At 70.4% G+C, this 183,511-nt stretch carries 137 protein-coding genes, 1 tRNA gene and 4 pseudogenes; 84 read left to right on the plus strand and 58 right to left on the minus strand.

The window, feature by feature from the left end; translation table 11 throughout:
- Positions 1 to 215: 215 nt before the first annotated feature.
- The 3 genes and pseudogenes from WBN91_RS05285 to WBN91_RS05295 form a co-directional block, all read right to left on the minus strand.
- Positions 216 to 1,067 (minus strand): fibronectin type III domain-containing protein, encoded by an 852-nt coding sequence (locus WBN91_RS05285; RefSeq protein WP_337725392.1) that lies wholly within the window; start codon positions 1,065 to 1,067, stop codon positions 216 to 218.
- 31 nt (positions 1,068 to 1,098) lie between these two features.
- The gene (locus WBN91_RS05290; protein ID WP_337725443.1) at positions 1,099 to 1,344 is read right to left on the minus strand and encodes a hypothetical protein; all 246 of its coding nucleotides are present in this window, start codon (positions 1,342 to 1,344) and stop codon (positions 1,099 to 1,101) included.
- A 28-nt stretch (positions 1,345 to 1,372) separates the two neighbouring features.
- Positions 1,373 to 1,555 (minus strand): annotated as a pseudogene (locus WBN91_RS05295) (transposase); the annotation flags it as partial.
- 107 nt (positions 1,556 to 1,662) lie between these two features.
- Between WBN91_RS05295 and WBN91_RS05300 the strand changes: the two are divergent.
- Positions 1,663 to 2,733 carry an exonuclease domain-containing protein gene (locus WBN91_RS05300; RefSeq protein ID WP_337725393.1) on the plus strand — a complete coding sequence of 357 codons (1,071 nt, stop codon included), beginning with the start codon at positions 1,663 to 1,665 and terminating at the stop codon, positions 2,731 to 2,733.
- A 51-nt stretch (positions 2,734 to 2,784) separates the two neighbouring features.
- A complete protein-coding gene (locus WBN91_RS05305; RefSeq protein ID WP_337725394.1) occupies positions 2,785 to 4,242 on the plus strand; it encodes a hypothetical protein in 1,458 nt (485 codons plus the stop codon).
- 191 nt (positions 4,243 to 4,433) lie between these two features.
- Here the strand turns inward: WBN91_RS05305 and WBN91_RS05310 are convergent, their stop codons facing one another.
- The gene (locus WBN91_RS05310; protein ID WP_337725395.1) at positions 4,434 to 4,928 is read right to left on the minus strand and encodes a hypothetical protein; all 495 of its coding nucleotides are present in this window, start codon (positions 4,926 to 4,928) and stop codon (positions 4,434 to 4,436) included.
- A gap of 366 nt (positions 4,929 to 5,294) precedes the next feature.
- On the opposite strand from WBN91_RS05310, the gene WBN91_RS05315 reads away from it, so the two are divergent.
- Together WBN91_RS05315 and WBN91_RS05320 are read left to right on the plus strand one after the other, a co-directional pair.
- Positions 5,295 to 7,256, plus strand: coding sequence for a polymorphic toxin-type HINT domain-containing protein (locus WBN91_RS05315; protein WP_337725396.1), 1,962 nt, complete (start codon positions 5,295 to 5,297; stop codon positions 7,254 to 7,256).
- Complete coding sequence (locus tag WBN91_RS05320; protein WP_337725397.1) at positions 7,253 to 7,744, plus strand: hypothetical protein; 492 nt, start codon at positions 7,253 to 7,255, stop codon at positions 7,742 to 7,744. The genes WBN91_RS05315 and WBN91_RS05320 overlap by 4 nt, the downstream gene beginning before the upstream one ends.
- Before the next feature lie 94 nt (positions 7,745 to 7,838).
- On the opposite strand, the gene WBN91_RS05325 is transcribed toward WBN91_RS05320, so the two are convergent.
- On the minus strand, positions 7,839 to 8,567 hold the full coding sequence (locus tag WBN91_RS05325; protein ID WP_337725398.1) for a TetR/AcrR family transcriptional regulator: 729 nt from the start codon (positions 8,565 to 8,567) through the stop codon (positions 7,839 to 7,841).
- A 153-nt stretch (positions 8,568 to 8,720) separates the two neighbouring features.
- Here WBN91_RS05325 and WBN91_RS05330 point away from each other — a divergent pair, with 153 nt between their 5' ends.
- From WBN91_RS05330 to WBN91_RS05365, 8 genes are all read left to right on the plus strand, one after another.
- Positions 8,721 to 9,302 carry a (2Fe-2S)-binding protein gene (locus WBN91_RS05330; protein WP_337725399.1) on the plus strand — a complete coding sequence of 194 codons (582 nt, stop codon included), beginning with the start codon at positions 8,721 to 8,723 and terminating at the stop codon, positions 9,300 to 9,302.
- On the plus strand, positions 9,299 to 10,282 hold the full coding sequence (locus WBN91_RS05335; protein ID WP_337725400.1) for an FAD binding domain-containing protein: 984 nt from the start codon (positions 9,299 to 9,301) through the stop codon (positions 10,280 to 10,282). The genes WBN91_RS05330 and WBN91_RS05335 overlap by 4 nt, the downstream gene beginning before the upstream one ends.
- Positions 10,279 to 12,465, plus strand: a complete 2,187-nt coding sequence (locus WBN91_RS05340) for a xanthine dehydrogenase family protein molybdopterin-binding subunit (RefSeq protein WP_337725402.1) — start codon at positions 10,279 to 10,281, stop codon at positions 12,463 to 12,465. The genes WBN91_RS05335 and WBN91_RS05340 overlap by 4 nt, the downstream gene beginning before the upstream one ends.
- A gap of 168 nt (positions 12,466 to 12,633) precedes the next feature.
- On the plus strand, positions 12,634 to 17,199 hold the full coding sequence (locus WBN91_RS05345) for a glycosyl hydrolase family 18 protein (protein WP_337725403.1): 4,566 nt from the start codon (positions 12,634 to 12,636) through the stop codon (positions 17,197 to 17,199).
- Positions 17,200 to 17,667: 468 nt separating this feature from the next.
- Positions 17,668 to 18,159, plus strand: a complete 492-nt coding sequence (locus tag WBN91_RS05350) for a hypothetical protein (RefSeq protein ID WP_337725405.1) — start codon at positions 17,668 to 17,670, stop codon at positions 18,157 to 18,159.
- Between the two features lie 613 nt (positions 18,160 to 18,772).
- Positions 18,773 to 19,747 carry an AAA family ATPase gene (locus WBN91_RS05355; RefSeq protein WP_337725406.1) on the plus strand — a complete coding sequence of 325 codons (975 nt, stop codon included), beginning with the start codon at positions 18,773 to 18,775 and terminating at the stop codon, positions 19,745 to 19,747.
- Between the two features lie 25 nt (positions 19,748 to 19,772).
- Positions 19,773 to 21,314, plus strand: coding sequence for a hypothetical protein (locus WBN91_RS05360; RefSeq protein WP_337725407.1), 1,542 nt, complete (start codon positions 19,773 to 19,775; stop codon positions 21,312 to 21,314).
- Between the two features lie 408 nt (positions 21,315 to 21,722).
- Positions 21,723 to 22,862: an ABC transporter substrate-binding protein gene (locus WBN91_RS05365; protein WP_337725408.1), complete on the plus strand. Its 1,140-nt coding sequence runs from the start codon at positions 21,723 to 21,725 to the stop codon at positions 22,860 to 22,862.
- Here the strand turns inward: WBN91_RS05365 and WBN91_RS05370 are convergent.
- Both WBN91_RS05370 and WBN91_RS05375 read right to left on the minus strand, forming a co-directional pair.
- On the minus strand, positions 22,852 to 23,367 hold the full coding sequence (locus WBN91_RS05370) for a dirigent protein (protein ID WP_337725409.1): 516 nt from the start codon (positions 23,365 to 23,367) through the stop codon (positions 22,852 to 22,854). The genes WBN91_RS05365 and WBN91_RS05370 overlap by 11 nt on opposite strands.
- 35 nt (positions 23,368 to 23,402) lie before the next feature.
- Positions 23,403 to 24,164: a bestrophin-like domain gene (locus WBN91_RS05375; RefSeq protein ID WP_337725410.1), complete on the minus strand. Its 762-nt coding sequence runs from the start codon at positions 24,162 to 24,164 to the stop codon at positions 23,403 to 23,405.
- Positions 24,165 to 24,714: 550 nt separating this feature from the next.
- Here WBN91_RS05375 and WBN91_RS05380 point away from each other — a divergent pair.
- The 5 genes from WBN91_RS05380 (at position 24,715) to WBN91_RS05400 (ending at position 32,102) form a co-directional block, all read left to right on the plus strand.
- On the plus strand, positions 24,715 to 26,331 hold the full coding sequence (locus WBN91_RS05380) for an amino acid adenylation domain-containing protein (RefSeq protein WP_337725441.1): 1,617 nt from the start codon (positions 24,715 to 24,717) through the stop codon (positions 26,329 to 26,331).
- Positions 26,328 to 27,704 (plus strand): tryptophan 7-halogenase, encoded by a 1,377-nt coding sequence (locus tag WBN91_RS05385; protein WP_337725411.1) that lies wholly within the window; start codon positions 26,328 to 26,330, stop codon positions 27,702 to 27,704. Before WBN91_RS05380 ends, WBN91_RS05385 begins: the two co-directional genes overlap by 4 nt.
- Entirely contained in the window at positions 27,701 to 28,945 is a 1,245-nt protein-coding gene (locus WBN91_RS05390; RefSeq protein WP_337725412.1) for a cation:proton antiporter, read from the plus strand. Before WBN91_RS05385 ends, WBN91_RS05390 begins: the two co-directional genes overlap by 4 nt.
- A complete protein-coding gene (locus tag WBN91_RS05395) occupies positions 28,942 to 30,342 on the plus strand; it encodes a tryptophanase (protein WP_337725413.1) in 1,401 nt (466 codons plus the stop codon). The genes WBN91_RS05390 and WBN91_RS05395 overlap by 4 nt, the downstream gene beginning before the upstream one ends.
- 188 nt (positions 30,343 to 30,530) lie before the next feature.
- The gene (locus WBN91_RS05400; protein WP_337725414.1) at positions 30,531 to 32,102 is read left to right on the plus strand and encodes a hypothetical protein; all 1,572 of its coding nucleotides are present in this window, start codon (positions 30,531 to 30,533) and stop codon (positions 32,100 to 32,102) included.
- Between the two features lie 224 nt (positions 32,103 to 32,326).
- On the opposite strand, the gene WBN91_RS05405 is transcribed toward WBN91_RS05400, so the two are convergent.
- Positions 32,327 to 33,247 (minus strand): helix-turn-helix transcriptional regulator, encoded by a 921-nt coding sequence (locus WBN91_RS05405; RefSeq protein ID WP_337725415.1) that lies wholly within the window; start codon positions 33,245 to 33,247, stop codon positions 32,327 to 32,329.
- 142 nt (positions 33,248 to 33,389) lie between these two features.
- Here WBN91_RS05405 and WBN91_RS05410 point away from each other — a divergent pair, with 142 nt between their 5' ends.
- Complete coding sequence (locus WBN91_RS05410; RefSeq protein ID WP_337725416.1) at positions 33,390 to 34,367, plus strand: aldo/keto reductase; 978 nt, start codon at positions 33,390 to 33,392, stop codon at positions 34,365 to 34,367.
- A 191-nt stretch (positions 34,368 to 34,558) separates the two neighbouring features.
- Here WBN91_RS05410 and WBN91_RS05415 read toward each other — a convergent pair whose 3' ends face one another.
- Positions 34,559 to 35,725, minus strand: coding sequence for a hypothetical protein (locus WBN91_RS05415; protein WP_337725417.1), 1,167 nt, complete (start codon positions 35,723 to 35,725; stop codon positions 34,559 to 34,561).
- A gap of 29 nt (positions 35,726 to 35,754) precedes the next feature.
- Here WBN91_RS05415 and WBN91_RS05420 point away from each other — a divergent pair, with 29 nt between their 5' ends.
- The 5 genes from WBN91_RS05420 (at position 35,755) to WBN91_RS05440 (ending at position 43,088) form a co-directional block, all read left to right on the plus strand.
- Positions 35,755 to 36,423, plus strand: coding sequence for a TetR/AcrR family transcriptional regulator (locus WBN91_RS05420; protein ID WP_337725418.1), 669 nt, complete (start codon positions 35,755 to 35,757; stop codon positions 36,421 to 36,423).
- Between the two features lie 130 nt (positions 36,424 to 36,553).
- Positions 36,554 to 37,123 carry an RICIN domain-containing protein gene (locus WBN91_RS05425; protein ID WP_337725419.1) on the plus strand — a complete coding sequence of 190 codons (570 nt, stop codon included), beginning with the start codon at positions 36,554 to 36,556 and terminating at the stop codon, positions 37,121 to 37,123.
- A gap of 320 nt (positions 37,124 to 37,443) precedes the next feature.
- A complete protein-coding gene (locus WBN91_RS05430; RefSeq protein WP_337725420.1) occupies positions 37,444 to 40,182 on the plus strand; it encodes a beta-L-arabinofuranosidase domain-containing protein in 2,739 nt (912 codons plus the stop codon).
- An 18-nt stretch (positions 40,183 to 40,200) separates the two neighbouring features.
- The gene (locus tag WBN91_RS05435; protein ID WP_337725421.1) at positions 40,201 to 41,631 is read left to right on the plus strand and encodes a glycoside hydrolase family 43 protein; all 1,431 of its coding nucleotides are present in this window, start codon (positions 40,201 to 40,203) and stop codon (positions 41,629 to 41,631) included.
- A gap of 29 nt (positions 41,632 to 41,660) precedes the next feature.
- Entirely contained in the window at positions 41,661 to 43,088 is a 1,428-nt protein-coding gene (locus WBN91_RS05440) for a glycoside hydrolase family 43 protein (RefSeq protein WP_337725423.1), read from the plus strand.
- Between the two features lie 246 nt (positions 43,089 to 43,334).
- On the opposite strand, the gene WBN91_RS05445 is transcribed toward WBN91_RS05440, so the two are convergent.
- From WBN91_RS05445 to WBN91_RS05460, 4 genes are all read right to left on the minus strand, one after another.
- Positions 43,335 to 43,475, minus strand: a complete 141-nt coding sequence (locus WBN91_RS05445; RefSeq protein WP_337725424.1) for a hypothetical protein — start codon at positions 43,473 to 43,475, stop codon at positions 43,335 to 43,337.
- Between the two features lie 365 nt (positions 43,476 to 43,840).
- The gene (locus WBN91_RS05450) at positions 43,841 to 43,972 is read right to left on the minus strand and encodes a DUF4436 family protein (RefSeq protein WP_337725425.1); all 132 of its coding nucleotides are present in this window, start codon (positions 43,970 to 43,972) and stop codon (positions 43,841 to 43,843) included.
- A 142-nt stretch (positions 43,973 to 44,114) separates the two neighbouring features.
- Positions 44,115 to 45,179, minus strand: a complete 1,065-nt coding sequence (locus tag WBN91_RS05455; protein WP_337725426.1) for a cobalamin-independent methionine synthase II family protein — start codon at positions 45,177 to 45,179, stop codon at positions 44,115 to 44,117.
- A gap of 572 nt (positions 45,180 to 45,751) precedes the next feature.
- Positions 45,752 to 48,547, minus strand: a complete 2,796-nt coding sequence (locus WBN91_RS05460; protein WP_337725427.1) for a glycosyl hydrolase family 28 protein — start codon at positions 48,545 to 48,547, stop codon at positions 45,752 to 45,754.
- 272 nt (positions 48,548 to 48,819) lie between these two features.
- On the opposite strand from WBN91_RS05460, the gene WBN91_RS05465 reads away from it, so the two are divergent.
- The 5 genes from WBN91_RS05465 (at position 48,820) to arfA (ending at position 54,665) form a co-directional block, all read left to right on the plus strand.
- Positions 48,820 to 49,812, plus strand: a complete 993-nt coding sequence (locus tag WBN91_RS05465) for a LacI family DNA-binding transcriptional regulator (protein WP_337725442.1) — start codon at positions 48,820 to 48,822, stop codon at positions 49,810 to 49,812.
- Between the two features lie 94 nt (positions 49,813 to 49,906).
- Positions 49,907 to 51,202 (plus strand): ABC transporter substrate-binding protein, encoded by a 1,296-nt coding sequence (locus tag WBN91_RS05470; protein ID WP_337725428.1) that lies wholly within the window; start codon positions 49,907 to 49,909, stop codon positions 51,200 to 51,202.
- 92 nt (positions 51,203 to 51,294) lie between these two features.
- Positions 51,295 to 52,266, plus strand: a complete 972-nt coding sequence (locus WBN91_RS05475; RefSeq protein ID WP_337725429.1) for a carbohydrate ABC transporter permease — start codon at positions 51,295 to 51,297, stop codon at positions 52,264 to 52,266.
- Entirely contained in the window at positions 52,263 to 53,120 is an 858-nt protein-coding gene (locus WBN91_RS05480) for a carbohydrate ABC transporter permease (protein WP_337725430.1), read from the plus strand. Before WBN91_RS05475 ends, WBN91_RS05480 begins: the two co-directional genes overlap by 4 nt.
- Before the next feature lie 45 nt (positions 53,121 to 53,165).
- Positions 53,166 to 54,665 carry an arabinosylfuranosidase ArfA gene (gene arfA / locus WBN91_RS05485; RefSeq protein WP_337725431.1) on the plus strand — a complete coding sequence of 500 codons (1,500 nt, stop codon included), beginning with the start codon at positions 53,166 to 53,168 and terminating at the stop codon, positions 54,663 to 54,665.
- Positions 54,666 to 54,833: 168 nt separating this feature from the next.
- Here the strand turns inward: arfA and WBN91_RS05490 are convergent, their stop codons facing one another.
- Together WBN91_RS05490 and WBN91_RS39115 are read right to left on the minus strand one after the other, a co-directional pair.
- Positions 54,834 to 55,529, minus strand: a complete 696-nt coding sequence (locus WBN91_RS05490; RefSeq protein ID WP_337725432.1) for a lytic polysaccharide monooxygenase — start codon at positions 55,527 to 55,529, stop codon at positions 54,834 to 54,836.
- Positions 55,530 to 55,723: 194 nt separating this feature from the next.
- Positions 55,724 to 55,891 (minus strand): annotated as a pseudogene (locus tag WBN91_RS39115) (cellulose binding domain-containing protein); the annotation flags it as partial.
- 729 nt (positions 55,892 to 56,620) lie between these two features.
- On the opposite strand from WBN91_RS39115, the gene WBN91_RS05495 reads away from it, so the two are divergent.
- On the plus strand, positions 56,621 to 56,824 hold the full coding sequence (locus tag WBN91_RS05495; RefSeq protein WP_337725433.1) for a hypothetical protein: 204 nt from the start codon (positions 56,621 to 56,623) through the stop codon (positions 56,822 to 56,824).
- Here the strand turns inward: WBN91_RS05495 and WBN91_RS05500 are convergent.
- Positions 56,785 to 57,570, minus strand: a complete 786-nt coding sequence (locus WBN91_RS05500) for a TetR/AcrR family transcriptional regulator (RefSeq protein WP_337725434.1) — start codon at positions 57,568 to 57,570, stop codon at positions 56,785 to 56,787. The genes WBN91_RS05495 and WBN91_RS05500 overlap by 40 nt on opposite strands.
- An 84-nt stretch (positions 57,571 to 57,654) precedes the next feature.
- Between WBN91_RS05500 and WBN91_RS05505 the strand changes: the two genes are divergently transcribed.
- Together WBN91_RS05505 and WBN91_RS05510 are read left to right on the plus strand one after the other, a co-directional pair.
- Complete coding sequence (locus tag WBN91_RS05505; protein ID WP_337725435.1) at positions 57,655 to 58,578, plus strand: ATP-binding cassette domain-containing protein; 924 nt, start codon at positions 57,655 to 57,657, stop codon at positions 58,576 to 58,578.
- Positions 58,575 to 59,333 (plus strand): ABC transporter permease, encoded by a 759-nt coding sequence (locus tag WBN91_RS05510; RefSeq protein WP_337725436.1) that lies wholly within the window; start codon positions 58,575 to 58,577, stop codon positions 59,331 to 59,333. The genes WBN91_RS05505 and WBN91_RS05510 overlap by 4 nt, the downstream gene beginning before the upstream one ends.
- A gap of 84 nt (positions 59,334 to 59,417) precedes the next feature.
- On the opposite strand, the gene WBN91_RS05515 is transcribed toward WBN91_RS05510, so the two are convergent.
- On the minus strand, positions 59,418 to 60,701 hold the full coding sequence (locus WBN91_RS05515; RefSeq protein WP_337725437.1) for a DUF2399 domain-containing protein: 1,284 nt from the start codon (positions 60,699 to 60,701) through the stop codon (positions 59,418 to 59,420).
- 299 nt (positions 60,702 to 61,000) lie between these two features.
- Between WBN91_RS05515 and WBN91_RS05520 the strand changes: the two genes are divergently transcribed.
- The 3 genes from WBN91_RS05520 to WBN91_RS05530 are packed head-to-tail and all read left to right on the plus strand — an operon-like array spanning position 61,001 to position 64,052.
- Entirely contained in the window at positions 61,001 to 61,609 is a 609-nt protein-coding gene (locus WBN91_RS05520) for a hypothetical protein (protein ID WP_337725438.1), read from the plus strand.
- A gap of 5 nt (positions 61,610 to 61,614) precedes the next feature.
- Positions 61,615 to 62,940: a Dyp-type peroxidase gene (locus WBN91_RS05525; protein ID WP_337725439.1), complete on the plus strand. Its 1,326-nt coding sequence runs from the start codon at positions 61,615 to 61,617 to the stop codon at positions 62,938 to 62,940.
- 17 nt (positions 62,941 to 62,957) lie between these two features.
- The gene (locus WBN91_RS05530; protein WP_337725440.1) at positions 62,958 to 64,052 is read left to right on the plus strand and encodes a catalase family protein; all 1,095 of its coding nucleotides are present in this window, start codon (positions 62,958 to 62,960) and stop codon (positions 64,050 to 64,052) included.
- A gap of 55 nt (positions 64,053 to 64,107) precedes the next feature.
- Here the strand turns inward: WBN91_RS05530 and WBN91_RS05535 are convergent, their stop codons facing one another.
- Genes WBN91_RS05535 through WBN91_RS05560 form a run of 6 tightly spaced genes read right to left on the minus strand, consistent with a single transcriptional unit; the run spans position 64,108 to position 70,678 of the window.
- The gene (locus tag WBN91_RS05535) at positions 64,108 to 64,761 is read right to left on the minus strand and encodes a TetR/AcrR family transcriptional regulator (protein WP_337722410.1); all 654 of its coding nucleotides are present in this window, start codon (positions 64,759 to 64,761) and stop codon (positions 64,108 to 64,110) included.
- A gap of 33 nt (positions 64,762 to 64,794) precedes the next feature.
- Positions 64,795 to 66,378 (minus strand): bifunctional 3-(3-hydroxy-phenyl)propionate/3-hydroxycinnamic acid hydroxylase MhpA, encoded by a 1,584-nt coding sequence (gene mhpA, locus WBN91_RS05540; RefSeq protein WP_337722409.1) that lies wholly within the window; start codon positions 66,376 to 66,378, stop codon positions 64,795 to 64,797.
- Positions 66,375 to 66,716, minus strand: coding sequence for a DoxX family protein (locus WBN91_RS05545; protein ID WP_337722408.1), 342 nt, complete (start codon positions 66,714 to 66,716; stop codon positions 66,375 to 66,377). Before WBN91_RS05545 ends, mhpA begins: the two co-directional genes overlap by 4 nt.
- Complete coding sequence (locus WBN91_RS05550) at positions 66,713 to 68,575, minus strand: acyl-CoA synthetase (protein WP_337722407.1); 1,863 nt, start codon at positions 68,573 to 68,575, stop codon at positions 66,713 to 66,715. The genes WBN91_RS05545 and WBN91_RS05550 overlap by 4 nt, the downstream gene beginning before the upstream one ends.
- A complete protein-coding gene (locus WBN91_RS05555; RefSeq protein ID WP_337722406.1) occupies positions 68,572 to 69,504 on the minus strand; it encodes a fumarylacetoacetate hydrolase family protein in 933 nt (310 codons plus the stop codon). Before WBN91_RS05555 ends, WBN91_RS05550 begins: the two co-directional genes overlap by 4 nt.
- Positions 69,505 to 69,544: 40 nt before the next feature.
- Complete coding sequence (locus tag WBN91_RS05560) at positions 69,545 to 70,678, minus strand: VOC family protein (protein ID WP_337722405.1); 1,134 nt, start codon at positions 70,676 to 70,678, stop codon at positions 69,545 to 69,547.
- Between the two features lie 332 nt (positions 70,679 to 71,010).
- Here WBN91_RS05560 and WBN91_RS05565 point away from each other — a divergent pair, with 332 nt between their 5' ends.
- The 7 genes and pseudogenes from WBN91_RS05565 (at position 71,011) to WBN91_RS05590 (ending at position 77,321) form a co-directional block, all read left to right on the plus strand.
- Positions 71,011 to 71,760, plus strand: coding sequence for a hypothetical protein (locus WBN91_RS05565; protein ID WP_337722404.1), 750 nt, complete (start codon positions 71,011 to 71,013; stop codon positions 71,758 to 71,760).
- A gap of 12 nt (positions 71,761 to 71,772) precedes the next feature.
- A pseudogene (locus WBN91_RS39120) lies at positions 71,773 to 71,931 on the plus strand (AbfB domain-containing protein); the annotation flags it as partial.
- A 253-nt stretch (positions 71,932 to 72,184) separates the two neighbouring features.
- Complete coding sequence (locus tag WBN91_RS05570; RefSeq protein ID WP_337722403.1) at positions 72,185 to 74,398, plus strand: carboxypeptidase-like regulatory domain-containing protein; 2,214 nt, start codon at positions 72,185 to 72,187, stop codon at positions 74,396 to 74,398.
- 135 nt (positions 74,399 to 74,533) lie between these two features.
- Positions 74,534 to 74,923 carry an RICIN domain-containing protein gene (locus WBN91_RS05575; protein WP_337722402.1) on the plus strand — a complete coding sequence of 130 codons (390 nt, stop codon included), beginning with the start codon at positions 74,534 to 74,536 and terminating at the stop codon, positions 74,921 to 74,923.
- A gap of 289 nt (positions 74,924 to 75,212) precedes the next feature.
- On the plus strand, positions 75,213 to 75,392 hold the full coding sequence (locus WBN91_RS05580; protein ID WP_337722401.1) for a hypothetical protein: 180 nt from the start codon (positions 75,213 to 75,215) through the stop codon (positions 75,390 to 75,392).
- A 407-nt stretch (positions 75,393 to 75,799) separates the two neighbouring features.
- Positions 75,800 to 76,675 (plus strand): family 43 glycosylhydrolase, encoded by an 876-nt coding sequence (locus WBN91_RS05585; RefSeq protein WP_337722400.1) that lies wholly within the window; start codon positions 75,800 to 75,802, stop codon positions 76,673 to 76,675.
- Entirely contained in the window at positions 76,557 to 77,321 is a 765-nt protein-coding gene (locus WBN91_RS05590) for an RICIN domain-containing protein (protein ID WP_337722399.1), read from the plus strand. Before WBN91_RS05585 ends, WBN91_RS05590 begins: the two co-directional genes overlap by 119 nt.
- Positions 77,322 to 77,416: 95 nt before the next feature.
- Here WBN91_RS05590 and WBN91_RS05595 read toward each other — a convergent pair whose 3' ends face one another.
- Positions 77,417 to 77,872, minus strand: coding sequence for a hypothetical protein (locus tag WBN91_RS05595; protein ID WP_337722398.1), 456 nt, complete (start codon positions 77,870 to 77,872; stop codon positions 77,417 to 77,419).
- A gap of 455 nt (positions 77,873 to 78,327) precedes the next feature.
- Here WBN91_RS05595 and WBN91_RS05600 point away from each other — a divergent pair, with 455 nt between their 5' ends.
- Positions 78,328 to 80,586: a Vgb family protein gene (locus WBN91_RS05600; protein ID WP_337722397.1), complete on the plus strand. Its 2,259-nt coding sequence runs from the start codon at positions 78,328 to 78,330 to the stop codon at positions 80,584 to 80,586.
- A 179-nt stretch (positions 80,587 to 80,765) separates the two neighbouring features.
- Here WBN91_RS05600 and WBN91_RS05605 read toward each other — a convergent pair whose 3' ends face one another.
- Positions 80,766 to 81,101: a hypothetical protein gene (locus WBN91_RS05605; RefSeq protein ID WP_337722396.1), complete on the minus strand. Its 336-nt coding sequence runs from the start codon at positions 81,099 to 81,101 to the stop codon at positions 80,766 to 80,768.
- Between the two features lie 23 nt (positions 81,102 to 81,124).
- On the opposite strand from WBN91_RS05605, the gene WBN91_RS05610 reads away from it, so the two are divergent.
- Positions 81,125 to 81,799, plus strand: coding sequence for a hypothetical protein (locus WBN91_RS05610; RefSeq protein WP_337722395.1), 675 nt, complete (start codon positions 81,125 to 81,127; stop codon positions 81,797 to 81,799).
- 71 nt (positions 81,800 to 81,870) lie between these two features.
- Here WBN91_RS05610 and WBN91_RS05615 read toward each other — a convergent pair whose 3' ends face one another.
- Positions 81,871 to 82,287, minus strand: coding sequence for a hypothetical protein (locus WBN91_RS05615; RefSeq protein ID WP_337722394.1), 417 nt, complete (start codon positions 82,285 to 82,287; stop codon positions 81,871 to 81,873).
- Between the two features lie 121 nt (positions 82,288 to 82,408).
- Positions 82,409 to 83,539 (minus strand): LacI family DNA-binding transcriptional regulator, encoded by a 1,131-nt coding sequence (locus tag WBN91_RS05620; protein ID WP_337722393.1) that lies wholly within the window; start codon positions 83,537 to 83,539, stop codon positions 82,409 to 82,411.
- Positions 83,540 to 83,908: 369 nt separating this feature from the next.
- On the opposite strand from WBN91_RS05620, the gene WBN91_RS05625 reads away from it, so the two are divergent.
- Positions 83,909 to 86,602 (plus strand): RICIN domain-containing protein, encoded by a 2,694-nt coding sequence (locus tag WBN91_RS05625; RefSeq protein ID WP_337722392.1) that lies wholly within the window; start codon positions 83,909 to 83,911, stop codon positions 86,600 to 86,602.
- 228 nt (positions 86,603 to 86,830) lie between these two features.
- Here the strand turns inward: WBN91_RS05625 and WBN91_RS05630 are convergent.
- Positions 86,831 to 87,658: pseudogene (locus WBN91_RS05630) on the minus strand (SDR family oxidoreductase).
- Between the two features lie 84 nt (positions 87,659 to 87,742).
- Here WBN91_RS05630 and WBN91_RS05635 point away from each other — a divergent pair.
- Positions 87,743 to 88,342: a TetR/AcrR family transcriptional regulator gene (locus tag WBN91_RS05635; protein ID WP_337722391.1), complete on the plus strand. Its 600-nt coding sequence runs from the start codon at positions 87,743 to 87,745 to the stop codon at positions 88,340 to 88,342.
- Between the two features lie 221 nt (positions 88,343 to 88,563).
- On the opposite strand, the gene WBN91_RS39125 is transcribed toward WBN91_RS05635, so the two are convergent.
- From WBN91_RS39125 to WBN91_RS39130, 3 genes are all read right to left on the minus strand, one after another.
- Positions 88,564 to 88,974 (minus strand): SDR family NAD(P)-dependent oxidoreductase, encoded by a 411-nt coding sequence (locus WBN91_RS39125; RefSeq protein ID WP_443217662.1) that lies wholly within the window; start codon positions 88,972 to 88,974, stop codon positions 88,564 to 88,566.
- A 264-nt stretch (positions 88,975 to 89,238) separates the two neighbouring features.
- On the minus strand, positions 89,239 to 90,138 hold the full coding sequence (locus WBN91_RS05640; RefSeq protein ID WP_337722390.1) for an alpha/beta hydrolase: 900 nt from the start codon (positions 90,136 to 90,138) through the stop codon (positions 89,239 to 89,241).
- Positions 90,135 to 90,395 (minus strand): hypothetical protein, encoded by a 261-nt coding sequence (locus WBN91_RS39130; protein ID WP_443217663.1) that lies wholly within the window; start codon positions 90,393 to 90,395, stop codon positions 90,135 to 90,137. Before WBN91_RS39130 ends, WBN91_RS05640 begins: the two co-directional genes overlap by 4 nt.
- Between WBN91_RS39130 and WBN91_RS05645 the strand changes: the two genes are divergently transcribed.
- On the plus strand, positions 90,285 to 90,662 hold the full coding sequence (locus WBN91_RS05645; RefSeq protein WP_337722389.1) for a hypothetical protein: 378 nt from the start codon (positions 90,285 to 90,287) through the stop codon (positions 90,660 to 90,662). The genes WBN91_RS39130 and WBN91_RS05645 overlap by 111 nt on opposite strands.
- A 175-nt stretch (positions 90,663 to 90,837) precedes the next feature.
- Positions 90,838 to 91,836 carry a LacI family DNA-binding transcriptional regulator gene (locus WBN91_RS05650; RefSeq protein ID WP_337722388.1) on the plus strand — a complete coding sequence of 333 codons (999 nt, stop codon included), beginning with the start codon at positions 90,838 to 90,840 and terminating at the stop codon, positions 91,834 to 91,836.
- Positions 91,837 to 91,840: 4 nt separating this feature from the next.
- Here the strand turns inward: WBN91_RS05650 and WBN91_RS05655 are convergent, their stop codons facing one another.
- The 6 genes from WBN91_RS05655 to rhaI are packed head-to-tail and all read right to left on the minus strand — an operon-like array spanning position 91,841 to position 99,223.
- Positions 91,841 to 92,419 carry a LutC/YkgG family protein gene (locus WBN91_RS05655; protein WP_337722387.1) on the minus strand — a complete coding sequence of 193 codons (579 nt, stop codon included), beginning with the start codon at positions 92,417 to 92,419 and terminating at the stop codon, positions 91,841 to 91,843.
- Positions 92,406 to 93,833 carry a LutB/LldF family L-lactate oxidation iron-sulfur protein gene (locus tag WBN91_RS05660; protein WP_337722411.1) on the minus strand — a complete coding sequence of 476 codons (1,428 nt, stop codon included), beginning with the start codon at positions 93,831 to 93,833 and terminating at the stop codon, positions 92,406 to 92,408. Before WBN91_RS05660 ends, WBN91_RS05655 begins: the two co-directional genes overlap by 14 nt.
- Before the next feature lie 11 nt (positions 93,834 to 93,844).
- Positions 93,845 to 94,570, minus strand: coding sequence for a (Fe-S)-binding protein (locus tag WBN91_RS05665; RefSeq protein WP_337722386.1), 726 nt, complete (start codon positions 94,568 to 94,570; stop codon positions 93,845 to 93,847).
- Positions 94,567 to 96,030 (minus strand): rhamnulokinase, encoded by a 1,464-nt coding sequence (locus WBN91_RS05670; protein WP_337722385.1) that lies wholly within the window; start codon positions 96,028 to 96,030, stop codon positions 94,567 to 94,569. Before WBN91_RS05670 ends, WBN91_RS05665 begins: the two co-directional genes overlap by 4 nt.
- Complete coding sequence (locus tag WBN91_RS05675) at positions 96,027 to 98,057, minus strand: bifunctional aldolase/short-chain dehydrogenase (RefSeq protein ID WP_337722384.1); 2,031 nt, start codon at positions 98,055 to 98,057, stop codon at positions 96,027 to 96,029. Before WBN91_RS05675 ends, WBN91_RS05670 begins: the two co-directional genes overlap by 4 nt.
- 5 nt (positions 98,058 to 98,062) lie before the next feature.
- A complete protein-coding gene (rhaI, locus tag WBN91_RS05680) occupies positions 98,063 to 99,223 on the minus strand; it encodes an L-rhamnose isomerase (RefSeq protein ID WP_337722383.1) in 1,161 nt (386 codons plus the stop codon).
- A gap of 147 nt (positions 99,224 to 99,370) precedes the next feature.
- Between rhaI and WBN91_RS05685 the strand changes: the two genes are divergently transcribed.
- From WBN91_RS05685 to WBN91_RS05720, 8 genes are all read left to right on the plus strand, one after another.
- On the plus strand, positions 99,371 to 100,672 hold the full coding sequence (locus tag WBN91_RS05685; protein WP_337722382.1) for an MFS transporter: 1,302 nt from the start codon (positions 99,371 to 99,373) through the stop codon (positions 100,670 to 100,672).
- 10 nt (positions 100,673 to 100,682) lie between these two features.
- Positions 100,683 to 103,172: a glycoside hydrolase family 78 protein gene (locus WBN91_RS05690; protein ID WP_337722381.1), complete on the plus strand. Its 2,490-nt coding sequence runs from the start codon at positions 100,683 to 100,685 to the stop codon at positions 103,170 to 103,172.
- The gene (locus WBN91_RS05695; RefSeq protein ID WP_337722380.1) at positions 103,172 to 105,388 is read left to right on the plus strand and encodes a glycoside hydrolase family 3 C-terminal domain-containing protein; all 2,217 of its coding nucleotides are present in this window, start codon (positions 103,172 to 103,174) and stop codon (positions 105,386 to 105,388) included. Before WBN91_RS05690 ends, WBN91_RS05695 begins: the two co-directional genes overlap by 1 nt.
- A gap of 11 nt (positions 105,389 to 105,399) precedes the next feature.
- Entirely contained in the window at positions 105,400 to 106,284 is an 885-nt protein-coding gene (locus WBN91_RS05700) for an alpha/beta hydrolase (RefSeq protein WP_337722379.1), read from the plus strand.
- Positions 106,281 to 108,944 carry a family 78 glycoside hydrolase catalytic domain gene (locus WBN91_RS05705; protein WP_337722378.1) on the plus strand — a complete coding sequence of 888 codons (2,664 nt, stop codon included), beginning with the start codon at positions 106,281 to 106,283 and terminating at the stop codon, positions 108,942 to 108,944. Before WBN91_RS05700 ends, WBN91_RS05705 begins: the two co-directional genes overlap by 4 nt.
- An 8-nt stretch (positions 108,945 to 108,952) precedes the next feature.
- On the plus strand, positions 108,953 to 110,386 hold the full coding sequence (locus WBN91_RS05710; protein WP_337722377.1) for an NAD-dependent epimerase/dehydratase family protein: 1,434 nt from the start codon (positions 108,953 to 108,955) through the stop codon (positions 110,384 to 110,386).
- Positions 110,383 to 112,068, plus strand: a complete 1,686-nt coding sequence (locus tag WBN91_RS05715) for a 3-ketosteroid-delta-1-dehydrogenase (RefSeq protein ID WP_337722376.1) — start codon at positions 110,383 to 110,385, stop codon at positions 112,066 to 112,068. Before WBN91_RS05710 ends, WBN91_RS05715 begins: the two co-directional genes overlap by 4 nt.
- A 450-nt stretch (positions 112,069 to 112,518) precedes the next feature.
- Complete coding sequence (locus WBN91_RS05720; protein ID WP_337722375.1) at positions 112,519 to 114,096, plus strand: recombinase family protein; 1,578 nt, start codon at positions 112,519 to 112,521, stop codon at positions 114,094 to 114,096.
- 210 nt (positions 114,097 to 114,306) lie between these two features.
- On the opposite strand, the gene WBN91_RS05725 is transcribed toward WBN91_RS05720, so the two are convergent.
- Positions 114,307 to 115,275 (minus strand): hypothetical protein, encoded by a 969-nt coding sequence (locus WBN91_RS05725; RefSeq protein ID WP_337722374.1) that lies wholly within the window; start codon positions 115,273 to 115,275, stop codon positions 114,307 to 114,309.
- A gap of 347 nt (positions 115,276 to 115,622) precedes the next feature.
- Here WBN91_RS05725 and WBN91_RS05730 point away from each other — a divergent pair, with 347 nt between their 5' ends.
- From WBN91_RS05730 to WBN91_RS05740, 3 genes are all read left to right on the plus strand, one after another.
- The gene (locus WBN91_RS05730) at positions 115,623 to 117,899 is read left to right on the plus strand and encodes a hypothetical protein (protein ID WP_337722373.1); all 2,277 of its coding nucleotides are present in this window, start codon (positions 115,623 to 115,625) and stop codon (positions 117,897 to 117,899) included.
- Between the two features lie 373 nt (positions 117,900 to 118,272).
- Entirely contained in the window at positions 118,273 to 118,653 is a 381-nt protein-coding gene (locus WBN91_RS05735; RefSeq protein WP_337722372.1) for a hypothetical protein, read from the plus strand.
- A gap of 323 nt (positions 118,654 to 118,976) precedes the next feature.
- Positions 118,977 to 120,593: a transcriptional regulator gene (locus tag WBN91_RS05740; protein WP_337722371.1), complete on the plus strand. Its 1,617-nt coding sequence runs from the start codon at positions 118,977 to 118,979 to the stop codon at positions 120,591 to 120,593.
- Here WBN91_RS05740 and WBN91_RS05745 read toward each other — a convergent pair.
- The 3 genes from WBN91_RS05745 to WBN91_RS05755 form a co-directional block, all read right to left on the minus strand.
- The gene (locus tag WBN91_RS05745) at positions 120,582 to 120,932 is read right to left on the minus strand and encodes a signal peptidase I (RefSeq protein ID WP_337722370.1); all 351 of its coding nucleotides are present in this window, start codon (positions 120,930 to 120,932) and stop codon (positions 120,582 to 120,584) included. The genes WBN91_RS05740 and WBN91_RS05745 overlap by 12 nt on opposite strands.
- Entirely contained in the window at positions 120,929 to 122,500 is a 1,572-nt protein-coding gene (locus WBN91_RS05750; RefSeq protein WP_337722369.1) for a transcriptional regulator, read from the minus strand. Before WBN91_RS05750 ends, WBN91_RS05745 begins: the two co-directional genes overlap by 4 nt.
- Positions 122,501 to 122,649: 149 nt before the next feature.
- The gene (locus WBN91_RS05755; RefSeq protein WP_337722368.1) at positions 122,650 to 123,033 is read right to left on the minus strand and encodes a helix-turn-helix domain-containing protein; all 384 of its coding nucleotides are present in this window, start codon (positions 123,031 to 123,033) and stop codon (positions 122,650 to 122,652) included.
- A 168-nt stretch (positions 123,034 to 123,201) separates the two neighbouring features.
- Here WBN91_RS05755 and WBN91_RS05760 point away from each other — a divergent pair, with 168 nt between their 5' ends.
- The 6 genes from WBN91_RS05760 to WBN91_RS05785 all read left to right on the plus strand — a co-directional run bounded on the left by WBN91_RS05760 (position 123,202) and on the right by WBN91_RS05785 (position 128,588).
- Positions 123,202 to 123,387 (plus strand): excisionase family DNA-binding protein, encoded by a 186-nt coding sequence (locus tag WBN91_RS05760; RefSeq protein WP_337722367.1) that lies wholly within the window; start codon positions 123,202 to 123,204, stop codon positions 123,385 to 123,387.
- Entirely contained in the window at positions 123,384 to 123,704 is a 321-nt protein-coding gene (locus WBN91_RS05765; protein WP_337722366.1) for a WhiB family transcriptional regulator, read from the plus strand. Before WBN91_RS05760 ends, WBN91_RS05765 begins: the two co-directional genes overlap by 4 nt.
- Positions 123,701 to 124,021 (plus strand): hypothetical protein, encoded by a 321-nt coding sequence (locus WBN91_RS05770; RefSeq protein WP_337722365.1) that lies wholly within the window; start codon positions 123,701 to 123,703, stop codon positions 124,019 to 124,021. Before WBN91_RS05765 ends, WBN91_RS05770 begins: the two co-directional genes overlap by 4 nt.
- A complete protein-coding gene (locus WBN91_RS05775; protein ID WP_337722364.1) occupies positions 124,018 to 124,620 on the plus strand; it encodes a hypothetical protein in 603 nt (200 codons plus the stop codon). The genes WBN91_RS05770 and WBN91_RS05775 overlap by 4 nt, the downstream gene beginning before the upstream one ends.
- Positions 124,617 to 126,692 (plus strand): cell division protein FtsK, encoded by a 2,076-nt coding sequence (locus WBN91_RS05780; protein WP_337722363.1) that lies wholly within the window; start codon positions 124,617 to 124,619, stop codon positions 126,690 to 126,692. Before WBN91_RS05775 ends, WBN91_RS05780 begins: the two co-directional genes overlap by 4 nt.
- Before the next feature lie 138 nt (positions 126,693 to 126,830).
- Complete coding sequence (locus WBN91_RS05785) at positions 126,831 to 128,588, plus strand: recombinase family protein (protein ID WP_337722362.1); 1,758 nt, start codon at positions 126,831 to 126,833, stop codon at positions 128,586 to 128,588.
- On the opposite strand, the gene WBN91_RS05790 is transcribed toward WBN91_RS05785, so the two are convergent.
- The 5 genes from WBN91_RS05790 to WBN91_RS05810 all read right to left on the minus strand — a co-directional run bounded on the left by WBN91_RS05790 (position 128,567) and on the right by WBN91_RS05810 (position 137,986).
- Positions 128,567 to 128,652: transfer RNA gene (locus WBN91_RS05790), tRNA-Leu, on the minus strand. The genes WBN91_RS05785 and WBN91_RS05790 overlap by 22 nt on opposite strands.
- 421 nt (positions 128,653 to 129,073) lie before the next feature.
- A complete protein-coding gene (locus tag WBN91_RS05795) occupies positions 129,074 to 130,288 on the minus strand; it encodes a TIGR02679 domain-containing protein (RefSeq protein ID WP_337722361.1) in 1,215 nt (404 codons plus the stop codon).
- Positions 130,288 to 135,234 carry an SbcC/MukB-like Walker B domain-containing protein gene (locus WBN91_RS05800; RefSeq protein WP_337722360.1) on the minus strand — a complete coding sequence of 1,649 codons (4,947 nt, stop codon included), beginning with the start codon at positions 135,232 to 135,234 and terminating at the stop codon, positions 130,288 to 130,290. Before WBN91_RS05800 ends, WBN91_RS05795 begins: the two co-directional genes overlap by 1 nt.
- Complete coding sequence (locus WBN91_RS05805) at positions 135,231 to 136,481, minus strand: DUF2398 family protein (RefSeq protein ID WP_337722359.1); 1,251 nt, start codon at positions 136,479 to 136,481, stop codon at positions 135,231 to 135,233. Before WBN91_RS05805 ends, WBN91_RS05800 begins: the two co-directional genes overlap by 4 nt.
- Positions 136,478 to 137,986 (minus strand): DUF2397 family protein, encoded by a 1,509-nt coding sequence (locus WBN91_RS05810; protein ID WP_337722358.1) that lies wholly within the window; start codon positions 137,984 to 137,986, stop codon positions 136,478 to 136,480. Before WBN91_RS05810 ends, WBN91_RS05805 begins: the two co-directional genes overlap by 4 nt.
- A 211-nt stretch (positions 137,987 to 138,197) precedes the next feature.
- Here WBN91_RS05810 and WBN91_RS05815 point away from each other — a divergent pair, with 211 nt between their 5' ends.
- Positions 138,198 to 141,671: a hypothetical protein gene (locus tag WBN91_RS05815; protein WP_337722357.1), complete on the plus strand. Its 3,474-nt coding sequence runs from the start codon at positions 138,198 to 138,200 to the stop codon at positions 141,669 to 141,671.
- 195 nt (positions 141,672 to 141,866) lie between these two features.
- On the opposite strand, the gene rph is transcribed toward WBN91_RS05815, so the two are convergent.
- On the minus strand, positions 141,867 to 144,437 hold the full coding sequence (rph, locus tag WBN91_RS05820; protein WP_337722356.1) for a rifamycin-inactivating phosphotransferase: 2,571 nt from the start codon (positions 144,435 to 144,437) through the stop codon (positions 141,867 to 141,869).
- Positions 144,438 to 144,582: 145 nt separating this feature from the next.
- A complete protein-coding gene (locus tag WBN91_RS05825; RefSeq protein ID WP_337722355.1) occupies positions 144,583 to 145,392 on the minus strand; it encodes a phosphotransferase family protein in 810 nt (269 codons plus the stop codon).
- A 212-nt stretch (positions 145,393 to 145,604) separates the two neighbouring features.
- On the opposite strand from WBN91_RS05825, the gene WBN91_RS05830 reads away from it, so the two are divergent.
- The 3 genes from WBN91_RS05830 (at position 145,605) to WBN91_RS05840 (ending at position 150,616) form a co-directional block, all read left to right on the plus strand.
- Positions 145,605 to 147,116 (plus strand): ankyrin repeat domain-containing protein, encoded by a 1,512-nt coding sequence (locus tag WBN91_RS05830; RefSeq protein WP_337722354.1) that lies wholly within the window; start codon positions 145,605 to 145,607, stop codon positions 147,114 to 147,116.
- A 355-nt stretch (positions 147,117 to 147,471) separates the two neighbouring features.
- The gene (locus WBN91_RS05835) at positions 147,472 to 149,577 is read left to right on the plus strand and encodes a PQQ-dependent sugar dehydrogenase (RefSeq protein ID WP_337722353.1); all 2,106 of its coding nucleotides are present in this window, start codon (positions 147,472 to 147,474) and stop codon (positions 149,575 to 149,577) included.
- 31 nt (positions 149,578 to 149,608) lie between these two features.
- On the plus strand, positions 149,609 to 150,616 hold the full coding sequence (locus tag WBN91_RS05840; RefSeq protein WP_337722352.1) for an SMP-30/gluconolactonase/LRE family protein: 1,008 nt from the start codon (positions 149,609 to 149,611) through the stop codon (positions 150,614 to 150,616).
- A 98-nt stretch (positions 150,617 to 150,714) separates the two neighbouring features.
- On the opposite strand, the gene WBN91_RS05845 is transcribed toward WBN91_RS05840, so the two are convergent.
- The 4 genes from WBN91_RS05845 to WBN91_RS05860 are packed head-to-tail and all read right to left on the minus strand — an operon-like array spanning position 150,715 to position 154,327.
- A complete protein-coding gene (locus tag WBN91_RS05845; RefSeq protein WP_337722351.1) occupies positions 150,715 to 151,608 on the minus strand; it encodes an MsnO8 family LLM class oxidoreductase in 894 nt (297 codons plus the stop codon).
- A gap of 6 nt (positions 151,609 to 151,614) precedes the next feature.
- On the minus strand, positions 151,615 to 152,106 hold the full coding sequence (locus WBN91_RS05850) for a hypothetical protein (protein ID WP_337722350.1): 492 nt from the start codon (positions 152,104 to 152,106) through the stop codon (positions 151,615 to 151,617).
- The gene (locus WBN91_RS05855; protein WP_337722349.1) at positions 152,103 to 152,879 is read right to left on the minus strand and encodes an alpha/beta hydrolase; all 777 of its coding nucleotides are present in this window, start codon (positions 152,877 to 152,879) and stop codon (positions 152,103 to 152,105) included. The genes WBN91_RS05850 and WBN91_RS05855 overlap by 4 nt, the downstream gene beginning before the upstream one ends.
- The gene (locus tag WBN91_RS05860) at positions 152,876 to 154,327 is read right to left on the minus strand and encodes an MFS transporter (protein ID WP_337722348.1); all 1,452 of its coding nucleotides are present in this window, start codon (positions 154,325 to 154,327) and stop codon (positions 152,876 to 152,878) included. The genes WBN91_RS05855 and WBN91_RS05860 overlap by 4 nt, the downstream gene beginning before the upstream one ends.
- A 179-nt stretch (positions 154,328 to 154,506) precedes the next feature.
- Here WBN91_RS05860 and WBN91_RS05865 point away from each other — a divergent pair, with 179 nt between their 5' ends.
- From WBN91_RS05865 to WBN91_RS05880, 4 genes are all read left to right on the plus strand, one after another.
- On the plus strand, positions 154,507 to 155,268 hold the full coding sequence (locus WBN91_RS05865; RefSeq protein WP_337722347.1) for an SDR family NAD(P)-dependent oxidoreductase: 762 nt from the start codon (positions 154,507 to 154,509) through the stop codon (positions 155,266 to 155,268).
- Between the two features lie 100 nt (positions 155,269 to 155,368).
- A complete protein-coding gene (locus tag WBN91_RS05870) occupies positions 155,369 to 156,553 on the plus strand; it encodes an MFS transporter (RefSeq protein ID WP_337722346.1) in 1,185 nt (394 codons plus the stop codon).
- 73 nt (positions 156,554 to 156,626) lie between these two features.
- Positions 156,627 to 158,297, plus strand: a complete 1,671-nt coding sequence (locus WBN91_RS05875; protein ID WP_337722345.1) for an FAD-dependent oxidoreductase — start codon at positions 156,627 to 156,629, stop codon at positions 158,295 to 158,297.
- Positions 158,294 to 159,127, plus strand: a complete 834-nt coding sequence (locus WBN91_RS05880; RefSeq protein ID WP_337722344.1) for a hypothetical protein — start codon at positions 158,294 to 158,296, stop codon at positions 159,125 to 159,127. Before WBN91_RS05875 ends, WBN91_RS05880 begins: the two co-directional genes overlap by 4 nt.
- Positions 159,128 to 159,249: 122 nt before the next feature.
- Here WBN91_RS05880 and WBN91_RS05885 read toward each other — a convergent pair whose 3' ends face one another.
- Positions 159,250 to 160,143 carry a helix-turn-helix transcriptional regulator gene (locus tag WBN91_RS05885; protein ID WP_337722343.1) on the minus strand — a complete coding sequence of 298 codons (894 nt, stop codon included), beginning with the start codon at positions 160,141 to 160,143 and terminating at the stop codon, positions 159,250 to 159,252.
- A gap of 242 nt (positions 160,144 to 160,385) precedes the next feature.
- Here WBN91_RS05885 and wecB point away from each other — a divergent pair, with 242 nt between their 5' ends.
- Genes wecB through WBN91_RS05905 form a run of 4 tightly spaced genes read left to right on the plus strand, consistent with a single transcriptional unit; the run spans position 160,386 to position 164,655 of the window.
- Positions 160,386 to 161,555: a non-hydrolyzing UDP-N-acetylglucosamine 2-epimerase gene (gene wecB, locus WBN91_RS05890; protein ID WP_337722342.1), complete on the plus strand. Its 1,170-nt coding sequence runs from the start codon at positions 160,386 to 160,388 to the stop codon at positions 161,553 to 161,555.
- Positions 161,555 to 162,274 carry a hypothetical protein gene (locus tag WBN91_RS05895; RefSeq protein ID WP_337722341.1) on the plus strand — a complete coding sequence of 240 codons (720 nt, stop codon included), beginning with the start codon at positions 161,555 to 161,557 and terminating at the stop codon, positions 162,272 to 162,274. Before wecB ends, WBN91_RS05895 begins: the two co-directional genes overlap by 1 nt.
- The gene (locus WBN91_RS05900) at positions 162,274 to 163,488 is read left to right on the plus strand and encodes an FG-GAP repeat domain-containing protein (protein WP_337722340.1); all 1,215 of its coding nucleotides are present in this window, start codon (positions 162,274 to 162,276) and stop codon (positions 163,486 to 163,488) included. Before WBN91_RS05895 ends, WBN91_RS05900 begins: the two co-directional genes overlap by 1 nt.
- A gap of 3 nt (positions 163,489 to 163,491) precedes the next feature.
- Positions 163,492 to 164,655, plus strand: coding sequence for an acyltransferase family protein (locus WBN91_RS05905; RefSeq protein WP_337722339.1), 1,164 nt, complete (start codon positions 163,492 to 163,494; stop codon positions 164,653 to 164,655).
- An 83-nt stretch (positions 164,656 to 164,738) separates the two neighbouring features.
- On the opposite strand, the gene WBN91_RS05910 is transcribed toward WBN91_RS05905, so the two are convergent.
- A complete protein-coding gene (locus tag WBN91_RS05910; RefSeq protein WP_337722338.1) occupies positions 164,739 to 165,671 on the minus strand; it encodes a helix-turn-helix domain-containing protein in 933 nt (310 codons plus the stop codon).
- Positions 165,672 to 165,774: 103 nt separating this feature from the next.
- On the opposite strand from WBN91_RS05910, the gene WBN91_RS05915 reads away from it, so the two are divergent.
- Positions 165,775 to 166,764 carry a saccharopine dehydrogenase family protein gene (locus WBN91_RS05915; RefSeq protein WP_337722337.1) on the plus strand — a complete coding sequence of 330 codons (990 nt, stop codon included), beginning with the start codon at positions 165,775 to 165,777 and terminating at the stop codon, positions 166,762 to 166,764.
- A 4-nt stretch (positions 166,765 to 166,768) separates the two neighbouring features.
- Here WBN91_RS05915 and WBN91_RS05920 read toward each other — a convergent pair whose 3' ends face one another.
- Together WBN91_RS05920 and WBN91_RS05925 are read right to left on the minus strand one after the other, a co-directional pair.
- Positions 166,769 to 167,248 carry a hypothetical protein gene (locus WBN91_RS05920; RefSeq protein ID WP_337722336.1) on the minus strand — a complete coding sequence of 160 codons (480 nt, stop codon included), beginning with the start codon at positions 167,246 to 167,248 and terminating at the stop codon, positions 166,769 to 166,771.
- Positions 167,249 to 167,341: 93 nt separating this feature from the next.
- Positions 167,342 to 168,124: a DUF4184 family protein gene (locus tag WBN91_RS05925; protein ID WP_337722335.1), complete on the minus strand. Its 783-nt coding sequence runs from the start codon at positions 168,122 to 168,124 to the stop codon at positions 167,342 to 167,344.
- 176 nt (positions 168,125 to 168,300) lie between these two features.
- Here WBN91_RS05925 and WBN91_RS05930 point away from each other — a divergent pair, with 176 nt between their 5' ends.
- From WBN91_RS05930 to WBN91_RS05945, 4 genes are all read left to right on the plus strand, one after another.
- Positions 168,301 to 170,301, plus strand: coding sequence for a cellulose binding domain-containing protein (locus WBN91_RS05930; RefSeq protein WP_337722334.1), 2,001 nt, complete (start codon positions 168,301 to 168,303; stop codon positions 170,299 to 170,301).
- Positions 170,302 to 170,416: 115 nt separating this feature from the next.
- A complete protein-coding gene (locus tag WBN91_RS05935) occupies positions 170,417 to 171,220 on the plus strand; it encodes a phospholipid scramblase-related protein (RefSeq protein WP_337722333.1) in 804 nt (267 codons plus the stop codon).
- A 112-nt stretch (positions 171,221 to 171,332) separates the two neighbouring features.
- A complete protein-coding gene (locus WBN91_RS05940) occupies positions 171,333 to 171,611 on the plus strand; it encodes a hypothetical protein (protein WP_337722332.1) in 279 nt (92 codons plus the stop codon).
- Between the two features lie 12 nt (positions 171,612 to 171,623).
- Positions 171,624 to 173,411, plus strand: a complete 1,788-nt coding sequence (locus WBN91_RS05945) for a S8 family serine peptidase (protein ID WP_337722331.1) — start codon at positions 171,624 to 171,626, stop codon at positions 173,409 to 173,411.
- A gap of 49 nt (positions 173,412 to 173,460) precedes the next feature.
- Here WBN91_RS05945 and WBN91_RS05950 read toward each other — a convergent pair whose 3' ends face one another.
- Complete coding sequence (locus WBN91_RS05950; protein ID WP_337722330.1) at positions 173,461 to 173,847, minus strand: hypothetical protein; 387 nt, start codon at positions 173,845 to 173,847, stop codon at positions 173,461 to 173,463.
- A 124-nt stretch (positions 173,848 to 173,971) separates the two neighbouring features.
- On the opposite strand from WBN91_RS05950, the gene WBN91_RS05955 reads away from it, so the two are divergent.
- A complete protein-coding gene (locus WBN91_RS05955) occupies positions 173,972 to 177,118 on the plus strand; it encodes an AfsR/SARP family transcriptional regulator (protein ID WP_337722329.1) in 3,147 nt (1,048 codons plus the stop codon).
- 54 nt (positions 177,119 to 177,172) lie between these two features.
- Here the strand turns inward: WBN91_RS05955 and WBN91_RS05960 are convergent, their stop codons facing one another.
- Positions 177,173 to 179,134: an ATP-dependent Clp protease ATP-binding subunit gene (locus WBN91_RS05960; protein ID WP_337722328.1), complete on the minus strand. Its 1,962-nt coding sequence runs from the start codon at positions 179,132 to 179,134 to the stop codon at positions 177,173 to 177,175.
- Positions 179,135 to 179,271: 137 nt separating this feature from the next.
- On the opposite strand from WBN91_RS05960, the gene WBN91_RS05965 reads away from it, so the two are divergent.
- Together WBN91_RS05965 and WBN91_RS05970 are read left to right on the plus strand one after the other, a co-directional pair.
- The gene (locus WBN91_RS05965; protein WP_337722327.1) at positions 179,272 to 180,597 is read left to right on the plus strand and encodes a M20/M25/M40 family metallo-hydrolase; all 1,326 of its coding nucleotides are present in this window, start codon (positions 179,272 to 179,274) and stop codon (positions 180,595 to 180,597) included.
- A 53-nt stretch (positions 180,598 to 180,650) separates the two neighbouring features.
- Positions 180,651 to 183,290 (plus strand): AfsR/SARP family transcriptional regulator, encoded by a 2,640-nt coding sequence (locus tag WBN91_RS05970; protein WP_337722326.1) that lies wholly within the window; start codon positions 180,651 to 180,653, stop codon positions 183,288 to 183,290.
- Positions 183,291 to 183,511: the final 221 nt, after the last annotated feature.

Here is a 183,511-nt window from a genome sequence, read left to right on the forward strand (position 1 = left end):
TTGAGAGCGAAGCGTTGCGTTCAAAGATCTTGAAGAGCGTGAAAAGAGCCTCGCCGGCGGGCAGGCCGCCAAGGATGACGGAAGAAGCCCAAGTCGGGAGGTCTGCTGCGCGAGCCCTTCGAAAAGCGCACGCCCTGCGGGCACTACTCGTCTAGGAGGACGTGCAAGCAGCGGATCCTATGTCGATCTCCGCTCCACCCGAGGCGTGTCCGCGATCACCGACCGCGCGGCGGCGTCGCGAAGACCAGCCCCTGGCTCTTCGGGGACGAGAAGCCGTACGAGTCCCTGGTGGTGACCTTGACGCGATGCTGGGTGTCGGGGCCCAGCCCGGTGAGCGTCGCCTGCTTGTCGGTCACGAAGGCGACTTTCACGCCGTCCAGGAACACGTCGTAGCCGATCGTGGGGAACCACCACGAAGTGGAGTACCAGCTCAACGAGACGCTGGTCGGCGTCACGGCCGTCACCCGCAACTGCGACGGCCGCACCGGGTGCTCGATGATGCTCGACTCGGACTTGACCACGGTGAGCAGGTCGCTGGGGCCGGAGTGCCGGCAGGTCACGGTGATGGCGGCGCCCGCGGGCGTCCCGTCCGGGCGTTCCGGCCGCAGGGACAGCGTGAGGTCGCCCAGGCGGATCGCGTAGTCCCCCGCCGGGTAGAGGCTCAGCTGCGGGAACCCGCCGGCGGCCTTCACCAGCCCGCCGGACGAGGTGAGCAGGGTCGGCGCGAAGCTCAACGCAGCCGCGGTCGCCGTGGTCCCGGCGGGGCCGACGACGGTCGCCGCCAGAGACGCGGTGCTGTCCCCGTCGATCCGGACGCCGGCCGGCGCGCGGTCGAGGGCGAACGTCACGTCCACGTCGATGTACGCGGGTTCGAGGTACGGGACGTTCCCGCCGGCCACCCCCTCGTCGGGCACGACGGCCGTGACGTCGGCGTGCACGACCACCCCGGGTCCGCAGGTGTAGTCGAGCCCCAACCCGACCGTCCCCGCGGACGCCGTCCCGACCGTGACGCCGCCGGATAACACCGCGATGACCGCGGCCCCGATGACAAGTCTTCTCCCCAGCACGATTACCCCTTCGCCTTGGTTGGTGGCACGGTCACCCGACCGGGTTCCATCGGCCGGAACCCGCCAGGCACTTCTGCGGCGCGTGGTTCGCCGCCGCGGTGGAGCTCAGCTGCGGCCGATTGGCGTTGACGCCAGGGCCGGTGTTGGCGCACTCGAAGAACCACGCGCTGCGCCACGACGTCGAGCCCGTGTCGGTCCACGGCTGCGAGGTGCGGATGTGCGCGCCCAGGCAGGACTCGCGGATGACGGGGCAGCGGTCGAACAGGTAGCCCAGCACGCGGACGTTGTCGTATGGCGAGTCTGGCGAGTCGTTCGAAGCAGGTCAACGCCGCGGAGAGGGTGAGTGGTCCGCAGTAGTCGTCGGCGTGGCGCTCGTAGCGGTTGGTCGGGCCGCGGTAGCCGGTCAGCCACGAGATCGTGCGTTCGACCACCCAGCGGTGTCGAACGAGCTGGGCGACAGCCGGCGGAATGCGTCGCGGCCTCACGCCACCCCACCCGCTTCCTGCTCACCAGCCCCGACAACCGCATCCTCCTACCCTGACGGTTGCCCGGGCTCCGGGATCCCGCACCGCCAGCCCATCGCTACGGTGTGCCCATGATCGGAGCGTTACGGTCGTGGGCTGACGGTCCCCTCGTCGCTTTGGACCTGGAGACGACGGACGTCAACCCACGGAAAGACCGCATGGTGACCGCCGCCGTCATCGTCATCACCCCCGGTCCGCCGCGGACGCGGCCACAGGTCCGGACGCACACCTGGTTGGCCGATCCAGGTGTCGAGATCCCCGCCGACGCCACGGCGATCCACGGCATCACCACCGAGGTGGCCCGTCTTCGGGGGCGTCCCGCCGCCGAGGTGATCGCCGAGGTGGCCACCATGCTCGCCGAGGTGTGGACGGCAACGACACCTCTGTGCGCGTTCAACGCCGTGTTCGACCTGACGATGCTCGACGCCGAACTCAAGCGGCACCACGGTCGCGGCTTGCCGCTCGGCGGTCCCGTGGTCGATCCGCTGTGCATCGACCGGCAGCTCGATCCGCAGCGCGCGGGCAAGCGCACGTTGGCCGCGATGTGCGACCACTACCAGGTCCGCCTGGAGGGCGCCCACACCAGTTCGGGTGACGCGATCGCGGCGGCGCGGCTGGCATGGCGACTGGCCAGGACGTACCCCGATGCCGTCGGACGAGTCGCACCGCAGGAGCTGCACGCCCAGCAGGCCCGGTGGTACCGCGACAACGAGTTCGCGTACGCCGACAAGCTGGAGCGGCGGGCACAAGGGTTGGCGGCCCGTGGCGATCGCGTCGGCGCCGACAAGCTCGGCGCTCGCGCGGACGAGGTCCGTGACCGTGCCCGCTCCTGGCCGTTGGCGCCCGACACGACGGCTCCGCGCCCCAGCCCACCTCGCCCCGGTGGGCCGGCGAACTCGCATGCCTCGTGGACGGCGGACCAGGACGCGGCACTGCGTGACGAGTGGCTCGCCGCCGACCCGTGGGAGGCCGCCGAGACGCGGCGCAAGGACCTCGCCGTCCGCCACGGGCGCACGGAGGGAGCGGTCCGGGCTCGGCTGCTGCGGCTGAGGTGCGATCCCGAACTGCCGGGTCGCACCTGCGACGAGGCGCGTGCCGCCGAACTGCAACGCCTCTACGACGCCGAGTACGGCCGTCGCTGACACCTTCTCGACGTCGCCTCGTCCGCCGCACGTGTTGATCGGAGGGTTCCCATGAGGGCATGGTTCACCGAGGCCGACCTGGTCGCGATGGTAGGCGAGGACGGGGTCGCCAGGGCGGGCGCGCATGACGGCCCCATCAGCTTCACAGCGTCGCCCGGAGAGATCGACGCGACCTTTCGCGTGGACGACGTCGAGTTCGACATCAGGCTCACCGGGGCGGAAGGTCTGCTCTTGGGCGAGTGCGACCTCTGCGCGGAGGAGTTCTGCGAGCACTGCGCCACCACCGCGTGGCACACGCTGGACCTCGTGGCCCTGCCCGATGTCGACGACTTCCTGGCGCAGGCGGAATCCTTCAACGGGCACAAGAAGCTGAGCAGCGCCAACTACGAACCGTGGGCGGACAAGGCACTGAGCCTCATCGCCGCCCTCGAACTCGGCAGCATCTGCCACCCGGCCCTGATCCGGCCCGTGTTCCAGCGGTTGATGTGGCACGTCGCGCACACGCCGGTCTACTTCGACACCCACGAGGCGTACGACACGCTGCTCGACCTCGGCGAGCGGATCGTGGAGGGCGTGGCGTGGGTCTGCGCGGCCGAGCCCACCGACCCGCGGGAACTCGGCCGGTGGACGGCGGACCTCCAGGTCAACCGGCCAGACGTCCAGACACCGCTGCACGTCAGCGTGTTCTACGACGGACTGGACGACGCGGCGAAGGCCGCCTACGGCGAGCGCTTGGCGGAGTTGCAGCGGGAGATCACCGGGACGTCCCAGGGCGAGTCGACGGCGCAGGCCGAGCGACGGTGGCGCATCCGCGAGCTGCGCGAGGAATTCGCGCTCGACCAGGGCCTGGACAACGACGAACCCGTCGCCTTCTACGCCGATGACGTCGACGATCCGATGCGGGAGGTCTCGATGGCCGAGGCACTGCGGTCGGCGGGCCGGTTGGCGGAGGCCATCGACGTGTTGGAGCGCGCCGACTCGCGCCCTTCGCGCGGCGACATCGTGCTGGCGGAGCTGTACTCGGCCACGGGGCAGCGCCGGGAGGCGGCGCGCATGTGGCTGACGGCGTTCATGCGGGCTCCCTTGAACTTCACCTACAACGGCCTGCTGGCGGCTGCCGCGGAACTCGACGCCGTCGACGACGCGAAGCACCGGGCGCTCACCCACGTGACCGGGCTGCGCGACCCTCGCGACGTGGTCTCCCTCGTCCTCAACGAGCTGAAGGAAGTCGAGTGGTGCTGGGAGTTCGCGCCGGAACACGTGGTCGTGCTGCTCGCGGACAACCTGGCCGAGCGCGGCGACCGGGACACGGTGGCGGTTCTGGCCCGCGGAGCGCGAACCGCCATCGACCGACGCTCGAACCACGCACTCGCCGCACGGGTGCTGGTCGCGCTGCGGCGACTGCACGAGCGGACCGGCCTCGACTTCGCACCGGGCTTCGAGTACTTCACCACCTCCTACGGCAATCAGGAGGAACTCATGCAGGCGCTCCACGCCGCGGGGCTGTAGAAGGACTGTCGGGGGACACGTCCGTGCTCGAAGGCCCGCAGCAGGTCGTCGACCTCCCCGCACGTCAGCTCGTGGCGGCTGGGCCGGGGTCGGTGGGGCTGTGGGTGGTGATCGACGACCACACACGCGCAGGAACCGGCAGCGCCTGGCTGGATACGGGTTCCGTCGACACGCGAACGAATGATTCGCGGTCAGCCCAACTCTCCGAGTACCGCTCTAGCGTGGTAGTCGCCGTGCGCCGCCATCGCCCGGAGTTCCGCCATCGCCGCCTCGTCCCCCCGCTCGAACAGCAGCCGGGCCAGCACCTCCGCCTGTTGGAATTCCCAGCCCTCATCGCCGGTTCCGTCGTCGTCATCGTCCCAGAGGCGTTCTTCCCAGGACAGCGAGTTCCGGTACTGCTGGTGGCGACCGAGCGGGTTGCCCCGCAGGGCATCCGAGAGCATCCACGTCGAGACCGCGTGGTTCAGGTCACCGTTCTCCGCATACAACTCCGCCAACCGCTTCGTGGTGGGTTCGATCTCGCCGTAAGCCTCGGCCCACACCCGCAGCGCACCCTCGAGATCACCGCTCTCGGCCAACAACTCGCCCCGACGGCCTGCCTCGTTCCTTTCAGCTGACGGGTACACCACCACAACGACCACCCCATCCCGACTACCGATGTCAGGCGAGCGCACCAGCCCCTCCACGCATCGTAAGCCTCCGTACCTCATGGGGTCACGGCAGCGATTGCTTCGATGTCCACCAACCGCGCACGGGCTGGCACCTGATGGGGACGGCATCGCGTTCACGCGCACGCTGCTGCATCGACTGGTACCGCAGAACCGTGTCCCAGCAGGGGTGGCGGAGCGGTGGGCGTGTGCGCGGAGATGGCCTGGGTGCTCGGGGAACGGGACACCTTCGCCGATCGTACGGCGGGGAACCGCGGCTCAGTGCTGCGATGCCGGCGGGCACCTCCACGACCGCCGTAGCCGGGCTCGGCATCCAGCCGTCATCGAAACCTCATGTGGCCACCGCCACCATCGGTGATCCAGCCGATCAGTGGTGGAGGACTCATGAGCGAGCGAGCACCAGGTAAGACCCGTGCGTTGGTCCTGGTCGCGGTCGCGGCGGTCGTCGTCGGGCTGATCGTGTGGGTGGCCTGGCCCAGCAAGCCGCGCGACCGGGCGCCGTTCGAGCAGGCCGTGGCGGCGTTGGCCGGAGCCGACGGGGTGCGCTACACCGACACCACCACGGCCGGGCTCGGCAAGCGGGACGTCACCACCACCCGGTACGGCCACCAGTTCGGCACGGTCGTTTGGCAGGGCAGCAGCAAGGAGGTCCTGAGCGTCGACGGCGTGTTCTACGCCAAGGGTGACGACCGGGGTCTGCCGCAGGACGGCAAGTGGCGGACCGGACACCCCACCGACCACCAGGTCTTCACGGACGGCCTCGACGACTTCAGCTCACCGTTCGACCTCGCCGAACGCCTCGCCGCCGCCCTGGACGACCTACCCGACCTGCCTTCGCCGACCGACGACCTGCCCCCGACCACCGCGAACGGGGTCGATGCACTGCGCGCCGAAACCGCCGTGGGCAGCCTGTTCGTCGCCAAACACGCGCCCTACCGCGTGCTGCGCCTGGAACCGCGCGGACTGCTCAGCCTGCCACCGTCCCAGTTGCTCTCGCTGACCGCGCTGCCGTCCCCGCAGGCTCCGGTTATCGCCGACTCCGATGGCGTCGACCTCACCCCGATCGTCGAGGACGCCCTGGTCGGCCGCATGTACGACACCCTCGCGGAGAAGACCCGGGAGCTCACCGACGCCGTCGACGGCAGCTTCCGCTTCGACGTCGTCGACAAGGACGGCGACGTGGTGTGCGGCCTGACCGGCTGCACCGCCACCTCGTCGTTCACCGGCAAGCTCGACCCGCGCAGCCCCACCGTCCGGGTCGCGCAGGGCCTTGTGACCGTCACGATGAGCGCGGCCTTCACCGTCAACGGCCGCCCCGCCGGCCGGTGCACCACTCCGCCGGCCTCGTTCCCCGTGGTCGGCGACACCGTCAGCGGCCAAGTCTCCTGCTCGGCCCCCGAGGGCGGGGCGATCATCGCCGACCTCAAGTCGCGGGCTGAGGCGCAGGCACGGGCGACCGGCCGGTCCGTCCCCTACAACTGGGTCGGGCGCAGCCAGGTCGAGGTGACCGCGCTGGCCTCCGCCCGGACCGAGGTCGACGACCTGCTCAACCGGCAACGCCGGGAGCGCGCCCCCGCGGACTGCCCGACCCCGAACAGCTTCGTGCCCGGCACGCCGGTCCTGCTCGCCGACGGCAGCGTCCGCCCGATCGAGCAGGTCACGCCCGGCACCCTGGTCAGGGCCACCGACCCCGCCACCGGCCGGACCACCGCCGAACCCGTCCTCGCGCACATCACGGGCACCGGCCCCAAGCACGTGGTCCGGCTCGACACCGCCGACGGCTCGGTCACGGCGACCACCGACCACCCGTTCTGGGCCCCGGAGCGGGGCGGGTGGGTCCCCGCCGGCGCCCTCCGCGAGGGCGACGCGCTGGCGAGCACTCGCGGCCCGGTCGCCGTCCTCGGCGGGCACCCGTACGAGCGCATCGGCACGGTCCACAACCTCACGATCGCCGGTCCCCACACGTACTACGTGCAGGCCGGCGCGACGTCCGTTCTGGTGCACAATTGCGGCCACACCATCGGGTTCGCGCCCGGTGAGGGAGTGAAAGCGTTGACGGATCGGCGGTTGCAGCACGGCACGAAGAACCTGATCAAGGCGGGTGTCCTGCCGAAATGGCAGGGCAAGACCAGCCCCGAGCTGTTCCGGAGCAAATTGACGCCGATCCTGGAGCGCCCGGACAAGACCGTCGACCACGAACTGGGTGGCACGCGGGTCAAGGGGTTCCTCGGCGAGATCGACGGCAGGAAGGTCGCGGTGTTCGTCTTCAAGGAAGGCCCGTACGCGGGGGAACTGGCGTCCTCGTCGGTCCCCTCGCCCAACCAGCTCAAGAAGTGGGGACTGTGAAAACCCCGGCGCGCGAACAGTTGACGGTCTTCGTGGCCGGCGACGAGGTGGCCGGGTTCACCGTCTACGGCCTCGCCCGGCGGCACAGCCGGCGGGTTCCGGCGTTCCCGGTCGATCTGTGGCCCGACGGCACCAACGCCGAGGAGTCCCTGCTGCACGGGGAGACGTGGGAGGTGCCGTGCTGGGACGTCGCCGTGGGCTCCTGGCCCACCGGTGCCGCCTGGCTGGAAGCGGTCCGCGGCACGCTGGAGCACGTGGTCGAACAGGGGTGCGTCGTCGCGTGGCTCGGAGGGGAGGGTCGGCCGTTCTGCGACCCGCCCGGCCTGTTCGACCCGGCCTGCATGTCGGGCGGGGTGCTGGCATCCTTGACCGCGGGCGGCGACTTCCGCTGCCCGCTGGACCCCGATGAGCCCATCAAGGCCATCAGCGACACCCAGATGCTCGAATTGCGCGGTTCATCCGCGGGACTCTCGAACGCGGCCGACTAGGCGTTCGAAGATCAGTGATCTTCCGCCGCCGCGCGTGAAACCGGCGGGGCGCAACCCTGGTCGGCTCCGCGGGTGCGCTGCCCGGGTCGGGCGTTCAGTCGGACGGGCCTCGGCCGGGGGAAGGAGAGGCCAGGCGGGTGAGCAGTTCGGTCAGCAGCAGTCGTTCGCCCGGTGACAGGGGCGGCTCGCGGTGGCTGCCCAGGGTTGCCAGCAGTGCCCGGGCCGTGTCGGGCAGGGCCTCGGTTCCTTGTCCGGTCGGGGGTTCCGGCTTGACGACGGCGGCGAACACGGCGTCGCGGACTCGGTGGGACAGGTCGGCGTGGGCCGGCGCGTCCGGGTCGGCGATGAGCGTCAACGTCGTGCCGACGCACGCGGAGTGGATGGTGGGCAGGGCTTCCTCGGGCGTGACCAGCAGCCGACCCCGTTCGGCGAGGCGGACCAGCATGTCGTGCAGCACCCGCAACCCCTCCCGTGCCGACGGGTGCTCGTGCGCCCTGGTGCCGCCGTACATCAGCACGTAGAACGCCGGGTTCGTCAAGCCGAACCGGACGTGGCCGTCCCACCCGGCCTTCAGGTCCTCGAACGGGTCCTCGAACGGGTCCTCGGACGGCCCGCGGCCCTGCTTCTCGGCCAGGTAGCGGGCGAAGCCCTCCGCGGCGACGGCTTCGAGGAGTCCTCGTTTGTCGCCGAAGTGGTGGTACAGCGTCGGCGCGGTGATGCCGGCGGCCTGGCACACGTCGCGGATGGACACGGCCTCGATGTCGACGTCGCGGAGCAGGTCCGCGGTCACGTCGAGGATGTGCTGGCGCGTCGATCCGACCATGTAACGATGCTATACGCCAGGGGTTGTCATCGTTAAACCGGACCGGTATACCTGACTCTGTTACATACAGCGCTATAGCGCGTTATATTCCGAGTCGAGGAGCATGCGGTGCCGGAGCCATCTCGCCCCGCACGGGGGCACACACGTCGGACGGTGCTGAAGTCCACCGCGGTCACCGCGGCGAGCACCGCGTTCCTGCCCGCCGCGGCGCACGCCGAGGCAGGCGCGCCGAACGCGACCGGGCCGAGCGCGATCGCGCCGGGGGACAGCGCGGAGATCACCCTGTCGGTCAACGGCCGCGACCAGGTCCTGACCGTGGAGCCGAGGGTGACGCTGCTGGACGCGTTGCGCGAGCGGTTGGGGCTGACCGGCACGAAGAAGGGGTGCGACCGGGGCGAGTGCGGCGCCTGCACGGTCCTGGTCGACGGCGAGCGGGTCAAGTCGTGCCTGACGCTGGCGGTGATGAGGCAGGGCAGCGACATCACCACGGTCGAAGGACTGGCCGACGGCGATCGGCTGCACCCGGTCCAGGAGGCGTTCATCCGCCACGACGCCTTCCAGTGCGGCGCGTGCACGTCCGGTCAGGTCATGTCCGCCGTCGGGTGCATCCGGGAGGGGCACGCCGGGTCGCCGGAGGAGATCCGCGAGTGGATGAGCGGCAACCTCTGCCGCTGCGCCTGCTACCAGAACATCGTGGACGCGGTCGCCGACGCGGCCCGGGAGGTGCGCCGATGAGGGCATTCGGCTACCTCCCGGTCCGGGACCCGGCGGAGGCGGTGCGCGTGGCGCGGCAGACGCCCGGCGCCGCGTTCATCGCGGGCGGCACGGACCTGCTGAACCTCATGCGGGACGGCGCCCAGCGGCACGAGCACCTCGTCGACATCAGCAGGCTCGACCTGGCATCGATCACCGACTCGGCGAGCGGCCTGCGCGTTGGCGCTCTCGCGCGGATGCGGCAGGTGGCCGAGCACCGGTCCGTCCGCGAGAGCTTCCCCGTGCTGGCCGAGGCGCTGGAGGCGTCCGCGTCACCGCAGGTGCGCAACATGGCCACGATCGGGGGGAACCTGCTGCAACGCACGCGGTGCGGCTACTTCCGGGACGCGGCCTCCGCGTGCAACAAGCGCGTGCCGGGCAGCGGGTGCCCCGCGCTGAAGGGCTGGAACCGCGGCCACGCCGTGCTCGGCGGCAGCGAGCACTGCATCGCCACCCACCCCTCGGACCTCGCGGTCGCCCTGCTCGCCCTCGACGCGGTCGTGCACCTGCTCGGGCCGGACGGTCCGCGACAGGTCCCGGTGGGCGGGCTCCACCTCCGGCCGGGGCAGGCGCCGCACGTCGACACCGTGCTGCGGCCCGCCGAGCTGATCACGGCGATCGAGGTGCCGCGGGGCACGGCGGCGGTCCGGTCGCGCTACCTGAAGCTGCGTGACCGCGCCACGTTCGAGTTCGCCGTCGTCTCGATCGCGGCCGTCCTGGAGTTGCGCGGCGGCCGGGTGCGCGACGTGCGGCTGGCGTTCGGCGGGATCGCGACGACCCCGTGGCGTTCCCCGGAGGCCGAGGCGGTCCTGCGCGGCGAGCCGTTGACGGTGGCGGCGATCGAGCGAACCGGGCGCGTGCTCGTGCGCGACGCCGTGCCGCGACCGCACAACGGGTTCAAGGTCGAGCTGGTGCAACGCGCGCTGGTGGAACTGCTCAGCGGCTTGGGAGGCCTGCGGTGAACGTCGAACTCGTGGGACGCCCGGTGGCGCGCGTCGACGGCCGCGCGAAGGTCACCGGCGCCGCGCGGTACCCAGCGGACGACCCGGTGCCCGGTGCGCTGCACGGGTTCCTGGTGACCAGCACGGTGGCACGCGGCGAAGTGGTGCGCATCGACCCGTCGCAGGCCTTGGCGCACCCCGGCGTGGTCGCGGTGTACACGCACGCCGACCTGCCGCGCCTGACCGTGCCGACGTTCCCGTACATCAAGGGGTTCATCCCCTTGCAGGGCACCGCGGTGCACCACGCCGGCCAACCCGTGGCGATCGTCCTGGCCACCACGCTGGAGCAGGCGCGGGAAGCCGCGAACCTGGTGCGCGTCGACTACCGCGCCGAACCGCCGACGGCGTCGATGGACGACGCGACCGAACCGCCCCACCTGCCGCTGCCGTTCCGGGGCCGGCCCAACGAGATCACCCGCGGCGACGCGGCGGCGGCGTGGGAGGCCGCGGAGGTCCGCCTAGAGGCCCGCTACTCCAGCCCGACGCGCCACCACAACCCGATCGAGCCGCACGCCACCACGGCGCAGTGGGAGGGCGACCGCCTGACGGTGCACGAGACCGCCCAGGGGGTCAACCTCACCAGGTCGGTCCTGGCCACCGCGTTCGGCCTGCCACCGGACCGCATCCGCGTGCTGGCGCCGTTCCTGGGCGGTGGTTTCGGCGCGAAGGGACCGGTCTGGCCGCACACCATCCTCACCGTCGCCGCCGCGCGGCTGGCGCGGCGACCGGTCCGCCTGGTGCTCACCCGCGCCCAGATGTTCACCCTGACCGGCCACCGGGCGCAGTTCCGCCAGGACCTGCGGATCGGCGCCACCCGTCAGGGCAAGCTCACCGCCCTGGTCGAGACGACCGTCGCGCAGCTGAGCCGCACCGAGGAGTCGATCTTCAACGAGAGCGACTCGTCGAGCACCCTCTACGACTGCCCGAACGTCCACATCAGACAGGAGGGCGTGCCGCTCGACCTCGCCTCGTCCAGCTACATGCGCTCACCCGAGACCACCGCCCACTTCGGCCTGGAGACCGCGCTGGACGAACTCGCCTGGCAGGTGGGCGTGGACCCGGTGGAGCTGCGGAAGCTCAACCACACGGCGGTGGACCAGGAGACCGGCTCGCCGATCGCGGGCAAGCGCCTGCTCGACTGCTACCGGATCGCGGCCGAGGCGTTCGGCTGGTCCCGGCGCGCACCGCGGCCCGGCGCCACCAAGGACGGCGACGAGCACGTCGGCTGGGGCATGGCCACCGAAGCGCACACCTTCGCCGCCGCACCGGCCGACCCGCCGGTCACCGCCTCGGTCACGGTCGGCGCCGACGGCCGGGCGGTGGTGCGCATCGCCACCCAGGACATCGGCACCGGCACGTACACGGTGATCGGCCAGGTCGTCGCCGACGCGATGGGCGTGCCGCTCGACGCCGTCACCGCCGTCATCGGCGACAGCGCGCTGCCCTACGCGGGCGTGTCGGCGGGCTCGGCGACGATCGCGAGCGTCACCGGACCGGTGGACCGCGCCGCCCGTGCCGCGCGGGACGCGGTGGTCGCCCTGGCGGTGGCCGACCCGCGGTCGCCGCTGGCCGGTGTCCCGGCGGACGAGGTGGTGACCGCGCACGGCCACCTGTTCCACGTGCGCGACCGCGCGCGGCGCGACAGCTACCGCGCCGTCGTCGGCAGGCACGGCGCACCGGTGGAGACGACGGGCAGCCTGCGGAACACGCCCGGCCACTCCTACGGCGCGGTCTTCGTCGAGGTGCGGGTGCACGCCAGGCTGGGTTCGGTGCGCGTCACCCGCGTGGTGACCGCGCACGACATGGGTCGGGTGATGAACCGCCGCACCGCCCGCGGCCAGGTGCTCGGCGGCGTGACGTGGGGCATCGGCCACGCGCTGATGGAGCACACCGTCCACGACCGGCACACCGCCCGGGTGGTCAACCCGAACCTGTCCGGCTACCTCGTGCCGGTGTGCGCGGACGCCCCGGCCGTGGAGAGCCACTTCGTCGACCACCCCGACCCCGCCAGCACCGCCCTGGGCGCACGCGGGTTCGGCGAGACCCCGATCACCGGCGTGCCCGCCGCCATCGGCAACGCCGTCTACCACGCCACCGGCCGACGGGTGCGGGACCTGCCCATCACGCGGGACAAGCTGCTGTAGAGCGAAAGGCCGCGGTGGACCGATCACCCGGCCAGGAAAAGGGGAGGACTCTTGTTACGCCGATCGATATCCGCAGCGGTGGTGCTGGTCGCACTGGCGGGGTCACTTGTCGTTCCGCCCGCCGCCGCCGATTTCCCCGCGGCCACCACTCCCATGATCACCTGGAACATGCAGGGGGGCAACAACCAGGCACAGAACGACAGCAAGTGGCACAACACGGTCCGGCGGCTGGCGCTTCAGGTGCCGATCCTGATGCTCCAGGAGGTCGGCCCGCACCCGCCCCTCAACAGCTTCGCGGAGCCCGACCAGACCTTCACCACGTACGACAGCCAGGGCAACCCGCATCAGCACACCGTGCTGCACCGCACCTGGGTCGTCGACACCGACCGCAATGACGGCCCCATGACCCGTCAGGTCTACTTCCTGCAAACCGACGACGACGCGACCAACCCGCGTCGGATCGGCGGCCGGGTCAACATCGCGCTCGTCCTGACCGAGGTGCCCGACGAGCTGATCGTCGTCGGCAACCCGGTCGACGCCGGCCGGAACGCGCTCGGCGCGCGGTTCGGCGACGAGTGGTACTTCACCATGCACGGCCTGACCAACGGCGGCGGTGACTCGGGGCCGATGCTGGACGCCATCGACGACCGGATCGAGGCCCTCGGGAACCAGCGCGGCCGGACCTACAACGCGACGGTCGGTGGCGACTTCAACGTGGACCCACTGGTCCTCGGACGCCGGATCAACTTCCCGCCGAACCTGCGGATCCACAACGCGGGTCGCCCGACCCACCAGAACGGTGGTGAGCTGGACTACTTCGTCACCACCCACTTCTTCGACCAACCGCCGGCGGTCACGGTCCGGCCCGAGGGCGACTCCGACCACCGGCCGGTCCAGGCCGGTCAGCTCCGAGCGGCCGGCCCCACCCCGTCGATCGACGAGCTCCGGGTGATGCCGACCGGTGACGGGATCACGGCCGGTAGGCACACCGTCGACGGCATGAGCTTCCGGGACTACATGCACCGCATCGTGCAAGGCCTGACCACCGCCGCGGTGGTCGGTGGCTCGGCGGCCCTCCTCGTCAAGCGCACGGATTTCGTCGGTGCGCTGAACGACGGCGGGCAGGGCGACCCCGACCACATGGGGTTCGACGGCAAGGGCATCGACGACATCAAGGCCGAGTCGATCCCCGCGCTGCGGACACTGCGGCCGAACCTGATGACCCTGGTCGCGGGCACGGTCGACTTGGCCGGCGGTGCCGACGGCACGACGACGGCCGGGAAGATGCGGAGCTTCCTGGACGCGATCCACCAGACCTCGCCGACGACCACGGTCCTGCTCGGGACCCTGCCGCCGTCGACGAACCCGACGTACCAGGCCCGGATCGACGCCTACAACAGCGCGCTCCGCACGATCGCCCACGCCAAGACCAGGGACGGCGCACGGCTGGTGCTGGTCGAGCTGGGCTCGGTCACCCCGGAGGACATCACCCACGAGGTCTACCCGACCGACGCCGGTCACCGGAAGATCGCGGAGGCCTTTGCCGAAGGCGTGCGGATCGCGGTCCTCCAGCGCTTGATCAGCGGCCGTTCGTACGTCTGGGAGCCGATCGGCACGATCCTCCAGGCCGCCGCGACCGGCTCGAAGATCGGGTTCCCCGACCTGGACGGCGACGGCAAGGCCGACTACGCGGTGGTCGGCGCGGACGGCGGCGTCACCGGCTGGCGCAACCACGACCCGCGCCAGGACGCGGTGCCGCTGGGCGACATCAGCCCGGCCGACCGCGGGAACGACCCGGCGCGGGTCTACTTCGCCGACCTGGACGGTGACGGCAAGGACGACTACATCCGGATCCTGCCGGCGGCCGACTCGCCGACCGGCATCCCCGCGATGCGGATGTCGCGGAACACCAGCAGTGGCGGCCGGGTCAGCTGGGGCAGCGCGACGATCGTCGCGAACGACCTCACCTACTGGCCGGAGCTGTACTTCTCCGATCTCGACGGTGACGGCCGCGACGACCTGATCACGCTCAACCGGCTGCTGTTCCCGAGCGCCTGGCGCAACGAGGGCGAGGGCATGCCGACTCCGGGCGGCTGGGGCAAGGTCGAGGGTTTCGCCACCCCGGGTCAGTCGCCCGGTGCGCAGGTCGCCTTCCCCGACATCACCGGTGACGGCAAGGCCGACACGGTCCGGGTCGAGTACGTCACCGGTGAGGTCCGGGCCTGGCAGAACACCGGCGCTCCGTGGAGCGTCGCCGAGGGCTGGAAGTCGCTGGGCGTGATCCGCGCCGACGACCCGTTCCAGGGCACCTACGGGGCCTTCGCCGACCTGAACGGCGACGGGATCGAGGACTTCGCCCTGACCCGCTCCGGCACGACGGCGAACACCGCCGACGAGGCGGCCGTGGCGAGTGAAGGCGACACCGAGGGCTGGCTGGTGCCGAGCTACGGCGAGGACAGCCGCAGCGACGGCGGCGCCGGTGATCTCGGTGTCAACGGTGGTGTCGGTGACCCGATGGAGTCGCACCCCGGTGGCGACGACGGCGGATCGCGGCCGAGCGCGTCCGGCGACTGCCGGCCGGAGGGTCTGGCGGCCACGCCGGGCGTGGCGACGCCGTACTGCAAGGTCTACCAGGGTGACGGCCGGGAATGGCTCGGTCAGGGCCGGAACCGCCGGGTCGTCGGCTACTTCAACGGTGGCCGCACGGGCGCCGACGGCACGCCGCACTACCTGGTGAAGAACATCCCGTGGTCGAAGGTGACCCACCTCAACTACGCGTTCGCGTCGGTGGAGAACAACCAGATCACGGTCGACTCGAACGCCACCCGGATGGAGTGGCCCGGCGAGGTCGGCGCCGAGATGGATCCCTCGCTGCCCTACAAGGGGCACTTCAACCTGCTGACGAAGTACAAACGCCTGCACCCGCGGGTGAAGACGCTGATCTCGGTCGGTGGCTGGGCCGGTTCCGGTGGCTTCTACGCGATGACCACCAACGCCGACGGCTCGGTCAACCGGAGCGGGATCGACACGTTCTCGAGCTCGGTCGTGAACTTCCTGCGAACCTACGGGTTCGACGGTGTCGACATCGACTTCGAGTACCCCACGGTCCTCGAGAACACCGGCAACCCGAACGACTGGGCGGTGTCGAACCCGCGTCGCAAGGGTCTGCCCACGGCGTACACCGCGTTGATGAAGACGCTGCGGGACTCGCTGAACCGGGCTTCGGTCGCGGACGACAAGTACTACCTGCTCACCTCGGCGTCGTCGGCCTCCGGCTACCTGACCCGCGGGATGGCCAACCAGACCGCGCTTGACTACCAGGACTTCACCAACCTGATGGCCTACGACTACCACGGCACCTGGAACAACGTCGTGGGTCCGAACGCGGCGCTGTTCGACGACGGCAAGGACCCGGAACTGGCTGATCAGTACGCCACTCCGGAGTACGGGGGCATCGGGTACTTCAACACCGATTGGGCGATGAAGTACATGCGTGGCGCGATGCAGGCCGGGCGCGTCAACCTCGGAGTGCCCTACTACACGCGCGGCTGGCAGAACGTCACCGGCGGTACCAACGGTCTGTGGGGCACCTCGCAGAAGCCGAGCGGCTGCGAGCCGGGTACGGGCGTCGTGCGGCCGTGTGGTGACGGCGCCATCGGCATCGACAACATCTGGCACGACAAGACCACGAACGGCACCGAGCTCGGCTCCGGGACGAACCCGCTGTGGCACACCAAGAACCTGGAGAAGAACATCACGCCGATCTACACCCGCAGAGTCGGGCTGACGCCGGACACCGACCTCACCGACCGGCGCACGGGCCAGTACACCAGGTACTGGGACGACACCACGAAGACGTCGTGGCTGTGGAACGACCAGAAGAAGGTGTTCCTGTCGATCGAGGACGAGCAGGGCATCGACGCCGTCGCCGACCTGGTCAGGTCGACCGGTGCGGGCGGCGTGATGATGTGGGAACTCGGCGGCGACTACTCCTGCCCGGCGGACGTCCAGCCGGACCTCCCGTGCGGGATGGGGTACACGCTGACCACCCGGCTGAACGAGAAGCTGGGCAACATCGGCGCCTATGACAACAGCCTGCGCACCGGCAGCGCTGGTGTCGCGCCGACGGTGACCGCCAACCTGAGTGTCGAGATGGTCAACTACCCGACCGCGACGGCGAACCTGTGGCCGTTGCAGCCGACCGTCCGGATCACCAACAACACCGGGCGCACGCTGGGCGGCGGCAAGGACACGAAGCTGTCGTTCGACATCCCGGCCTCGACGTCACCGCTGGTCAAGGACGCCAACTGGCAGACCGACGTCCAAGGTGGCCAGTGGAAGCTGACGCCCGGCACGACGTTCCACCGGGTCAGCACGACGCTGGACTACTGCCAGATCATCCCGGCCGGGAAGTCGCTCGACTTGCCGATCATCTACTTCCTCCCGATCACCGGTCCGGTGAACACGAGTCTGTCGATCGGCGGCACGGCGTACGCGCCGGCGACCGACAACCTCAAGGGCCTCGGCACGGCGACCCCGCCGGCTGGTGGCTGCGGTGCCGGGACCTGGGACGCGACCAAGACCTACTCCCCGGCCACCCAGCCGATCGAGCAGACCACGGTCAAGTACAACGGCAAGGTCTGGAAGGCCAAGTGGGAGACGAGGGGCAGCGCCCCGGGCACCGGGTCCGACGCCGACCACGAGCCCTGGAAGCTGATCGGCGACGCCGCCTGACCGTCCTCGGCCACCCACCGGCTGCCAGCCGAATGGCCCACCACCGAAAGCGCAGTCGGTGTCGGTAGCAGGCTGTTCTCGTCAATGTCATTCGTCGCGACACCACCGCTCGACCGCCAGGAAGGCCCCTGGTGAGCAACGACGCCGTTCCCGCCGTCATCAACGTCGACATCGAGAGCTCGAAGCTCCGCGCGCAGCTGCCCGCACACTCCTTCGTGACCGTCTCGGGCGCCCTCGCATGAGCGAGCGTTTCACTGTCCGCGTCGGCGCCCCTGCGCCGACGCGGCCCCCGACCTGTGGGGCCTGTTCATCGAGGACCTGAACGACGCCCTCGACGGCGGGCTCAACGCCGAGTCGGTCCGCAACGGCGACTTCGAGTTCACCGAGGCCGACTGGGAGGGCTGGAACGCGCTCACCGCGTGGAGCACGGTCGGCCGGGTCGAAGTGCGCCGGGAGGACCCGGTGCACGTGAACAACGCGCATCACGTGCGCGTCACCGGCCCGGCCGTGCTCGTGAACGAGGGCTGGGACGGCGTCGGCGTCGCCGAGGGCGGCCGGTACCGGCTCGCGTGCTTCGTTCGCGCGCAAGGGGAACCGGCGCGGATCGAGGCCGAGGTGGGCGACGGGCTCGCGCGGGCCGCGTTCGTGGCGGACCCGGGCGGTTGGCAGCGCGTGGAGGCCGACTTCACCGCCGTCGCGGCCGGGCGCGGCGACCTGCGGCTCACGGTGCCCGCGGGCGCGGTGGTGGACCTCGACTGCGTCTCGGTGCGGCCCCTCGGGTCCGACGGCGAGCCGCTGACCTTCCGTCCCGACCTGCTCCAGGCGCTGCGGGACCTGAAGCCCAGCTTCATCCGCTTCCCCGGCGGGTGCGTCGCGCACGGGGTGGACCTGGAGAACCTGTACCACTGGAAGCGCACGATCGGGCCGCGCCACGAGCGCGAGCAGATCCGCAACATGTAGGGCTACCACCAGTCCCGCCAGATCGGGTACGTCGAGTACTTCGAGCTGTTCCGGGCGACGGGCGCGGTCAACCTGGAGGGGCCCCGCGTGCGCGTGTGGGTCGACGACGAACTCAGGCACGACTACGAGCAGGACCTGCGGCCCGAGCAGCGGTTGTCGCCGGGGCGCTCTCGCGCTTCGGAGCTTGCTCGGGTGCGGTCCTGCAAGCCCCTGACGGTGGCTGGTGGGACGGGACCGGTCATTTCGACCATCCCCGTGCGTACTCTGCTCGGTGGACGAGTGGGGTCGCACTTCTCATCCTGCCGCCGAAGGACCCGTCCGGGACGACGCAGGCGAGGACGCCCCGCCTCAGCCCTCGGACTGGACATCGCCACCGCCGGCTACCAGGTGGCGATCTACTCCAACGCCGAACCCGGCGAGGGCATCGGCCTGGTCCGCCCCGTCGATGAGCAGCGGGCGCGCGTCCGCGAATGGGGAAACTCGCACGATGCCGTAACGAAAACCGCGCTCATTCGTTTGCCCCGCGCATTCGACCAGTCCGCAGAATTGCGTTGTCGCGGCACGTCGCGTGCGTTTCGGTGAGGGCGTTCCGGACTTTCGTGTGGGGTGTGGTGTGGCCGGCTTCGATGACCGGGTTCCGCCGGTCGGCCAGATCGGTAGGGCGTCCGGCGGTGCGCACGTCATCCAGGCCGGCGGGGACATCACGATCCACGGCCCCCTGTCGGCGGACTCCGGCCCGCTCCCGCCGGGACTCGGCCGCATCCCGGTCACGTCGGGGGTGTTCGTCGGCCGCGAGGACGAACTGGCGCGGTTGGCCGCGTCGGCCGACCGCACGGCCGTCGTGGTGCACGGACCCGCGGGCGTGGGCAAGAGTGCCCTGGTGGCGCGGTTCGCCGAACTGCACGCCGACCGGTTCGCTCCCGTGTGGTGGATCACCGCGAACTCGCCGGACGCGCTCGACGCGGGCCTCGCGGAGCTGGCCCTCGCCCTGGCCCCGCACGTCACCGGCACGCACGGCGTCGAGACGAGCCTGCGCTGGCTCGCCTCCCACGACGAGTGGCTGCTCGTGCTCGACGACGTGACCGACCCGGACCACGTGGCACGACGGCTGGCGCGAACCCGGACCGGGACGGTGGTGATCACGTCTCGCCGTCACGACTGGCCGGACCTGCGAACCGTGGCGGTGGACGCCCTGCCCCAGCACGACGTGGTGGAACTCCTGCGCCGGCACATGCGGCGCGCGTGGCCGGAGGCCGACCTGACCGGCTCCCGCGCCCTGTGCGCGGCGCTCGGCTGGCAGCCGGGGGCGGTCGTCCAAGCCGCCGCCCACCTCGCGCAGCACCACCTCGCGCCGCGGGTCCACCTCGCCCGCCTGGAGCGGTTCCCGGGGTGGACGCCCGCCACGTCGAGCGACTCGGTGCCGCGCCTCGTGGCGGACTTCGACGCGAGCCTCGACCACGAGGTGCGCTGCCGGATCATCTGGGAATTGGCGAGAACGGGCACGACGGCGGCGAAAGAAGCCTTGCGGTCCCTGCGCCCCCGGTACGACATCGAACAACTCGCGATCAACGAAGCGCTCGAATTCTGAGCGCCGTCAACCAGGGGGAACTCCCGTGAGAAGTCGACTGCGGTCGGCCAGGTCCGCCGTGCTGGCGGTGGCCCTCGTCTGGTACAGCGCCGGCTGCACCACTTCGGAACCGAGCGCGGCGACGTGCGCACCGTTCGCGCTGGGCTCCGAGGTGTACGCGGACGTCGGAACCCTGACGAACACCAGGAACACCGGCGCCCGCTCCGTGATCGTGCTCGACGAGCAGCACGCGTCACGCGTCGGGCAGGTCGAACTGGCCATCATGCTCAACCGCCTGCACCAGACCGCCGGCCTGCGCCACGTCGCGCTGGAAGGCAGCGTCGTGGAGAAGCCGCAGCCGACCCTCGACTGGTTCACCTCGCTGCCCGACGAGGGGATCCGCCGGGCGGTGGCGCTGCAACTGCTCGAGCAGGGCGAGGTCGGCGCCGCCGAGTTCGCCGCGATGGTCCTGCCCGACGTCCGCCTGCACGCCATCGAGCACGAGCAGGAATACCAGGTCGGCCAGTCCGGTGTGGACGAACGCGCCTACACCGGCTACCTGACCGCCATCGCGTTGACCAGCATGACCGCCGACCAGATCAAGCAGGCCACCGCGCTGATCGACCAGGGCAAGCACGAAGAGGGCATCGACTTCATCATCGCCTCGAACCCGTGGACGAGCGAGCGCGACCAACTGCTCGAACGGAAGTCCCCGATCATCGGCAGCAGCGAGATGCGCAAGCTGGGGACCGAACTGGAGGAGAAGGCCCGCCAGGTGGGCGCGCAGGTCGCCGACTACCGGGAGGGCCTGCGCGAGGCCCAGCAGTTCTTCGACGCGGCCACCCGACGCAGCGCGACGATGGCCGACCTCACGACGGAGATCGCGACGCGCCAGGGGTGCGCCCCGATCGCCATGAACATCGGCGCGGCCCACTCCGCCGAGGTGGCGGAGTCCCTGGCCCGACGGGACATCTCCTACTCCGTCGTCTCACCGACGAACCTGACCTTGGACCGGGTGAACGGCAGCCTGTCCCGAGAGGCGTTCAGCCGCAAGCTGTCCGGGCAGTCCGTGGACCCGGCCGGCACCCTCGGCGCGCTCCTCGACGGCCGCCGCAAACCGCCCCCGACCAGCCAACAGGACTGGTTCAAAGCCAAAGCCCAACTGGCCTACGCCACCGTCGTCATCACCCGCGCCGCGGCGGCGGCCCGATCGGGTGGCGGCGCCAAGCCACCGTTCAACCTGACCCCAGGCGCCCTGGGCCTGGGCGACGACGACCCCGAAGCCCCCCGCATCGCCATCGACCTGGCCACCATCGAGGCAGTGGACGACGACGTCCTGTTCAAGGCCACCTTCCGCGACCGCAACACCGACGTCTGGGTCAAGGCTGGCCTGACCACCCCCGCCGAGGACCCGACCTCGTCGCAAACCCTCGAACAGGCCTTGAAGCGCATCTTGGAAAACCTCGGACGAACCGCCCCGGCAACCGAACCACCGGCCCCGGCCAAACCGGAGGCCGTCCCGGTGATCCCCGGCCTGAAAGCCGCCATCGCGACGACCAAGGAGGGCGCCCTCGCGGCAGCGATCTGATCCGCGATCGACCTTCACCCCGAAACGACAGCACGACGGCAACCGCCGTACCGCCCTGGCGAGGTGGATCGCCCGCACCCGCTGAACCGCGACCGGGCCTTGCGCCGGGAACACGTCCACTCGTCCGAGTGCGCGCTGTCCCTCGAAGCGTTGACGCCCATTGCCCGAATGCCGTCCGCTGTGCCCTAATCGGCATCGTGCGTCCGTGCTTCGTGGCGCGGAACTGGATCATTCCGGTGGAGCCGCCATGATGATCTGGCTGGACCCGTCACCACCCGACGCATCCCGGCCGACGCGGCGATCCCGGAGACGGTCGCGGACGGCCGCGCACTCTGGCAGGAGGTGACGACCGTGCGCGCGACTCGGCCGTATGCGGAGACGTCGCGCTCCGATCCGCGGGGTGTTCGGGTGCGGCCACGGCGGCGCGCCCTGCGCATCGGGATCGTCCTCGGCCGAACGGGTCGACTGGCGCCGCTGGGCGAGCCGCTGGCCTACGTCGTGGAGCGCTTCCGCGCGCTCGATCCACACGTCGGTGCCCGCGCGGTCGAACTGGTCACCGCGGACCACGGGTCCACCGCGGCCGGTGCCCGATCGGCGGTGTGCCGGCTGGCACGGCAGCAGGCCGCCATCGTCATCTGCCTGGGTGGCACCACCGTGTTGCCCGTCATCGCCCGCGCGGCGGTCGAGTTGGGCCTGCCGTGCGTGTCCACGGCCCTGCCGTGGCAGGTCTACCGCGCCGCCGTCCAGCACGGCGGCTGGGCGTACCACTTCTGCTGGGGTCTGGACGACATCGCGCGCACCTTCACCGACCTGTGGTCTCGCGTGCCCGGCACGGACCCCGTCGGTCTGCTGTGGAACGACGGCCCGCAGGGCACCGCGCTGCGCACGCGTGACATGGGCTTCCTGCCCACGGCGTCGCGCGCCCGCCGGCTTGTCGACCCGGGCGGCTACCGCGAACCCGTCGACGACCTCACCCAGGCGGTGCGCGGCTTCGGCGACGCCGGTGTCCGGATGGTCAGCAGCGCGGCCACCACCGCCGACCTCGTCCGCTTCCGTGAGCAGTCCGGCGCGCTGGGTCTGCGGCTGGTCACCTGTTCCCGTTGGCTGGCCTACCCCTTCGGCGTCGACCACCCCGCCCTGGACCGGGTCGCCACCGTGGTCGCGTGGTCACCACGACACCGCCGGGCGTCCGGTGTGGACGGAACCACCGCCGCCCGGCTCGCAGCGGACTACCAGCGCCACACCGGGCGTGCCTGGCTCCCGTTGCTGGGCTTGGCGCACGCGCTGCTGGAGGTCGCGGTGCACGCGCTGCGCACGGCGGCCGACCCGCTGGACCGCTCAGCCGTCGGGCAGGCGCTGTGCGACACCGCGGTCGACACCATCGCGGGCAGGCTCGACTGGTCTCGCGGTCCGGCACCGGGCATCGCCACCCTGGCGCTGGCCGGAGGCCAGTGGCACAACGCCGGCGGACGACCACGGCTGCGCATCGTGGCGACCGACCGGGTGGCCGCCGTGGACCTCGACGGCGAACTGAGGATCAGTCGGTGAGCGTGATGGTGAACTTGTAGGAGACGGGCTTCGTCGGGTCCCCGGCTTGTTTGACCGTGCTGGCCTCGCCACGGGCGTCGCGGTACGCGCCCGTGCCGCCGACGACCGCCATCGGCCCGTCCTTGAAGCTGGTGACCTCCTGCACGGTGTAGACACGCAGGCTGGACAGGTGGATCTCGCCGTCGGCCAGACGGAACGCCGAGGTGCAGTGCGAGGTCAACTCCGGCAGCGCGACTTTGGCGATCAGGCAACTGGAGTACCCCTCGCCCACCTTGGTGCCGGCGGGGTCGAGCAGGTCGCCGCCGGCCACGAACGGTGCGCCGACGGCGGGCGTCGCCGGCAGGCTCAGCACCCCGCGCTGGGCGATCAGCTCGATCGTCCGGGCCGGCGTCGACTCCGGGTGCGCCGTCCGTTCCGCGGGGCCCGCGCCGGCCGTGGCCGCGGGCAGCACGGCCACGACGGCGACGAGGACTCCGAACCGGAGCCAGGGGCGTGCAGACGTCATGGACACAGTCGCTCCTCGATCTCTCACCCGTGCTGTCACGGTGGTGTCTGTCCCATCTGGACCAAAGCGATGCGGAACGCCTCCGGGGACACCGCCACGGTGCCCTGGAACGGGTGGTCCATGAGGTGGGTGAAGTACAGGGACGCGGCCACGAGCGAGGCCAGCACGGCGATCATCAACGCGTGCGGCAGGAAGGTGGGCGTGCCGAAGAACAAGGCGAAGCCGATGACCAGGACGCCGCCGACGATGAGCCCGACCCAGAAGAACCTGGGCACCGAGGGGGTCGCCTCGTTCAACCGCTCCCTGCGCATGGTGTTGATGGTGTTGACCCGCTCGATCATGGCCGAGTACAGGCCTTGCTGACGTGGTGTCTCGACCTCGATCGTCACGATCGCCCGGCGCATCCTCTTGGCCACGTCGTCCACGGCAGGGCTCGCCCGGCCTTCCTGTAGCAGCGGCCACTCGTCCACGATCACCGTCCGCGCGTAGTCGACGGCGATCTGCTGGAAGGCGGCCTTGTCCTCCTCCGAGAACGCGGTGGAGGCGAAGTAGAGACCGGGCAGCGCACTGGCCTCGGTGTAGGTGTTCTTCTTGGCCGCCTCCAGGTCCTCCCACGCGGCGACCACGACGAAAGCGACCAGGATCGCGTAGAAGGCGCCCACCGCCGCGAAGAAGTTCCCGGAGACGTCGTGGTAACGGGCCCGCGCCTCACGGGAGATCCAGCGGTCCACCAACCAGGCCACCAGGACGCTTGCGGCGACGACGCCACCCACGACCAGGACACTGCTCCACAGCATGCGAGTCTCCCTGGTGCTCGGCTCCTCCTCGACGCTACGGCGGCCAACGTCGGGCTAGGCAGGACCAGCACCCGTACTTCGCTCGGACGGAACGGTGATTCACCCTTTCGTGCACACGGCGAACCACTCGGCGACCGGCACCCGCGGTTGCGCCGTCCGCCCGCAGCTCAACACCCCCGTCGAGAATAGGTATGCGGTCGGAATGATTCGCCGAAAGGCACACGCTGAGTAGATCGCGAGCAAACTTCAGGTACTTCGCCCGCAATGGAATTGTTACGTCGACTCCGGTCGTGTGAACATGCGCTATCCAGGGTGGCATGTTTGACTGATTGACAACGCTCCGTGATGTTCGGGAGCGCCGGGGAGCGAGGTGTCCGATGTCGATGTTACCGATCCGCCGTACACCCTGACCAGCCCGTATGTCGACCGGCGACCGCGACCCGGTCGTTCCGGTAATTCTTGCCCTTGGGGCGAAACCTTTTCGTATACGCGGCGCGGTGCTCTGCGCCGGTAATTCCGCGCACCCTGAAGACGATCGGGAGAATTGATGATGCACTCTGCTGCTTCGGTGCTCTCCGGTCCTGTGCGGACGGTACCCGCGGTTGGCTGGTGGCAGTTGTTCGAATGTCGGGCTCAAGCGCGTCCTTTCGACGTGGCGCTCGTCGCCGACGGTGTCGGGTGGACGTTCCGCGAACTCGACCGGTGGGCGAACCGGGTCGCCCACCGCTTGCGCGACGACGGTGCCCGGCCCGGCGCGGTGGTCGCGTGCGCGGTGCCGAGGTCGGCGGACGCGGTGGTCGCGTTGCTCGCCGTGGCCAAGACCGGGGCCGCCTACCTGCCGCTGGATCCGGCGCTGCCGAGGTCGCGGCGGGACCTCGTCCTCGCTGCCGCCGACCCGGTGGTCGTGCTGACCGACCTCGAAGCCGGCGACGACGACCGGCCGTTGGGGCCGCAGGGAGCAGGCCCCGCCTACGTCATCTACACGTCCGGCTCCACCGGCACCCCCAAAGGCGTGGTCGTCGGCAACACGAGCTTGGTCAACCTCTACGGCGAGCTGAAGGCCCGGCACTTCCCCCGGCGGCGGGTCAGGGTCGCGCACGGGCTGCCGTTCGGTTTCGACGCGGCGTTCGACCCGCTGCTGTGGCTGGTCGGCGGGCACGAGGTGCACCTGGTCCCCGACGACGTCCGCAGGGACCCCGAGCGGTACGTGCGTTTCGTCGTGGACCACCGGATCGACGTGGTGGAGGCGGTGCCCGCGCACATGGTGGCACTGGTCGACGCCGGGTTGCTGAACCACCCGCCCGAACTGCTGTTCCTCGGCGGCGAGGCCATCGGCCAGGAGCTGTGGACGCGGTTGCGGAACACACCCGGGTCGACCGCCGTGAACCTCTACGGGCCGACCGAGTGCACGGTGTTCGCCACCGCGTGCCCCCTCGACGAGTCCGAGACGCCGGCGATCGGGCGGCCCATCGCCAACACCGTGGTCAAGGTCGTGGACGACCGGTTGGACCCCGTGCCGCCAGGGCAGCCCGGCGAACTGCTGATAGGCGGGCAGTGCGTCGCCCTGGGCTACCTCGACGAGCCGTTCGGCGGTTGGTACCGAACCGGCGACGTGGGCCGGCTCCGGCCGGACGGGCAGCTGGAGTGGCTGGGGCGCAGGGACGACCAGGTCAAGATCCGCGGCCACCGCGTCGAGCCCGGCGAGGCCGAACACGCACTGCTCGCCATGCCGACCGTGCGCCAGGCGGTGGTGCGGGCCGAGGGCGAGGGCCTGGACGTGCGGCTCGTCGCGTACATCGTGCCCGCACCCGGCGCCGACCTCGCCGACGTGCGCGACCGGCTGCGCGCGGTGCTGCCCGACTACCTCGTCCCCTCGGTCGTCGCGCTGGACCGGATGCCGCTCGGCCCATCGGGGAAGGTCGACCGGCTCCGGATGTCCTCGGCGCAGCGGCTGGTCGCGGGGCTGTTCCGGGACGTCCTCGGCGACGTCCACCCGGTGACGCCGGCCAGCGACTTCGTCGACCTCGGCGGGCACAGCCTGGCCGCCGCGGCCCTCGCGTCCCGGCTCCGGGTGGCGGGGGTGCCCTGTTCGGTGCGGGACGTGCTGGACCTGCGCACGGTGGCCCGGCTCGCCGGGCTGGTGCCCGCGGACCTGGTGAAGGAGTGAGTGGCGTGGAGTACGACGTGGTGGTGGTCGGTGGCGGACCGGGCGGTTCCACGGCGGCGACGCTGGCCACGATGGACGGTCGCCGTGTTCTCCTGCTGGACAAGGAGTTCTTCCCGCGCTACCAGATCGGGGAGTCGCTGCTGCCGTCGACCGTGCACGGCATCTGCCCGATGCTCGGGCTGCGCGACGAGATCGCGAGCGCCGGGTTCGTGCGCAAGCGCGGCGGGACGTTCAAGTGGGGCGCCAACCCCGAGCCGTGGACGTTCGCGTTCGCCGCGTCCGACCGCATGGCCGGGCCGTGCTCGTACGCCTACCAGGTCGAGCGGACCCGGTTCGACGCGCTGCTGCTGGACAACGCCCGGCGGCACGGCGTGGACGTCCGGCAGGGGCACCGGGTGGTCGGCACCGTGCGGGACCGGGATCGGATCGCCGGCGTGCGGTACGTGGACGACGTCGGGGTGGAACGGGTCGTCACGGCCCAGTTCGTGGTCGACGCCTCGGGGCACACCAGCAGGCTGCACAAGTCCGTCGGCGGGCAGCGCGAGTACTCGCCGTTCTTCCGGAACCTGGCGCTGTTCGGGTACTTCGAGGGCGGGCACCGGATGCCCGCGCCGAACTCCGGGAACATCCTCTGCGTCGCGTTCCCGTCCGGCTGGTTCTGGTACATCCCGCTGTCGGACGCGCTGACCAGCGTCGGCGCGGTCGTCCGGAGCGAGTTCGCGGCCAAGGTCCAGGGTGGTCCGGAGGCCGCGTACGCCGCGCTGATCGCCGAGTGCCCGATGATCGCGGAGTTCCTCCGGAACGCCCGGCGCGCCACCCGGCCACCGTACGACGAGATCAGGGTGCGCAAGGACTACTCGTACGACCGCACCGGGTTCTGGACGCCGGGCATGGTCCTCGTCGGCGACGCCGCGTGCTTCATCGACCCCGTGTTCTCGTCCGGGGTGCACCTGGCCACGTACAGCGCTTTGCTCGCCGCGCGGTCGATCAACAGCGTGTTCGCCGGGATGGACGAGGACCGGTGCTTCCGGGAGTTCGAGGCCCGTTACCGGCGGGAGTTCGGGTTGTTCCGGGACTTCCTGATCGCGTTCTACGACCTGCACGCCGACGAGGACTCGTACTTCTGGCAGGCCCGGCGGATCAGCTCGCAGCGCGGCCCCCGGGTGGAGGCGTTCGCGAACCTCGTGGGCGGGGTGAGCGGGTCCGACTTCGCGCACCTGGACTCGGAGGTGTTCGGGGAGCTGATCACCGAGGGTGTGCACCTCCAGCTGCGCGGCCTGTTCGGTGGCGGTGACGAGCCCCCGATGTTCCCCGGCGGCCTGGCGCCCTCGACGAACGGCCTGCGCTGGGTGGTACCCGGCGCGACGCCATGACCGCGGCCACGCTGGGCACGCTCGCCGTGCTGCTCGGGCTGGCCCGGGTGTTCGGCGCGGCGGCGGTCCGGCTCGGACAGCCCGCGGTGGTCGGGGAGATCGCCTGCGGCCTGGTGCTCGGGGTGGCGCTCACGGCGGGGAAGGTCGGGCTGCCGACGCAGGTGGAGTCCGCAGTGGACGTCGTCGGACAGCTGGGGTTGGTGTTGTTCCTGTTTTGCGTGGGCGCACGGCTCGCGCCGAAGCGGATTGTCCGCGACGGCGCACGGCGCGTCGGTGTCGAGGGTGATGCGACAGCTCACGACGGCGATCCGTGTGGCGGTGCCGAGCGTGATGGGACACCGGAGGTCGGCGGCCCCCGGGGCGGCCGTGCGGGGCGGCGCGTCCTCGCTGTGCTGCCACTCGCCGCGGGCGCCACCCTCGTGCCGTTCGCCCTGGGGGCGGCGCTCGCGGTGTGGCCGGCCGCGCGGCACGCGCCGGCGGGCACGGGGCTGTTCGTGCTGTTCGTGGGGGCGGCGATGGCCGTGACCGCCTTCCCCGTGCTGGCCCGCGTCCTCGCCGAGCGTGACCTCCTCGACCGGTCCGAAGGGCAGCGGGCGCTGGTCGTGGCGGCGATGACCGACGCCGCCGCGTGGCTGGCGCTCGCGGTGGTCATCGGCGGGTCGCGGGGTGGCTCGTGGCTGCTCGTCATCCCGTTCGCGCTGGTGCTCCCGGCGTTTTCGCGGCTGCCGCGGCGCACCCCGGTGGCGGTGACGGCCGTGATCGCGTGCGGGGCCGCGGCGGTCACCGAGACGGCCGGGCTGCACGCCGCCCTCGGCGCGTTCCTGGCCGGGTTCGCGGTCGGCCGCGCGAACACCGAGGCCCTGGCCCCGATCGCCGGGCTGCTCGCGCCGCTGTACTTCGTCCGCGTCGGCCAGCGGGTCGACCTGTCGACGGTGGACTGGTGGCTGGTGCCGGAGACCGCCGCGGTCATCGTCGTCGCGGTGCTCGGCAAGCTCGGCGGCGGCTACCTCGGCGCCCGCCTCGCCGGCCATCCGCGCCACGACGCCGCGGTGTTCGCGGTGTTGATGAACACCCGCGGCATCACCGAGATCGTCTTCGCCACGATCGGGCTGGAACTCGGCGTGATCGACGGCGCCTTCTACGCCGTCATGGTCGTCATGGCGCTGGTCACCACCGCGATGACCGGACCGCTGCTCGACCGGCTGCGTGTCACCACACCGGAAAGGGGTGTCCTCGCATGACGAACTACGAGCCCGAGCCGTGGCGGATCAAGATGGTCGAGCCGATCCGCGCCACCACCCGCGAGCACCGGGCGGAGGCGATCCGCGCGGCGGGCTGGAACCCGTGCCTGCTGCGCGCCGAGGACGTCCACATCGACCTGTTCACCGACTCCGGCACCAACGCCATGTCCGACCTCCAGTGGTCGGCGCTGATGCGCGGGGACGAGGCGTATTGCGGGGCGCGCAGCTTCTACGTCCTGGAGCAGGCGATCCAGGCCCACTACGGCTACCCGCACGTCGTGCCCGTGCACCAGGGCCGCGGCGGCGAGGCGATCCTGTCGCGCTGCCTGATCGGCCCGGACACCCACGTGCCCGGCAACATGTACTTCCCGACCACCCGTGCGCACCAGGAACTCAACGGCGCGACGTTCCACGACGTGATCGTGGCCGACGCCCACGACCCGGCGTCGGAGAACCCGTTCAAGGGCGACGTCGACCTGGACAAGCTCAGGACCCTGATCGAGAAGTTCGGCGCCGACGCGATCCCGTACGTGTCGGTCGCCGCGACCGTGAACATGGCGGGCGGGCAGCCGATCAGCGTCGGCAACCTCACCGCGGTCTGCGGGTTGGCGCACGCCCACGGCATTCCCGTCTTTCTAGACGCGGCGCGGGCCGTGGAGAACGCGTGGTTGGTCAAGCAGCGCGAACCCGGCTGGGGCGACCGCTCGGTCGCCGAGATCCTGCACGCGCTGTGCGCGCCCACCGACGGCGCGATCGTGTCGGCGAAGAAGGACGGCCTGGCCAACATCGGCGGCTGGATCGGGCTGCGCGACCCGGAGTTGGCGGAGCGGGCACGCGCCGAGGCGTTGCTGTACGAGGGGTTGCACACCTACGGCGGCATGGCGGGCCGTGACATGGAGGCCATCGCCCAGGGCATCGCCGAGTCCGTGGACGAAGACCACATCCGGTCCCGCGTCGCCCAGGTCGAGTACCTGGGTGCACGCCTCCAGGACGCCGGCGTGCCCGTGGTGCGCCCGATCGGCGGTCACTGCGTGTGCGTCGACGCCGCCGCCACCCTCCCGCACATCCCGCGCCGGCAGTTCCCCGGTCAGACCCTGGCCGCGGCGCTGTACGTGGTCGGCGGTGTGCGCGGCGTCGAGCGGGGCGGCGTGTCCGCCGGCCGGGACCCGCGCACCGGCGAGAACCGGACACCCGCCCTGGAACTGCTCCGACTGGCCATCCCCCGCCGCGTCTACACCCGCAGCCACATCGACCACGTCGCCGACAGCGTGATCAAGGTCCACCGGGAACGCGACGAGATCACCAGCGGGCTCGTGTTCGCCCACGAGCCCCACGTGCTCCGGTTCTTCCAGGCGCGTTTCGCCCCAGCCAGCGGGAGTTCGATCTTCGGCGGGTAGCCGTCGGCCGGACCGTGTGCTCGATCCGCGCGAAGTCGCACCCCGGCCGGTCGTCGGCACGCGCACGGGTGCCGAGCACTGCGACGAACGGCGCTATTCGAGACGCCGTCTGCTTCCCCGAGTGTGGATCGGGGCGTCCGCCTCTATAGTTCGGCCGCCCTGATCCACGTTCGGAGGGAATCACGACCATGTCGAGACGATTAAGACGAGCATTGCTCTCGTTGTCCGGCTGCGTGGCGCTGCTCGTCGCCGCGAATGGCACGGCTTCCGCCAGCGGTTCGGCCTGGCAAGCCATCGCCGCCGTCAATCCGGTCGTCGGCACCCGGCTCCAGCCCCACGAGGGCCTGTTGAGCGCACCGACCTCGATCACCACCCCGTTGCCCGCCGACCCGGTCGGCGCGCTGGCCACCGCCGTCTCCGCCCTCTCCGCCGGGGTCGGCCTGCCGCAGGACGCCGCCGCGGCCATCGGCTCCTCCGGCCTCTCCACCGAGGTCGCGGGCAGGGTGGCCAACCTACTCACCGCGATGGCCACCTGTCAGCAAGTCACCGAGACCCGTTTCGCGGCCATCCCGACCGGCCTGCTGCCGCTCGTGCTCAAGACCGGCGGCGGCCTCGACCCCTTGGCGCACGCCGGGATCCGCGCATGCGCCGAGCCCGTGTGGCGGCGGACGGTCGAACTCCAGCTCACGCTGGACGACCTGGCGTCCCAGCCCACGGTCGCCTCGTGCGCCGTGCCCGGCACCACCGACCTCGACCTCTGGCCCGTGCTGCGGCTCGACGGCAGCACGTGCGGCGACAACACCTACGCGCACGACTACATGCTGATCATCGACGTCGGCGGCGACGACACGTACCGCAACAACGCCGGCGGCAACATGGTCGACCTCAACTTCTCCCCCGCCGGGTCCGCCGTCACGGGCCTGCGCGGCACCGGCCCCGCGCAGGGCTGCCAGCGCGCCATCCCCGGCCTGACCGCGCTGGACTGCGTGCCCGCGGTCGGCGTCCTGCTCGACCTCGCGGGCCAGGACACCTACGGCGTCAAGGAGACCCCGGACCACGACACCGGCTGCACCACCGACCCGGTCGTGCGCCGGATGATGACCGGCGGCGCGGGCTTCCTCGGCGTGAGCGTCCTGCGCGACTCGGGCGGCACGGCCGACACCTACACCGGCAAGACCGGTTCGCTCGGCGCGGGCCACATCTTCGGCGTCGGACTGCTGTCGGACGACGGCGGGAACGACACCTACTCCGCCGTGCGCAACAGCCAAGGCTTCGCGCTGGTCGGCGGTTTCGGCCTGCTGCACGACCAGGCGGGCGCCGACACGTACGACTACTACATGCCCGCACCGATCAACCCCTCCGCGCCCAACCAGACAGAGGGAGCGGGCGGCGTGCGGGACGACGAGGGCGAGGGCCTGTGCGACCGAATCCCGCGGTTCGTCCAGGGCACGGCCAACGTGCTGCCTAGCACCACCGGCATCCTGATCGACGACGCCGGCGCGGACAGCTACCACGGCGCGTTCGCCGGTGAGTTCGTCGGCCCGATCCAGAACCCGAGCACCAGGGCGGGCAGCCTCGGCTTCGGCAACAACCAGGGCCTCGGCGTGTTCCTCGACCGCGCGACCACCGACGACACCTACGTGGTGGACGGCGAGCCGACGGTCGTGGGCGTCCCGGCGCGCGGCGACAACGTGACCGTGCAACCGGGCAACGACTCCTCCGGCTCCGGCCTCGGGCAGGGCCTGTTCATCGACCAGTGACGCCGGACGGGCTCCGTGCCCATCCCTGTCCAAGTGGGCACGGAACCCCGCTCACCCACCGGAAGACGACGTCGCTGCAAAGTAGTACGACTGGTCGAAGTGGCCGGCCTGCCAGATCGTGGAGACCACGTGGCGGCCGGTGCGACTACCCGACCGGCGTCCTGCGTGTTCGGCAGCTGTGAGGCATGGGAAAGCCCTACGCCTCACATCGGCGTAGATGGGCGTCAGAGCGTGTCGGGCCGCGGGGAGTGGCGGGTGGGCTGTGCCGTCCGGGATCGGGTAGCTGCCCAGCTGGCGAGGAGTTTGAGTCGGTCTTCGGATGTGCTGCCGGGTTCGGCGGTGTAGATGATCAGGTCGTGCACGGCTCGGCCGGGCAGGGGTAGGTCGAGGGGTTGGAAGGTCAGTTCCAGGTGGCCGACGTCGGGGTGCTGGAGGCGTTTGATGCCGTCGTGGCGGATCAGGACGTCGTGCGCCGCCCATTGGTCGCGGAACTCGGGGCTGAGGGTGGACAGCTCGCCGATCAATTGGCGCAGTGTGCGGTCGCCGGGTTCGCGTGCGGCCTCGGCGCGTAGCAGGGCGGCGGTGGCGATGCCGGCGGCGTCCCAGTCGACGAAGAAGTGGTGGGCACCGGGGTCGAGGAAGATGTAGCGGGCGATGTTGGGACGGCCTCGTTCGTCGACGGTGGCGCTGTCGAACATCGGCGCGAACAGGGCTCGGGCCAGGGGGTTGCCGGCGATGACGTCCGTGCGGCCGTTGCGCACGAACGCCGAGGACATCGTCATGGAGTCGAGCATCCAACGGACCCGGGGCGGGACGTCGAGGTCCCGGCGACGCGACGGCACGCGACTGTCGGGCCGTGATGACCGGGCCAGGTCGAACAGGTAGGTGCGTTCGTCGTCGTCCAGTCGCAGGGCGCGAGCGACCGCGTCGAGGACGTCTTCGGACACGCCGCCGATGTGACCCTTCTCCAGCCGCGTGTACCACTCCGTGCTCACGCCGGCGAGGACGGCGACCTCCTCGCGCCGCAGCCCGGCGACCCGGCGACGGGCGCTGGTCGGCAGTCCCGCCTGCGCCGGGGTGATCTTGGCGCGTCGGCCGACGAGGAAGTCCCGGATTTCGCCGCGGTTTCCGGGCAGCTGGTCCATGTCGTTCACGGTAGCCGCTGGTCACGGCGCGAGGGGGGTTGAGGTTGTACCCCCGACAAACGCGACCTTCTCCGGTGCCGGCGATCGCGGTCTTCTGGGGATCGAACGTTCCGTGGGGCGTGCGTGACTGGAGGTAGGAGACATGACGGGCAAGACGCTGACAGTGCCGTCGGTGGCGCTGGGCACGTGGGCCTGGGGAGACAGCGGCGAGGCGGGCGACGGCTATTTCGGCAGTCCGCTGACCGCGTCCGGCCTGCGAGAGGTCGTCGAAAAGGCGCAGTCGAACGGGTTCACGCTGTGGGACACCGCGGTGGTTTACGGCATGGGTCGCTCGGAGACGGTCCTCGCTCAGGCGCTGAAGGGCTACGCCCGCAGCGAGTACCAGCTGTCGACGAAGTTCACCCCCCAGGCCGCGGGCGACGGCGACGATCCGGTCGCGGACATGCTGGAGCAGAGCCTCGACCGGATGGGTACGGACTACGTGGATCTGTACTGGATCCACAACCCCGCCGACGTGACCCGGTGGACGCCGCTTCTGATCCCGCTGCTGAAGAGCGGCAGGATCAAGCATGTCGGCGTCTCGAACCACAACCTGGAGCAGATCGCTCTCGCCGATCAGATCCTCGGCGAGGCCGGCTTCCGTGTGGAGGCGGTCCAGAACCATTGCAGTCTGCTGTACCGCGCCGCTGAGCGCGCGGGCATCCTTGATCACTGCCGCGAGCACGACGTGCCGTTCTTCTCCTACATGGTCCTCGAGCAGGGGGCGCTGAGCGGCAGGTACAGCCCGGCTCATCCGTTGCCGGAGGGCAGCAGCCGGGCGGCCACGTACAACGGCATCCTGCCCCAGCTCCAGGCGCTGACGGACAGGATGGCGGCGATCGGCGAGGACCGAGGCGCGTCCGCCGCCGACATCGCCACCGCCTGGGCCATCGCCAAGGGGACCACCCCGATCATCGGGGTCACGAAGGCGGGTCACGTCGACGGGTTGGTCCGAGCTCGCGGTATCAAGCTCGCCGACGAGGAGATCGCGGAGCTGGAGGCGCTGGCGGACGCCGCGAACGTCGACACGCGCGGCTGGTGGGAGCAGGAGATGCCGGAAGGTCGAGCACGAAAGCTTTAGCGCTACGCACGCACGAGGACCAACGGCCGGCCCGCTGTCGTCTGGGTGGCGGTCGGGATGCTCGGAACCACGGCGGTCGCCCGCGAGAGGTGAACAACGGCTGCGGCCTCACGACTCGAACCAGGGTCAAGGCACGTTCCCTCGTCTCCGCACCAAAGGCCATCCACCCGCCCAAGCTTGGAAACTCGCACTTAGAGGAGGAAGAGCGCGTCCTCCAAGAACGGTCGCACGCGCATAGCCGGTGCGGTCTCCAGGTGTCCGCCGTCGACCACCCATTCGTGCCAGAACAACCACTGGAGGTTCCCTGGTTGGGTGCCGAAGCGCTTGCTCGCGGCCAGGCCGCTGGTCGCCCACGCGCTGAGCACCTCGGTGAGCAGCGGGTTGCTCGTGGCCGTCGGCGGGTACTTCCAGTAGTCGTCCCACTCGGCGTCCGACGGCAGCACCGCGACGTCGACCTTGGTGTCCTCGACCTGCTTCTTGATGTGGGTGTACTTCTTCTTGACGTCGCCCCACATGTTGGGGCTGGTGACGATCACCACCTTCAACCTCTTGCCCGGCTTCCCGGCGATGTCCTTGAAGATCGGGACGGCCGTCGTCAACAGCAGGTTCTCCTTCTGGGCCGTCGCGTCGAGGCTGATGACCCGGTGCACGTCGTCCGCGTTGCCCTTGAGGCAGTCGAACATCAGCCGGTTGGCCGCGCTGTTGCCCAGCAACCAGATCTGCCGGTCCAGGGTGGGAGTGGCCACCTCGGAACGGCTGATCGCACCGCGCATCCACAGCAGTGCCCTGGCGCTGCGCATGACGTCCCGGAGCGATCCGGGTTGCAGCAGGGCCGTGTAGCCCCCGCCCCTGGTGAACGGGTCGGGCGCGGCTGCCGCGTCGAACCCGAGCGGCAGGAACGCGATGTCCGCGGCCGGGCCGTGTGCCAGGGCGGTCTCGACTCCCGAGGGCCGGAACGCCCACCGCACGTCGGTCAGCATGAGGTCCATCGGGTCCGGCGGCTGGATCTTCGGCGGCGCGGCGGTGGGGACGAGCCGCATCCCGGCCATCTCGACCCGCATGGGCAGGGCCGACGAGCCCATCTTGGCCCGTTTCGCGACCAGCGCGGTCTCCGGCAGCGGGGTCAGCATCCACCGCGCGAGGTGGAACATCGTCGTGTCTGCGTGCCTGGTGTGCAGGAACCCCGCTTCGTCGCTGCTGTAGCGGAAGCTGTTGAAGCCGGCCTGCGCGCGGAAGAACACGATGTCGGCCCCTGGACGGGGCGGCGGTCCCATCGTCCCCGCGGCGCCTTCGAGGGCCTTCGGCGACAGCGCCACGAACCACAGCATCGGCGCGGTCCCGCTCGTCCACGCGAGCACGCGCCCCACATCGGAACGCGGGGGAATCGATGGCCACGGAGAGTGTCGAACCGTGGATAACGCGCCGACGGGCCGAGACGAGGCGACGGCTGGTCGAGGCCGCGTACGCGGTCTTCGCCGAGATGGGCATCCGCGATGCCCCGGTCGAGCTGATCTGCGACCGCGCGGGGTTCACGCGGGGCGCGTTCTACTCGAACTTCGCCAGCAAGGAGGAGCTGTTCCTCGCCGTCCACAAGGTGCAGATGCAGCACCGCGCCGAGCGGTTGGGTGCGGCCGTGGACAAGGCGCTGGACGCCATCGACCCCGACGACGACAGCACGACGACGCGGGTGCTCCAGGAGGCGGGGCGGCTGTTCATGGACTCGCTGACCGCGGACGAGACGTGGTACCTGCTCAACATCGAGTTCCGGGCGCAGGCGCTGCGGCAGCCCGAGTTGCGCGGTCCGACCGCCGCCGCCGAGCGGGTGTTCCACGACGCGCCGGCCACGATCCTGCTGCGCATGCTCGACCGACTCGACATGCGACTGGCGGTCGAGCCGCGCCACGCGGTCCTCACCATCATCACCCTCTACGAGACGATGCTCGAACGCGCGCTCCTGGACCAGACGCCCGCCGAAGCCGACGACCGCTACATCACCGAAGTCCTGCCGCGCCTGTTCGCGGCGCTGATCACGCCGAAGACCGAGGAGGAACGGTAAGCCGCGCCCGCCGCATCAACACGGGCATCGCGCAGCGCGCAGGGCGCCGTGCGATGAGCAGAAGAGTGGCCTCACCGACGCCCCTCTCCCCCGTTTCCGGCAGGTCGGCTTCGCCCGCGTCGACCGGTCCGTGGTCTCGACGGCTATCCGAGTACACGGTCAACGGGCGGTGGACGTGATGTCCGGATCCACTTCGGATCGTGCGAACCTCATCCAGTACACGTACGGCAACGCCGACAACCAGCACTGGAGGCTCGAGGCCGTGGGCGGCGCGTTCGAGATCTCCACCTGCAAGAGCGCCAAGCTGGTCGACGTGCTCGACGCGTCCACAGCGGACAACGCGCAGGTGGTGCAATGGGCCGACCTCGACCGGCCCGACCAGCGCCGGCAGCTGATCGACGCGGGGAACGGGTACAGCGGGCTGCGCAACGTCAACAGCGGCAAGGTCCTCGCGGTGTCCGGCTCGTCCACGGCGGTGTCCGGCTCGTCCACGGCGGTGGGGCGCGCGGATCGTCCAGGCCACCGACACGGGTGCCAACAGTCGGCAGTGGCAGGTCGTCCGGGTGGCTCGAGGGAACTACCAGGGCCTGTTAGCGCTCACAGCAACTGGCGCGATTCAGACGCAAAGTCGGCGAAACAGGCCGTTGACAACACCTCGACACCGTTGTTTCCTATAGCCCATACCGAGCTTGGACAGTGACCTGAACCGCAAGGCAAATTGTTAACGCTAACATCTGTCCAAGCCCCGGTCTCGGACCGCGTGCGACCCCGATGGAGAGGTTGTCGACGATGCGATACCCCCACCGCGCCATGCGCCGGGCCGCCGCACCGAGACCTGGCCGACCGACGCCGTGTCGTCGTACCGACGCGGTGTCCGCGTACTGACGACCGGAAACGCCGGCGTCGGCCCGGTCCGCCACACCGATCGACACGGACGTCCGTCGATCACTTCACCTTGTCGAGCACACCGGTGTGCCGAGGCTGTTCGAAGCAGCGGCGGCAGCCGATCCAGGGAGCACCATGTCATCCTCAGCCCTGAACCGCCGCGGGCTGCTGCGGGCCGCGGGGGTCGCCACCCTCGCGACCGCCGCACCTGCCCTGATCCCCTCGCTGACCCCCGTCGCCGGGGCCGCGGTGGTGCCGCCGGTCCGCGCGGACCTCGGCGTCTCGGCGTTCCCGTTCGACCTCGGCCAGGTGCGGCTGACGGCGAGCCGGTTGCAGGACAACCAGAACCGGACGTTGGCCTACCTCCGGTTCATCGACGTCGACCGGCTGCTCTACAACTTCCGCGCCAACCACGGGCTCTCCACCGGCGGTGCGGCGGCGTGCGGCGGCTGGGAGGCGCCGAACTTCGCGTTCCGCAGCCACAGCCAGGGCCACTTCCTCAGCGCGTGGGCCAACGCCTGGGCGGTGCTCGGCGACACGACGTGCCGGGACAAGGCCAACCAGATGGTGGCGGAGTTGGCCAAGTGCCAGGACAACAACGCCGCCGCGGGCTTCACCACCGGGTACCTGTCCGGGCTGCCGGAATCGGACTTCGACCTGCTGGAGGCGGGCAGGCCAAGGGGTGTGCCGTACTACACCGTGCACAAGACCCTGGCCGGCCTGCTGGACGTGTGGTGCTACATCGGGAACACGCAGGCGCGTGACGTGCTGCTGCGGTTCGCGGGGTGGGTGGACTGGCGCACGGCCCGGTTGACCACCGCCCAGATGCAGGCCACGCTCCAGACGGAGTTCGGCGGCATGAACGCCGTGCTCACCGACCTGTACCAGCAGACGGGCGACGCCCGGTGGCTGGCCGTGGCGCAGCGGTTCGACCACGCCGTGGTGTTCGACCCGTTGGCGGCCAACCAGGACCGGCTCAACGGGTTGCACGCCAACACCCAGGTGCCGAAGTGGATCGGGGCGGCCCGGGAGTACAAGGCCACCGGCACCACCCGCTACCGGGACATCGCGTCCAACGCCTGGGACATCACGGTCGCCGCGCACACCTACGCGATCGGCGGCAACAGCCAGGCCGAGCACTTCCGCGGCCCGAACGCCATCGCCTCCTACCTGCGGACCGACGCGTGCGAGGCGTGCAACACCTACAACATGCTCAAGCTGACCCGGGAGCTGTGGCTGCTGGACCCCGACCGGGCGGCCTACTTCGACTTCTACGAGCGCGCCCTGCTCAACCACCTGCTCGGCCAGCAGGACCCGGCGAGCGACCACGGCCACGTCTGCTACTTCACCGCGCTCAACCCGGGCGGACGCAGGGGTGTGACCGGTCCGGCGGTGGGCGGTGGCAGCTTCAGCACCGACTACGGCACGTTCTGGTGCTGCCAGGGCACCGCGCTGGAGGTCAACACACGCCTGGCCGACTCGATCTACTTCCACAGCGGCACAACGCTGACCGTCAACCTCTACACGCCGTCCACGCTCACGTGGTCGCAGCGCGGCATCACCGTCACCCAGGCCACGAACTTCCCGGTCGGCGACACGTCCACGCTGACCGTGACCGGTGACGCCGCCGGGTCGTGGACGATGCGCCTGCGCATCCCGTCCTGGACCAGCGGCGCGACCATCAGCGTCAACGGCGCCGCGCAGAACGTGGCCACCACACCGGGCACCTACGCGAGCCTGACCCGGACGTGGGCCTCGGGCGACACCGTCACCGTGCGCCTGCCGATGCGGGTCGTCGTCCAGCCCGCCAACGACAACGCCAACGTCGCCGCGGTGACCTACGGCCCGGTCGTGCTGTCCGGCAACTACGGCGACACGGTCTTCAGCACCCTGCCGGCCCTCGACGCCACTTCGGTCACCCGCACCAGTTCCACGTCGCTGGCGTTCACCGCCACCGCCGATGGTGCGGCCGTCAACCTCGGGCCGTTCTACGACGCCCACGGGCACAACTACACCGTCTACTGGAACATCGGGGCCGGCACCAACTCGGGCTACCGCCTGTTCAACGCGTCCAGCGGCATGGTCCTCGGCATCCAGAACATGTCCACGGCCGACGGCGGACTGGCGTTGCAGTGGGGTGACACGGGAACAGCGGACCACAACTGGCAGCTGGTGCCCGACGGCACCGCAGTCCGGCTGCGCAACCTCAACAGCAACAAGGTCTTGGGCGTGGACAAGATGTCCACAGCGGACAACGCCCGGGTGCTGCAATGGGCCGACAACGGCACCGAAGACCACCGGTGGACGATCGTCGACAACGGCGACGGCACGCACAAGATCCGCAACGCCAACAGTTCCAAGCTGCTGGGCATCCTCAACGGGTCCACCGCGCGCGGCGCACAGGCCGTCCAGGACCCGGACAACGGCAGCGCGGACAACAACTGGCGGTTCGTCCCGACCGGTGCGCATCGCATCCAGAACCTCCGCAGCGGCCTGCTCCTCGGTGTGCAGAACATGTCCACCGTGAACGGGGGCCTGGTGATCCAGTGGGACGACAACGGCACCGCGGACCACCTGTGGACCGCCCTGCTCGACCCAGACGGCTACTTCCGCCTGCGCAACACCAACAGCGGCAAGGTCCTCGGCGTCGAGGGCGAGGCGACCGGCAACGGTGCCCGGGTCGTCCAGTGGGACGACAACGGCACGGCCGACCACAAGTGGCGCCTGCGCTACGGATCGGGCGGCTACTTCCGCATCCAGTGCGCCAACGGCGGCCGGGTGCTCGGCGTCAACGGCGCCTCCACCTCGCGCGGCGCGCAAGTGATCATCTGGGACGACAACGGCACCAACGACCACCTCTGGCGTTTCGTCTAACCCCTTGGGAGATCGCACGTGTCACGAGCACTGACGAGGGTCGGCGCGCTGGTCGCCGCCGTGGCCCTGCTGTTCACCTGCTGGTCGGTCACGACCGACCGCAGGGCCGAGGCGCTGGAGCCGTTCACCGGCTACCTCATGGCGCACTTCACCGGCGAGCACCCGACCGGCGAGCAGATCTACTTCACCCACAGCCGGGATGGCCTGCACTGGACCGAGCTGAACAACGGCGCGCCCGTGCTGCTGTCCACCGTCGGCGAGCGCGGGGTGCGCGACCCCGCGCTCGTCCGCTCGGCCACCGGTGACCGGTACTGGATTCTCGCCACCGACCTGCGCTTTGGCGGCAGCGGCAGGTCGTGGGGCCAGGTGGCCGACAACGGCAGCAAGTCGCTGGTCGTGTGGGAGTCCACCGACCTGGTCACCTGGTCGGCCCCGCGGCTGCTGGACGTCGCGAGCGCCATCCCGGGCGCGGGCAACGCCTGGGCGCCCGAAGCGATCTACGACCCGGCTTCCGGCGACTTCGTCCTCTACTGGGCCACCAACTCCACCATCAACGGCATCCGCAAACAACGCATCCACTACGCGCGCACCAGGGACTTCCGCACCATCAGCACCCCGCAGGTCTACATCGACCGCCCGGGGACCCAGCACATCATCGACACCCAGATCATCGAATCCTCGGCCGCCGGCGGCTACCGCTACTACCGGGCGTCCAAGGACAGCCAGATCACCATCGAAGGCAGCAACTCGATCCTCGGCTCCTGGACCAGGATCGGCGACCTGTCCCACCTGGGCCTCACCCCCAGGGAGGTCGAGGGTCCGATGTGGATGCGGTTCAACGATCGCGCGGAGTGGGCGCTGTGGCTGGACAACCCCGGCGGCACCGGCTACTCGCCCGTCACCTCCACCGACCTGAGCAGCACGCAGAACTTCCGCAGGACCACCGACTACAGCCTCGGCACCACGAGGAAGCGTCACGGCTCCGTCCTCGCCCTGACCGCCGCGGAAGAGGGTCGTGTGCTCGCGCGCTGGCCGAACACCCCGGCGCGGCGGCTCCAGTCGTACAACTTCCCGGACCGGTACGTCCGGCACGCCAACTTCGACGTGCGCATCGACCCGAACGTCAGTCCCGCTCAGGACGGGCAGTTCCGCCTGGTGCCGGGCTTGGCGGGCACGGGCACGGTGTCGTTCCAGTCGGTCAACTACCCCGGCTACTACCTGCGGCACCGCAACTACGACTTCGTCCTCGCACCGGACGACGGCACCGCGACCTTCAAGGCTGACACCACCTTCCGGCAGGTCGCCGGGCTCGCCGACGCGACCGCGTCTTCGTTCCAGTCCTACAACCATCCCGACCGGTATGTGCGCCACTACGCGTACCAGTTGCGGCTCGACCCGATCACCACCGCGACCGGGCGCGCCGATGCCACCTTCCGCGTGACCAACTGACCCGGCTCGTACAACCACAGGAGATGTCCATGTCCGCCCTGCACGCCCGGCTGTCGGCGATGGTGCTCGCCGTGTGCCTCCTCGTCACGGGTCAAGCCCTGGTCGCACCACAGCGGGCCGCCGCCGCCGACCCGGGCTACCTGATGGTGCACTTCACCGGTGATTCCGCTACCGGGCAACGGTTGTACCTCGCGCACAGCGCGGACGGCCTGCGCTGGAACGACCTCAACGGCGGAGCGCCGGTCCTGCACTCCCCCATCGGCACGAAGGGGGTGCGCGACCCCGCGCTGGTGCGCTCCCCCGACGGGAGCAAGTACTGGATCATCGCCACCGACCTGTGCATCCGCTGCGGCTCCACGTACACCAACGGCAGCCCCAGTTTCGTGGTGTGGGAGTCGACGGACCTGGTCACCTGGTCGCAGCCGTGGCTGGTCAACGTCGCCGGCGCGATCCCCGGCGGGCGCAACGCGTGGGCGCCGGAAGCGATCTGGAACCCCGAGACCGGCGACTACGTCCTGTACTGGGCGACCAACGCCACGCTGAACGGGGTGTTCAAGTACCGCATCTACGCGGCCCGCACCAAGGACTTCCGCACCATCACCACCCCGCAGGTCTGGATCGACCCGCCCGGCACCACACCGGTCGTCGACACCCAGATGACCGAGGTGCCCACCGGCGTCGGCCCCTACCGCTACGTGCGGGTCTCCGGCGACAACCAGAACACGGTCGAGGGCAGCAACTCGATCCTGGGAACGTGGACCACCCTGGGCACCCTCTCCAGCATCGGCCTCACCGGCCACGTGGTCGAAGGCCCGGTGTGGATGAAGTTCCGCGACCGCAACGAATGGGCGCTCTACATCGACCACCTCGCCTCCAACGGCGTGCGCGAGTACCGACCGATCCTGACCACCAACCCGTTCGACGTCGGCACCTACCGGCTCCAGCCTGCTACCAGCTACGACATGGGCGGCACCCCGAAGCGCCACGGCGCGATCACCGCGCTCACGGCCGCCGAGGACAGCCGGGTGCTCGCCCGCTGGCCCAACACCCCGGCCAAACGGCTCCAGTCGTACAACTTCCCCGACCGGTACGTCCGGCACACCAACCTCGACGCGCGCATCGACCCGGACGTCACCCCCGTCGAGGACGCCCAGTTCCGGCTGCGCCCCGGCCTGACGGGCACCGGCACCGTCTCCTTCGAGTCGGTGAACATGCCCGGCTACTTCCTGCGGCACTACAACTACGACTTCCAGCTGGCCTACAACGACGGCACCGCCCAGTTCGCCGCGGACGCGACCTTCCGGCAGGTTGCGGGGCTCGCCGACTCGGCCGCGTCGTCGTTCCAGTCCTACAACCACCCCGACCGGTACCTGCGCCACTACGCGTACCAATTGCGGCTCGACCCGATCACCACCGCGACCGGACGCGCCGACGCCACCTTCCGCATGACGAACTGACCCGACGCCCAGCACTAGGAGTTCCGCCGATGCCGCGTCCCGCCGGTCGACAGCGGGAAAACAGACCGTGTGAGTGAGACGCCCACGACCGGTCGGTGAGGGTGCCGCGGCCCGACACGGACGGTGGCGGCCTGCGTTGGCGATGGTGGGCGCCCCGCGGTGAGTAGACGGCACCCCGCCGGTCGCTGATCGTGGTTGACCGGCGGGGTGTCGTCCCGTGCCCGTCGTCGCCGGGAGCGGGCGTGGTCAGGCGCTGAAGGTGTTCTGGATGGCGGTGGCGACGTGGGTGGCCTGGATGTCGCGTCCGCGGGTGTTGGGGTGCAGGCACCAGGGCACCCTGCCGTCGAAGACTTGGGAGTCGGTGGCCGGTGGGACGAGGCCGGTCACCTTGGACCACCCTCGCTCGTACTGCGACGTCCGTCGAAGGTGTGTTCCGGCCGTCGTGGTGGGTAATCGTGGGGTGCTGTTCCCGCGTGCGGGAGCGGCGGGACCGCGGTAGCGGTGGGCCAGGCTCGACGCGGTGCGTTGAGCAGACAGCGCCCACGGCGGTCTGGTTGCGCGGTGCGGGCCGGCGCTGGGTGCGCTCTGGGACCGGTCCGCACCGCGCCCGGACCGGGCGCCCGCGACGACTCGCACTGCCCGCGCCAATCCGGCCCGACCGGCGAAGTGGATGAGCAGCCCGGCCACCGCCACGACACGGGTGCCCTCACGAGTTCCCCGCCCGATGCCGTGCCAAGTCTCGTCGTGGTCGGTCAGTCGGTTTCGCGGTCGGCGTTGCGCAGCCAGGCGATCGAGGCGACGACCATGCACACCGTGGTGATCAGCAGGGCCCAGAAGAACACGATGAAGTCGCTGAGCGTGCCCACGGGCGGGGTGTTGGGCATGGATTGCGGATGCCGGGCACGGCGAACAGCAGTGCGGCCAGCCACGCCAGGGTAGGGAACCCGACCTTCCGCAGCGACACCGCGCGGGCGATCATGCCGACGGTCACCACCACGAGCATGAACAGCACGCACATCAACCTGGTCAAAGACCGAGCTGCTCGGCTGCCATCCGCGTGCCGCGTACCCGGGCCTCGATCTTGGCGAAGGCGATCTCCCGCGAGGTCGACGTGTCGTCGGCGAACGGGGAGAACCCGCAGTCGTCGCACGTCCCCAGGCGCTCGACGGGGATGTGGCCGGCCGCCTCCAACACCCGGTCGCGCACCTCCTCCGCGGTCTCCACCCGGGCGTCGATGGGGTCGATCACGCCGACGAAGATCCGCTGGTCCTCGGCCGAGTGGTCCCGCACGACCTTCAACGCCGCCGCGGGCTCGGCCTCGCTGGCCAGTTGCAGGTAGAACGACCCGGCGCGCAGCGTGAGCAGATCGGGGAGCAGTTCGGTGTAGTCGACATCCAGGCTGTGCGCCGAGTCCTGGTCGCTGCCGGGGCAGGTGTGCACGCCGATCCTGGCGCGTTCCTGCGCGGTGAAGCGGCTCAACACCTCGTTGTTCAACGCGATGAACTCGCGCAGCAACTCCTTGGACGGGGACAGCTTGAGCGACAGCCGAGCCTCGGTGAAGTCGAGCTGGACCGACGCCGCGCCGGCGTCCAGGCACTGCCGGATGTCCTTCTCGGACTCGTCGACCAGGTCGGCGAGGAACGCCTCCCGCGGGTACCCGGCGATGCCCTCGGCGGGGTAGAGCAGGCTCAACGCGGACGGCGCGATCACCGCCTGCTTGACCGGGCGGTGCGCGATCTTCGCGGCGCGGTTGTAGTGGGACACCGCGTAGGTGCCGTAGCGGAAGGGGCCTGCCGTGAGCCTGGGCAGTTGGCGGGTGTGCCCGTCGGCGAAGGGGATGACCACACCGTCGGGGGCCAGCCCGTCCACACCCGCCAGGGGGTAGGTGGCGAAGCTGGGCTTGGCCTGCTCGCCGTCGGTGACCACGGGCGAGCCCGTGGCCTCCAGCCGCGCGATCGTCTCCGACAGCGCCTGGTCGGTCAGCCGGTCCAACTCGCGCTGATCGACCCTCCCAGCGGCAAAGTCCGCCATCGCGTCCAGCAGATACCGCGGGCGCGGGATACTGCCGATCGGCTCGGTCGGGATCGACATGCTGTCCTCCAGGAGCTAGACGGACTCGGGCCGGAGAATTCCGGGCGGACGCGGCAAGTCCGGCCCCGAGTTCCCCGCCGTGAACAGTGGTTCTCAAGAACGTGCCGGGCCGGGTGAGCGACTCGCCGGGACGGAGCCTTTCGGGGTCAATCGAGCGAGCCGACCCACGACGGCAGCACCCGATCGTGCCGTGTGCGTCTCTCCCTCGCGGTCACGATCCGACCCAAGCCCAGCACCTCGACGGCTCCCGTCCCTGTTCTTCAGCGCCCAGGCCAGTTCGGCGCCGACCGCGACGGTACCGACACGGAAACCGCCCCGCCCACCGTCACGAGCACAAGTACTCGTACGAGTGAAAGACGACGAGCGACAGAAGAATCATCGGCTGGGCATGTGTGCGAGCGGTACCCGAATACTTGTCGTGGTGGCACTGCGTGCCCGCCGCCGCGTCACGCCGGCGGTCGAGGCGGTGGAGACGGTCTGAGGACGAAGCCCGACCGCAGGACGCCCGGCCGGTAAGGGGCGTCCTGTGGTCGGGCTTCCGCCGAGGACGGTGTGCTGGTGATCGCGGTGGGCTACGGGGTGAATGTCAGTGCGGGTGCCATGTCGGCGGTTGCGTTGGTGAGTTTTCCGGGGCCGGTCGCGCCTTCGGAGCTGACGAACCGCAGCTCGTGGTTGGTGCCCGTGTCGCCGAGGGCCAGCAGGAGCGTCGACCTCCCGGCCGCGTAGGCGTTCTGGACGAAGGAGGTGATGTCGACGGTGATCCTGCGGCCGTCGATGGCGTCGCCCTGGTGGGTGCCGCTGCCCTCGGGGACGACGGTGGAACCGAGGGTGAAGGTGGCCGAGGTGGCGACGGAGGAGGTGGTGGCGGTGAAGGTTGGTCGGTTCTGCCAGGTCATCGTGCCGACCGGGCAGGACGTGCCGCCGCCGGTGCAGGTGGTGTCGTCGACGGGCTGCACGAGCAGGCGGTCGGTGTCGGTGGCCGGGACCGAGGCGTAGCGGTGGCCGATGTAGGTGAGGTGGAGTGTCGCCCGGCTCGGTGCCCTGGTGAGGCCGCTGAGGGGGAACTGGAGGTAGGAGAGCTTTCCGTCCCCGGACCCCGTGGTGTACTGCTCGCCCATCAGGCCGACGCCGGTGTTGCGGGTGATCAGGGTCAGGTGGGTGGAGGTGTTCCTGGTCTGGTCGCCCGTCCACGCGCCCACCCACGTGTCGCCGCTGGTGAAGGTGCCGGGTTGGACGTTCTGGGTCTGGCCGTTCGCGTCCGTGTAGGTGGTGGTGAGGGTGGTGACGGCGCGGGTCGTCAGCGGGAACTGGTTGGTGTACTGGACGAGCCGGCCCTCGACGCGCAAGTCCCTCAGCATGGCGTTGGTGATGCCGTTCAGCGCGTTGTTGGTGGTCGGCTTGGAGAACCACACGCCGTCGAGGGTGATGGTGTCGATCGGGGACCTGGGGTAGGTGTAGGCGGCGCCCGACCCGTCGGGGTTGGGGGCGAACCCGTGGTTGGCCTGCTGGTCGGCGGTGACGGTCTGGGTGCTGCCGTCGCCGCCGTTCAGGGTGATGGCCCCGGTTGCGAAGCGGGAAGTGTCGATCGAACTGTCGCGCACGACGATGTTCTGGATGCGCGGGTACGTGTTGGGCTTGTTCATCAGGAAGATGCCGCCCACCGCGGCCGACACGGAGTTGAAGTTGTCGAACGTGTAGTTGCTGAGCCGGTACCCGTTGGTCTGCCACCCGATGCGGATCGCGTTGCCGGCGGCGACGGACCAGTTCAGCGTGTTGCTGACGGAGATGTTGCGGGAGTCGTCGACGTCCCAGTGGTCGGCGTCGAAGCCGAGCAGGTCCGTGACGGCGTCGTAGGCGCCCACCGCGTTGGCGTAGCCCTGGACGTCGGCGCTGGAGGTGCCGAGCTTGAAGTTGTTCCACACCCCTGGTGCGAGCGGGGTGAATCCATTGCTGGGGTTGTAATGGCCGGAGGCGAACGCGTCGTCGTTGCCGAGGGTGAACACGCCGTTGGCGGTGATGTCCTGCCCGCTGGCGAAGTCCGTGCCGTCGATCCACGGCTGGCGGTACGGGGTGAGGGCCTTGATGTTGGTGAACGTCACCCTGCGGGCGGTGTGGGTCTCCCAGTTCCACTGCTTCGCGTTGCGCACGTAGGTGTCGTTGAACGTGGTGTCCGACGAGTGCATGACCATGACTCCGCCCTGGTGCTGACTGCGGTAGGCGTCGTGCAGGTCACCGCTGTTGACGGCGTTGTAGTTCGCCACACCGTTGCCGTCGAACACGCCGCGGCCGTCGACCTCGACGTTGCTGGAGCCGACGATGGCGATCGCCGGCTCGAACGCCTCCATGTACGCCTGGACGCGGTTGCGCAGCAAGGCCCCTTCGTCGGTGTAGACCTTCAGTCGGCCGCGCCTGAGCTTGCTGCCGTCGATGCCGTTGACCAGCAGGCCGGACCACAGGTACGTGCCGTTCGGGAAGTAGAGCGTGTCGAGCTGCGTGGGGTTGTCCTTGATGGTCTTGAGCGCGGCCTGGAGGGCGTGTGTGACGTCGTTGGCGGCCATCGCACGCACTTTCGGGTAGCGCACGTTGACGCTGCTCGCGCTCACCAGACTCCCGGCCGAAGTCTGCTGCCCGGCGGGGATGGCGGTGCCGCCCATGTTCCTGCCTGCCACGGAACTCGTCGTCGCGGCCGGAGCCGTCTGCGTCGCGCTGTTCGGGTGCGCCGCGAGCCACCGGGTGGCGAACTGCTGGAAGTTGAGGACACCGGTCTGCCGGTTGACGCCGGAACCGTCCGGGGCGTCGGCGGTGTCCGGGCGCCGTGACGGGTCTTCGAGCGGGTCGTTGACGATCGCGAGGTAGGGCTGGCCCGCGGCGTTGGTCGAATCGCCGTTGACCATGACGATCACCTGGTTCAACCGGGCGGCGGCCGACATCCGGAACGTCAGCGTGTGCTTGTCCGCGCTCACCGAGACGCTGCCGGGCGGGTAGTAGCGGGTCGGCTGGACGGTCACGGTGGTGATCGTGGTGCCGGGAAGCGTGACCGTGATCGTCGGTGTCCGCGAACTGGACGCGAAACGCGCGACGTCGAAGTTGTGGCCGTTCTGGGTGTACTTCACGGCGGTGACCGGGGTGCCCTCCGCGTGCACCTGGTACTTCGTGGAAGGGACGTCCGGGGACGTCGTGGTACCGCCTCCCACTCCTGTCGGTGCGTAGGTGTGCACCGTGGCGGCGGAGTCGGCCCGTGCGGGCGCGTCGGCGATCACGAGGGTCGCCGCCGTGACGGCGGCAGCCGCGATGACGCGGAGCACGCGGGAGCCGGGTCGCGCTGGGACGGATCGGGCGTCGGCTTCGTTGCCGGCAGGTCGGATCATGCCTGTCTCTCCTCGGAGCGAGACCGTTCGAGCAGATTGATCGATCCATGCGATTGCCGTGGGTGGACGTTACTGTCGCGCTTCCGGGAACGTCAACGTTCCCACGCTTCGGGAAAGCGACACACCCTTGCCCTACCAGCGAGTTCTACTCACAGATCAGGTAACGGCTGGATTACGACCGCGAGGCGCGGTCTTGCCGGGTGACGAAAAGCCGCCCTACGCTCACGCCACTTTTGTGGATCGATAAAAGTTCAGGAGGTCCCGTGGCCACGATGGCGGAGGTGGCCGCGCTGGCGGGTGTCACCAAGCAGACCGTCTCCAACGTGGTCTCCGGCAAGAAGGTGCGGCCGGAGACGTTGGCGAAGGTGAACGCGGCGATCGCCCAACTCGGCTACAAGCCGAACCTGGTGGCCCGCTCACTGCGCACCGGCACCACGTCCACGGTGGGGCTGTTCGTGCCGTCGGTGGCCAACGCGTTCTACTCGGAGGTCGTCGAGGAGGTGGAGAACATCCTGGTGGGCCGCGGGTACAACCTCCTGCTGGCCACGACGCGCGACGATCCCGACTACACCCGCAAACACCTGGAGAACCTCGCCGCGCGGTCGGTGGACGCCCTGCTGGTCGCGGGGGACAGCGGTGTCGAACAGCAGTTGCCGTTGCTCGCCGCGGCGAACTTCCCGGTGGCGCTGTTCGCCTGGGAGGGGGACCCGCCCACCACGCTCCCAGTGGTGTCCATCGACTACGAGCACGCCGGTTACCTGGCCGGGCGCCACCTGTGGGAGTTGGGCCACCGCGACGTGGCGGTGGTCGCCGACCTCCCCGCGCACACACCGCGGGTGGCGGGACTGCGCAGGGCGTTCGCCACGGGCGGCTGGGACGAGCGCGCGGTGTTCGCCTGCACGAGCGACGACGTCGCCGGCGGGTACGCCGCGGCCACCGCGGCGTTGGACGCGGACCCGGGGTTGACGGCGATCTTCGCCACCCACGACGTCCTGGCCATCGGTGCCGTCGAGGCCGTCGTCCGGTCGGGCCTGCGGGTCCCCGAGGACGTCAGCGTCGTCGGCTTCGACGACATCGCCCAGGTCGGCCGGATCCGACCGGCGCTGACCACGCTCACCTTCCCGAAGCGGGAGATGGCCCAGGAGGCCGTCGAACTGCTGCTGCGCGCCGTCGAGTCCGGCCGACCGCCGACCAACGTCATCTCGCTGCTGCGACCGACCCTGACCGTCCGGGACAGCAGCGGACCACCGCGGGCGACCACCTAGCGCCCCTCGCCACGTCGAGCACAGCCCGGTGGGTGGGCCTTGCCCGCCCGCCCACCGGTCATCCGGCAAGTCCCCCGTCACGAAGGGTTCCTCTGTGGACAGCACCATCGTACGCACTCGCAGGTGGCCGGCGTTCGCCGCCGCGGCGATCCTCACAGCCACGCTCGGCGCCTGCGGCAGCGGCGGGAACAGCGCCGCCACCGGCCCGGTGAGCATGGAGCTGTGGGGCTGGGCCCCCGCCTACGACAAGATCACCGCGGAGTGGAACGCCGCCCACCCCGAAGCCAAGGTCACCTTCAAGAAGGTCCCGTCGGGCGCCAAGGGGGGCTATACCCAGATCAGCGACGCGATCACCGCGGGCAAAGGTCCCTGCCTGGCCCAGATCGAGTACAACGTGATCCCGTCGATGCTCGTGAAGAAGGCCGTCACGGACATCACGGAGTACGCGAGCGCCGACATGGCCAAGTTCGCGCCGTCGGCCGTCTCGGCGGCGAGCGTGGGTGGCCGCATCTACGGCGTCCCGGTGGACATCGGCCCGATGGTCCTGTTCTACCGCGCCGATCTGTTCGCCAAGTACGGCATCACCACGCCCCCGGCCACCTGGGACGAATACCGGGCCGACGCCGAGAAGGTCCACGCGGCGGACCCGAGCGTGAAGTTCGGCACCACGCTGGGCGACGGCAACGGCCTGGCGGCCTTCAGCCTGCAAACCGGCCAGTCCTGGTACTCGACCAGCGGGGACACCTGGACCGTCTCCATCGACAACCCGGGCACGCGCAAGGTCGCCGCCTACTGGCAGGACCTGAAGGACAAGGACCTGCTGCTGGTCGGCGGGAACGCCTGGGACCCGCAGTTCAACAAGGCCGCCGAAGCCGACAAGGTGCTGTCGTTCGTCAACGCGGCCTGGGCCTCCGGTGGTGTGAAGGACGATCTGAAGGGCCAGGCCGGCAAGTGGGCGGTCGCCCCGATGCCCACCTGGAGCCCCGGCGACGGCAAGAGCGCCAGCAACGGAGGCTCGGCCACCTCGGTGATGGCCGGCTGTGCCAACCCCCGTGAAGCGACGCAGTTCGCCACGTTCCTGGCCACCGACCCCAAGGCGGTGACCATCGCCGTCGAAGGCGGCCTCTACCCGGCGTCGATCGCCGGGCAGGAGCACCCCCTGCTCGCCGCGGGCGACCCGTACTTCGGCGGCCAGAAGATCGGCGAGGTGTTCAAGACCTCCGCCGCGCAGGTACCCGCCACGTGGACCAACGGACCGACCTACCAGCAGGTCGAAACGGACCTCACCGAGGCTATGGGGCAGGGCACCCTCCCGGACGCCGTCACCAAGGTCCAAGCCTCGACAGTCGCCGCGATCAAGCAGCTCGGACTGTCCGTGACCGGCGGCTGATTCGCTCCCAGCCGCCAGATTGGGTTCCCGCGGTGCCTGCGACCGGCACCGCGGGAACCCGCCCCGATGACCAGCGCCCAGCGAGGTTCCCCATGAGCAGTCCCAGCACCACCCGGACCGCGCCACCACCGCGGCAGGCGACTCCCCCCGTCCCGCCGGTCGGTCGGCCCCGGCGGACCGGCCGCCGCGCCGCGCTGATCGCGTCCGGTTTCCTGGCACCGTTCGCGGTGCTGTTCCTGACCATGATGGTCGCGCCGATCGGCTACGCGATCTACCAGAGCTTCTTCACCGTCCGGCGCGCCGGGCTGTTCGGTGGTGCGCAGACCACGGAGTTCACCGGACTGTCCAACTACGCCGCCGCCCTGGCCGACGACGACTTCATCGCCTCGATGGTCCGGGTCGCGCTGCTGGGCTGCGTCCAGGTGCCGGTCATGCTCGGCCTGGCCCTGGTGCTCGCGTTGCTGCTGGACTCCCGCTCGGCGCGGCTGCGCAAGACCTTCCGCCTCACGTTCTTCCTGCCCTACGCGCTGCCGGGCGCGATCGCCGCGGTGATGTGGTCCTTCCTGCTGGTGAAGAGCATCTCGCCGTTCACCGGGCCGCTGTCCGGCCTCGGCATCGACGTCGACTTCCTGTCCCCGTCGTGGGTCCCGTTCTCGATCGGGAACATGCTCACGTGGGGCTGGACCGGCTACAACATGCTGATCATCTACTCCGCGTTGCAGACGATCCCGGGCGAGCTGCTGGAAGCCGCCGAGCTGGACGGCTGCACCGGGTGGCGCCTGGCGTGGCACGTGAAGGTCCCGTTGGTGCGTCCCGCCCTGGTGCTGACCACGGTGTTCTCCATCATCGGGACGGCGCAGCTCTACACCGAGCCCGCGGTGCTGGTCGGCGCGCGCATTCCGGGTGTCTCGCCGAAGTTCTCCCCGATCATGAACACCACGCTGAGCATGGACGTGGGCAACCAGAACCTCGCCGCCGCCGAGTCCGTCGTGCTGGCGCTGGTCACCCTTGCGCTGTCGTTCGCGTTCCTGAAGTACAACCAGCGCAAGGGGGCGATGGCATGAGCGTGGTCCACGGCGGTCGCGGCGCCGCGGTCGCGAGCAAGGTCGTCGTGAACGCGGTGCTGGGCCTGATGGCGCTGTACACGTTGATCCCGTTGTGGTGGTTGTTCGTCTCCGCCACCAAGGGCTCGGGCTACCTCTACACCGGCGAGGCGCTGTGGTTCTCGCACTTCGACCTGGTCACCAACATCAAGACCGTGCTCGGCTTCGACGGTGGCGTCTTCTCGACCTGGCTCGCCAACAGCGCGCTGTACAGCATCGCCGGCGCGACCGTCGGCACCCTGCTGTCCGCTATGGCCGGCTACGCGCTGTCCAAGTTCCGCTTCCGCGGCAGGGAAAGCGTCTTCAACGTCATCCTCGCCTCGGTGCTCATCCCGGCGCCGATGTTCGCCCTCCCGCTGTTCCTGCTCATGGCCGAGCTCGACTTCACCGACTCCTACTGGTCGGTCCTGCTGCCCAGCTGTGTCAGCCCGTTCGGCGTCTACCTGTGCCGGATCTTCGCCGCGGCCTCCGTCCCGGACGAGTTGCTGGAAGCCGCCCGGCTCGACGGTGCGGGCGAACGGCGCACGTTCTTCGGGATCGCACTGCCGCTGATGGCTCCGGCGCTGGTGACGGTGTTCCTGTTCCAGTTCGTCAGCATCTGGAACAACTACCTGCTGCCCTCGCTCATGCTGAACACCCCGTCCCGACTGCCGGTCACGGTCGGCTTGGTCCAGTGGCGCGCGCAGTTCGCCAACGGCGTGCCGGCGCTGGTGCCGATCACCGGGGCGTTGCTGTCGCTGATCCCCCTGATCGTCGCCTTCCTCTGCCTCCAGCGGTTCTGGCGCAAGGGCCTGACCGCCGGCGCCGTCAAGTAGCTCGCTCACCTCTCACCCCTCCCCCGACCGCAAAGGACGATCGCAGTGCACCGCGCCCACATCAGTCTCGACAGGCAGGCCGTCATCGCTCCCGTTCGGCGCCGCACCTTCGGCTCGTTCGTCGAGCACCTCGGTCGCTGCGTGTACACCGGGATCTACGAGCCGGGGCACCCGAGCGCGAACGAGGACGGGTTCCGCATGGACGTCGTGGACCTCGTCCGCGAGCTGGGCAGCACGACGATCCGCTACCCGGGCGGCAACTTCGTCTCCGGCTTCCGCTGGGAGGACTCGATCGGCCCGCGCGAGCAGCGCCCGGTGCGCCGTGACCTGGCCTGGCACGCCCTGGAGTCCAACCAGGTCGGCCTGGACGAGTTCGCGGCGTGGCTCAGGCTCACCGGCTCGGAGCTGATGCTGGCGGTCAACCTCGGCACGCGCGGCATCCTGCCCGCGCTGGACCTGCTGGAGTACGCCAACCACCCGTCCGGCACCGCGTGGTCGGACCTGCGCATCGCCAACGGCACACCGCAACCGCACAACGTGCGCATGTGGTGCCTGGGCAACGAGATGGACGGACCGTGGCAGCTCGGACACATGAGCGCGGACGACTACGGCAAGCTCGCCGCCCGCACCGCCGCCGCGATGAAGACCGCCGACAAGGACCTCGAACTCGTCGTGTGCGGATCCTCCAACCCCGGCATGCCGACGTTCGGCGACTGGGAACGCACGGTGCTGGAGCACAGCTACGAGTGGGTGGACTACATCTCCCTCCACGTGTACTTCCAGGAACACGACGGTGATCTGGGCTCCTTCCTCGCCTCGGCGTTGGAGATGGACTCCTTCATCGACACCGTCGTGGCGATCGCCGACAAGGTGGGAGCCGAGAAGCAGTCGTCTAAGCAGATCGACATCTCCTTCGACGAGTGGAACGTCTGGTACTACCTCGACCACGAGCAGGCCACCGACGCCGACGCCGAGTGGCCGCACGCCCCGCGGCAGTTGGAGAACGTCTACAGCGCCGCCGACGCCGTCGTGGTCGGCAACCTGCTGATGACCCTGCTCAAGCACAGCGACCGCGTCACGTCGGCCTCGCTGGCGCAGCTCGTCAACGTCATCGCGCCGATCATGACCGAACCCGGCGGCCCGGCCTGGCGGCAGACGACCTTCTACCCCTTCTCCATCACCAGCCGGCTCGCCGCCGGTGAGGTCATCCGGCCCGTGATCGAGGCCCCGACGTACACCACGGCACGCCACGGCGAAGCCTCCGTCATCGACGCCATCGCGACCGCCGAGGAGGACCGGTCGGCCGTCTTCGTCGTCAACCGCGACCTGTCGCAGCCCACCCTGGTCACGATCGACCTCCACGGCCTGGGGCGCACGCGCCTGCTGGAAGCGGTCACCCTCGCCGACCCGGACGTCTACGCGAAGAACACCCTGACCGACCCGAACCGCGTGACCCCGCGAACAAACCCGAGCGCGACCCTCTCCGACGGCGTGCTCACCATCGAACTGCCGCCGGTGTCGTGGTCGGCGATCGCACTCGGCTGAACACCCGCCCGCCCGACGAACGCGGTCCGGTCCGGTCCGGTCCGCTGTCGCTGTCGCCAGACCGGACCGCGTTCGTCGGGCAATGGCTGGAGCAGACGGGTTCGCCGCAAGCAGGTCATCGTGGTGGCCCGGTTCACCGCACGATCGTCCTGGTCGACGTCGAGCGCTTCAGCGCCCCAAACCGGACGCTGCGCCACCAACTCGACAGCCGCGCGGGTGAGCCCCTGCGCCCGCGGTGCGTTTCTTGATCGGCTTGAGGGGGCGGTGGACTGGCCGGTCCTGGAGATCCAGGGTGGTCGAGGACCGGCCGGCAGGACGGTGCTGGGACGGGTACCGGCCGGTCTGCTTGACGAAGTCCAGGTCGTGCCAGCCGATCGTCGAGTGGACGGGGTCGAAGCGCTGCTTGGTGATGTAGATCTTCAGGTAGTCGGCGCCGTGGCGGGCCACGTCCTGGACGTGGACGGTGAAGGTGCTGCCCACCTTGGTCATGTGCCACGGGCCTGGGTTGTCCATCGGGCCGTAGCGGCCCATCTCGGCGCGGCCGGCGCTGCAAATCTGGCCGTTGGGGATGACGTGCTCGATGTCTTCGCCGAGGTTGTTGCCGTACAGGGCGTTCCAGTTCCACATGGCGTCCGGGCTCTGCTGCCACGCCAGGTGGCACATGGGATCCTGCTCCTGCATTCCCGGCGCGTCCGGCCCGTGCCAGCGGGTCGCGCAGCCGTAGTTGCGGGTCGGCGGGTCGATCACGGTGCCGTGGGCCGACGCCCGGGTCGGCTGGAAGGTCAGCAGCGACGCGACGACGGACACGAGTACCGCCAGGTGCAGGGCCGTCCGGCGTCGAAAGGCCGGGGGTGTGGTGTGCATGGGTCCTCCGTTGGTAGGGGACGCGACTGGACGGGGAGGTGGTGCGGGCGGTCGGCCCGCCCACGGTGGCGCCGCCCCGGTTGATCCGGGACGACGCCACCGCTTCTGTGCGAGCGGGGTCGCAGGCCGCCACCGGTGACCCCGCTCGCCCCCCTGCGCTGTCGGGCTTCGCAGGGGCGTCGTGGGTGTGGGGGTCAGGCGGGTGTGCCGTTGACCCTGAACGTGGTCGGCGCGGTCGCGGTGCCTGATCCGGTGAAGCCGATGGTCACCGAGTCGCCAGGGGCGATCCGGGCGTTGTGGCCCTCGTCGCGGGCGGTGACCGCCTGTCCCGACTGCGACCACTGCGCCGACCAGCCGTTGACGACGCGTTGGTCGCCTCTTCCGTTGGGTCATTTCTCCTCCCAACGGTCCCCTGAAAAAGGCAGGCCCGGCGAGGAGCGGAGTGCTCTCCCGGCCGGGACCTCGGTCCCTAGTACTCCACGGACCACGTTCACCGCGACGCCTCGTTCGACGGGGCCACGTTCATCGGAAACGCCGAGTTTGAAAAGGTGTCATTCCAGACCACACCCGCCGCCGTACAAGCGAAAGCTGCGACGCCCCACAGGAACGATGTCTGGATGACAGGCTGGACCACCGCACCCAGCGACGACGAGGACCGGGCCCGCGTGGTGTCCGTGAGTGGCCCCCTCCGGGGTTGCCAGCCTCTTGCCCCCGGCGTCGGCGCAAGAGTCGAAACCGAGAACCCTTGCTGTACAAGCGCACACGGTTCGGCGATCGCGACGCCGCCGGCCACACCCTGCGCAGGACGGCGGACGGCTGGTGTTGGACGTGGTCGGCGCAGGACGCCGGACCCGACCGGATCCAATCCAGGAGCTCCAGGTCATGATGATCCGCGCCGGTCTCGACGCAGGCGCATCCCTGGAGGAGGCCGCCAAGGCGATGGGGCAGCCCCCGGCCCGCGTGCGCGGACTGCTCGACGGGGCCGCGTCGAGCACCGGGTGAGCGGTCACCGGGAGCCGCCGCCGGCACCAGCGACTGCGGTCGGGGACTGTGCGGTCGACGCACAGACCGGATGGTCTTGGATGAGCCGGGTGTCCCGAACCGAACAGATCATCGGTGAGCTGGGGACTGTGCACCGGGTGGACCACGAGGAGCGCAAGGTCTACGTGGACCGCACCAAGGAGCAGATCAAGAACGCGCCTGAGTACGACCCGGATGCTGACGCGGACGAGCACCGTCGGCGCACGGGCGACTACTACACCGAGGGGTACCGGCTGTCGCCGCCCGTGCTTTGAGAGCGATCCTGGGCAAGGCGTGCCATGTGGGCTGCTACGCCGTCTAGGTAGAGGTCGAGGGTTTTGGTGAAGTCGGCGTCCAGGTCGGGTTCGTCGTAGAGGGTGTCGTAGTCGAAGACGCCGGCGTCGACGATTCGGCGCAGGGCGGGCATCTCGCGCGGATCGACGAGGTGCCTGAGGGCCGCACCGTAGGCGCGGCCGAAGGATTCCGGGTTGTTGCGGTAGCCGGCTGCCAGTTCCGAGCGCAGGCGCATTTCGCCGTGGACGAAGGTGAGCAGGCCCATCACCACGCCTACCTGCTCGCCCTCGTCCAGCGGGGTGTCGGTCAGGGTGCTGAGGATGCGGTCGAACCACTGGAGGTTGCGGGGGCCGGCCGGGGGGCCGCTGACGGGTAGTTGCACGTACCACGGGTGGCGGTTCCAGACGTCGAGCATGCCGCGGGCCAGCAGGGTGATGCCTGCGCGCCAGTCGCCGCCGGCGGGCAGCTCGGGCGGGTCGTCCAGCGCCGCGTCGGACATGAGCGTGAGCAGCTCGTCCTTGCTCCTCACGTACCGGTAGAGCGCCATCGTCGAGTTGCCCAGTTCGGCCGCGACGCGGGCCATCGACACCGCGCCGAGGCCCTCCGCGTCGGCCACGGCGATGGCGGCCTTGGTGACGTCGGCCGCCGTCAGGGTCGGTCGGCGGCCTCGGCGTGGCGCGTCGCGCAGGCCCCAGAGCAGCGCGAAGTCGGCGGGCATCTCGGTCATCGCTTCCAGATTCTAGGGCTTCCGCCCGTAATTGCGTATGAGCTACGCTAATTTGCGTAGGCCATACGCAAAGAGGGGGACGCCGTGATCGTGGAAGCCGCTGACCTGCGGAAGAAGTACGGACCGACGGTCGTGCTGGCCGGGTTGGACCTGCGCGTGGCGGCCGGGTCGGTGTTCGCCCTGCTCGGGCCGAACGGCGCGGGCAAGACGACGACCATCCGCATCCTCACCACGCTGTCCCGCCCGGACGGCGGCCAGGCCCGCGTGGCCGGGCACGACGTGCTGCGCGACCCGGCCCGGGTGCGCGCCGCGATCAGCCTCACCGGGCAGTACGCGGCGGTGGACGCCGAGCAGACCGGCCGGGAGAACCTGGCGATGATCGGTCGGCTGCGGCACCTGGGGCGGGGTGGAGCGCGTCGCCGCACGGCGGAGTTGCTGGAGCGGTTCGACCTGGCGGGGGCCGCGGACCGGCGGGTGAAGACGTATTCGGGCGGCATGCGTCGCCGGTTGGACCTCGCGATGAGCCTGGTGGCCCGGCCCGAGGTCATCTTCCTCGACGAGCCGACCACCGGCCTGGACCCGGCGAGCCGCGCGACGATGTGGGACGCCATCCGCGACCTCGTCCACACCGGCACGACGATCTTCCTCACCACCCAGTACCTGGAGGAGGCGGACCGGCTCGCGGACCGGATCGTGGTGCTGCACCGCGGGAAGGTCGCCGCCGAAGGCACCGCCGACGCCCTCAAGGCCCAGGTCGGCGGCGACCGCGTGGACCTGTCCTTCGACACGGTGGCCGACCTCGACGCCGCGACCGCGCTGTTCGACGGCTTCCCGGACCCGGCACGCCTGCTGCTCAGCGTCCCGTCCGACGGCACCGCCGCCCACCTGCACCGCCTGCTCGACGACCTGCGCGGGTCCGGTGTCCCGGTGGCCCGCGTCTCGTCGCACCGCCCGACCCTCGACGACGTGTTCCTCGCCCTGACCGCACCGCAAGGAGCCCCGGCATGAGCCACGCCCTCGCCGACTCGGCGACGCTGATCGGCCGCAGCATCCGCCTGAGCCGGCGCAACGTCGACACGCTGATCATGTCGATCCTCCTGCCCCTGCTGATGATGACGCTGTTCGTCTTCGTCTTCGGCGGCGCGATCAAGACCGGCACCGCCTACGTGAACTACGTGGTGCCCGGGATCATCCTGCTGTGCACCGGGTACGGCGCCGCGTCGACCGCGATGTCCGTCGCCGACGACATGTCCAACGGCATGGTCGACCGGCTGAGGTCCATGCCGGTCGACAGCTTCGCGCTGCTGACCGGACACGTCGTGGCGAGCGTGACCCGCAACGCGCTGTCCACGACCATCGTGGTGGCGGCGGCCGTGCTGATGGGTTTCCGGCCGACCGCCGATCTCGCGGGGTGGCTGGCGGCGGCCGGGACCGTGCTGCTGTACGTGTTGGCGTTGTCGTGGTTGGCGGCGGCGCTGGGGGTGGTCGCGAAGACGGTCGAGTCGGCGAGCGCGTTCAGCTTCATCATGCTGTTCCTCCCTTACCTCAGCAGCGCTTTCGTGCCGCCGGGGACGATGCCCGCGGTGCTGCGGGTGATCAGCGAGCACCAGCCGATCACGCCCCTGATCGAAACCGTGCGGGGGTTGCTGACCGGGACGCCCATCGGGTCCAACGCGGCGCTCGCCCTGGTGTGGTCGGGCGGTCTGCTGGTCGGCTCCTTCCTCCTGGCGACCTTCCTGTACCGCCGGCGTACCGCGGACTGACGTCAAGGGTGATGTTGTAGGGCTTGAAGAGGCTGTGGGCGCAATCGGCCGGCACCTGGAACACCTCGCCCAGGACAACCGCGACTACCGCGCCGCGGTGGCGTGATGGTGAACGGTCCGGCCGTGCTGCCGCAGCCAGTGCGCGGTGATGCCCAGCACCCGCACGCTCTCCACGTGCTTGCCCACCCGGTTCCCCAGCGTCTCGTACCGCTTCTTGGTCAACGGATCGCCGTTGGAGAAGCGCAACACCCGGCTGTCCTCGTCACGCGCCCCCTGCTCGCGGGCGTGATGGTCCAGGTACTCCATCAGCGTGGGCGACACCGGCTGCCACCGCTGCGTAAAGCCATTCTCCCGCAGCCGCACCAGGCACTGGTCGAGGCCCAGGTCCCGCCGCCGCAGCGCGAGTGCACCGCCGGTGCGGCAGGCGGTCTCCAGGTGGAACCGCAGGATCAGCGCGTCCAGCGCGCGGTCGTTGCCCGTGCTTCGCGCCGCCGTGAGGATCTCCGCGACCAGCTGCGGGCTCAGCCCGTGCCGCTTGGAGTCGGCCTCGTCCGGCTTGGACACCCGGTCCATCACGTTCTGCCGCACACCGATCAACTCATGATCGACCCCGTACCGGAACACCGCGCCCAACGCGTAGTAGGCATGCAAGGCGGCGCCGTTTCCACCGTTGCTCGACCGCCGCACCACCGCCGTCTCACGCCCGTGCTCCAGGAACCGGGTGACCTCCCCGTCGTCGGGCCCGGTCAACCTCCGCGAACCCCAGGCGGCGAGCACCTCGGCCAGTCCGAGGCTCCACGGTGTGTCCGGCACCGGACCGCCGAGCGGGAGACGAGCCGAAACGACCGCATCAAGGTAGTCACCGCCCGCGTACCGCCAAGGCCGCACGCCTCGGTCGAACAGCCGCTTGGCGATCTGGATACCCGCGACATCGAAGTCGCCGTGGTACCTCACGGTGGCGCCATCGGCGATGAGCCGGTCCAGCGCGTGCAGTGCGACGGTGACGGGGTTGCCTGAGGTGCACAACAACGGCATCGACGTACCCGCCCGTGCCGCTGCCTGGAGGACCTGGGGGTTCTCGCAGGCGAACACCTCCTGCCCGGCGACCACCCAAGGGCGGTTCGCGCCAGCGCGCCACTCCTGCGCCGTCACGTGGGTGACCAGACCGAGGTCGGCACGGGCGCGCATCATCACCGACCACGGGTCGTCGCCTGGTGGACGCGCCGCCCACGTCGACAAGGCGCCCGACACCGCGTCGGGGCTGCCCCCCACCGCACTCCACAGGTCTCGGCGGGCGGCGGCGACCGCGCGGAGGACCACGGCCGCGGTCACCTGGCCGTCATCCAGCGCGTGGGCGTCCCCGCGCACGGCATCGTGCGACCGAGAAGCGTGCCTGCGACGGCGAGGAGGGTCTCCGCGGACACGTCCTTGCCGAGGAACTCGTTGACACCCGTACGCAGTGCCCGGGCGAGCTGCCCGTCGCGCTTCAGCCCTGGGCCGGGCTCGACCATGCCGCTGCTACCGAGCGTGATCGATCGTTACGGAGTATCCACCGCCGGTAACGGCCGTCACCTTGCAGTACGACATGCCTGATGACATCATCACTTATGATGAGAGTGTCGAGCCGATCGGGGTCCACTCGGTCGCCCAAATGGAGGAGGTGCCTGATGACGGCGCAGGAGATGCAGACGAAGTTCGAGAAGTTGCCCGTGGCGGTGCGCGAGAAGGTCGACAACGTGCTCACCGATGCCAAGATCGCGCTGAAGCTGCGGATCGCGGAGTTCCTGGCGGACAAGGACGAGATCGCCGAGCACGCCGTGACCACCGCGGGCCGGGTCGGCGCGCAGAGCGGCGAGGTGTCGGAGCTGACGGTCATCATGCCGTTGAAGCCGAACGGCGCCGAGCGGCTGCGGAAGTTCTTCCGGCTGGTCAGCGGCAACCTCTCGGGCGCGGGCCAGGTCGGCACGCTGCACAACATGCGGTTCGTGTTCCTCGACAACGACACGAAGCTGCTGTTCGCGACCGCGTACGACGGCGAGTGGGACCCCTACATCGACGACTTCGCCACCAAGATCCCGGACTTCATGGACTACCTGTTCAGCAACGTCGAGGGCTGGCCGGGCATCACGTCGCCGGACGTGAAGGACTTCATCGTCAAGTACCAGATCCCGGCGGAGGCGTGGTTCGTGTCGCACCCGAACGTCACCGTCGCGGAGGCCAACCGCCTCAAGCGGCTCGACGCCGCGGTGCAGAAGTTCCTCGGCGACCTCAACTGACGGCCGTGGACGTCTTCCGACGCCTGAGGAGGCGTCCGACGCTCGACCTGGACGACATCCAGGCGACGGTGCTGCGCGCGCGGCCCGAGCCCTACTTCGGCACGCACGCCATCATCGAGATCACCGATCCCGCGGCCGGCAGGGAGTTGTTGCGGCGCTTGGCTCCGCAGGTGACCTCCGCGGCCCGCTGGGACGAGCCCCGGCCGTCCTGGCTGGCGCTGGCGATCAGCTACCAGGGGCTCGTGGCGCTCGGCGTGCCGCAGTCGTCGCTCGACTCGTTCCCGGCCAACTTCCGGGCCGGCATGGCCGCTCGCGCGGCCCGGCTGCGCGACACCGGCCCCAACGCCCCGGAGCACTGGGAAGCCCCGTTCGGCGGCCCGGGTGTGCACCTGGCCGTCACCGTCTACGCCGCGACCCGGGACGACTGGCACGCCGAGGTCACCGCCTACGAACAGCGGTTGCGCGGGCTGACCGGGGTGCGGCTGTTGTCGCGCCAGGACTTCGGGGCCAACGGGTTCAACGTGTTCGGCTACCGCGACGGGTTCTCCCAGCCGGTGGTCGAGGGCAGCGGAGCCGAGCCGCTGCCCGGCGACGGACGGCCGATCAGGGCGGGTGAGTTCGTGCTGGGGCACCCCAGCGAGACCGGTCACCCGCTGTCGATGCCAGCACCGGACGTGTTGGGGCGCAACGGGACCTACGTCGTGTTCCGCAAGTACCACTCGCACGTCGCCGCGTTCAACCGGTGGTTGCGCGACAACGGGCGCACCGAGCAGGAACGCGAACTGCTCGCGGCCAAGCTGGTGGGCCGCTGGCGCAGCGGCGCGCCGCTGGCGTTGGCGCCCACCGGCGACGACCCGGCGCTGGGCGGGAACCCGAGCCGGATCAACGACTTCGACTACGCCGACGACCCGCGTGGGCTGAAGACCCCGTTGGGTTCCCACATCCGGCGGATGAACCCGCGCGACACCAAGCTCGAAGTCCTCAGCGACGTCAACATCCGCCGGATCATCCGGCGCAGCACCTCGTTCGGCGAACCGACCACCGCGCTGTCCGACGACGGCCGGGATCGCGGGCTCGACTTCATCGCCCTCGGGGCGCGCGCGATCGACAACGTCGAGTTCCTCCAGAGCGAGTGGGTCAACTCCGGCAACTTCGTCGGTCTCGGCAAGGAGAAGGACCCGCTGATCTCGTTGCAGGACCGCGACGCCTACTTCACCGTGCCCGGCACACCTCCGCGCCGCGTGCGCGGCATCCAGAGCTTCAACACCCTGCGGGGCGGCGAGTACTTCTTCATGCCGAGCCTCTCCGCCATCCGCTGGCTCAGCAGCTGACCCGGAGATCAGAACCGATGTCGACAACCACGTACGTCCGTTACGGGCCGGAGCTGGAGAAGCCCTTCCCGAACGAGGAAGAACTCACCCGCCAGGTCGTCGCCGCGATGCAGCACGCCAACGAGCAGGTCGCGGCCAAACACCGGCACGGCCTGCGCGACGCCCACGCCAAGAGCCACGGCATCCTCGCCGGTGAGCTGCGGGTGCGGCCGAACCTGCCGGAACACCTCGCGCAGGGCCTGTTCGCGCAACCGCGCACCTACCCGGTGATCGTCCGGTTCTCCACCGCGCCCGGCGACCTGCGCTCCGACCAGGTCCCGGTCCAGCGCGGTTTCGCGATCAAGGTCCTGGGTGTCCCCGGGGCACGCGCGATCGACGACGGGTTCTCCACGCAGGACTTCCTGCTGGTCAACCACCCGACGCTGCCGTTCGGCACCATCGGCGCCTACGCCGACCTCCAGAAGATCTTGGAGAAGCAGCCCGGCCAGAGCGACGCGCAACTCCAGATCGCCGGTCTGGCCGCACGCACGGCCGCCCGCGTGCTGAAAGGCGTCCGGCGGCCGATCCCGCCGAGCGTCGAGACCCTGGCCGCCGCCAACAACCACATCCTGGGCGAGACGTTCCACTCGATGGCCGCGCTCCGGTACGGCGACCACGTCGCCAAGCTGTCCGCGGCACCGCGCTCGCCGAACGTCCGCGCGCTGACCGGCACACCGATCGACAAGAAGGGCGGGGAGTCCGCGCTGCGCGACCTGGTCGTGGACTTCTTCAGCCGCGACGACGCCGAGTACGACCTGCGGGCCCAGCTGTGCGTCGACGTCGACAGGATGCCCGTGGAGGACGCTTCCGTGCTCTGGCCGGAAGAACTGTCGCCGCACCAGGTCGTGGCGACGATCCACCTGCCGGCCCAGGATGCCTACAGCGACGCCCGCCGCCGCTACGCCGACGACGTCCTCTCGTTCAACCCGTGGCACGCCCTCGAAGCCCACCGCCCGCTCGGCTCGATCATGCGGTCCCGCCGCCGCGCCTACGCCCAGTCCAGCGGTTTCCGCCACGGCTACAACGGGGTCGAGCAGCACGAGCCGGCCGGCATCGACGAACTGCCGGCCTGATCCCCACCAAAGCGGACGTGGCCCGCGCCCGATTCCCGGGTGCGGGCCACGTCCGTCAGAGCCGGTCGAGGGCCGGTAGCGGCGCCGTCGCGATCTCGTGCGCCTCGTCGAGCGGCACCCCCAGCATCCGCAGCAACTGCTCGGCGGCCTCGTCGCACGTCGCGTCGGTGACGCCGTCGGGGTTCGCCAGCGACACGTGCAAGACGGCCAGCAACGCGCCGGCGGTCGTCGCGAGCGCCAACCGCGGCTCACCGACGCGGAACCGGCCGGACGCGACGCCGGCCTCGATGTCCCGCAGTGCCCGCGGCGCGAGGCCTTCCCGGGCGTCGATGTAGGCCATCCCGTGGCGCACCAGCACCTGCGCGGTCTCCGGCCGCGCCACCGCCAAGCGCGCGGTCAAGCGGACCGACTGGGCGAACGCCACCGCCGCGTCCTCGACCGCGCTGCTCAGCTCGTCGAGCAACTGCCCGAGCTCCTCCAGGACCTCCGACACGGCGGCCTCGAAGAGTTCGGACTTGCTGGAGAAGTGGTTGTAGAACGAGCCGAAGCCGACGTCCGCGGCGTCGGTGATGTCCTGGATGCTCGCCGTGGAGTGCGTGTCGCCGGCCAGGAACCGTCGCGCCGCGTCGATCAGCTTCTGCCGCGTGGCGGCCTTGCGCCGCTCGGTGCGGCTGACGGGTTCGGCGCTGCCGGGTCGTGGGGTTGCCATACCTCCAAGGTACTGCATCACAACAATGATGGATTAATCAATGTTGGAACTCACAGGGCGCTCCGGTGGCCTGCGTGCGTCGTCGACGCGTTCCGGCCCGGCCACGGCCGTGCCGAGACGCCTGTCGAACCGGGGCAGGCCCCGGCACAGCCGGGCGAGGGTCCGGTCGACGTCGAGCACCGTGCCGTCCGGGCGGACGACGGCGGAGCGGGGGCCCCGGCCCGCGCGCAGCCACCGCTCCAGTTCCCCGGAGGGGTGGGCGACGACGAGCACCGCACCGCGCCGTTCGACGGCCGCACGATCCGCGGCGGAGGGCCGGTCCGTCGTGACCACGGCGAAGCGTCCGGCGGCCACCTCGTCGAGGCGCCGCCCGTCCCCGAGAACCGCGTTGGGGCACAGCCGGCCGACCAGCGACCGCCCCGGCCGCGGCAGCGCACCGGACAGCCGCAGCGGCGGTGTCTCGCTGTCCAGGACGTGCCCGGAGAAGCCGGGGAGCAGCGCCAGGCGCGGTGCCAGCACCCGGCGAACCAGGTCACCCAGCCGGTTGCCCCCGGTCATGGCCGTGCCGACCAGCTTGGCCAGCCGGATCATGGCGCGGGCGTGGGGCTTGCGTTCGGTCTCGTAGGTGTCGAGCGCGCTCTCGGGCAACGTTCGGTCGAGGACGCCGGCGAGTTTCCAGGCGAGGTTGGCGGCGTCGCGCAGCCCGGCGCCCATGCCCTGGCCGATGAACGGCGGGGTGAGGTGGGCGGCGTCGCCGAGCAGGAACACCCGCCGGTCCCGCCACCGGTCGGCGACCTGGGCGCGGAAGGTGTACTCGGCGACGCGGACGACTTCCAGGTCGTCGGCCGGGACGTCCCCGGTCCACGGCGCGATCAGCGGGTGCAGCCGGTCGAGGTTCCGGAACTCTTCGCCGCTCTCCCCCGGCAGCAGTCGGAACTCCCAGCGGTGGCGGGTCTCGCCGATGCGCATGTAGGTGGCGGCGCGGTCGGGGTCGCAGACCTGGTGCACACCTTCCCAGTGGTCGAGGTCGGCGGTGGTGGCGATGTCGACCACGAGCCAGCGCTGGTCGAACCGCAGGTCGGTCATCCTCGCGCCGATCACCGTCCTGGTGAGGCTGTTCGCGCCGTCGCAGCCGAGCACGTAGTCCGCATGGATCGTGTCGCGCTCGCCGGTGACCCGATCGGTCACCTCGATCCGGACCCCGGCCCCGTCCTGGGCGATGCCGGTGACCTCGGTGTTGCCGCGCAGGGTGGCGCCGGGGGTCGCGGCCAGGCCGGCGCGCAGCAGCCGTTCCAGGTCGGGTTGGTCGAACATGGTCGCCTGCGGGTAGCCGTGGCGGCCGGCGCCGGGGGCGCGCCGGAACTCGGCCAGCACGCGCAAGTCCGGGTCCAGCAGGCGCAGCCCGTGGCAGGGCCAGGAGACGGCGGCGAACGCGTCGGCCAGCCCGAGGCGCCCGAGGATGCGGTAGACCTCGTCGTCCAAGTGCACCGCGCGGGGCTGCGGGTACACCGACTCCCACCGCTCCAGCACCACGCAGTCGACGCCGTAGCGGGCGAGCAGCGTCGCGGCGGTCAGCCCGGTGGGTCCCGCGCCGACGATCACCACGGTGGTCTTCACGACGCCATCCCCAGCGCCACCAGGTAGCCCGCGACGAGGGCCGCGCAGACCAGGGCCGGGACGAGTTCGCGGACACCGTCCCGCTTGCGGACGTGCACGACCACCGCGCCGGCGAGCAGGAGCAACAGGCCCACGCCCGCCGCCACGCCGAGGACGGGCACCGCCGGTCCGGCCAGGAGTCCCGCGGCACCCGCCACCTCCAGGGCGCCGATGCCCCGGTAGGCCGCGACGGAGAACCCGGCGTGCGCGGCGAGCGCCCGCATGCGTGGCAGCGCCAGCAGCTTCGCCGTGCCGAGCACGAGGAACAGCGCCGCCGGCAGGACGGCCAACGCGATCACAGCCGCACCTCCACCCGCGAGGCGATCGCGAAGCGACCGAGCACGTCCTTCACCGCTGCTTCGTCCACATCGGACGGCACCGTGACCGTCACGACGACCGAACCGTCCTCCACCACCGCGTCCACCTCGACCCCGGCGAGCACGGCGCCGATCGCGCGGCGGGCGGCGTCGGCGCGCAGCGGGAGCTTGTGGGGCTTGCCGACGTCGGTCACGGGCAGCGCGTCGAGCACCGTGACGGCCTTCGGCGCGGCGGCGCGCTCAGGCGCGCGGTCGGCAGCCCAGGCCAGCAGGTCCTCTTCGGTCGTGGCCACCCCGGGGGCGAGGGTGACGTAGGCGACCGGGACCTCGCCGGCGTGTTCGTCCGGGCTGCCGACCGCGCAGGCGGCCGTCACCGCGGGGTGCGCCAGCAGCGCGTCCTCGATGACGGCGGGGTCGATGTTGTGGCCGCCGCGGATGATGAGGTCCTTGGCGCGGCCGGCCAGGCTGACGAACCCGTCGGGGTCCACGCGGGCGAGGTCGCCGGTGTCCAGCCAGCCGTCGACCAGCTTGCCCAAGCCGTCCACGACGTGCCCGCGGTCGTCGTGGGCGACGACGTAGCCGGGGAACACGGTCGGTCCGCTGATGGCCAGCACACCGGTCGCGCCGGGCGGCAGTTCCTCCCAGGTGCCCGGCTCGACGACCTTCACCCGCTGGTACGGCATCCGCTGGCCGACCGCCCCGGGTCGCGGGCCGGCGCCGAAGCCCCGCACGCTGGCGCAGGTGGCCTCGGTCAGCCCGTAGCCCTCGATCAGGGTGACGCCGGTGCGGGCTTGGAAGCCTTCCCGCACCGCGGCCGGCAGCGGCGATGCGCCGACCAGGGCGAAGCGCAGGCTGGTGATGTCGGCGTCCACCGGGCACTGCGCGAGCACCGCGTACACGGTGGGCACGGCGCTCATCGCCGTGATCCGGTAGTGCGCGACGATCTGCCAGAACTGCCCGTACAGGGCGGGTTCGCGGTAGCCCAGCGGACCGGCCCACACCGCCCGTTGCCCCTTGAACAGCGGCGCCAGCAGGGTGACCACGAGTGCGTTGACGTGGAAGAGCGGCAGGCCCGCGAAGACGGCCGAGTCGGCGTCGAACAGCGAGTCGATGGCGATCATCCACGCGTCGGCGACCTCGTTGGCGTGCGTGTGCGCGGCCAGCTTCGGCGAACCGGTGGTGCCGCCGGTGTGGAACAGCGCGGCCAGGTCCGACGACAGCGGCGGCTGTCCGGCGAAGGCGTGCGGGTCACGGTCGGCGGCGAGGTCGTCGAGGTAGCCCACGCGCACGCCGTCGAGGGCGGGCAGCGCGGCCGGGGCGCCGGCGGCTCCGGTCGGGCGCAGCACCAGGATCGCGTCGAGTTCGCCTTTGAGCGACTGGGCGGTCTCCCAGACCTGTGGCGCCAGTTCCGGTCCGGCGGTGATCAGGACGCGCGCGCCGGACAGGCGCAGCAGTTCGGCGAGGTGCCCGTGGGAGAGGTTGCCGTTGAGCGGGGCGGCGATCCCGGCCAGCTGCGCGGCCAGGGTCGCGGGCACCAGGTCCGCGCAGTTCGGGGACATCAGCGCCACCGCGTCACCGCGCCGAACGCCCAGGTCGTGCAACAGGTTCGCATAGCGGTGGACGTCGGCGAGCAGGTCGGCGAACGTCCGGTCGACCGGCTCGCGCCACCGGGCGGCCTCGGGCAGCACGCTGACCGCCGTGCGCTGCGGCCACCGCTCGGCCGCGCGGGCCAGCAGCGCGTAGGTCGACTCCGGCAGCCCCCGGTCGGCCAGCGGCACGGCCTCGATCGCCGCCAGGTCGGCGGGGCCGGCGTAGTGCGGCCACAGCAGGTCGTCGGTCATCGCGCGTACCTCACCGTCGTGCGCTGGGTGCCGAGGTCGATCGCGCCGTCGTCGGTGGCCACGCGGGCTTCGACGACGTCGCCGTCGGCCAGGTACTTCGGGTTCTTCGCCTGCCCCTTGAAGAACAACTTCCACTTCACCGCCGCAGGCAGCAGCGCGGCGATCTTCTCCACGGCCTTGGGCGGCGCGGACAGCGCGGTACCGGCCGGGGTGCCGGTCAGCACCAGGTCGCCGGGGTCCAGCCGCTGGAAGCGGGTCAGCGCCCGCAGCGCCGCCGGCGGCCGGTAGATCATGTCCGTGCCGACGACCGCGTCCTGGCGGGGCTCGCCGTTGACCGACAGCGTCAACCGCAGGTCGTCGAACCGCTTGAGCTCGTCGGCGTCGAGGAGGACGAGCACGGGTCCGACCGGGGTGAAGCTCGGGTAGGACTTGGCCTCGTAGAACTGGGTCTGCGGCAGCTGGATGTCGCGCGCGGACACGTCGTTGGTGACCACCAGGCCCGCCACGTGCTCGTGCAGGTGGTCGATGGTGGTGCCCACCGGGATGGTTCGGCCGATCACCAGGCCGATCTCGACCTCGTAGTCGAGCAGCGTCACGTGCGCCGGCTTGACCACGTCGTCGTGCGGTCCGCTGATCGACCCGGACGCCTTGCGGAAGAACGTCAGCGGCACGGTCTTCGGGTCCATCCCCGCGTCGGTCACGTGCGAGGCGAAGTTGGTCATCTGGGCGACCACCCGGCAGGGCGCGGTGACCGGCGAGACCAGCGCCAGGTCCTCGACGCGCTCGGTCGGCCCGCCCGCGGCGGCGGCGATCGCCTGCCGATCGGCCAGCAGCTCGGCGGTGGTCGTGGCGGCGGTGGTGATCTTCGCGGCCCCGCCGCCGGTGGCGACGTACCAGGCGTCGGCGGTGCGCAGGATCGAGGTGCTCAACGGTTCTCCCTGGAACTCACGGTGTTCGGGGCGGCAGTGCTCACGTGCGGGCGACCTTCAGCAGCCCCGCCAGGCGACCCAGGTCGAACTCGTTGTCCTCGCGCAGCGCGGACAGCAGCCCGCGCAGCTCGCGCAACGACTCCCGGCCCGGCTTGACGCCGAGGAAGTCGGCGGTGGCGGGCGGCCCCCACTGGGCCAGACCGGAGGCGCTCATCGGCGCCCAACCCGGTTCGAGCGTGCAGTCGAACAGGTCACCGTCGCTGAAGTGCTCGACCAGGAACCCGTCCGGGTCGCGCCAGTAGTCGAAGATCTGGCTGCCCTGGATGTGCCGGCCGATGCCCCACGACCGGCGGTAACCGTTGTCGCGCAGGTACTCTCCGCCCGCGGCCAGGGCGTCCAGGTCGGCGACCTGGTAGGCCGAGTGCACGTACCGGTCCACCGGGCCGAGCGTGAGCGCCAGCGTGTGGTGGTCGGCCGGTGTCGAGCCCCGGTCACACCGGATGAAGCTCATCACCGGGCCACGCTCGCGCTGCCCCGGGTAGTAGAGGAAGTCGCTGACGATCAGGCCGAGGTGCTCCAGGTACCAGTCCAGGACCTGGCGGTACCTCGTCGTCTGGAGCACGACGTGCCCGAGTCGCTGCACCCGCGCAGGCTCACGCGGCGGGCGCTGGGTGGCGTTGGTGCGCGGGGTGTCGTGGCCGAAGTTGAGCGTGTGCGGGATCTGCGGCGGCAACGCGGGCAGTTCGTCGGTTCCCGCGACCACCCGCACCCGCAGGCCGCTCGGGTCGGCGAGGTCGACGGTGATCCCGCCCAGGCTCTCCGGCAGCTTCTCCACCCGGTGCCCGGTCGCCTCGGCCAGCCGCAGGACGTCGCTCGGGTCGGCCGCCCGGAACGCCGGGCCGAGGAACGTCGACCGGGCGCCCTTGCGGATGATCACGCACGCCGAGCCGCGGTCGGCGCCGCGCAGGTGCAGTTCGTGCTCGGTGCGCAGCACCGCGGTGAACCCGAACGCGCCGGCGAACACCTCCGCGCGCTCCAGATCGGGTTTGACGAACTCCAACCAGGCCAGGTCGTGCACCTTGATCACCGGGTTCGCCGCCCGCCCGGGGTGCTCCCCGGCGAGCCCGCCGTGCTCGCTGTGCAGGCCGGTGTGCGGGTCGTGGTGGTCGATCACGGGCCGCTCCTTCCAGTTACTGATGACATCATCAGTTACGCTAGCGTCATCAGTCAAGAAGTTCTGATGAAATCCTCAGCACCGACGGCAACGTCCAGGCCGGGCCGGCGACGACGGACCCACAGCGGAGGCGCACGACAGGCGGGCGCGACCCCGGGACACGACGCGCGTCGTGTCGATCCGGGCTGGTCGCTGCGCACCGTGGCGGAGATCCCGGGCAACCCGCGCTACACCGGCCACAAGGTGTGGAACCGCGCCAGCCCCGACCGCGCCGTGCGCGAACCCGTCACCAGGCCAGTGCCCCAGCCGTGATCCGCAAAGGGAGATCGTCCGTGACACGAGCACTGAAGAGGGTCGGCGCGGTAGCCGTCGCAGTGGCCCTGCTGTTCACCTCCAGGTCGGTCACGACCGAACGCAGGGCCGAGGCGCTGGAACCGTTCACCGGCTACCTCATGGCGCACTTCACCGGCGAGCACCCGACCGGCGAGCAGATCTACTTCACCCACAGCCGCGACGGCCTGCACTGGACCGAGCTGAACAACGGCGCGCCCGTGCTGCTGTCCACCGTCGGCGAGCGCGGGGTGCGCGACCCCGCGCTGGTCCGCTCCGCGCCTGCTCGACGTCGCGGGCGGCATCCCCGGCGACGCGGGCAACGCCTGGGCACCCGAAGCGATCCACGACCCGGTTTCCGGCGACCACGTCCTCTACTGGGCGACCAACTCCACTGTCAACGGCATCCGGAAGCAACGGTCCTCGGGTCCTGGACCACCATCGGCAACCTGTCCCACCTGGGGCTCACCCCGCGGGAGGTCGAGGGTCCGATGTGGACGCGGTTCAACGATCGCGCGGAATGGGCGCTGTGGCTGGACAACGCCGGCGGCGTGGGCTACCTGCCGCTCACCTCCACCAACTTGGGCAGCACGCAGAACTTCCAGAGGCACTCGGACTACAGCCTCGGCACCGCGCGCAAGCGCCACGGCTCAATCCTCAACCTGACCGCCGCCGAGGAGAGCCGCGCACTCGCCCGCTGGCCCAAACCCCCGCACAGCGGCTCCAGTCGTACAACGCCACCTTCCGTGTGACCAGCTGACCCGCTGTGGCGCCGACACCTTCTACGAAGGCGTCATGACCTCCGGCTACCCCTTGGAAGCCACCGAGAGGGAACCTCCTTCCAGCCCGTCGGCTCCCCGACGAAGTACATCCGCCACTACCGCTACACGACCTACATCGCCGGCAATGGCGGCCCCGACACCTGGGACTGTGATGACCGCGTTTCCGCCGCTGGACCGGCGCTCTACCGCAGCACCTGCTCTGGGGCAGCCGGGCGACGACCCGGTCCCGTGCCGCCGTCCGGGCTCACCCGCGCGGGTAAATCCTTGTGGCGTAACGGGTTCCACCTCCCAACCCTATTTTTGCGCGGCGTAATGAAACCGGATGCGCGGAGCGAGAAGAAGGTCAGCCGTGCCCTTACCGGACGCGCGGCTCACCCACTCCGTCAGGAGAGCCATGAGACGGTTCACCACGTTGGTCGTGCTCCTGCTCGTCGCCGCGGTCGGCGGCGTCCCCTTCGCCGACGCCGGTCCACCCGCCCCCGTCACGCTGTGCCACGCGCCGGGCACGCCGGCCGAGAAGACCCTGACTCTGCCCGCGCCCGCCGCCGAGGCGCACGTCAAGCACGGCGACCGGCTGGGCTCGTGCGAGGACGGCGTGCCGTGCGCCGCGCCGCCACCGATCCAGGAGGTCCCCGCGAGCACCGAGCCTGTGGAGGAGCCCGAGTACGTCTCCGAGGCCGTCGCCGTGCTCGAAGGGGCGAGTGAGAAGGGCTTCACCGCCGTGGGCGCGCCGGTCACGTTCCGGTTGAGCTGCCCGACGCTCGACCGGACGGCCGACTCGGTCGTGGTGTACGACAACGGCCTCCCGCTGCCGTTCACCGCGCTGGCCACGACCGAGAACAGCGTCACCATCGCCGGTGGGCTCACCGCCGGGCGGCACGAGGTGGCGCTGTCCGCGCGCGACATCCACGGGTACGCGATCGACGCCCGGTTCGTGCTGTGGGTCGGCTCGTACACCGTGCCGGTCGTGGTGCTGGACGAGGCGGGCGCACCCGTCGCCGGCGCGTCGGTGGTGGCGAAGCTGTCCGACGACCCGACCGTCACGGCGTCCCTGGTCACCGACACGGCGGGCGCGGGCGCGTTCACCAACCTGCCCAACCGGTCCTACAACGTGATCGCGCAGGCCTCGGGCAACCGGTTCGCCACCCGGCCGTCCAGCGTGTTCGACGGCACCGTGGTGCTGCGCCTGCTCGGCACCGGCACGCCCAGCGCGGTGGACAACAACGACTTCGCGCACGGCGCCGACGGCTGGGAGGTCGGCTCCGCCCCGGTGTCGATCATCCCGCACGTGGAGGACCCGCCGTTCGCGCTCGCCGCCGCGTCCGGCAAGGCCGCGCGCACCGCGGAGGGCTCGGCCCAGGCCGCCGCCGCCCTCGCACCCGCCGACGTCACCGCCGAGGCCGCCGACCTCGACCTCGCGCTGGACACCGCGGGTGAGGGCCAGCAGTCGATCTCCCGGACCTTCGCCGTCGAGGCGGGCGTCAAGAGCGTCATCGTGCGGTACCGGTTCATCACCAGCGAGGTGCCCGGCGGCTGGTTCGGCAGCGAGTTCAACGACTTCTACAACGTGGCGCTGCGCAGCACCCAGGCGGGCGGCGTGGTCAGCGACGGCAACAGCATGAACGGCCTGGGCCTGGCCGCGTTCGACGCCGGCGGCGCGACCGGGTGGCGCGAGTCCGAGCTCGCGGTGAACCCGCAGGGCGACACCCTCCGGGTCGACCTCGCCGTGGCCAACGTCGCCGACGGGCTGTTCGACTCCCGCGTCGTCGTGGACGTGGTCAAGAAGAAGAAGCTCACCGTCAGCCAGGTGCAGCTGCGCGACATCGACAACCAGCCGTTGACCTACCTCAGCGCGTCCGGCCACACCTACTTCGGCGGGCAGACCCGCGTGCACGGCACGATCACCGTGCAGGGTCCCAAGGAGGACTCGCTGACCGAGCTGACCCTGGAGGTGGTCGAGGGCGGCACGACCGTGCGCGGCACCCTCGCCGCCGCCGTCCGGCCGACCCTGATCACCGCGTTCGGCGACGACGAGCAGAACCAGGTCACCGCGAACCAGTTGCTGTTCGAGGTGCCCGCCGCGCAGCTGGCCGGGATCAACCAGACCACCAACGGGCAGCTGTCGTTGCGCGTGCGAGCCCGGTCGTCCAGCGGGGAGACCGCGGAACGCACCGTCGGGGCGGTGACCAAGTTGGTGCGCTTCGACGGCGGCAACCGCTACGGCGAGCGCGACACCGGGGTCGGTGGCGACGACTGGGCGCGGCCCACGGTGAAGTCCTTCATCGACGGCGCCGGCCTGACCTGGGGCGACTTCTCCAACATGAACGGCGGACCGTTCGCGCCGCACAGCTCGCACCAGTCGGGCACCAGCGCCGACGGCTGGTTCGCCGGCTACAACAACCGGAACGCCGCCACCGCCGCGACGATCATCGGACAGCTCAACACGCACGGCACACGCATCCGCACGGTGTACGTGACCTACGCGGCGGGCGGCACGTTCGCCCAGGCCATCGCCAACGTCACCCTGAACGACGGCCGCGCGGCCACGTCCGTGATCCGGCCGTACGGCGGCCACACCACCCACTTCCACTGGGAGGTCAACCCCTGACCGAAGGGCGGCGGTGCGCACGACCCGCGCACCGCCGCCGTCCCACCCCCCTCGCAGGGGTCCATTGGGCCGTGTCGACAGGCGGGTCAGACCGCAATCGGCCCGAAGATCCAATTGCCCCGGGCGTTGTCCTCCGTGCTGCGGAAGAACTGGAACAGCTCCACCGCGGGCTACCGGTTGTTCAACGCCGCCGGCGGCATGGTGCTCGGTATCCGGAACATGTCCACCGCCGACGGCGCGGACGCCCTGCAATGGGGTGACAACGGCACCGCCGACCACAACTGGCAGCTGGTGTCCGACGGCACCGCGGTCCGACTGCGCAACCTCGACAGCAACAAGGTCCTGGGCGTGGACGGGATGTCCACAGCCGACAACGCCCGCGTGCTCCAGTGGGCCGACAACGGTACCGCCGACCACCTGTGGACCGCGCTGCTCGACCCGGACGCGGCCCTCGCAGTGGGGCTCACGGTTGGAACGGCGGTCCCGGCACCGGCGCAGGCCAAGCGGTTGACGCCGCTTACGTGATGGGCTGCTTCAAGGAGTCGTTGAACGGGTCCGGCAACGTCAACGCCGTTCACTTCGCCGTCAGCAACGACGGTCTGGAATGGACACCGCTCAACGACATCAACGCCATCTTGACGCCGACCGAGGGAACCAAGGGCATCCGGGACCCGTTCCCGCACCGCCTGGCCAACGGCACCTGGGTGGTCCTGGCGCCCGACATCCCGGTGGGCGGCGCCTTCGCCAAGCCCAACCCGAACATCCACGTCTGGCTGGCGCGAGCCCTCCCCGAGGCGCGTAACGGTTGCAGGCAATGGCGGACGCCGTGTTGGCTGCCGCGAAACCCGAGGTCGCGGATCTCGGCGTGCAGCCGGGCGGCATCGATACAGGCTCCGTTCCAGCGCCGGTGCGGGTGTGCGAGGAGAAGCTCGCCGTCCGCTACCGGGCCACCGTCCACATCGCCGCCATCAACATCTCGATACGCCTTGTCTGAAACACGGGCTAGCCGGTGGCGTGACACCGGTCGGACTCCGGTGTTCCCGACGTCGAGGACGACGACGTACGCCGAACCGGGCGAGCGTCACAGCGAGCGATCAGGAACGGGTGGAGCATGAGCGGGCGGGCTCGGTGCGAGGCCGAGCCCGCCGCCAGGTGCCGCCCGCCGTTTCGCCGATGTGAGCGTTCACTTCGAGCCGAACCGAACTACCTCAGCCAATGTCGTCCGATGCAGTCAGGTGAGCAGGATCGCGGGCTATGTCCAGGAAACGCGGGCTGAGTCAGTTCGGTGACGACACACTCTCCGACACTGACATCCTTTTTGTGAGCGTGAACATCTGCTGCCACACTACGGCCACTTGGCGACCTCGGCCCGCCAGGTCCTCAACGACTAGGAGAAATGCAATGGCTGCGTTCCTCATGAGATCGACGCTGTCGTCCTCGGCGACACTTCGACGCGCGGGCGCTCTGCTCGTCGCCGTCCTGTGCGCGCTGGCACTCCTGCCCGCGGTGGCCAGGGCCGACAACCCGATCGTGCAGCACATCTACACCGCCGACCCGGCACCGATGGTGCACAACGGCCGGGTGTACCTCTACACGGGGCACGACGAGGACGGCTCGACCACCTTCGTCATGAAGGAATGGCGGGTCTGGTCCTCCGAGGACATGGTCAACTGGACCGACCACGGCTCGCCGATGAACCTGGCCACCTTCTCCTGGGCCGACGCCGACGCGTGGGCGGGTCAGGCGATCGCCCGCAACGGAAAGTTCTACTGGTACGTCCCCGTCCGTCGCCGTGGAGGCGGAATGGCCATCGGGGTGGCGGTGGCCGACAGCCCCACCGGCCCCTTCCGCGACGCGATCGGCCGCCCGCTGGTGGAGAACGGCGAGTTCGATCCGACGGTCTTCATCGACGACGACGGTCAGGCCTACATGTACTGGGGCAACCCGAATCTGTGGTACGTGCGGCTCAACGCCGACCTTCACACGGTCGGTCGCGGTGGAGAAGTTCAGCTACAACGCCGACGGCACCATTCCAACGATCAACATGACGACGACCGGGGTGCCGCAGGCCGGCACGCTCAATCCTTATGTCCGCCAGGAAGCCGAGACCATCGCGTGGGGCAGCGGCATCGAAACCGAACCCTCCAGCGAGGGCGGGATGAACATCAGCTGGATCGAGAACGGCGATCACATCAAGATCAAGGGCGTGGCATTCGGCGCCGGTGCAGGCTCGTTCACCGCCAGGGTGGCCTCGAGCACCAGCGGCGGCCGGGTTGAGCTGCACCTGGACAGTGCTACTGGGCCAACGGTCGGGACATGCACCGTGTCGGGCACCGGAGGCTGGCAGACCTGGAGCACGGTCTCGTGCCCTGTTACCGGTGCGACCGGGACCCACGATCTGTACCTGCGCTTCGCCGGTGGCAGCGGGTACCTGTTCAACATGGACTGGTGGCAGTTCACCACCGGCCAGTCCACCTTCTCGTCAACCGCCGTCGCCCAGCACAGCGGGTACTGCCTGGACGACCCCGACCGGAGCGCCGCCGACGGCACTCAGTACCGGCAGTACACCTGCGGCACCGGTGAGGAACAGCGGTTCGACTTCCGCCCGGTGCCAGGGGTGGCGGACACCTACTCCGTGGTGAACCGCTACAGCGGCAAGTGCCTCGACATCCGCGGCGGCTCCACCGCCGACGGCGCGGCGGTCCACCAGTGGACCTGCCACGGCGGCACGAACCAGCAGTTCACGCTGCGGCAGGTCGCCGCCAACGACTACCAGCTCGTCGCGGTGCACAGCGGCAAGTGCGTGGACGTCAACGGTATCTCCACCGCCGTCGGAGCACTGGTCCACCAGTGGACCTGTGACTCCGCCAGTGCCCTGGCCACCAAGAAGAACCAGGTCTGGCGCCTCACCGGCAAGAGCTGAACCAACACAGGGTCGGGCCCGGGCCGACAACCCGACGCCCGACCCTGTCCAGGGCCTTGCCCCAAGGCCGCGTAGTTGGGGAGTTGCCGTGGCCGTCAAGTCTTCCGTGCGTGGTTGCCAGGCGTCGGTGAGGGCGTTGGTGCCGCGGCGGATCTTGTGGAGGAATCCTTCGGCCGGCCATTGGCGACGTTCAGGCCCAGGTCGAAGACGTCCGGCGCGCGGTCGCCGCCCTTGAGCTGGTTGGCGGCGTTGATCTCCTCCTGGCTGGAGGCGTCGGGCTGCGCGGAGTCGACCTTGATGCCGTACTCGGCCTCGAAGGCCTTGATGATCTCGCCGTAGTTGGCCCAGTCCGGGGGCAGCGCGATGACGTTGAGCTTGCCCTCCTTCTTCGCCGCCTCGACGAGCTTGTCGAAACCGCCGAGGTCGGCGGCGGACGCGGCGGTGGCGGCGGAGGACGTGCTCGCGGCGTCCTTGAGCGGCGGGGTGCCGCAGGCGGCGAGCAGTGCCAGGGCGGTGGCGACGACGCCGGCCGGCCGCAGGGGTTTCGTCACAGGGGTCGGACCTTCCCCGCGGGCAAGGGGAAACCGGTCGTGGGGGAAACGCGTTCCGGGCCGGCGGAGGATCTGTGCCGCCCCGCGCGGTTGTCGAGCCGGCCCGGCCGCTCGTGGTCCATTCGGTGAACGGGGCGAATTCCCGGTGTCCGCCCAATGGCGCAAAGGTGGCGAAACCCCGGCCCGGTCAACTTCGCCCCGGATCGACCGGAACGGCCCAACCGCTGGGCCGCCCGGATGCCGACACGCCGGGCGCGACCACCGCGCGGAGGCGGCGGACTGGTCCGCGAGCCTCACGACCCGAAGCCGTCGGATGAATTCGGAACCCGATTTCGGCGGCGGAGAAACACTCACATACCCCGCCCTGGTAACAGGTTCACGAGGTGGCCCGACATGCGGTTGTCACGTGACGGAAATGCCCGAGACCTGCTTCTCCCCACGAAGGGCAGATCCCCATGCACCAACCCCGAAGATCACTGGCGGCCCTGGCGGCGGGCGTGTTCGCGCTCCCCGCCGCGCTGGTGGCCCTACCCGCGGGCACCGCCTCGGCGGCGCCCGTGCCGGGCTCCGACGTGCTCTACACGCTCGACGCCGATTTCGACCAGGGCGTGCTCCAGGACGTCAACCACGACGCCCCGAACAACAACCAGCTCCAACTCGACCGGGAGACGGCGTTCTTCCCGTTCGTCAACGTGGCCGCGTCCGCGCGCGGCACGATGGTCCGCATCGACGTCGACACCGGCGCGATCGTCGGCGAGTGGCGGTCCGCGCCCGACGGGCGGGGCCGCAACCCGTCCCGCACCACGGTGGACAAGCTCGGCAACACGTGGCTGTCCAACCGGGACGAGTCGACCGGCGGCAAGGGTTCCGTGACCCGCGTCGGCGTCATCCTGGGCGGCACGCGGGCGAACGCCGACGGCTCCGCCAACCCCGCCGGCGACTACCTCAAGGGTCCGTTCGCGTACAACACCTGCCGCGACCGCAACGGTGACGGCCTGTACGCCACCTCGCGCGGCCTGGGCGACATCCGCGCGTGGACCAACGCGGGCGGCGCGGACGACAACGGCGGCGTCACCACGGCGGCCGACGAGTGCATCATCACCTACAGCCGGGTCGCCGGCACCAACACCCGCACGGTCGCGGTGGACGCCAACAACGACCTGTGGACCGGTGGTTCCAACACCCAGCACGAGAAGATCTCCGGCACCGACGGCTCCTCCCTGGGTGCGCCGTTCAGCCTGGGCTGCGGCGGTTACGGCGGTCTGGTCGACCAGGCGGGCACGCTGTGGTCGGCGCGCTTCGGCGCCAACCTGCTGCGCTACGAGCCCGGTTCCGCGTCGGGCGCGTGCCTGGACACCACGCACGGCGACTACGGTCTCGGCCTCGACCCGAACACCGGGCACATCTGGCACACCAAGGTGAGCGGCAACCAGGTCGTCAAGCTCGCGCCCGACGGCACCGTGCTCGGCACCTTCCCGCACGGCAACGCGAACGCGCAGGGCGTCGCGGTCGACAAGGACGGCAACGTCTGGGTCGCGCACGCGCTCTTCGGCGCGACCACGGTCGGCCACCTGCGCACCGACGGCACCTACGTCGGCAACGTGACGCTGCCCGGCGGCACCGGCCCGACCGGTGTCGCGGTGGACAGCAACGGCAAGGTGTGGGTCACCAACATCACCACCAACAACGCCATGCGCATCGATCCGACCGCCGGTCCGGTGGGCGGCGGCGGGTTCCCGGTAGGCGCGGTCGACCTGACCGTGGACCTGGGCGAGGGCGCGGGACCGTACAACTACAGCGACATGACCGGCTCCGTCCTGGGCGAGATCACCGCCCCGGTCGGCACGTGGTCGGTCGTGCAGGACGGCGGCGTCGCGGGCCAGACCTGGGGCACCGTCACCTGGAACACCGAGGCGCAGGGGAGCGTCCCGCCGGGCACGTCCATCGTGGTGGAGGCGCGCACCTCCGACACCGAGGCGGGCCTGGCCGGCGAGGCGTTCACGCCGGTGTCCAACGGCGTGAAGTTCGCCAAGACCGGCCGGTACATCGAGGTGCGGGCCACGCTCACGGCTGCACCCAACGGCGCCAGCCCGGTGCTGTCGGACCTGCGGATCAAGACGTCCAAGCGGACCGGCGTGTTCTCCTGCCAGGCCACTGCGCTGAATTTGGCGGGAATCATCATCGCCCGCGCCAACCCGCCGGACGTGCCCTGCGCGGACGACTTCAAGGAGGTCGCAAACGTCAACCTGAACTCGGGCATCCTGAACGTCCGAGCCAACGCCCTGACCGCCCGCACCGACCAGACCCCGAACGTGCTCGCCGGCACCCCACCGAAACCCGGTGACGGCGCCGTGGCGTCGGCGCGGGTCGACTACACCCGGATCTCCAGCCTGCTGGTGACCATCGAGGTGGGCGTCATCCAGTCGAACGCGGCGGTGACCTGCGGTCCCGACGGGACGGAACAGTTCACGGGTTCGTCGCACATCGCAAGCCTGTCGATCAACGGCGTACCGATAACCGTCGGCAGCGCACCGCTGACCATCCCACTGGTCATCGGCTCGCTGAGACTGAACAGCACGACGACCACGGGCACCAGCGTGGTGCAGCAGGCACTGGTACTCGACACCCTGCTGACCGACGTGGTGATCGGCGAGGCAAAGGCCAACATCGAAGCGCTGCCAGGCCACCCAGGCGGCAGCCCCTGCCGAGTCTGACCGCTTGACCTACAGGTAGCCGCACTATAGGCAGTGCGGCTACCTGTAGCCTTTCGACGCGCGGGCTTGTGCATCGGCGCGACCCGCCGGCAGGTGGTCTTGTTCAGCGGGTAAGCGCAGCGGCGCTTCACCGTTACGCTCGTTCGCCCAGGCAGCGCAGGCCGCGCAGCAAGGCGTTGCTAGTGCGGCTGTCCATTCGAGGATGACGTGCGCTGCGCCCTCATCCTTGGCCCGCTCCAGGGCGTCGTGCAGGTCCGGTGCCTGCTCGGCGAGCGCGGTGTGACCTCGTCGAGGTAGCGGTATCCGGTGGCGCGAGAGATGCCGTGGTCGCGGGCCAGCGCAGTGATGTCGGTGTTCTGGCGGGACCAGCGCAGGACCAGCACCGCGTGGCGAGAGCAGGTCAGCGCCCTGGCTCCCTTGCGGGTGCCGCATCGGCGGCGTTCGGCGCGCAGCAGTCGGCTGGGGTAGAGGGCCGGTTCGCGGGGCACGTCGAGCGTGGCACGATACGCAATCACGGTGCACGGTGTGCGAGCGGAAGATGGAAGCCAGTCCGCGTGTGCGCGGCATGTACTACCGCTGCCCGGCACGAACCCTTCCGAACGGTTCGCTGGCGCTCGGCACGCATCCGCCGACGATCTACCTTCGGGAAGACGTGCTCCAAGACGCGGTGAACAAGTGGCTCGGCAGTCTGTTCGACCCGAAGAATGTGGACCGGACCGTGGCCGCGTTGGTTGCGTCACAGGGGACTGAGACCCCCACGAACATTGAAGCGGCCCGGAAGCGGCTTGCCAAGGCGGAACAGGAACTGAGTCGGTATCAGGCAGCGATCAAGGCCGGTATCGACCCGTTGGCGCTGGTCGAGCCGATGAACGCAGCGCAGGCGGCGCGGGCGGCGGCGAAGGCTGAGTTGGAGGGTGCGCCCGCGCCTACGGCGCTCACGGCGGCTGAGGTGCACGCCATGATCGACTCGCTCGGTGACGTCGGAGCGGCGCTCAACGGTGCGAAGGTGGAGAGCCTCGCGAACCTCTACAGTGCCCTTGACCTGCAAGTTCACTACAAAGACAAAGCCCACGTGGCTGATGTCATGATCAAGCCAGTGGGCTATGTGAATAGTGCTGGTGTCCGAGAAGTTTGCCCGAACACGCACCTGTGGGGAATTTCCCACTCCTCTCGAAGGGGAGTGGCTCATAAGCCCAGCTTAGCAGGGGTTTGAGGCCTCTTCGCAAGAGTGGGGAACTTCCCACCCCAGTTTTCATCCAGTGAAAACACTCGTTCCGGAACCCGTCACAAAGGGTCACCACCAGGCGCATCAGATGCCGACTTTCCTCCGAGGTCGATCAGCCAGTCGTCATTCTGCTGAAGGTAGCGGTACCCCACCCATTCCTGTGCGATTCGCCGCCCCGCGACCAAGGTGTCCGCCGCCGCCCGACGGCAGTCCTCCGGTAGCCACGAGGCCAAGGCGGCGGCGGACGGCGTCATGGGCTTCTCCGTGTCCGGTCGATCCCGGCCCACCGAAAGCAGCGCGCGGTAGAGCCGAGCAGCGGGCCGGATCTCGGGGAGCCCCAGTTCCCATGCGTAAGCGGCCGCCTTGGTGGGGATGTCCGCCCTGAGCGACGTGCTGCTCGCCGTCGCCGCCGTGTTCAACCGGCGAGGCCGACGCAGGTGAGCAGGACCGGCTCGAATCAACAGGTCAATAGCCACGCCGGCACCACCGGGCGGCATCACCCCCGAGGCGGGGCGGAGGAGTGCCCTCACCGATGCTGAGAACGCTGACGCGTGATCGGGGGTGACGTGCCGCCGTAGTTGGACAGATCGACGCTGGTCAGGGCTGGGTGTGTGGGACTTCGCTGCCGGCGGGCTGACCGTGCGGGCCACCGTGGGCCTCGGGGATCGCTCGGCGGTCACGTCCCGGGATCGGCCGGGGCGGTGGTGGCGCCGTCGAGGCGCGGACGACGAGCTCGACCGGTTGGTCGGCCGCCGGTGGAAGCTCGACGTCCGGCTTCTCGATGACCTGTACCAGCCGCGCGAGGCCTCGCCGCGTGACCTCGTCGAACGGCTGCCGCACGGTGGTGAGCGGAGGAGTGACGTAGGCGGCGACCGGGATGTCGTCGAACCCGACGACGCTGATGTCCTCGGGCACCCGGCGCCCGGCCTCGAGCTGCGCGCGGATGAGACCGATCGCCATGTCGTCGTTCGCGGCGAACACCGCGGTCACGGTGCCGTCGCCGGCCAGTTCCCGGCCCGCCGCGTAGCCGGACGCGGCCGACCAGTCGCCCTCGACGACCGGCGGCTCGTCCGCACCGTGGGCTCGCAGCGCCTCGCGCCAGCCGGCGAGACGGTCCCGTGCCGAGTACCACCGCTGCGGGCCAGCCAGGTGATGGACGGTCTCATGCCCCAATCCCAGCAGGTGCTCGGTCGCGGCCCGCGCGAACCGGCCCGCGCCGACCCTGGCGGTCACCACCTGCGGCGCGGCGAAGTTGGGCGGCGCGCCGAGGACCAGGACCGGCACGTCGACGCTGATCAGGCCGACGCCCTCGTCGATCGGCTCGGAGATGACGACCCCGTCCACGCCCTGGTCCAGCAGCGACGCCAGGGCGCCCGCGATGCCGCCCGGGTCGCCCTCGATCGTGGCGGCCACCCGCAGCGTGTAGCCCCTCTCCCGGACCGCCCGCTCGATGCCCACGAGCCACGACGCCGGCCCGTACAAGGCACTGCCCAGCGTCACCACGCCGATCGACCGGGTCCGCCCGGAGGCCAGCGCCCGAGCCGCCTGGTTGCGCCGGTAGCCGAGCTCCTCGGCGGCGTCCAGGACCCGCCGGCGCAGGTCGGGCGAGACATACGGCTCGTCGTTGAGGACCCTGGACACCGTCTTCTGGGAGACGCCGGCCAACCGCGCGACGTCCACGCTGCGCGGCGTCAAAGGACTTCCACCCGGCCTCGCCAGTCGCGTCATAGCACCCTCATCGCCGGCCACAGCCCCGTATGACTGCGCTATCATGTCTACGCAGTCATACGCTCGCTGTCAAGAGCCTCGAGAGCGCACACCGAAACGCTCGATTCCCCAAGGCCCTGTATGACGTCCATTCGTCGTAAGCCATAGCATGTGCCGCTTGACACCATGAGTCGACCCTGCTTATCGTCCTGTATCGAACCGGTTCGAGCACAGGGTTGCTTACCGACCGATGTCCTGCTCCGCAGGCATGACGCCGGTAACTGGGTTAATAGTCGACTTCTTCGTTTCGGCGGGCCCGGCGGGTAGTGACGAGGGGTCCGGTGATCGGTGTACCCCCGTAGACGCGACACCCGCGAAAGGGATTTCTTGATGCGTCAAAACAGCCCTCGCACGCTATCCCAGCGCTTCGCCCGCTTAGCGCTGGCCGGCGCCGTACTCCTCGCGACCATCGGCACGGTGCAGTCCGCCGCGGCAGGACAGCCGGCCGTCGCAACACAGCCGGCCGTCGCAACACAGCCGGCTCCCGCGGCCGCAGCTGCCGGCTCCGCCGCGATCGCCTCGGTTGACCTGGCCGGGACGTGGAGTTTCACGCCGGCGGGTCGAGGGGCGACCTCGATCACCGTGCCCGGCGGCGGCTGGTACAAGCAGGGCTTCACCGACGTGAACGAGGCGGTGTACTCGCGCACCATCACCGTGCCCGACTCGGGTCAGCCGCAGTCGACGTGGATCGAGTTCGGCGCCGTCAATCACCAGGCGACGCTGTCGGTCGACGGCCGCGTGGTCGCCACCCAGACGACGGCGTTCACCCCGTCGAACTTCGACATCAGCGCATACGCGGCGCCTGGCACCACCCACACGATCACGGTGAACGTGAAGGGCCGCGGAGCGCTGAAGGCGTCCAACGGCCGGTACCTGGTGCCCGACGCCGCCACGTGGTCCGAGGCGATCCCGCAGGGGATCTTCGGGTCCGCGTTCCTGCGGGTGTACCCGGCGGTGTACGTCAGCGACACATTCGTGCGTACGTCGGTGGCGAACAAGACGTTGAGCTACGACGTGTCGGTGCGTAACACGTCGGGCAGTTCCCGGTCGGTGACGTTGACCGGGTCGCTGTCGTCCACCAACGGAACGGCTTTCACCTACCCCGAACTGCCCAGCCGTACGGTCACCGTGCCGGCTAACTCGACCGTGACCGTGACCGTCGGGCCGGTCGCGTGGAACCTCGACAGCACCTCGTACTGGTGGCCCAACGTGCCGTACCGGTCGGGGTACCGGGCGCAGCTGCACGGGCTGACGGTGCACGCCGCCACCGATGACGGGCGCACCAGCGACGCCACGTACCGGTTCGGGTTCCGGGAGGCCACCCAGAACGGTGACTACTACTACCTCAACGGCGTGCGCGTGAACTTCCGCGGCGACAACCTCCAGGGAGCCGACTACGACCGGATCAACAACGGCGGCAAGGGCGACGCGTACCACACCCTGCCCGGCTTCCTGCCCCCGTCGCCCGGCAACGGCGGCTGGCCCCAGGCGGTGGACAACTACCAGCGGCTGAACTTCAACGTGGTGCGCATCCACCAGGAGCCCGCGAGCCCGTACATGTTGGATGTCGCCGACGAGATGGGCCTGATGATCATCGGCGAGGTCGCGATTCGCGGCTCCCAATCCTCGCAGGAGTGGAGGGAGACCGTCGGGCGCAACAACATGATCAACCACGCCCGTGCGCTGGTCCTGCGCGACCGCAACCACCCCGCGATCATCCGCTGGAGTCAGAACAACGAGCCGAATCAGAGCGGCCAGGATTCCGAACAGTTCGAGAAGGACTTGTACGCGGCGATGAACGGCGCCGACGGCACCCGGCCGATCATTGTCGAGGTGGGCGTCGGCAACAATGTCAGCCTGTATCCCGGGATGACGTACGCCAACTTCGCGGTGATCCCGCACTACGTCGACGGCTTCGGCAGGTACGGGGAGGGCCTGATCACCGTGAATGGGCGGCCCGACGGCGAGGGCGAGTACATCTGGCCGGCATGCAACACCAAGCAGGGCTTCGAGTGGTTCGCCACGGCAACCCTGGCCAAGCGCGGCAAGGGCGCCACCGACCTGCGTCCGTACACGCTGCTGTCAGCTTGGGCCAGCGTCATCCCCGGCGTGCGCACCGGCGACTTCGTCCCGGAGGAGGGCGGCCGGCCTGTCTACGGCGCGGACAACCTCCCGGACCCCTGGAGCAACCCGCAGTTCCAGCGCGTGCAGGCGGCGTTCAACCCGGTGGCAGCGGTCGACCTCCCCTACTGGTCGGCCTCCGGCGCCTCGGACTCCAACGGCACCTTCCCACTGCCGCAGGCCGTGCCCACCTACGCCCGCAACGCCACGGTCACCCGCAACATCACCGTCTTCAACGACGACTTCGCCGACACCTCGGTGGGCTTCACCTGGACGGCGCGGCTCGACGCGCCGGACGGCGCGGTCGTCGCGTCCGGAAGCACCACCCTGACCGTCCCGCTCGGCTCACGGGTCACCCAGCCGGTGCCCTTCACCACCCCCGCCACCGGCAACCGCGTGTACCTCCAGCTGTCGACCACGAAGTCCGGCAGCACCGTCTTCACCGACGCGGTCGAATACTTCAACCTCAGCGGAGGCGGCGGAACCGGACCCGCACCGGGTACCTACCGCATCGTCAACCGCAACAGCGGCAAACCCCTCGCCATCGCCGGCAACTCCACCTCCGACGGTGCCAAGGCGATCCAGCAGAGCGGCACCGCCACGTGGACGATCAGCACCACGCAGGACGCCTACACCCTGCGCTACAACGCCTCCGGAAAGGTGCTCGACGTCAACTCCGGCAGCAGCACGGTCGGCCTGCAACTACAGCAGTGGTCGGCCAACGGCGGCACCAACCAGATGTGGTACCTGCGGCCCACCGGTGACGGCTACTACACCATCGTCGCCCGTAACAGCGGACTGACGGCCGACGTGTACGGCGCGTCGACCAGTGACGGGGCTCAGGTCGTGCAGTGGACCAGCAACGGCGGCACCAACCAGCAGTGGCAGTTCGTACCCGCCTGACCAGTGACAGAGGTGAGTGTCAAGCCCGGCCGCTGGTCAACGGGCTGCCGATTGTCGCGCCGACTCGGGGGCAGGGGTTTCCGCGCCCGAGTCGGCCGCGATCCGATCGCGGTGGGACGGTGATCACCGCAGGTCCGGCGTGGATCGGTCGAACGTCCTGACCGACGCTCCTCGCCGGTGGCCACCAGCTGCGTGACCACCGGCGAGGAGCGTCGACGGCATTGGAAATCAATGACCGTTGGCGGCAATGGCGACGTGCTTCCACTGCTCCCACGTGTCCAACCGGGACTGGTAGAGGCCTGGGACGATCATGGTGGGCATCGTGCCGAAGAAGACCCGCAGGGGCGGCTGTTCGGCGTCGACGACGTGCAGCAAGGCCAGTCCGGCGGCGGCCGGGTCACCGGTCAGCTCTGGCGGCGTCTGCTTGCCGCGTTCGACCATGTCCTGACGGATCCGGTCGTACTGGGGCTGCGGTTCGGCGCGCACCGCGCTGGAGCCGGACCAGTCGGTGGCGAAGCCGCCGGGCTCGACGAGGGTGACTTTGACGCCGAACGGCGCGACCTCCTGGGCGAGTGATTCGCTCAAGCCCTCCAGGGCCCACTTCGAAGCGTGGTAGCCGCCGAGGTTGGGGAACGCGGCGACGCCGCCGACGGTGGAGATCTGCACGATGTGGCCGCTGCCCTGCTTTCACAGCAACGGGAGGGCGGCCTGGGTGACGTGCAGGACGCCGAACAGGTTGACCTCGAGCTGGTCGCGCAACTGCTGCTCGGTGATCTCTTCGACGGCGCCGAAGAGGCCGTAGCCAGCGTTGTTGACCACGACGTCGAGGCGTCCGAAGTGAGCGCCGGCCTGCTCGACCGCGGCGAAGACGTCGGCGCGGTCGGTGACGTCGAGCTGGAGCGGCAGGACTGCTTCGCCGAACTCCTCGACGAGGTCGTCGACGTCGCCGAGCTTCCGCACGGTCGCGGTCACCTTGTCACCGCGGCCCAGCGCCGCCCTGGCGAACTCCTTGCCGAACCCGCGCCCGGCGCCGGTGATGAACCAGATCTTGGTCATGAATGCCTCCTCGATGACTGGCGTCACCGTACGCCAAATCTGTCACTCGGTGTCAAGCATGGCGTGTGATGTTAGCCTTGAGCGGTGGAGTCACCGTCGCTGCGGGAGCGGACCCGCCTGGCCGTGCGCCAGCAGCTGCTCGACACGGCCCTCGCGCTGTTTCTCAAGCAGGGCTACGAGGCGACGACGGTGGACGAGATCGCCGCGGCGGCCGGGATGTCCAAGCGCAGCTTCTTCCGCTACTTCGGCAGCAAGGAAGAGGTGATCCTCGGCAAGTACGAACGCCTGGGGGAACAGTTCGTCGACGCCCTGCGCGCTCGACCGCTCGACGAACCGCTGTGGACGTCGCTGCGGCGGATGTTCGACGACGTCGTCGACTACATGACGGATCCGGTGCAGGCCGCCGGCGCGGCGGAGCTTCAGCGGGTGATCAACGGTTCGGCGTCACTGCGCGCGGCGTACCTGGACCGGATGCTCGGGAACCAGTCCCGCATCGCCGACGCCGCCCGGGAACGAGCCCACGAAGCGGGCCGCGGCTGGGACGACGCGGATCCGGCTCCGCTCGCGCTGGTGGGCGCGGCATTCGCCTGCCTCACCGCGGCGAACGCCTCAGCCGCGGCCGGCGGTGGGCCGTTGCACGAGGCCCTTGACCGGGCCATGGCCGCAGTCGGCCCACTCGCCTGAACCGCGAGCCGGTGAGGTGTGAGGCAGGTGCTCAGCCGGCCGCGGAGGTCGCGATCAGCCGCGACACAGGGCTTCGGCCGGCGCGGCGGCGTCCACTTTCCGCGGGCGTACGGCCTGATGAACGTGGTCCCAGTCGAAGAAGCCGAGGGCGACCATCTTGGTGGCCACCGCATCGCCGACACCCTAGGGCGCGCCGGTGACCAGCGCGATCTTCACGACCGTCACGTCAGGAGTCGAAGCTGGGCAGTGTGTCCGCGCGGGTGGTGGTAGTCCAGCAGGGAAGGTGCTTGCCGTGGCGCCGGTGAAGATGGCGGCGAACTCGCGTATTCGGGTGGCCCGACCCTGGTCGATATAGCGGACGAGCAGGGTCGCGCTGCCGGTGTAGCCGTGCTCGCGGATCTCGGCCGGGATCCGGTTGACCGGGATCTTCCCGTTTGCAGGCTGGCCAGGTCGCGCACATCGGCACGCCGGCCCCGGGCGACAGTGGCGCCACCGACGGCCTGGGCCTGGGCTGCGCCGGCCTCATGGTCGAGGTCGAGCAAGGCCAGGTTGGCGCCCCGGGTGCGTAGAGCCTGGGCCAGGGCGGCGCCCAGACCGCCGGTGGAGCCGGTGAGGACGACGGTGCGTCCGATGAGGGCGCTTCAGGAGGCGGCCGGGGCGGGGGTAGCCGGGACGTGCCGGGTCAGGAAGGCCGGCTGGTCGGCCACGACGCGTTCGAGCGCTTCGCCGAGGTAGATGTCGAAGGGGCCTTCGGCATAGAGCCGGACCTCGCTGCGACGATCCAGCCTTGGCGGGCGAAGCACCGAGCGGCTTCCGCTCCGATTCCGGCGCCGGTGATGACGATGGTGCGGGGCATGGTGCGTCCTCCGTGGCGGGTGGGTGTGGGTGTCGGGCGATCAGACGAAAACGCCGTCGAGGAAAGCGGCTTGCTCGCCGACGAAGGTCTCGAACAGTTCCCCGGTGTAGGGCTCGAAGTGCCCGGTCTCGTGGATGGCCAGTGTGACGTTCGGGTTGCGGCGGGCAGCCTTGATCGCCGCGAGCGGCGGGGTGGTGCGGTCGCTGGAGCCGACTTGGACCAAGGCGGGAATCTCCAGCCGGCGCAACGCCTTCCCGGGCGAGTACAGACCGACCCGCAGCGCGAAACGGGCGGCGACGCGCTGGTCGAACGACAGGCCCGGTGGCACCAGCGCCAGGTACCCCTGGGCCTCGGGCGCGGTCATGAGGGCGAGCGAACCAGGCGGTCCGGACGCGGGGACGTAGTGCGGAGACCTGTGCAGCAGCGCGCGGCCGGCGTCGAGCACGCCGTGCCCGGCCAGGCGGAGCGACTGCCGCGGTCCCAACGCGAGTGTGGAGGCGAGCCCGTCGACGTGGGGAACCTGCGCTATGACGGCCGCCGCCCGCAGTTTCGCCGCCACGGCGAGGACGTGGCCGCCGGACAGCGACGACCCCCACAACGCGATCCGTCCGGAGTCGACCTCGGGCAGGCTCCGGGCGAAGCGAACCGCCGCCGCCCAGTCCTCGTGCTGGCGTCGGATGTCCAGCAGTTGCCGCGGCGTGCCTCCACTGGCGCCGAAGTGGCGGTAGTCGAACACGACCACGTGGTAGCCGGCCATGGCGAAGCGCTCGGCGTAGGCGTCCAAGCGCATCTCCTTGACCCCGGCCAGACCGTGGGCCATGACGACGCACGGCGCGGGCTCGTCTCGGTCGGCGCGGTAGAGCCAGCCCGCGCAGCGCTCACCTCCTGAGGTGAAGGTGATGTCCCGGCGTGCGGGCTTGCGGGCATCGCTGGAGGTCATCGATTCGCTCCTCGGCACTGAGGCGGTACGCCGAAAACGGTGCCGGGAGCAGGCCGCCCGTGTCTTGACTTCCGACGCCGAAAACTTGACTTCAGACGACAGCGGCTCAGGCAGCTCTGCTCGGAGCAACCGAGCAGAGCGGCGATGTGGCCGAGTGGAAGGTCCGACTCCAGCAGGTACCGCTCCGCACGTTCGCGGCGCACCTCGTCCACCAGCTGTTCGAAGGTCGTCCGGTGGCCGCCCAGTCGGCGTTGCAACGTCCGCGGGTGGAGTCCCAGGCGGGCCGCGATCGTTTCGATCCCCGTGCCGCCGGTCGGCAGGCTGCGCGACTCCAGGGGCCGGATCTGGGTCAGCAGGCGGCCGGCGGGATCGGTTGGCGCGGCGTCGAGGTAGTGCTGGACGAGAACAGCGAGCTGCGCATCGTCGGCGAGGTGCCGGGTGACGCGTGGAAGTCGAAGCCGCAGAACTCCTGGTTGGCTTTCAGGCGACAACCGAAGAACTCGGTGGTCCGTCGGCTCGAGTGAACAGCGAGTAGTCGGTCTGCGGCGCGCCGGAGCCGCTTGAGGGCTCGCCGGGAACCGGAGCGACCCTTTGTCGTCGAGCGGATCGTGTTGCCGTCGATCATCGGCAAGGTCGGGCGAACGGCTGCTAACCTCGCCACTAGCACGTGCAAGCGGTCGTGCGGGGAGAGGGGTGGACGTGGGGGCCGGAGCGGGCAAGCGGGTGACGGCGGCGGACGTCGCGCGGTCCTTGGGGCTTTCCCGGGCCACGGTCGGCTTCGTGCTCAACGGGACGACTGGGCAGCGGATCTCCGAGGCGACCAGGGATCGGGTCCTGGCGGAGGCCGCTCGCCTGGGTTACCGCCCGCACACGGCCGCCCAGGCGCTCCGCCGAGGAAGCAGCAGGCTGGTACTGCTGGTCATCCCGGACTGGCCGGTGGACTTCAGCGTGAGCAAGTGCGTCGAGGAAGCGTCGCACACGCTGGAAGAGGCCGGGTACTCACTCGTCACCCAGACGCACCACCCCGTGGGAACGGCACGCCCGCTCTGGGAGCTGCTCGACCCCGAGGTGGTGGTGGGTTTCGCGCCGTTCACCCCGCAAGAGGTGGCGGCGATGCGGGGCTGTGGCATCACGAAGATCATCCCGGGGCCGGAGCCGAGCCCGTCGCCGCCCGATCCCCTCGGCCTCGACGACGGCCCGCGTCTGCAGGTCGAGCACCTGCACACGCGTGGCCACCAGCGCCTCGGCTTCGCCGCGACGACCGACGCGCGCGTGTCCGGCCTGGTCGCGTCCCGGCTGGGAGCGGCCCGGGAAGCCGCCGCGTCCCTGGGGCTGCCCCCGCTGGTCGTCCGACCCGTCGACGGCGCCCCGGACGCGGCCGGGCAGGCGGTCCAGGACTGGCTTCACGCGAACGTGACGGGCGTCGTCGCGTACAACGACGACAGCGCCGCCAGGGTGATCGGCGCCGCTCTTCGCGGTGGCCTCGGCGTGCCCGCCGACCTCGCCGTCATCGGGCACGACGACAACCCGTACACCGCGTTGTTCGTCCCCTCCATCTCCAGCATCCGGATCGACTACGCCGGGCTCGGACGGCACCTGGCCGCGCTGGCGCTCCAGGCGGCCACCGACCGACCGCTGCTCGACGGCGGTGTCGACGCCGCGACCGCGGTGGTCGCCCGGGAGTCCACGGGGGCCTGACCGATCAGGCGTCGACGACGATCACCCGCAGGCTCCTCGGCCCGTGCACACCTTCGACCCGGTCGAGTTCGATGTCGCTGGTCGCGCTCGGTCCACTGATCCACGTCTGGGCGCGCAGCGGATCCAGCCCGGCGACCGCGTCCGGCACGCCGGGCACGATCTGGTCGCGGTGCACGACGCAGACGTGGATGTCCGGCAGCAGGGAGAAGACCCTGGCTCCCTGGCCGGGCCCGTGGTCGAGGACGACGCTTCCCGTGCCGGCGATGCCCACGGCCACCGTGGTGACCACGGCATCGGCGGACCAGGGGTCGGACAGCGCCGGTCCGGCGACCGGGTGGGGGAACCCGTCCGGCACGGCCACCGTCCTCGCGTCGGCGAGCGCGTCCGCGATGGCGGCGGCGACCTCGGACTCCCCGCACCGGCGCACAACCACGCCGTAGTCGGCGACACGCTCGACGAACAGCCCGACGAGATCGCCTGGCCGGCCCGGGGTCCGGTGGCCGTCGGGTACTTCGGTGTCCACCGGCCGGGTGTGCCCAAGTGCGTCACGGACCGCGGCCAAGATCTCGTCACGAGCGTTCATCGCGCCTCCACCACCTTCGAAACGACTCCGCCGGGGGCGTGGGGAGGTCGCGTGCGTCCGTCCACGCCGAACCGGGCCAGGGCAGCCTCGCGAGGGCGCGTCGCCCTCCGGGGAGGCGCCGTCGCCCCAGCCGACCGACCAAGGCTGAGACGCGTTCGGCCCACCGCAGCCGGCTGGACTTGGCCAGGGTCCACGCCGCCGCCTTCATCGCCACCGACTCGGCGCGCGGACGTGGTCCACGACGGGCGTCCACCACCCGGGACCGCAGGTGGACCAGCACCTCGGGGATGTCGATGCGGACCGGGCAGGCGTCGAAGCAGGCACCGCACAGGCTCGACGCGTAGGGCAGCGAGTCGGTTTGGGCGTCCACGCCGACACCTTTGAGCAGCGGGTTCAGGATCGCGCCGATGGGTCCGGGGTAGACGGACCCGTACGCGTGCCCGCCGGTGCGCTCGTACACCGGGCAGACGTTGAGACAGGCGGAGCACCGGATGCAGCGCAGCGCCTGGCGGCCGATCTCGTCGGCCAGCGCACGCGTGCGGCCGTTGTCCAGCAGGACGACGTGCATCTCCTGCGGCCCGTCGCCCGGTGTCACGCCGGACCATGTGGACGTGTAGGGGTTCATCCGCTCGCCGGTGCTCGACCGCGGCAGGAGTTGGAGGAACACGTCGAGATCGGCCCACGTGGGCACGACCTTCTCGATGCCGACGACCGAGACCAGGATCTCGGGCAGGGTGAGGCACATCCGCCCGTTGCCCTCGGACTCGACGACCACGAGCGTCCCGGTGTCGGCCACGGCGAAGTTCGCGCCGGAGACCGCCATCCTCGCCGAGAGGAACTTCCGCCGCAGGTGCCGCCGGGCCGCCGCGGCCAGTTCGGCCGGTTCATCGCTCAACCCAGGCCCGACACCTTCCATCGTGGACAGGAAGATCTCCCGGATCTCCGCGCGGTTGCGGTGGATCGCCGGCACGAGGATGTGGCTGGGCAGGTCGTCGCCGAGCTGCACGACGAGTTCGGCGAGGTCGGTCTCCCACGCGGTGACGCCTTGGGCGGCGAGCGCCTCGTTGAGCCCGATCTCCTGCGTCGCCATGGATTTGACCTTGACCACTTCGTCGATGCCGTGGCCGCGTGCGATGCGCCCGACCACCTCGCACGCCTCGGCGGCGTCCCGCGCCCAGTGGACCCGCACCCCGCGATCGGTCAGCGACCGTTCCAGTCGGAGGAGGTGTTCGTCGAGCCTCCGGAGCGTGTTGTCCTTGATCGCGGCGCCGGCTCGGCGCAGGTCCTCCCACTCGGGCACCTCGGCGACGACCGCCGCCCGCTTGGCCCGGATGGTGGCCGTGGCGTGAGCGAGGTTTCGCCGCAGCTGCGTGTCGCCGAGGGCTTCGCGGGCCGCCTGGGGGAACGGCGGCATGCCGAGGAACGTCACCGGTCCCCCTCGGTGCCGGCCAGCACGTCGGCCAAGTGCATCACCTTCACTCCCGAGCGCTGCCGGGAGAGCAGGCCACCTATGTGCAGCAGACAGGAGTTGTCGCCGGCGACCAGAACCTCGGCGCCGGTTTCCCGGACATGCCGCGCCTTGTCCGCCCCCATCGCCACGGAGGTGTCGGCGTTCTTGAGGGCGAACGTGCCGCCGAATCCGCAACACTCGTCCGCCGCGGGAAGCTCCGCCAGGTCGATCCCGCGGACCGCCCGCAACAAGCGCAGCGGCCGGTCGCCCACGCGCAGCATCCGCAAGGAATGGCAGGTCGGGTGGTAGGTGACGCGGTGTGGGAAGTACGCGCCGACGTCCTCGACGCCCAGCACGTCGACCAGGAACTCGGACAGCTCGAACACCTTCCCCGACGACGCCGCGAGCCGCTCGTCGCCGCCGCGCCGAGCCACGATCCCGTGCTGGTGCCGCACCGATCCGGCGCACGAACCCGACGGCGTGACGATCGCGTCGTACCGGTCGAACGCCTTGGCGAAGGTGCGCACGACGGTGACGGCTTCATCGAGGTAACCGGTGTTGACCATCGGCTGGCCGCAGCACGTCTGGGTTTCCGGGAAACCCACCTCGACCCCGAGCCGACGCAACAACCGGACCACGGACTTGCCGGTCTCGGGGAACAGCGCGTCGTTGACGCAGGTGACCATGAGCGCGACCTTCACGGCACTCTCGCCCCTTCCCACAGTGCGGCCCGCGCCGAAGGGGTGTACCTGCGCACGGGGTGGCTGCTTCGGATCAACGCGCGCATCGCGGCCAGGTCCGGAAGGTCCACGCCGAGGGCACGAGCCTGCACGACCACGTTGCCCAGCGCGGTCGCCTCGACGGGGCCCGCCACGACGGGGATCCCGCAGGCGTCCGCGGTCGACTGGCAGAGCAGTTCGTTGCGCGCCCCTCCCCCGACGACGTGCACGACCTCGATCGGTCGGCCGGTCAGCTCGGCGGCCTCCCGCACCACCCGCCGGTATTCCAGCGCGAGGCTGTCCAGGACGCACCGCACGAGCTCCGCCCTGGTGGCCGGGGGCTCCTGCCCGGTGCGCCGGCACGCCTCCGTGATCCTGGCGGGCATGTCTCCCGGCGGGAGGAACTCGGGCGCGTTGATGTCCACCACCGCGCGCAACGCCGGCACCTCGGCGGCTTGGGCGAGCAGCTCAGGCAGGTCCACCTCCTGCCCGCCGGCGCGCCACATCCGCACGCTCTCGGACAACACCCACAGTCCCATCACGTTGCGCAGGAAGCGGATCTTGCCGTCGACTCCCACCTCGTTGGTGAAGTTGGCCGTCCGCGCGGCATCGGACAGGACGGGCGCGTCGAGTTCAACGCCCACCAGCGACCACGTGCCCGACGAGATGTAGGCGAAGTTCGTGCCCGGTTCCGCGGGCACGCCCACGACCGCCGACGCGGTGTCGTGCGACCCGACCGCGATCACCGGGAGCGTCGACAGGCCGAACTCGTCCGCGACCTCCGGCAGCACCGGGCCGATCACGTCCCCGGCCGAGCGCAGCGGCGGGAACAGCCCGCGCGGCACACCCACCGCGTCGGCGAGCCCACCGGCCCAGGCGCGGGCGCGCACGTCGTAGAGCTGGGTCGTCGACGCGTTCGTGTGTTCGGCGCCGATCTGCCCGGTCAGCCAGTAGGCGAGCAGGTCGGGCACCATCAGCATCGTCGCGGCGTGGCGAAGCCGTGGACCGTCGCGCTCGGACACCAGTTGGTAGAGCGTGTTGAACGGGAGCCGCTGGAGCCCGGTGGTGGCGTAGAGATCGCGGTCCGGCACCACCCGACGCACCAAGTCCACGACGCCGTCGGTCCGATCGTCCCGGTAGTGCACCGGGTTGCCGAGCAACGTCCCGTCCGCGGCGAGCAGACCGTAGTCGACCGCCCAGGAGTCGATGCCGATCGCGTCGAGCGGGGCTTGGGCGTGGGCGGCCCGGAGCCCTTCGAGGACTTGCGCGTAGAGGCCCAGGACGTCCCAGTGCAGCGTCGACTTCCGGCGGCCGGCCACGCGCACCGGCCCGTTCGGGAACCGGTGCGCTTCCTCCAGCACGAGCCGGTCCCTGCCCACGGTGCCCACCATGACCCGGCCGCTGGTGGCGCCCAGGTCGACGGCGGCGACGCGCACGGTCATCGCAGGAACCCCGCGGCGACGCCCGCGTCCACCGGGATGTGCAGCCCGGTGGTCAGGGCGAGGTCGCCGCCGGTCAGCGCGAAGACCGCGGCGGCGACGTGCTCGGGCAGCACCTCGCGCTTGAGGATGGTGCGCTGGGCGTAGAACTCGCCCAGCTTGTCCTCCGGCACGCCGTACACGGCGGCGCGCTGGGCTCCCCAGCCGCCGGCGAAGATCCCGGAGCCCTGGACCACGCCGTCGGGGTTGACGCCGTTGACGCGGATGCCGTGCCCGCCCAGCTCGGCGGCCAGCAGGCGGACCTGGTGGGCCTGGTCGGCCTTCGCGGCGCCGTAGGCGACGTTGTTCGGCCCCGCGAACACCGAGTTCTTCGACGAGATGTAGACGATGTCGCCACCGACGCCCTGCTCGACCATCGCCTTCGCCGCCGCCCTGGAGACCAGGAACGAGCCCTTGGCCATCACGTCGTGCTGGAGGTCCCAGTCGCGGTCGGTGGTCTCCAGCAGCGGCTTCGAGATCGACAGGCCGGCGTTGTTGACGACCAGGTCGAGCCCGCCGAACGCCAGCACGGTGGCGTCCACGGCCGCTTGCACGGCGTCGGTGTCGGTGACGTCCGCGGTGATCGCCACGGCCTGGTCCGACGTGCCGATCTCGGCGGCTGTCCGGGCCGCTGCCGCCGCGTCGAGGTCGGCGATCGCCACGCAGGCCCCCTCGGCGGCGAGCCGCAAGGCGATGGCCCGGCCGATGCCCGAGCCCGCACCGGTGACCAGGGCGATCCGCCCGGCGAGGGGTTTCGGCTTCGGCATCCGCTGGAGCTTGGCTTCTTCCAGGGCCCAGTACTCGATGCGGAACTTCTCGCTCTCCGGGATGGGGGCGTAGGTCGACACGGCCTCGGCGCCCCGCATGACGTTGATGGCGTTGACGTAGAACTCGCCGGCCACGCGCGCGGTTTGCTTGTCGCGGCCGAAGGAGAACATGCCGACGCCGGGAACCAGCACGATCGCCGGGTCGGCTCCGCGCATCGCCGGGGAATCCGGCGTGGCGTGGCGTTCGTAGTAGGCGCGGTAGGACTCGCGGTAGTTCGCGTGCAGTTCCTCGAGCCGCGCGATCACGTCCGCCAGCGGCGCGGTGCCCGGCAGGTCCACAACGAGCGGGCGGACCTTGGTGCGTAGGAAGTGGTCGGGGCACGAGGTGCCCAGCTCGGCGAGCGGTCCGAGCTTCTCCCGCGACACGAAGTCCAGCACGGCCTCCGAGTCGGTGTAGTGCCCGAACATCCGCTGGTCGCTCGAGGCCAGTCCGCGGATCACCGGCGCGAGAGCCGCCGCACGAGTCCGCCGGTCGGATTCGGGAAGGGCCTCGAAGCCGGGCACCACCGCGCCGAACGGTTCCGCGGAACCGCGCTCGGCCAGGAACTCCTCCGCGGTCCGGATGATCTCCAGCGAGTTCCGCTCGCACTCCTCGGACGTGGCGCCCCAGGCGGTGATGCCGTGTCCGCCGAGGATCACGCCGATGGCCTGGGGGTTGGCCGACTTGACCGCGGCGATGTCCAACCCGAGCTGGAAACCGGGTCGCCGCCAGTCGACCCAGACGACGCGGTCGCCGAAGCACTCCTTGGTCAGCGCCGGGCCGTCGGCCGCGGTGGCGAGCGCGATGCCGGAGTCCGGGTGCAGGTGGTCGACGTGCGCCGCGTCGACCAGGCCGTGCATGGCCGTGTCGATCGAGGGGGCCGCGCCACCCCTGCCGTGCAGGCAGAAGTCGAACGCGGCGACCATCTCGTCCTCGCGTTCGACCCCGGGGTAGGTGTCGACGAGCGCGCGCAGCCGGTCCAGCCGCAGCACGGCCAGTCCCGCTTCGGTCAACGTGCCGAGGTCCCCGCCGGATCCCTTCACCCACAACAGTTCCGTGGGTGACCCGGTCACCGGGTCGGTCGTGATGCCCTTGGCCGAGGTGTTGCCGCCGGCGTAGTTGGTGTTGCGCGGGTCGGCGCCCAGCGCGTTGCTGCGCGCGACGAGCTGCTCGGGCACGGTCATGGTGGTCACGCTCCCCATCCGGCCTGAGCACCGCCGGCGCGGTCGGCCTCGATCTTCCGCTGGTAGCCGCTGCGGTGGTAGGCCGCGACGGGGTCCGGGTCGAGCCCGGCGTCTTCCCGGAGTTCGGCCAGCAACGGCCGGACGTCGGTGTTGTAGGCGTCCATCAGCACGGCGTTCGCGGCGAGGACGTCGCCTGCCTGCTGAGCGGTCCGCAGCGCGTCCCGGTCGACCAGCAGCGCTTTGGCCGTGGCCTCCTGGATGTTCATCACCGACCGGATGATCGCGGGGATCTTCGCCTCGATGTTGTGGCACTGGTCGAGCATGAAAGCGATGCCGGGGCCGAGCGCGTCGCCGCGGACGATCTCGTACATGATCCGGAACAGCTGGAACGGGTCCGCGGCGCCGGCCATGAGGTCGTCGTCGGCGTAGAAGCGGGAGTTGAAGTCGAACGCGCCGAGCTTCCCGGCCCGCAGCAGGAACGCCACGATGAACTCGATGTTCGTGCCGGGAGCGTGGTGACCGGTGTCGATGCACACCGTCGCCTTGTCCCCCAGCTCGACGCAGTGGGCGTAGGACGTGCCCCAGTCCGGCACGTCCGTGGCGTAGAACGCCGGCTCGAACAGCTTGTACTCCAGCAGGATGCGCTGATCGGGGCCGAGCCGGTCGTAGACCTCCCGCAACGCCGCCGCCAGCCGGTCCTGGCGGTCGCGCAGGTCGTCCTGGCCCGGGTAGTTGATGCCGTCGGAGAACCACAGCTTCAGGTCGCGCGAACCCGTCTCGTCCATGATCGACACCGCGTCGAGGAGGTGGTCCGTTGCCTTGCGGCGGATCCTCGGGGCCGGGTTGGTCACCGAACCCAGCTTGTAGTCCTCGTCCTGGAACACGTTGGTGTTGATCGCGCCGATCCCGACGCCCAGGTCGCGCGCGTACCGGGTGAGCGCGGCGTAGTCGTCCACGCGGTCCCACGGGATGTGCAACGCGACGGTGGGGGCCACGCCGGTGAACCGGTGCACCACCGCCGCGTCGGCGATCTTCTCCTCCGGCGTGCGCGGCACCCCCGGTTGGCCGAACACCTTGAACCGGGTGCCCGAGTTCGCGTACGCCCAGGAGGGCGTCTCGATGCGCTGCTCCCGCAGAGCCTGTTTCACAGCCGACAGGTCAGGCACGTCGGTCGACCTCCGCAACGTGTTGAAACGTTTTAACAGAACTGGTGCTTGCACGTGCTAGTTCGGCGAGATTAGCATCACCGCTCAACGCACCGCTAGCACGTGCTAACAGCCGGGACCTCGACTTATGGACAACGGAGTCTGCCCATGATCGACAGCCAAGCGTCCGCCGCCCCGCCGCCTCCGGGCACCACCGCGCCCACGCCGGGCGCCGCACCGCCGAAGGTCTCCGCCCGCTACATCTGGTTGATGGTGCTCGCCCAGTTCGGCGTGTTCACGGCGTTCATCACCCCGCTGGCGATCTCGTTGTCGGTCCGGCTCGCGCAGCTCGCGCCGGGACACGAGGAGTACCTCGGCTACATCACCGGCGTGGGCGCCGCGACGGTCGTGGTCACCGGCCCGCTGCTCGGGGTGCTCAGCGACCGGACCCGCAGCCGGCTGGGCCGCCGCCGGCCGTTCATGGTCGTCGGCACGCTGCTCGGGATCGTGTCGCTGGTGGTGATGGCGACCGCCCCGAGCGTCTTCGTGCTGGGGCTCGGCTGGGTGCTGGCCCAGTTGGGCTGGGGCCAGGCCCTCGGCGCCCTGACCAACTCGCAGGCCGACCGCCTGCCGGAGTCCCAGCGCGGCAAGGTCGCCGGCCTGGTGGGGTTCGGCACGCTCGTCGCGCCCGCGGTCGGCGTGACGCTCGCCGGCGGCTTCGTGGGTGACCCGCTCCTGCTCTTCCTGGTGCCGGGCGCGATCGGCGCCGTCCTGGTGGCCCTGTTCGTGTTCCTCGTGCACGAGCCGGACAGCCGCGGTACGTCCCTCGGCGCCCCGCTGACGATCGGCGCGCTGGCGCGCAAGTACGTGTTCGACCCTCGCCGGTACCCGGACTACTCCTGGGCGTGGATCAGCCGCTTCCTGTTCTACTTCGGCCTGACGCTCAACACGACGTTCGTCGCCTTCTTCCTCGCCTCCCGCCTGGGCGTCGGCGTGCAGGAGGTGGCGGGCACCATGGCCGCCCTGTCCGGGCTGGGTGTGCTGGCCACCTCCGCCGGGGCGCTGGCCGGCGGGTTCCTCTCCGACCGGCTGCGCAGGCGGCGCCCGTTCGTGCTCGCTGCGGGAGCCCTCTTCGCGCTCGGCGCGGTCGTGATGGCGCTCGCTTCGAGCTTGCCGGTGCTGTTCGCCGGATCGCTGACCACGTCGATCGCACTGGGCATGTTCTCGGCCGTCGACCAGGCGCTGGTGCTCGACGTCCTGCCGGAGCGCGAGAGCGAGGCCGGCCGGTTCATGGGCATCATCGGTTTCGCGACCAGCGTGCCGCAGTCCGTGGCTCCCCTCGTCGCACCGGTGTTCCTGGCCGTCGGCGCGACCGCCACCGAGAAGAACTACGCCTTGCTGTTCTTCGTCGCCGCCGCCTGCACCGTCCTGAGTGGACTGATGGTGCTGCGCGTCAAGTCCGTCCGCTGAGGAGACGACCGTGTCACCCACCTGGCAGGCCAGGTTCATCACGCCCGCGTCCACGTCCTGGGCGCAGCCCGGCGAGCCCGCGGCGTACTTCCGCCGCGAGTTCACCGTCGACAGGGCTCCCCGCCGCGCGACGCTGCACGTCACCGCGATCGGGGTGGTCGAAGCCCACCTCAACGGCGCCCGCGTGGGCGAGGACGTGCTGACGCCGGGCTGGACGTCCTACCGCCACCGGCTGGCGGTGAGCAGCTACGACGTCACCGACCGGGTCGTGGCCGGGGCCAACGCCCTGGGCGCCGTCGTCGGCGAGGGGTGGGCGATCGGCCGGCTCGGGTACGAGGGCCGGCGCAACCACTACGCCGACCGGCCGGGGCTGTTCCTGCAACTCGACCTGGAGTACGACGACCGGGTCGAGACCATCGGCACGGACGAGTCGTTCACCGCCGGAACCGGCTCCGTCCTCGCCAACAGCCTCTACGACGGGGAAGAGCACGACGCGCGCCTCGAACCCGTCGGCTGGGACCGCCCCGGCTTCGGCGACACCACGTGGGCACCGGCGGAACCCTTCGACTGGGACCTCGCCACCCTCACCACCACCGGCGCGCCGCCGATCCGCAGGACCGGGGAACTCACCCCGATCTCGATCCACCGCAACCGCGCCGGGAACCCGATCGTCGACTTCGGGCAGAACATCTCGGGCCGGGTCAGGCTGACCGTGCGCGGGCCGGCCGGGCAGACCGTGACGCTGCGGCACGCCGAGGTCCTGGTAGACGGCGAACTGAACACCGAGACCTTGCGCACCGCCGCGTCGACCGACCGGTACACCTCGCGGGGTGACGACGTCGAGACGTGGGAACCGCGATTCACCTTCCACGGCTTCCGCTACGTCGAGGTCGACGGCTATCCGGGCACGCTGACCGCCGACGACGTCACCGCGGTCGTCGTCCACAGCGACATGCCCCGCACCGGCTGGTTCGAGTGCTCCGACGAACGGCTCAACCGACTGCACGCCAACGTCGTGTGGTCCATGCGGGACAACTTCGTCGGCATCCCCACCGACTGCCCGCAACGCGACGAACGCCTGGGCTGGACGGGGGACATCAACGCCTTCGGCCCGACCGCGGCCTTCCTCTACGACGTGCGCGGGGTTCTCGGTTCGTGGCTGGCCGACCTCTCCGCCGAACACCGTGCGAAGGGCTACGTCCCCTGGGTGGTTCCCGACGTCCTGTCGACGCCCTCCTCCCCCACCGCGCTGTGGAGCGACGTGGCGGTCAGCCTGCCGTGGACCCTCTACACCGAGTACGGCGACGTCGACATCCTTCGGCGCAGCTACGAGTCCATGTCCGCGTTCATCCGCGACGTCGAATCGCGGCTGAACGAGAACGGTTTGTGGGACAAGGGCTTCCAGTTCGGCGACTGGCTGGATCCGGACGCTCCGGTGGACAGCCCGGCCGGGGGGAAGACCGACCGCCACCTCGTGGCCTCGGCCTTCCTGTGCCGCACCACCGCCGAGATCACGAAGACCGCGCGCCTACTGGGCGAGACCGGCGACGCGGAGCACTTCGCGGCACTCGCGGACCGCGTGCGGACCGCCTTCCGCCACGAGTACGTCACCCCGGCCGGCCGCCTGGCCAACGAGTCCGCCACCGCGCTCGCCCTCTCGATCTGCTTCGACATCCTCGACCAGGAGCAGGCGGTCAGGGCGGGCGAGCAGCTGGCGGCGCTGGTCGCCAAGGCCGGCTACCGGATCTCCACCGGCTTCGCCGGGACACCGTTCGTCACGGAGGCACTGAGCCGGACCGGCCACCTGGACGCGGCCTACCTCCTGCTCCTGGAGACTGGGTGCCCGTCGTTCCTCTACCCGGTCACGATGGGGGCGACGACGATCTGGGAACGCTGGGACTCGATCCGGCCGGACGGCACGATCAACCCGTCCGGGATGACCTCGCTCAACCACTACGCGCTCGGCGCGGTCGCCGACTGGCTGCACAAGGTCGTCGGCGGCTTGTCCCCCGTCGAACCCGGCTACACCAGGATGCGCATCGCACCGCGGCCGGGCGGCGATCTCACCCATGCGACCGTCACCCACGACACGGTGCACGGATCCGTGTCCGTCGCGTGGCGCATCAGCGAGAACCAGATGCGCCTCGACGTGCGGATCCCTGAAGGCACCACCGCGACCGTCGTGCTCCCGCTCCACCCGGACGAGCTGGTCGTCGAGATCGAGTCCGGTGCGCACAGCTGGCAGTACGACATCGCGGGCACAGCCCAGACCCAGTACACAATGGACACACCGCTGCGCACCCTTGCCCAGGACCTCAAGGTGTGGCGGGCCGTCACCGAGGCGTTCGGCAAGCACTTCCCCGGCATTCCCCTCGACGCCTCCGCCCCGGAAGCGGCGAGCATCTCGCTCAACATCGTCCTCGACCACGTGCCCGGTGCATCGCCGGAACTCAAGGACGATCTCACCGCCGCCGTCGTCGGCTCGAAAGGAAACCGGTAATGCCGCAGCATGACTCCGTCGACCTCACGTTGGAGCAGAAGGCGTCGCTGCTGTCCGGGCACGACTTCTGGTCCACCAAGGCGATCGACGCCGCCGGCGTGCCGTCCATGCTCTTGGTGGACGGTCCGCACGGTCTCCGCCACCAGGACGCCGTCGCCGACCACCTGGGCGTGCACGCCAGCCGACCGGCCACCTGCTTCCCCACCGCCGCCGCCGTGGGCAGCAGCTGGGACCCCGAGGTGGCCGCGGAGATCGGCGCCGCCATCGGCCGCGAGGCGCGCGCCGTCGGCGTCACCGTCAACCTCGGCCCCGGCGTGAACATCAAGCGGTCACCGCTGTGCGGCCGCAACTTCGAGTACTACTCCGAAGACCCGCTGCTGAGCGGCGTGCTGGGGGCCGCGCACGTGCGTGGTCTCCAGGAGCAGGGCGTGGGTGCCTCCGTCAAGCACTTCGCCGCCAACAACCAGGAGACCGACCGGATGCGGGTCAGCGCGGACGTCGACGAACGCACGCTGCGCGAGATCTACTTCCCGGCGTTCGAGAAGGTCGTCACCGAAGCCCACCCGGCCACGGTCATGTGCTCCTACAACCGCGTCAACGGCGTCCTCGCGTCGCAGAACCGCCGCCTGTTCACCGAGGTCCTGCGCGACGAGTGGGGTTTCGAGGGCGTGGTGGTGTCCGACTGGGGCGCGGTGGCCGACCGGGTCGCGGCGCTCGTCGCCGGTCTGGACCTGGAGATGCCGGGCACCGGCGGTACCACCGATGCCGAGATCGTGGCCGCGGTGCGCAGCGGTGAGCTGGACGAGGCGGTCGTCGACCGGAGCGTGCGACGCGTCGTGGAGCTGTCCAGGAGGGCCGCACCCGCGACAGGCACGTTCGACGCCGACGCCCACCACTCGCTGGCGAAACGACTCGCCACCGAGTGCGCGGTACTGCTGAAGAACGAGCAGGAGACCCTGCCGATCACGCCCGGTACCACCGTCGCCGTCATCGGGGAGTTCGCCGCCGAGGCGCGCTTCCAAGGTGGCGGCAGCTCGCACGTGAACCCGACCCGCGTCGACACCGCGCTCGACGCGATTCGAGCGTTGAGCACACCCGTCAGCTACGCGCGCGGGCTCGACGACAACGCCGTGGAGATCGCCCGCGAGGCGGAGGTGACGGTCGTCTTCGCCGGGTTGAAGGAGTCCGACGAGTCCGAGGGCTACGACCGCGACACCATCGACCTGCCGGCCGACCAGGTGGACCTGATCCGGGCGGTCGCGGCGGTCAGCCGGCGGACCGTCGTCGTGCTGTCGCACGGCGGGGTCGTCACGCTCGAAGGCTGGCACGACGAGGTCGACGCCGTCCTCGACGGCTGGTTGCTCGGCCAGGCCGGCGGCGCCGCCATCGCGGACCTGCTGTTCGGCCTCGCCAACCCCTCCGGCCACCTCGCCGAGACCATCCCGGTCCGCCTGCGGGACAACCCGAGCTACTTCAACTTCCCCGGCGAACAGGGGCACGTGCGCTACGGCGAAGGTGTGCTGGTCGGCTACCGCTACCACGAGACCGCCGAGGTCGGGGTCCGGTACCCGTTCGGTCACGGCCTGTCCTACACCACGTTCGAGACGCGCGACCTCTCCGTCACCACCACCGGCGACGACAGCGCGACGGTCTCGGTGACCGTGACGAACACCGGAGCCGTCGCGGGCAAGCACGTCGTCCAGGTCTACGTCTCCACTAGCGCGGGCCCGGTCCGTCGCCCCGCCCGCGAACTCCGCGCGTTCACCAAGATCGCACTGGAGCCGGGCGGGTCGCGCACGGTCGAGCTGCCGCTCGGCCGCCGCGCCTTCGCCTACTACGACATCGAGCTGAGCCAGTGGGTGGTCGCGCCCGGTGACTACACCATCCAAATCGGACATAGCGCCGCCGATGTCGTGGCGCAGGAGCGGATCACCCTCGTCGGGGACGTGATCAAGCGCGAGCTGAGCCTGGCCTCACCGGTCGAAGAGTGGTTCAGCCACCCGGTGGTCGGCCCGCTCATCACCCGCACCCTCACCGAGGCCATGACCGAGGACCAGGCGCGGCAGGCCGCGGAGACCTCGTCGGACGCGCTGCGCATGGTCGCTTCACTGCCGATGAGCCAGTTCGCCCACTTCCTGACCCTCAGCGGGGCACACCTGCCCTCCGACGTCCTGGCCGATCTGGTCGAACTCAGCAAGACCGGAACCCACCAGTAGCGAGGAAGGTCATGCCCAGCAACGCTTTCCACCAGGTGGTCGACTGGATGCGCGACGCCGCCGAGCCGGCCGACCTGGCCGCCGAGCGCGCCGACATGGCCGATCTCGGCGCGCGCTACCCCGGTGTCCCCGGCGTGGTCGACGAACCTCGGCCCGCTCTGCGTCCCGGTTCGCACCTGATGACCCCGCACCAGCCGCGCGACGACCTGGTGATCATGCTCGTGCACGGCGGCGGGTTCCGCTCCGGCAACGCGGCGGTGCTCCGCCCGCTCGCCGCGCACTTGGCCTTGGGTACGCGGGCCCGCGTGCTCCTGCCCGAATACCGGCCGGCCCCCGAGAACCGGTACCCGGCCGCGCTCGACGACTGCCTCCACGCCTTCGACCACGCCACGACACTGGCGTCCGACGTGGTGGTGGTCGGCGAATCCGCGGGCGCCAACCTGGCCGCGGCCGTCCTGCTGCGACGCCGTGAGCAGGCGCGGGCCGGTGTGTTGCTCTCGGGGGTGTTCGACCTGCGCGAGGAACGTTTCCACACCGGCAGTTGGGTCGAGCGCGCCGAGACCGAGTACGTCCTCAAGGCACATCTCGGACCACAGATGCGGGTCGACTACCTGGGTGGCCACCCCGCCGACGACCCGCTGGTCTCGCCGGTGCTCGCCGACCTGCGTGGACTGCCACCGCTGCTGATCCAGGCCTCCAGCGCCGAACGCCTGCTCGACGACTCCCTCACCCTGGCCGCCAACGCCGCCCGCGCGGGCGTCCACGTCGAACTCGACGTGTGGCCGCACATGTTCCACGGCTGGCAGATCACCGCGGGGTTCCTCCCCGAAGCGACCGAGGCGGCGACCCGCATCGCGTCGTTCGTGAACCGCGTGGCGGAAGGGATCCACCAGTGACCGCACCCACCCGCTTGCGTGCCGAACACCTGGACAACCCGCTGGGCACCGACGTCGCCGCGCCGCGGTTGTCCTGGTGGCTGCCCGCCGGTTCGGCCGAGCAGTCGGCGTACCGGATCCGCACCGACGACTGGGATTCCGGACGGGTGGACGGCGATCAGCACGTCCTGGTGCGCTACACCGGCCCCGAGCCCGGTTCGGGCCGGCGGGTGACCTGGCGGGTCAAGGTGTGGACCGACCTCGGCGAGAGCGACTGGTCGGAACCCGCGTTCTGGGAGACCGGGCTCGCCGCCGGCGACTGGACGGCCGCCTGGGTCGAACCCCGCGAAGACGACCTGCCCGAGCCCGGGCACCGGCCCGCACACCTGTTCCGGCGGGACTTCGCGGTAGCACAGCCCGTCGTCAGCGCCCGCCTGTACGCCACCGCACACGGCATCTACGAAGCGTTCCTCAACGGCGAGCGCGTCGGCGACCAGGAGCTGACACCCGGGTACACCGCGTACCGGGACGTGTTGCACGTCCAGACCTACGACGTCACCGACCTGCTCCGCGCGGGCGAGAACACCGTGGGCGCCATCGTGTCCGACGGCTGGTTCCGCGGGCGCACCGGCGCGATGCGAATCCCGAACTCGTTCGGCGACCGCACGGCGCTGCTGTGCCAGTTGCACCTCGTGCACGCGGACGGGTCCACGACCGTGCTGGGTACCGATTCGTCGTGGACGACCACACCGGCGTGGATCACGGCCGATCCGATGGACGGCCAGACAGCGGACCTGCGACAGGCGATGCCGGCCTGGTCCACTCCCGGTCACCGGGATGCCTCGTGGTCCGGGGCCACCGTCGTCAGCGGCGGACTCTACGACGACTTCGCCCGGCTCACCGCCTCACCGGCCCCACCGGTGCGGCGGATCGAGGAACTGGCACCGGTGTCGGTCACCCGGCTGCCGTCGGGACGGCAGGTCGTCGACCTCGGGCAGAACATCAACGGATGGCTCCGGCTGGACGTCCCCCCGGGCGACCACCTCGTGCTGGCCCACGGCGAGGCACTTGGCCCGGATGGCGAACTGACCGTCGACCACCTGCGCGGCGTCGACTGGCAGACCCGCGAACCGCTCTCCGCGGGCCAGGTCGACCAGGTGACCTCCGGCGGCCGGCCGGACGAGGTGTTCGAACCGCGGCACACCACGCACGGTTTCCAGTACGCAAGCGTGGCAGGCGCGTCCCGTCCGCTGACACCCGACGACGTGCGAGGCGTGGTCGTGCACACCGACCTCCGCCGCACCGGCCGGTTCCGGTGCAGCGACGAACGGATCGACAAGCTGCACGAGGCCGCGGTGTGGAGCTTCCGCGACAACGCCTGCGACATCCCGACCGACTGCCCGCAACGCGAACGGGCCGGCTGGACCGGCGACTGGATGCTGTACGTGCCCACCGCCGCGTTCCTCTACGACGTGGCGGGGTTCTCGATCAAGTGGCTGCGGGACCTCGCGGTGGACCAGTGGGACGACGGCTGCCTGACCAACTTCGCGCCCGACCCGGGCGGACGCGCCGTCCAGCACCTGCCGGCCGCGGTGCTGGACCAGTTCGCCGGGTCCTCCGGTTGGGGCGACGCGTCGGTGATCGTGCCGTGGGAGCTGTACCTGGCCTACGACGACCTCGACGTGCTCGACGAGTTCCGCCCGATGATGACCCGCTGGGTCGACTTCGCCGCCGAACGCGCCCGCACCCGAAGCCACCCCAGCCGCGCGACCTGGGCGCCACACCACGAATTCGTGTGGGACGGCGGTTTCCACTGGGGCGAGTGGTGTGAGCCGGACGTCGACGAAGAGGCCTTCCGCACCGCCGACCACGGCGCGGTGGCCACCGCGTACCTGTACCGCTCGGCCACGCTGCTCGCCAGGACCTGCGTCCTCACCGGACACCACCACGACGCCGCCCGGTACGCGCTCCTCGCGGCGAACACGCTCGACGCCTGGCGCAGGGAGTTCATCGCCACCGATGGCTCGTTGATCCCGAACACCCAGGCCACGTACGTACGGGCATTGGCTTTCGGCCTCGTGCCCGACGATCTGCGCGCGCCCACGGCGGACCGGCTCGTCGGGCTGATCCGCGCCGCGGACACCCACCTGGGCACCGGATTCCTGGCCACGCCCGACCTGCTGCCCGTCCTCGCGGACACCGGACACCTGGACGTGGCCTACGAGTTGCTGTTCCAGGACACCGCACCGTCGTGGCTGACCATGATCGACCGCGGCGCGACGACGATCTGGGAGCACTGGGACGGCCTCGACGAGCACGGCACCCCGCACGCCTCCCTCAACCACTACAGCAAGGGCGCGGTCATCTCCTTCCTGCACCGCTACACCGCGGGTATCCGGCTGCGCCAGGACTCACCGGGGTACCGCCACTTCGAGGTACACCCCCAGCCAGGTGGCGGACTGACCTGGGCAGAGGCCGAATTCCACTCCGTGCACGGGCGAATCACCACACGCTGGCACATCACGGACGGCCGCTTCCACCTGTCCGTCACCGTCCCGCCCGGCACAACCGCGACCGTGACGATGCCCGACGGCCGAACCCACACCGCCGGCCCCGGCGCGCACGTGGACAGCTGCGACATCCGTGTGCCGCTCGACACCAACCCCGTCTCGACGAAGTGAGGTCGTACGTGCGAAACAAGCGGACCCGTGTCTTCCTCACCGGCGCCACGGGCAACTGGGGCCGCGCGGTCCTCGACGAGTTCCGCGAACGGGCCGACCGCGTGGACGTCGTGGCACTGGTCCTGCCCGGCAGGCGGGACACCGAGGTGGTCCGCCGCTACGCGGACATGGAGAACCTCGAGGTCGTCCACGGCGACCTCACCGACTACGACGTGGTCGAACGCTGCGTGCGCGGCGCGGACTTCGTGCTGCACGTCGGCGCGGTGGTGTCGCCGTTCGCCGACGACCGCCCGGAACTGGCCCACCGGGTCAACGTGGGCAGCATCCGCAACATCGTCCGTGCCGTGCGTGCCCAACCCGACCCCGCCCGCACCGCGGTCGTCGGCATCGGCTCGGTCGCGCAGACCGGCGACCGCAACCCACCCCACCACTGGGGCCGCGTCGGCGACCCGCTGCGCGTCTCCCGCTACGACGAATACGGGCAGACCAAGGTCATCGCGGAGAAGGAACTCGTCGACTCCGGCCTGCCCCGGTGGGCGTGGCTGCGCCAAACCGGCATCTTCCACCCCGGGATGCTCCAGATCCGCGACCCGATCATGACGCACTCCACGCTCGGCGGCGTCATGGAATGGGTGTCGGTCGAGGACGCCGCCCGGCTGCTGGCCAACGTCTGCGAGCCCGACGTGCCCGAGGAGTTCTGGGGCGGCATCCACAACATCGGCGGCGGCGAGGCGTGGCGGCTGACCAACTGGCAGCTCCAGGAGCGCATCGGCGCGGCGCTCGGTGTCGACGACCCGAGGCGCTGGTACGACCGGAACTGGTTCGCCACCCGCAACTTCCACGGCCAGTGGTACACCGACTCCGACCGGCTCGAGAAGCTGGTCCCGTTCCGCGGTGACACCTTCGACGCCGCCCTCGACCGGGCACTGCGCGCCAACCCCTCGTTGACGATGGCGGGTCGGATACCGGCGTGGGTGGTGAAGCACTTCGTCATGAAGCCGCTGACCCGCAAGCCACGGGGCACGATGGCCTACGTCCGCGCCCGGGACGAGGACGCGATCGCGGCGTACTACGGCTCCCGCGCGCGGTTCGAGGCCATCGGCGGCTGGGACACCTTCACACCCGTCGAGCCGGACCGCACGCCCTCCTACCTCGACCACGGCTACGACGAGGACAAGGACCCCACCCGGTGGACGGCGGCGGACTACCGCGACGTCGCCGCGTTCCGCGGGGGAGCCCTGCTCTCCGCCGACGTGGTGAAGGGCGACATCGCCACCCCGCTGTCGTGGCGGTGCGCGTTCGGCCACGAGTTCACCGGCAGCCCCCGCCTGGTCCTCACCGCGGGGCACTGGTGCCCCGAGTGCGTCAAGGACGTCGCCGGCTACGCCCGACAGGCCGAGCACAACGCCTTCCTCGCCCAACTCGAACCGGAGGAACGATGACGACACCCACGGCGCACGACACGACCGTGGACCTGGTGGTGGTGGGATCCGGCACCGGTCTGGCCGCCGCGTTGAGCGCCCGGGAGGCCGGGCAGAGCGTTCTCGTGGTCGAGAAGACCTCCCACGTCGGCGGGTCGACCGCGCGTTCGGGCGGCGCGTTCTGGATCCCCGGCAACCCCGCTCTGCGAGCGGCGGGTTCGGGTGACACCGTGGAAAGCGCGGCCGAGTACCTGCGCGACCTGGTGGGCGACTCCGTCCCGGAAGAGCGGTGGCGTGCCTTCCTGGAGCACGGTCCGGCCACCGTGGAGATGTTGCTGCGCACGACGCCGATGCGGTTCTCCTGGGCCGAGGGCTACGCGGACTACCACCCGGAGCGGCCCGGCGGGAGCGCGACCGGGCGCAGTTGCGAGTGCCGTCCTTTCGACGCCTCGGTGCTCAGGTCGGAACGCCGGCGGTTGCGGCCGGGTGTGCTCTCCGCTCCGGTGCCGATGCCGGTCACCGGGGCGGACTACCGGTGGATGAACCTCATGGCCCGGGTGCCCCGCAGGGCGGTGCCGCGCATCGCGCGCCGTGTCGTGCAGGGCTTGGGCGGTCTTCTGCTGCGCAGGGAGTACGTGGCGGGTGGTCAGGCGTTGGCCGCCGGGCTGTTCGCCGGCGTGCTGCGCGCGGGGGTGCCGGTGTGGACGGACACGTCACTGGTGCGCCTGACCACTTCCGGCGACCGGGTCACCGGTGCGGTGCTGCGGCAGGGCGACCGGGAGGTCACCGTGACCGCCCGGCGTGGTGTCGTACTCGCCGCGGGCGGGTTCGACCACCGCGCGGACTGGCGCCACGACCACCAGTCGCCGTCGCTGGAGGTCGGCTGGAGCCTGGGCGCCGAGGGCAACACCGGTGACGCCATCAGCGCCGCGCGGGAGGTCGGTGCCGGTACCGCGCTGATGGACCAGGCGTGGTGGTTCCCCGCGGTCGCCCCGCTGCCGGGCTCGACACCCCAGGTGCTGCTGGCCGAACGGTCCCTACCCGGCTCGTTCATGGTCGACTCGGCCGGCCGCCGGTTCGTCAACGAGGCCACCGACTACATGTCGTTCGGGCAGCGGGTCCTCGCCCGCGAGAAGGCCGGCGACCCGGTGGGTGCGATGTGGCTGGTGTTCGACCGCCGCTACCGCGACAGCTACGTGTTCGCGGGCACGGTGTTCCCCCGCATGCCGCTGCCCCGTGCCTGGTACGACGCGGACATTGCCCACCGCGCCACCACGCCGAGCGACCTGGCACGCGCCACCGGACTGCCACCAGAGCGGTTCACCGCGACGTTCAGGCGGTTCTCCGAGCTGGCCGAATCCGGTGTCGACCACGATTTCGGACGCGGGCGCAGCGCCTACGACCGCTACTACGGCGACCCCACGGTGACCCCCAACCCGAACCTGCGGCCACTGGACCGGGGGCCGCTGCACGCCGTGCGCGTCGTGCTGTCCGATCTGGGCACCTGCGGTGGCATCACGGCGGACGGCTCGGCCCGCGCCCTGCGTCCGAACGGCAGTCCGATCGAAGGCCTCTACGCGATCGGCAACACCGCCGCCAACGCGTTCGGCCCCACCTACCCCGGCGCCGGCGCCACCATCGGCCAGGGCCTGGTGTTCGGCCACCTCGCGGCCCAGCACGCCGCCTCACTCCCCTCGCGGTGATCGGGTCCTCCCGGAACGACCACCCGCGCGTCCTCCCACCTCCACGACGCCACCGGCATCCCCCCGCTGCTCGAACTACTCCGTCCAGGCGAGTCCGCGGAATCTCTCGTCATCACGGTGCGGGCGCCTCGTCACCCCGGCGCCCAACCGTTCCTACGTCGAGGACCACGCCATGACGGCGTCCGCCGCCCCACCACACTCGCCGAGTGGATCACCGCCACCGTCCCGCCAAACACCGCGGCGATGAACGCCACAACCGTCGGGAGCCTGCGGTTCTTGTTCTACGGTCGCGCCTCCACTCACGAACACCAGGACCACGCACCTCCCGGGCGTGGCAACTGGACATCGCCCGCAGACTCACCCGAGAACACGGGGCAATCGCGGGCGAGTACTTCGAGATCGAATGCTCCCGGCAGGTGCCGTGGCATCTGCGGCCCCCGCGCCGCGGCGATGCTGCGCTACATCGCAGCCAACGCCGACCGGATCGACGCGGTGGTCGTCGGCGAATACGAGCGCGCGTTCCTCGACGCTGGCCAAGTGCGGGCAGTGCAGACGGTGCTGGAGCAGTACGGGGTGCAGCTGTGGCTGCCCGAAGCCGAGGGGCCCGTGGACTTCGACAACCCCACACACCAAGCACTGCTGGGCATGCTCGGCAAGCGCTCGCTCACCGAGGTGCTGCGCTCCCGGCACCGGGTCGTCACCGCCATGCGCATGCAGACCGTCGAGCAAGGACGCTACCTTGGCGGCCGTCCACCGTACGGCTACCGGCTCGTCGACGCCGGACCACACCCGAACCGGGCGCTGGCGCGACGCGGGGTGCGGCAACAGCGGCTCGTGCCGGACGCGACGACCGCACCCGTGGTGCAGCTGATCTTCTCCTTACGCCTGGCCGGACACAGCGCCGCGGGCATCGCCCGCCGGCTCAACGAGCAGGGCGTGCCCAGCCCATCGCACGCGACCCCGGATCACAACCCGCATCGAGTCGATCCCGGCTGGTCGCTGCGCACCGTGACGGAGATCCTGGGCAACCCCCGCTACACCAGCCACCAGGTGTGGAACCGCACCAGCGCCGACCGCGCCACCCGCTCGCCCAGCGGACGACGCACCAGCGTCCGCAACGACCAGCACGCCCGGGCGATCTCCACCCGCATCTCCCACACCCCACTGGTGTCCGAGCAGGACTTCGTCACCGCCCAGACCATCCGGGCCGCCAGGCACAGCGCACGCTCGACCGCCGCTGATCCCGTCCACCACTTGTTGGCGGGCCGACTCAGCTGCGGGTTGTGCGGCCGGAAGATGGACTCGCACCGTTCCCACGGGCGTGCCGCCTATCGCTGCCGCCACGGCCACACCAGCGCCCGCACCCGACCGGACGACGCGCCGCGCAATCTCTATCTGCGCGAGGACCACCTGCTGACTCGCATCGCCGCACACCTCACCGCAGTGGGCATCGCCGACAACCCAGACCCGGACCAGACCGTACGCCTGGTCGACGAACTCGACCTCGCCTTCCGATGCGACGCCACCACGGTCACGCTCCTCGGCCGCAGCACCATGACCCGGGCGCGTACACCACGCAGGCGCCCGCCGCCGCAACCGGTCCACGGCGTACCTGGGACCGGACATCGTGGACAGCCAGGCGAACAACTCCTGCTGGCCTTGAGCGGCGCGACGGCCTCTGCGGCGGATCAGCCCGACGCGACCACAGGTCAGGTCGATGCACCGACTTCCAGACCTCGCCGCCCGCACCAGCCTCTCCGGCGACCGATCCGCACCACAGCGTCCCGGCGCCAACATCGGCAGGCAGCGTTTCACGGCGCCCTCCGCACCACCCGAGCCCGGCAAGCCGAATACCCGCGTCCGCGTACGGGCGAGCACCTCCACGACCGCGATCGGCAGGTCGTGGTACGAGCCGGACGCCGCCCCTTGCTCCTACCCGCGCACCGCCAGACACCCTACGAGCAGCGCTCACCAGGTAGGCTCGAAGTGACACTAGGAAACACAACGCCCCACGAGCATCCCAGGTGACCTGGAAATATCTCGCGGGGCAAATTATGTGTCCGAGGAGCGACTTGCGCACTATCCACACAGCTGACAGGTCTAGGATAAATTGAAATTGCGAAGGTTAGAGTTGCAACTCTCTCCGTTTGGCATTAACATATTTTGAATAATAGACACTGGTTGCCGCTTGTCGTGTCCAGCTATTCAATCCGCGGCTCCATCGATCCGATCTAGAAGCTACTTCATGATCGACAAAATCAGCGCACCGATAGCTACCGTTAAACTTAGCCACGACGAAAGCGGAATGATGTAATCCTTTATCACGTCCCAGCGACTGCGCTCATTCATGGGATCCAGGAACCTGACGTCTCTCTTTCTTGGCTCATCGTCGTCCGACGGGCGGCGCGGCAATTCAATATACAGATCCCTTACGCGTGGTATTAAATCTTCACGGCGGAGCGCAACTACCGCCGCCACATCTTGAAGGAAGAATTGCAACATCAAACGCTTGGTAAAGTCACCACCATGGGAAACATCTAATTCATCGATTAACTCGATGTCGATTAAAGGCCGGGTCAGACGGATGGCACGCTCGGCCACGGTCGGCGGACCCTGCCAGGTTAAGCGACTCCTCTGTAGCGACGTAAATAGGAACTTGGCTGCCCTGCCTGTGGCGTTCAACGTTTCCGCGAGACCGCCTTCGTGTAGGGGTTTGAATCTAAACCAACCATAATTTTCCTGACGACGTGCTGCATCAATTGCCGAAATAGCCCAACCTATAGAGGTAAAAAATCGACGTCGTGTACGTCCCGAGCGGAGCCGCCAGGCGATAACCGGGATGACGACTAATAATGTCAGGACGATCCGCTCATAATATTCTTCCGCGTCGGCGTCAACTTGCAAGTCCCACTTTAAGGAAAGTAAATAAAGCAGCAAGGCGGTGACGATAGACGAAACAAACGCCAGTCGAACCGAGGCTCGATATCTGGACAGTTCATGACTGTATCTCTGCTCCTGCCAGGGCTCTCCCAGCTTATCCAAAAGCTCCTTTATGGCCTCTACATTGAATCGTGGGTACTTACGGCCGGACGGAATTCGAGGATGAAGAGTCGTTCGGGGAAACCTTGCAATAAGGGCCAAAAGTTCGGCGCCCGACAACAACGCCCCGGTGTCAGGATTCGCAGAATCGCCTTGTTTTTCGGTCACGTAAGTAGTTTACAGTTCGAGTCAATCAACACAGATCAAAACTCGAAAGTGCTTGCCACGGCGAGCAGTCCAACGCCAATTCCGGTAGGTACACCTAAGCTATCGGACATGACCATCGAGCCGGTCCCACTAGGCCACACGGGTGACAGATCATCGGCGACTGAAACGTAGATGACCACCCGAGCGATAATGCCTCAGGCGCACGGTTAAGGATGGTCGATATGGCTCAGATTTCGACAAGCGAGCTCGCCAGGCTTTACTCAACTGTCGAGGATCGACGAAAATTGCTCCGCCTTTACGCTCTCAGAACATTCCTCGGAAGTTGCATCATTAGCAGCAGTTACCGTGTGCCAGACGGACTCCACACTCCGATCGTCCTTACGAAATATGGTGACCGAGTCGCGGAGCGATTGCGCAAGCAGGGGGTTCCTTTCCCTGAATCGCGGCTTCTATGCCTGCTTGAAATGCTCGCCCCTCAGCCATTGCTGGATATCGAGCGGACCGACATCGACGCACTGCACAACGCGATCCACAACCAGGTGAAGCGCGGTGAAATCCGCCTTGCCTTCCGGTACGGCCGCACCCTCTACGACAAGTTTAGCGACCTCTTCGAAGAGGAGAAGTTTGCGCTTACCGGGAAAGAAACTTTTGAACTTCTCAACGGCACTCCTCAAGGCGTATTCCAAGTAGCTGACTACGTCTCTGGACCGTTCGGCATCCTCAAGAGTCACAGCAATCGATCGATTGTGCCAACCCGGTTCATTCCGCTTCAGCACTGCGTAGATCACTCTTGCAAGACTGTCCACGACATTGCGCTCGAGACGAGCTACGAAGCGCCGATCAATGAACATCGCAGTAAGATGGCGCAGCAACTCGAACGTGACGGCGCTTCAATCGATCCGTGGATGAATTTTTTCGACTCACTTAGGACCGCAAATCGCACCGAAGGTGAGTGGCGCGGCGATGCGATTATTACGCTTATGGGCGACGCCCTCACCGACAGGGAACTTAAGCAAGTAGTCGCGTGGCTCTTGGACCGTGGCGACACCGGACTTAGAACCGCAACCAATCAACTGGGTATACGTCAAGGCAAGAGCAACGACATGGTCGCGAACCTAGGGCGGGCCGAGGTACTACAATTGGCTTGCCTCAGCGACAATGCCTATCTCATATCCGCACTGGACGAGCTAGTCCATAGCGGCGATATCGTCGTACCTGAAGGTGAAATCAGAACGGCGGTCGTAAACCGTGGGACCGTATTCGGCCCGTTCCATCTCTACGCAGAACTGAACCAGTTCGGAGTTCGATTCCAGTCTGACAGTTCGTCGATCGCACCTCTACAACTTCGACAACTTATCGAGAAAATGTATGACCTCGGTAATGAGGCGGACCGACACGAACTGCTGTGGCAACTTCGTGCGCGACCCGGCGAGACCGTCGATCGCAAACTCCAGAGGCACATGCAGTCAGAAGATCCCCGAGAAGTAGTTGAGCGGCTGGCACTGGCCAGGAGAAGCAACGTTGTGGTCGCCAGCGAATACCTTCCGTTCAATGAGGCTTTCCCCAAGCACGATGAAGAGCTAGTTGACACGATGATGTGGAAACTAGGGTTTCCAGTCGATACATTCCCCGACTCCAATGCGGAAATATTCGCTTTGCATGACAAGATCATGCTTGCGCTCCGACAAAACGATGCCGATCCGACTGACGAGTTCTACGAAGAACTGAGAGGGCTTTGCGCGAACTACTTTGTAAAGCTCGAAGAAGTGCTGCGCGATAGTGTCTCATTTACCACATGGGCTCTGACCACTGATCACTTCGCGGCGCCAAACCCGTACAGTTATCGCACGATCGCCGATGGCCGTACTGCTCTACTGAGCCTCAACGCGGCCTCCGCCGACGATCCGGCAGAGCGCCGAGTCATCTATAGCGATCCACCCACGCTCTATGCGGTGTCTAGAGGCTACGAGCGACTTTCGGTGATCTTGAGTGACATGCAGGCACACGCAGAGAACTACGAGCGGCAGCTTGAACAGTATCCGAGGTGGGCGACCAGTCAACGCCTTCAGAACTTTCCGTTCAAGCACACCATCCCGTTCTTGGACCTAGCGGGAGAAGCACAAGAACTGATACTTGATCGTTTGCGACAGGCAAGCAAGATGCTAGTGTCAGCTGACCCCTCCGAGCTTCGGAGCGGACTTCTACATCCAAGACTATCGCGAACAGATCTAGACCGTCTGCGAAGTGGAATCGAGCAGATTAGGGACAGTCTGGCACTACTCGAAGCTGACGGATTCGTACGGATCACCTATACCCTCTCGAGCTTCAGTGGCGACTCGATGTCTCGACAATCTTTTGTCCTGGCACATAAGCGTGGATACAAGTACACAATCCATACACCGTCGAACCATTCATGGCTGCGAATGCCCTCTGTCTACGATCCTCAATACGTGATGCCGGTTGCGCGGATCGCGGGCGGAACCGAAGTTCTTCGCTTCACGCGGAGGGTCGAGTCGCCCTTCGTCGAGATGTACGAAGGCTATCCAACACGGCCCTCGGTGTCGCAACGTGATCAGTCATTCCAGGCGAAGGCTGCAAAGGAAGTCGGCCAGCCCAACAAATAGAAGGCTCGAAAGCCTTCCAGCGGCATATGACCCTTGCGGTTTCCATGACGGGGTCGCATGTCACACGGAGGACGCTATATGTCGGTCGCAAGTCGTTCCCGGCCTCCAGCCACGAGAGCGAATCTGACAGTACATATCGCGCCGAACTAGCGGGGACAGTGAGGTCCATGTGGAATGCATTGAGCACGGATACGGGCGGAGTCGTCTTATTCCTGTTGTGGCTCGTGTTGCCTCTGCTGTACATCGCGGTTCTAGGCCGCCGGTATGTGCGTCAGTGCGCGGAGAGCGCTGAGGCGGCTGCTTGGGCGCGTGAGGAGCTTCGGAGCGCGCTAGAGGAGTTGCCGTCTCGTGGTCGGCATCGGTTGGAGGAGACGTGACGGAAGCGTTGGGTACGACGGCTGTGGTCGAGGCCGGTGGTGGAGAGCGGGAGCAGCGGACCGGGCTGGAGTGGCGAGAAGCGGGGTTGCGGAGTCCGGTCACGTACGACCCGGCGGTGGTGGAGGTGGTGCTCGGGAGCGCGCCGGACCTGTTCGCCTTGGTGGAGCAGGACGCCGGAAAGCCCGAGTCGGCGCGAGTGGCGCTGTTCGGGTTGGCGTTCGACGGCTGGTCGGAGGTCGTTGCGGCGGACGGCAGTGCTCGGAGTTCGATCGGACGGGCTGAGGAGCTGTTGGGTGCCTACGCCGACTCCACGGACGTCACCGGGCAGCTCGTGTGGATCACGCCGGACCTGGTGTTGAAGAAGCTGTTGGCGTAGAGCCTCGGCTGGTCGATGGGACGGCTGTGGGCCGCACACCCTCGTGGTGTGCGGCCCACAGCCGTTTGGCGCGTCCGGGACAGGATCGTGAAGACCTGTCCCGCCGTCCCGATCGTGCGTTTCCGCTGGTGGAGTGAGGGATGCGGCCTGTCCTGCCCCCTCGCGGAGAGGCGGGACGGGTGCTTGGTGTCTGGGACGGGTGTTGAAGCGTGTTCGGCGGTTGGTCGTGGTGTTCGTGGAGTCCTTGGGCGCACGTGAGAGGTGGTCGTCGAGGGCGGGAGTGGTATTGCCGTGCGAGACTGAAATTAGGTGCTGGTCGGCTCTTGGTCAGCTATCTGATCTTCAGTGGCGATGCGGAGGGATACACGGTGCGGACGCCTCGGACGGTGCTTGAGCAGAAGATCCGCGAACGGCGTATGACGCTGGAGGAGTTCATCGAGTACGCCGAGAGGTTCGCTCAGAAGCACGGCGAGCCTGGGACGCTCGGGCTCCGGCACCTTCAGCGGCTGGTGGCGGGAAGGAAGCCTTCAGGAGAGCCGTTAGGACCGGTTCGGCAGGTCACCGCTCGGCTGTTGGAGAGCATCTTCGAGGTCGGCATCGAGGAGTTGTTGGCTCCGCCCGTGCAAGAGGAGCCACTGGGGCGGATCGGGACTGTGGAGCGGCCTGGGCGTACGGAGGTCGAGATGGCTCGGGCGCTTGAGTGGCTGGACAAGCGGGCCGGGTGGGCGGCTGGCACCGCCCGCGCGAAGGTGCGCGCGCGGTTGAGTGATGGCGGACCTGGTGCGCTGCTCGATGTTCGAGCTGGGCGAGCGCGTGTTGGGCGCCGGGAGATCGTTCGGGAGTTGGGTCGCTACTACGGCGAGGGTGGGAGCGGGTTCGGGTTGTACCGCGCCCGTTGCGGTGACGTGGAGATTGTGAGCACGCTCTTTGGGCGGGCGGCGTGGTGGCATCGAGTGTCTTCGCTGGACGGTGCAGATCAGCGGCTTTCCTTTGCTGTCAGGGAGTTTGAGCCGTTGAAGCCGTTGAGTGAGCGCGCGGCGGATGCGGCTGTCGCGCGGCTTGCCGAGTCGGTGGCGCTTGGGGTGCGCGTGGCTAACCTGCCGCTCTACCGGCTGTTGGAGCTTGAGGCTGAGGGCGCATCGGCGGGGACTGTGGGGCTGGTGCCGTTTGCCGAGTACGCGCTTACCGCGGACCTCCTTGAGGGGGAGCTGGTGGAGGCGGTGAGCCGGCGGCGGGGCGGGTTGCCGTTGCGGGACGAGTACCTGCCGGATCTGGACGCGGTGCTTGACCTGCCGGGGCGGGTGTGCGCTGGTGGGGTTGTTGCGCTGTGTGCGATTGCGCGGCCGAAGGCTCGGTTCCGGGGCGAGGCTGACTATGCGTTGCTGGTGCAGGAGCGGTCGGATCGGGTGTTGAACGCGGCTGGGCGGCTTGCCGTCATCCCCAAGGGGTTTCACCAGCCGCTCAACGATGTGCGCGGTGATGCGCGGATCGGCGCGACGTTGCTGCGGGAGTTGGAAGAGGAGCTGTTTGGGCGGGCTGAGGTTGATACGACGCTTGGGGAGGTTCGGGCTGCTGCGCCGATGCATGAAGGGCGTCGGTCTGCGCCGATGCGTTGGCTGGAGGACGTGCCTGGCCGGCTTCGGGTGGAGTGCACGGGGTTTGGGTTCAACCTGGTGAGCGGTAATTACGAGTTTGCTGGGCTTGTCGTCATTGAGGACGAGGAGTTTTGGCCGTTGTTTGGTGGGCAGGTTGAGGCGAACTGGGAGGCGGCGGGGCTGCGGCTTTATTCCAGTCGGGATGGGGAGTTGGTCACCGATTTGGTTGCGCAGGAGTCTTGGAGCAACGAAGGGTTGTTTGGGCTGCTCCAAGGACTTCGGCGGCTTCGGGAGACTGGCGGGGAGCGGGTCGAGTTGCCAGCCGTTGAGCTGTCAGGTCTGTGAGGGCCAGCGGACCGTCATGACGGTGGAGTCCGCTAGGGCCTCCCACGAGTGGTCAACGCCTGGTCCCCACATGATGTAGTCGCCTGGTCGGCTCATGGTGGAGCTGCCCTCGGTGGTGTCCACGCGGAACTGGCCTTTGATGAGGAAGACCAGGGTGGTGCGCTGGTCGTCGGCCGTCCAGTCCGCGCGCTTGTCGCCTGCTGGGTGGTTTGCCCACTTGACTTCGACGTCCTTTTGCGAGCGGACGCCTTCGGAGGGGTCGATGAAGTGGCCTACCAACCAGCCGCGGGTTGCGGTGGTGTCCTCGTTGGCGTTTCCGGCCTGCCAGTTGGCGGTCACTTGATCTCCCATTCGATTTCGGGCAGGTTGACGCGGGTTCCGCCGATTTCGCGCAGTCGGCGGAGACCTTGCAGAAGTGCGAAGAGTCCTTCGTTGCTCCACGCAGTGTCGTTGACGAGTTCGTCAAGGAGTTCTGCGTCTAGGCTGGAGTATTGGCGGAGGGTGTGCGACTCCCAGTTGGCTTGGACTTCGCCGCCGTAGCGGGTCCAGAATTCTTCCTCTTCAATGACGATTAGGCTGGCGAACTCGAAATTGCCGCTGATGAGGTTGAGGCCGAAGCCGGTGCACTCCATGCGGAGGCGGTTGGGGGCGGCGGTGAGCCAGCGCATGGGTTCGGAGAGGCGGCTTGGGTGCATGGGGTCCGCGTGCCGCTGGTCGCTCACGGTGTTGTCGATGTCCTCGCGGCCGAACAGCTCCTCTTCCATCTCACGGCGGAGCGTCGCGCCGACCTGAGCGTCCGCCCGGAAGTCGGTGAGAGGCTGGTGGAAGCCCTTGGGGATCACGGCCAGGCGGCGGGCGGCGTTGATGACGTGGCCTGAGCGTTCCTGGATCAACAGGAGGTAGTCGGCCTCACCGCGGAAAGGGTCCGCTGGGCGTGCGATGGCGGTCAGGGCGAGGGTGCCGCCGGCGCAGAGGCGGTTGGAGAGGCTGAGGACAGCTTGGAGGTCCGGGAGGTAGGCGTCGCGGAGTGGGAGCGTGCCGGGGGTGGTCGGCCGGTTGGTGGTGAGCGCGTCTACCAGCTCGCCTTCCAGCAGGTCCATCGTCACCGCGTACTCCACGAAGTTCGTCACGCCCACGGAGCCCGTGATGGCGTACTTGCGCACGTCTACGTCGAGGAGCCGGAACAGGGGCTGGTTGACCAGCCGATTTCCCAGCGCCAAGGCTTCGGCGAGTCGCTGGGCTGCGCGCCCAGCGGTCTCCTCGTCCATCGCTAGATCATCGTCCGGGGTTACGCCGGAGAGCTTGAGCTGGTCGTGGCGTGGGAGGAGCGGGCAGTCGAGGTCTAGCCAGTCAGGGTGGGTGAGGACGGTGGTGGTCGCCGTGGTGGTTGAGCCGAAACGGGCTGTGTAGCGGCCGTAGGCGGTGGTGGCTTCGCCGTAGAAGTCGGCCAGGGCACGGGCGGTGTCGTGTTGGGTCACGCGGGCACGGCGGGCGGCTCGGTCGTGGAGGGCTGGGACGTTGAGGCTGACCAGGCGTGCGGCTACCTCGCGTCGGGCGGTTCCTGGTTGCCAGGCTGCGTGGTGGTCGAGCCAGTCGAGGGCCGCCACGATGTTGGGGTCGGTGGTGAGGCGTAGTTCGGCGTCTGCCGCTGCGCCTTCAGGGAGGTCTAGCGGTCCTTCGTTGACTAGTGCGGCGAAGCGGGCCTGAACGGCTGGTGGGGACTGGTCGAGGGCCGTGTCTAGGAGCTGTTGCATCTCGGACTTCGGCTTGAGGTCCGGCTTCTGGTGCCAGGACGCGACCGTCCGGACGCCGATGCCTAGGTGTTCGGCGAACCCCTCGTGAGTCAGGCGCAGTGCCGCTTGGAGCGCTGACGCGGTTCGGCCGGTCCAGCCGTTGATCACACTCATGCCCCCGCTACTCCCCGAGCGCGATACGCAGTGAACCTGCATTGGTGGTGCACCGGAGGTGCATCGGTGCTGCATGGGTTGATGCCGGTAATCGCAGTGGAATTAACGGCATGGAAAACACCTGGTGGAGAACGTCAGATCGCACGTTGCTACCGGCGGTCGCGGACGTGCTCGATGACGGTCGAGAGGTCCGACTTGAGGTCGTCGAGGCGGTTGGTGATCTCCGCCAAGCGCTGCTCGACACTGTCCAAACGGGACCAAAGGGTGTCGGACGGGTCGGACACCGGTTCGTCGGCTTCGGGCGGCCTTCGGCCGTGCAGCACGGCTTCCAGGTGCTGCGGGTGCCAGCCGAGCGCGGTGGACAGGGACTCCAGCGTTCGCGGGCTGCGGCGGCGCTCGATGGTGTGGTGCTGCACCTCGCGGACGATCGCCTGGGAGACGTGCGAGCGTTCCGCAAGCTCCCGCTGACGCCATCCCAGCTCATTCACCCGCTGGTTGATGGCCTTGGCGACTGCCGCCCAGTCCTCCGTCACGTATTCCTCCGCGCTCCGCCTCAGCGCTGAGATTAGCCGCCTTCCGCTGTTTCGTGATGTGACACGGCGCATTTCGCGCCGGGCGCGATCAAACGCGTCCCTCGATACGCTGAAATCAGCAATCTAGAGCTGAAATCGTCAGCTCGACTTACTCGAAGGGCTTTTCTCATGCGTACTTCTTTGCCTTCTTCCGGTTACACCGTTCGGCAGGCCGCTTGGCTGCTTGGCGTCGAGCAGGACACGGTGCACCGCGCCATCCGCGTCGGCACGCTGCGCCTAGTGCGGCGGCGTGGCCGGTACGTCCTGCCGGCTGAGCACGTGGTTCGGCTGCTCTCCGCTGGGGGCACGCCGTGAACCTGATCTTGATTGCTTGGGAGCTTGATCGTCTTCGGTGGGTGCCGACGGACGTGCTCGCCGGGGTGGTGGAGCGCGACGGGTTGTGCATGTGGGCGGTTCCGGACGTGCCGCCTTGGGATGGGGAGGAGTTGTCCGACCGGGAGTTGGCGGCGCGGATGTGCGCGGGCTGTCCGGTTCGGGACGAGTGCTTGGAGCTGGAGTTGCGCACGGCCGGTGAGGAGACCGTGGGCGTGTGGGGTGCGCTGCCGGCTGACGAGCGGCGGGAGTTGCATCGGTACTGGCTTCAGCGCGGTGAACGGTGGGAGCGGCCATGAACGCTCTTACACCTACGCAGGTGCTCGCGGGCCTTGGTGTGGTCCTGGTGGTGCTGTTCGTGTGGCGGGCGGGTGCTCGGCGGGCACGGGCTACCGCACGGGCGGCGCGGAGCAGCGTTCGGCTGGTGTCGTTGGTTGGGCGGGTGGTGGTCAACGCGGCGTTGATCGTGATCGTTCAGTGGGTGGTGATCACTTATCGGGCGGATGGGTGGTTGCTCCTGGGGGTGTTGGTGGTGCCGGCGTTGTTCGCCTCGTACACGTTGACGCGGGCGTTGACAGTGACGACGTATGAGCCGCGTCGGCGGGAGCGCCGATGAGTGAGTCGGTGGAGCGGGTGGCGGTTCAGGTGGACCGGTTGTGCTGGACGGGCATCTTGCTTGGGCTGGCGTTCACGATGACCAACGTTCAGCAGTTCGCGGCGGCTGGTGCGGCGGTGTGGTCGCTGGCTTGGTGTGCGGCTTGGCTGCTCGACCCGATGGTGTCGCTGGTGCTGTTGGCGATCCTTCGGGCCGAGCAGGTCACCGCTCGGCACGGAGTTCGGATGGGCGGATGGGTGCGGGGCGCGAAGTGGTTCACGCTTGCGGCCACGTACGTCATGAACACTTGGAGTGCGTTCACGGCTGGGTCTGCGGCGTTGGTGGTGTTGCACTCGGCGCCGCCGTTGGTGGTGTTCGTGGCTGCTGAGGCGGTCACGGAGTTGCGGGACAAGCTGGGCGTGGCGGTTGCGAACGCTACGCCGGGAGCGGCGCCGGTCGTGCCTCGGAAGTCGTTCGCCGACTACCTCGACGCGGCGCGGGCTGCGCGGACGCCGGATGTGAAGGTGACGCCCGCTTGGGTTCGTGAAGTGACCGGGTGTTCACGTGGGCTGTCGTCTCGGCTTGCTGCGGCGCTCGTGAACGATGGGGGCCATTCATGAACGGCGAGCTGGTTCCGGCTGAGCCCGTGTTCGAGGGCGAGTTGGTTCCCGAGTCGCGCGGGTTGGCCAGGCGCATTGAGGGCGGCTTGAAGTGGACGCGGCCGGGAGCGCGTCGACCCGGGCGGGAGTTCGTGCGGGATGCGGTCGCGTGCCTGCGGCGTGCTCCGGGTCGGTTCTTGGGTGCGGTTGTCCGGGGACTGGTTGTTGCGGCGCGTGCGTGGCGGCGGTGGGTGCGGGTTCGGGACTACCGGGAGGCTGCGGAGCAGTCGGAGAAGCTTGCGGACAAGTTCGTGGAGATTCGCACGCTGACGCTGTTCCGGTGGAAGGTCACGGGGGCTGTGCTTGGCGGTACGGCGGCGGCCCTCGCGGTGCTTCAGGTGCTGTACGGCTGGGTTGTGGTGTGGGGCGTGGCGGGTTTGCTGGCCGTGGTGCTGGCTGTTGTTGGGCGGAGGAAGGACGGCTCGCCTGGGCGTAAGGCGGTACTCGCCGGTCCTCGAACGCTGACGTGGACGATGGACGCTCAGGTGCTCGTTGATGCCTTTCGGGACGCGAAGCTCATCGGCAAGGACGAGTCGTTGCGCTTGGTGGAGCGTCCGGCGCGGGCTGGTGACGGGTGGGCGGTCACGGTCGACCTGCCGGCGACGCGTAAAGCGGTCGATGTGATCAAGAACCGGGAGGCTCTTGCGTCGGCGCTGGCGGTGGATGAGGTCCAGCTCATCGTTGAGCGGGTCCGCGGTCGTGGTGGGCACGCTGGGCGGGTATTCCTGTGGGTGGCTGATGAGGACCCGTACGCCGGTCCACCGCTGCGGACGCCGTTGCTCGATGTGGAGTGGTGGGACGCTTGGCGGCCTGTGCCGTTCGGGCGGGATGCCAGGAACCGGCGGGTTGATCTGCCGCTGGTGTGGACGTCGTTGCTTGTGGGTGCGATTCCTCGGCAGGGTAAGACGTTCGCTACTCGGCTTGCGGCGGCTGGGCTTGTGTTGGACCCGTATACGCGGCTGTACGTGTTCGACGGCAAGGGTGGGAAGGACTGGGAGGCTGCTGAGCAGGTCGCCTTCCGGTACGTGTGCGGGGATGGGCTTGAGCAGGCGTACGCGGTCCGGGATCACCTTGTCGGACTGGTGGCTGAGGTTCAGGCTCGGTACGCGCGGATGTCCACTTTGGATGATGATGTATGTCCGGAGTCGAAGATCACGCCTGCGATCGCTCGGGACGCTGCGCTTGAGATGCCGGTAACGGGAGTGGTGATCGACGAGGTTCAGGTGTTCTTGGAGAACCCGACTCGGGAGTTGGTGGGCGGCAGGAAGACCACGCTTGGCACTTACATCGCGGATCTGTTGACGTACCTGGTTCGCAAGGGGCCGGCGGCGGGTGTGGTGGTGATCCTGGCTACGCAGCGGCCGGACTCCAACACGATCCCTTCGCGGTTGCGAGCGGTGCTTGGGTCGCGGTTCGCGTTGCGGGTGATGGACTGGCGGGACTCGAACATCGTGCTCGGCGAGCAGATGAACACGCGTGGGTATGACGCTTCGACGCTGCTGCCTAGCCACAAGGGTGTCGGCATCTTGCGGCCGGACGGTGAGACGGACGCTGGTGCCGACATGGTCGCCATGACGGTGCGGACGTACTACATGCCGAACGCGGACTGGCGGGTGATCTGTGAGCGTGGGCGTGCGTTGAGGGAGGCGGCCGGGACGCTCGCTGGTCACGCCATCGGCGACCAGGCGGCGCGGCCGGTCGATTCGACGGCTGTGCTCAGCGCGCTTGGCGGAGCGCCGGATGGCTGGGTGATCGAGCTTCCGGAGCCGTTGGCGTCGGTCCTCGACTACCTCGGCGATGAGTTGGACGAGCGGGAGTTCGTGCCGACCGCCGAACTGGTGGAGGCGCTGGAGGTCGAGCCGACCGCGTTCGGGCGGGAGATGAGCGAGCTGGGGTGCCGGCCGCTGCGGCAGTACGTGCCTGATGGGGACGGCACCAGGCGGGTCCGGGGCTACCTCACGGCGGACATCAGGGCCGCTGTCGATCGGGTCAGTTCTGATGAAATCGGCTCGCCTGAGCGCGGGCGGACATGAGCGCTGGTGACGACGTCACCGTGCGCCTACCGGAGGAGCTTCCCGTGCTCAACACTGCTACCAGCCCCATACTGCTTGCCATACTGGTCGAGCTGACGACGGTGGAGGTCTTGGACGGACCTCCGGGAGGGGGTGACCGTGACTGCTGAAATCAGCCGCGACCCGTGGGCGGCGCTGGACGAGCTGATGGGCGTTCAAGTCGTTGATGCGGTGGACGAGGGCATCGGGCCGGTTGCGGTTTACGGGCGGTGCTCGACCGAGGACAACCAAGACCCAGAGACGTCGCGCGGCTGGCAGTTCGGCAACGCCCGGAAGTTCGTGGAGCCGCTGGGCGGCGTCATCACGGAGGAGTTCTTCGACGTTGGCCAGTCGCGGTCGGTGCCCTGGGAGCGGAGGGAAGAGGCGTCCCGACTGTTGGCGGCGTTGAAGAACCCCTATCGCGGGTGGAACGCCTTGGTGGTCGGTGAAGGCACGCGGTGTTGGTTCGGCAACCAGTTCTCGCTCATCGCGCCACGGTTCGCGGCCTATGGGGTCGATCTGTGGGTGCCGGAGTTGGGCGGGAAGTTCGACCCCCGGAATCCCTCGCACAAGATGTTGATGAGCGTCTTGGGCGGGATGAGCGAGTCGGAGCGTCAGCACGTTCAAGCGCGGGTCCGGGCTGCGATGGACGCACAGGTGGTCAACGAAGGGCGGCACCAGGGCGGACGCGCACCATACGGGTACATGACCGTGGATGGCGGACCGCACCCGAACCCGCGCAAGGCGGCTGAGGGTTACCGGTTGCGGGTGCTGGCGATCGACGAGCCTGCCGCTGAGGTGGTTCGGCGCATCTTCGCGGAGTACCTGAGCGGGCGGGGTGACCGTGCGATTGCCACTGGGTTGAACAGGGACCGGATTCCGTGCCCTTCGGCGCGGCGGCCGGACCAGAACCCGCATCGTCCCGGGGATGGTTGGCAGGGCAGCACGGTGAGGTCGATCCTCGACAACCCGCGCTACACCGGGTTTGCGTTCTTCGGGCGGTGGGTGCGGCATGAGACGTTGCTGGACCCGGACGATGTTGCCGCTGGGCACGTGGTCCGGTTCCGCCGTGCGACGCCTGAGCGGATCGTTCGGTCTCGGAAGCCGGCGCACCCGGCGATCGTCACCGTTGAGGAGTTCACGCAAGCCCAGTTGCTCCGCAAGTCCAAGTCCGCTGGCGGGCTGAAGACGGCTCGGAAGGCGGAACGTGCGGAGCGGCCGACCAAGCGGGTGTACTTGTTCCGTGGGCGGCTGCGGTGCACGGTGTGCGATCGCAAGATGGAGGCCAGTCCACGAGCGCGCGGCATGTACTACCGATGCCCCGCACGGACACTGCCGAACGGTTCGCCGGCGCTCGGCACGCACCCGCCGACGATCTACCTTCGGGAAGACGTGCTTCAAGACGCGGTGAACAAGTGGCTCGGTGGCTTGTTCGATCCGAGGAATGTGGACAGGACTGTGGCGGCGTTGGTTGCGTCACAGGGGACTGAGACCCCCACGAACCTCGAAGCGGCACGGAAGCGGCTGGCCAAGGCAGAACAGGAACTGAGCCGGTACCAGGCAGCGATCAAGGCCGGAATCGACCCGTTGGCGCTGGTCGAGCCGATGAACGCGGCGCAGGCGACGCGGGCGGCGGCGAAGGCTGAGCTGGAGTGTGCGCCAGCGCCTACGGCGCTCACGGCGGCTGAGGTCTACGCCATGATCGACTCACTCGGTGACGTTGGAGCGGCGCTGAACGGCGCGAAGGTGGAGAGCCTGGCGAACCTCTACAGTGCCCTTGACCTGCAAGTTCGCTACAAAGACAAAGCCCACGTGGCTGATGTCATGATCAAGCCAGTGGGCTATGTGAATAGTGCTGGTGTCCGAGGGGGGACTTGAACCCCCACCCCCTTTCGGGGACTAGCACCTCAAGCTAGCGCGTCTGCCATTCCGCCACCCGGACTCGGCTCTCGCCGTGGTGTGGGGATAGATTACATGATCGTCTTTCATGGCCCAAATCGGGGTGCCAGTGCATGGGGGTTGGCAGCGTTTGCCCTGGTCATACCTCCTGTGGATGTGGGTGGGCACTGTCGGGTGCTGTGGTCATGACTTGAGGCTGTTGTGCCGCGAGCCGGGTCGGTGGAGATTCGTGGTCCGCTCCTCCGACCGCTGCGGCAGCGATCAGGTGAAAGCGCTGGAGCTGGGTGGCGCCATTGACGGCCCCGCCCGCGTTGGCACTGGCCGCTCGAGACGGACGGCGCGGGTCCGGGGAGGGCGGCTCAGCGTGGGGCACGTCCGTCTCCAGAGGTCCAGCCGCAGCATCTTCGACTGGTTGACATGGTGGATGACAGGGTGGCGGGCCAGCGCCGGACATCGACAGGGCGCTAACCGTCAGTGAACAAGCTTCGTAACACTGCGTCATGCTCCTGGTACAGGACGCGTCCGGAAAGGCGGAGTGCGTCGCTTAGCCCCTGCTCAAGCCATACCGGGGGCTCGCCGAGAGGCACAGCGGACGGCTCTGGGCCGGCTTGTTCGACGGTAGCGGCCGACATGGCGACGAGTTGCGCGCCGTAGGTTTCGGCTACCACCTTGGCGATGTGCAGCCCTGGGCCGTCCAAGTCGCCTGCGTATCGGAGGCTCACGCCGTGGTCGACGGCCAGTTGCAACAGTGCGTGGTCGACGCTGCCCAGGTGGCCGCTGGTGCAGGCGAACGCCTGCCGGCTGCCGTGGGCCATCGCCGCCTCCAACACGGACGGGTTCTCCACGACGGTGAGCACCTGCGGCGCGAATTTCGGGGGGTGCACGGTCAAGTCCAGGAGTGTGAGGGCCACGGGAGTCGTCGCGTCTCGCAATCTCGTGTCGACCGGGCCGGTTCCGCGCACCCGCACCTGGTGCAGCAGGACAGTCGCCGACAACCGGTCCGCGAGGATCCCGGCCTCGGTGAGCATCGCGCGCACCAAGTCGGGCCTCCTGGGCTCGGGCACGCCGGTCAACTCCGCCACCGCGGCCACCAACCGCGTGCCGGCGAGTCGATCGAGGTCGAAGTAGTGAGGATCGCCCGCGCAGTCGAGGGACAGCTTTGCCAGGCTGGTGGGCGGTGTGCGGGGCAATCTCGACACCACCTGTGCCAACGCCCCTGCCAGGCGCCTCACCGATGCCTCGTCGTCCGTCCCTGCTGCCCGCATCCTGGCCACCAGCCGCGGCAGGGAAGGGAGAGCTTCCTCGACGTCGGCCCAGAAGCCTCGGCGTTGCGCCGAAGTGGCTCGCCGTGCGGCGGCGAGGTCGACCACGGGGCGTCCGACCGCCGCCTCGACCAGCTCCTGGAGGTCCTCGGCGGACAAGCCCAGGGCGGTGAGCACGTCGCGCAGGGGCACGATCGTCACGTCACCGTTCGACACCACCGCGGACTTGTCGCGCCGACGGCGGGTGCTGGTGTCAACCCACGTCCTCAGGGTGGCCAGCCCCACGCTCGACAACCCCACGACCCGAACGCGTGCGATCGTCGCGGGGTGACGACCGGCGCACATCCGCTCGTGAACGGCGGTCCACAACGCGGTCAGGTCCCGGTCGGCCGCCAGAGCGGTGATGTCGACCGCCATCACACACCCAGGTCCAAGGTCAGCGGCTCCGCCTCGCCGTGGCCCTTCCACAGCCACGGCACCGTGACCCGCTGCCTGCCGGCGGTGACGACCTGGTGGACGACCACCTGCCCGCTTTCCTTCTTGAGCATCGGGGTGATGAACGGCGCGGTCGCAAGCAGGTCGAACTCCCACGAGCGCAGCAGCGCCAGCACTTGGCGGAGGTTGGGCTCGTCGAACGCGGCGTCGATCTCGTCGATCGACACCCACCGGGGACCGCTGTAGTGCTCGCCGGAGTACATGGACCACGCCGCGGCGAGCAGTGGCAGCATGGTCGCCAGCCTCCGCTCCCCGGTGGACAACGAGTCCAGCGGGTTGGACCGCGCGGTCACCTCCCGGAACCGCTCCTGCTTCTGGTCGGTGAACGACGAATGGGTGATCTGGATCCTCCAGTCGTGCCAGGAGCGGTAGTCGAAGGTGTGGGCGACCCGGTCCTTCCAGGAGTCGCCCACCTTTTCGCTCATCCGCTGCTTCAGGACGACGTACATGTCCTCGAAGATGTCGTCCGACTGCGGCTGGGAGATCAGCTCGACCATGCGGCGGGCGTCCTCGTCCTCCCGGACGTTCCACTCCACCTGGACGCCGACCTTGGCCACGCCGGTGCGGACGTCATCGAGCGTCGCGCGGATTTGCCGGACGAGTTCGAGGGCCGCGTCACGGCGGATCAGGATGTCTCGACGCAGTTCGGTGAACAGACTGGTTTTCAAGGTGCGCTTGACGTCGTCTCGGAGGTCTTCCTCCAGCTGCTGGGCCGTCGCCTCCAGTTTCTCCACGGCGACGTGCAGGTCCTCGCCCCTGGTCGCCCCCGGATCGGCGACCACGGCGCGACGCCACTCGGTGCCGTCGACGGTGACCAGCACGACTTGCCGGTCGAACCGCGCCAGCGCGGTGCTGGTGGTGCGCACGCTCGTTTCCAGCTGGGCCAGGGCACGGCTGCGTGCCTGCACCAGAGCGCCGAGCCGGTCGCTGGTCGCGGAGTGGTCGGCGAGCAGGCGCCTTGCCCACTGGAGCGCGGCGGTGAGGTGCGCGGGCTTGCCGTCCGGGGTGCGGGCCACGTCGTCGGGCACTGAGGCGAACCCCTCGTCCACCAGCGCGCCGAATTGCCGGAGCCGCGTGTCGCGCCGTTGCTCGGCGGCTTCCCGTTGCGGGGCGATCCCGTCGAGGGTGGCTTGCGCGGCGGCGGCTGCCTCCCCCGCCTGCCGGCCGAGTGCCGACATCGCGGCGGCATCGTGCTTAACCTTGACGAGGTCGTCGGCGATCCGCTGCCGCGTGGCCCGCAGCTGCTCGTACTCCGCACCGTACAGCTCCCGTGCCTCGGCCACGGCGGACCCCTCACGGACCGCGATCAGCCGTGCCTCTTCGGCTTCGGCACGAGCCTCGTCCAGGGCTGCCGCCCTCTGCCGCGTGGTGGCTTCGGCGCGTCGGGCCTGGCGGAACAGTCCGATCACCCTGGTCGCCGCTTGGCCCCACAGCTCCACGTGGTGCCCGAGGTTGGTGACCGTCGTGCGGTGGGCGGCCAACGCCGTCCGCTCGGTCGGCAGCAACGTGCCGTCCGGCAACGTGGCTTGGCGGTTGAGTTCACGCAGCGCTTCGTGGACCGCGCCACCCGCTTCACGATGATGCTCGGTCGCCTCGATGACGGCGGCCTGCGACCTGCGCAGGTCGTCCTCGCGGCGGTCTTCGACGAGCCGGGCTGCTCGGACGTCCGACATCGAGGGGAATCCCGCGCGCTCCGCGTCGACTGTCCGCTGTGCTTCCTCGGCGGCGGCGAGGTCCGCCGACGTTCCGCGTTCGGTGGCTCGGCGTTCATCGAGCACCCGCTCCGCGGCCTCGACCTTGAACCGGGCTCGGGCGGCCACGTCCTCGGTGTGCCGGAGATGTTGTTCCGCGGCGGCGATCCGGGTCGATCGCCGGACCGCGGCGGCGTCCAGCTGCCCGAAAACCTGCTGCCGCTTCAGATCCGCCTGTGCGATGCGGTCGGCGGCCTCGCGCCGCGCCGTCGCGGCGGCGGCGTGCTGTCGCTCGGCGGCTCGGCGCGAGGCCACCAGTTCGTCGTGTGGCGGGAACTCGTCCCGTTCCGTTGCCGCGGCGCGGACGTCGGCCTCTCGGTCCGCGAGTTGCCGGCGAGCGGCGGCGAGGCTGTCCTGCGCACCGGTCAGCGCTTGCTCCAAGTCCGCGACCCGCTTCAGGCGAGCTTGTTCGCGGGCAGTGCGGCCGATGAACGTCGTCCGGTAGTCCTGGGGCGCTGCCGCGGTGAGGACGCCCGAACGCACCCTGCCCTGCTCGGCGTCGCCGTCGATCGGGATGGACCGCAGCAGTTCCCGAACCCGTTCCGCCGGGATCGCGGGCGATTCCTCCACGTCGAGCAGGTCACCGAGGGAACGGCCGGTCGCCGGCCGGCCGGCGGTGATGACGAGGTCACCGGCGCGTGCCCGACCGTCGGGAGTGACCAGCGCGTCGAGCAGTCCGGCGACCAGGAGCGCGCCCTCCAGCCGGTCCGCTTCCTCGGCCGACAGGTGGTCGGCGAAGTCCACCAGCGCCCACAGCGGGACGCCGTCCTCCGGCCGGCGGTCGCGCCACGGGGCGGCCTGCGGCACCGGCGCCGCGCGACGCGCTCCCGCCAGTTCCGCGGTCAGCTCCGTGACCGCGGACCCGGTCCGGTCTACCTCGCGCCGGGCGTCGGCCACCGCGAGCTGGAGCACCACGTCGGCTTGGGCGTGCGCCTCCGCCACCGCAAGACGCACGACCGCCGGGTCGACATCGTGCTCATCCGCTTCGGGCAGGACGACCGCGTTCACGAAGCGAGCCGCTGCACGCCACCGATGAGCCTGCTCGATCCACAACGTCGCCGCACGGCGGGCGCCCTCGTCGGCCGCTGCCGCGACTTCATCAGCGGCAGCCACATGCCGCCGAGCCTCGTCCACGTCATGTCGGTGCGCCTCGTCGGCGGCGGCGCGCTCCTGCACGGCGCGCGACTCCTCAGCGAGCGCCTGCCGGCGCTCCTCGTGCAGAGCGGAGGCGGCGTCTCCCGATTGCCTGACGGCACTGTCGTGATCGGCACGTGCATCGGAGACGGAGTTGACGGCTTCAGCCAGCAACGCCCTGGCCGTCGCCGCCGCTTGACGCCGTCCCACCACGTCGATCCGGGTACCGACATCGTCGGCGGCCTCGGCGAGCCACGTTTCCAGGCCGTCGATGGCCAACGGGCTGTCCTGGTCTGAGGGCTCGGTCAGTTCACGAGGCACCGGCCCGAGGTACCGGACGGTCGCCTCCCACCTCGTGATCATTTCCAGCAGCCCGGCCTCGGCGGCTCGGCGCAGGCGGCCGGATTCGACGGCAGCGTCGCGCGCCTCGTCGTCCAGCTGCTCGGCCCGGCGCAGTACGTCCGCCGCCGCCCGCTCCCGGTCCTGTGCCGACGCGTGCGCCCTGAGCGCGTCGTCGACCCGTTGCACCTGGTTGGCGCGTGCGTCCGCCCAGGCTGCCGGAGTGGCGCAGGTCCGCGCCACGTCTTCCGGCGAGGTCTCGCGGTCCCGCCCCTCGCCGAGCAGAGCCGTCGTGACGGCCAACTGTTCGAGGACGGCTTCAGCGCCGACGGCGCGGGACGCGGCGCGCATCTCGTCGGACAATGTGGCCAGGTGTTCCCCGGCCTCGTGTGCCGACATCAGAGCTTCTTCGGACTGCTCCGCCGCGCTCCCGGCCTCTTCTGCGGCGTTGTCCGCACGAACCTCGGCACGTTCGGCTTCCCGGGCCAACTCCGCGGCACGGCGCTCCATGTGGGGAAGTTCGGCTCCGGCGTGGTCGCGTAGCGCGGCGTCGGCTGCCTCGCGACGGCCTTCGAGGGCGGAGATGCGGGTGTTCAGGACCCTCAGCTGCCCTGCTGCTTCGTGCTGTTTCCGCTGTGCGGCCTCCAGTGCCGCGGTGGCCTCGCGGGTTCGGCGCGTCTGGGCGTCGAACTCGGTGTTGGCCGCGGTGAGCTGCGCCGCTTCGACGGCGACGAGCGTCTCGACGTAGCGCTGGTACCGCCGGTCGGTCGTGGCGAGTTGCCTGGCCTCGTCACGCATGTCCGCCAGTTGGGTTTCCAGTTCGGAGATGCGTTCCATCGCCTCGCCGATGACGGTCAACCGGTCGGGGTCCAGAGCGGGTAGTGCCTCGGTCAGCACGGCGCGCATCTGGGCGGGTGGGATCGCCTCGGCCGTGCGGAGGCTGCGCAGGCTGCGGAGCACCCCGGTCAGCGCCTCGAACTGCACCTCGTCCAGCGGGGTGAACAGGCGGATGCGCACCTCGTTCCGGTACGCCGGCTCGTCGTTCACGGCGGCGAGGTGGTCGCGTGCCTTCGAGCGCAACGCCTGCGCTGAGGTGAACAGTTCCCCTTCGGTGGCGGCGAGTTGGGTGGCGAGGTCGTCGATCCGCACCGGGTTGCCGTCGCGTTCCAGCACGAGGTCTTCGCCCACCCGGCCGGGGCTGATGAAGAACGCGCGCTGGAGGTTCCCCCCGACCGCGCGCAGCCACAACCCCGTGGTCAGGTAGGAGGTCTGCCCCGTCCGGGGGTCGTGGCGGCCGTATTCCAGCCACCAGGCCCCGGTGCGGTCCTCGCGCTCGTTGCGGTCGGTGTGCCTGCTGGTCAGCGTTCCCGCCGCCTTGCCGGACACCGACAGCGCGGTCTGCGACGTGTCCCCGTCCAGCAGCAGGGTGATGAGCATCGACGCGGTGAGCGACTTGCCGGATCCGTTGGGGCCGGTAAGGGTCATCCACCCGTCTGCGAATACGAGGACTTCGTTTGACCAGGCCCAGGAGTTGACGACGCCGGCCCTCGACGGCTGCCAACGCCCTTCGACGGCGGGAGTCCCGACCGATGGCAGGTCGCGCACGGCGTCCAGGTCGCGGACCGCGTGCTGGGTAGTGTTCATCGGCGGATCGACTCCTCGTCGGGCTGCGCGGAGGTCTGCTCGACCTTGATCCGCCAGAGGTGGACGCCCGGTGTCGGCTGCCAGGTGTCGTGGTGCAGCGGGATGAGCAGGCCTACCGCCACCAGTTCCGCGGCGGCGGCGCGGGCCAACGCGGGCAGTCGGTGTTCGTACGCGGCGGCCCAGCGGGGCAACGTGGCCCGCACCTGCTCGAACAGTTCGACGACTTCGGCGATGCCGAGCACCGAGCGCGGCTCGGGACGCCGGCTCAAGGCGCCCAGCAGGGCGAGCGCGGCCTGTCGCTCGTTGCGGCGACCGTTGGGGAAGTCGACGAGCGTGCCGATGCCGCTGGGGTCGGTGACCTCCCACCAGTCACGGCGGGCCGTTGTGGCGAACCCGAGCGCCGCCACGACTTCCAGCGCCCGCTCACGACCGGCGGGCGTGTGCAGGTAGGGCACCGGCGCCCGGTCGTCGAGCGGGTTCGCGGCCGGGTCGTCGACCAGCCTGCGCACCGCGAGCAGCCGCCGGTCGTCGACGGTCGGCTCGTCGTCCGCCGCCGTGTCGTCGGCCAGCGCGTCGGCCGACAGCGCGGCGACGTGGCGCTTCGGCTCCAGGTCGTCCAAGCCGAGCAGGGTCGGCGACAGCGACGAGAACTTCATGGCGAGCCGCTCCCTCGACGCGGTGACCACCAGGTCGCTGTCGTCCTGGCCCGCGATCCGCTCCAGGTCCGCGTCCACCGAGATCGAGCCTTCGGCGACCAGGAGCCTGAGCGCGTCGACCAGGTTGAGCCGACTGGTCCGCGCCTCGGCCTTCCCGGTCCCGTCGGTCGCCACGATCCTGAACTCGGGCAAACCACCGGTCGGCGCTTCCGCGGCGCACACCTGGGCGATGGCTTGCATCAGTTCGCGCAGACTCATCCGAGGGCGGCGCCACAGCTGCTCGCACACGAGTGCGACGAGCGCCAGCACCTCCTTCGACGCCAGGTGGGCGTCACGACCGTCGCGGCGCAGCCGGGGCCCGCGGTCGGCCGGCACGTCGGTGCGGCGCTTGTGCAGCCGCACCAGCTCCGCCGACTCGACGACCTCCAGCTCCCAGCCGAGCTCGACGCGGAAGAAGTCGGTCAGCTGCCGTCGTCCCCGGACTGCGGCGCGGTAGGACTCGGCATCCGACTCGGCCCGGATGCGGCCGGTGGCGACCAACCGGCGAGCGGGCTCGCGCAGTTCCGGCGCCAGCGCCCGGATAGCGCTCACGCGACACCGCCCTCGCGCTCGTCGCGGACGCCGACGTCGCCCGACGGGATCACCCGCACCCGCACGTCCGGTGCGGCCAGAACACCGTCCACGAGCCGAACGCGGACCGTGCGGCCGGGTGTGCCGACCCTGACGACCACCCGCGCGCTCGCTCCGTCCGCGTACGCCTGGCCGGTGCCGGTGTGCGGGTCCAGCTGGGCAAGCGCCACTTCCACCGCTCGCAACAGGACCACGACGGCAGCGGACGCGTACCCGGTGAAGTGGTCCAGCGACACCTCGTCCTCGGTGGCGAGCACCGCCGTGAGGTGTCTGCGCTGGGCGGCTTCCTCCGCCGCGCGGGCCGCCGCCGCCGCGCGTTCCCGGCTCGTGTCCGCGAGCTTGCGCGGTCGACCGCTGGGAGGTCCGTGGCGTTCGTGCTCGCGCAGCGTCACCTCGACCCGGTGCTTGGTCTCGCCCGAGGCGGCCAGGGTGCCGTGCGCGACGTCTTCCTCGACCATGCGGGGCACGGCGTGCCACGCCGGCCAATCGCCGAAGGCCGCCGCGTACACGCGCCGGGCCTCGACGTCGGTCGACTGGCGGTGGAGGCTGCGGGCCAGCAACCGGAAGTCGTGCCCGAGGTCGGAACCCCTTCGGCGGGCCGTGTAGCGGCGGTCGATGGCCACGAGGAGCGTGTGCACCGCACCGGTCGCCGAGCCGATCAGCCGGTGCACCCCGCCGTCCTGGTGGAACCACGCCGCCAGGTCGGAGAGCCTGCGCACCCGGTCTTCCACCCAGTTCTGCTGTTCCGCGGCGTCGATGAGGCCCGCGTGGGCGACAGCGGCTTCCGCGACGGCGTGGTGGCCGGTGGCTTCGAGCTCCTCCAACGCGTGCTCCACCCGTCGCAGCGCCCGCCCGTATTCGCGGGGGAACTGCCGCAGCGCCTCGATGACGCGGTCGCGGTTGTCGCCGAACACGCTGTCGTCGGTGACGTCGGACTGGACGATGCGGGCGAGGGCGTCGTAGAAGTCGGCGGTGACGCGCCGGAGTTCGTCGATCCGGGTGCGCACGTCGTCGAGGTCGATGGGCAGGCGACCAGGGTCGTGCGCGGCGTGCTCCACCAGCGCGCGGATCGTGCTCTCCACGCCGTCCAGGAGCCGGCTGGGCAACTGGAGGGCGCGTCGGGAGTCCACCACGGCAAGGCGCACGGCGGCGACGATGCCGCGCCCCTTGCGGGTCAACGCCCACGCTTCCTGCCTGACGATCACACCCTGGAGGCTGCGGACCGGAGCGGCGTAGTCCCGGAAGGGCTCGACGAACCCCCATTGCGCGAGCCGGTCCAGGGCCTTGCGGAGATCGTCTTCCGGTAAGGGGTCGTGGTAGCCGACCTCTCTGGCCTGGGCGGAGATCTCCGCCGGCGTGGCCATCGGCCCACGCGTCGACAGCTCCTCCAGAGCCGCCAGCAGCGCCGTGTACCGCTCCCGAGCGAGGTCCTCGGACGTGGCGAACGCGGCCCAATCGTCGGCCACGACCTCCTGCCACCACCGTCGCGAATCCCTCACCGCACCCCTTTCGGACACGAAAGTGCACCATCTCCGCAATAGTGCGGCCACTTGTCGAACGTCGCGCTTGAACGGTCCCCGGCGATGACACCATAACGCGACAGTCCGACGAGACGCGAAGTCTGCGGTCAGATGGTCGAATTGAGGTCGACGCGCTGCGATGCGCAATGATCTGTCCGTGGGCGACGAGGACGGTGGACCCGACGAGACGGGAAGACCTGCTCCTGTCAGCGCGTCCCGGACCGTGTCGAACACCGTCGCGGATGCGTCCTCCGGGCCCTTGGTGCAGGCCGGGTACCTGCACGGCACCGCGACCGCGCCCGGCGGCTACGCGAACGCGGGCGTGCACATCGGGGACGTGCACGTCATGCAACGCACACCGTTCCGGTCCCGATACCTGCACCTGGTGCGGATCATGGCACCGGATGAACTCGTTGGGCGCGATACTGAACTCGCGGAACTGGCCGAATTCTGCACCTCCCGGTCCGGTGCCTACTTCTGGTGGCAGGGAGAGCCGTGGGCGGGCAAGTCGGCGTTGTTGTCCTGGTTCACCCTGCACCCGCCGCCGGGAGTGCGGATCGTCTCGTTCTTCGTGACCGCTCGAATGGCCGGGCAGAACCATCGCGGCGCGTTCATCGAAAACGTTGTCGGGCAGTTATCCGAAATACTGGGTGAAACTCCTCCGGTGCTGTTGTCCGAGGCGACGCGCGACGTGCACCTGCTGGGCATGTTGGAGGATGCGGCGGCGCTGTGCCGCTCTCGGGACGAGCAGCTCGTCCTCCTGGTGGACGGTCTCGACGAGGATCGCGGAGTGACCTCCGGGCCTGATGACTACAGCGTCGCGGGGTTGCTCCCCATCACCCCACCCCACGGCGCGAACGTCGTCGTGGCGAGCCGTTCCACCCGGCCGCTGCCCTACGACTTGCCGCAGGACCACCCGCTGCGCCAAAACGCACTGGTACGGGATCTTGTGACGTCACCGGAGGCCCGCGTGAGCCGGTCGGACATGGAACGGGAATTGCGCCGATTGCTGAGCGGGCAACGCGAGCTGGTGGCGTTCGTCGTGGCGTCGGGCGGAGGGCTGACGGCGGAGGAACTGGCGGAGCTGACCGGCGTGCCCGCGCGGGAAATGGCCGAGCGCCTTGCGTCCACAGCCTGTCGGAGCTTCGCCTCGCGGCCGAGCCCGTGGACCCTGGGCGAGATGTACATGCTGAGCCACGCTGAACTGCTGGCCGAGGCCGCGAACCATTTGGGCTCCGAAGTGGACGAACACCGGATGCGCATCCACCGGTGGGCTGAGACCTACAGGGACCGCCGATGGCCGAAGTCCACACCGGAGTACCTGCTGCACGGGTACTTCCGCATGCTGGCTGCCAATGACGACGTCGCCCGGATGGCCGCCGTCGCGGCCGACCGGCACAGGATCGACCTCATGCGGGAGGTCTCGGGAAGCGACGCGGAGGCCCTGCGCCACCTCGCGACGACCGAGGAGAGGCTTCTCGCGCGGGACGACGTCGCCGTGGCCGTGGCCGTGATGACCCTGCTCGCGCTCAACCGGCAACGGCTGATCGATCGCAATTCCGCGACCCCGGTCGAATTCCCGGCGGCATGGGCGGCACTCGGCCGACACCGGCGAGCAGCGGAACTGGCCGGCGCCATCAGCTCGATCGGCGACCGCATCGAGGCGCTGGCGCTGGTCGCGATCACATCGGCCGAGCAGGACGCGGACATGGCGAAAACCGTGCTTGCGCAGGCCGAGCGGCAACTCGACCTGGTGGACGAGCCGACGTCGCGAAGCCGGGCGGTCGCGGCGCTTGCCAAGGCGGCGGTCACGGTGGGGGATCCGGCCGGGGTGTTCAGGGTCCTGCGCCGGCGAGCCGACCTGTCCGCTGAAGACTTCGGGGAAATCGGTCGGGTGATCGAGTCCCGGTGGGGTGCCGACCGGTCGGACGTCGCGATCAACTCCGTCGACGACGTGGCCGCACGGCTGCGCATGTGCCTGGGCGTCGCCGAGGTCTCCCCGGACACCGACCGGGCACGCCGCCACTTCGATCACGCGCTGGGGCTCGTGCCGGACGTTCCGCGGTGGGAGGTTCGGGACACGTTGCGACACATCGCACGCACCGCGTCGAGGTTGTTGCCCTACGACGTCGCGGACACCGTGGTCCGATCGCTGTTCCGTGAAGGAGTGTCCGAGGTGGAGGTGACCGGTGTCAGGGCCGAGGTGGCGGCGAGGTTCGGCGATCTCGACACCGCGGTGGAACTCGTCGAATCGCTTGACGCCCCGAACGCGCGCCCGCTGCTCGTCCACCTGCTGGGGGCCATGCCTTGGTCGGAGGACGAGGCCGCAGCGCTTGAACATCGGTTGGCCGAGCTCGGTGGCACCAGGAACACTCGTGCGCTGACAGTCGCCATCGCCGACGCGGGAGACCTGTCACGGGCGGCAAGGCGCGCGACGCGCGCGGCGGACAGCACGGCAATGGCGGCGGTGGCCCGTCGTGCCGCAGTTGCAGGAAACCCGGCTCTGGCCGAGCAGCTCCTCGCCGCGACGATGAACCTAGCCGCAACAGGCAGCGAGCGCGTCGACGACCTGCGCGGGGTGGCGGTCGTGGCGCAGGCGGCTGCGCGATGCGGCGACATCGTCGCCGCGAAGCGACTCATCGCGAAGGTCGAGGAACACGGATACCGCACCGAGTTCGCGGACCACCTCGCTGCCGCCGCGGCCCTGACCGGAGACCTGCCTCTGGCGACCGCCTATGCGGGTGACGACGAGCGGGCGCTCCTGGCCGTCGTGCGCGCCACCGCCGAGCGGGGAGAGACCGCAGCCGCACTGGACCTCTCCTCGCGCCTGACGGTCCGTCTCCTGAGAGAGGAAGCCTTTGCCGTCACCTCGGAAGCTCTGATCGGAACCGGAGAGCTGACCAGGGCGGTGACCACGATCATGCGGTGCAAGTCGGACTCCGCGTGGCGGGTGGTCGCTGCCGCCCTGGCCAGGCAGTCGTTCACCGCCGATGCCATGCACTTGTCCTTTCTCGTGCCCAAGGAACGCCGCAACGCGCTGCGCGCGTCCCTTGCCAGGTCCGCTGAGCACTCGGGTGCGGTCGACATGGCGAACGCGTGCCTCGACGAGATCTCGAACGAAGACGACCGCCTCGACGCGCTGCTCGGTGTGATGGAAGCAGCAGCGGTGCGGCGCGACTTGGGCCGTGTCCGACAGGTGTCCACCGCACTGCACAGCGCCGCCGCACGATCCTCCACGCCAAGCACGAAGACCCTCCGGCTTGCGATGACCAGGACTTCAAGCGGCCTCTCGACGTTGACGACCTTCACGGAATCGCTCGAAGCGGCACTAGAGGGCAGGTCCGGCAGCCAGGCGGCCGTGATCACCGACCCCGAGCAGCGGGAAAGGGTGGCGGTGGCGTTGGCCGCAGCGGGCGCGGAAGACACCGCCGCACACCTCGTCCGGACCATGCCGTCCGATTACGAGCGTGCGCGCGGGTGGCATCGCCTGGCGATGGAAACCCCGCTCGGCCCGACCGGGCGGCCCGCGGCGGAACTGCTCCGGCTCCTGCACTGGACAAGCGTCGTACCGGTGATCACCCGGCACCATCCAGAGGCCATCCCCCCGCTCGTCGACGATCTCCTGCAATGACGACCGGATCCGCTCGCCACCGCTGAGACCCGCGTGCCCGTGCCAGGCCGGACGGGTACGCCACCCGCTGACCCACGCCATTGGGCTTGTGCTGACCAAGCGGCTGAGCCTGCGATCACGTGACCGGGGTGTGGGGACGGTGGTTGCCGCCGTCCCCACACGGTCAGGCTGGGTGGGGTCGTCAGGATGTACCGGTCAGTTTTCGGGGAGGACTTCGATGTAGCCGTCGGTGCCGTTTACGCGGATGCGTTGGCCGTCTCGGATTGTGCGGGTGGCGTGTTCGACGCCGACTACGGCGGGTAGGCCGTATTCGCGGGCGACTACCGCGCCGTGGGTCATGAGGCCGCCGACCTCCGTCACCAGGCCCTCGATCGCGACGAACAGAGGGGACCAGCTGGGGTCGGTGTGTGCTGTGACCAGGATGTCGCCGGGTTCCAGGTCGGCTTCGGTCATGTCCAGGATTACGCGTGCCCGGCCCTCGATGGTGCCGCCGGAGACCGGTAGGCCGACCAGTGCGCCGGCCGGGAGGTCGTCGCGGCGGTATTGGCCGGTTACGGACTCGCCGTCTGAGGTGAGGACGCGGGGTGGGGTGAGTGCCTCGTATGAAAGGAAGTCTTCCTTGCGTTGGCTGATGAGGGCGTTGTCGACCTGGGTGGTGCGTAGGACGTCGCGGAGTTCCTGGAAGGTTAGGTAGAAGATGTCTTCCTTGTCGGACAGCAAGCCCTTGTGCACCAAGCGTTCCGCTTCGGCTAGGAGTGCCTGCTTGTAGACGAAGTAGCGGCTGATCATGCCGTACTTCGGGAACTCGCGGTAGCCGATGAACGTCCGGACCAGGTCGATCTTCTGCTTGGTCTCCTCGGCCTTGCGGTCGCCGTCGGGCAGGGCGCGTAGCCGTTCCAGGACTTCCTGTTCCTTCTGCGCCGCCTCCTGCCGGCCCTGCTCGAAGCGTCGGCTGGCCTCGCCTGGCTTGGCGTTCTTGATGTTGGACAGGAGCATGGGCAGGAGCATGGTGGGCTTTTCGCTCCACCGCGGTCGGGTGATGTCGATCTCGCCGACGCAGCGCATCCCGTACTTGTCCAGGTACGCGGTGATGGCGTCGTGTGCTTCGCGTCCGCCGTTGAGGTCGGTTAGGCGGTCTAGGAAGTCGTCGTCCTGGGCATCGCGCAGGTAGGCCACAACCTCCGGGTGTGGGCGGATGGCGTCGGCGACGTCGAGCAGGGCCAGGCCCATCTCCGAGGTGACGTTGTTGGGCGCGGACAGGGAGAGTGTGTCGGCGGCGCTCCTCTCCCCCAGCCACTCGTGGAGGTGTTCGTTGAGCCACCACGTCGCCTGCATCGCGGCCATGATGACGTCGATGCTGTGCGGTGCGAACAGGATTCGGCGCAGTTCCGGGATGTCCGCCTCGATGAAGTCCAGGAGCTCGGTCCCGGACTTGGTGGTGATGTCCTCCTTCAGGGTGGCGATGGAGGCTTCCGCGCGGCGGATCAGGTCGGCGACGATGGCCGGGTCGGTCTCGACCGTGGCCGGGGCGGCGCCGGGGATCGTTCGGGCGGGCTCGTCGTCCGGTGGAGGGAGGAAGCCTTCGCGCTCGACGACGGTCCGCAGGGCGTCGGCGATCAGCGGGTCGGACTTCCCCACCACGTCGAGGAGCCCGGCCCGGCTCACGGGGTTGGCCAGCATGCCGGTGACGTCCGCGAACAGCCGTCCGCCCACCACGGCCATCGGGCGCGGGGTCGTCAACTGCCACACCGACAGCCCGAGCGGCTTCATGGCGTCGGTCATCATCTGCTGGTGGCCGGTCGAGACGTAGACGTGGTTCTGCCCGTCCGGGTTGTCCGGGACGGGGTACAGCGTGGTGATCGGTCGACTTTGGACGATGTGGAAGTCGCCGTCCGCCAGGCACCACTCGATGTCCTGCGGCCGGCCGAAATGGGCCTCGATCCGGCGGCCCAGCTCGACGAGCCGGAGCACCTGGTCGTCCGTCAGCGCCGGCTGCTCCGGGTTCTCGGGTGCTTGTTCCCGGACGCCGCCGGTCGCCTGGGCGTTGATGGCGAGCGCCTTGGTGGCGACCGCCTTGTCGATGATCTCGCCGTCGCGGACCTGGTAGCGGTCCGGGTTCACCAGCCCCGACACCAGAGCCTCGCCGAGGCCGAAGGAGGCCTCCACGGAGGCGACCTTCCGGTTCGACGTCACGGGGTCGGCCGTGAACAGGACCCCGGCCGCGTGCGGGAACACCATCCGCTGCACGACCACGGCCATGTGGACCTTCCGGTGGTCGAAACCGTTGCGCAGCCGGTAGGTCACCGCGCGCTCGGTGAACAGGGAGGCCCAGCAGCGGCTGATGTGTTCGAGGACCGCTTCTCGCCCTACCACGTTGAGGTAGGTGTCTTGTTGGCCTGCGAAGGAGGCTCCCGGCAGGTCCTCCGCCGTCGCGCTCGACCGGACCGCGTACGGGGTTTCGTCGAGCACGGCGAGGATCTCGGCGGCCACGTCGTCGGGGACGCCTGCTTCTTCGATGGTGCGCCGGATCTCCGCGCTGCGCCCGCGGATGGCGTCCCGGTCGTCGACGTCGAGGTCGTTCAGGCGCTCGTCGATCGACGGCACGTCCGCCAACACCCGCCGGAACGCGTCCGTGGTCACGCAGAACCCGGCCGGCACGCGGATCCCGTCGATCCGCGCCAACTCCCCCAGGTGCGCCCCCTTGCCGCCGACGATCGCGATCTGTGAACGGTCGATCTCCTGGAGACCGAGCACGTAACTACCCACTGTGTTGCCTTCCCCCGTCATCAATGGCTGCGGCTGGAGATTGTGCCCCGCTAACGGGCTCTTGCCACAAGACCCCCTGTGTGCTATATGTTGGACATGGCGAGGAGAGGGTTCCTCGCCTTTGTCGTCTTCTGAAGCGGCGGGGTCAGCGGGGTATCGGCGTCCGGGCTGCTTGTTCCAGAAAGATCGGCGTGCGGGCGGGGTTGCCGTGCTCGCGCTCCCACTCGGCCGCCGCGAGTCGGCGCAGCAGCACGTAGAACGGGATCAGGCGGTCGAAAGCCTCCGCTTCGGCCGGTGTCGGCGCGTACCCCTCCAGGACTGCTGGTAGGAGGTCTTCGTCGGCGACGGCGAACACGGCCAGGTCCATCGCGGGATCGCCGGCGCTGAGGTCATGCACGTCGATCAGCCCGGCGATCCGGTCACCCCGCACCAGGAAGTGGTCGGGGCGGCCGTCCAGCAGGGTCAGCGTGCCGTGGCCGGTCATCAGCGGTTGGAGGCGGGCGCACCAGTCCCGGATCTCGTCGGCCCGCCGCGCCGGGAAGCCGGTGAACTCGCCCAGCCGGGCCAGTAGCCACGTGGTCCAGTTCGTCATCCACGTGCCGATGGTGTCCGGCCTGGTCTCGGGCAGTGAGTGCACCCGCCGCAGCAACCGCCCGGCCTCTCGCTGCGCCGCCGGTGAACTGGCTGCCGACAACGCCTCGCCCTCCACCCAGCGCAGCACCAGGTGCGACGGGGCGGCGTCGGAGGCGGCGACGACTTCCGAGACCGGCACCCCGGCAGCGGCCAGGCGCGCTACCGCCGCCTGCTCCTGCCGGAACGCGAGAGGCTCCGCGTCGGCTTTCACCGCGAAATCACCCACCCGGGCGACCAGTCGGGTCGGTCGGTCGACGTGCAGGGTGACGGGGCCGGTGGGCAGACCGTGCCCGGCCACGATTGCGTGAGGATCGACAAGCACCCGACCGAACCTGGCGCAACGGCCTTGCCCACCGCCACCGGTTTTCCGCGGGACGCGCGGTCGTGCATGGTCGGAGTAGGGTGGGCGTGGCTGCCAGGGAGCCACCGGTCCGCGGGAATGGGCTCAGCCCACCTGGTGAGTGCGGCGCGTGACACCAACGCTCTCCTTTCGGCCTGACCGAGCGGACATCAGGCACACGAGAGGAGGCCGTTGTGCCCACCCTTGGCATGCCCGAACGTCCCGACCTCGGCAGGTTCCGCCGACAGGCCCGCGACTTGCAGCGAGCCGTGCGGGGCGGTGATCCCGAGGCGATCGCACGCGTGGCCCGGCACCACCCCGGTGTGCCGAGCGGCGAGTTCCGGTTGAGCGCGGCGCAACTGGTCGTGGCTCGGGAGTACGGGTTCGCGAGTTGGCCCCGGTTGGTGCGGTACCTGGGGACGGTCGCCGAGCACGGCTGGGAGACCCGGCTTGTGCAGGCACCCGTGGCCGGGCCGGCGGAGGAGTTCTGCCGGTTGGCCTGCCTGACCTACACCCGCGAGGACGGGCCGGAGCGCTGGGCGGCGGCCCGGCGGCTCCTCGCCGAGCACCCCGACCTGACCAGCCGGGACATCTGGGCCGCCGCGGCGGCTGCCCGTCCGGAGGACGTCGGTCGGTTGCTGGCGGAGCAGCCGGGACTGGCCGGGCGACGCGGTGGCCCGTTCGGGTGGCGACCGCTGTTCTACCTCGTCTACTCGCGCTTCGACTTGGCGGTGCCGGCAGACCGCGTGCTCGCCGTCGCCCGGCTGCTGCTCGACGCCGGCGCGGATCCGAACGACGGCTACCTCTTCGACGGCCTGCCTTCGCCGTTCACGCTGCTGACCGGCGTGTTCGGGCACGGCGAGCTGGGCCGGCACCGCCAACCCAGCCACCCGCACTGGTCGGCGCTGGGCCGGCTGCTGCTGGACGCGGGCGCCGATCCCAACGACGCCCAGACGCTCTACAACAGGATGTTCGAGCCGGACGACTCGCACCTGGAACTGCTGTTCGCCCACGGTCTCGGCACCGGCCACGGCGGACCGTGGCGCAGGCGGATCCCGGAGCTGGACCCGCCCGCGCGGCTGCTGCGCACCCAGCTCCGGTGGGCGGTCGAGCACCACCAACCCGCCCGCGTCCGGCTGCTCGTCGAGCACGGTGTCGACATCCGCTCCCCTTTCGACGGCGACGGACCCGCGTGGAGCCCCGGTGACGGCCGGACTCCGGTCGAGCTGGCCCAGCTCAACGGTGACGCGGAGATCACCGACCACCTCCTCGCCCACGGCGCCGAGCCGCCCGGTCCCGACCCGGTCCGCGACCTGATCGCGGCGGCGTTGCGGGGCGACCGGGCCGCACTGGACGAGGTCCGCGCCGAGCACCCCGACGCCGTGGCCGAAGCCCGCCGCAGTCGTCCCGGGCTCATCGTGTGGGCGGCGGCGCGGATCTCCGTCGAGGCCGTGGTGCTGTTGGCGGAACTCGGTTTCGACGTCAACGCCTACGGACGCGGCGACGCACCGGTCGAAGAGCCGTGGGAGACCGCGCTGCACCACAGCGCGATGGCCGGCGACGTCGAGCTGACCCGTCGCCTGCTGGACCTGGGTGCCGACCCCAAGCTCCGCGACCAGCGCTTCGACGCGACCCCGTACGACTGGGCGCGGCACTTCGACCAGTCCACCACCGCCGACCTGCTGCGGCCGACGCACGACGGGTGAGCGAAACGCCGGCGGTGGCCCCGGCCGCGCCGAGCGGCCTGATCAAGGGCTCTTGTCTGCGGTGAACGGCTCGCGCTACCGTGCCGGTGGGAACGCTCCCAGCCGTGCGGCCCAGCGCTGCGCGGCGGCGGCAACGCACCCTGCTCGCGAGGAGGCGAGACGTGGATTCGTGTGCGCTTGGAACACCCTCGTCGTTCCCGTTCTGCCGCAGACCCGACGCCGTCTCCTCCTGTCGCGTCTAGGAGCACTTCCCGATCACGCCCTTTCGGTGCACGTCGACCGCCATCGACGCGGCATTGCGCCCGCCGCGGGTTGTCAACAAGGCGATTGACCTTGCATTCCGAGAGAGGAAAACATGCGAGATTCCCTCGCGACCAGGAGAAACACCCGCGCGCGACGCCGAGCGGTGTGGGTGGTGGTGTTGTCGGTTCTTGGTGTCGTCTTGCCGTTGCCCGGCGCGTCGGCTGCCACCGTGGACACGACGGCCACCTACGTGCTGGTCAACCGCAACAGCGGCAAAGTGTTGGACGTGTACGGGCGCAGTACCGCGGAAGGTGCGCGGATCACCCAGTACACCCGCAACGACGGCGCCTGGCAGCAGTGGCAGTTCGTGGACTCCGGCGGTGGCTACTACCGGATCAAGTCCAAGCACAGCAACAAGGTGCTGAGCTTCCCGTCCACCGCCGACCGCGCCGGGCTCGTGCAGACCACGGACGCCAACACCGCCGGTCAACAGTTCCGATTGGCTGACTCCGCAGGCGGCTACGTGCGCCTGCTCAACCGCGCCAGCGGCAAGGCCGTGGACGTCCTCTACTCCTCCACCGCGGACGGGGCGCAGGTCGTCCAGCTGTCCGACACGGGTGCGGCCAGCCAGCAGTGGCAGATGGTCAAGCTCGGGAGCACGGACACCACGCCGCCCACCGCACCCGCAAACCCCCGCACCTCGAACCTGACGTGCACCGGGGTGACGTTCTCGTGGTCGGCGTCCACGGACAACGTCGGGGTGGCGTTCTACGACATCTACCACGACGGGCAGCTCATGACCTCGGTGCCGGGCACCGCGCTGTCGGCGAACCTGACGGTCTCGCCGGGCGCCACCTGGGGCCTGTACGTCAACGCGCGCGACGCCGCGGGCAACGTCTCCCAGGCCAGTGCCACGGTCACCATCACCGTCCCGCAGTGCCAAGCCGACACCACCCCGCCCAGCACCCCCACCGGCGTCACGGCGACGGCGTCGGGCACCTCGGTCGCGGTCGCGTGGTCGGCGTCGACGGATAACATCGGCGTCACCGGCTACGAGGTCCTGCGTGACGGCGTCCAGGTCGGCTCCACCAGCGGCACGACGTCGTTCACCGACAGCGGCCTGGCCGCGAACACCCGCTATGAGTACCGGGTGCGGGCGCGGGACGCGCAGGGCAACCGGTCCACGCCGAGCACGGCCGTCGCGGTCACCACGGGCAGTTCCTGCGCCACGGCGCTGTGCACGGTCACCAGGGTCACCACGGAGACCGACCTGCCCTGGGGCCTGACCACCCTGCCGGACGGACAGGTGCTCTTCGGCCGCCGCGACACCTTCGAACTGGTCCGCCTCGACCCCGCCACCGGCACGAAGACCGTCGTCGGGCGCGTGCCGAACGCAGCCGGGACGGACGGCGAGGGCGGCGTCCTGGGCATCGCGCTGGCGTCCGACTTCACGGCCGACCCGTGGGTCTACGTCATGCACACCAGCTCGACTGACAACCGGGTGGTGCGCATCCGCTACACCGGCGGCGCGCTCACCGGCACGCCCCAAGTCCTGCTCACCGGCATCCCGCGCAACAAGTACCACAACGGCGGCCGGCTGCGCTTCGGCCCGGACGGCAAGCTCTACATCGCCACCGGCGACGGACAGAACAGCGCATGGGCACAAGACCGCGCCAACCTCGCGGGCAAAGTCCTGCGCATCAACCGCGACGGCAGCGTGCCCTCCGACAACCCGTTCGGCACCTCGGTCTGGAGCTACGGCCACCGCAACCCGCAGGGCCTGGCCTTCGACTCGCAGGGCCGGTTGTGGGAGCAGGAGTTCGGCAACTCCGTCATGGACGAGACGAACCTGATCGTGCGCGGCGGCAACTACGGCTGGCCCGCGTGCGAGGGCACCACGGGCAGTTGCAGCGAGCCCGGTTTCATCGCGCCCAAACGCACTTACCCCGTCGCCGAGGCCTCGTGCAGCGGCATCACCGTCGTCCGCGACGCGCTCTACATCGCCTGCCTGCGTGGCGCACGGCTGTACCGGGCGGAGATCTCCGGCGAGAGCCTGACCAACGTCCAGCAGTACCTCGTCGGCACCTACGGGCGGCTGCGCACCGTGGAACCTTCCGCGGACGGTGGCCTGTGGCTGACCACCAGCACGCGTGGCGACAAGGACAGCATCCCCGACAACAGCAACGAAAGCATCCTCAAGGTCGAGCTCGGACGTTGACCCGGCTTCGCGATCAGGAGAGGAAATCCCCATGACTCACCGCACGACACGGCGTTACCGTCGCGCGCTCACGGCCGTGGTGATCGCCATCGCGGGCGCTGTGGTGCCCGCGGCGGCCGGCGCTTCGACCCCTTCCGCACTGGCGTCGCCATGCGTCCCCGGCGCGACCTACGGGCCGCCGTTGCCGACCAGCGCAGTCACGTCCCAGCTGATCCGAGGCGGGTACACGTTCCTCGAAGGCCCCACGTGGGACCAGCGGACGGGCACGTTGTTGTTGTCCCACATGCAATACGCCTCCGGTCCCCAGGGCGTGCAACCGTCGTCGGTGCTCCGGTTCACCCCGCCGGCCACGTTCGACACGTTCATCGCCAACTCCGGCAGCAACGGCCTCGCCATCACCCCGGACGGCTCCCGACTGCTCGCCGCCACCCACGACAACCGCACGGTCTCCGCTTACAGCATGACCGACCGCACCCGCACCACCATCGCGGCCAACTACCTCGGCCGCGCGTTCAACTCCCCCAACGACCTCACCATCGGCCAGGACGGCACCGTCTACTTCACCGACCCCAACTACCAACGCGGCAACCGAGCCGACGAACAAGGCGGCCGGACCAACGTGTTCCGCGTCCGCGACGGCGTGGTCACCCTCGTCGACAGCACCCTGTCCCAGCCCAACGGCATCGTCCTGTCCCCTGACGGCAAGACGCTCTACGTGGGCGGCAGCAACTCCATCGTGAAGTACACCGTGGCCCCGGACGGCTCCACCAGCAACCGGACCACTTTCGCGAGCATCCGGACGCCCGACGGCGCGACCATCGACTGCGCGGGCAACCTGTACTGGGCGTCCTATGAGGACGGTCTCGTGCACGTCTTCTCCCCGACCGGGACCCGGCTGGGCACCATCTCCGCCGGGCGCAACATCACCAACGCGGCGTTCGGCGGCCCGGACGGTCGGACGCTGTACATCACGTCGGGGACGTTCGGCTCGTTCGGCCTCTACCAGGTGCGCCTGAACGTGCCGGGGAATCCCTACTGATACGCGAAAGCCCGTCCGAGCAGGCGAATGCTCTGCTCGGACGGGCTTTCCCGGCCACGCCCGGGGGACGTCGTCGTGGCCGGCATGGGGGCCGCGCGTCAGCCGGCGGTGACAGCGGGCGCGTCGGCCAGGGCTTGGGCGAGCAACCGGTAGGACCGCAGGCGGTCGGCCGGGGCGTGGGTCAGGGTGTTGACCACCAGTTCGTCCACCCCGTGCCGGTCGGCCAGGTCCAGCAGCCGGGCGCGCACCTGCTCGGGGGTGCCGCTGACCAGTGCGTTGACTCCGACGGCGGCGCGGTCCCGTTCCGCCGCGGACCACTCGTGCCCGGCCGCCCGGTCCGGGTCGGGGATCGGCTCGTCGTGGCCGAGGTCGCGGCGGGCGCGCCACAGCAGCAACGCCCGGGACAGCCGCCGCGCCTCGGCCTCGGTGTCCGCGACGAGCACCCGCACGGCGAGCGCGCCGCGGCGGCGGGCGGTCTCCCGGTAGCGCGTCATCGCCGCGACACCGGGGCCGGGGTTGAGGAAGTGCGCGAAGCAGTAGGCGGTGCCCAGTTCCGCCGCCAGCGCGGCCGAGCCGGTGCTGGCGCCCAGCAGCCACAGCGGCGGCCCGGCGGGCAGGCGGGCCAGCAGTTCCACCAGTTTCTCGGGGAAGTCGTGGGCCGGGCCGCCGGCTCGACCCACGCCCAGGTCCACCCGACCGGGGTGCAGGGCGCCCAGGATCGAGAACACCTCGGCGACCTTCGCGGGCGCGTAGCGGGGCAGCAGCACTCCCCCGCTGCCCACGCGCATCGACGTCGTGACCGCCAGCACCGCGCTCGCGGTGATCTCCGGCGCGCTGCCGGCGAAGGCCGCCGTGCCGTGGTGCTCGGCCACCCAGAACCGGTGGTAGCCCAGCGCTTCCGCGGCGATCGCGAGGTCGACGGTGGCGCGCAGCGCCTGCGCGGGGGTGCCGCCCTCGGGCACCGGGGACTGGTCGAGGACCGACAGCAGCACCGGGCGCTACCTCCCCGCCAGGGTGGCCGGCACGATCCGGTAGTCGGCCTGGAACACCAGGTTGTGCAGGTCGGCCGACACGATGGCGCGCAGCGTCGGCGCCTCGGCCTCGGCCTGGGCGGCGTCGAACACGTTGAGCGGCCACTCGCCGACCGTGCCGCCGCTCAGGTGCGGGTGGTGGAAACCGGTGCCGTAGTGGGCGCGCAGGACGACCGGCGCCACGCCGGCGGCGACCTGCTCGGGCCACGACAGCGTCCACAGGGCCTGGAGCCCGCCGTCGACGGAGCCGACCAGGCCGGTGGCGGCCACGGTGCCGGTGCCCAGCAGGAGTTCGGCGTCCAGGTCGGCCAGGACGCGCCGGGCGACCGGGTCGAGCAGGTCCACCGTGGCGGCGAACAGGCGTTCCTTCTCCTGCCTGGTCACCGCGCCGTCGCCGTGGTTGCCGTCGCGCAGGTCGGCGAAGTGCCGCAGCAGCGCGTGGTGGTGAGCGGGGGTCACTTCAGCTCCTCGGTCGGGGTGGTGTCTTGCCCAGGGAGGTCCTTTAAGGTCCGGCCGAGTGCCGCGCGCAGCCTGCTGCCGCCGGAGCGCAGGAACTCCCCGTGCCCCATGTGCGTGAACTCGTGCAGCCGGGTCGGCACGCCGGCCGCGGTGAGCCGGGCGGCGTAGGCGCGCACGTCGCCGACCACGGGATCGGCGTCGCCCACCAACAGGACCGTCAGCGGCAGGCCGGACAGGTCGTCGGTGTGCCAAGGGGTCGCGGGCGGGTCGAGCAAGGGGGTCGGCCCCAGGTAGGCCCGCCAGGACGAGCGCAGGTCGGCGCGGTTGGGGAACTCGTCGCGCGCGTAGGTGGGCGACAGGCACTCCGGGTCCAGCGGCGGGTAGGCCAGCAGTTGCGCGACCGGCGCGTGCGGCCGGCCGCGCAGGGCCAGCGCCACGCTGGTGGCGATGGTCGCGCCCGCGCTGTCCCCGCCGACGGCCACCGGTCCGCCGCCGCGCTCGGTGGCCCACTCGACCACCGCGGCCACGTCGGTCAGCGCGGCCGGGTGCGGGTGGACGGGTGCGGTGCGGTAGCCGACGCTGACCACGGTCCAGCCGCCCAGCGCGGCCACGTCGGCGCACGGCTCGTGCCACCCGGCGACCGAGCCGCCGGTCCAGCTGCCGCCGTGCGCCCAGACCAGGGTGCCCCGGCCGCCCCCGGCGGGGCGGAACAGCCGGACCGGCCGGCCCGCGGCGACCGCGTCGCCCCACACCGCGGCGGTGTGAGCGGTCACGACGCCTGCCCGGTCGCGCGCGTCGGCAGGAACGCCACGACCAGCGCGGCGGCCAGCACGCACAGCCCGGCGTTGACCCAGATGGCCGTGGTGACACCGCTGAGCACGGTGGCCGGGGTCTCCCCGCCCAGCGCGTTGACCCGGGCGGCGGCGATGGCGCTCATGATCGGGATGCCCATCGCGATGCCGACCTGCTGGCTCATCGTGGCCAGGCCGGTGGCCAGGCCCTGCTCGCCGTCGGGCAGCCCGGAGGTCGCCGTGACCATGAAGCCGACGATCGCGATCAGGTTGGCCACGCCGCCGGTGAAGGTGAGCACCAGCAGCAGCGGCATCCACCCCGACGAGGGACCCAGCAGCACCAGGGGCAGCGTCGAGGCGGCCTGGAAGACGAACCCGGCGACGATCGCGTTGCGGGACCCGAGCTTGCCGATGACCTTGGGCGCGACCACGCCGCCCAGCACCGTGCCGACGCCCAGGACGGCGAAGGACAACCCGGCCGCCAGCGGCGTGAAGCCCAGCACCTTCTGGAGGTAGAGGGTCAGCAGGAACACCAGCGAGGTCTCGGTGATGAACGCCAGCAGACCCGCGAAGTTGCCCCAGCCGACGCTGCGGCGCCCCAGGATCGACACCGGCACCAGCGGCTGCGCGACGCGCTTCTCCACCGCCCAGAACACCAGCAGCAGGAGGACGCCCACCGCCAGCGCGACCAGCGCGACCGGGTGGGTCCAGCCGTGCTCGCCGGCCTGCGTCAACCCGAACACGATGGCCAGCAGGCCCAGGGTGACCGTGAGGGCGCCCGGCAGGTCCAGCGTGACCCGCCCCTGCGGACGGCTCTCGGTCAGCACGATCGGCGCGACGACCAGCACGAGCACGGCGACCGGCACGTTGATCAGGAACGCCCACCGCCAGCTGAGCAGGTCGGTCAGCAGGCCGCCGAGGATGGCGCCGGTGGTGAACCCGGCGGCCATCAGCGCGCCGTTGAGGCCCAGCGCCCGGTCCCGCAGCCTGCCCTCGGGGAACGAGGTGGTCAGCAGGGACAGCGCGGCCGGGGTGACCGCGGCGGTGGCCAGGCCCTGGGCGACGCGGGCGATGAGCAGCAGCGCCGGGTCCTGGGCCAGGCCGCCCGCCAGCGACGCGACGCCGAGCAGCGCCATGCCCGCCAGGAACAGCCGGCGGCGGCCGAACAGGTCGGCGACCCGCCCGAACAGCAGGGTGAAGCCGGCCGCGCACAGCGCGAACGACGTGGCGATCCACTGGAGGTTCTCCAGGGAGAAGCCGACGTCGGCCCCGATCGCGGGCAGCGCCACGTTGAGGATGGAGAAGTCCACCGCCAGGGTGAAGCTGGCGGTGAGCAGGACGACCAGGATCAGCCACTGGCGCGCGCCCATCCGCTGGGCGGCGGGCGGCGTCCCGACCGCCGGTCCCTCGGTGTTCTCGACTGTCGCCATCGCGGTTGTCCCTTCGCGCGGTGTGGTGTGGGGAACCCACGATGTCCGCGCGCGCCGAGGTCAACCAGAACCCTGGTCTGCCGACCACTGGCGTGGGTAGCACTGCTGGGGACAGGCGGAGCCGGCGAGCGCCCGGCGACCATGAACGGGTCCGCTCGGCGAACTGGAGGACCTGGGGAATGGACCTGCGTCTTGGTGGGAAGGTGTTCCTGGTGACCGGCGCGTCCGCGGGCATCGGGGAGGCGACCGTGCGGGTCCTCGAAGCGGAGGGCGCGACCGCGGTGGGCCTGTCGCGCAAGCCGGAGCGGGAGGGCGACCTCGCCCTCGACGTGACCGACCCGGCGGCGGCGCCGGCCGCGGTGGCGGAGGTGCTGGCCCGGCACGGGCGGTTGGACGGCCTGGTCAACAACGCTGGTGGGGTGACGCCCCGGGACGGGTTCCTCGCGGTCACCGACGAGGACTGGGCGGCGACCTTCGAGCTCAACCTGCACTCGCTGGTGCGCTTCAGCCGGGCCGCCCTGCCGGCGCTGGTCGAGCACGGCGGCGCGCTGGTGCACGTGGCCAGCGAGGCGGCGCGGTTCCCCGACTACCCGATGGTCGACTACGCCGCGGCCAAGACCGCCGTGCTGTCGGTGTCGAAGTCGCTGGCCGCCGAGTTCGGCGGGCGGGGCGTGCGGTCCAACGTGGTCTCGCCGGGTCCGACGCGGACGTGGCTGTGGGACCGCCCCGGCGGTTTCGCGGAGAAGCTGGCCGAGCGGTTCGGGCTGCCGGTCGAGGAGGCCGTGACGCACTTCGTGCGCGAGGTGCGCGGCCTGCCCACCGGCCGGGTCGGCGACGCCGACGAGGTCGCGCACGTGATCGCCTACCTGCTCTCGCCGATGGCGAGCCAGGTGACCGGCGCGGAGTGGGCGATCGACGGCGGCGCGCTGCGCCAGCTCTGACCACTCCCGCCCCTCGCTCCCGGCGGGCACCGGCCGCGCCGGGTCTCTCGGTGGTCGCCGTCGACCCCCGCTCGCAGTCGCACACGTTGGGGGAAGCGTCATGTCCGCAGCTCTGCTCGCGCTCGCCATCGGCGCGTTCGGCATCGGCACGACCGAGTTCGTGATCGTCGGCCTGCTGCCCGACGTCGCCGGGGACCTGGGTGTGTCGATCCCGGCGGCCGGCCTGCTGGTCTCCGGCTACGCGCTCAGCGTCGTGGTCGGCGCGCCGCTGATGACCGCACTGGGGTCGCGCCTGCCGCGCAAGGTGATGTTGTTGGCGCTCATGGGTGTCTTCGTCCTGGGCAACGTGCTGTGCGCGGTGGCCGACGACTACGCCTTGCTGATGGTGGGGCGCGCGGTGGCGGCGCTCTGCCACGGCGCGTTCTTCGGGATCGGGTCGGTGGTGGCCGCCGCGCTGGTCCGGCCGGAGCGGCAGGCGGGCGCCATCGCGCTGATGTTCTCCGGCCTCACCCTGGCCACCGTGCTGGGCGTGCCGCTGGGCGCGTTCCTCGGCCAGGCGCACGGCTGGCGCTCGACGTTCTGGGCGGTGAGCGCGCTGGGCGTGGTGGGCCTGGTCGGCGTCGCGGCGCTGGTGCCGCGGCAGCCGCGGCCGACCGCGGGCCTGCGCGGCGAACTGGCCGTGTTCGCCCGGCCGCTGGTGTGGTTGTCGCTGCTGACGACGACGCTGGGGTTCGCGGGCGTGTTCGCGTCGTTCACCTACCTCGCGCCGATGATGACCAACCTGGCCGGGTTCGGCCCGAGCGCGGTGGCGTGGCTGCTGGTGGCGTTCGGCGCGGGGCTGTGCGCGGGCAACTACCTGGGCGGCCGGGCCGCCGACCGGGCGCTGATGCCCACCACGTACGCGGTCCTGGCGCTGTTGGCGTTGGTGCTGCTGGCTTTCGCGTTCACGGCGTCGTCGCCCGTACTGGCCCCGGTGACGGTCTTCCTGCTGGGCGTCACCGGGTTCGCCACCGTCCCGGCGTTGCAGATGAGGGTGATGCGCACCGCCGAGGGCGCCCCGGCGCTGGCGTCGGCGGCGAACATCGCCGCGTTCAACCTGGGCAACGCGCTGGGCGCGTGGCTGAGCGGGCTGGCCCTCGACGCCGGCGGCGGATATGCGACGCCGAATGTAATAGGCGCCGCCCTGGCCGTCGCCGGACTCGGTTCCGCGGTGCTTTCCGGCGTGATCGACAAACGACGCATGGTCGAAATTTACGAAACGCAAGCGTTACGCGTTGAACGTTGACGAACAACACCACCTCGCGTGAAGGTGGGACCAGGGGAATTCACCCGCACCATTGTCGAAGAAATGAGAATCGATGCTGGGGAACACGCACACCTCCCGCCGCTCCTTATTAGTCGGGGCTGCCGCCGCTCTGGGCGCCGGAGCCGTGGCAGCCGCTCCCGGCACGTCGCACGCGACTCCGTCGCCGGAGGCCGCGCCGACGCCCGCCGGGCCCACCATCCGGGCCGACGACCCCCGCTACGCGGAACTGCGGACGGGCAACAACCAACGCTACGTGGCCAACCCGGACTACGTGCGGCTGATCACCTCGCCCGAGGACGCCGAGCGGGCCGTGCGCGACGCCGTCGCCGCGGGCAAGCGGGTGTCGCTGCGCGGCGGCGGCCACTGCTTCGCCGACTTCGTCTGCCACCCCGCGACCGAGGTCATCCTCGACGTCTCCCCCATGACCGGCGTCGGCTACGACCCGGTGCGGCGCGCCTTCGTCGTCGAGGCGGGCGCGCGCCTGATGAACGTCTACGAGGCGCTGTTCAAGAACTGGAACGTCACCATCCCCGGCGGCATCTGCTACAGCGTCGGCGTCGCGGGCCACATCTCCGGCGGCGGCTACGGCCTGCTGTCCCGGGCGCACGGCCTCACCGTGGACCACCTGTACGCCGTCGAGGTCGTCGTGGTCGACCGCGACCGCCGGGTCCGCCGCGTCGTGGCCACCCGCGAACCCGACGACCCGCACCGCGACCTGTGGTGGGCGCACACCGGCGGTGGCGGCGGCAGCTTCGGCCTGATCACCCGCTACTGGTTCCGCTCGCCCGACGCCCGCGGCACCCGGCCGAGCGACCAGTTGGTCAGCCCGCCGTCGAAGGTGCTCGTCAGCGCCATCGAGTTCCCCTGGGACGAGATGGACCGGACGTCCTTCGCCCGGCTGATCTCCAACTTCGACTCCTGGCACCTGGCCAACTCCGCGCCGGACTCGCCGTTCGTGCACCTGAGCAGCCTGTTCAACGTCAGCGCCAAGGCGCACGGCGGACTGGGCATGTTCACCCAGGTCGACGCCACCGTGCCGGGCGCCCGGCAGCTGCTGGCCGACTACCTGGCCGCGATCACCGCCGGCGTGGGCGTGACACCGCGCTCGGCGAGCCGGTCGATCGGCGAGATCGGGCCGCTGCCCGGCTACGAGGTGCCCCGCGAGCTGCCGTGGTTGCAGGCCACCCGGCTGGTCGGCACGAACAACCCGACCATCACCAACCCCACCTCGCGCGGCGCGCACAAGTCCGCGTACATGCTCGCCGCGTTCACGCCCGAGCAGATCACCACGCTCTACGACTACATGACCCGCCCGGACTTCACGAACCCGGACACCATGCTGGTGCTGTTCTCCTCCGGCGGCCGGGTCAACGCGGTGGCGCCCGACGCCACCGCCAACGCCCAGCGCCGGTCGACCTACAAGATGTGCTTCCAGACCTTCTGGGAACGGCCCGAGGACGACGAGTTCTACCTGGGGTGGCTGCGCGGCCTGTACTCGGAGTTCTTCGCCGCGACCGGCGGTGTGCCCGTGCCGGACACCCAGGCCGACGGCTGCTACATCAACTACCCGGACAACGACATGGCGGACCCGGCGCACAACCGCTCGGGGGTGTCCTGGGAGGAGCTCTACTTCAAGGGCAACCTCCCCAGGCTGCGTGAGGTCAAGCGGCGCTACGACCCCACGGACTACTTCCGCCACTCGATGTCCATCGCGCCGAAGTGATCGGGGTCCAGGGCTCGGCGGGCGTCCCGTCCTCGACCGCCGAGCCGTACCACGAGGACGGGACGCCCCTCGCCTTCGCCGACCGGATCGCCCGGGCCGAGCAGATGCTGCGGTCCTGCCCGGAGCTGTCGGACCGCAGCGTGGCCGCGGCGACGGGCCTGTCCACCGGCACGGTCGCGGCGGTCCGGGTCCGCGCGGGGGCGCCCGCCGCGGCCCGGATCGGCCGTGACGGGCGGATCAGGCCGGTGAGCTGCGCGGACGGCCGGGAGGCGGCGGCGGACTACCTGACCCGGCACCCCGGCGCGACGCTGCGGGAGGTGGCGCGGGCTGCCGGGATCTCCGTCGGCACCGCGCGCGACGTGCGGACGCGGCTGTGGCGCGGTGAGGAGATCGTGCCGTCGCGGGGCAGAACGGGCCGCAAGCCCGCGAGGGCGGTGCGGCCCACCCCGATCCCCGACAGCGCGACCACCTCCGGCAGCGCCCGTTCCAGCAGGACCCCTTCCAGCAGGACCCCTTCCGGCAGAGCTCCCTCCGGCAGAGCCCCCGAAGGCCGGGCTTCCGAGGGCCGGTTCCCCGAGGGCCGCGCCTCCGACAGCCGGGCCGCGCTCGCCGTCCTGCGCCACGACCCGTCCCTGCGCGGGGCGCAGGCCGGGCGGCAACTGCTGACCCTGCTGGTCGCCCACGCCACCGTCGGTGACTGGCGGCACCTGGCGGAGACCCTGCCCGCGCACTGCGACGACCTCGTGGCCGCGCTGGCCGCCGAGTACTCCGACGGGTGGGCCGAGCTGGCCACGCAGTTGGACCACCGGCGACGCGCCGCGGGCGCGTGACACGGCACGAGGCCCGGCCGTTCCGAAGAGGAACCGCCGGGCCTCGTGGCAGCACGTCAGCGATCGTGGCGGGTCAGCGGTCGCGGAGGTCAGCGGTCACCGCACCTCAGCGGTCGCGAGAGTCAGCGGTCGCGGTGGGAGCGCTCGACCACGCGCGGGATCGGCACCGCGCCCTCCTCCGCCGCGCCCCGGCCCAGCAGGCGCAACGCGGCCTCCGCCGAAGTCCCCGCCTCCGCGCTGTAGAGCAGGATGCGGTGCGCGGAGTCGTCGGGCAGCTGCACGACCTCGAACTGCAACTCCAGGTGCCCCACCTGCGGGTGGGCGAAGTACTTCACCCCGTACGTGCAGTTGAGCACCGGGTGGCGCGACCACAGCGCCGCGAAGAACTGGCTGTTCATGCACAGCTCGCCGATCAGCTCGGCCAGGTGGCGGTCGTCGGGGTGGCGGCCCGCGACCAGGCGCAGCGAGGCCACCGAGCGCTTGGCCTCCTCCTCCCAGTTGACGTACAGGTCGCGGGTGGCCGGGTCCAGGAACAGCATCCTGGTCAGGTTGGGGCGCTCGGCGCTGGACTTCGGGCTGTCCGCGGCGTAGTGCGGCGCGAGCAGCTGGTGGCCCAGGGTGTTCCAGGCCAGCACGTCGCTGCGGCGGTCCATCGCCACCGCCGCCACGCCCTCCATCGCGGCGATCAGCTGCGCGGTCGACGGGCGCACCGCCTCGGCCCGCGCGGGGCTCGCGCGCTTGCGGCGGATAGGTTTGGCCAGGTCGCGCAGGTGGGCGGCCTCGTCCTCGGTCAGCCGCAGGGCGCGGGCGATGGCGTCGAGCACGTTGTCCGACACGTTCTGGCTCTGCCCCTGCTCCAGGCGGGTGTAGTAGGTCACGCTGACCCCGGCGAGCTGCGCCAACTCCTCGCGCCGCAGTCCGGGCACGCGCCGGCTGCCGTAGGAGGCCAGCCCCAGGTCCTCCGGCCGCAGCGCGGCGCGGCGGGAGCGCAGGAAGTCACCCAACTCCGTGTCCATGCCGGCCATTGTCCCGCACACCGGCCCGTTCGGGGCGGCCCGAACCTGACCCTGTCAGTGCCACCCTCGCCCGCCTTTTCTCCCTTTCATTCCCGCGAATAGCGACGCGTGCAACTGTCGAGGAATTCGACGGTTGCACAACGTTCCATCCACGACCGATGCACACCTAATATCGGTTGCACCGATCGCATCGTCGCGGGAAACCCGGATCCACATCCAAGGAATTGACGCGAAGGGACGCCATGCGCTCGATAGCCGTAGTCCTCGGTACCCGTCCCGAGGCAATCAAGTGCGCACCGGTCATCCGCGTGCTGCGGGAGGACCCCCGCTTCGCACCCGTCGTGCTGTCCACCGGGCAGCACCGGCAGATGCTCGACGAGACGCTCGACGTGTTCGGCATCCGGCCCGACCTGGACCTGGGGGTCATGGCGGCGAAGCAGACGCTGTCCCAGGTGACCCACCGGGCGCTCAGCGGCCTGTCCGACTACCTGAGCCGGGAGCGCGTCGAGGCCGTCATGGTGCACGGCGACACCGCCACCACCCTGGCCGGCGCGCTGGCCGCGTTCCACCACCGCGTCCCCGTGGTGCACATCGAGGCCGGGCTGCGCAGCGGCAACCTGCACTCCCCGTTCCCCGAGGAGGCCAACCGGCGGCTGGTCGCGCAGATCGCCGAGCTGCACCTGGCCCCGACACCGGGCAACAGCGCCAACCTGATCCGCGAGGGCGTGAGCGAGTCGCGCATCGTGGTCACCGGCAACACCGTCGTGGACGCCCTGCGCTGGGCGAGCACCCAACCGTCGCGGACGCCGGTCCCCGCGCTGGCCGACTTGGACGACGACCCGCGGCGGATCATCGTGGCCAGCGCCCACCGGCGCGAGTCCTGGCGGATGCTGCCCCACATCGGGCAGGCGCTGCGCGAGATCGCCCAGCGGCCGGACGTGCGGATCGTGGTGCCGCTGCACCGCAACCCGGTCGTGCGGGACGGGCTGCTGCCGCTCATCGGCGGTGTTCCGAACATCACCGTGGTGGACCCGTTGCCGTACCTGGAGTTCTGCCGCCTGATGTGGCGCAGCGACATCATCCTGTCCGACAGCAGCGGCGCCGAGGAGGAAGGTCCCGCGCTGGGCAAGCCGACCCTGGTGCTGCGCGACGTCACCGAGCGGCCGGAGGCGGTGGTCGCGGGCACCGCGCGCCTGGTCGGCCGCACCCGCGACCAGATCGTGCACCACGTCACCGGCCTGCTCGACGACCCCACGCAGCGCGAGCTGATGGCGTCGGCCGCCAACCCCTACGGCGACGGCAACGCCGCCGAGCGGGTGGTGGGCGCGTTGGCGCACTACTTCGGCGACGGCCAGGCGGTCCTGCCGTTCGTGCCCGGCCGCCAGGTCGAGCCGGAAGCGATGGCCGCGTGATGGCCGCGTCGATCGCGGTCGCGGAGGTCGCGCTCGCCGACGGCTTCGTGGACACCACCGTCGTGACCGACGTCGTCGACCTGGTGGTGCCGGGGCGGACCATCGTGGTGAACCTCGCCCACACGCCCGCGGTGGTCGGCGAGCCGCCCACCCGTCCCCTGCCGCCGTTCTCCTCCACGGTGCTGGTGGACTCCTCGGTCGTGCGGGCCGACCGCGTGGCCCTGCTGCGGGTCTCCCCCGCCCTCGACGACGACGCCGCCGCGATCACCGGAGCGCCCGGCTGGCAGCACTTCGCCGACATCCTGCCGAGCTTCCCCCGCGCCACCGGGCTGCACCGGGGTCCCCGCGCGGTCGTCGGCACGACCTCGTTCGACGCGGCACGCGTGCTCGGCGAGGAGCACGCCGAGGGCGAGGACACCTTCGAGATCTCGGTCAACTTGTGGTTCGCCCCCGCCGGCACCGACTGCTCCATCCACAACCGGCACGACTTCATCGAGATCCACAGCCAGGTGCACGGCTACGGCCGGATGCAGAAGTTCCGCGCCGACGACCACGCCACCCTCTACGAGGACCAGCTCATGGGGCCCGGGCACACCCCGCCCGTGCCGTTCTGCCGCACCCGCCCCGACGGCGGCTTCACCTACCCGTGGCACCAGTACCGCGCGGACACCGACTGCGTGTGGCTGGCCGTCGAGTACCACCGGACCGGAGGACGATGATGCCCACCCCACCGAAGTTCACCGGCGAGGTCGTCGCCGACCAGCTGCGCGACGGCTACTGGCTGGAGGCCGCCGACATCGACGGCGACGGCCGGCCCGACCTGTTCGGCTACGGCCTGCGCCTGGGCGAGATCTACTGGTACCAGGACCGGCCGGGCTGGCCGCGCAAGCTGGCCGTCGACGGCTTCCGGATGCCCGTGGGCGCCGACTTCGCCGACGTCAGCGGCAACGGCCTGCCCGACATCGTGGTCTGCCACGAGCTGTACGGGCCGATCGGCACCATCGTCGACCCCGACCCGCGCGGCGGGAAGATCGACTGGGTGGAGAACCCCGGCGCGGCGGACAAGACCGACGCCCGCTGGCAGCGGCACTACATCGGCCGCGCGACCGGCATGCACCGGCTGCGGGTGGGCCACTTCACCCAGTCCGAGCGGCTGGAGGTGATCGGCGTGCCGATCGTGGCCACCGCCGACGTGCACGCCGTGCTGCCGCTGGTCATGTTCACCCAGCCCGACGACGTGCACACGGCCGAGGAGTGGCCGATGACCGTCATCGACGACCACTCCTTCCGGATGATCCACGGCGCGGAGAAGAAGAAGGGGCTGGTGCCCGGCTCCGACCTCGACTCGCTGCTGCTGGCCTCCGACGAGGGCGTCACGTGGCTGCACTACGACACCGAGCGCCGCTGCTGGCTCAAGGAGCTCATCGGCGTCGGCGAGCGGACCCAGTTCGAGAAAACCGGGTTCCGCGGCAGCGGCGACCTGGACGCGGGCGGCCTCGGCGGCGACCCGATGGCGTACGTGGCGGCGCTGGAACCGTTCCACGGCAACACCGTGGCGGTCTACACCAAGGACGGCGAGGGCGGGTGGCGGCGGCACCTGCTCGACGTCTTCGGCGACCCCAACGAGAACGGCGAGGGACCCGGCCACCAGGTCGTGTGCGCCGACTTCGACGGCGACGGCGACGACGAGTTCCTGGTGGCGCTGCGCGGTCCGTGGCCGTGGCAGGGCGTCATGTACTACAAGGCGGTCGACGCCGCCAACGGCGCGTGGGTCAAGTGGCGGGTCGCGGACGAGTCGGTGGCGCGCATCGCCACCGCCGACTTCAACGGCGACGGCCGGCTGGACTTCGCCACCATCGCCTACTCCGTGCAGAACTACTACGTGGCCAAGGACGCCAAGATCATGCTGTACCGCAACGAGATCGCGAGGTAGGCAGTGTCCACTCCGGAGTTACGACGCCCGCCGCTGCCGTCGCTGACGGGTCTGCGCTTCCTGGCGGCGCTGCTGGTGTTCTTCTTCCACATCACCCTGTTCGACTCCCCGATCCCGCCCAACGACCCGATCAACCCGTTCGCCGACGAGGGCCTGGCCCGCGGCCTGGAGTGGTTGTTCAGCAAGGCCGGCTACGTCGGGGTGTCGTTCTTCTTCGTGCTCAGCGGTTTCGTGCTCACCTGGTCGTCGGTGGAGGGCGAGCCGATGCGCGCCTTCTGGCGGCGTCGGGTGCTGAAGATCTTCCCCAACCACGTCGTGGTGTTCATCGCGGCGATGGTGCTGTTCGCCGGGGCGACCACGCCGGTGTCGGGGTGGCTCGCGAACCTGTTCCTGGTGCACTCGTTCTCGCCGGACCCGACGGTGTACGTCAACGTCAACCCGCCGGCGTGGACGCTGTGCAGCGAGTTGTTGTTCTACATGCTGTTCCCGCTGATCATCAAGCCCGTGCGGCGGATCGCGGACAACCGGCTGTGGTTCTGGGCCGCGGTGCTGGTGCTGGCGATGGTGGCCGTGCAGGTGGTCAACCTGACGCTGATCCCGGACACCCCGAAGTCCCCGATCACGCCGATCTCCACCACCCAGTTCTGGTTCGGCTACATCTTCCCGCTGCCCAGGCTCTTCGAGTTCGTGCTGGGCATGGTCCTGGCGCGGGCGGTCATCCGGGGCCGGGTGCCGCACATCGGCCTGCTGCCGGCCGCGCTGTCGGTCCCGATCGGCTACGCCGTCGCGCTGACCGTGCCGTTCGTGTTCGGGTTCGTGGTGGCGACGGTGGTCCCGGTCTCGCTGGTCATCCTGGCCTGGGCGACCGCCGACGTGGACGGGCGGCCCAGCGGGATGCGCAGCCGCTTCGCGGTCTGGCTGGGCGAGATCTCGTTCGGCTTCTACCTGTGCCAGGGGGTGGTGATCTTCTACGGCCGCACTCTGCTGCCCGCCGGTCCGTTCTCCACGCCGACCGCGATCGCCGTGGCGGCACTGCTCTTCGCCGCCACCACGCTCGTCGGCTGGCTGCTGTTCACGCTGGTGGAACGCCCGGTGATGACCCGCTGGTCCCGACCGCGCAAACCGGCGCCCGCTCTGGTTCCGGAGCCGGTCAAAGAACCGACCTGATCCCGCTGCGCCGGTGGGGAAGGGGCCGCCACCCCTTCCCCACCGGCTTCTGCCTGCGCCCACGGAGGCACCCACGGAGGCGGTCAGGGGCGGAAGGTGCGGCGGTAGGTGTCCGGTGGGACGCCGAGGGCGCGGTGGAAGTGGCGGCGCAGGGTGGTCGCGGTGCCCATGCCGGCGGCCGTGGCGATGGTGTCGATGCTGTCGTCGGTGGTTTCCAGGAGTTCCTGCGCGCGGCGGAGGCGTTGGGTGTGCAGCCATTGCAGGGGCGTGGTGCCGGTGACGGCGTGGAAGTGGCGGGTCAGGTGGCGGGAGCTCATGTTCGCCCGCCGGGCCAGGTCCTCCACGGTGAGCGGCTGGTCGAGGTGCCGCGCCGCCCACGGCAGCACGTCGGCCAGCGGGTGGTCGTCCTGCTCCGGCACCGGGGTGCTGACGAACTGCGCCTGGCCGCCGGCCCGGTGCGGTGGCACGACCAGGCGGCGGGCGACGACGTTGGCCACCGCCGAGCCGTGGTCGCGGCGGACCAGGTGCAGGCACAGGTCCAGGGCGGCGGCCTTGCCCGCCGAGGTCAGCACGGTCCCGTTGTCCACGTAGAGGACATCCGGGTCGACCGTCACGCGCGGGTAGCGCGCGGCCAGCTGGTCGGTGTGGGCCCAGTGGGTGGTTGCTCGGAGGCCGTCCAGCAGGCCGGCGGCGGCCAGCACGAACGCGCCGGTGCACAGGGACACCACCCGCGCACCGGACTCGTGGGCCGCGCGCACGGCGTCGACCAGGTCGGCCGGCGGGTCCGCGTCGACGTCGACCAGGGCCGGGACGATCACGGTGTCGGCGTGCGCGAGGCGGTCGAGGCCGTGATCGGGTTCGACCAGGAAACGGCCCACGCGGGCGGGGTGCGAGCCGTAGATGGCGACGTCGTACCACGGGGTGGGCACGGCGGGCGGGTTGCCGAAGACCTCCTGGGCCAGGGCCAGTTCGAAGTGGAGCATCCCGTCGGTGGCGGCGACCGCGACTGAGCGCATGTCCGGAATTGTACGGGTCGTGTCGTTCCGGACACTGGGCGCGGACGAGGTGAGCGGACAGGATTGCCGCAGATCACTTCACAGCACGTGGGAGCAGGCACAGATGAGTTCGAACGTGGCGGTCTTCGGCGCCTATGGGTACACCGGGCGGTTCGTGGTCGCCGAGTTGCGGGAGCGCGGGCACGTCCCGGTGGTCGTCGGACGCGACCGGGAGAAGTTGCTGGCACTGGGGGAAGAGCACGTGCGGCAGGCCTCAGTGGACGACCCGGCGTCGCTCGACCGCGCGTTGGCCGGTGTGGACGCGGTGGTCAACACCGCCGGGCCGTTCGCCGCGACGGCGGGGCCCGTGGTGGAGGCGGCGTTGCGCGCCGGCATCCCGTACGTGGACGTGGCGGCCGAGATCGAGGCGAACGTCGACACCTTCAAGCACTTCGTGGGCCGCGCGGGCGTGGTGGTCCCGGCGATGGCGTTCTTCGGCGGTCTCGGCGACCTGCTGGTGACTGCGGCGCTGGACGACTGGACGTCCGCGGACGAGGTGCACGTCGCCTACGGGCTGAGCAGTTGGCACCCCACCGCGGGCACGGTCCAGTCTGGCGTGGTGTCGGGCCGGCGCCGCGGTGGTCGGCGCGTGCGCTTCACCGGCGGACGCCTGGAGTACCACGACGACGCCCTGCCCACTGTGGAGTGGACCTTCCCGGCGCCGCTCGAGACACAGGACGTCATCGCGGAGTTCACGATGGCCGACGTGGTCACCGTCCCGTCCCACCTGGACGTTCCCGAGGTGCGCACGTACATGTCCGCCAACGCGGCTGCCGACCTCGCCGGCGCGGCGACACCGACCGCCGTGGACGAGCGAGGCCGGTCCGCGCAGACCTTCGTGGTGGACGTGCTCGTGCGCTCGGGCGGTGCGGAACGCCGGATTTCCGCCACCGGACAGGACATCTACGCCATCAGCGCGCCGCTCGCGGTGGAGGCGGTCGAGCGCATCCTCACCGGGCGCATCAAGGCCACCGGCGTGGTCTCGGCGGGCGCGGCCTTCGACGCCCCGGACTTCCTGCGCGCCCTGTCCCCGCACCTGACCGTGCACAGCTGAGCGGCTACCACCGGCCCCGGTCGCGGTGCCACGCCAACGCGGAGTGGATCTGGTGCGCCGCCGCGACCACCTGCGCTTCGGAGCGGCCGTGGACCGGGGGGAAGCGCGCCCAGAACAGGGGCGTCTTCTGCGGGGCGTCGTGGTGGCGCGTGATCCACAGGGCGCCGCCCGGGTTGATCAGACCCTCTGGGTGGATCTCGGCGCCGGCGATCTCGTGCCAGCCCAGCGTCGTGGTCCGCCAGAAGAACCGGCTCTGGAGCCCGTGGTCGCTGATGTAGAGGCCCACGCGCGTGGCGCGGAACAGGACCGCGGCCCACAGGAGCGGCACCAGGCTCTCGACACCGGCCGCGCCCGAACGCAACCGGAAGACCAGCAAGAGGACCGCGATTGCGGCGAAGAGGACCAGAACCGCGTTCCTGCCGATGGTCTCGACCGCCGACTTCGGCACCAACTCGCGCCAGTCGGTTCTCGGGTGTGCTCTCATGGATCTCCTCCGGCTCCTCGGAACCGGAGGTCTCCCCGACCACCACGTGGGTGGCGCCGTGACCGAACCGCTGTCGAGCGGTCGCAATGACGATCACGGGCTGGGTGGGTACTCCCCTCCGCGCGCACCAATATCCGGTACGTCGAGGCGGGGCGTCAAGCGGAGGTGCCAGCACAGCACGTACAGCGTGAGCGCCAGGCCCGCGCCTTGGGTGGTGCCGACGAGGAGTCGGCGGACCCAGTCGTAGGTGCTGACCCGGCTCACCGGGTCGGCGAGCGCGACGACCGCGCCGACGACCGCCGCGGCCACGATCCCGACCAGGACCCAGCTCCGGCCTCGGAGCACCGGCCAGCGGTGGGCTCGTGGTGGGGTGCCTCGGTACCAACCCAGGGTGACGGCGGCGAGGAGGAGCAGGCCTCCCAGCGAGGACACGTAGCCGATCACGTTGTACAGGCGGTGCGGGCCGACGATCGACACGCGGAGCAGGTCCCAGTGGCGCACGGCGATGCCGTCGGTGTGGGTGAAGGTGTCCCAGGCGATGTGGGTCGCGGCGCCCACCACGAGCGAGAGCACCGCCGTGACCGCTGCCCGCCACGTGGGGATCGCGAGGTTCGGCGGGGTGACGCGGGATCGCCAGCCGGCCGAGGACAGCGCCAGCAGGGGCGTGCGGAACACGTGCCACAGGGCCAGCAGGAGGAAACCGAGCAGGAGGTCGATCCCGACCAGACCGACGACCGAGTGCGTGCCGTCGGCGCCGCCGGGGACGGGCAGGTAGTAGGCGACGTCGGGGGCGATCGAGCCGGCCGCGAGGCCGGGGAACCACAGGTGGCGGCGCAACGGGAGCACGGCCGCCGGGTGGGCGAAGGTGAACGGCACGCTGGCGGGCTCCCCCGGTGTCGTGGACTGCCGCCGGATTTTAGTGGTGGCCTGGAAACGCCCCGCCGAGCAGCGGCTTTCCCGCCCGGGGTGCGGCCGTAGGCGTGATTGACAACGATCACGGCGGCCTCCAGTCTGGGAGCGCTCCCAGCCCATCTGCGTCGACGAGGACCACGATGAGACCCACTCGCACCGCCCTGGTCGCGGCGGCCGGCTTGCTCGCCGCGCTCGGCACGGCCGTCCCGAGCGCCGGAGCCGACACCGCCGTCACCGTCACGGTCAACGCCCGCGCCGGGTTGGAGACCGTCCACGACGCCGCGATCGGCGTCAACCACGCCATCTGGGACCCCCAGTTGGGCACCGACGCGGTGGCCGACCTGCTCCAGGACGCCGGCGTCCGCGCCATGCGCTACCCCGGCGGCTCCTACTCCGACATCTACCACTGGCGCGACCACACCGCGCCCGGCGGCTACGTCGCGCCCAACACCGACTTCGACACCTTCATGGCGGGCGTGCGGCGCGCGGGCGGGCAGCCCATCGTCACCGCCAACTACGGCACCGGCACGCCCGCCGAAGCCGCCGAATGGGTCCGCTACGCCAACGTCGAGAAGGGCTACGGCGTCAAGTACTGGGAGATCGGCAACGAGAACTACGGCAACGGCCACTACGGCGCCAACTGGGAGGCCGACGACCACCCGGACAAGAGCCCGGCCCAGTACGCGTCCCTGGTCAAGGAGTACGCGCAGGCCATGAAGGCCGTCGACCCGACCATCCAGGTCGGCGCGGTGCTGACCACGCCGGGCGAGTGGCCCGACGCCATCACCGCCGCCGGGGACGCCGGTTCGTGGAACCAGGTGGTGCTGTCCACCGCCGGGCCGTGGGTCGACTTCGGGATCGTGCACTGGTACCCCGGCGGCACCACCGACGCTCAGGTGACCGCCAAGACCGACCAGGTGTCCACCGCGATGCGCATGGTGCGCGAGCAGTCCCGCCGGTACGCGGGCAAGGAGCTCGCGATCGCCATGACCGAGGTCAACACCTCCTACGGCCGCAACACCCAGCCCGGCGCGATGTTCCTGGCCGACGCGTACGCGACCCTGATCGCGAACGGGGTGTTCACCGTGGACTGGTGGAACGTCCACAACGGACCCGGCAGGGTCTCGGAAGTGGCCGGGCACACCGACTTCGACGACTTCGGCCTGCTGTCCAGCGCCGGCTGCGCGGGAGACGTGTGCCAGCCCGCGCTGAACACGCCGTTCGCGCCCTACCACGCCCTGTCGATGGTGTCGCGCTTCGTGCGGCCGGGTGACCAGCTGGTGGCCGCCTCGGCGTCCGATCCGCTGGTCCGCGCGCACGCCGCCCGCCGCACCGACGGCGGCCTGTCGGTCATGCTGGTCAACCAGGACCCCGAGGCCGCCCGCACGGTGTCCCTGCGCTACTCGGGCTACTCCCCCGCCGGCGACGCGCAGGTCCTGTCCTTCGCCAACGGTGACAGCGGCATCACGACCACGACCGGGACCTCCGGCACCACCACGCTGCCGCCGTACTCGATCACCACGCTGGTGCTGCGCCCGTCCGGCGCCACCGCCGGCCCGGCCACGCCGCCGCGCCCGGCCCTGTCCACCGTCACCGACCGCACCGCGACCCTGACCTGGCCCGCGCTGCCCGCCGGCGTGAAGTACGAGGTCCACCGGCACAACGGCACGGCCGGCGAGCAGTGGGGCGAGACCACCGGCACGTCGTTCACCGCCGCCAACCTCGTGCCCGGCACGGACTACACGGTCAACCTGATCGCCCGCGACGGCGCCGGCCGCGTGTCCTGGTCCTCGCCCCCGCTGACCTTCACCACCACCGCGCCCACCACGTCGTCCTGCGCGGTGCAGTTCCGGGAGACGACGAACTGGGGCAACGGCTACGTCGCCGAGGTCACCGTCACCAACACCGGGACCGACACCCTCGACGGCTGGTCGCTGGCCTACACCTGGCCGACGACGTGGCAGCAGGTCGGCAGCGGGTGGAACGCCACCTGGACCCAGACCGGGACGGACGTGCGGGTCGAGAGCAGCGGCAGGCTCGCGCCGGGCGCGTCGGCGACGGCCGGGTTCGTCGGGGCGTACCAGGGGCCGAACGTGGCTCCGAGGACGTTCACGCTCAACGGGGTGCCCTGCTCGGCCTGACCCCCGTGCGACGGCCCGGGACCTCCCTACCGAGGTCCCGGACCGTTGTGCGTGAGGCGGGCCGTTCCGCGCGATCGGGGCCGGTGGCGGGCGGTTCGCGACTACAGTGCGCGGCATGACCAACCCTCAACCCGGCTGGTACCCGGAGCGTCCCGGCTCCCCGGTGGTGCGCTACTGGGACGGCAACCAGTGGACCCCGCAGACCCGCCAAGCCGACGACTCCAGCCCGTGGGAGGTGGCGCTGGACGGCGCGCACGACCCCAACCGCATCCGCGAGCAGCAGCGCCAGGCCGGCGTGGGCCAGGTCGGGCAAGGCGGCGGGACGCTGTTCACCGAGCCGGTGCTGGTGGTCAACCAGCGGGTGAAGCTGATCGAACTGGCCAACGAGTACGCCGTCTACGACCAGCACGGCCGGCAGTTGGGCGCGGTGGTGCAGGTCGGGCAGAGCGCGTTGAAGAAGGCCCTGCGGTTCCTGGGCAGCTACGACCAGTTCTTCACGCACAAGTTCGAGGTCCGCGACGCCCACGGGCACACGGTGCTGCGGCTCACCCGGCCCGCGAAGATCGTGAAGTCGCGGATGGTCGTCGAACGCGGCGACGGGGCGTCCCTCGGCGAGATCCGCCAGGAGAACGCGATCGGCAAGATCCGCTTCGCGTTCGAGGTCGGCGGCCAGCGCGTCGGCGGCATCCAGGCGGAGAACTGGCGCGCGTGGAACTTCTCCATCACCGACCACACCGGCGCCGAGGTCGCGCGCATCACCAAGACGTGGGAGGGCCTGGCGAAGACCATGTTCACCACGGCCGACAACTACGTCCTCCAGATCCATCGGCCGTTGGCCGACCCGCTGCTGAGCCTGGTCGTGGCGTCGGCGCTGACCGTGGACACGGCCCTGAAGCAGGACAGCCGCGGCTTCGGCTGAGCCGCCGCCACACCGGACGCTGCCCCCGTGGTCGCCCGTTCGGGCGCTAACGACTCCCCCGCACGGCCGATACTCCGAATGGAGGTGCACGCGGGGAGGTAGCGTTGCCGTCGTGGAGCCCAGGCGCGGGGTGGTCGCCCCGGAGCTGGAGCGGTGGTGCCGGGATGCCGGGGACGGTGACCGGCGGACCGCCGTCGTGCGGCTGCGCGGGACGGCGGAGGTCGGGCAGGCCGTCGAGCGGCTCGGGTCGCTCGGCATGGAGGTCACCAGCAGCGGTCCCGGCTCCGTCATCGGCACCGTCACTCCCCCCGCCGTGCGCCGGATAGGTCAGCAGACCTGGGTGCTCGCCGTCGAAGGACCCCGGACCCTCAGGTCGCTCCGGCACGGCTGAAGGGCGAGGGCGATGGAGCCTAGACGGGACACGGTTCTGGACGCGCGGCTGCGGGGAGCGGCGGCGTTCGCGGAGTCGGACCTGCCGGTCGAGGAGAGCATCGGGGCGCGGACGTTGGGGCGGGAGACCGCGCCCCGCCGCACGACGGTGAAGCTCCTGGTGCGGTCGGCGGAACTGGAGGCGGTCGAGGAGTGGCTCGACGCGGCCGGCGGGAGCGTGGTGTCCGCGCCGCCGGACCCCGGCTCGTCGGGACAGGTGGTGGTGCTGGCCGGCGTGCCGGTCTCCGCGCTGTCCGATCTGGACGGACAGCCGTGGCTGCTGCGGGCCGAGGCGCCCAAGGAGATGTTCACCCGCATGGACCAGGCGCGCGGGCCGGTGACCGGGCTGGACCGGGTCCAGGCCGCGCACGGCGACCTCACCGGCGCCGGCGTGCTGCTGGCCGTGGTCGACACGGGCGTGGACTGGTCACACCCGGACTTCCGCCACGACGACGGCACGACCCGGCTGGAGCGGTTCGTGCACGCGCACGTCCCGCAGGGCACGGAGGAGTCGAAGTTCGACGTCTTCGACGCCGGCGCGATCAACAAGGCGCTCAACGGCGGCCCCGCCATCCCGCCCGGCGACCCGGGCGGCCACGGCACGCACTGCGCGTCCATCGCCGCCGGCAACGGGCGGGGCACGGCCAACCGCCGCTTCCGCGGGGTGGCGCCCGAGGCGTCGCTGATGGGCGTGCGCGCCGAGCCGCTGCTGGACGTGCACATCATCGAGGGCATCCGGCAGGCCTTCGCGCTGGCCGGCGACCGGCCCGCGGTGGTCAGCCTCAGCCTGGGCGGCCACTTCGGCGCCCACGACGGCACGTCGGCCATCGAGAACGAGATCGCCCGCGCCACCGGGCCGGGGCGGATCGTGGTCGTGGCGGCCGGCAACGAGGGCGACGACGGCGTGCACGCCCAGGGCCGCTTGGTGGTCGGCGAGGAACTCACGTTCACCGTGCGGGTCCCGGACACCGGGCTGGTGTTCTGCGACGTGTGGATCCCGCGCGGCGACGAGGTCGACGTGTTCGTGGAGACGCCCGACGGGACGCGGTTCGAGCCCAACACCGGCGAGACGTCCACTCCGGACGGGGTCTTCGTGGCCGACTTCGTGGAGAACCCGGTCAACCGCGAGCAGAACCTGACCTTCCTGATGATCAACGGCACGGTCGACGACCGGTGGACCATCCGCATCACGCCGCTGTCCGTCGTGCACGGCGAGGTCCACGCGTGGGCGGGGTCGGTGAACGGCGGTCGCCTGATGTTCCCCGGCGCACCGGTGGAGGGCTACTCCCTCGGCATGCCCGCGACCGAGGAGCGCGCGATCTCGGTGGGTTCCCTGATCAGCCGCAACAGGTTCGAGGGACCGCAGGGCGACGCGGCCCTGCCGGGCCTGCCGGTGGACACCCTGTCGACGTTCTCCAGCCAGGGCCCCACCCGCTCGGGCGCGCAGAAACCCGACATCGTGGCACCGGGCCAGGTCGTCACGGCGGCACTGTCCGCGGGCTCGGAGATGGCCACGGAACCCCGTTTGGCGGCGCGCCGGCACCCGTCCGGCAAGTACGTCACCATCCAGGGCACCAGCATGGCAACCCCGTTCGTGGCTGGCGTCGTCGCCTTGATGCTGCAACGCGAACCCCGCCTGACCCCCGAAGAGGTCCAGCAACGCCTACGCGTCACAGCCCGCCGCGACCAGTCCACCGGCCCGGTGTGGAACCCGCGCTACGGCTGGGGAAAGCTCGACACGGAAGCCCTGTTCCGCGACTGATGCCCGATGGGGCTGAGCCGGTCCGCGGACCGGCTCAGCCCCATCACGGTCACGGGTAGTACAGGCTGGGACTGCGGGCGCTGTACTGGTAGTTGCCCGAGCAGTCGTACAAGTCGACCTCGCTGTACGCGGTGCCGCTGCCGCTAACCGACACGTGACCCTCCGGGTAGCGCCCGTAGTGGTCGAGGAAAGCGGTGTACTTGTAGTGCCAGGTGCCGTTGACCCGGATGTACAGCTTGGCCGTGCACGAACCCCGGTTGTTGCTGTTGAGGTAGAAGTCCGCCGACACCCGCTTGTAGGTGGACGAGTAGCTGACGCACGCGCCCACGTCGTAGGTGTTGCGGCAGCCCCCGCCGCTGGCCGCCTGCGCCGTGTGCGGCGCGAGCAGTGCGAACAGCGCCGCCAGCAGCGGCAGCGCCAGGAATCTGCGCACCATCGTTCCTCCCTCGGTCGATCCGTCGAGATGCCCTGGAACGCCGGTGGACCGCAACGTCTCTCCCCCGGCGAACGACAACGTAAGGAGGGGTTTCACGCGTCCTGCATCCGTCGACTATCCGGGGGTGGATCGAGTGCGGTTCGGCGTGCTGGGACCGGTCGCCGCGTGGCGCGGGGACGCGGCGGTCCGGATCGGCGGTCCGCGGGAGAAGAAGCTGCTCGCCGTGCTCCTGCTCGCGCACGGGCGCGCGGTGGGGCTGGACCGGCTGATCACCGTGCTGTGGGACGACGAACCGCCCGGGACCAGCCGGGCGCAGGTGCACAACTGCGCCGCGGCCCTGCGGCGCAACCTCGGCGTGCCGATCACGTGGGCCTCGGCGGGTCTCGTGCTCGACGCGGACGACGTGGACGCGGACCGGTTCCAGGCCCTGGTGCGGGAAGCGGACGACCTCGTCGCGGCGCGGCGGTTCACCGAGGCCGGGGACCGGTTGCGCGCGGCGCTCGCGCTGTGGCGCGGACCCGCTCTCGCCGGGCTCGGCGGTCGGGTGCTCACGGCCGAGGCCGACCGGCTGGAGGCACAGCGGCTGGCGTGCCTGGAGCGGAGGCTGGACGTCGACCTGGAGCTGGGCCGGCACCGCGACCTCGTCGGCGAGCTGGCCACGCTGGTGGCCGAGCACCCGCTGCGGGAGTCGTGGCACGCCAAGCTGATGCTCGCGCTGTACCGGTCCGGCCGCCGTGGTGACGCGCTCGACGCCTACCAGCGGGCCCGCGAGGTCCTCGCCGACGAACTCGGTCTGCCGCCGGGGCCGGCGCTGGCGGAGCTGGAGGTCATGGTCCTGCGCGACGACGCCGCCCTGCGCCACGACACCGGACCACGGCACGACACCGGACCGCAGCACGATCCCGGACCGCGGCACGACACCGGACCGCAGGACGAGACCGCATCACCAGGCGACGCCGTGCCGCGCGCCCGGCCGCCGGCGCCGACGCCCCGGCAGCTGCCCGCCGACATCGGGGGTTTCACCGGGCGGCGATCGGAGCTGGCCGCGCTCGACGCCGCCGTCGACCGGCCGCTGGTGCTGATCACCGGTCCGGCGGGCATCGGCAAGACCAGCCTGGCCGTGCACTGGGCGCGGCGGGTCGCCGACCGGTTCGCCGACGGCCAGCTGCACGTCGACCTGCGCGGCCACTCGTGGTCGCCCGCGGTGGAGCCCGTGGAGGCGTTGGGGCGGTTGCTGCGGGCGCTGGGTGTGCCGCCGGAGGACGTGCCCGCGGACGTGGACGAGGCCGCCGCCGCGTACCGGACCGCGTTGGCCGGGCGGCGCGTGGCGGTGCTGCTGGACAACGCGAGGAGCGTGGCGCAGGTGCGCCCGCTGCTGCCGGGCGAGCCGGGGTGCCTCGTCGTGGTCACCAGCAGGCACCGGCTGCCGGGCCTGGTCGCCAAGGAGGGCGGGCACCGCGTCGAGCCCGCCGCGCTGCCCGTGGCCGACGCGCTGGAGTTGCTGCGCCGCCACGTCGGCGCGCAGCGGGTGGCGGCGGAACCGGCGGAGGCGGCGGAGCTGGTGCGGTTGTGCGGCGGCCTGCCGCTGGCGCTGCGCATCGCCGCCGCGGCCGTCGCCGACCAGCCGCTGGCCGAGTACGTGCGGCGGTTGCACGACGAGCGGCTGAGCGGGCTGTCGCTGGGCGACGACGACCAGGCCGACGTGCGGCGCGCCTTCGACCTGTCGCACGCTCGGCTGAGCCCGGCCGCACAGCGGTTGTTCGGCCTGCTGGGTGTGGTGCCGGGCGAGGACTTCGCGGTGGCGGCAGCTCAAGCGCTGTCCGGCGGATCGGACGTGCGGCCGGTGCTGGACGAGCTGACCGCCACGCACCTGCTGGAACGACGGGCCAGCGGCCGGTTCGGCTTCCACGACCTGCTGGGCCTCTACGCCGCGCGGCTGGCCCCGGCCGACGAGGCGCGGCGGGCGTCGGCCCGGCTGCTGGAGCACTACCTGAGCGGGGTCGAGGACGCCGCCCGCGCGTTGTACCCGGACAAGCCGCGGCTGCCCGTCACGACTTCGGGAGCGGGTTTCCCGGACGAGGCCGCCGCGTCGGCGTGGCTGGACGCCGAGCGGGCCAACCTCGTCGCCGCGGTCCGCGCCGCGCCCGGCCGGGAGGCCGTCGCGCTCGCCGACGGCCTGCGCGGGTACTTCGAGCTGCGCGGCCTGCACGCGGACTGGCGGGTGGCCGCCGACGCGGCCCTGCGTGCCGCCGAAGCCCCGCGCGACCGCGCCGCCGCGACGCTCAACTCGGCGGCGGCCCGCTTCGGCGGCGCGGACTACGACCTGGCCGAACACGAGTACGGGCTGGCGCTGGACCTCGCCCGCGCCGCCGACTGGGCGGCCGGGGAGGCGGAGGCGCACAGCCGGATGGGTGTCGTGCTGTGGGAGACCGAGCGGCTGCACCCGGCGGTCGACCACCTGCGGGCCGCCCTGCGCGTGGCCGAGCGCGCCGACGACGCGGCCGGCCAGGCCTCCGCGTGGCACAACCTCGGTGTGGTGCTGTGGCACCTGGGCGAGCTGGAGGGCGCGGCGGCCCACTTCGAGCGCGGTGCGGCGTTCTTCGCCGCGGCGGGCTCGGTGAGCGGCACGAGCAAGAGCCGGACCTGTCTGGGCGGTGTGCTGTCCCACTTAGGCAGGTACGCCGAGGCGGACGACCTGCTGGAGCACTCCGTCACCGTGCACGCGCGGCTGGGCAACCGGTCGTTCGAGGCCCTGGGCACGGCCCTGATCGCCGTGCTGCACCGGGACAGCGGCGACCTGGGCACCGCCGTCACGCGCGGGCGGTCCGCGGTGCGGCTGGCCGAGGACCAGGGCCGCACGCGCAACCGCGTCGACGTGCTGAACATGGTCGGCGGGGTGCTGGTGACCGCGTCGCCCGAGGAGTCGCGGCGCCACCTGGAGACCGCGCGGGCGCTGTCCCAGGTCGGCAGGCCGTACCTGACCGGTGTGGTGCAGGCGTGCCGGGGCTTGGCGGAGCTGTCCCTGACGACCGGGCAGGTGTCGGGTGCGCGGGCGCTCGGCGAGCGCGCCCTGGTCCCGGCCCGCCGCGCCGGGTACCGGATGGAGGAGGGCACGGCCCTGACCACGCTGGCCCTCGGGGCGTTGACCGAGCACGACTTGGTGGAGGCCGGATCGCTGGCGGCACAAGCGGAAGCCGTCCTGCAAACCACCGGCTACCGCTACGGCACCGAGCGCGCCGCCGCCGTGCTGGCGAGGTGCGTCCCCGGCTGACACCGGGCGCGGGCGCGGGCGCGGTCTCGGCGGCGGGGGGCGGGCCGGGGTGGCTCAGTGCTCGGGTCGCGGGGTGATGGTCAGGGTCGGGGTGCCGTCGTCGATGGTCACCACCACGTGGTGGCCCGGGCGCAGGTCGCCGGAGAGCAGGGCGCGGGACAGGCGGCGGTCCAGTTCGCGGGAGATCGTCCGGCGCAGGGGGCGGGCGCCGAATTCCGGGACGTAGCCGGTGGTGGCCAGCCAGTCCACGGCCTCGGCGGTCACCTCCAGGGTGATGTCCTGGGCGCGCAGGCGCTCGCGGGTGTCCTCCAGCAGGAGGACGGTGATCTGGCGCAGGTGGTCGGCGTCCAGGCCGCGGAACAGGATCACCTCGTCCAGGCGGTTGAGGAACTCGGGGCGGAAGTGGCGGCGGACCGCGGCCATCAGCGGGTCGCGCAGGTGGTCCGTGGTGGTGGCGGTGAGGAGTTGGTCCGCGCCGATGTTGCTGGTCATGATGATGACGGTGTTGGCGAAGTCCGTGGTCCGGCCGTGCGCGTCGGTCAGCCGGCCCGCGTCCAGGACCTGGAGCAGGGTGTTGAAGACCTCCGGGTGGGCCTTCTCGACCTCGTCCAGCAGGACCACCGAGTACGGCGTGCGCCGGACCGCGCCGGTCAGCTGGCCGGGGTCGTCGTAGCCGGCGTAGCCGGGCGGCGCGCCGGTCAGGCGGGTCACGGTGTGCTGTTGCGCGAACTCCGACATGTCCAGCCGGATCAGGCGGTCCGGCGAGCCGTACAGGGCCTCGGCCAGCGCGCGGGCCACCTCGGTCTTGCCCACGCCGGTCGGCCCCAGGAACAGGAACGAGCCGGTGGGGCGGTTCGGGTGCTTCAGACCGGCACGGCCCAGGCGGACGGCGTCGGCCACCGCCTCCACGGCCTCCTCCTGGCCGACGATCCGGCGGTGCAGCTGTTCTTCCAGGTGCAGCAGGCGGTGGCGTTCGGGCTCGGTCAGCTGGGTCACCGGGATGCCGGTGCTGCGGGAGACCACCTCGGCGACGTCGTCGGCGGTGACCTCCGGGGCGTGGGCCAGGGCGTTCCGGGCCGCGGCCAGCGCCGCCCGCGCCTCGGCCAGGCGCGGCGAGTCCTCCTCGTCCAGGCGGCGGACCTCGGCCTCCAGCGCGTCGAGGTCCGGGGGCGGCGTCTTCTGCCGCAGCCGGACCCGCGCGCCCGCCCGGTCCATCAGGTCGATGGCCTTGTCGGGCAGGAACCGCTCGGTGACGTACCGGGCGGAGAGGTCCACGGCCGCGCGGAGGGCCTCGTCGGTGACGCGCACGGCGTGGTGGCGTTCGTAGCGGGAGCGCAGGGCGGTGAGGATGGTGACGGCTTGCTCGGTCGTGGGCTCGTCCACCAGGACCGGCTGGAACCGGCGTTCGAGGGCCGCGTCCTTCGCGATGTGTCGCTGGTAGTCCTCGACGGTGGTGGCGCCGACGAGTTGCAGGCGACCGGTGGTCAGCGCGGGCTTGAGGATGTTCGCCGCGTCCATCACGGCACCCTCGGCGCTGCCCGCGCCCACGACGGTGTGCAGCTCGTCGATGAACAGGACGATCATGCGGTTGGTCGCCGCGACCTCGTCGATGACGCCCTGGAGGCGCTCCTCGAACTCGCCCCGGTACTTCGAACCGGCGACCATCGCGGCCAGGTCGATCGAGATCAGCCGCCGCTCGGCCAGCGTGGGCGGCACGTCGCCGGAGGCCATCCGGCTCGCGATGCCCTCCACGATCGCGGTCTTGCCCACCCCGGGGTCGCCGATCAGCACGGGGTTGTTCTTGGTGCGCCGGGACAACACCTCGACCACCTCGTCGATCACGTCGTCGCGCCCCACGACCGGGTCCAGCGCGCCGTCCCGGGCGGCGGCGGTCAGGTCGCGCCCGAAGCGCTCGGCGCGGCGGGTCGGCGAGGTGGGCGCGCCCAAGCCCGCGAAGAGCCTGCCGACCAGGTCCTCCAGGGGGTTGGAGCCGAAGCCGAAGAAGTCGTCCGGCACCGCGAGCCACCTCCGATCCGTCGACCCCTCTCATGGTCCTCCCCCAGGACGTCCGCGCAAGGCAGGCCGTGAGGCGGGGCGGGTCGCAAGGCAGGTCGGTGGCTCGCGGGTCGTGGAGCCAGTGGTAGGAAGGCGTGGTGAGCAACGTCGAAGAAGGCCTCCGGGTGGCGCAGGACGAGGTCGTCGGCCTCGCCAGCGAGCTGATCAGGATCGACACCACCAACACCGGGGATCCCGCGACGCTCGTCGGGGAACGGAAGGCGGCCGAGTGGGTCGCCGAGAAGCTCGAAGAGGTCGGGTACGAGACGACCTACGTGGAGTCCGGGGCGAAGGGCCGCGGGAACGTCGTCGCGCGGCTGGCCGGGGCCGACCCCTCGCGGGGCGCGCTGCTGGTGCACGGGCACCTGGACGTCGTGCCGGCCGACGCGTCGGAGTGGTCGGTGCACCCGTTCTCCGGCGCGGTGCAGGACGGGTACGTGTGGGGGCGCGGGGCCGTGGACATGAAGGACATGGTCGCCATGTCCCTGGCCGTGGCCCGGCGGTTCAAGCGCGACGGCGTGGTGCCGCCCCGCGACATCGTGTTCGCGTTCCTCGCCGACGAGGAGGCCGGCGGGATGTTCGGCGCGAAGTGGCTGGTGGACAACCGGCCCGAGCTGTTCGAGGGGGTCACCGAGGCGATCAGCGAGGTCGGCGGCTTCTCGATCACGCTCAAGGACGACGTCCGGGCCTACCTGGTCGAGACCGCCGAGAAGGGCATCCGGTGGCTCAAGCTCCGGGTCCGCGGCACCGCCGGGCACGGGTCGATGATCCACCGGGACAACGCGGTCGCGAAGCTCGCGGCGGCGGTGACGAAGCTGGGGCAGCACCGGTTCCCGATCGTGATCACGCCGTCGGTGCGCGAGTTCCTCGATGGCGTCTCCGAGATCACCGGCCTGGACTTCCCCGAGGACGACATCGAGGGCGCGGTCGGGAAGCTCGGCGCGCTGTCCCGCATGATCGGCGCCACGCTGCGCGACACGGCGAACCCGACCATGTTGTCCGCCGGCTACAAGGCGAACGTGATCCCGTCGGTGGCCGAGGCCACTGTGGACTGCCGCATCCTGCCCGGCCGCGAGGAGGCCTTCGACCGGGAACTGGCCGAACTGCTGGGCCCCGACGTCGAGCGCGAGTGGATCGGCCTCCCGCCGGTCGAGACCACGTTCGACGGCGCGCTGGTCGACGCCATGACCGCGTCGATCACCGCCGAGGACCCGGGCGCGAAGGTGCTGCCGTACATGCTGTCGGGCGGCACGGACGCGAAGTCGTTCCAGCAGCTGGGCATCCGGAACTTCGGTTTCGCACCCCTGAAGCTGCCGGCTGACCTGGACTTCTCCGGCCTGTTCCACGGGGTGGACGAACGCGTGCCCGTGGACGCCTTGCAGTTCGGCGTCCGGGTGCTGGACCGGTTCCTACGCAACAGCTGACGGGTCCGGATCACGTGGGGATCGACCGACGCGAACCCCCGGCGGAGGGTGGTGTGGTCGGGGTCCTGGTGCTGGGCGAGGTGGTGGCCCGGGTCGACGGGCGTTCCGTCGACCTCGGGCCCGCCAAGCAGCGGTGCGTGCTGGCGGCGCTGGCGCTGGAGGTCGGCCGGGTCGTGCCGGTGGACCGGCTGGTCGAGGCCGTGTGGGGCGCGGACGCGCCGCGCCGACCCCGGGAGACCCTGGCCACCTACGTGTCCCGGCTGCGGCAGCTGCTGGCGCCGGCCCGGATCGAGCGGCGCTCGGGCGGGTACGTGCTGGTGCTCGACGAGGACGCCGTGGACCTGCACCGGTTCCGGGCGCTGCGCGGGAAGGACGTGGCCGAGGCGGTCGCGCTGTGGCGCGGCGACCCGTTGACCGGGCTGGAGGGTGCCTGGGCCGAGGGCGAGCGGCAGCTGCTGCGCGAGGAGCGGCTGCGCGCCGAGTGCGACCTGACCGACGAGCGGCTGCACGCGGGCGAGGGCGAACAGCTGGTGGCCGAGCTGGCTGCGCGGGTGGCCGAGCACCCGTTGGACGAGCGGGTCGTCGGCCAGTACATGGTGGCGCTGTACCGGGCCGGTCGGGTCGGGGACGCGCTGGAGGAGTTCCGGCTGGTGCGCGCCCGGCTGGTCGAGGAACTGGGCGCCGACCCCGGCCGGGCCCTGCGCGACCTGCACCAACGCATCCTGGCGGCGGACCCCGCGCTGGACGCGCGCACGGTCGTGGTGCCCCGCCAGTTGCCCGCCCCTCCCCCGCGCTTCACCGGCCGGGCCGGGGAACTGGCCGCGTTGACCGAGGCGCTGGACGAGCGGGGCACGGTCGTGATCTCGGCGATCGCGGGCACCGGCGGCATCGGGAAGACCTGGCTGGCGCTGCACTGGGCGCACCGGCACGCGGACCGCTTCCCGGACGGGCAGCTGTTCGTGGACTTGCAGGGGTTCAGCCCGACCGCCCCGCTCGACCCCGGCGCGGCGCTGCGCGGGCTGCTGACCGCGCTGGGCGTCGAGCCGCGGGACGTGCCGGCGGACCTGGCGGCGCAGTCCGGGCTGTACCGGAGCGTGCTGGCGGACAAGCGGGTGCTGGTCGTGCTGGACAACGCCCGCGACGCCGCCCAGGTGGTGCCACTGCTGCCCGGCAGCCCGGGGTGCGCGGTCCTGATCACCAGCCGCAACCGGCTGACCGAGGTCGTCGCGCGCCACGGCGCCCGGCCCCTGGCGCTGGACGTCCTGGGCGCGGCCGAGTCCCGGGAAGTCCTGGTGTCCGTGCTGGGTGAACGCGAGGACGTCGACGACCTGGCGGCCCGGTGCCACGGCTTCCCGCTGGCGTTGGGCCTCGTGGCCGGCCGGGCGGCGGCGAACCCGTGGTTGCCGCTGGGCGCCCTGGCGGCGTCGTTGCGGGACGACCCGGGCGCGCTGGACGACGACAACCCCGCCGCGAGCCTGCCCGCGGTGCTGTCGTGGTCGGTCGAGGCGTTGAGCACCGAGCAGGCGCGGGCGTTCACGCTGCTGGGGTTGGCGCCGGGCGCGGACTTCGGGCTGCACGCGGCGGCCAGCCTGACCGGTCTGCCGGTGCCCGCGGCACGGGCGGTGCTCCGGGCGCTGGAGGACGCGCACCTGGTGCGGCAACACGCGCCCGGCCGGTGGTCCATGCACGACCTGGTCAAGCTGTACGCGGCCCGGGACGTCACCGACCGCGCGGCGCTGACCCGGGTGGTCGACCACTACCTGCACACCGCTTTCGCCGCCGACCGCCTGTTGGACCCGCACCGGGTGCCCATCGAGCTGGGCGAGTGCACCGGGGTGCCCCTGGAGTTGCCGGACGAGGCCGCGGCCCTGTCGTGGTTCGAGGCCGAGCACGCGAACCTGCCGGCCGTGCAGCGGGTCGCGGCCGACGAGGCGGTGTGGCGGCTGGCGTGGTCGATGGACAACTTCCTGGTGCGCCGCGGCCACCTGGTGGACTCGGTCCTCGTGTGGCGGGCCGGCGTCGCGGCGGCGGACCGGCTGGGCGACCCGGTGGCGCGGACCCTGGCGTACCGGCGGTTGGGAACGGCCGCCGGCGAGGCCGGGCTGCACAAGGAGGCGTTGGCACGGTTGCACTCCGCGCTGGAGTTGGTGACCCGGACGGGTGACCGGCAGGCGGAAGCACACATCCGCAACAACCTCGCGGGCGCGTACGAGCGGCAGGGACGGCCCGCGGACGCGTTGGAGCACGTCGGCGAGGCGCTGCGGTTGTACCGGGAGTTGGAACTGCCGATCTGGGAGGCTTACGCGCTCAACGCCCTCGGGTGGTTGCAGGCGAAGCTGGGTTCGTACGAGCCGGCGCGGGCCTCGTGCCTGGCGGCGTTGGAGTTGGCGCGCCGGCAGTCGTACCTGAACGTGCAGGCGAACATCCTGGACAGCCTGGGGTTCATCGACCACCAGACCGGGCGGTACGAGGAGGCCTTGGCGCGGTTCGAGGAGGCGCTGGCCCTGTGTTCTTCGTTGGGGGAGACGTACAGCGCGGCCAACACCCTGGATCGGATGGGTGAAACCTATCGGGTGACGGGGGAGGTCGCGCGGGCTCGGGGTTGTTGGGAGCGGGCGTTGGAGGGGTACCGGGCGCAGGGGCGGGCTCGGGATGTGGAGCGGGTGGAGGGGCGGCTGGCGGCGCTGGGATAGATGTGAGTTGTGTTGGACGCCGGCGATGCTTTCCGACCAAAAACATCGCCAACGTCCAACACAACTCACATACCACTCCCCCGCACCTCTTCCACCCACCCACCACACCCACCCCGCCGGCCCACCGCCCCGCCGCACCGTCGCGCCGCCAGCCACCGCCGCCGCACCGCCCCACCCCGCCGCGCCGCCGGCCGCCGCACCGCCGCCCGCCGCACCGCCGC

Source organism: Saccharothrix sp. CCNWYY140 (assembly GCF_037401995.1).
Lineage (GTDB): Bacteria > Actinomycetota > Actinomycetes > Mycobacteriales > Pseudonocardiaceae > Actinosynnema.

Excerpts from the sequence above, each read along its gene's own strand:
- WBN91_RS05300 (WP_337725393.1), top strand. The coding sequence starts at position 1,663 with ATGATCGGAGCGTTACGGTCGTGGGCTGACGGTCCCCTCGTCGCTTTG.
- WBN91_RS05305 (WP_337725394.1), top strand. The coding sequence starts at position 2,785 with ATGAGGGCATGGTTCACCGAGGCCGACCTGGTCGCGATGGTAGGCGAG.
- WBN91_RS05315 (WP_337725396.1), top strand. The coding sequence starts at position 5,295 with ATGAGCGAGCGAGCACCAGGTAAGACCCGTGCGTTGGTCCTGGTCGCG.
- WBN91_RS05325 (WP_337725398.1), bottom strand. The coding sequence starts at position 8,567 with ATGGTCGGATCGACGCGCCAGCACATCCTCGACGTGACCGCGGACCTG.
- WBN91_RS05335 (WP_337725400.1), top strand. The coding sequence starts at position 9,299 with ATGAGGGCATTCGGCTACCTCCCGGTCCGGGACCCGGCGGAGGCGGTG.
- WBN91_RS05345 (WP_337725403.1), top strand. The coding sequence starts at position 12,634 with ATGCAGGGGGGCAACAACCAGGCACAGAACGACAGCAAGTGGCACAAC.
- WBN91_RS05370 (WP_337725409.1), bottom strand. The coding sequence starts at position 23,367 with ATGACGTCTGCACGCCCCTGGCTCCGGTTCGGAGTCCTCGTCGCCGTC.
- WBN91_RS05375 (WP_337725410.1), bottom strand. The coding sequence starts at position 24,164 with ATGCTGTGGAGCAGTGTCCTGGTCGTGGGTGGCGTCGTCGCCGCAAGC.
- WBN91_RS05380 (WP_337725441.1), top strand. The coding sequence starts at position 24,715 with ATGCACTCTGCTGCTTCGGTGCTCTCCGGTCCTGTGCGGACGGTACCC.
- WBN91_RS05390 (WP_337725412.1), top strand. The coding sequence starts at position 27,701 with ATGACCGCGGCCACGCTGGGCACGCTCGCCGTGCTGCTCGGGCTGGCC.
- WBN91_RS05395 (WP_337725413.1), top strand. The coding sequence starts at position 28,942 with ATGACGAACTACGAGCCCGAGCCGTGGCGGATCAAGATGGTCGAGCCG.
- WBN91_RS05400 (WP_337725414.1), top strand. The coding sequence starts at position 30,531 with ATGTCGAGACGATTAAGACGAGCATTGCTCTCGTTGTCCGGCTGCGTG.
- WBN91_RS05405 (WP_337725415.1), bottom strand. The coding sequence starts at position 33,247 with ATGGACCAGCTGCCCGGAAACCGCGGCGAAATCCGGGACTTCCTCGTC.
- WBN91_RS05410 (WP_337725416.1), top strand. The coding sequence starts at position 33,390 with ATGACGGGCAAGACGCTGACAGTGCCGTCGGTGGCGCTGGGCACGTGG.
- WBN91_RS05420 (WP_337725418.1), top strand. The coding sequence starts at position 35,755 with ATGGCCACGGAGAGTGTCGAACCGTGGATAACGCGCCGACGGGCCGAG.
- WBN91_RS05430 (WP_337725420.1), top strand. The coding sequence starts at position 37,444 with ATGTCATCCTCAGCCCTGAACCGCCGCGGGCTGCTGCGGGCCGCGGGG.
- WBN91_RS05440 (WP_337725423.1), top strand. The coding sequence starts at position 41,661 with ATGTCCGCCCTGCACGCCCGGCTGTCGGCGATGGTGCTCGCCGTGTGC.
- WBN91_RS05450 (WP_337725425.1), bottom strand. The coding sequence starts at position 43,972 with ATGCCCAACACCCCGCCCGTGGGCACGCTCAGCGACTTCATCGTGTTC.
- WBN91_RS05455 (WP_337725426.1), bottom strand. The coding sequence starts at position 45,179 with ATGTCGATCCCGACCGAGCCGATCGGCAGTATCCCGCGCCCGCGGTAT.
- WBN91_RS05460 (WP_337725427.1), bottom strand. The coding sequence starts at position 48,547 with ATGATCCGACCTGCCGGCAACGAAGCCGACGCCCGATCCGTCCCAGCG.
- WBN91_RS05465 (WP_337725442.1), top strand. The coding sequence starts at position 48,820 with ATGGCGGAGGTGGCCGCGCTGGCGGGTGTCACCAAGCAGACCGTCTCC.
- WBN91_RS05475 (WP_337725429.1), top strand. The coding sequence starts at position 51,295 with ATGAGCAGTCCCAGCACCACCCGGACCGCGCCACCACCGCGGCAGGCG.
- WBN91_RS05480 (WP_337725430.1), top strand. The coding sequence starts at position 52,263 with ATGAGCGTGGTCCACGGCGGTCGCGGCGCCGCGGTCGCGAGCAAGGTC.
- WBN91_RS05490 (WP_337725432.1), bottom strand. The coding sequence starts at position 55,529 with ATGCACACCACACCCCCGGCCTTTCGACGCCGGACGGCCCTGCACCTG.
- WBN91_RS05500 (WP_337725434.1), bottom strand. The coding sequence starts at position 57,570 with ATGACCGAGATGCCCGCCGACTTCGCGCTGCTCTGGGGCCTGCGCGAC.
- WBN91_RS05510 (WP_337725436.1), top strand. The coding sequence starts at position 58,575 with ATGAGCCACGCCCTCGCCGACTCGGCGACGCTGATCGGCCGCAGCATC.
- WBN91_RS05520 (WP_337725438.1), top strand. The coding sequence starts at position 61,001 with ATGACGGCGCAGGAGATGCAGACGAAGTTCGAGAAGTTGCCCGTGGCG.
- WBN91_RS05530 (WP_337725440.1), top strand. The coding sequence starts at position 62,958 with ATGTCGACAACCACGTACGTCCGTTACGGGCCGGAGCTGGAGAAGCCC.
- WBN91_RS05535 (WP_337722410.1), bottom strand. The coding sequence starts at position 64,761 with ATGGCAACCCCACGACCCGGCAGCGCCGAACCCGTCAGCCGCACCGAG.
- WBN91_RS05550 (WP_337722407.1), bottom strand. The coding sequence starts at position 68,575 with ATGACCGACGACCTGCTGTGGCCGCACTACGCCGGCCCCGCCGACCTG.
- WBN91_RS05570 (WP_337722403.1), top strand. The coding sequence starts at position 72,185 with ATGAGACGGTTCACCACGTTGGTCGTGCTCCTGCTCGTCGCCGCGGTC.
- WBN91_RS05580 (WP_337722401.1), top strand. The coding sequence starts at position 75,213 with ATGGCGGACGCCGTGTTGGCTGCCGCGAAACCCGAGGTCGCGGATCTC.
- WBN91_RS05585 (WP_337722400.1), top strand. The coding sequence starts at position 75,800 with ATGGCTGCGTTCCTCATGAGATCGACGCTGTCGTCCTCGGCGACACTT.
- WBN91_RS05590 (WP_337722399.1), top strand. The coding sequence starts at position 76,557 with ATGAACATCAGCTGGATCGAGAACGGCGATCACATCAAGATCAAGGGC.
- WBN91_RS05600 (WP_337722397.1), top strand. The coding sequence starts at position 78,328 with ATGCACCAACCCCGAAGATCACTGGCGGCCCTGGCGGCGGGCGTGTTC.
- WBN91_RS05610 (WP_337722395.1), top strand. The coding sequence starts at position 81,125 with ATGGAAGCCAGTCCGCGTGTGCGCGGCATGTACTACCGCTGCCCGGCA.
- WBN91_RS05620 (WP_337722393.1), bottom strand. The coding sequence starts at position 83,539 with ATGACGCGACTGGCGAGGCCGGGTGGAAGTCCTTTGACGCCGCGCAGC.
- WBN91_RS05625 (WP_337722392.1), top strand. The coding sequence starts at position 83,909 with ATGCGTCAAAACAGCCCTCGCACGCTATCCCAGCGCTTCGCCCGCTTA.
- WBN91_RS05640 (WP_337722390.1), bottom strand. The coding sequence starts at position 90,138 with ATGACCTCCAGCGATGCCCGCAAGCCCGCACGCCGGGACATCACCTTC.
- WBN91_RS05655 (WP_337722387.1), bottom strand. The coding sequence starts at position 92,419 with ATGAACGCTCGTGACGAGATCTTGGCCGCGGTCCGTGACGCACTTGGG.
- WBN91_RS05660 (WP_337722411.1), bottom strand. The coding sequence starts at position 93,833 with ATGCCGCCGTTCCCCCAGGCGGCCCGCGAAGCCCTCGGCGACACGCAG.
- WBN91_RS05670 (WP_337722385.1), bottom strand. The coding sequence starts at position 96,030 with ATGACCGTGCGCGTCGCCGCCGTCGACCTGGGCGCCACCAGCGGCCGG.
- WBN91_RS05675 (WP_337722384.1), bottom strand. The coding sequence starts at position 98,057 with ATGACCGTGCCCGAGCAGCTCGTCGCGCGCAGCAACGCGCTGGGCGCC.
- WBN91_RS05685 (WP_337722382.1), top strand. The coding sequence starts at position 99,371 with ATGATCGACAGCCAAGCGTCCGCCGCCCCGCCGCCTCCGGGCACCACC.
- WBN91_RS05695 (WP_337722380.1), top strand. The coding sequence starts at position 103,172 with ATGCCGCAGCATGACTCCGTCGACCTCACGTTGGAGCAGAAGGCGTCG.
- WBN91_RS05700 (WP_337722379.1), top strand. The coding sequence starts at position 105,400 with ATGCCCAGCAACGCTTTCCACCAGGTGGTCGACTGGATGCGCGACGCC.
- WBN91_RS05715 (WP_337722376.1), top strand. The coding sequence starts at position 110,383 with ATGACGACACCCACGGCGCACGACACGACCGTGGACCTGGTGGTGGTG.
- WBN91_RS05720 (WP_337722375.1), top strand. The coding sequence starts at position 112,519 with ATGCTGCGCTACATCGCAGCCAACGCCGACCGGATCGACGCGGTGGTC.
- WBN91_RS05750 (WP_337722369.1), bottom strand. The coding sequence starts at position 122,500 with ATGAGTGTGATCAACGGCTGGACCGGCCGAACCGCGTCAGCGCTCCAA.
- WBN91_RS05760 (WP_337722367.1), top strand. The coding sequence starts at position 123,202 with ATGCGTACTTCTTTGCCTTCTTCCGGTTACACCGTTCGGCAGGCCGCT.
- WBN91_RS05770 (WP_337722365.1), top strand. The coding sequence starts at position 123,701 with ATGAACGCTCTTACACCTACGCAGGTGCTCGCGGGCCTTGGTGTGGTC.
- WBN91_RS05775 (WP_337722364.1), top strand. The coding sequence starts at position 124,018 with ATGAGTGAGTCGGTGGAGCGGGTGGCGGTTCAGGTGGACCGGTTGTGC.
- WBN91_RS05780 (WP_337722363.1), top strand. The coding sequence starts at position 124,617 with ATGAACGGCGAGCTGGTTCCGGCTGAGCCCGTGTTCGAGGGCGAGTTG.
- WBN91_RS05795 (WP_337722361.1), bottom strand. The coding sequence starts at position 130,288 with ATGGCGGTCGACATCACCGCTCTGGCGGCCGACCGGGACCTGACCGCG.
- WBN91_RS05800 (WP_337722360.1), bottom strand. The coding sequence starts at position 135,234 with ATGAACACTACCCAGCACGCGGTCCGCGACCTGGACGCCGTGCGCGAC.
- WBN91_RS05835 (WP_337722353.1), top strand. The coding sequence starts at position 147,472 with ATGCGAGATTCCCTCGCGACCAGGAGAAACACCCGCGCGCGACGCCGA.
- WBN91_RS05840 (WP_337722352.1), top strand. The coding sequence starts at position 149,609 with ATGACTCACCGCACGACACGGCGTTACCGTCGCGCGCTCACGGCCGTG.
- WBN91_RS05860 (WP_337722348.1), bottom strand. The coding sequence starts at position 154,327 with ATGGCGACAGTCGAGAACACCGAGGGACCGGCGGTCGGGACGCCGCCC.
- WBN91_RS05865 (WP_337722347.1), top strand. The coding sequence starts at position 154,507 with ATGGACCTGCGTCTTGGTGGGAAGGTGTTCCTGGTGACCGGCGCGTCC.
- WBN91_RS05870 (WP_337722346.1), top strand. The coding sequence starts at position 155,369 with ATGTCCGCAGCTCTGCTCGCGCTCGCCATCGGCGCGTTCGGCATCGGC.
- WBN91_RS05875 (WP_337722345.1), top strand. The coding sequence starts at position 156,627 with ATGCTGGGGAACACGCACACCTCCCGCCGCTCCTTATTAGTCGGGGCT.
- WBN91_RS05885 (WP_337722343.1), bottom strand. The coding sequence starts at position 160,143 with ATGGACACGGAGTTGGGTGACTTCCTGCGCTCCCGCCGCGCCGCGCTG.
- wecB (WP_337722342.1), top strand. The coding sequence starts at position 160,386 with ATGCGCTCGATAGCCGTAGTCCTCGGTACCCGTCCCGAGGCAATCAAG.
- WBN91_RS05895 (WP_337722341.1), top strand. The coding sequence starts at position 161,555 with ATGGCCGCGTCGATCGCGGTCGCGGAGGTCGCGCTCGCCGACGGCTTC.
- WBN91_RS05900 (WP_337722340.1), top strand. The coding sequence starts at position 162,274 with ATGCCCACCCCACCGAAGTTCACCGGCGAGGTCGTCGCCGACCAGCTG.
- WBN91_RS05910 (WP_337722338.1), bottom strand. The coding sequence starts at position 165,671 with ATGCGCTCAGTCGCGGTCGCCGCCACCGACGGGATGCTCCACTTCGAA.
- WBN91_RS05915 (WP_337722337.1), top strand. The coding sequence starts at position 165,775 with ATGAGTTCGAACGTGGCGGTCTTCGGCGCCTATGGGTACACCGGGCGG.
- WBN91_RS05920 (WP_337722336.1), bottom strand. The coding sequence starts at position 167,248 with ATGAGAGCACACCCGAGAACCGACTGGCGCGAGTTGGTGCCGAAGTCG.
- WBN91_RS05930 (WP_337722334.1), top strand. The coding sequence starts at position 168,301 with ATGAGACCCACTCGCACCGCCCTGGTCGCGGCGGCCGGCTTGCTCGCC.
- WBN91_RS05935 (WP_337722333.1), top strand. The coding sequence starts at position 170,417 with ATGACCAACCCTCAACCCGGCTGGTACCCGGAGCGTCCCGGCTCCCCG.
- WBN91_RS05945 (WP_337722331.1), top strand. The coding sequence starts at position 171,624 with ATGGAGCCTAGACGGGACACGGTTCTGGACGCGCGGCTGCGGGGAGCG.
- WBN91_RS05950 (WP_337722330.1), bottom strand. The coding sequence starts at position 173,847 with ATGGTGCGCAGATTCCTGGCGCTGCCGCTGCTGGCGGCGCTGTTCGCA.